Source organism: Mesorhizobium erdmanii USDA 3471, from assembly GCF_000472705.1.
Classification (GTDB): Bacteria; Pseudomonadota; Alphaproteobacteria; order Rhizobiales; family Rhizobiaceae; genus Mesorhizobium; species Mesorhizobium erdmanii.
On record NZ_AXAE01000008.1, the window covers coordinates 1 to 223,717 of the forward strand.

General features: G+C 63.0%; 213 protein-coding genes, 4 tRNA genes and 2 pseudogenes (1 of these 219 cut by a window edge). 120 read left to right on the top strand and 99 right to left on the bottom strand.

Going from position 1 to position 223,717, the window contains the following annotated elements; all coding sequences use genetic code 11:
- Positions 1-251: ISAs1 family transposase (locus tag A3AU_RS1000000139475; protein WP_027052515.1), on the top strand; the 251-nt coding region annotated here is incomplete at its 5' end.
- A gap of 24 nt (positions 252-275) precedes the next feature.
- Here the strand turns inward: A3AU_RS1000000139475 and hutC are convergent.
- Both hutC and A3AU_RS0102590 read right to left on the bottom strand, forming a co-directional pair.
- Positions 276-1,016 (bottom strand): histidine utilization repressor, encoded by a 741-nt coding sequence (gene hutC, locus A3AU_RS0102585; protein ID WP_027051406.1) that lies wholly within the window; start codon positions 1,014-1,016, stop codon positions 276-278.
- Entirely contained in the window at positions 1,013-2,365 is a 1,353-nt protein-coding gene (locus tag A3AU_RS0102590) for a formimidoylglutamate deiminase (protein WP_027051407.1), read from the bottom strand. The genes hutC and A3AU_RS0102590 overlap by 4 nt, the downstream gene beginning before the upstream one ends.
- A 97-nt stretch (positions 2,366-2,462) precedes the next feature.
- Here A3AU_RS0102590 and hutI point away from each other — a divergent pair, with 97 nt between their 5' ends.
- From hutI to A3AU_RS0102635, 9 genes are all read left to right on the top strand, one after another.
- A complete protein-coding gene (gene hutI / locus A3AU_RS0102595) occupies positions 2,463-3,692 on the top strand; it encodes an imidazolonepropionase (protein ID WP_161633489.1) in 1,230 nt (409 codons plus the stop codon).
- Positions 3,689-5,230 carry a histidine ammonia-lyase gene (gene hutH / locus A3AU_RS0102600; RefSeq protein WP_027051409.1) on the top strand — a complete coding sequence of 514 codons (1,542 nt, stop codon included), beginning with the start codon at positions 3,689-3,691 and terminating at the stop codon, positions 5,228-5,230. Before hutI ends, hutH begins: the two co-directional genes overlap by 4 nt.
- The gene (hutG, locus tag A3AU_RS0102605) at positions 5,227-6,048 is read left to right on the top strand and encodes an N-formylglutamate deformylase (protein WP_027051410.1); all 822 of its coding nucleotides are present in this window, start codon (positions 5,227-5,229) and stop codon (positions 6,046-6,048) included. The genes hutH and hutG overlap by 4 nt, the downstream gene beginning before the upstream one ends.
- Before the next feature lie 21 nt (positions 6,049-6,069).
- Complete coding sequence (locus A3AU_RS0102610) at positions 6,070-6,441, top strand: hypothetical protein (RefSeq protein WP_051355261.1); 372 nt, start codon at positions 6,070-6,072, stop codon at positions 6,439-6,441.
- Entirely contained in the window at positions 6,438-8,111 is a 1,674-nt protein-coding gene (hutU, locus tag A3AU_RS0102615) for a urocanate hydratase (RefSeq protein WP_209444632.1), read from the top strand. The genes A3AU_RS0102610 and hutU overlap by 4 nt, the downstream gene beginning before the upstream one ends.
- A 12-nt stretch (positions 8,112-8,123) precedes the next feature.
- Positions 8,124-8,702, top strand: a complete 579-nt coding sequence (locus A3AU_RS0102620; protein ID WP_027051413.1) for a HutD/Ves family protein — start codon at positions 8,124-8,126, stop codon at positions 8,700-8,702.
- A 288-nt stretch (positions 8,703-8,990) separates the two neighbouring features.
- Complete coding sequence (locus A3AU_RS0102625; protein WP_027051414.1) at positions 8,991-17,582, top strand: glycoside hydrolase family 94 protein; 8,592 nt, start codon at positions 8,991-8,993, stop codon at positions 17,580-17,582.
- A 372-nt stretch (positions 17,583-17,954) separates the two neighbouring features.
- Complete coding sequence (locus A3AU_RS0102630) at positions 17,955-19,727, top strand: glucan ABC transporter ATP-binding protein/ permease (protein WP_027051415.1); 1,773 nt, start codon at positions 17,955-17,957, stop codon at positions 19,725-19,727.
- A 94-nt stretch (positions 19,728-19,821) separates the two neighbouring features.
- Positions 19,822-20,583: a heme ABC transporter permease gene (locus tag A3AU_RS0102635; RefSeq protein WP_027051416.1), complete on the top strand. Its 762-nt coding sequence runs from the start codon at positions 19,822-19,824 to the stop codon at positions 20,581-20,583.
- A 4-nt stretch (positions 20,584-20,587) separates the two neighbouring features.
- Here A3AU_RS0102635 and A3AU_RS0102640 read toward each other — a convergent pair whose 3' ends face one another.
- Positions 20,588-21,646 carry a D-TA family PLP-dependent enzyme gene (locus A3AU_RS0102640; RefSeq protein ID WP_027051417.1) on the bottom strand — a complete coding sequence of 353 codons (1,059 nt, stop codon included), beginning with the start codon at positions 21,644-21,646 and terminating at the stop codon, positions 20,588-20,590.
- A 188-nt stretch (positions 21,647-21,834) separates the two neighbouring features.
- On the opposite strand from A3AU_RS0102640, the gene A3AU_RS0102645 reads away from it, so the two are divergent.
- The gene (locus A3AU_RS0102645; protein WP_027051418.1) at positions 21,835-22,521 is read left to right on the top strand and encodes a D-lyxose/D-mannose family sugar isomerase; all 687 of its coding nucleotides are present in this window, start codon (positions 21,835-21,837) and stop codon (positions 22,519-22,521) included.
- Between the two features lie 9 nt (positions 22,522-22,530).
- Here the strand turns inward: A3AU_RS0102645 and A3AU_RS0102650 are convergent, their stop codons facing one another.
- Genes A3AU_RS0102650 through A3AU_RS0102680 form a run of 7 tightly spaced genes read right to left on the bottom strand, consistent with a single transcriptional unit; the run spans position 22,531 to position 28,777 of the window.
- Positions 22,531-22,806: a hypothetical protein gene (locus A3AU_RS0102650; RefSeq protein WP_027051419.1), complete on the bottom strand. Its 276-nt coding sequence runs from the start codon at positions 22,804-22,806 to the stop codon at positions 22,531-22,533.
- 23 nt (positions 22,807-22,829) lie between these two features.
- On the bottom strand, positions 22,830-23,693 hold the full coding sequence (locus tag A3AU_RS0102655) for an RDD family protein (protein WP_027051420.1): 864 nt from the start codon (positions 23,691-23,693) through the stop codon (positions 22,830-22,832).
- A complete protein-coding gene (locus tag A3AU_RS0102660; protein WP_027051421.1) occupies positions 23,680-24,699 on the bottom strand; it encodes a stage II sporulation protein M in 1,020 nt (339 codons plus the stop codon). Before A3AU_RS0102660 ends, A3AU_RS0102655 begins: the two co-directional genes overlap by 14 nt.
- Positions 24,696-26,000, bottom strand: a complete 1,305-nt coding sequence (locus A3AU_RS0102665; RefSeq protein WP_027051422.1) for a DUF58 domain-containing protein — start codon at positions 25,998-26,000, stop codon at positions 24,696-24,698. Before A3AU_RS0102665 ends, A3AU_RS0102660 begins: the two co-directional genes overlap by 4 nt.
- A complete protein-coding gene (locus tag A3AU_RS0102670; RefSeq protein WP_027051423.1) occupies positions 25,997-26,953 on the bottom strand; it encodes an AAA family ATPase in 957 nt (318 codons plus the stop codon). The genes A3AU_RS0102665 and A3AU_RS0102670 overlap by 4 nt, the downstream gene beginning before the upstream one ends.
- Complete coding sequence (locus tag A3AU_RS0102675) at positions 26,940-28,154, bottom strand: hypothetical protein (protein WP_027051424.1); 1,215 nt, start codon at positions 28,152-28,154, stop codon at positions 26,940-26,942. The genes A3AU_RS0102670 and A3AU_RS0102675 overlap by 14 nt, the downstream gene beginning before the upstream one ends.
- Positions 28,151-28,777, bottom strand: a complete 627-nt coding sequence (locus tag A3AU_RS0102680) for a DUF4129 domain-containing protein (RefSeq protein ID WP_032916810.1) — start codon at positions 28,775-28,777, stop codon at positions 28,151-28,153. Before A3AU_RS0102680 ends, A3AU_RS0102675 begins: the two co-directional genes overlap by 4 nt.
- Positions 28,778-28,924: 147 nt before the next feature.
- Between A3AU_RS0102680 and A3AU_RS0102685 the strand changes: the two genes are divergently transcribed.
- Positions 28,925-29,704, top strand: coding sequence for a hypothetical protein (locus A3AU_RS0102685; protein ID WP_027051426.1), 780 nt, complete (start codon positions 28,925-28,927; stop codon positions 29,702-29,704).
- A gap of 48 nt (positions 29,705-29,752) precedes the next feature.
- On the opposite strand, the gene A3AU_RS0102690 is transcribed toward A3AU_RS0102685, so the two are convergent.
- Together A3AU_RS0102690 and A3AU_RS0102695 are read right to left on the bottom strand one after the other, a co-directional pair.
- Positions 29,753-31,438, bottom strand: coding sequence for a tetratricopeptide repeat protein (locus A3AU_RS0102690; RefSeq protein ID WP_027051427.1), 1,686 nt, complete (start codon positions 31,436-31,438; stop codon positions 29,753-29,755).
- 140 nt (positions 31,439-31,578) lie between these two features.
- A complete protein-coding gene (locus A3AU_RS0102695) occupies positions 31,579-32,199 on the bottom strand; it encodes a hypothetical protein (RefSeq protein WP_027051428.1) in 621 nt (206 codons plus the stop codon).
- Positions 32,200-32,317: 118 nt separating this feature from the next.
- On the opposite strand from A3AU_RS0102695, the gene A3AU_RS0102700 reads away from it, so the two are divergent.
- From A3AU_RS0102700 to A3AU_RS0102710, 3 genes are all read left to right on the top strand, one after another.
- Positions 32,318-32,821 (top strand): Gfo/Idh/MocA family oxidoreductase, encoded by a 504-nt coding sequence (locus A3AU_RS0102700; RefSeq protein ID WP_154674510.1) that lies wholly within the window; start codon positions 32,318-32,320, stop codon positions 32,819-32,821.
- A 175-nt stretch (positions 32,822-32,996) separates the two neighbouring features.
- Positions 32,997-33,869 (top strand): intradiol ring-cleavage dioxygenase, encoded by an 873-nt coding sequence (locus A3AU_RS0102705; RefSeq protein ID WP_027051430.1) that lies wholly within the window; start codon positions 32,997-32,999, stop codon positions 33,867-33,869.
- Positions 33,870-33,887: 18 nt separating this feature from the next.
- A complete protein-coding gene (locus A3AU_RS0102710; RefSeq protein WP_027051431.1) occupies positions 33,888-34,967 on the top strand; it encodes a maleylacetate reductase in 1,080 nt (359 codons plus the stop codon).
- 87 nt (positions 34,968-35,054) lie between these two features.
- Here A3AU_RS0102710 and A3AU_RS0102715 read toward each other — a convergent pair whose 3' ends face one another.
- A complete protein-coding gene (locus tag A3AU_RS0102715; RefSeq protein ID WP_027051432.1) occupies positions 35,055-35,816 on the bottom strand; it encodes an SDR family NAD(P)-dependent oxidoreductase in 762 nt (253 codons plus the stop codon).
- A 103-nt stretch (positions 35,817-35,919) separates the two neighbouring features.
- On the opposite strand from A3AU_RS0102715, the gene A3AU_RS0102720 reads away from it, so the two are divergent.
- The gene (locus A3AU_RS0102720) at positions 35,920-37,203 is read left to right on the top strand and encodes a class-III pyridoxal-phosphate-dependent aminotransferase (RefSeq protein WP_027051433.1); all 1,284 of its coding nucleotides are present in this window, start codon (positions 35,920-35,922) and stop codon (positions 37,201-37,203) included.
- Between the two features lie 117 nt (positions 37,204-37,320).
- Positions 37,321-38,331: a phosphotransferase enzyme family protein gene (locus tag A3AU_RS0102725; protein ID WP_027051434.1), complete on the top strand. Its 1,011-nt coding sequence runs from the start codon at positions 37,321-37,323 to the stop codon at positions 38,329-38,331.
- Between the two features lie 14 nt (positions 38,332-38,345).
- On the opposite strand, the gene fabG is transcribed toward A3AU_RS0102725, so the two are convergent.
- From fabG to A3AU_RS0102755, 6 genes are all read right to left on the bottom strand, one after another.
- Positions 38,346-39,110: a 3-oxoacyl-ACP reductase FabG gene (gene fabG / locus A3AU_RS0102730; RefSeq protein ID WP_027051435.1), complete on the bottom strand. Its 765-nt coding sequence runs from the start codon at positions 39,108-39,110 to the stop codon at positions 38,346-38,348.
- An 81-nt stretch (positions 39,111-39,191) separates the two neighbouring features.
- A complete protein-coding gene (locus tag A3AU_RS0102735; RefSeq protein WP_051355262.1) occupies positions 39,192-40,718 on the bottom strand; it encodes an APC family permease in 1,527 nt (508 codons plus the stop codon).
- A gap of 97 nt (positions 40,719-40,815) precedes the next feature.
- Positions 40,816-41,514: a cysteine hydrolase family protein gene (locus A3AU_RS0102740; RefSeq protein WP_027051437.1), complete on the bottom strand. Its 699-nt coding sequence runs from the start codon at positions 41,512-41,514 to the stop codon at positions 40,816-40,818.
- 9 nt (positions 41,515-41,523) lie between these two features.
- Complete coding sequence (locus A3AU_RS0102745; RefSeq protein ID WP_027051438.1) at positions 41,524-41,943, bottom strand: diol dehydratase small subunit; 420 nt, start codon at positions 41,941-41,943, stop codon at positions 41,524-41,526.
- Positions 41,940-44,210, bottom strand: coding sequence for a propanediol/glycerol family dehydratase large subunit (locus A3AU_RS0102750; RefSeq protein ID WP_027051439.1), 2,271 nt, complete (start codon positions 44,208-44,210; stop codon positions 41,940-41,942). Before A3AU_RS0102750 ends, A3AU_RS0102745 begins: the two co-directional genes overlap by 4 nt.
- A gap of 259 nt (positions 44,211-44,469) precedes the next feature.
- Positions 44,470-45,696: a helix-turn-helix transcriptional regulator gene (locus A3AU_RS0102755; RefSeq protein ID WP_154674511.1), complete on the bottom strand. Its 1,227-nt coding sequence runs from the start codon at positions 45,694-45,696 to the stop codon at positions 44,470-44,472.
- Positions 45,697-46,134: 438 nt separating this feature from the next.
- On the opposite strand from A3AU_RS0102755, the gene A3AU_RS0102760 reads away from it, so the two are divergent.
- Positions 46,135-47,415, top strand: coding sequence for a YadA-like family protein (locus A3AU_RS0102760; protein ID WP_245235401.1), 1,281 nt, complete (start codon positions 46,135-46,137; stop codon positions 47,413-47,415).
- Positions 47,416-47,662: 247 nt separating this feature from the next.
- Positions 47,663-48,247 (top strand): hypothetical protein, encoded by a 585-nt coding sequence (locus A3AU_RS0102765; RefSeq protein ID WP_245235402.1) that lies wholly within the window; start codon positions 47,663-47,665, stop codon positions 48,245-48,247.
- A gap of 24 nt (positions 48,248-48,271) precedes the next feature.
- Here A3AU_RS0102765 and A3AU_RS0102770 read toward each other — a convergent pair whose 3' ends face one another.
- Positions 48,272-48,916 carry a LysE family translocator gene (locus A3AU_RS0102770; protein ID WP_032916742.1) on the bottom strand — a complete coding sequence of 215 codons (645 nt, stop codon included), beginning with the start codon at positions 48,914-48,916 and terminating at the stop codon, positions 48,272-48,274.
- Positions 48,917-49,337: 421 nt separating this feature from the next.
- On the opposite strand from A3AU_RS0102770, the gene A3AU_RS0102775 reads away from it, so the two are divergent.
- From A3AU_RS0102775 to A3AU_RS0102820, 10 genes are all read left to right on the top strand, one after another.
- Positions 49,338-50,180 (top strand): class II aldolase/adducin family protein, encoded by an 843-nt coding sequence (locus A3AU_RS0102775; RefSeq protein WP_272481081.1) that lies wholly within the window; start codon positions 49,338-49,340, stop codon positions 50,178-50,180.
- Between the two features lie 3 nt (positions 50,181-50,183).
- Complete coding sequence (locus A3AU_RS0102780) at positions 50,184-51,125, top strand: 2-hydroxyacid dehydrogenase (protein ID WP_027051445.1); 942 nt, start codon at positions 50,184-50,186, stop codon at positions 51,123-51,125.
- A 66-nt stretch (positions 51,126-51,191) separates the two neighbouring features.
- Positions 51,192-51,905, top strand: a complete 714-nt coding sequence (locus tag A3AU_RS1000000137200; protein ID WP_051355264.1) for a GntR family transcriptional regulator — start codon at positions 51,192-51,194, stop codon at positions 51,903-51,905.
- Between the two features lie 118 nt (positions 51,906-52,023).
- The gene (locus A3AU_RS01000000134840; RefSeq protein ID WP_081709428.1) at positions 52,024-53,130 is read left to right on the top strand and encodes a LacI family DNA-binding transcriptional regulator; all 1,107 of its coding nucleotides are present in this window, start codon (positions 52,024-52,026) and stop codon (positions 53,128-53,130) included.
- A gap of 115 nt (positions 53,131-53,245) precedes the next feature.
- Positions 53,246-54,265, top strand: a complete 1,020-nt coding sequence (locus tag A3AU_RS0102795) for an ABC transporter substrate-binding protein (protein WP_245235403.1) — start codon at positions 53,246-53,248, stop codon at positions 54,263-54,265.
- Positions 54,266-54,313: 48 nt separating this feature from the next.
- A complete protein-coding gene (locus tag A3AU_RS0102800; protein WP_027051447.1) occupies positions 54,314-55,153 on the top strand; it encodes an ABC transporter permease in 840 nt (279 codons plus the stop codon).
- Positions 55,150-55,959, top strand: coding sequence for an ABC transporter permease (locus A3AU_RS0102805; RefSeq protein WP_051355265.1), 810 nt, complete (start codon positions 55,150-55,152; stop codon positions 55,957-55,959). Before A3AU_RS0102800 ends, A3AU_RS0102805 begins: the two co-directional genes overlap by 4 nt.
- A gap of 46 nt (positions 55,960-56,005) precedes the next feature.
- Positions 56,006-57,025, top strand: a complete 1,020-nt coding sequence (locus A3AU_RS0102810) for a dimethylarginine dimethylaminohydrolase family protein (protein ID WP_032916743.1) — start codon at positions 56,006-56,008, stop codon at positions 57,023-57,025.
- Positions 57,026-58,084, top strand: coding sequence for an ABC transporter ATP-binding protein (locus tag A3AU_RS0102815; protein ID WP_027051450.1), 1,059 nt, complete (start codon positions 57,026-57,028; stop codon positions 58,082-58,084). It abuts the gene before it with no gap.
- Between the two features lie 80 nt (positions 58,085-58,164).
- Positions 58,165-59,526, top strand: a complete 1,362-nt coding sequence (locus tag A3AU_RS0102820) for a M24 family metallopeptidase (protein ID WP_027051451.1) — start codon at positions 58,165-58,167, stop codon at positions 59,524-59,526.
- Between the two features lie 61 nt (positions 59,527-59,587).
- Here the strand turns inward: A3AU_RS0102820 and A3AU_RS1000000138745 are convergent.
- A pseudogene (locus tag A3AU_RS1000000138745) lies at positions 59,588-59,722 on the bottom strand (ABC transporter permease); the annotation flags it as partial.
- A gap of 73 nt (positions 59,723-59,795) precedes the next feature.
- Between A3AU_RS1000000138745 and A3AU_RS0102830 the strand changes: the two are divergent.
- Positions 59,796-60,026, top strand: coding sequence for a hypothetical protein (locus A3AU_RS0102830; protein ID WP_154674512.1), 231 nt, complete (start codon positions 59,796-59,798; stop codon positions 60,024-60,026).
- An 824-nt stretch (positions 60,027-60,850) separates the two neighbouring features.
- On the opposite strand, the gene A3AU_RS0102835 is transcribed toward A3AU_RS0102830, so the two are convergent.
- Genes A3AU_RS0102835 through A3AU_RS0102855 form a run of 5 tightly spaced genes read right to left on the bottom strand, consistent with a single transcriptional unit; the run spans position 60,851 to position 65,703 of the window.
- A complete protein-coding gene (locus A3AU_RS0102835; protein ID WP_027051453.1) occupies positions 60,851-62,236 on the bottom strand; it encodes a dipeptidase in 1,386 nt (461 codons plus the stop codon).
- On the bottom strand, positions 62,233-62,991 hold the full coding sequence (locus tag A3AU_RS1000000140070) for an SDR family NAD(P)-dependent oxidoreductase (RefSeq protein ID WP_027051454.1): 759 nt from the start codon (positions 62,989-62,991) through the stop codon (positions 62,233-62,235). Before A3AU_RS1000000140070 ends, A3AU_RS0102835 begins: the two co-directional genes overlap by 4 nt.
- A complete protein-coding gene (locus tag A3AU_RS0102845; protein ID WP_027051455.1) occupies positions 62,988-64,034 on the bottom strand; it encodes a ketopantoate reductase family protein in 1,047 nt (348 codons plus the stop codon). Before A3AU_RS0102845 ends, A3AU_RS1000000140070 begins: the two co-directional genes overlap by 4 nt.
- Positions 64,031-64,732, bottom strand: coding sequence for a creatininase family protein (locus tag A3AU_RS0102850; RefSeq protein ID WP_027051456.1), 702 nt, complete (start codon positions 64,730-64,732; stop codon positions 64,031-64,033). Before A3AU_RS0102850 ends, A3AU_RS0102845 begins: the two co-directional genes overlap by 4 nt.
- The gene (locus A3AU_RS0102855; protein WP_027051457.1) at positions 64,729-65,703 is read right to left on the bottom strand and encodes a GntR family transcriptional regulator; all 975 of its coding nucleotides are present in this window, start codon (positions 65,701-65,703) and stop codon (positions 64,729-64,731) included. The genes A3AU_RS0102850 and A3AU_RS0102855 overlap by 4 nt, the downstream gene beginning before the upstream one ends.
- A gap of 188 nt (positions 65,704-65,891) precedes the next feature.
- Between A3AU_RS0102855 and A3AU_RS0102860 the strand changes: the two genes are divergently transcribed.
- The 6 genes from A3AU_RS0102860 (at position 65,892) to A3AU_RS0102885 (ending at position 72,921) form a co-directional block, all read left to right on the top strand.
- Positions 65,892-67,469 (top strand): ABC transporter substrate-binding protein, encoded by a 1,578-nt coding sequence (locus A3AU_RS0102860; protein WP_027051458.1) that lies wholly within the window; start codon positions 65,892-65,894, stop codon positions 67,467-67,469.
- 76 nt (positions 67,470-67,545) lie between these two features.
- Positions 67,546-68,484, top strand: coding sequence for an ABC transporter permease (locus A3AU_RS0102865; protein WP_027051459.1), 939 nt, complete (start codon positions 67,546-67,548; stop codon positions 68,482-68,484).
- On the top strand, positions 68,481-69,329 hold the full coding sequence (locus A3AU_RS0102870; protein WP_027051460.1) for an ABC transporter permease: 849 nt from the start codon (positions 68,481-68,483) through the stop codon (positions 69,327-69,329). The genes A3AU_RS0102865 and A3AU_RS0102870 overlap by 4 nt, the downstream gene beginning before the upstream one ends.
- On the top strand, positions 69,326-70,342 hold the full coding sequence (locus A3AU_RS0102875; RefSeq protein ID WP_051355266.1) for an ABC transporter ATP-binding protein: 1,017 nt from the start codon (positions 69,326-69,328) through the stop codon (positions 70,340-70,342). The genes A3AU_RS0102870 and A3AU_RS0102875 overlap by 4 nt, the downstream gene beginning before the upstream one ends.
- Positions 70,342-71,361, top strand: a complete 1,020-nt coding sequence (locus tag A3AU_RS01000000134845) for an ABC transporter ATP-binding protein (protein WP_032916744.1) — start codon at positions 70,342-70,344, stop codon at positions 71,359-71,361. Before A3AU_RS0102875 ends, A3AU_RS01000000134845 begins: the two co-directional genes overlap by 1 nt.
- A gap of 42 nt (positions 71,362-71,403) precedes the next feature.
- Complete coding sequence (locus A3AU_RS0102885; RefSeq protein ID WP_027051462.1) at positions 71,404-72,921, top strand: carboxypeptidase M32; 1,518 nt, start codon at positions 71,404-71,406, stop codon at positions 72,919-72,921.
- A gap of 341 nt (positions 72,922-73,262) precedes the next feature.
- Here the strand turns inward: A3AU_RS0102885 and A3AU_RS01000000134850 are convergent, their stop codons facing one another.
- From A3AU_RS01000000134850 to dgoD, 3 genes are all read right to left on the bottom strand, one after another.
- Complete coding sequence (locus A3AU_RS01000000134850) at positions 73,263-74,015, bottom strand: FadR/GntR family transcriptional regulator (protein WP_051355267.1); 753 nt, start codon at positions 74,013-74,015, stop codon at positions 73,263-73,265.
- Positions 74,016-74,080: 65 nt separating this feature from the next.
- Positions 74,081-74,857 (bottom strand): SDR family oxidoreductase, encoded by a 777-nt coding sequence (locus A3AU_RS0102895; protein ID WP_081709444.1) that lies wholly within the window; start codon positions 74,855-74,857, stop codon positions 74,081-74,083.
- Between the two features lie 41 nt (positions 74,858-74,898).
- A complete protein-coding gene (gene dgoD, locus A3AU_RS0102900; RefSeq protein WP_027051464.1) occupies positions 74,899-76,071 on the bottom strand; it encodes a galactonate dehydratase in 1,173 nt (390 codons plus the stop codon).
- 304 nt (positions 76,072-76,375) lie between these two features.
- On the opposite strand from dgoD, the gene A3AU_RS0102905 reads away from it, so the two are divergent.
- From A3AU_RS0102905 to A3AU_RS0102925, 5 genes are all read left to right on the top strand, one after another.
- Positions 76,376-77,353: a substrate-binding domain-containing protein gene (locus A3AU_RS0102905; RefSeq protein ID WP_027051465.1), complete on the top strand. Its 978-nt coding sequence runs from the start codon at positions 76,376-76,378 to the stop codon at positions 77,351-77,353.
- Between the two features lie 132 nt (positions 77,354-77,485).
- Positions 77,486-78,535 carry a zinc-dependent alcohol dehydrogenase family protein gene (locus A3AU_RS0102910; RefSeq protein ID WP_027051466.1) on the top strand — a complete coding sequence of 350 codons (1,050 nt, stop codon included), beginning with the start codon at positions 77,486-77,488 and terminating at the stop codon, positions 78,533-78,535.
- 3 nt (positions 78,536-78,538) lie between these two features.
- Positions 78,539-79,429 (top strand): aldose 1-epimerase, encoded by an 891-nt coding sequence (locus A3AU_RS0102915; protein ID WP_027051467.1) that lies wholly within the window; start codon positions 78,539-78,541, stop codon positions 79,427-79,429.
- A 14-nt stretch (positions 79,430-79,443) separates the two neighbouring features.
- On the top strand, positions 79,444-80,433 hold the full coding sequence (locus A3AU_RS0102920; protein ID WP_027051468.1) for an ABC transporter permease: 990 nt from the start codon (positions 79,444-79,446) through the stop codon (positions 80,431-80,433).
- Between the two features lie 21 nt (positions 80,434-80,454).
- Positions 80,455-81,966 carry a sugar ABC transporter ATP-binding protein gene (locus tag A3AU_RS0102925; RefSeq protein ID WP_027051469.1) on the top strand — a complete coding sequence of 504 codons (1,512 nt, stop codon included), beginning with the start codon at positions 80,455-80,457 and terminating at the stop codon, positions 81,964-81,966.
- Between the two features lie 265 nt (positions 81,967-82,231).
- Here A3AU_RS0102925 and A3AU_RS0102930 read toward each other — a convergent pair whose 3' ends face one another.
- The 5 genes from A3AU_RS0102930 to A3AU_RS0102950 all read right to left on the bottom strand — a co-directional run bounded on the left by A3AU_RS0102930 (position 82,232) and on the right by A3AU_RS0102950 (position 83,776).
- The gene (locus tag A3AU_RS0102930; protein WP_027051470.1) at positions 82,232-82,507 is read right to left on the bottom strand and encodes a DUF1488 family protein; all 276 of its coding nucleotides are present in this window, start codon (positions 82,505-82,507) and stop codon (positions 82,232-82,234) included.
- Positions 82,504-82,824, bottom strand: a complete 321-nt coding sequence (locus A3AU_RS0102935; RefSeq protein WP_027051471.1) for a hypothetical protein — start codon at positions 82,822-82,824, stop codon at positions 82,504-82,506. Before A3AU_RS0102935 ends, A3AU_RS0102930 begins: the two co-directional genes overlap by 4 nt.
- Positions 82,821-83,063, bottom strand: a complete 243-nt coding sequence (locus A3AU_RS0102940; protein WP_027051472.1) for a hypothetical protein — start codon at positions 83,061-83,063, stop codon at positions 82,821-82,823. The genes A3AU_RS0102935 and A3AU_RS0102940 overlap by 4 nt, the downstream gene beginning before the upstream one ends.
- Positions 83,064-83,150: 87 nt before the next feature.
- A complete protein-coding gene (locus tag A3AU_RS0102945) occupies positions 83,151-83,516 on the bottom strand; it encodes a hypothetical protein (protein WP_032916828.1) in 366 nt (121 codons plus the stop codon).
- Positions 83,516-83,776, bottom strand: coding sequence for a hypothetical protein (locus tag A3AU_RS0102950; protein WP_027051474.1), 261 nt, complete (start codon positions 83,774-83,776; stop codon positions 83,516-83,518). Before A3AU_RS0102950 ends, A3AU_RS0102945 begins: the two co-directional genes overlap by 1 nt.
- A gap of 488 nt (positions 83,777-84,264) precedes the next feature.
- On the opposite strand from A3AU_RS0102950, the gene A3AU_RS01000000134855 reads away from it, so the two are divergent.
- The 4 genes from A3AU_RS01000000134855 (at position 84,265) to A3AU_RS0102970 (ending at position 87,362) form a co-directional block, all read left to right on the top strand.
- Positions 84,265-84,603 carry a co-chaperone GroES gene (locus A3AU_RS01000000134855; protein WP_051355268.1) on the top strand — a complete coding sequence of 113 codons (339 nt, stop codon included), beginning with the start codon at positions 84,265-84,267 and terminating at the stop codon, positions 84,601-84,603.
- A gap of 56 nt (positions 84,604-84,659) precedes the next feature.
- A complete protein-coding gene (groL, locus tag A3AU_RS0102960) occupies positions 84,660-86,294 on the top strand; it encodes a chaperonin GroEL (RefSeq protein WP_027051475.1) in 1,635 nt (544 codons plus the stop codon).
- A gap of 610 nt (positions 86,295-86,904) precedes the next feature.
- Positions 86,905-87,099 carry a hypothetical protein gene (locus A3AU_RS01000000134860; RefSeq protein ID WP_032916748.1) on the top strand — a complete coding sequence of 65 codons (195 nt, stop codon included), beginning with the start codon at positions 86,905-86,907 and terminating at the stop codon, positions 87,097-87,099.
- Between the two features lie 89 nt (positions 87,100-87,188).
- On the top strand, positions 87,189-87,362 hold the full coding sequence (locus tag A3AU_RS0102970; protein WP_245235404.1) for a hypothetical protein: 174 nt from the start codon (positions 87,189-87,191) through the stop codon (positions 87,360-87,362).
- Between the two features lie 322 nt (positions 87,363-87,684).
- Here A3AU_RS0102970 and A3AU_RS0102975 read toward each other — a convergent pair.
- Positions 87,685-87,758: transfer RNA gene (locus A3AU_RS0102975), tRNA-Gln, on the bottom strand.
- A gap of 188 nt (positions 87,759-87,946) precedes the next feature.
- Positions 87,947-88,879: a lysylphosphatidylglycerol synthase domain-containing protein gene (locus tag A3AU_RS0102980; RefSeq protein WP_027051477.1), complete on the bottom strand. Its 933-nt coding sequence runs from the start codon at positions 88,877-88,879 to the stop codon at positions 87,947-87,949.
- Between the two features lie 417 nt (positions 88,880-89,296).
- Here A3AU_RS0102980 and A3AU_RS0102985 point away from each other — a divergent pair, with 417 nt between their 5' ends.
- Positions 89,297-90,652, top strand: coding sequence for a Ppx/GppA phosphatase family protein (locus A3AU_RS0102985; RefSeq protein ID WP_027051478.1), 1,356 nt, complete (start codon positions 89,297-89,299; stop codon positions 90,650-90,652).
- The gene (locus A3AU_RS0102990) at positions 90,649-91,362 is read left to right on the top strand and encodes an RlmE family RNA methyltransferase (RefSeq protein ID WP_027051479.1); all 714 of its coding nucleotides are present in this window, start codon (positions 90,649-90,651) and stop codon (positions 91,360-91,362) included. The genes A3AU_RS0102985 and A3AU_RS0102990 overlap by 4 nt, the downstream gene beginning before the upstream one ends.
- Before the next feature lie 35 nt (positions 91,363-91,397).
- Here the strand turns inward: A3AU_RS0102990 and A3AU_RS0102995 are convergent, their stop codons facing one another.
- On the bottom strand, positions 91,398-92,819 hold the full coding sequence (locus A3AU_RS0102995) for an MFS transporter (protein ID WP_027051480.1): 1,422 nt from the start codon (positions 92,817-92,819) through the stop codon (positions 91,398-91,400).
- A gap of 139 nt (positions 92,820-92,958) precedes the next feature.
- Complete coding sequence (locus A3AU_RS1000000138755) at positions 92,959-93,126, bottom strand: hypothetical protein (protein ID WP_154674513.1); 168 nt, start codon at positions 93,124-93,126, stop codon at positions 92,959-92,961.
- Here A3AU_RS1000000138755 and guaB point away from each other — a divergent pair.
- From guaB to A3AU_RS0103015, 3 genes are read left to right on the top strand one after another with little or no spacing between them, the layout of a single operon-like run.
- Entirely contained in the window at positions 93,113-94,615 is a 1,503-nt protein-coding gene (gene guaB / locus A3AU_RS0103005; protein ID WP_027051481.1) for an IMP dehydrogenase, read from the top strand. The genes A3AU_RS1000000138755 and guaB overlap by 14 nt on opposite strands.
- 31 nt (positions 94,616-94,646) lie before the next feature.
- The gene (locus A3AU_RS0103010) at positions 94,647-95,189 is read left to right on the top strand and encodes a hypothetical protein (RefSeq protein WP_027051482.1); all 543 of its coding nucleotides are present in this window, start codon (positions 94,647-94,649) and stop codon (positions 95,187-95,189) included.
- A gap of 25 nt (positions 95,190-95,214) precedes the next feature.
- Entirely contained in the window at positions 95,215-95,634 is a 420-nt protein-coding gene (locus tag A3AU_RS0103015) for an MAPEG family protein (protein WP_027051483.1), read from the top strand.
- Positions 95,635-95,674: 40 nt separating this feature from the next.
- Here the strand turns inward: A3AU_RS0103015 and rnd are convergent, their stop codons facing one another.
- Together rnd and A3AU_RS0103025 are read right to left on the bottom strand one after the other, a co-directional pair.
- On the bottom strand, positions 95,675-96,826 hold the full coding sequence (gene rnd / locus A3AU_RS0103020; RefSeq protein WP_027051484.1) for a ribonuclease D: 1,152 nt from the start codon (positions 96,824-96,826) through the stop codon (positions 95,675-95,677).
- Between the two features lie 75 nt (positions 96,827-96,901).
- The gene (locus A3AU_RS0103025; protein ID WP_027051485.1) at positions 96,902-98,146 is read right to left on the bottom strand and encodes an MFS transporter; all 1,245 of its coding nucleotides are present in this window, start codon (positions 98,144-98,146) and stop codon (positions 96,902-96,904) included.
- Positions 98,147-98,483: 337 nt separating this feature from the next.
- Here A3AU_RS0103025 and aspS point away from each other — a divergent pair, with 337 nt between their 5' ends.
- Positions 98,484-100,274, top strand: a complete 1,791-nt coding sequence (gene aspS, locus A3AU_RS0103030) for an aspartate--tRNA ligase (RefSeq protein WP_027051486.1) — start codon at positions 98,484-98,486, stop codon at positions 100,272-100,274.
- Between the two features lie 118 nt (positions 100,275-100,392).
- Here the strand turns inward: aspS and A3AU_RS0103035 are convergent, their stop codons facing one another.
- On the bottom strand, positions 100,393-101,583 hold the full coding sequence (locus A3AU_RS0103035; protein WP_027051487.1) for a hypothetical protein: 1,191 nt from the start codon (positions 101,581-101,583) through the stop codon (positions 100,393-100,395).
- Positions 101,584-101,921: 338 nt separating this feature from the next.
- Here A3AU_RS0103035 and parC point away from each other — a divergent pair, with 338 nt between their 5' ends.
- Both parC and A3AU_RS0103045 read left to right on the top strand, forming a co-directional pair.
- Positions 101,922-104,174: a DNA topoisomerase IV subunit A gene (gene parC, locus A3AU_RS0103040; RefSeq protein ID WP_027051488.1), complete on the top strand. Its 2,253-nt coding sequence runs from the start codon at positions 101,922-101,924 to the stop codon at positions 104,172-104,174.
- A gap of 208 nt (positions 104,175-104,382) precedes the next feature.
- Positions 104,383-105,597 (top strand): AI-2E family transporter, encoded by a 1,215-nt coding sequence (locus A3AU_RS0103045; RefSeq protein ID WP_027051489.1) that lies wholly within the window; start codon positions 104,383-104,385, stop codon positions 105,595-105,597.
- Between the two features lie 17 nt (positions 105,598-105,614).
- Here the strand turns inward: A3AU_RS0103045 and A3AU_RS0103050 are convergent, their stop codons facing one another.
- From A3AU_RS0103050 to A3AU_RS0103060, 3 genes are all read right to left on the bottom strand, one after another.
- A complete protein-coding gene (locus A3AU_RS0103050) occupies positions 105,615-106,511 on the bottom strand; it encodes a DMT family transporter (protein ID WP_027051490.1) in 897 nt (298 codons plus the stop codon).
- 128 nt (positions 106,512-106,639) lie between these two features.
- Positions 106,640-107,404 (bottom strand): arginyltransferase, encoded by a 765-nt coding sequence (locus A3AU_RS0103055; RefSeq protein WP_027051491.1) that lies wholly within the window; start codon positions 107,402-107,404, stop codon positions 106,640-106,642.
- Between the two features lie 138 nt (positions 107,405-107,542).
- On the bottom strand, positions 107,543-108,013 hold the full coding sequence (locus A3AU_RS0103060) for an RDD family protein (protein ID WP_027051492.1): 471 nt from the start codon (positions 108,011-108,013) through the stop codon (positions 107,543-107,545).
- A 223-nt stretch (positions 108,014-108,236) separates the two neighbouring features.
- On the opposite strand from A3AU_RS0103060, the gene sthA reads away from it, so the two are divergent.
- The gene (gene sthA / locus A3AU_RS0103070) at positions 108,237-109,622 is read left to right on the top strand and encodes a Si-specific NAD(P)(+) transhydrogenase (protein WP_027051493.1); all 1,386 of its coding nucleotides are present in this window, start codon (positions 108,237-108,239) and stop codon (positions 109,620-109,622) included.
- A gap of 90 nt (positions 109,623-109,712) precedes the next feature.
- On the opposite strand, the gene A3AU_RS0103075 is transcribed toward sthA, so the two are convergent.
- Positions 109,713-110,372: an alpha/beta hydrolase gene (locus A3AU_RS0103075; protein ID WP_027051494.1), complete on the bottom strand. Its 660-nt coding sequence runs from the start codon at positions 110,370-110,372 to the stop codon at positions 109,713-109,715.
- A gap of 202 nt (positions 110,373-110,574) precedes the next feature.
- On the opposite strand from A3AU_RS0103075, the gene A3AU_RS0103080 reads away from it, so the two are divergent.
- Positions 110,575-111,789 (top strand): OpgC family protein, encoded by a 1,215-nt coding sequence (locus A3AU_RS0103080; RefSeq protein ID WP_027051495.1) that lies wholly within the window; start codon positions 110,575-110,577, stop codon positions 111,787-111,789.
- A gap of 8 nt (positions 111,790-111,797) precedes the next feature.
- On the opposite strand, the gene A3AU_RS0103085 is transcribed toward A3AU_RS0103080, so the two are convergent.
- Positions 111,798-112,874, bottom strand: coding sequence for a LacI family DNA-binding transcriptional regulator (locus A3AU_RS0103085; RefSeq protein WP_027051496.1), 1,077 nt, complete (start codon positions 112,872-112,874; stop codon positions 111,798-111,800).
- A 361-nt stretch (positions 112,875-113,235) separates the two neighbouring features.
- On the opposite strand from A3AU_RS0103085, the gene A3AU_RS1000000139685 reads away from it, so the two are divergent.
- Positions 113,236-113,385: a hypothetical protein gene (locus A3AU_RS1000000139685; protein WP_081709434.1), complete on the top strand. Its 150-nt coding sequence runs from the start codon at positions 113,236-113,238 to the stop codon at positions 113,383-113,385.
- Positions 113,386-113,402: 17 nt separating this feature from the next.
- Here the strand turns inward: A3AU_RS1000000139685 and A3AU_RS0103100 are convergent, their stop codons facing one another.
- Entirely contained in the window at positions 113,403-113,765 is a 363-nt protein-coding gene (locus A3AU_RS0103100) for a DUF423 domain-containing protein (protein ID WP_027051497.1), read from the bottom strand.
- Between the two features lie 31 nt (positions 113,766-113,796).
- A complete protein-coding gene (locus tag A3AU_RS0103105) occupies positions 113,797-115,047 on the bottom strand; it encodes a multidrug efflux MFS transporter (protein ID WP_027051498.1) in 1,251 nt (416 codons plus the stop codon).
- Positions 115,048-115,164: 117 nt separating this feature from the next.
- On the opposite strand from A3AU_RS0103105, the gene A3AU_RS0103110 reads away from it, so the two are divergent.
- Both A3AU_RS0103110 and A3AU_RS0103115 read left to right on the top strand, forming a co-directional pair.
- On the top strand, positions 115,165-115,830 hold the full coding sequence (locus A3AU_RS0103110) for a GntR family transcriptional regulator (protein WP_027051499.1): 666 nt from the start codon (positions 115,165-115,167) through the stop codon (positions 115,828-115,830).
- A 103-nt stretch (positions 115,831-115,933) separates the two neighbouring features.
- Positions 115,934-116,194 (top strand): DUF982 domain-containing protein, encoded by a 261-nt coding sequence (locus A3AU_RS0103115; protein ID WP_027051500.1) that lies wholly within the window; start codon positions 115,934-115,936, stop codon positions 116,192-116,194.
- 52 nt (positions 116,195-116,246) lie between these two features.
- Here A3AU_RS0103115 and A3AU_RS1000000139690 read toward each other — a convergent pair whose 3' ends face one another.
- Positions 116,247-116,393, bottom strand: a complete 147-nt coding sequence (locus A3AU_RS1000000139690) for a hypothetical protein (protein ID WP_081294369.1) — start codon at positions 116,391-116,393, stop codon at positions 116,247-116,249.
- 198 nt (positions 116,394-116,591) lie between these two features.
- Here A3AU_RS1000000139690 and A3AU_RS0103125 point away from each other — a divergent pair, with 198 nt between their 5' ends.
- Positions 116,592-117,563, top strand: coding sequence for a glycosyl transferase family 90 (locus A3AU_RS0103125; protein WP_027051501.1), 972 nt, complete (start codon positions 116,592-116,594; stop codon positions 117,561-117,563).
- A gap of 69 nt (positions 117,564-117,632) precedes the next feature.
- On the opposite strand, the gene A3AU_RS0103130 is transcribed toward A3AU_RS0103125, so the two are convergent.
- On the bottom strand, positions 117,633-118,676 hold the full coding sequence (locus A3AU_RS0103130; RefSeq protein WP_027051502.1) for an aldo/keto reductase: 1,044 nt from the start codon (positions 118,674-118,676) through the stop codon (positions 117,633-117,635).
- A 280-nt stretch (positions 118,677-118,956) separates the two neighbouring features.
- On the opposite strand from A3AU_RS0103130, the gene ppk2 reads away from it, so the two are divergent.
- On the top strand, positions 118,957-119,877 hold the full coding sequence (ppk2, locus tag A3AU_RS0103135; RefSeq protein WP_027051503.1) for a polyphosphate kinase 2: 921 nt from the start codon (positions 118,957-118,959) through the stop codon (positions 119,875-119,877).
- A 208-nt stretch (positions 119,878-120,085) separates the two neighbouring features.
- On the opposite strand, the gene A3AU_RS0103140 is transcribed toward ppk2, so the two are convergent.
- The 4 genes and pseudogenes from A3AU_RS0103140 to A3AU_RS1000000137545 all read right to left on the bottom strand — a co-directional run.
- A complete protein-coding gene (locus A3AU_RS0103140; protein WP_027051504.1) occupies positions 120,086-120,733 on the bottom strand; it encodes a dihydrofolate reductase family protein in 648 nt (215 codons plus the stop codon).
- Between the two features lie 128 nt (positions 120,734-120,861).
- Positions 120,862-121,404 carry a glyoxalase superfamily protein gene (locus A3AU_RS0103145; RefSeq protein WP_027051505.1) on the bottom strand — a complete coding sequence of 181 codons (543 nt, stop codon included), beginning with the start codon at positions 121,402-121,404 and terminating at the stop codon, positions 120,862-120,864.
- Between the two features lie 262 nt (positions 121,405-121,666).
- On the bottom strand, positions 121,667-122,698 hold the full coding sequence (gene hemB / locus A3AU_RS0103150; RefSeq protein WP_027051506.1) for a porphobilinogen synthase: 1,032 nt from the start codon (positions 122,696-122,698) through the stop codon (positions 121,667-121,669).
- Positions 122,699-122,879: 181 nt separating this feature from the next.
- A pseudogene (locus A3AU_RS1000000137545) lies at positions 122,880-123,623 on the bottom strand (DUF2066 domain-containing protein); the annotation flags it as partial.
- A 163-nt stretch (positions 123,624-123,786) separates the two neighbouring features.
- Between A3AU_RS1000000137545 and A3AU_RS0103165 the strand changes: the two are divergent.
- From A3AU_RS0103165 to A3AU_RS0103230, 14 genes are all read left to right on the top strand, one after another.
- Positions 123,787-124,830 carry an enoyl-CoA hydratase/isomerase family protein gene (locus tag A3AU_RS0103165; RefSeq protein WP_027051508.1) on the top strand — a complete coding sequence of 348 codons (1,044 nt, stop codon included), beginning with the start codon at positions 123,787-123,789 and terminating at the stop codon, positions 124,828-124,830.
- Positions 124,827-125,249 carry a DUF6163 family protein gene (locus A3AU_RS0103170; RefSeq protein ID WP_027051509.1) on the top strand — a complete coding sequence of 141 codons (423 nt, stop codon included), beginning with the start codon at positions 124,827-124,829 and terminating at the stop codon, positions 125,247-125,249. The genes A3AU_RS0103165 and A3AU_RS0103170 overlap by 4 nt, the downstream gene beginning before the upstream one ends.
- A 238-nt stretch (positions 125,250-125,487) precedes the next feature.
- Positions 125,488-126,003, top strand: a complete 516-nt coding sequence (gene ldtR, locus A3AU_RS0103175; protein ID WP_013896002.1) for a transcriptional regulator LdtR — start codon at positions 125,488-125,490, stop codon at positions 126,001-126,003.
- A gap of 350 nt (positions 126,004-126,353) precedes the next feature.
- Positions 126,354-127,607, top strand: coding sequence for a L,D-transpeptidase family protein (locus A3AU_RS0103180; protein ID WP_027051510.1), 1,254 nt, complete (start codon positions 126,354-126,356; stop codon positions 127,605-127,607).
- A gap of 198 nt (positions 127,608-127,805) precedes the next feature.
- Entirely contained in the window at positions 127,806-129,449 is a 1,644-nt protein-coding gene (locus A3AU_RS0103185) for a Na+/H+ antiporter (RefSeq protein WP_027051511.1), read from the top strand.
- Positions 129,450-129,644: 195 nt separating this feature from the next.
- Positions 129,645-130,958, top strand: a complete 1,314-nt coding sequence (gene glyA / locus A3AU_RS0103190) for a serine hydroxymethyltransferase (RefSeq protein WP_019857608.1) — start codon at positions 129,645-129,647, stop codon at positions 130,956-130,958.
- Between the two features lie 99 nt (positions 130,959-131,057).
- Positions 131,058-131,636, top strand: coding sequence for an invasion associated locus B family protein (locus tag A3AU_RS0103195; RefSeq protein WP_027051512.1), 579 nt, complete (start codon positions 131,058-131,060; stop codon positions 131,634-131,636).
- A 33-nt stretch (positions 131,637-131,669) separates the two neighbouring features.
- Positions 131,670-131,999 carry a GlpM family protein gene (locus A3AU_RS0103200; RefSeq protein ID WP_027051513.1) on the top strand — a complete coding sequence of 110 codons (330 nt, stop codon included), beginning with the start codon at positions 131,670-131,672 and terminating at the stop codon, positions 131,997-131,999.
- Positions 132,000-132,086: 87 nt separating this feature from the next.
- Entirely contained in the window at positions 132,087-132,566 is a 480-nt protein-coding gene (gene nrdR / locus A3AU_RS0103205) for a transcriptional regulator NrdR (RefSeq protein ID WP_013895995.1), read from the top strand.
- A gap of 2 nt (positions 132,567-132,568) precedes the next feature.
- Complete coding sequence (gene ribD / locus A3AU_RS0103210; RefSeq protein WP_027051514.1) at positions 132,569-133,699, top strand: bifunctional diaminohydroxyphosphoribosylaminopyrimidine deaminase/5-amino-6-(5-phosphoribosylamino)uracil reductase RibD; 1,131 nt, start codon at positions 132,569-132,571, stop codon at positions 133,697-133,699.
- A 72-nt stretch (positions 133,700-133,771) separates the two neighbouring features.
- The gene (locus tag A3AU_RS0103215) at positions 133,772-134,389 is read left to right on the top strand and encodes a riboflavin synthase (protein WP_027051515.1); all 618 of its coding nucleotides are present in this window, start codon (positions 133,772-133,774) and stop codon (positions 134,387-134,389) included.
- A gap of 110 nt (positions 134,390-134,499) precedes the next feature.
- A complete protein-coding gene (gene ribH / locus A3AU_RS0103220) occupies positions 134,500-134,994 on the top strand; it encodes a 6,7-dimethyl-8-ribityllumazine synthase (RefSeq protein ID WP_027051516.1) in 495 nt (164 codons plus the stop codon).
- Positions 134,991-135,491: a transcription antitermination factor NusB gene (nusB, locus tag A3AU_RS0103225; RefSeq protein WP_027051517.1), complete on the top strand. Its 501-nt coding sequence runs from the start codon at positions 134,991-134,993 to the stop codon at positions 135,489-135,491. Before ribH ends, nusB begins: the two co-directional genes overlap by 4 nt.
- The gene (locus A3AU_RS0103230; RefSeq protein ID WP_027051518.1) at positions 135,488-136,699 is read left to right on the top strand and encodes an MFS transporter; all 1,212 of its coding nucleotides are present in this window, start codon (positions 135,488-135,490) and stop codon (positions 136,697-136,699) included. Before nusB ends, A3AU_RS0103230 begins: the two co-directional genes overlap by 4 nt.
- Positions 136,700-136,726: 27 nt before the next feature.
- On the opposite strand, the gene A3AU_RS0103235 is transcribed toward A3AU_RS0103230, so the two are convergent.
- Complete coding sequence (locus A3AU_RS0103235; protein WP_027051519.1) at positions 136,727-137,299, bottom strand: NADPH-dependent FMN reductase; 573 nt, start codon at positions 137,297-137,299, stop codon at positions 136,727-136,729.
- 205 nt (positions 137,300-137,504) lie between these two features.
- Between A3AU_RS0103235 and osmF the strand changes: the two genes are divergently transcribed.
- The 5 genes from osmF (at position 137,505) to A3AU_RS0103260 (ending at position 143,721) form a co-directional block, all read left to right on the top strand.
- The gene (gene osmF / locus A3AU_RS0103240) at positions 137,505-138,416 is read left to right on the top strand and encodes a glycine betaine ABC transporter substrate-binding protein OsmF (protein WP_027051520.1); all 912 of its coding nucleotides are present in this window, start codon (positions 137,505-137,507) and stop codon (positions 138,414-138,416) included.
- Between the two features lie 55 nt (positions 138,417-138,471).
- A complete protein-coding gene (locus tag A3AU_RS0103245) occupies positions 138,472-139,635 on the top strand; it encodes an ABC transporter permease (RefSeq protein WP_027051521.1) in 1,164 nt (387 codons plus the stop codon).
- Positions 139,632-140,570, top strand: a complete 939-nt coding sequence (locus A3AU_RS0103250) for an ABC transporter ATP-binding protein (RefSeq protein WP_027051522.1) — start codon at positions 139,632-139,634, stop codon at positions 140,568-140,570. Before A3AU_RS0103245 ends, A3AU_RS0103250 begins: the two co-directional genes overlap by 4 nt.
- On the top strand, positions 140,567-141,316 hold the full coding sequence (locus A3AU_RS0103255) for an ABC transporter permease (protein WP_027051523.1): 750 nt from the start codon (positions 140,567-140,569) through the stop codon (positions 141,314-141,316). Before A3AU_RS0103250 ends, A3AU_RS0103255 begins: the two co-directional genes overlap by 4 nt.
- Before the next feature lie 263 nt (positions 141,317-141,579).
- A complete protein-coding gene (locus A3AU_RS0103260; protein WP_027051524.1) occupies positions 141,580-143,721 on the top strand; it encodes a sodium-translocating pyrophosphatase in 2,142 nt (713 codons plus the stop codon).
- Positions 143,722-143,790: 69 nt separating this feature from the next.
- Here the strand turns inward: A3AU_RS0103260 and A3AU_RS0103265 are convergent, their stop codons facing one another.
- The 3 genes from A3AU_RS0103265 to A3AU_RS0103275 all read right to left on the bottom strand — a co-directional run bounded on the left by A3AU_RS0103265 (position 143,791) and on the right by A3AU_RS0103275 (position 146,011).
- A complete protein-coding gene (locus A3AU_RS0103265; protein WP_245235405.1) occupies positions 143,791-144,753 on the bottom strand; it encodes a glycosyltransferase family 2 protein in 963 nt (320 codons plus the stop codon).
- Between the two features lie 40 nt (positions 144,754-144,793).
- Positions 144,794-145,339 carry a dTDP-4-dehydrorhamnose 3,5-epimerase family protein gene (locus tag A3AU_RS0103270; protein WP_051355269.1) on the bottom strand — a complete coding sequence of 182 codons (546 nt, stop codon included), beginning with the start codon at positions 145,337-145,339 and terminating at the stop codon, positions 144,794-144,796.
- A gap of 156 nt (positions 145,340-145,495) precedes the next feature.
- Positions 145,496-146,011 (bottom strand): outer membrane protein assembly factor BamE, encoded by a 516-nt coding sequence (locus tag A3AU_RS0103275; RefSeq protein WP_027051527.1) that lies wholly within the window; start codon positions 146,009-146,011, stop codon positions 145,496-145,498.
- Between the two features lie 114 nt (positions 146,012-146,125).
- Here A3AU_RS0103275 and A3AU_RS0103280 point away from each other — a divergent pair, with 114 nt between their 5' ends.
- From A3AU_RS0103280 to A3AU_RS0103310, 7 genes are all read left to right on the top strand, one after another.
- Positions 146,126-146,671 carry a ubiquinol-cytochrome C chaperone family protein gene (locus A3AU_RS0103280; protein WP_027051528.1) on the top strand — a complete coding sequence of 182 codons (546 nt, stop codon included), beginning with the start codon at positions 146,126-146,128 and terminating at the stop codon, positions 146,669-146,671.
- 15 nt (positions 146,672-146,686) lie between these two features.
- The gene (locus A3AU_RS0103285; protein ID WP_027051529.1) at positions 146,687-147,235 is read left to right on the top strand and encodes a YceD family protein; all 549 of its coding nucleotides are present in this window, start codon (positions 146,687-146,689) and stop codon (positions 147,233-147,235) included.
- 113 nt (positions 147,236-147,348) lie between these two features.
- Positions 147,349-148,419, top strand: coding sequence for a phosphate acyltransferase PlsX (gene plsX / locus A3AU_RS0103290; protein ID WP_027051530.1), 1,071 nt, complete (start codon positions 147,349-147,351; stop codon positions 148,417-148,419).
- 9 nt (positions 148,420-148,428) lie between these two features.
- The gene (locus tag A3AU_RS0103295) at positions 148,429-149,400 is read left to right on the top strand and encodes a beta-ketoacyl-ACP synthase III (protein WP_027051531.1); all 972 of its coding nucleotides are present in this window, start codon (positions 148,429-148,431) and stop codon (positions 149,398-149,400) included.
- Positions 149,401-149,501: 101 nt separating this feature from the next.
- Positions 149,502-149,825, top strand: coding sequence for an integration host factor subunit alpha (locus A3AU_RS0103300; protein ID WP_010915609.1), 324 nt, complete (start codon positions 149,502-149,504; stop codon positions 149,823-149,825).
- Between the two features lie 211 nt (positions 149,826-150,036).
- The gene (locus A3AU_RS0103305; RefSeq protein ID WP_027051532.1) at positions 150,037-150,576 is read left to right on the top strand and encodes a MerR family transcriptional regulator; all 540 of its coding nucleotides are present in this window, start codon (positions 150,037-150,039) and stop codon (positions 150,574-150,576) included.
- A gap of 104 nt (positions 150,577-150,680) precedes the next feature.
- Positions 150,681-150,983, top strand: a complete 303-nt coding sequence (locus A3AU_RS0103310; RefSeq protein WP_027051533.1) for a hypothetical protein — start codon at positions 150,681-150,683, stop codon at positions 150,981-150,983.
- Here A3AU_RS0103310 and A3AU_RS1000000139695 read toward each other — a convergent pair.
- The gene (locus A3AU_RS1000000139695) at positions 150,970-151,158 is read right to left on the bottom strand and encodes a hypothetical protein (RefSeq protein ID WP_032916759.1); all 189 of its coding nucleotides are present in this window, start codon (positions 151,156-151,158) and stop codon (positions 150,970-150,972) included. The two genes, A3AU_RS0103310 and A3AU_RS1000000139695, sit on opposite strands and share 14 nt — an antisense overlap.
- A 180-nt stretch (positions 151,159-151,338) precedes the next feature.
- A complete protein-coding gene (locus A3AU_RS1000000137205) occupies positions 151,339-152,307 on the bottom strand; it encodes an ATP-grasp fold amidoligase family protein (protein ID WP_051355270.1) in 969 nt (322 codons plus the stop codon).
- A gap of 207 nt (positions 152,308-152,514) precedes the next feature.
- Between A3AU_RS1000000137205 and A3AU_RS1000000140075 the strand changes: the two genes are divergently transcribed.
- On the top strand, positions 152,515-152,754 hold the full coding sequence (locus A3AU_RS1000000140075; RefSeq protein WP_027051534.1) for a hypothetical protein: 240 nt from the start codon (positions 152,515-152,517) through the stop codon (positions 152,752-152,754).
- 208 nt (positions 152,755-152,962) lie between these two features.
- On the opposite strand, the gene A3AU_RS0103330 is transcribed toward A3AU_RS1000000140075, so the two are convergent.
- Positions 152,963-153,577 carry a hypothetical protein gene (locus A3AU_RS0103330; RefSeq protein ID WP_027051535.1) on the bottom strand — a complete coding sequence of 205 codons (615 nt, stop codon included), beginning with the start codon at positions 153,575-153,577 and terminating at the stop codon, positions 152,963-152,965.
- A gap of 281 nt (positions 153,578-153,858) precedes the next feature.
- Between A3AU_RS0103330 and A3AU_RS0103335 the strand changes: the two genes are divergently transcribed.
- The 3 genes from A3AU_RS0103335 to A3AU_RS0103345 all read left to right on the top strand — a co-directional run bounded on the left by A3AU_RS0103335 (position 153,859) and on the right by A3AU_RS0103345 (position 155,115).
- Complete coding sequence (locus A3AU_RS0103335; RefSeq protein WP_027051536.1) at positions 153,859-154,143, top strand: helix-turn-helix domain-containing protein; 285 nt, start codon at positions 153,859-153,861, stop codon at positions 154,141-154,143.
- A gap of 182 nt (positions 154,144-154,325) precedes the next feature.
- The gene (locus A3AU_RS0103340; protein WP_027051537.1) at positions 154,326-154,793 is read left to right on the top strand and encodes a YbaK/EbsC family protein; all 468 of its coding nucleotides are present in this window, start codon (positions 154,326-154,328) and stop codon (positions 154,791-154,793) included.
- A gap of 142 nt (positions 154,794-154,935) precedes the next feature.
- A complete protein-coding gene (locus tag A3AU_RS0103345) occupies positions 154,936-155,115 on the top strand; it encodes a hypothetical protein (RefSeq protein ID WP_027051538.1) in 180 nt (59 codons plus the stop codon).
- A 118-nt stretch (positions 155,116-155,233) separates the two neighbouring features.
- On the opposite strand, the gene A3AU_RS1000000137555 is transcribed toward A3AU_RS0103345, so the two are convergent.
- The 6 genes from A3AU_RS1000000137555 to A3AU_RS0103375 form a co-directional block, all read right to left on the bottom strand.
- Entirely contained in the window at positions 155,234-155,779 is a 546-nt protein-coding gene (locus tag A3AU_RS1000000137555) for a DUF1036 domain-containing protein (protein ID WP_081709439.1), read from the bottom strand.
- A 582-nt stretch (positions 155,780-156,361) separates the two neighbouring features.
- Positions 156,362-156,438 (bottom strand) — tRNA-Pro (locus A3AU_RS0103355).
- A 56-nt stretch (positions 156,439-156,494) separates the two neighbouring features.
- The gene (locus A3AU_RS0103360) at positions 156,495-157,763 is read right to left on the bottom strand and encodes an O-antigen ligase family protein (RefSeq protein ID WP_027051540.1); all 1,269 of its coding nucleotides are present in this window, start codon (positions 157,761-157,763) and stop codon (positions 156,495-156,497) included.
- Complete coding sequence (locus A3AU_RS0103365) at positions 157,760-159,295, bottom strand: undecaprenyl-phosphate glucose phosphotransferase (RefSeq protein ID WP_027051541.1); 1,536 nt, start codon at positions 159,293-159,295, stop codon at positions 157,760-157,762. Before A3AU_RS0103365 ends, A3AU_RS0103360 begins: the two co-directional genes overlap by 4 nt.
- Before the next feature lie 90 nt (positions 159,296-159,385).
- Positions 159,386-160,516, bottom strand: a complete 1,131-nt coding sequence (locus tag A3AU_RS0103370) for a glycosyltransferase family 4 protein (protein WP_027051542.1) — start codon at positions 160,514-160,516, stop codon at positions 159,386-159,388.
- A gap of 10 nt (positions 160,517-160,526) precedes the next feature.
- Positions 160,527-161,090, bottom strand: coding sequence for a polysaccharide biosynthesis/export family protein (locus A3AU_RS0103375; protein WP_027051543.1), 564 nt, complete (start codon positions 161,088-161,090; stop codon positions 160,527-160,529).
- A gap of 255 nt (positions 161,091-161,345) precedes the next feature.
- Here A3AU_RS0103375 and A3AU_RS0103380 point away from each other — a divergent pair, with 255 nt between their 5' ends.
- Positions 161,346-163,655, top strand: coding sequence for a GumC family protein (locus A3AU_RS0103380; RefSeq protein WP_027051544.1), 2,310 nt, complete (start codon positions 161,346-161,348; stop codon positions 163,653-163,655).
- 29 nt (positions 163,656-163,684) lie between these two features.
- Here A3AU_RS0103380 and A3AU_RS0103385 read toward each other — a convergent pair whose 3' ends face one another.
- The 6 genes from A3AU_RS0103385 to A3AU_RS0103410 form a co-directional block, all read right to left on the bottom strand.
- Positions 163,685-164,521, bottom strand: a complete 837-nt coding sequence (locus A3AU_RS0103385) for a GNAT family N-acetyltransferase (protein WP_027051545.1) — start codon at positions 164,519-164,521, stop codon at positions 163,685-163,687.
- A 5-nt stretch (positions 164,522-164,526) separates the two neighbouring features.
- Positions 164,527-165,273 (bottom strand): aspartate/glutamate racemase family protein, encoded by a 747-nt coding sequence (locus A3AU_RS0103390; protein ID WP_027051546.1) that lies wholly within the window; start codon positions 165,271-165,273, stop codon positions 164,527-164,529.
- Positions 165,274-165,275: 2 nt separating this feature from the next.
- Complete coding sequence (locus A3AU_RS0103395; RefSeq protein WP_027051547.1) at positions 165,276-166,094, bottom strand: ABC transporter permease; 819 nt, start codon at positions 166,092-166,094, stop codon at positions 165,276-165,278.
- Between the two features lies 1 nt (position 166,095).
- Entirely contained in the window at positions 166,096-167,007 is a 912-nt protein-coding gene (locus A3AU_RS0103400) for an ABC transporter permease (protein WP_027051548.1), read from the bottom strand.
- 90 nt (positions 167,008-167,097) lie between these two features.
- Complete coding sequence (locus A3AU_RS0103405; protein ID WP_027051549.1) at positions 167,098-168,387, bottom strand: ABC transporter substrate-binding protein; 1,290 nt, start codon at positions 168,385-168,387, stop codon at positions 167,098-167,100.
- Between the two features lie 34 nt (positions 168,388-168,421).
- Positions 168,422-169,510 (bottom strand): ABC transporter ATP-binding protein, encoded by a 1,089-nt coding sequence (locus A3AU_RS0103410; RefSeq protein WP_027051550.1) that lies wholly within the window; start codon positions 169,508-169,510, stop codon positions 168,422-168,424.
- Between the two features lie 261 nt (positions 169,511-169,771).
- Between A3AU_RS0103410 and A3AU_RS0103415 the strand changes: the two genes are divergently transcribed.
- Positions 169,772-170,485, top strand: coding sequence for a GntR family transcriptional regulator (locus A3AU_RS0103415; RefSeq protein WP_027051551.1), 714 nt, complete (start codon positions 169,772-169,774; stop codon positions 170,483-170,485).
- An 8-nt stretch (positions 170,486-170,493) separates the two neighbouring features.
- Here A3AU_RS0103415 and A3AU_RS0103420 read toward each other — a convergent pair whose 3' ends face one another.
- Positions 170,494-171,723, bottom strand: a complete 1,230-nt coding sequence (locus tag A3AU_RS0103420) for a GNAT family N-acetyltransferase (RefSeq protein ID WP_027051552.1) — start codon at positions 171,721-171,723, stop codon at positions 170,494-170,496.
- A gap of 90 nt (positions 171,724-171,813) precedes the next feature.
- Between A3AU_RS0103420 and A3AU_RS0103425 the strand changes: the two genes are divergently transcribed.
- Entirely contained in the window at positions 171,814-172,872 is a 1,059-nt protein-coding gene (locus A3AU_RS0103425; protein WP_027051553.1) for a polysaccharide deacetylase family protein, read from the top strand.
- Positions 172,873-172,889: 17 nt separating this feature from the next.
- On the opposite strand, the gene A3AU_RS0103430 is transcribed toward A3AU_RS0103425, so the two are convergent.
- Positions 172,890-173,105, bottom strand: a complete 216-nt coding sequence (locus tag A3AU_RS0103430; protein WP_027051554.1) for a DUF2842 domain-containing protein — start codon at positions 173,103-173,105, stop codon at positions 172,890-172,892.
- A 153-nt stretch (positions 173,106-173,258) separates the two neighbouring features.
- Here A3AU_RS0103430 and A3AU_RS0103440 point away from each other — a divergent pair, with 153 nt between their 5' ends.
- Entirely contained in the window at positions 173,259-174,350 is a 1,092-nt protein-coding gene (locus A3AU_RS0103440; protein WP_027051555.1) for a COX15/CtaA family protein, read from the top strand.
- Positions 174,351-174,369: 19 nt separating this feature from the next.
- Here A3AU_RS0103440 and A3AU_RS0103445 read toward each other — a convergent pair whose 3' ends face one another.
- From A3AU_RS0103445 to speB, 4 genes are all read right to left on the bottom strand, one after another.
- A complete protein-coding gene (locus A3AU_RS0103445) occupies positions 174,370-174,693 on the bottom strand; it encodes a hypothetical protein (protein WP_027051556.1) in 324 nt (107 codons plus the stop codon).
- A 78-nt stretch (positions 174,694-174,771) separates the two neighbouring features.
- Positions 174,772-175,614 carry an aminoglycoside phosphotransferase family protein gene (locus tag A3AU_RS0103450; RefSeq protein WP_027051557.1) on the bottom strand — a complete coding sequence of 281 codons (843 nt, stop codon included), beginning with the start codon at positions 175,612-175,614 and terminating at the stop codon, positions 174,772-174,774.
- On the bottom strand, positions 175,611-176,537 hold the full coding sequence (gene argC / locus A3AU_RS0103455; protein WP_027051558.1) for an N-acetyl-gamma-glutamyl-phosphate reductase: 927 nt from the start codon (positions 176,535-176,537) through the stop codon (positions 175,611-175,613). The genes A3AU_RS0103450 and argC overlap by 4 nt, the downstream gene beginning before the upstream one ends.
- A 30-nt stretch (positions 176,538-176,567) precedes the next feature.
- Positions 176,568-177,575: an agmatinase gene (speB, locus tag A3AU_RS0103460; RefSeq protein WP_027051559.1), complete on the bottom strand. Its 1,008-nt coding sequence runs from the start codon at positions 177,573-177,575 to the stop codon at positions 176,568-176,570.
- Positions 177,576-177,698: 123 nt separating this feature from the next.
- Here speB and A3AU_RS0103465 point away from each other — a divergent pair, with 123 nt between their 5' ends.
- From A3AU_RS0103465 to A3AU_RS01000000134875, 3 genes are all read left to right on the top strand, one after another.
- Positions 177,699-178,907 carry an acyltransferase family protein gene (locus A3AU_RS0103465; protein ID WP_027051560.1) on the top strand — a complete coding sequence of 403 codons (1,209 nt, stop codon included), beginning with the start codon at positions 177,699-177,701 and terminating at the stop codon, positions 178,905-178,907.
- Between the two features lie 96 nt (positions 178,908-179,003).
- Positions 179,004-180,062, top strand: coding sequence for a glycerophosphodiester phosphodiesterase family protein (locus A3AU_RS0103470; protein WP_027051561.1), 1,059 nt, complete (start codon positions 179,004-179,006; stop codon positions 180,060-180,062).
- A 72-nt stretch (positions 180,063-180,134) separates the two neighbouring features.
- Positions 180,135-181,523, top strand: a complete 1,389-nt coding sequence (locus tag A3AU_RS01000000134875) for an MFS transporter (protein ID WP_245235406.1) — start codon at positions 180,135-180,137, stop codon at positions 181,521-181,523.
- A gap of 138 nt (positions 181,524-181,661) precedes the next feature.
- Here A3AU_RS01000000134875 and A3AU_RS0103480 read toward each other — a convergent pair whose 3' ends face one another.
- The 4 genes from A3AU_RS0103480 to A3AU_RS0103495 form a co-directional block, all read right to left on the bottom strand.
- The gene (locus A3AU_RS0103480) at positions 181,662-182,450 is read right to left on the bottom strand and encodes a class I SAM-dependent methyltransferase (RefSeq protein WP_027051562.1); all 789 of its coding nucleotides are present in this window, start codon (positions 182,448-182,450) and stop codon (positions 181,662-181,664) included.
- A gap of 206 nt (positions 182,451-182,656) precedes the next feature.
- Positions 182,657-183,139 (bottom strand): 30S ribosomal protein S9, encoded by a 483-nt coding sequence (gene rpsI / locus A3AU_RS0103485; RefSeq protein ID WP_013895952.1) that lies wholly within the window; start codon positions 183,137-183,139, stop codon positions 182,657-182,659.
- Between the two features lies 1 nt (position 183,140).
- Complete coding sequence (gene rplM, locus A3AU_RS0103490) at positions 183,141-183,605, bottom strand: 50S ribosomal protein L13 (RefSeq protein WP_010915638.1); 465 nt, start codon at positions 183,603-183,605, stop codon at positions 183,141-183,143.
- Positions 183,606-183,820: 215 nt separating this feature from the next.
- Positions 183,821-184,285, bottom strand: a complete 465-nt coding sequence (locus tag A3AU_RS0103495) for a PaaI family thioesterase (RefSeq protein ID WP_027051563.1) — start codon at positions 184,283-184,285, stop codon at positions 183,821-183,823.
- 173 nt (positions 184,286-184,458) lie between these two features.
- Between A3AU_RS0103495 and A3AU_RS0103500 the strand changes: the two genes are divergently transcribed.
- The 6 genes from A3AU_RS0103500 to A3AU_RS0103525 all read left to right on the top strand — a co-directional run bounded on the left by A3AU_RS0103500 (position 184,459) and on the right by A3AU_RS0103525 (position 188,853).
- Positions 184,459-185,280, top strand: a complete 822-nt coding sequence (locus A3AU_RS0103500; RefSeq protein ID WP_027051564.1) for an enoyl-CoA hydratase — start codon at positions 184,459-184,461, stop codon at positions 185,278-185,280.
- An 11-nt stretch (positions 185,281-185,291) separates the two neighbouring features.
- On the top strand, positions 185,292-185,714 hold the full coding sequence (locus tag A3AU_RS0103505; RefSeq protein WP_027051565.1) for a VOC family protein: 423 nt from the start codon (positions 185,292-185,294) through the stop codon (positions 185,712-185,714).
- Positions 185,714-186,496 (top strand): AAA family ATPase, encoded by a 783-nt coding sequence (locus A3AU_RS0103510; protein WP_027051566.1) that lies wholly within the window; start codon positions 185,714-185,716, stop codon positions 186,494-186,496. Before A3AU_RS0103505 ends, A3AU_RS0103510 begins: the two co-directional genes overlap by 1 nt.
- Positions 186,493-187,014 (top strand): CoA-binding protein, encoded by a 522-nt coding sequence (locus A3AU_RS0103515; RefSeq protein WP_027051567.1) that lies wholly within the window; start codon positions 186,493-186,495, stop codon positions 187,012-187,014. Before A3AU_RS0103510 ends, A3AU_RS0103515 begins: the two co-directional genes overlap by 4 nt.
- 202 nt (positions 187,015-187,216) lie before the next feature.
- A complete protein-coding gene (locus tag A3AU_RS0103520) occupies positions 187,217-188,497 on the top strand; it encodes an O-acetylhomoserine aminocarboxypropyltransferase (protein ID WP_027051568.1) in 1,281 nt (426 codons plus the stop codon).
- A 5-nt stretch (positions 188,498-188,502) separates the two neighbouring features.
- Positions 188,503-188,853, top strand: a complete 351-nt coding sequence (locus tag A3AU_RS0103525) for a cupin domain-containing protein (RefSeq protein ID WP_027051569.1) — start codon at positions 188,503-188,505, stop codon at positions 188,851-188,853.
- On the opposite strand, the gene A3AU_RS0103530 is transcribed toward A3AU_RS0103525, so the two are convergent.
- Together A3AU_RS0103530 and A3AU_RS0103535 are read right to left on the bottom strand one after the other, a co-directional pair.
- Positions 188,854-189,906, bottom strand: coding sequence for a hypothetical protein (locus A3AU_RS0103530; protein WP_244277801.1), 1,053 nt, complete (start codon positions 189,904-189,906; stop codon positions 188,854-188,856).
- Positions 189,907-189,931: 25 nt separating this feature from the next.
- The gene (locus tag A3AU_RS0103535; protein ID WP_027051571.1) at positions 189,932-191,182 is read right to left on the bottom strand and encodes a cytochrome P450; all 1,251 of its coding nucleotides are present in this window, start codon (positions 191,180-191,182) and stop codon (positions 189,932-189,934) included.
- 119 nt (positions 191,183-191,301) lie between these two features.
- Between A3AU_RS0103535 and A3AU_RS0103540 the strand changes: the two genes are divergently transcribed.
- The gene (locus tag A3AU_RS0103540) at positions 191,302-192,405 is read left to right on the top strand and encodes an NAD(P)/FAD-dependent oxidoreductase (protein ID WP_027051572.1); all 1,104 of its coding nucleotides are present in this window, start codon (positions 191,302-191,304) and stop codon (positions 192,403-192,405) included.
- Positions 192,406-192,434: 29 nt separating this feature from the next.
- Here A3AU_RS0103540 and A3AU_RS0103545 read toward each other — a convergent pair whose 3' ends face one another.
- Positions 192,435-193,025: a hypothetical protein gene (locus A3AU_RS0103545; RefSeq protein WP_027051573.1), complete on the bottom strand. Its 591-nt coding sequence runs from the start codon at positions 193,023-193,025 to the stop codon at positions 192,435-192,437.
- 338 nt (positions 193,026-193,363) lie between these two features.
- On the opposite strand from A3AU_RS0103545, the gene A3AU_RS0103550 reads away from it, so the two are divergent.
- The 4 genes from A3AU_RS0103550 (at position 193,364) to A3AU_RS0103565 (ending at position 198,716) form a co-directional block, all read left to right on the top strand.
- On the top strand, positions 193,364-193,993 hold the full coding sequence (locus A3AU_RS0103550; RefSeq protein WP_027051574.1) for an ATP-dependent Clp protease proteolytic subunit: 630 nt from the start codon (positions 193,364-193,366) through the stop codon (positions 193,991-193,993).
- A gap of 295 nt (positions 193,994-194,288) precedes the next feature.
- Positions 194,289-195,563, top strand: coding sequence for an ATP-dependent Clp protease ATP-binding subunit ClpX (gene clpX / locus A3AU_RS0103555; protein WP_023759839.1), 1,275 nt, complete (start codon positions 194,289-194,291; stop codon positions 195,561-195,563).
- A 272-nt stretch (positions 195,564-195,835) separates the two neighbouring features.
- A complete protein-coding gene (lon, locus tag A3AU_RS0103560) occupies positions 195,836-198,247 on the top strand; it encodes an endopeptidase La (protein ID WP_027051575.1) in 2,412 nt (803 codons plus the stop codon).
- 196 nt (positions 198,248-198,443) lie between these two features.
- A complete protein-coding gene (locus A3AU_RS0103565) occupies positions 198,444-198,716 on the top strand; it encodes an HU family DNA-binding protein (RefSeq protein WP_006201846.1) in 273 nt (90 codons plus the stop codon).
- Positions 198,717-198,808: 92 nt separating this feature from the next.
- On the opposite strand, the gene A3AU_RS0103570 is transcribed toward A3AU_RS0103565, so the two are convergent.
- Complete coding sequence (locus A3AU_RS0103570; protein WP_027051576.1) at positions 198,809-199,831, bottom strand: aldo/keto reductase; 1,023 nt, start codon at positions 199,829-199,831, stop codon at positions 198,809-198,811.
- 176 nt (positions 199,832-200,007) lie between these two features.
- On the opposite strand from A3AU_RS0103570, the gene A3AU_RS0103575 reads away from it, so the two are divergent.
- Entirely contained in the window at positions 200,008-200,574 is a 567-nt protein-coding gene (locus tag A3AU_RS0103575; RefSeq protein WP_027051577.1) for an SIS domain-containing protein, read from the top strand.
- A gap of 3 nt (positions 200,575-200,577) precedes the next feature.
- Positions 200,578-201,321, top strand: a complete 744-nt coding sequence (locus A3AU_RS0103580) for a creatininase family protein (protein ID WP_027051578.1) — start codon at positions 200,578-200,580, stop codon at positions 201,319-201,321.
- A gap of 12 nt (positions 201,322-201,333) precedes the next feature.
- Here A3AU_RS0103580 and A3AU_RS0103585 read toward each other — a convergent pair whose 3' ends face one another.
- The 4 genes from A3AU_RS0103585 to A3AU_RS0103600 form a co-directional block, all read right to left on the bottom strand.
- On the bottom strand, positions 201,334-201,654 hold the full coding sequence (locus A3AU_RS0103585; protein ID WP_027051579.1) for a hypothetical protein: 321 nt from the start codon (positions 201,652-201,654) through the stop codon (positions 201,334-201,336).
- A 1-nt stretch (position 201,655) separates the two neighbouring features.
- Entirely contained in the window at positions 201,656-202,573 is a 918-nt protein-coding gene (locus A3AU_RS0103590; RefSeq protein WP_027051580.1) for a carbohydrate ABC transporter permease, read from the bottom strand.
- An 11-nt stretch (positions 202,574-202,584) separates the two neighbouring features.
- Positions 202,585-203,706: a carbohydrate ABC transporter permease gene (locus A3AU_RS0103595; RefSeq protein ID WP_027051581.1), complete on the bottom strand. Its 1,122-nt coding sequence runs from the start codon at positions 203,704-203,706 to the stop codon at positions 202,585-202,587.
- A gap of 88 nt (positions 203,707-203,794) precedes the next feature.
- On the bottom strand, positions 203,795-205,459 hold the full coding sequence (locus A3AU_RS0103600; protein WP_027051582.1) for a type 2 periplasmic-binding domain-containing protein: 1,665 nt from the start codon (positions 205,457-205,459) through the stop codon (positions 203,795-203,797).
- A gap of 288 nt (positions 205,460-205,747) precedes the next feature.
- Here A3AU_RS0103600 and A3AU_RS0103605 point away from each other — a divergent pair, with 288 nt between their 5' ends.
- The 3 genes from A3AU_RS0103605 to rbsK are packed head-to-tail and all read left to right on the top strand — an operon-like array spanning position 205,748 to position 208,223.
- On the top strand, positions 205,748-206,797 hold the full coding sequence (locus A3AU_RS0103605; RefSeq protein WP_027051583.1) for an ABC transporter ATP-binding protein: 1,050 nt from the start codon (positions 205,748-205,750) through the stop codon (positions 206,795-206,797).
- A gap of 39 nt (positions 206,798-206,836) precedes the next feature.
- On the top strand, positions 206,837-207,289 hold the full coding sequence (locus tag A3AU_RS0103610) for an RbsD/FucU family protein (protein WP_027051584.1): 453 nt from the start codon (positions 206,837-206,839) through the stop codon (positions 207,287-207,289).
- Between the two features lie 4 nt (positions 207,290-207,293).
- Entirely contained in the window at positions 207,294-208,223 is a 930-nt protein-coding gene (gene rbsK, locus A3AU_RS0103615) for a ribokinase (RefSeq protein WP_027051585.1), read from the top strand.
- Between the two features lie 218 nt (positions 208,224-208,441).
- Here the strand turns inward: rbsK and A3AU_RS0103620 are convergent.
- Positions 208,442-208,518 (bottom strand) — tRNA-Asp (locus tag A3AU_RS0103620).
- A 217-nt stretch (positions 208,519-208,735) separates the two neighbouring features.
- On the opposite strand from A3AU_RS0103620, the gene A3AU_RS0103625 reads away from it, so the two are divergent.
- A tRNA-Val gene (locus A3AU_RS0103625) sits at positions 208,736-208,811 on the top strand.
- A gap of 87 nt (positions 208,812-208,898) precedes the next feature.
- Positions 208,899-209,576, top strand: coding sequence for a hypothetical protein (locus A3AU_RS0103630; RefSeq protein WP_027051586.1), 678 nt, complete (start codon positions 208,899-208,901; stop codon positions 209,574-209,576).
- 70 nt (positions 209,577-209,646) lie between these two features.
- Here the strand turns inward: A3AU_RS0103630 and A3AU_RS0103635 are convergent, their stop codons facing one another.
- The 5 genes from A3AU_RS0103635 to A3AU_RS0103655 form a co-directional block, all read right to left on the bottom strand.
- On the bottom strand, positions 209,647-210,417 hold the full coding sequence (locus A3AU_RS0103635) for an SDR family NAD(P)-dependent oxidoreductase (protein ID WP_027051587.1): 771 nt from the start codon (positions 210,415-210,417) through the stop codon (positions 209,647-209,649).
- A 31-nt stretch (positions 210,418-210,448) separates the two neighbouring features.
- Positions 210,449-211,444, bottom strand: a complete 996-nt coding sequence (locus A3AU_RS0103640; protein WP_027051588.1) for an ABC transporter permease — start codon at positions 211,442-211,444, stop codon at positions 210,449-210,451.
- Between the two features lie 117 nt (positions 211,445-211,561).
- Positions 211,562-212,602: a sugar ABC transporter substrate-binding protein gene (locus A3AU_RS0103645; protein ID WP_027051589.1), complete on the bottom strand. Its 1,041-nt coding sequence runs from the start codon at positions 212,600-212,602 to the stop codon at positions 211,562-211,564.
- Between the two features lie 39 nt (positions 212,603-212,641).
- The gene (locus tag A3AU_RS0103650; RefSeq protein ID WP_027051590.1) at positions 212,642-213,406 is read right to left on the bottom strand and encodes an ATP-binding cassette domain-containing protein; all 765 of its coding nucleotides are present in this window, start codon (positions 213,404-213,406) and stop codon (positions 212,642-212,644) included.
- Positions 213,403-214,569 (bottom strand): ROK family transcriptional regulator, encoded by a 1,167-nt coding sequence (locus A3AU_RS0103655; protein ID WP_027051591.1) that lies wholly within the window; start codon positions 214,567-214,569, stop codon positions 213,403-213,405. The genes A3AU_RS0103650 and A3AU_RS0103655 overlap by 4 nt, the downstream gene beginning before the upstream one ends.
- A gap of 215 nt (positions 214,570-214,784) precedes the next feature.
- On the opposite strand from A3AU_RS0103655, the gene A3AU_RS0103660 reads away from it, so the two are divergent.
- Positions 214,785-215,963, top strand: a complete 1,179-nt coding sequence (locus A3AU_RS0103660) for a M24 family metallopeptidase (RefSeq protein ID WP_027051592.1) — start codon at positions 214,785-214,787, stop codon at positions 215,961-215,963.
- A 10-nt stretch (positions 215,964-215,973) separates the two neighbouring features.
- Entirely contained in the window at positions 215,974-217,188 is a 1,215-nt protein-coding gene (locus tag A3AU_RS0103665; RefSeq protein ID WP_245235407.1) for a M20 metallopeptidase family protein, read from the top strand.
- A gap of 133 nt (positions 217,189-217,321) precedes the next feature.
- Here the strand turns inward: A3AU_RS0103665 and A3AU_RS0103670 are convergent, their stop codons facing one another.
- Positions 217,322-218,623, bottom strand: coding sequence for a M23 family metallopeptidase (locus tag A3AU_RS0103670; RefSeq protein ID WP_027051594.1), 1,302 nt, complete (start codon positions 218,621-218,623; stop codon positions 217,322-217,324).
- Positions 218,624-218,938: 315 nt separating this feature from the next.
- Between A3AU_RS0103670 and A3AU_RS0103675 the strand changes: the two genes are divergently transcribed.
- A complete protein-coding gene (locus tag A3AU_RS0103675; protein WP_027051595.1) occupies positions 218,939-219,934 on the top strand; it encodes a sterol desaturase family protein in 996 nt (331 codons plus the stop codon).
- Positions 219,931-221,112: a GNAT family N-acetyltransferase gene (locus A3AU_RS01000000134880; RefSeq protein ID WP_051355272.1), complete on the top strand. Its 1,182-nt coding sequence runs from the start codon at positions 219,931-219,933 to the stop codon at positions 221,110-221,112. The genes A3AU_RS0103675 and A3AU_RS01000000134880 overlap by 4 nt, the downstream gene beginning before the upstream one ends.
- Before the next feature lie 21 nt (positions 221,113-221,133).
- Here the strand turns inward: A3AU_RS01000000134880 and A3AU_RS0103685 are convergent, their stop codons facing one another.
- A complete protein-coding gene (locus A3AU_RS0103685; RefSeq protein ID WP_027051596.1) occupies positions 221,134-221,601 on the bottom strand; it encodes a peroxiredoxin in 468 nt (155 codons plus the stop codon).
- Between the two features lie 95 nt (positions 221,602-221,696).
- Between A3AU_RS0103685 and A3AU_RS0103690 the strand changes: the two genes are divergently transcribed.
- Positions 221,697-223,717 carry the 5' portion of a YhdP family protein gene (locus A3AU_RS0103690; protein ID WP_027051597.1) on the top strand. 1,360 nt of this gene lie beyond the right edge of the window, so 2,021 of the gene's 3,381 nt are visible here — the first part of the coding sequence; the start codon lies at positions 221,697-221,699; the stop codon falls past the right edge of the window.

A 223,717-nucleotide genomic window follows, 5' to 3' on the forward strand; every position in this document is an offset into this window, starting at 1 on the left:
AGGCGATCGACCTCACCAGAGCGCATTGGCAGATCGAAAACGCACTGCACTGGATGCTTGACGTTCACCTGCGCGAGGACCTCAGCCGTGCCCGCAAGGACAACGCCCCTGCCAACATCGCGCTCCTAAACCGCATCGCCAGAAATATCCTTCAGGCCGCCGACATCGACAAAGTCCCCATCAGCCACCGCATCAAAAAATGCGCCTGGAATGATGACTATCTCATCCAGGCCATCGTTCATATGCGATAGCCCTGCCCCTCGTGGGGAGATTACTCAGCCCTGAGACGGCGTGAACCTCGCCACCAGCGTGTGGCTTTCCGCTGGATAGACAAACCGCACATGCGTCACCGGGTGTTCCGCGCTCCAGGTGCGCCGCTCGACCACAAGGCAAGGCGCGCCAGGATCGATGTCGAGGGCATCGGCAACACTCTCATCGGCGGCCATGGCGCGGATGCGGTGTTCGGCCTCGCTCCACGGGACGCGGCCAATCAGCCAAGGTCCGGCGGCGATTTCACTGAATTCTTCGTCTCGGGCTTCCGGAACCGCCGAAAGATTGATCAGGCGCTGCTCAAGCGCGAATGGCCGTTCGCCGGCAAAATGCAGGCCTTCGATCCATAGCAATGACCCCGCGGCGGATAGGCCGAGCAGCGCTCTGTCTTCCGCGTTGCTGCGCCGCTTCAAGCGCTTCAGCCGCTCGTAATGATAGGCCAGGCCGAGCGCTTCGACCTCGATCCTGATGTCGTGAAGTTCCAGCACCGCTGCTTGCGACCGCGGCTGGCGCACGAAGCTGCCCGAGCGGCGGCGGCGTTCGATCAGCCCGGCCTTCGCCAGCTGCGACAGGGCCTTGTTCACTGTCATGCGCGAGCAATTGTATTCGGTCGTCAGTTCGTGCTCGAACGGAATGCGATGGCCGGGCGCCCAGGCGCCGGACAGGATCTTCTCGCTGATGTCGGACAGGATACGCTGGTGCAGCGAGCCGCCGCCGTCAGCATCGACTGTCTCGACCGTGCTCATGCCGACAGTGCCGTCATCACATTGCGAAACCGCTCGGCGATGGCTTCCCGCCTGGCATGCCGGCCGCCGCTGACCTGCTTTTGCCCATGCACCCAGACGCAGTCGACCTTGCTGCCATTGGCGAAAATCCAGGCGTCGAGGATCGCGTTGCCGGTCTTGCCGGCAAGCGAAGGGATCTTGGCGTCGAGCGAGACGAGATCGGCGGCAGCGCCAACGGCGATCCGCGAGGCGCCGGCACCGAGCGCGACGCTACCGCCGTCGACTGCTGCGTCGAACAGTGCCCGTCCGGTCGAGCCGCCGGCCACCGCCAGCACATTGCGGGCGCGGAGCGCGAGGCGTTGCGAATATTCGAGCTGGCGCAATTCGTCCGGCAGGCCGATCAGCACGTTGGAATCGGAGCCGACGCCGAAGCGGCCGCCATGCTCGGTGAATAGCGGTGCGGCAAACGTGCCGTCGCCAAGATTGGCTTCGGTGATCGGGCAAAGGCCGGCAACGGCGCCGCTCCTGGCCATGCCGATGGTCTCGGCGTCCGTCATATGGGTGGCATGGATCAGGCACCAGCGCTGGTCGACCTCGGTGTTGGCCAGCAAGAACTCAACCGGACGCGCACCGGACCAGGCAAGGCAATCCTCGACTTCCTTTACCTGTTCGGCGACGTGGATGTGGATTGGCTCCTTCGACGCTAAGGCTGCAACTTGGGTCAATTCCTCCGGCGTTGCAGCGCGCAAACTGTGCGGCGCGACACCGACGACGGCTTGATTCAAAGCGCGAACCGCTTGCCTGGACTTCTCAACAAGCCGGGAGAACCGATTCACATCGTTGACGAATCGCCTTTGACCTTCGTTCGGAGCCGCGCCGCCGAATGATGAGTGCGCGTAAAACACCGGCAGCAGCGTCAGGCCGATACCGGTTTCGCCGGCGGCGGCCGCGATGCGCTCGGCCATCTCTGCGAGATTAGCGTAGGGTTTTCCGTCATGGTCGTGATGCAGATAGTGGAATTCGCCGACACGGGAAAAGCCCGCCTCCAGCATCTCGACATAAAGCTGCGCCGCGACCGCCTCGACCTGATCTGGCGTCATCGACAGCGCAAAGCGGTACATCACCTCGCGCCAGCTCCAGAAACTGTCGGCGGACGGGCCGCGAAGTTCGGCCAATCCGGCCATGCCGCGCTGGAAGGCGTGGCTGTGCAGATTGGGCATGCCTGGCAGCAGGATGGCGTGGCGCTCGTCGCCGGCCAGCGGAGTTGCGCCCGGTTCGACAGAGGCGATGCGGCCTCCATCGAACGCGATCCTGACATTGCCATGCCAGCCCTCGGGCAGCAGCGCCTGTTCCGCGAAGATCGCCGTCACGTCCGTCTCCAAATCCGCATGCCCGAGCGACGATACCGCTTGCGTCGCGTTTCAATATGTATATACATAATCGCCGTCCTTTCAAATGGAAAAGATGATGGTTGGAGCAAACGGGAAGAGCGGCCTTCGTCTGTGGCGCAATGCGCGTCTGGCGACATTGGCTGATGGAGCGGCCGGACTCGGCATTGTCGAGAAAGGCGCGATTGTCGTACGCGATGGGCTCATCACATATGCCGGCCCCGAGGCAGACATGCCGGCCTTTGCCGGGCAGGGCGCCGAAACGGTTGATTGCGACGGCCGCTGGATCACGCCGGGCTTGATCGATTGCCATACCCATCTCGTCTATGCCGGCAACCGCGCCAACGAATTCGAAATGCGGCTGGCCGGGGCAACCTATGAGGAAGTCGCCCGCGCTGGAGGCGGTATCGTCTCCTCGGTCAAGTCGTTGCGAGCTGCCAGCGAAGACGAGCTCGTCGCACAGACGCTGCCGCGGCTCGATGCGCTGATCGCCGAAGGCGTCACCACTGTCGAGGTCAAGTCGGGCTACGGCCTCGACCTCGACAATGAGAAGAAGTCGCTGCGCGCCGCCCGCCGGCTGGGCGCCGAACGGGCGGTGACGATCCGTACGACCTGTCTCGCTGCCCATGCCCTGCCGCCCGAAGCCAAGGGGGACAAGGACGCTTTTGTCGATCTGGTCGCCAAGCAGATCGTTCCGGCGGTTGCCGACGAGGGACTGGCCGATGCGGTCGACGGTTTTTGCGAAGGCATAGCCTTCTCGCCGGAACAGATGGCACGCGTTTTCGATGCCGCCAAGGCCTTGGGCCTGCCGGTCAAGCTTCACGCCGACCAACTGTCCAACCTGCACGGCGCCGCGCTTGCCGCCAGTTATGGCGCACTGTCCGCCGACCATCTCGAATATACGGATGAGGCAGGGGCTGCAGCGATGGCGAAGGCCGGCACCGTGGCGGGCATCTTGCCCGGCGCCTATTACTTCATTCGCGAGACGAAGAAGCCGCCGATCGATCTCTTCCGCCGCCACGGCGTGAAGATGGCGGTGGCGACGGACAGCAATCCTGGCACCTCGCCGCTCACTTCGCTGTTGCTCACCATGAACATGGCCGCGACGCTGTTTGGCCTGACCGTCGACGAATGCCTAGCCGGCGTCACCCGCGAGGCCGCGCGTGCGCTTGGCCTTCTCGACAAGGCCGGCACGCTCGAAGCCGGCAAATCCGCCGACCTGGCGATCTGGGACATCGAGCGTCCCGCCGAACTCGTTTACCGCATGGGCTTCAATCCGCTCCATGCCCGCATCTGGAGAGGACAATGACCGAACTGACCTTGAAGCCCGGCAATGCGACGCTGGCCGACTGGCGCGCCATCTACCGCGGCGCCGTGCCGAAGCTGGATGATGCCTGCCGCCCAAAGATCAAGGCGAGCGCCGAGGCCGTCGCCAGGATCGTTGCCAAGGGCGAGCCGGTCTACGGCATCAACACCGGCTTTGGCAAACTGGCCAGCGTGCGCATCCCGGCGAGCGATCTCGAGACCTTGCAGCGTAATATCGTGCTGTCGCATGCCGCTGGCGTCGGCGAGCCGATGCCGGTCGCTATTGCCCGGCTGATGATGGCGCTGAAACTTGCCAGCCTGGCGCAAGGCGCGTCGGGCGTGCGCTCCGAAACCATCGAGTTGCTGGAAGCGATGCTCGCCAACGACGTCATCCCGGTGGTGCCGGCGCAAGGCTCGGTCGGCGCTTCCGGCGATCTCGCCCCGCTGTCGCACATGACGGCGGTGATGATCGGCGTCGGGGAATGCTTTACCCCGCATGGCCGGTTCCCGGCCAAGGTTGCCTTCGTCTCGCATGGGCTGGAACCGGTGACGCTGGGCGCCAAGGAAGGTCTCGCGCTGCTCAACGGCACGCAGTTCTCGACCGCCTATGCGCTCGCCGCTTTGTTCGAGGCCGAAGTGCTCTACCAGTCGGCGCTGGTCGCCGGCGCGCTGTCGACCGACGCCGCCAAGGGTTCCGACGCGCCGTTCGATCCGCGCATTCATCTCTTGAGAAAGCACCGTGGCCAGATCGAGACCGCGGACGCGCTGCGCAATCTGATGGCCGGCAGTGCCATCCGCGAGTCGCACCGTGTCGGCGACGAACGCGTGCAGGATCCTTATTGCCTGCGTTGCCAGCCGCAGGTGATGGGCGCCGCGCTCGACGTGCTGCGCAAGGCGGCCGATACGCTCGGCACCGAAGCCAATGGCGTCACTGACAATCCGCTGATCTTTGCCGAGGACGACACGGCTCTTTCCGGCGGCAACTTCCACGCCGAGCCGGTGGCCTTCGCCGCCGACATGATCGCGCTTGCCGTCTGCGAGATCGGCTCGCTGTCGGAGCGCCGCGTCGCCATGCTAGTCGACCCCGCGCTGTCGGGCATGCCGGCCTTCCTGACGCCCAAGCCCGGCCTCAACTCCGGCTTCATGATCCCGCAGGTGACGGCGGCTGCCCTCGTCTCCGAGAACAAGCAGAAGGCCTATCCGGCGAGCGTCGATTCCATCCCGACCTCGGCCAACCAGGAAGATCACGTCTCCATGGCCGCGCACGGCGCGCGCCGCTTGATCGGCATGATCGAGAATGCCACGGCGGTGATCGGCATCGAATTGCTGGCCGCCGCGCAAGGCTGCGATTTCCATGCTCCTCTAGCGTCGAGCGCCGCCCTGGAAGCTGTGCGAAAGCTGGTCCGGGCCGAGGTCCCGCATCTCGACAACGACCGCCATTTCCACCCCGACATGGAAAAGGCGATCGCCATGGTACGCAGCGGTGCGACCGTCAAGGCGGCGAGCGCGGTGGCGCTGCCGTCGATTTCGGGACCAGCATGATGGCCAATCCTTCCTGGCTCACCGTCAGCCAAGGCACGGCACCCCTGCTAGTGTCGATTCCGCACACTGGCATCGACCTCGCCGGTCTTGAGCCCCGGCTGGTGTCGCCCTGGCTCGGCCGCCGCGACTGCGACTGGTGGATCGACAAGCTCTATGATTTCGCGAACGATCTCGGCGCGACCGTTGTGCACACCGCCATTTCGCGCACCGTGATCGACGTCAACCGCGATCCCTCAGGTGCTTCGCTTTATCCCGGACAGGCCACGACCACACTTTGCCCGACCGACACGTTTGACGGCGATCCGCTTTATCGCATGGGCGAGGAGCCGACCCCATCCGAGATCGATCAGCGCCGCGAAACCTATTTCAAGCCCTATCATGCCGCCTTGCGGGCCGAGATCGGCCGGCTGCGCGGCATGCATGAAGAGATCGTACTTTACGACTGCCACTCGATCCGCTCGGTGCTGCCGCGCCTGTTCGAAGGCACGCTCCCGGTCTTCAATCTCGGCACCAATGACGGCAAGAGCGCCGATCCCGTTCTTCGGGACAAGGTGGCCGCCATCCTCGCCGCCACCGGCGAGAGCTGGGTGGTCAACGGCCGCTTCAAGGGCGGCTCGATTACCCGCGGCTTCGGTCAGCCGCAGGAGGGTGTTCATGCCCTGCAGATGGAGTTGTCCAACCGCGGCTACATGCGCGAGCCGTCGGAGAAGGGATCGCCTGAAAATTGGCCGGTTCCTTACGACGCGACCTATGCCGCGCCGATCCGCGCGACGCTGAAGACCATCCTCGAAACCGCGATCGACTGGGCGAAAAGCTGACAGTCCGACTGGGAGGGTACAATGACCGGATTTGCCAGGACTGCTCTTCTTGCGCTGCTCGTCGCTGCCTCTGTCTCATCGGCCGTTGCCGCCGAGGTCGCCATGAAAGGTCCCGAGATCCTCGCTTCCCTCAAGGGCGCGCATGTCCAGGGCGATAACTGGTCGCAGGAATTCGATGATGGTGGCGCCACGACCTACACCAGAGACGGTCGCCACCAGGAAGGCCGCTGGGACGTGCGCGGCGACCAATACTGCTCTCTATGGCCGCCCTCCGACGCCTGGGCCTGCTACGACATGACCATGGATTCCTTGGACCCCGCGCATGAACAGGTGACCTGGATCAGCGCCGACGGCTCCCGCAACACCGCGCATCTCATTCGAAAGGGACAATGATGAACGATCCTCGCCACAACATCCGCGAAGTGCGCGCGCCCCGCGGTGACAAGCTCAACGCCAGATACTGGACGACCGAAGCGCCGCTGCGCATGCTGATGAACAATCTCGACCCCGAGGTTGCCGAAAACCCCAACGAGTTGGTCGTCTATGGCGGCATTGGCCGCGCGGCGCGCACCTGGAATGATTTTGACAGCATCGTCGCCTCGCTGAAGACGCTTGGTGAAGACGAGACGCTGCTGGTGCAGTCCGGCAAGCCGGTTGGCGTGTTCCGGACGCACACCGATGCGCCGCGCGTGCTGATCGCCAACTCCAACCTCGTGCCGCACTGGGCGACCTGGGATAAATTCAATGAGCTCGATAAGAAGGGCCTGATGATGTACGGCCAGATGACGGCCGGTTCGTGGATCTACATCGGTACGCAAGGTATCGTGCAGGGCACGTATGAAACCTTCGTGGAAGCCGGCCGCCAGCATTATGGCGGCAACCTCAAGGGCAAATGGATCCTGACCGGCGGCCTCGGCGGCATGGGTGGCGCCCAGCCACTGGCCGCCGTCATGGCCGGCGCCTGCTGCCTGGCAATCGAATGCAACCCGGATTCCATCGATTTCCGCCTGCGCACCCGCTATGTCGACGAAAAGGCCGAGACGCTAGACGAAGCGATGGAAATGATCGAACGCTGGACCAAGGCCGGCGAGGCGAAGTCGGTGGGCCTGCTCGGCAACGCCGCCGAGATCGTGCCGGAAATGTTCAGGCGCGGCATCCGCCCCGACATGGTCACCGACCAGACCTCGGCGCACGACCCGATCAACGGTTATCTGCCCAAGGGCTGGAGCATGGCCGAGTGGCGCGAGAAGCGCGTCAGCGACCCCAAGGCGGTCGAAAAGGCGGCCCGTGCTTCCATGCGCGAGCATGTCGAGGCGATGGTGGCGTTCTGGAACGCCGGCGTGCCGACGCTGGACTATGGCAACAACATCCGCCAGGTCGCCAAGGACGAAGGGTTCGAGAACGCCTTCGCCTTCCCCGGTTTCGTGCCGGCCTATATCCGTCCGCTGTTCTGCCGCGGAATCGGCCCGTTCCGCTGGGCGGCGCTGTCCGGCGATCCCGAGGACATTTACAAGACCGACGCCAAGGTGCGCGAACTCACCCCCGGCAACACCCATCTGCACAATTGGCTGGACATGGCGCGCGAGCGCATCTCGTTCCAGGGTCTGCCGGCGCGCATCTGCTGGGTCGGTCTCGGTGATCGCCACCGGCTTGGCCTGGCCTTCAACGAGATGGTGGCCAAGGGCGAACTCAAGGCGCCGGTCGTCATCGGCCGCGACCACCTCGATTCCGGCTCGGTCGCTTCGCCGAATCGCGAGACCGAAGCGATGAAGGATGGTTCCGACGCCGTTTCGGACTGGCCGCTGCTCAACGCGCTGCTCAACACCGCGTCGGGCGCCACCTGGGTGTCGCTGCACCATGGCGGCGGCGTCGGCATGGGTTTTTCGCAGCATGCCGGCATGGTCATCGTCGCCGATGGCACGGCGGATGCCGCAAGGCGTTTGGAGCGCGTGCTGTGGAATGACCCGGCGACCGGCGTCATGCGCCACGCCGATGCCGGCTACGACATCGCCATCGCATGCGCCAAGGAGCACCAGCTCAACCTGCCCGGCATTCTCGGGTGACAGGCTGAAATCATGCGCATCCTTCGTGCCGCCGACTACCGCGTCATGCCGTGGAAGAACGGCGGTGGCACGACGACCGAGATCGCCGTATCGCCCGACGGCGCCGGCCTCGACGCGTTCGACTGGCGCGTCTCGATGGCCCGCGTCGAGGGCAGCGGGCCGTTTTCCAGCTTTGCCGGCATAGACCGCACGCTGTCGGTACTGGAAGGCGAGGGGATCGTGCTCGATGTCGCCGGCCGTCCGGCGGCGCGGCTGACACCGGCTTCCCAGCCCTTTGCCTTTCCGGCGGACCTGCCGACCAGTGCCACGCTGATCGCCGGTCCAATCACCGATCTCAACGTCATGACCCGCCGCGGCCGCACGGCGCACTCGCTCGAGCGCATGACGATTTCGCGGCCGATGGACATCGCGACCGAGTCGGGCTCGACCCTCATCCTCTGTCACAAGGGCGAAGCCGCTCTCACCGGGGCTGGTTTAGTTCGCCTCGGGCCGCTCGACACGCTGCTGCTCGGGCCGGATGCACCTGTCCTGAACGTTAAACCGGCTCGGGATACGACACTGTTAGTGGTCCGGATAACCACCGCCGCCTGACACTTTCGCGTCAACGGTTACCGCCTGTTTCCAAACATGATCGCAATGCCGGCGAAATATAGCGTAAGCTCTTGCCGGCATCACGAAAAAGCCCGAATCCTCTCCGTCGATCGATCCTGACGGGAGCGAGGGGCGCTCGTCTTTGAGTTTGGTCGAAAGATGACGCCCTGTCGTGGTGCGGAAACAAACTTTCGGCATAGGGGTTGATGCAACCAATTGCATTTGAACCGGTTTTAGGGCCATTGCCGTGGCGGTGACGCCGCGACCCGCCCGCATACGGAATTTTCAATGAATATTCAGACGAATCCAGCCCAGATCGAGAAGACAAGCGCGAGCTTCCCGGCTATCACGGAACAGCCGATACGATCCGTTTTCTTGCCCGAGGACCGGCTTCGGCTGCTTGGTGAAAGCCTGGCCAAAGGCGATCTCACCGATCTGTTCGGCCTGATCCCGTTCGATTTTCAGGCCCGCATCCGCGACAGCGCCAAGAAGATCCTCGAAGTCTACCGATCGACCAATGCCGCGCAGGCGAGGGGCGAGACCATTACGCCAGCCGCCCAGTGGCTGCTCGACAACAACTATCTGATCGAGGAAACCATTTTCCAGGTCAAGCGCGACCTGCCGCGCCGCTTCTACAAGCAGCTGCCGACGTTCAAACTGCCAGATGGCGGCACCGTGCCGCGCGCCCTGGCGTTGGCCTGGACCTATGTCGCCCATTCCGACAGTTCGGTCTCGGCGACCATGTTCAAGTCGATCGTCCAGGGATTCCAGTCGGTCGAGCCGTTGAAGATCGGCGAGCTCTGGGCGCTGCCCTCGCTGCTGCGCTTCGTGCTGATCGAGAACCTTCGCCGCTTGGCCGTCAGGGTCAACCGCACCCGCCAGATGCGCCAGATCGCCAACGATGTGGCCGACAAGGTGCTGGCAACGGACGGCAATCCGGACCGGCAAGCTATCCTCGCCGGTTTCGGCGCGCATGCGCAGGACACCACCTTTGCCACGCAACTGCTCTATCGTCTGCGCGACGGATCGCAGAACGCCGGCAAGGCGTTGGAGTGGCTTGAGGGCGAGCTCGAGAAGACCGGTTCGGATGCCGAGGAAATCATCATTTCCGAGCATCAGACGCTCTCCAGCGGCAATGTGACGACCGGCAATATCGTGCGCGGACTGCGCCTCATCAACGATGTCGATTGGACCGTATGGTTCGAAGGCGTCAGCCGCATCGATACCGTGCTGCGCGAGCGCACGGATTTCGCTGCGCTCGACTTCTTCTCGCGCGACCAGTACCGGACAGCGATCGAGGAACTGGCGCGTCGTTCGAACCTGTCGGAATACCGTGTCGCCGAAAAGGCGATCGAACTGGCCGGTCATGCCGCTGCGGAGACAGGCAGCAGCGAAGGGGACGATGCGCCAACGGCATCCGCTCACACCGACGTCGGTTTCTATCTCGTCGGCCCACGCCGTCTGGAACTGGAAAAGGCGATCGGCTATCGGCCGACGGTCAGCCAGACGGTCAAGCGGACCTTCGCCAAGACCGGATGGCTTGGTATCGTTCTGCCGGTCTTCGCGCTGACCGCCCTGCTTCTTGTGCTGACCGGCAATGCGCTGGCCAATCTCGGCCTGTCGGTGACCTCGATCGTCGTGATGCTGGCGCTGTTCGCCGTGCCGGCGAGCGAGGGCGCGCTCGCTTTCTTCAACACCGTGGTCTCGCTGTTTCTCAAGCCGACACGCCTGATCGGCTATGACTACAGGCATGGGGTGCCGCCCGAGGCGCGCACCCTGGTGGTGGTACCGTCGCTCATCGGCTCGCGTGACGATGTCGAGGAAAACATCCGCAACATCGAAGTCCATTACCTCGCCAATCTCGTCGACGAGATCCATTTCGCGCTGCTGTCGGATTGGCCCGACAGCAAAATCGAGATCGATGCCGCCGATACCGAGATCCTCGAATACGCCCGCGCCGAGATCGCCCGTCTCAACGCCCGCTATCCCTCGGAAGGCGCCCCGCGCTTTTACATCCTGCACCGCCGCCGGCTCTTCAACGCGGCTCAAGGGTCGTGGATGGGCTGGGAGCGCAAGCGCGGCAAGCTGCATGAGCTTGACCTTTTGCTGCGCGGCGACAGCGACACCACCTTCCTCCCGCTCGATGTGCCGCTGCCGGAAAAAGTCGTCCATGTGATGACGCTCGACGCCGATACGCGCACCACCCGCGATGCGGTGGCGAGCCTCGTCGGCAAGCTCTGCCATCCGCTCAACCGCCCGCATTTCGACCCGGTCAAGCATATCGTCACAGCAGGCTACACGATCCTGCAGCCGCGTATCACCGCTTCGCTGACCAGCGGCGACGAGGCCTCCTTCTTCCAGCGTGTATTCTCGGCCAATCGCGGCCTCGACCCCTATGTCTTCGCCGTCTCGGACCTCTATCAGGACGTGTTCAGCGACGGGTCTTTCACCGGCAAGGGCCTCTATCATGTCGACGCCTTCGAGGCCGCCTTGCAAGGCCGCATCGAGGAAAACACCATCCTCAGCCACGACCTGCTCGAAGGCGCGCTGGCGCGCGCAGCACTCGTCACCGACGTCGAACTGGTCGAGGATTATCCGACCCGCTACTCGGTCGACGCCTCGCGGCACCATCGCTGGGCACGCGGCGACTGGCAGCTGCTGGGCTACATCTTCAGTCCGCGCTCCGGCGTTCCGGCCCTGTCGCGCTGGAAGATGGTCGACAATCTGCGTCGCTCGCTGACGCCGATCTTCTGGGTGATGGCGGCGATCGCCGGCTGGACCTTGCTGCCCTTCACCCAAGCCGCGCAATGGCAGGCCCTGCTGATCCTCAGCCTGTTCATGGCGCCGACCTTCGACGTCGTCAACGCCATCCTGCCTAAGAGCGGCGACCAGACGCCGCGTGGTCATTTCTCTGCCTTGGCCCGCGATGTCGCCTTCGGCACCGCCATGGTGGCGCTGAAGATCGTGCTGATGGCGCACAACGCCTGGATGATGGGCGATGCCATCGTGCGCACGCTCTACCGGCTCTTCGTCAGCCGCCAGAACCTGCTGGAATGGCGAACCGCTTCCCAAGCGCACAAGGCTGGCGACAACGATGTCGGCTCCTATTACGGCATGATGTACGGCGCCGTGATCATCGGCTTCGTCGGCCTCGCCATCCCGGTGCTGGCCGATTCCACCGGCGCCTTCGTCGCCTTCTTCTTCGCGCTGTTCTGGATCGGCTCGCCCGCGATCGCCAGCTGGATCAGCCGCTCGGCCGAGACCGAGGATCGCCTGCGCATATCGCAGGCCGACATTCATGCGCTGCGCACCGTGGCGCGGCGCACGTGGCACTATTTCGAGAGCTTCGTCACGGCGGAGCATCACAATCTGCCGCCGGACAATTTCCAGGAAAGCCCGGCACCGGTCGTGGCGCCACGCACGTCGCCCACCAACGTTGGTGTCTACCTGCTGTCGGTCGTCTCGGCGCGTGATTTCGGCTGGATCAGCCTGTCCGATGCCATCACCCGCATCGATGCCACCATGACGACCATCGAGAGCATGCCGCGCCATCGCGGCCATCTCTTCAACTGGTACGACACCACGACGCTGAAGCCGCTCTATCCGCTCTATATCTCGGCTGTCGACAGCGGCAATCTCGCCGGTCACCTAGTGGCGGTGGCGGCTGCCTGTGCCGAGTGGGCGGAGGCGCCTTCCGTTCACCTCCAGGGCGATTTCGAAGGCATTCTCGACACGGTCACCATCCTGAGCGAAAGCCTGGATGAGTTGCCGGACGACCGCCGTCAGCTCAGGCCTCTTCGCCAGCGTCTCGTCGATCGCCTCGACGGCATGCGGCGCGCCGTCGAGACGATCAAGGCGCAGCCTGAAATGGCCTCGATCCGCACCATCAATCTCGCGGTGCTGGCGGGCGAGATCCGCAAGCTGGCGACCGCCATCCGCACCGAGGCGGCTTCGGCCCAGAGCGACATTATCGTCGATTGGGCGGCGAGGCTGGAAGCCACTTGCGAGGCGCATGTCCACGACGCCCACAGTGACGACAATGCCGTCGAGGCGCTGCGCGCCAAGCTCCTGACCTTGCGCGAGCGCACGCGGCGTTTCGCTTTCGAGATGGAATTTGCCTTCCTGCTGCGGCCGGAACGCAAACTTCTGTCAATCGGCTACCGCGTCGAGGAACACCAACTCGACGAAAGCTGCTACGACCTTCTCGCCTCAGAGGCGCGGCTGACCAGCCTGTTCGCCATCGCCAAGGGCGATTTGCCGACCGAGCACTGGTTCCGGCTCGGCCGCCCGATCGTCGAGATCGGTTTCCAGGGAGCGCTGATGTCCTGGTCGGGCTCGATGTTCGAGTACCTGATGCCGCCGCTGGTGATGAAGGAGCCGCAAGGCTCGATCCTCAACCAGACCAGCAAGCTGATCATCAAGCGCCAGATGCAGTACGGCCGTCAGAAAAACGTGCCGTGGGGCATTTCGGAAGCAGCCTACAACGCCCGCGACCGGGAACTGACCTATCAGTACACCAATTTCGGCGTGCCCGGGCTCGGGCTGAAGCGCGGTCTTGGCCAGAACACGGTGATCGCGCCCTACGCCACCATCCTGGCGGCGCAGTTCAACCCGCGGGAAGCCGTGCATAATCTTGCGCGTCTGCGCGAGATTGGTGCGCTTGGCCCTCACGGCTACTACGATGCGGTCGATTTCACGCCGCAGCGCGTGCCAGAAGGCACTAACCATGCGGTCGTACTGAACTACTATGCGCACCATTCGGGCATGTCGATCGCGGCGGTCGCCGACGCGATCTTCGAGGGTCGCCTGCGTGACCGTTTCCACAGCGATCCGGTCATTGAATCGGCTGAACTCCTGCTGCAGGAAAGGGCGCCGCGCGACATCCCCACCGCGACCGTCAGGACCGAAGCCGACGAGCGGGCCAAGGACGAGACCGAGACCGAGAGCCCCGACACCCGCATCGTGCTCGATCCCCTGCGGGCATTGCGTTCGACCAATGTGATGTCGAACGGCCGTTATTCGGTGATGGTGACCGCGACAGGCTCGGGCTACAGCCGCTGGGGCGATCTGTCGGTGACACGCTGGCAGCCGGATCCGGTCGAGGACCGGCTGGGCTCCTACATCTTCCTGCGTGACGTCAGCACCGGGGACTGGTGGTCGGCAACGGCGGAGCCAAAGCGAGCGGTCGAGGAGAAGGTTCAAACCCTATTCTCCGACGACAAGGCGAGCTTCGTCAAATCGGTCGGCACGCTGCGCTCCGAAGTCGAATGCATCGTCGTTTCCGAAGGCAATGGCGAAGGCCGTCGCATCACGCTCTACAATGAAAGCACATCCGATCGTCATATCGAGGTGACGTCCTTCGCCGAACTGGTGCTGGGTTCGGAAGCTTCTGACAACGCCCATCCGGCCTTCTCGAAGATGTTCGTGGAAACTGAAATCGCCGCTAACAACGGCGCGATCTTCGCCACGCGCCGCAAGCGGGAGACCAGCGAGCCCGATATCACCCTGGCGCATTTCGTCACCGATCCGTCCGGGCCGGCACGCGATGCCGAGGCCGAGACCGACAGGCGCGCCTTCATCGGTCGTGGCCGCTCCATCGCCGATGCCGCTGCGTTTGATCCGGGAGCCAGGCTCCGTGGCCATTCCGGCTTCACACTCGATCCGATCGCCTCGCTGCGCCGCCAGATCCGCGTGCCCGCCAACAAGAAGATATCGCTGACCTTCTGGACCGTGGTTGGGGCCAACCGCACCGAGCTGGAAGATGCCATCAACCGCCTCGACCATCAGGAGAGCTTTGCCCGCCAGGCGATGCTTGCCTGGACGCGCAGCCAAGTGCAGACCCGCCATATGGGTCTCAGCCTGACCGATGCCGCCAATGTGCAGAAACTGGCGCGCTATCTCATCTACCCCGATGCGTTCCTGCGTCTGCCGGCCGAATCCCTGGCCTCGGGCCTGGGCAAGCAGTCGAGCCTGTGGCCGACCAGCATTTCGGGCGATTTCCCAATCTTCCTGGTCAGGATCGGCGACGTCGCCGATCTGGAAATCGTTGCCCAGGCGCTACGCTTCCAGGAGTATATGCGCACCCGCGGCATGATGATCGACTTCGTCGTCGTCAACGAGCAGGCTTCGTCCTACGTCCAGGACCTGCAGCGTTCGGTCGAGACGCTGTGCGAAAACAGCCGTTTGCGCGGCAAGGAACTGGGTCCCCGTCAGCACATTTTCGCGGTGCGCCGCGACCTGATGGAAGAGACCACCTACAAGACGCTCCTCGCCGTGGCCCGCGTGGTGCTGCATACCCGCAACGGCACCATCTTCGATCAGATCGAGCGGGCCGAGGCGGCTGCGTTGCAGGCACGCGATGCGCTTGTGCCCACTGGACTGCCGGCTCCACGCGAAATTTTGGCGCCGGCGGCGTATGCACTCGCTCCGCAGGCCGTGGTGGATGCCAGCGCCGATGGCTCTGGCCTCAGCCAATGGAATGGCTTTGGCGGTTTCGACGGCGACGGACGGCACTATGTGGTGCGCCTGGCGGGCCGGCGCTCCACACCTCAGCCCTGGATCAACGTCGTCTCCAACGCTTCGTTCGGCTTCCACACCTCGGCCGAGGGTGCTGCCTTCACCTGGAGCCGCAACAGCCGCGACTACCAGTTGACGCCATGGTCGAACGACCCGGTCTCCAACCGGCCGGGCGAGGGCGTCTATATCTACGATCAGGCCAGCGGCAAGGCGTTCTCGCCGATCGCCGCGGTGGTGCGCGATCCCTCGATGACCTACGAGGCCTGGCACGGCCAAGGCTTCTCCACCTTCCGTTCGAAGCGTGGGCCGTTGTCGATGGACCTGACTCATGTGGTCGACCCCGTCGATCCGGTGAAGATCACGCGGCTGCGCATCCAGAATTCTGGCTCGGTGCCGGCTCGGCTTCGCGTCTATGCCTATGCCGAATGGGTGCTTGGCGGGCATCGATCGCGCACGGCCGCAACCATCGTCCCGTCCCGCGATGGGGCGACCGGTGCGTTGCTGGCACAGAACCCCTATGGGCTCGATTTCAGCGAGCGCGTGGCCTTCCTCGCCGCCGATGCCGCTGTCCATTCGGTCACGACGGATCGCTCGGAGTTCCTCGGCCGGCATGGGTCGAGCGAACTGCCTCAGGCGGTGCTGAGCGGCGCGGCGCTGTCGGGCCGTGTCGAGGCCGGGGACGATCCCTGCGCGGCGATCGCCCGCGACATCGAGATCCCGGCCGGCGGCGACGTCACGCTGCTCTGGCTGCTTGGCGATGCCGAGTCCTCCGCGCAGGCGAGCGCGCTGGTGCAGAAGCACCGGGGCCAGGATTTCGATCGGCGGTTGGCCGACAACGAGCGCGAGTGGCGCGGCTTCCTCGACACCATCCAGGTCGAGACGCCGGACAAGGCGCTCGACGCCATGGTCAATCACTGGCTGCCCTATCAGAGCCTTGCCTGCCGCATCCGCGCCCGCTCGGCCTTCTATCAGGCCAGCGGCGCCTTCGGCTTCCGCGACCAGTTGCAGGACACGCTGGCGCTCTTGGCGCATGACCCGACGCTTGCGCGCGACCAGATCCTCAACGCCGCGCGGCGGCAGTTTCCAGAGGGCGACGTCCAGCATTGGTGGCTGCCGCGCACCGGAGCCGGCGTGCGCACCATGATCTCCGACGACGTGGTCTGGCTGGCCCACGCCACTGCGCGCTATCTGACGGTGACCGGCGACGCCGCGATCCTGAAGGAGCAACTGCCCTTCATCGACGGGCAGGCGCTGGGCGAGGGTGAGCATGATGCCTTCTTCACTCCTGAAATCTCGAAGAAGACGGTGTCGCTCTACGACCATTGTGCGCGTGCGCTCGACCTTGCCATCAAGCGCAGCAGTCCGGCCGGCCTCCCGCTGATCCTTGGCGGTGACTGGAACGACGGCATGAACCGCGTCGGCGAGCACGGCAAGGGCGAGAGCGTATGGCTGGGCTGGTTCCTGCTGAAGACGCTTGGCGACTTCGCCGCTGTCGCCAAGAGTGAAGGCGACAGCAAGCGCGCGCAGGCCTGGGCAAAGCATGCCGAAGCGCTGAAGCGGGCGCTCGAGAGCACGGCATGGGATGGCGAATGGTACCGGCGCGGCAGTTTCGACGACGGCACGCCTTTGGGATCGCGTACATCGCAAGAGTGCAGGATCGACTCCATCGCCCAGTCCTGGAGCGTGCTTTCGGGCGAGGGCGACCCGGCGCGGTCGACGACGGCCATGCAGCAGGCAACCAGCCTGCTCGTCGATGACAAGCTCAAGATCGTCAAATTGTTCACGCCACCCTTCTCGAAGACGCAGAAGGATCCCGGCTACATCAAGAGCTATCCGCCGGGCGTGCGCGAGAATGGCGGCCAGTACACCCATGCCGCCACGTGGTTCGTCATCGCGCTGGCCGAGATGGGGCAGACCGACGAAGCCTATCGCTGCTTCTCGATGCTGAACCCGATCAACCACGCATCCGACGAGGCCTCGGCCGAGCATTACCGCGTCGAACCCTATGTGGTCGCGGCCGACATCTATGCCGGCGACGGCAGTGCGGTCGGTAACAAGGGCGGCCGCGGCGGCTGGACCTGGTATACAGGCTCGGCGGGCTGGCTCTATCGTGCGGCCGTGGAAGGCATCCTCGGCATCGAACGGCGCGGCAAGCAGATCACGTTCCGCCCGAAGCTGCCGAGCCACTGGGAAGGGTACCACGCCACGCTCAAGATGCTGGGCGCCGAGATCAAGGTTCATGTCATTCGCGACAAAAAGACCAAGACCATCTCGCTTGAAGTCGATGGTTCGAAAACAAAGTCCGCGTCTTTCGAACCCAAAGCTGGTGCCCGGACCGAGGTCGTGGTCAAGATACCTGGATGAAATCAAAGGGTTAGGTTGGCAGGTCGCACGTCCTTCGGGACGTGCGACGCCGCGTCTTGTTTACTTGTGAGCCCGCCGCGGCAGCAGCCGCCTGATGCCCTGGATCAATCTGTCTCAGCCTGTTGTGATTAAAAATGTGGCACTGGTTGGCTGCTGCCATGATTTTGCCGCAAGGCTGACATTTCACCTTTTATCTCAAACCGTTAGGTGATCACGTCAGATTTCGTATCGTCGTCATCTTTTGTTCGCTAAATGGGAACGGAAGCGATAGACGGGCATTGTTTTGCGACGCATCAACCGTTACGTCTGATGCAATGGTGCAGTGCACAATTGTGGTATTGGGCACAATAGAGAGTTGGCGGAGTAGCTGAAGTGTCACTTCTGCAGATCTATTGGAGAGCGCTGGGTTACCTGGCCGCCGACAAGAAGCGCGTCGCGCTGATCTGTTCGGCCAACGTCGCCCTTGCCGCCATCGCCATCCTGGAGCCGATCATGTTCGGCCGGGTGATCGACGCAATTTCCGCGCATGGCTCGGTGTTCTCGACGCTTGCCGTCTGGGCTGGGCTGGGCGCCTTCAACGTTATCGCTTTTGTGTTGGTGGCGCGCGGCGCCGACCGCTTTGCCCATGCCCGGCGCAGCGAAGTGCTGTGCCAGTCGTTCGAGCGCGTTATCACCATGCCGCTCGCCTGGCACCATCAGCGCGGCACTTCCAACGCCCTGCACACGTTGCTGCGTGCCGTCGAGACGTTGTTCAGCCTGTGGCTCGAATTCATGCGCCAGCATTTGTCCACGGCCGTTGCACTCGTCCTGCTGGTTCCGACGGCGCTCAGCATGGATGTGCGCATGTCGATGGTGCTGCTCGCGCTTGGCGTGCTCTATGTCGGCATCGGCCGGCTGGTGATGAAGCGCACCAAGGCGGGCCAGGCCGCCGTCGAGCGCCACTACCACAAGGTGTTCGCCCATGTGACGGACTCGGTCAGCAACGTCGCCGTTCTGCAGAGCTACAACCGCCTTGGCCACGAGGCCGAGACGCTGCGCCGCTATGTCAAGAACCTGCTCGACGCACAGAACCCGGTGCTCGACTGGTGGGCCATCGCCAACGCGCTCAATCGCCTGTCGTCGACGATCTCGATGATGGTGGTGCTGTTGATCGGTGCCTATCTGGTCACCCATGGCCAGCTGCGCATCGGCGATGTCATCGCCTTTACCGGCTTCGCGACGCTGCTGATCTCGCGGCTTGACCAGATGTCGGCTTTCGCCAACCAGATCTCGGAGGCCCGCGCCAAGCTCGAGGACTTCTACAAGCTCGAGGACTCGGCCGCCGATACCGCCGAGCCGGATGGCCTGCGCGAGCTCACCAACGTCACCGGCCATGTCCGTTTCGAGGACGTCAGCTTCGAATTCGCCAATTCGGGGCAGGGCGTCAGCGACGTTTCCTTCGAGGTTCAGGCTGGCCAGACCGTTGCCATCGTCGGACCGACGGGCGCCGGCAAGACCACGCTGATCAACCTGCTGCAGCGCGTCTTCTCGCCGTCGAGCGGCCGCATCCTGATCGATGGCATCGACACTCGCACCGTGACCCGCAAGTCGCTGCGCCATTCGATCGCCACCGTGTTCCAGGATGCAGGGCTTTTGAATCGCTCGATCGAGGACAACATCCGTGTCGGCCGTGACGATGCAACCAACGACGAGATCCATGCCGCCGCCATTGCGGCTGCGGCGCAGGATTTCATCCTGGCCAAGAGCAATGGTTATGACACGGTGGTCGGCGAGCGTGGCGGCCAGCTCTCGGGCGGCGAGCGCCAGCGCATCGCCATTGCTCGCGCCGTGCTGAAAGATGCCCCGATCCTCGTGCTCGACGAGGCGACCAGCGCGCTCGACGTCGAGACCGAGGACCGCGTCAAGGAAGCGATCGACGAATTGCGGCGCGACCGCACCACCTTCATCATCGCCCACCGCCTGACCACTGTTCGCGATGCCGATCTGGTCGTGTTCATGGACAAGGGCAGGGTGGTCGAAATGGGTGGTTTCGCGGAACTGTCGCTGCGCAACGGCCGCTTCGCCAGCCTGCTTCGCGCGGGCGGCCTGCTCAACGACGAGGAAGTCCGCCGCCTCGCCCGTTCTGTGCAAGGTGAGGCCGCCTGACCATCTTTTCCCTTCTCCCACAAGGGGAGGGAAGACGGCCTGCGACACCACCGCTCGATTGCTCCAAACGCGCTGGCGGTCTATGTAAAGCCGTATGAGCGATACGACTTCACGCCTGAGCGGCTGGATGGAGCTTGCCAACCCGACGCGCTTCGTCGCGCTGGTGGACAAGGTCGTGCCGTGGCTGGCAGCAATCGCCGTGCTCGTCCTTGGCGTCGGCCTCTATATGAGCTTCGCCGCGCCTGAGGATTTCCAGCAAGGCATCACCGTCCGCATCATGTATATCCACGTGCCTTTCGCCTGGCTTGCCATGATGTGCTATACGCTGATGGCGGTTTCCGCCCTTGGCACGCTGGTCTGGCGCCATCCGCTGGCCGATGTCGCGCTGAAATCAGCAGCCCCCATAGGCGCTGCCTTCACGGCACTGGCGCTGATCACCGGTTCGATCTGGGGCAAGCCGATGTGGGGCACCTGGTGGGTATGGGATGCGCGCCTGACCTCGGTCTTCGTGCTGTTCCTGATGTATCTCGGCATTATCGCGCTGACCCGTGCGCTCGACGATGCCAGCCGCGCCGCCTGGGCCGCCGCCATCATCACGCTGGTCGGCTTCATCAACATCCCGATCATCAAATTCTCGGTCGACTGGTGGAACACGCTGCACCAGCCGGCCTCGGTGTTCCGGCTCGGCGGCCCGACCATCGATCCCAGCCTGCTATGGCCGCTGCTGGTCATGGCTGTCGGCTTCACCGTGCTGTTCTTCGCTCTGCACCTGATGGCAATGCGCACCGAAATCCGCCGTCGCCGGGTGATTGCGATGCGCAGGGTAGCGGCGCGGCAGGCCGAGAGGCCGGTCTAAAGCCTCATCCCATCAGTCCGCGCGCTGCAACCGGCAGCGTTTCCAGTACCGTCTCGCCGTCGATCAGGTTGACCTCGTTGAACAGATTGGTGACGACGCAGCAATGGTCGGGCAACACGCGCACGCGCTCCCCAATGCGCAGCTTCGCGTTACCGGAAAGCGTGACGGTGCCATGTTCTTCGCTGAGCCCGGTGACCCTTGCGTCGGGAGCGCTGAGCAACTCGCCAAAATCCTTCAGACCGAGCGTGTCGCTGGACAGCGCTTTGCTGCCGCTGTCCAGGATGGCGCGGGTCGGCGTCGGGTGGCTGACCACCGTCGCCAGTACGGTCAGCGCGCAATCGTCCAGGGTGCCGACGCCTTTGGCGACCTGATAGCGGTCGAGATAGATGTAGGTGCCGGGGCGGTATTCGGTGACGATGGATGCATCGGCGGAGCGCCACATATCCGGCGTGCCGCCGCTGGAGATGCGTTCGCAGGCGAGAGCCGAAGCGGCCAGCGCCTGCTTGGCGCTGGCAAGCCAGGCCTCGGCCTCCGCCGCGCGGCCGGCCGCCGGATAGGTCATCAGTCCACCGAAGGCGAGGCCGCCGGCCTTGTCGATCAGCCTTGCCAGCGCAACCGCCTCATCACTCGTCTGCACGCCGCAGCGGCCCATGCCGGTGTCGCACTCGACCAGCACCTGGAGAGGATGGCCGGCATCTGTGAAGGTCGCGGCAAGTCCTTCCAGCGTGTCCCTGCTGTCCGCGGTCACCGACAGCGTCACGCGATCGTGCAGCGCCTTCAGCCTGGCCAGCTTGGCGCGGCCCAGAATGTTGTAGGGGAGAAAAATGTCGGCGAGGCCGGCGTCGGCCATTACTTCAGCCTCGCCGATCTTCTGGCAGGTGATGCCGACGGCCCCTGCCGCCATTTGCTTCTTCGCCCAATAGGGCAGCTTGTGCGTCTTGATGTGCGGCCTGAGCTTCAGTCCATTCCTGTCGGCATGGGCCTGCGCACGGGCAATGTTGGCTTCGGCGCGCGCCGCGTCGATCAGGATCGACGGTGTATCGAGATCATGGATGGTCGGCATCGTTTGTCACCACTGGGAAATGTGCAGGGTTTATGACCTCGAAAGCGCGTGATGTCACGCGGCCAGCGGCGCGGACCTGTGGTCCATGCGAGAACGCGCGCAAGGCTTGGACAAGCAAGACGGATCGACACCGCATTGGCGTTCGGCTATGCGAATGGTCGGAAAAATCGACACGAAGGGTCACGACCATGAAACGCTCCGCCATCAACGAGATCATCCGCGACGCCGACGCTTTCATCCGTTCGTTCGGCTACATCATGCCGCCTTTCGCTTACTGGTCGCCGGAAGAGATGAAGGCGCGCCAGGTCGATTCCTCGGCCATCTACACCTCGCGTCTCGGCTGGGACATCACCGATTACGGCCAGGAAAAATTCAGGGAACTCGGCCTGTTCCTGTTCACCGTGCGCAACGGCATCTATGCCGACATGAAGAAGGGCATGGGCATGCTGTATGCCGAGAAGATCATGATCTCGCGTAAGGACCAGCTGTCGCCGATGCATCGCCACAACATCAAGGCCGAGGACATCATCAACCGCGGCGGCGGGAAGCTGGTGCTGGAACTGTTCATGCACGATCGCGACGGCGGTATCGATCCCAAGGCGGAGGTCTCGGTGCCGGTCGATGGAACCATCCACCGGCTGCCCGCGGGTGGGCTGTTGAAACTCGATCCGGGCCAGAGCGTCACACTGCTGCCCGGCGTCTGGCATGCCTTCTGGGCCGAGGGCAAGGATGTGCTGATCGGCGAGGTGTCGACCGTCAACGACGATCTTACCGATAATGTGTTTCGCGAGCCGATCGGCCGCTTCTCCAACATCGACGAGGACGTCGCCCCGCTGCACCTGCTGGTAGCCGACTATGAGAAGTGGCTGGGGTAGGTCATCTTTCTATCCCGGCCGATTGAGAAGCCTGCGCAGTCTGCGCACTTCGACGATCAGGCGAGGAATATCCTGACGCGCCGCAGCCATGAAATCTTGGTCCGCGACTGTGGCGCCGGTGATTTCGATGTCGTCACCTCGATCCGAGCCCTCGCCAGTTTGGATAAAACTCGATCCACTCAGGAAATCGCGGCCCTCGCCCCATGATTTCCAAGGGCCCGGATGGGCTGCGGCGGCCCGGGCTTCCATTTCCTGTAGTTCGAGTTCCGACAGCGATGTATTCATGATTGCCTCGTTGGCGGGATTTGCTACCGGGCGAACTTGTCGGCCTTCCGATTTCCGAGCAGCAGCTTGCGCTCCAGATGCGACCTGAGCTCACCGTAATAGGCCGTAAGGAAGGCCTTTGAATCGATCGGCTCGACCTTGGCGCCGATCTTGCCGCCGATGGTCTCGGCCACTGCTTTCATCGCGAAATAGTCGTCACGGCGCAGCACTTCTTCCAGCTTGTGCAACTCGGCGATACCATAGGCGTCGAGCTGCGCCGGGCTGAAATGGAAGCGCTTGGCGACCGGGTCTTGTCGCTGCGCAAGGTCCTCGACCAACTTGACTTTCGGTGCCTCGACCACCCAAGTTCCGGCAAGCAAATCACCAATGCGCAGCCGGTCGCGGTTGAACAGCAGAAACAGCGAAAACAGCAACGCCCACACCAGGCCGAAAATCGTCGACAGCGTGTCGGCCACGCCGGCGCCGCCGCGCGCTGCGATGATCGACAGCGGCAGGAAAACCTCGATCTCGCGCATCAGGTTGCGGGCGATGACCTGATCGATGGTGAGGCCCGCACCGCTGCGCGAGGCGACCCGCACGCCGACGATCCGCTTGCCGGGCGTCGCGGCCCGCCGCCCCGCCTCGAAGGCGATGAAATAGACGTTGCGCAGCAGAAAGATGAAGATGATCCAGACGATGAAGAGCGGCTCCGCCTCCTTCACGCCAAGGCCGCCGAGGCCGAAGATGACGACGAGGGTAACGGCAATGGCGGCAGCGACGATGATCACCACATCGAGCAGGAAGGCCGCGGCCCGTGTGCCGGCGTCGGCCAGCTTGACCCTGAGATCGACACCTTCCGGCGTGATCAGGGGCCGTATCAGCGTGAGGGGGGCTCTAGCCGTTGCCATGCCGCACCATGCGGAACAGGTAGAAATAGGCGATCCATAGCGTAAGCATGCCACCGCCTATGGCGTAGCGCACCGCATCGCTGGTGACCGTCTGACGGCCGATGCCTTCGAGCAGGCCGGCAAACAGAAGCATCACCATGACGCCGACCATGGCGGTCGCCGCCACCCGTCCGGCCTGCGCCGCGGCCGCCATCCTGGTCAGGTCTCCGGGGAAGGCTATGCGCGTGCCGATCCGCATTCCCGCCGCGCCAGCCAGTGCGATGGCGAACAATTCCGTCGTGCCGTGGATCGACAGCCAGCCGCCGAGCTCGAAGCCCAGCCCCTTGGCCGCATAGACCTGGAACAGCGCGCCCAGCATGCATCCGTTCATCAGGATGATCAGTACGCTCGGCACCGCGAAAGCGAAGCCCAGCGCAAAAGCCAGAATCGCCACCTGCGTATTGTGGGTGAAGAGATAAGCGGCAAAGCCGGACAGGAAATGGCCGCCGCCGCTGTCATAGAGCACGCTGCGCAGCGTCTCGGCCGACGAGTTCGGGTTGCGCCCACCGGCGAGGCTGGGCGCAATGATGGCGTCGTACCAGCGGCTGTCGGAGGCGACGAGCCAGTAGGCGGCGATAGCGCCGATCACCGTCAGCCCGACCGACACCCAGGTCTCTCGCCACAGATCGCGGATCGCCGCCGGCCAGTCGCGCAGGAAGAAATCGCCGACACGCTGCCTCAGGCCGCGCCGTGCGCCATAGAGATAGAAATAACCGCGCAGGCTGAGCGCCTCCAGATAGGCGATCAGCGCGCTGTCGAGCGATGTCGCCCTGGCCACCGAAAGCGACGACAACGCCGAACGGTAGAGCAGCGGCAGCGACAACAGCTCGTCTTCCGAAAGCGTGCGCGGCGCCCGTTTCTCGACGCGCGCGAGCAGCGCCTCGAACGCCTTCCAGTCGGCTTCACGCTCCTGGCGGAAGCTCGCCAGCGACTGACGTACCGCATCGGTGCCGGCGGGCAGCGTCATAAGAGGTTCTCCTCCTTGAGCTGGATATAACGCTCGACCAGTGCGGGACCGAGGCGCTGATGATCGGCCTCTATCACATGCGCGCCAAGCAGCCGCAGTCGGCCGATCACCACTTGCCGCTCCCGAAGCAGGCCGCCCGCGGTGACCGCGCGGGCCACATCCTCGGGTTTCGTGGGTTGCATGTCGGCCAACGACTCCAATTCGACATCCTTCATCAGCATGAACAGCACAAGATGCCGCTCGGTCAGCCGGCCGACGGTTCGCAGCATCAGCTCGGCGCTGATCGGGTCGACGAAATCGGTGAAGACGATGACCAGCGAGCGCCTGTCGAGCTTTGCCGCCAATGTCGTCAGGGCCAGGGTGAAATTGGTCTCCTCGCTGGAGTAGTCGATCTCGGCCGCCCGCTTCTGGATCATCATGAAACTCGGCGAACCGCGCACCGCCCCGCTCGAGACGCGCGGCCTGGCGTCGAAGGAGAACAGGCTGACGAGATCACCGCCCTTGAGCGCGATGAAGGCCGACAGAAGCGCTGCCGTCACCGCGCGGTCGACTTTCGGCACGCCGTCGACCGGCTCGCACATCAGACGCCCGCTGTCGATCGCCAGCACGATGTTGTTGTTCTCCTCGACCCTGAACTCGCGCGCCACAAGCTTGCCGTGGCGGGCGCTGCGTTTCCAGTCGATCATTCGCCGGCCCATGCCTGGTTGATAGTCCTTCAGCGCCTCGAACTCCCGGCCCTGGCCGGCCCGCCTTTGCGCGTGGCCGTCGGCGAGCGCGGAGCGCTGCAGCAACGTGATCGCCTCGTCGCGCGCGCTGCTGACGTCAGGCAGTACCGCCACATTCCGTTCCATCGGCAGGACGACCTGGTTCCAGATCAGCCCGAATGGGCCGGGCCAGCGTAGCCACAGCCGGTCGAAACTGGCGGTGCCGCGCCTCAGCGCGGTGAATTCGAGGTCGAGCGTGCCACCATTTGCCGGCAATGTGCCGCCTGTGCGGGTAACCGGTTCCACACGCTGATCGTGACCGACACGCGCTTGCACCATGTGCGCCCGCTGGCCGAGGCTGGCCGCGACATGCACGGTAAAACGCCCGCCGACACCGACCTGCGGCGGTGCCGAGAGACTGGCGCTGAGCGAGGCACGCCCACGCCCAGCCGCCGCGTCGACCGCGAGAAATGCAAGCAGCACGCAGATCCACAACAGGCCAACATACCAGACATGCGGCAGCGCGAGCGCGATCAGGAAGGCCGGGATCGCCCCGGCCGCCGCAGCCCACACTGCCTTGCCGGTCGGGTAGATCAACGCGGCGCCTCCGTCTGGTCGACAAGGTCGGAAACGATCTGCTCGACCAGTCGCCCGTCGATCTGCGCCGCCGGCGACAGGATGACGCGGTGGCGCAGCGCCGGCACCGCCAGCGCCTTGACGTCGTCGGGAATGACATAGGCGCGGCCGTCGAGCGCTGCCCTGGCGCGGGCGGCCCGGGCCAGCATGGCGCCGGCGCGTGGGCTGGCGCCAACCTCGAGGTCCGGGCTTTCGCGTGTGCGACGCACCAGAGCCGCGATATAGCCGACGACATCGTCGACCAGCGTCACGCCCCCGACAGTGGCGAGGGCCGCCTCCAGCGTCTTGCGGTCGGTCCGTGCCTTGATGCCGTATTGCTTGATATCGTGCGAGGCGGAGCCACCGCCGTGATGCACGATGATGGCACGTTCCTCCTGAGCATCGGGATAGCTCACCCGGTGTTTGAACAGGAAGCGGTCGAGCTGGGCTTCGGGCAGGGGATAGACACCTTGATGCTCGATAGGATTCTGCGTCGCCACCACCATGAAGGTCCGGCTGAGCGCATGCGTGGTGCCGTCGAAGGTGACGGCGTGTTCCTGCATGGCTTCCAGAAGGGCGGCCTGCGTCTTGGGCGGCGTGCGGTTGATCTCGTCGGCAAGCAAAAGGTCGCAGAAGATTGGCCCGCGCGTCAGCGTGAACTGCCCGCTCTGGAAATTGTAGATGTTGGAGCCGACGATGTCGCCAGGCATCAGGTCGGGCGTGAACTGGATACGGCCGTAGGCGACGCCAAGTGCTTGCGCGAAGCATCGCGCGGTCATGGTCTTGGCTGTTCCCGGCGGGCCTTCCAGCAATATGTGGCCACCGGCAAACAAGGCCGTCAGCATCAGATCGACCGTGTCGCGCTGCCCGGTGATCGCTTTCGCCACCTCTTCCCTGATCGCCATCGCCAGGGCCTTCACATCATCGACGTTCACCGAGCCTCCTTGTCGTCCAGTCATGCAGCTCGTGCGCTGCTTCATGCATTTGAGCCAGGGTCCTGGCTTCGTTCGCGGCCTTGAAGCGACGGCTGAAGCCCTGCGTTTCGCCTCGGTCGCGGGAATCGAGCCAACGGTCGAGCGCTTCACCCGGCAAGCCTTGCGGTGCGCCGAGCAATGCGCCGGCGCGCGCGCGCATCAGCGTGGCATAGCGGTCGCCGAGCTCCTCGATCCGCCCGGCGCGCTTCAAAAGCATCGCCGTGGTGTCGACCAGCGCCCGTTTGCCGAAGGCAATCGCCCGGGCCTCGGTGCGCGGCGGTCCGAACCGGCCGAGCCCGTGCAGGAAGGCAAGTACGGCGGCCGCCAGCACCGACAGCGTCAGCGCCAGGAAGGGCGGCTCGACCAAAAGCTTCGCAAGATCGTATTTCTGCCCGACGCCGTGCAGCGTCAGGTCGAACATCACCGCGCCCCTGGTTGGCTCCACCATGGCGATGATGTCGAGCGCGGCCGCCGCCTTCCGTGGATCCTTCAGCGCCGCATTGTTGATCAGATCGGGGTCGGTCAGGATGTAGAACGGCTCTTTGTCGAGCTCGGTGAGAACCGCCCGGCCCGTACCCGCCGCGATCAAAGGGTGGTCATCCGCCACCCATTGCAAGTCCTCCGGCGCGGTAATCGTGTGGCCTGCGACGTCGATCTCTCCGACCGAGCCCTTGCCTTCGCCGAGCTTGGCCTTGGCAATGCGGCCCAACCAGTCGTTGACGATCGTATCGGGCAGCCGTTCGACCTTCATCTCCCAGCCTTCGTGGTCTGGTTGCGGAATGGTGAGCCATTTGGGCAGCACGAACAGCGTGGCCTTGCCCGAACGAAGCTTGACGATTCTAGCCAGCGCGGCCGGGTCGCTGTTTGGCGCGATCGTGACGATCAGCAGGAATTCGGACGCCAGGCCGGAACGCAGAGCCTCCACGCTGCTGACCATGGGGGGTGGCTGCCCATTGGCAAGTTTCAGCCATTCGACCAGCCCGGCATAGCCGGTGCCGCCCTTGGAGAGCGGCGTTGCGCCGCCTTCCGGCTGACGAAAGTCCGGTGCGTAGGTAGACAGCAGGAAAAATCCCGCCGCGGCCAGCAAGCTGGCAAAAATGCCCCAGAACAAGGTCTTTCGGCTGAACGGCTCCTGCATCGCCTCGGCGGCCGGGGCGCTCATGTCCAGGCATCCCTGAAGGCGAAGCGCTCGTAGGCGCCGCGCGCCTGCTGCCAGCCCTCAGCCCCGACGGGTCGACGAGCAAACAGCGCTGCCTCGACGATGCGCGTGATCTCGCTGAAGGCGCTACGTGCCCGCGCGGGCAGCGACGGGGCCGTGGCTATGTCGCGCGACGTCAGCGACGGGCGCAGGAAGTCGGGCAGCCGTCCGGCAATGTCAGCGACGCTGCGGCGAAGCAGGAGGTGCACCGCCTCGTCATAGTCGCCGCGCGCAGCCAGTGCATCGGCCTCGGAAAGCAGGATCTGCGCGGCACTCGCATCGGGTCGCCAGACCTCCTCCGCATCCGTCTCCTTGCGCGCGCGCCGCCATGGCAGGCGCCATGCCACCCCCTTCGCTTCGAGGGCGACCAGAAGCGCGATGACCGTGACGCCGATGATCACCGCGCCCCAGAACAGGTAGATCATATAGGGGCCAATTTTCGCCAAAGCGTCGAGAAAAGGCTTCAGCCATTCCGGCGGCACGGGTTGCACCAGCGTCGGCAGGCCAAACTGTATCGAATCGTCCGCAAGCAGTTGCTTGTGCAGCTTTGCCAGCCATTCGGCATTTACAGGCTGTGCGACTGTCACCCGCTCGCCCCTCTGCATCCGCGGTTCGTTGCCGACACTGGCAATACGCCTGCACAATTGCAAGTCCACTGGACGAAGCCTTTTAATGTTGGCAGATTTACTGTCGAGGTCGGCCGTTTGGATGTGGCGGTGACTTAGGGGGATATCATGACCACTGCGACACTGGGACAACCCGGTCGATTCGAGATCGGCAGGGTGTTCAACAACACATTTGCCGTCATCGGCCGCAACATCGGGCTTTGCCTTGGCCTTGCGGCGCTGTTTGCCGGTCTGCCAAAACTGGTCACTCAGCTTTTGACCACAGCGACCCATACCGCTGGGGATCCGGCCAACCTTGCCTTGGCGACCACAAACTACAAACTTGGCTTCTTTGTTGGCTTCGCGCTCGTGGGGATAGTCTATATCGTCTTTGCGGTTCTGCTGCAGTCCAGCCTTGTTCGAGCTGCAATCGAGGACCTGAACGGCAAAAGGCCGACTTTCGGGGACTGCATCCGCATAGCGATCCGCTATCTGCTGCCCACTCTCGGAATTGGCCTGCTTGTCGGCCTTGGCGTGGGTTTTGCCTCGATTGCCTTGCTGGTGCCCGGCATCATCCTCTGGCTCGGCTGGTCGGTGGCGATACCAGTGCTCATCCAGGAGCGGCTTGGTGTCTTCGGCTCTATGTCGCGCAGCCGCGCTTTGACCAAGGGCAGCCGCTGGTCTCTGTTCGGACTTTTCGTGATCCTGATCATCCTTGCGATGATCATCCAGTCGATGAGCGCGGTGGTCGTCTACCTCTTCCACGGAATTATCGCCGCCTTTTTGGCAGCCCTGGTGCAGACCGTGGTGTCGATGGTGATCTCGGTCGCAACGGCAGTGAGCTATGTCGAGTTGCGCCAGGCCAAGGATGGCACCAGCGTCAGCGACCTGGCGGAGATCTTCTCGTAGCTCGGTGGTCAACGCCGTGCGGCGTGAGACGGCGCACGATCCAGGATATCAATGGCAACAGCTCGGTGCTGACTGCACGATCGTCCGGCACAGGCATGACGAGCTGATCGCTACGTCCGCCTTGGCCAGCGCCGTTGCGAGCTTTGCCTGCAGTGACGGCAGCTCTTCGCTCTCACCACGCCGCCTCAGGCATTCGGCCAGCCCGTGCAGCGCCCAGACATTGTCCGGATGCTGGGCGCAGCGCTGCACCTTGCCGCTGAGGCCGAGATCGTCGCGATAGACCTCCTCGGCCTCCTGCGCATGGCCCTGGTCGAGAAGCAGTGCCGCAAGCGCATGGCGGGGAGGGTGCATCCACGCCCATGGCTCGGTGTAGGAGAGATTGTCGTCCAGTTCGACCGCCTGCCGTAAATGACGATAGGCCTCGTCATGCCGGCCCTGATGATAGGCAAGCTCGCCATCGAGCAAAGCGGCACCGACGGCCAGCGAGGCGCTGGTCGGGTTGCTGAGAAAACGTCGTTCGGGCGCTATGCCCGCCACATGCCGGTGGAACCGGTCGCGCTCGCGCTCGGCCTCCGTGAATTGCTTCAGCGTCGCATGGGCGACGCCCTTGGCGTAGTGCTGCATGGCCGCCGTCAGCACGTAGAGGCCGGGCTCGTCAACCGCTGGCTCGTCGATAATCTCCTGCCAGCGGCCGAAGCGCACCAGCACATGCGATTTCATTGCATGATAGCCTTCCACTGTTTGCGTCAGCTTTGGCCGGTCCGGGATGGCGACCACGTCGCGCGTGACTAGGTCGCGCACCTTGTCGGCGGCCCATAGCGCCGGCCGGTACTGGCCAAGGAACATGCAGGTGAACATCATCAGATGCAGGTCGTGGCAGCAGCCGAGCAGATAGTAGGTCGGTTCATCCGCATAGGCGAGATAGAGATCATTGGCGCGGACCGCCCTCTCGCTGGCAAGCTTCGCCTTCTCATACGCGCCGCACAGCACATAGATATGCCCCGGCATGTGGTTCATGTGCCCGGCATCGGGACACATGTCGCCCAAAAGATCGGCCGAGCGCATGCCGCGCTCAGGCTGGGTCGACATTTCCAGGAGATGGATATGCAGGTGGACGATCGCCGGATGCTGGGCGATGCCGGCCTCGTCGGCCAGCCGGGTCGACCGCTCGCAAACTTCCAACGCCTCGAGCACGTCCGAATTCGGCGCCGGCGCGCCGGTCTTGAGGTTCCACAGCCGCCGCACCGTCCGCATCATCAGCGCCTCGACGAAAAGCGCCATCACATCATGGTCGTCGGGAGAGTATTCGTAGATCCGCCGCATCGCGGCGGCGTAGGCGTCGTCCCACCGTTCGAATTCCTGCGGGCTTACGCGGTGCGGCTTCTGGAAGCGAGAGGCCAATGCCTCGATCAGCTCCTTCTCCACGTCGCTGGCGCCAGCCGCATTGGCGCGCGCCATCTGGACATGCTCGAAACAGAGCTTCGTCGCGCTGTTGGCCTCGGCCTCGCCATGTTCCTTCCAGGTCAGGTTATAAAAAGGCCCGGCGGCATAGGCGATGCCCCAATGCACCATGGGACAATCGAGATCGGTCTCAAGCGCCTTCTGAAAGCACTTGATGCCTTCCTCATGGTTGAAGCCATAGCACCAGTTGAGCCCGATATCGAACCAGCGCTGGGTCTCGGTCGAGCGAGTGGAGATGGGGCGGCGGTAGGTGCCGAGGTCGAAGCGGTCCATGTCTTCCATTCAAGTCTTGCCAGCCGCGAGCCAGGCTATGGCAAGATTCCCTGACCATCAATGTGTGCCGAAATCTCCAGGCATGGCAAACGCCATGAGTGCCGTCGCCGTCATGAGGCGCTTATTCGCCGGAGCCACCCTTAGTCGGTCACTTCGTTTTGCCAGCCGGCCAGCTCTGGCAGGTCGTCGAGCCAACTCTTCTCGTTCATCGAGGCCTCGGCAGCCAGCGGTACAGCTTTAGTGGCGTTCTCAATCAGCCAGTCCATCCACTTCCGATAGGCAACCGCGTCCAGTTGCGGCGGCAGCACCTTGGCTTTGAGCAGCATCCGCTTGCGGAAACTGGTTTGCCTGCGGAGTTTAGTCGTCGTGAACTTGATCACCTTGCCTTGGTAGTCGACCGTCCAGCGGTCGTCGCCGAGACTGACAAGCCTGTCGATGGCGAAGCCGGCATCGACCGGCCTGTCCCGCCAGGGGAGCTCGATGGCAGTCTTCCTGAGATCGATCGCCCATCGCCTGTAGTCGGCCCCAGCGCGCTGGAGCGGCAGCACACCGGCCTGTTCGAGCATCTTTCTGCGGAACGCAGGCTGCTTCTTCAACTGGCCGGTCGTGAACTCGACGCGATGCCCGCGAAACTCGACATGCCAGCGGATCCTGCCGTTGCCGACATACTTCACCAGCCTGTCGATGAGGAATTCGCCATCGGAGAGCATGACGCAGCCTTGGCTGATGCATGCGACAATGTATTCGGTGTCAGTGACCATCAGGCGGCCTCGTGCAGGAATTCTTAAGGAGCTTAGCCATTGGAACGCCTAAGCGGCCACCAATCTTTTTTTGGCTCTGGACTCATCTGAAGGCCCCACGGACCGACGGCCGAGCCGCATGAATGAAGTCCGAAGATCTACTGATGACCTGGTTCAGCGGCAGGGGATTTTAAACGCTCCCGAACTTAACGAATTGGCAAGCTTGCTCGGTGCGGACAACGTCTCAAATCGAGCCCGGTCGAAACGAACTCCGCAAAGCCATTTCAAGATGAGCGCCCATATCCGCCTCGTTGGTGGGGGCTCGGCCCATGTTTCAGCGACGCTCGCCACGCCATTCATCTCGCGATTTGCGGTCTTTGGCACGAAGGGCTGGGTCGAAGTTCGAGACAAGGCGCATGTTGAAACCCCGGCTGGCTGGGTGGTGACCGAGGCCTGCCAGGATGGGCCGATCACCATCAGGGAAATCCCCCCGGCAGAGCCGGTACGAGACAATCTGCGTGCTTTCGCGCGCGCCGTCCGCGGCGAAGCCTACCCGATTACCGGCGAGGAAATGATCGACAACATTGCCTTGCTGGAAGCCATCGTTCGATCGGCTAGCTCCAGCCAAGTCGAAAAATTATGAGGCGAGCAACAATGAAGTCACTTGTTCGCGACGTGCGGCAGCCGCGCATGACGATCAGTTGTCGGTCTGCCCGCTTGCAGACATGATAATATCGCATTCGGGCGGGCGAAACCGCTACTCTCGTATTCGATTGGCCTCGGGAGTATCGCATCTTCCCTGATACGAGGAGATTTTGATGACGAGTGATACTTCCGGTAAAGCGCCGGCCACAGGCTATTTCACCGAAGACAATTCGGTCGAGGTGGTGAATGCTCGGATCGGCGGCAATGTCGACGCGCGCCTGGCAACGGTTCTGGCGTGCCTTGTCAAACATCTGCACACGTTTGCACAGGAAATCGAACTGACCCAGGAAGAATGGGAGTTGGGGATCGGGTTTCTGACACGGACCGGCCAGATCTGTACGCGGGAGCGGCAAGAATTCATCCTCCTGTCCGATACGCTGGGCCTATCCATGCTTGTTGACGCCATCAACAACCGCAGGCCGAACGGTGCGACCGAAAATACGGTTCTAGGTCCATTTCATGTCGAAGGTGCACCCGTGCGTGCAATGGGCGAGCGGATCACGCTGGATGGCAAGGGCGACAGCTGCCTTTTCCTCGGGCGTGTGCTGGATCTCGACGGCAATCCGGTCGAGGGCGCCCGCATTGACGTCTGGTCAGACAACGCCGACGGCTATTACGATGTTCAGCAGCCCAATATCCAACCGAAATGGAACAATCGCGGCGTGTTCGTCACCGGGCCGGACGGTCACTACAGTTTCATCGGGATCAAGCCTGTATCATATCCGATCCCCGATGACGGTCCCGTGGGCAAGATGCTCGATCAGCTTGGCCGCCACCCCTACCGGCCGGCGCATATGCACTACATCGTACAGGCTCAAGGCTATCAGAAACTTGTGACGCACACGTTCGTGGGGGACGATCCCTATTTGGACTCAGACACCGTGTTTGGGGTCAAGAAAACGCTTGTCGCGCCCTTCGAGCCGGCAGCGGACGGCGACATCCTCTGGCGATCTGATTTTGATTTCGTCCTCGCCCGGTTCGAGTAGAAGCCATAGGAGGGGCAATTGGACAGCTTCGTCTACAACGGCAATCCCGGACGGGTCATCTTCGGACGGGGCACGATTTCCCGACTTGGGGAAGAGGCAGACAGGCTCGGTGTCCAGCGCATCCTGGTCCTCTCCACACCCGGGCAGGCGAATCAGGCGGCCGGGATCGCCCGGAATCTGGGTAATCGCTACATTGGCCTGTACGCGAAGGCCAGAATGCACACACCGACCGATACCACTGCCGAAGCAATGGAATTGATACAGTCGCTGCGAGCCGACGCCGTCCTGGCGATTGGCGGCGGGTCGACAATCGGCCTGGGCAAGGCCATTGCCTTTCGAACGGATATCCCGCAGGTCGTCGTGCCCACCACATATGCCGGGTCGGAGGCTACCCCGATACTGGGCGAGACCGAGAACGGCCGAAAGGTTACGAAATCCTCAGCGAAAATCCTGCCCGAAGTCATCGTCTACGATGTCGACCTTACGTTGACACTTCCCCTCGCAATGTCGGTGACGAGCGGCATGAACGCCATCGCGCATGCCGTCGAGGCTCTTTACGCCCGCGAGGCCAACCCTGTCATTTCCCTGATGGCGACTGAAGGGATTGGCGCCATTGTCGGCGCTCTTCCTCTTCTGAAGGATGATCCGCACAATATAATGGGCAGGCGTGATGCGCTCTATGGGGCGTGGCTATGCGGTATTTGTCTCGGCTCCGTCGGCATGGCTCTCCATCACAAGATCTGCCACACGCTTGGTGGCATGTTCGATCTGCCGCATGCGCAACTCCACACCGCCGTTCTCCCGCACGCCGTGGCCTACAATCAGAACTCGGCGCTAGAGGCCATGGCCAGGATCAAGGCTTCGCTCGGTTGGACGGATCCGGCCGCGGCGCTTTACAAGCTGGCGCTCGAGCTCGGCGCGAAAATGTCGCTGCGGGAATTGGGAATGAAAGCTGACGGGATTGAGCCGGCCCTTGCCCAGATGTTGTCCAACCCTTACTGGAACCCGCGCAAGCTGGAAGAAGGGCCTCTGCGAAAATTGCTGATACAGGCTTTTGAAGGCACGGAACCGGATACGCGGGTGATGCAGCTTCCGTGATTGCATTCGGACCCCGCGACGAGTGCTGATGCCTGGTCAGTCCAGCCCTCGGTCCGGTCCGAATGGACAGACTCCCGAAGCCTACGCCTAGATCACCGTCTCTCCGCCATCGACAACCAGAATCTGGCCCGTCATGTACGAAGACCGGTCGGACACAAGAAACAGCACTGCCTCCGCGATTTCGTCGACACTTGCCCAGCGACCAAGCGGCACTTTTTCGCGGATGTAGGCTTCGATGGCTTCCCGGCCTCCCATCTGGGCGATGAAAGGGCCATTGAAGGGCGTGTCGACCCAACCGGGGCAAAGCGCGTTGACGCGAATGCCGAAGCGGCCGTAGTCGCCCGCCATCTGCCTGGTCATCGCGATCACCGCGTGCTTGGTCGTCGTATAGGCGATCATCTCGCGGTCATAGAGCACGCCGGAGCTCGACGACGTGTTGAGGATGACCCCGCGCCCGGCCTTTTTCATGAACGGCATGACGATGCGGGCACCGAGGAAGTGAGCCCGCACGTTGAGCGTCCAGGACGTGTCGAAGCCTTTGACGCTCACACCGAGCACGTCACCCTCTACCTGTACGCCGGCATGATTGTGCAGGATGTCGATCCTGCCTTGTGTGTCGATGAAATCGCGGAAACCGGCTTCAAGCGCCTGATCGTCGGTCAGGTCGAACACGAGCGCTTTCGCCCGACCACCAGCAGCAACAATCTGGTCGACGGTCGCGTTCGCGCCGTCGGCGCTGCGGTCCGCCACGCCGACCACCGCACCCTCGCGCGCGATGATCAGCGCTGCCGCCCTGCCGATGCCCGATCCTGCCCCGGTCACGATCGCGGTCCTGTCCTTCAGGATCATCTGTCAGCCCCCCTTTCTCACCGGCCCGTAATCCTGCATCATCCGGCGGACGAGCCTCGCCAGCTTGGGTGCGCGACGATCAACTTCTGGGGAAAAAACAGGCATGTACGACTTCGGCCCCTTCAAGTTCGAGTCGAAGCAGGATTTTTTCGACAAGGCAATCCGTTTCTGGAATCCCGACAAGACCAGGTTCTGGCAGAAAGCTGGGATCGATCTGGTGATCGGCAGGCGGGAAGGCTATTTCCTCTATGACATGTCGGGCCGCCGCCTGATCGACCTGCACCTCAATGGCGGCACCTACAATCTCGGTCACCGCAATCCGGAGCTGGTCGAGACGCTGAAGAGCGCGCTCGACTATTTCGACATCGGCAACCACTGGTTTCCCTCCGTGGCGCGTACGGCGCTGGCCGAATCCCTCGTCAATGTCTCGCCGGGAATGAAGTATGCGATCTTCGCGCCGGGTGGCGCCGAGGCGGTGGACATCGCCATCAAGAGCGCTCGCTATGCCACCAAGCGGCGCAAGATCGTGTCGATCGTCAAGGGTTACCACGGGCATTCGGGGCTCGCGGTGGCGACCGGCGACGATCGCTTCACCAAGATCTTTCTTTCCGACCAGCCGGAGACCTTCATCCAGGTTCCCTTCAACGATATCGACGCCATGGAGCAGGCGCTGAAGGGCGAAGACGTCGCGGCGCTGATCATGGAGACGATCCCCGCGACGTATGGCTTCCCGATGCCGAAGGACGGCTATCTCGGCGCCTGCAAGGCGCTGTGCGAAAAGCATGGCGTGATGTACATCGCCGACGAGGTCCAGACCGGCCTGATGCGGACCGGCAGCATGTGGGGCTGGCAGGCCTACGGCGTCCAGCCGGATATCATGGTGACGGCAAAGGGCCTGTCCGGCGGCCTCTATCCGATCAGCGCGACGCTGGTGAACGACAGGGCCGGCGGCTGGCTCAACGAGGACGGGGCCGCCCACATCTCGACCACCGGCGGGGCCGAACTCGGCTGCGTCGTCGCCCACAAGGTCATCGAGATGCTGCAGCGTCCCGAACTGGTGGCCAATGTCGGCATCGTGACCGAGTTCATGGCGCAGGCCATGCGTGAGATGCAGGCTCGTCACGGCGATATCTTCACCGGAGTGCGCCAGAAAGGCGTGATCCTCGGGCTGGAGTTCAGCAATCATCCGGAAGGTGCCGTCTTCGTCTCGCGTGCACTCTACGAGCACGGCGTCTGGGCGATTTTCTCGTCGCTCGACAAGCGGGTGCTACAATGGAAGCCCGGCGTTCTTCTGGATGACGAAACCTGCAGGGACATCATGGATCGTTTCGATGCCGCAATGCCGCGCGCCCGCGAGTTGCTGCATGAGGCCGGCAAGGCGAGTTGACATGGTTCAAACCCGGTTGAAACTGCCAGGCGTCCAGGTGCGGGCTGGCGGTTGGACTTGCCGGGATCGCAGGGTTCGGGCAGGGGAAAAGAGTGCAAGGACAGGGCAGGACGGACAGTGACGGATTTCGACGCGCTCACCCATGACCAGCAACTCGGCATACTGCAGGAGACTGCGGAGGCGGCCACCGCCAACTACGATCTGCCGGCGGACGTCTCCGTCGCGATGATCAACCTGTCGGAGAATGCGACCTATAAGGTTGCGGCTCGCGACGGCCGGCGCTGGGCGCTCCGCATCCATCGCGACGGCTACCATTCAAGGACGGCCATCCAGTCCGAGCTGGCGTGGCTGACCGATTTGCGCCAGACCGGGATCGTACCCACCCCCGTGCCGGTGGCGGGCAGGAATGGCGAGCAGATCCAGCGTGTCGGACATGCCAGGCTGGCGCAACCCCGCAATGTCGTGCTGTCGCAATGGGAGACCGGTTCGGAGCCGGGCATCGGCGAAGCGCTCGCCGAACCTTTCGAGCTGCTTGGCGAGGTGACGGCCCGCATGCACATCCACGCCCGGCAATGGAAGCGCCCGTCCTGGTTCAGCCGCCATGTGTGGGATTTCGAGACAAGTCTTGGCGAGGATAACCCCCATTGGGGGCGCTGGCGTGACGGCATGGGCGTCGACGCCGCGAAAGCCAAACTCTTTGGTCGCACCGTGGAGCTGATCAGCCGCCGGCTCGCCGCCTTCGGCAAGGGCCATGACCGCTTTGGCCTCATCCATTGCGACCTGCGGCTCGCCAACCTTTTGATCGACGGCAAGACGGTGAAGGTCATCGACTTCGACGATTGCGGCTTCGGTTGGTATATGTACGACGCGGCGACGCCAATCTCTTTCTATGAGCACGAGCCGCAGGCAGCCGATCTTATCCAATCGTGGACGACCGGCTATCGCCGCGTGCTTGACCTGCCCAAGGCGGACGAGGATGAGATCCCGAGCTTCGTGATGCTGCGCCGCCTGCTGCTCGTTGCATGGATCGGCTCGCACGCGGAGACGGACCTCGCCAAGTCGATGGGCCTGCCCTACACCGAGGGAACGGTCGGGCTATGCGAGGCGTATCTCAGCAAGTTTTCCTAGGACGGCCGCCATCATCAAGCCAATGCTTCCAGGCTCTCCGGCAGGATCTGGCCGCCATCGACGATGATCGTCTGTCCGGTCACGTAGCCTGCTTCCTTCGACGCAAAGTAGAGCGCGGCGTGGCCAATGTCCTCCACTGTCCCGAGCCGCTTGAGCGGGATCGAGGCGGCCATGGTCTTCTGGTAGTCCTCGCCCAGGCCGGCAAGGCCCTCGGAGATGATGTTGCCCGGCATGACGGCGTTGACGGTGATGCCGTATTTCGCCAGCTCGATGCAGGCCGTGCGCATGAAGCCGAGCTGCCCCGCCTTGGTGGCGCCGTAGTGCGACCAGCCGGGAAAGCCGGTGACCGGGCCGGTGATCGATGACGTCAGCACGATGCGGCCCTGGTCGGATGTCTTCAAATACGGCACCGCCGCCTTGACTGCGTGGAAGGTGCCCTTGAGGTTGGTGTCGACAACCTCATCCCATTGTTCCGAAGTCATGTCCTCGAGCCGCGCCTGCGGAAAGATTCCGGCATTGGCGCACAACACGTCGATGCCACCGTTTCTCGCGGCCACTGTCGCAAACGCGCTCTCGATGCTGGCGAGTGAGGTGACGTCGCCCACCACGCCAAAGGCGCCGTGGCCGATCTCGGCGGCAGCGGCTTCGGCCTGGTCGAGATGGCGCGCCAAGATGGCGACCTTGGCGCCCGAGAGCGCGAACACCCGCGCTATGCCCTTGCCTATGCCTTTCGATCCGCCGGTAACAACGACGGACCGACCCTTCAAGGACTGGGTCATGATTTGAAGCTCCAAAATGAGACGGGGACAGAGTGATATTCTGTCCCCGTTGCCGAAAAGGATTCCAGGGCGATGGACGCCCTAGCCTTCGTTCACCATGTGACCGATGTTCTGGTACGCTTGGGGGTTGGCGGACTTCAGCACGAAGCCCCAGATCAAACCGACAATAAGGATCGCGAGCCCGACATAGGGGATGCTCCTGGCGAAACCATTGGTGCCGCCCAGGGTCGCGAGATTGGCCACCAGCGTGTAGACGAGGACCAGCTGGACAACGAGCGAGATCAACGGCGCGATGACCGTCGTCAGCATGCTGCCGCCGCCGTTCTTCTTGAACCACATATAGATCGCCAGCGAGACAACGGCCTGCAGCACCAGCAGCAGTCCCGTGCCAAGCACCGCAAACAGCGTATAGACGCCAAGCCAGGCCTGTCCCGACGGATCGTCGAAGCCGTAGGCCAGACCGTAGAGCAGCACCCATACCGCCGCCAGCACCGACTGCAGCGCCGAGGCCTTGTGGGGGCTCTTGTGGTGGTCATGCGTCTCCGCGATCACCTGGGGCAGGACGCCTTCGCGTGCCAGCGAGTACAAATAGCGGGAAGCGGTGTTGTGGAAGGCCATGCCGCAGGCGAAGGAACTGGTCAGGATGAGAAGCGACATCAGCTGGTAGCCCCAGCCGCCGACAAAAGTCTGCACGGGTGTCAGGAAGAAGTTCACCCCGTCGGAGAAGGCCTTGGCCACCATGTCGGCCTCGGTAGGATAGGCCGCCACCGCGCACCAGCTGACGAAGGTGTAGAACAGGCCAAGGCCAATCACCGAAATCAGCAGTGACTGCGGAATGATGCGCTTGGGATCACGGGATTCCTCGGCATAGTTCGGCGCCATCTCGAAACCGACCCACGACCAGAACGCCATGAAGATGCCGACGGCCGCCGCGCCGGCGGGTATGGCCACGGTTCCGACTGTCTGCTCGGCGACAGGCGTGAACACCTTGAACACATTGAGCGAATCGCCGGAAAAATTCGTCCCACCATGGGCGAATAGCACACCCAGCGAGAAGATCACCAGCATGATCACTTCCAGAATGAGGGCGATCCCGAGCAGCCGTGCCGACACCTTCACGTCGCGATAGGCAAGTGCGGCAATGACCACGATCATGGCGAGCGCGAGCACGATCCAAGGCACGTTGATGCCGAAGTGCTGGGAAATCCACAGATTACCGAAAAATGCGAACAACCCGGTGAGGGATGCTTCGAACAGTGAGTAGCAGGCGAGGGAGCCTATGCCGGCCGACATGCCGACCTCACGGCCGAGCCCCTGGCTGATGAAGGAGTAGAAGCCGCCGACGGACGACACGCGCGATGCCATCGCCGCATAGCCGACCGAGAAGATGGTCAGCACGATCGTCGCCATCAGGAAGGCGGCGGGCGTGTATTTGCCGATGCCGTAGCCGGCCGCGAACGGAACATTGCCCAGCATTGCCGACATTGGCGCCGCGCCGGTGACGGCCAGGAAGAGCACTCCCGCGAGCCCCACGGCCTTCGAGTGCAAAAGATTGATGCTGTTACTCTTCGAGACGTCGATCGTCCCGCGTGCAGTTTCTATGGCCATGAAGCCCTCTCCATTCGTGACAGCTGTATTGTTCCCCGCACGTGGCGGCCGATGTGTCCCGGCCTGCGAGTGCAGCCATGACACTACGGACGCCGCGTCACTTTGCCAAGGCCATGATTTTGCATAGCTCGGCGCTCGACATCACGTGGCAGTAGATCATGTTGATGATTTCGAGCTCCTTGCGGTGGAGTTCCTCGGTCGCCGCCGCGCAGCAATCCTCAAGCACGATGACGGCGTAGCTCTCGTCCGCCAGGCTGCGCACCGTCGAGGACACGCACTGGTCCGTGAAGATGCCGCAGCAGATGACGTTCCTGATGCCGAGATTGTGAAGGATAAGGCGCAGATTCGTCCCAGTCAGCGCGGAATCGGTGGTCTTGGTCACGACGATTTCGTCGCCGGCTGGCTGAAGCTCGGCAACGAGCTGCGACGACGCGTCGTTCTTGGGCAGCAGCAGATTGTTCCAGCCCGGCATTTTCTGGGATAGCGAGCGGTCGCGCCCGTCCCTTGTGTGGCAGGCGATGCGGGCAAAAAGGCATTCGATGCCATTTTGCCGAGCCAACTCCAGCAATCTTGCCGTGTTCGGTATGACCGTGCCATGCATGCGCTCGTGGAACGGCGTCCACAGATCGTAGCGGTGCTGTTCCTGCGGTGAAAGCGAGGCGCGATCCGGCCGTTCCAGGTAGGTGTTCTGAACGTCGATGACCAGGATGGCCGTTTGCGCCGGCACCAGCACCGGATCACCCGGCTCGGGCGCGCCGAGATAATAGAGCGAACGGAATCCGGTTTTCCAGCTCATGCGGTCCTTTCAGAAGCGGAACGTGAAAAGGCCGCGCGCCGCATAGGTCTCGGCGGCTTCCTCGATGAAACGGGCGATGCGTTCGGCCTGGTAGGTCTCGCGCATCGTGGCGGCTGCCTCGATCAATTCTTCCTTGGACTTGGCGCGGCCTGGGCGCAGCAATTCGTAGACCTGCATGATGAAATCCTGCGGCACCTCGACAAGCTCCGCCCCCCGCTCGAAGTTGAGCGCCAGTGTCGGCCGTCCAACATCGCGCGCCACATCGGCCTGGGCCTGCAGCGCTTGCGGTGTGATGCGAAGGTCTTCCATCGTCACCTCGCCGGCTAGCACCGCATCCAGCGTTATCTCCGGAAGCGCCTTGCCGTGCTTGCCGGTCACGGCGCCAGGCTGAGTTTCGGCGAGCGGATAGTCGGCACGCGTATGGCTCACGATTTCGCTCCCGTCAGGATGATTTCGACCTCTTCGGGAGCCGCGCCGGCCTCGGTCAGCCCGGTTTCTATGGCGTAGATGAGGGCGACGCGCGCATGGTAGCGCGACCCCATGGCCTCGCCGCGCTGCGGCACCACGATGGGCTCCGGCATTTCGCCCAACGCATAGGCCGCCGCGTTGGCACCGAGCGCACGATAATGCTCGAGCCTGGTGATCGGTGCATTGGAAAACAGTTCCAGGTTGTTGTGCGGCTGGCGGTCACGCTGATGGATGACGGCGGTGCCCTTGGCCTGGATGCCGATGCCAATGCCGCTGCCGGCAAGCCGGGCGGCGGACAGGCCGAGGAAGGAGGTATCGGCCGTATGGCGGAAGCGAACGACGCGCGCCTTGAGCCCGCGCGCGCGGATCGCATCCAGCATGGCGCCAAGCACTTCGGAAAGCCGATGTCCGGCCGTCGTCCGGTAGAGCTTCAGGCCGAAGGCCGGGCTGATGCCGATGACCACATCGTCGGTCGCCGACCCGTCGGCTGCCGGCCCAAGGTTGCGATAGCGGATGTGCCTTGCCTCGTCCTTCTCGTGCAGGGCTTCCGAGCGCAGCACTTCTTTCTGATCCAGCACGTCGCGGATGTCGTTGAGCTGCAAGCGCCGTTCCTCGGACACGCGATATCCGGAGCCGGGACCGAGATAGTCGTTCGGGTCGTTGACCGCGCTGACGATCCGCCCGTTGCGGATCATGGCCGAGGTCTGGAGATAGTCGCCGGACAGGCGCAGCTTCACCACGTTCAGCAGGTTCTCGGCCTCTTCGCGGAACCCGCGCTTGGCCAACGCCTTGACCACATCGATCACGCTGATGCCGCGCTCCTTGATGGCCTCGCTTATGAAGCTCACGTCGCGCGGCATCAGGCTGCGCGTATCATCCGAGCCGGAGGCGTAGACCACACTGGTCTTCATATCCTCGGTCGGCGTCGACAGGCCGAGTTCCTCGAACACGGCGGCGATTGCCTCCACCGCCCGCTCGCGCAACTCGATCGCGCGTGACTCGGGCAGTGGCGTCAACCCGCCATCGGCCTCGAAGTCGCGCTGCAGCACCAGATAGTCTTCCAACTCCTCGCCGTTGATCAGCGACGGGTTGAATGAGTTATCGTATTTCAGGATCGATCCCATTCCCGAGCAGATCAGGTCCGAGCCGGCAATCAGGTAGGGAAGGATCTTGGCACCGACGCGAATCTCCGATTCGGTGGAGCGCGCGTCATTGCCTGATGCGCATTCGAGATCGAGCCAGACAGCGATGAGGTTCTCAGCCATCAGCTCCCGGACGCCGCCAGGTATGGTGGCGGTCAAAGGCGCCCCGTCGATGCCGCCATTTTGCGTACCCTGCACCCCCATGCCGCGCTGCAGGCAGAGACAGCGTGCCTCCAGGTAAAGCAGCGATTTTGCCTCATGGAAGCCCATCAGCAATTCGGAGCCGGCACCCGACGTACAGCGCATCTTGACGCCGCGCGATGCGTAGGCGGCGGCGAGAAATGCCTTGGACCATGGTGTGTCGTCGCCATCGGTGAACGATTTTTCGGTGCCGTAGACGGAAACGGTTTCGGCATAGGACGTGAAGCCGGCCATGGCGATGCGCAGTTCCTCCGCCTCCTCGCTGGAGCATTGGAACAGCGTTCCCCAGCGACCGACGGCGCCGCCCACTGCACACGCCACCGCGTTGGACCAGGCGTTGCGCGACACGCGCATCGTCGTCTCGATCTCGTCGAAGCCGAAGGCGACGGCGGTCGCGGCATCCGCGGCGAGCTGCAGCGGGTCGTCCTTGGCGTTGGTGACATGCGCCTGGTTACCCGGCGTCTTGCGTGCCCGCATCTTCGAGTAGGCGAAGGCGATCTCCAACGCATTAAGCTGCGACACGACCTCGGCGAGTTTGGCGGGTGTCATGCCATGCGCGAGCCGCACCAGTGTTTCGCGCGGCACGTTCATGTCGACCAGCCAGCGTGCGACGGTGGCCGAGTCCAGCGCCATCGCTTCGGACGCCACCTCCTGGTCGATGTGATGGCGGGCTATGAAGCGGTCGATCATGTCGTAGTCGTGCTCGAGCACTCCATCAAGGGACACGACGCGCCCGCCCTTGATGCCGATGCCAGGTTTGGGATCGGCTGGGCTGGAGAAAGCGGAGAAGCCGTTGGCAGGGTCTTCCGCCGCGAACTTGTCCAGCCGCAACGGCCGCTCGTCCCAGTCGGCGAAGCGCTTCCAGCGGTTCATTCTCGGCGTCATGCGTGCGTTCCTCGACCGAGCGGAAAGACTATTGAATGCCCGCTCGTCACACAATGGCCCGGATCGAATCTCGCCGAAGGCCTGGCGCCATTGCTTGCCGCAGGCAGAACTTATTGTCCAAGAAGGCATCGCTCTCCAGCGTGATCGACAAAGTCGGCTTGTGGGTCGGCCTGCCGGGCTGAAACAGGCCCGCGCAACTGGCCACCGGTCTTGTCAGCGATGGGAATCGCCCGGGAGGCGCGTTGGCGTGCCCATGGAGCTAACCCGCGCCAGCCACGGGCGACGCCAGGGACGCCGCGAGCTGGACCAGTTCGGCCTGTCGCCGCACGCCGGTTTTCTCGAACAGCCGCAGCAGATGCGTCCTGACCGTGCTGCGGCCGATGTCGAGAGCATCGGACGTCTCCTCGACCGTGCGGCCGGCTGCGATCTGCTCGAAGACACGCGCCTCGGCCGGCGTCAGGCCGAACAATGCCGCGACCAGCGCGGTCGGCGCGACGAACGGAGTGTCCGCCCGTGCGACAAACACCGCCGCGACCACGCTGGCATCGAACGCCCCGCGCCCCGGTCGCAGCGGCAGGACGTGCAAGGCTCCAGCTGAGCCGTCGCGCCAGCGTATCGGAACCCCCAACCCTTTGCGACCGATGGCGCTCTCGTCCTGCGCTGCCTGAGACACCGCGACGGCCAACGCGCTGGACACGGCGGCGACGCTGGTGCTGAGAACCCCGTTGCGGATGTTCAGCAGCTCGCCCGTGGCGACGATGTTCTGGGCAGCTGGATTGGCATGCACGACATGCAGATCGGCGGTGGTGAGAAAGATCGGCGCCGTCAGCGTGTCGAGCACCGTCTGGAAGGTCGACCGGGCTATCGCCGCCATGTCCAGCAGCCGATTGATCGTCGCGGCGCGCTGGAGATGCGGGATCAGCAATCGGGCGGCCTCTATCTGCTGATCGTTGATGGGAGGGGCATCGGCATGGCGGCTGAAGGACAGCGAGCCGAGACCACGCCCATCCCGCGCGAGCGGCAGTGCCAGGGAGTCGATCATGCCTTGCGGTTTGCCGACCTCCACAAAATAACGGTTCGTCGTGGTGTCGAGGTTGGGATTGAGCTGGCTCAACACCGCCGGCCGATCCATCGGCAGCGAGCCTACCACCGCCATGCCACCCCATAGCTCGACGATTTCAGCGCCGTAGCTGACCATCTGGTCGACATAGGGGTGCGGGATGTTGCTGGTTACGTTGAGCAGCACCTCGCCCGACGGCAACGCTTGCAGCCGGATGGCGGCTGTCCCGAAGCCAAGGGCGATGCGCATCTCCTCGATCGCGACGGGCCAGCGCGCGGGATCGATCGCGGCGTCGTAGATCAGCCCGATCAGTTCGGACAACTGGGCCATCGAGAAAGCAGAGCGCATCGCACCATTCCCTTGCCGCACGGCAACAAAATCTTTGTTGCATCGCAACAAAATGAACACATGACCCGGATTGGGCAAGCCCCATCATCTCCCGAAGATGGAGATCAGCATTGGGCGGTACCATCGAACTCTGGCAGTCGCTATCCACCGAATGGTGGAAGACGCGGCATTTTCTTTGTGTTCGTTTGCGCCCGTCGGGTGCTGCGGTCCTGCGCGGAATTCGGGGGCATCGGTGTTTGCAAGGCGAGTGCTGTTCGGGGACGGCGGCACAACCGCCGAGTGCGCAACTGCTTGATTGTCAGCCCAGCCATGGCCGGAGCACCTCCCGCCCGGCTCGGCCAATTCGCGTGGGACCGGCAGCCGCCGGCAGGGGTCGATCAATTGGCAATGAAGCGAGGGCTTTGAAACGTGATTGCGGAAACGATTGGATGCGTGAACGTATCGGAAGACGCCGCTGCCCAGGCAAAAAGCGAAACAGTCGCGACAAGGCGCCAAGGGCGAAAAGGCAATGGACTCGTGTCGGCCGCGACGGCGGTTTTCGGTGGGCTGGCATCCTCCCAAGTGCCGGCTGTCGGGACAGCGGTATTCGTGGCGGTCGCGGCCGCCGGCTGTGTCGCCGTCGCGCCGGCGCGGGCGGCAGGCGTCATCTGCCAGGATTTCAATGGTGCGGATGGTGGAGCAGCTTTCGCGCAGACGTCAGGCGGCGGCACGGCATGCGGAAGATCCGCCAATAGCGATGGTGCTCTCTCGACTGCGATCGGCAATGGCGCGGGTGCTTTCGGGGACAACAGCGTAGCGCTCGGCCTCAACGCGAGCGCCGGTGGACTCGTTTTCGACGTGAACGCGGGCGGCCTGACCACCGACTACAACAATGCGAATACAACGGCCATCGGCACCGGAGCCCAGGCCGGCGCCAGCGCGATTGGCCAGGCCAACGCCACGGCGCTTGGTACTTCGGCCCAGGCGAATGCCGGGGACGCGACGGCCCTTGGCAGCTCGGCGCAGGCGAACGGCGGCAACGCCACGGCTCTTGGCAACGCGGCCAAGGCAAATGCCGTGAACGCCGTTGCCCTCGGCGCCGATGCAACGGCCAACTACGAGGCCTCCATCGCCATCGGCGTTGGCGCGACGACAACGCGCGACAACCAGGTCATGATTGGCACGGGCAACAGCACCTATACGCTGACCGGCGTCGCTTCGCAGGCGGGCAAGGCCGCGCAAGCCGGTCCCACCTATCTGTTGACGACGGACAGTAGCGGCAATCTGGCCGCGTCGACATTCGATGTCGCGACGCTTGCCAACCTGCCGGCACAGGTCGCCCAGAACAGCAGCGATATCGGCACTTTGAACAGCACGGTGAGCAGCCACGCCACCGAACTTGCAGACCATGAGACGCGCATCACCAACAACACCAACGCCATTGCGGTGCACACCACCGAGATCGCGGACCTTGACACCAGGGTGACCACCAACTCCAGCAACATCACCCAACTCGACGGACGTGTCGGCGCGCTCGAGGCTGGTATCCAGAATCTCGGCGACCAGATCAGCGAAACCCGCACCGAAGCCCGTGCCGGCACCGCGCTGGCGCTGGCGACGGCGGGGCTGCGTTACGACGACAGGCCTGAAAAACTGTCGCTGGCCGGCGGCTTTGGCTATTTCAAGGGACAATCGGGGCTGGCGCTCGGTCTTGGTTACAACACCAGCGAGGATTTCCGCCTCAACGCCGCCTTGTCGGCCACCACCAGGCAAGGCGATGTCGGCGTCAGCGTCGGCGCATCGTGGACGCTGAACTGAGGCGGTCGGCGTGATGCGGGGTCTTCGGTTTCGGCGCGGCATGCCTTGCTGGCGCAACAGAGGCGTCTCCGATCTTCAGGGCTTATCGAGTGCGAGGGGGCAGGCTTGAAAGAGCCGGCGGCGGTCGCGTCCAGGACCTGCGGACGCGACCGCCTGTCTTCCCCGCCCAAGGCTCGGGTTCCGCGTCAGTTCCAGAGGTGACATGAAGCGCCGGCGATTTTTCTCAACAGCGCGGATGACGCAGGCCATGGTGACAGGCTTGCTGTCGGCCGGCTTGATGACGGCACCCTTGGACGTTGCGGACGCCCAAACCAAAAAGACCGAGAAGGGCGACAAGGTCCATGCCGCTCGCCCGGCCAACATCGACCGCAACGGCGTGCTGATCCTGATCCGCGGCACGCTGCTGGCGCTCGACCAGGCCAACAAGACCGGCAACTACACCGTGCTGCGCGATCTCGGCTCGCCCAATTTCCAGGCCAACAGCGCAGCCGGGCTCGGCGACATCTTCGCCAACCAGCGCAAGCAAGCGCTCGACTTCGGCGCTGTAGCGGTGCTCGATCCGCAACTGACCTTGCTGCCCCAGATCGAGCCGAACGGCATGCTGCACATGGCCGGGTTTTTCCCGTCGGTGCCAATGCAGGTCAATTTCGAGCTTCTGTTCGAGCCGACGAACCGGCAGTGGAAAATCTACGGCGTGTCGGTCAACCTCACCTCGGGAGCGCCGCAGGCGCCCGACACGCCCGTCGCCGAGCAGCAGAAACCGGACGATGCCGGCCTGCCACCGGATGCACCCTCGATGGCCGTCCAACCGAAGAAGACAGCAAAACCTTGAAGCGGCATGCGCATTCAGCCGCCACTACGACAGCAACCCGATGCGCAGGGCGCTGGCCAGCAGTGACAGCGCGAAGACGAACAGGCCCGAACTGAAGACAAGATTGACGGTGCGCAGCCCGCGCGCGCTCAGCCGCTTGCGCAGATGGTTGGTGGCCAGCGTCAGTGTTGTCCACCAGGCCGCCGAGCCGAGCAGCACGCCGGCCGAGACAAGCGCCAGGGTTTGCCAGGACGGCATGCCGGCCCCCAGTATCCCCGGTGTGAGGGTGAAGAAGCCGAGCAGCGTCATCGGATTGCCCAGCGTCCAGATCAGCCCCGTCACATAGGCCCGGCCCGATGGCATGCGCCGCTGCAGGGCGCTGTCCAGCGACGGCGTCAGCCGCGCCGCCGTCACCGCCATGTAGAGCAGGAACAGGCCGGCGCAGAGCTGCAGCAGCATGTGCCAGCCGATCAGCAAATGCGCCACCGCCCCAAGCCCGGCGGCGGCGATGGAGGCGTAGACCGAGTGGGTGGTCGCCGCCCCGTAGCCGGTGGCCAGACCCGGCGCGATGCCGCCCGCGATCGTGCGCTGCACGCATAGGAGGCCGGTGGGACCGATGGGAGCCGCGACCGCGAACCCCAGCAAGGCCCCACGCATCGCACTGAGGAAAAGGTCTGCTGTACCCGACATGCGAACAGATATTCCGTTGGCCGCACGTCGTCGGGGTTCAGAGCCAGGCACCAGCCTGGGCCAGATGCTGGCCAAGGCCGGCAACGGTCGCCCCGCTTTCGTGAGCTGCTTCGACATTCTTCCGGCAAGACGGCTGTTGGCGGGGCTGACAAGCACGTCGTCTTGAAGCTTCTCTCCAAGTATTAGCTAGATGTAATGTTTCCGCGCGTATAGGCGCCGCTCAGTTCGGTGAGTTTAAGACCTGACTAATGTGCCGACGCACTACTGGCGGCGGAGAAATCTGCAATTCCCCTGATGCGCGTCACGTGCCCTTGACTCAGTCCAACCTCAAGCCGATGCACCCAACCACAAATGAGCCATCGCGGCGTCCACCATTTGGATTAGGCTCGACTCCCAGCTTCTGTTTTTTACTGATTTTCCGTTGGCGTTCGGTGCGGCAAGTTCGGGTGGCCGCTTTCAACCGGGTTTCGTGCGGTCATTTGACTGCATACAGGAATTCAAGTATCCGGAGGCTGTCAAACAGGAAGGCCAGACCGGAACGATGTCAACTGCTGAAATGGCCATGCGTGAGGATCTGGCGGCGGCTTATCGGCTGATCGCCCGGTTCGGAATGGACGATATCATCCACACGCACATTTCCGCGCGTCTGCCCGAAGCGCCGGAACTCCTGCTGATCAATCGTTACGGTGATCTTTTTCGAGAAGTCACGCCGGAATCGCTGGCGGTGATCGACCACCATGGTCAGCAGATGCGTGGCCAGCAGGTGCCGATCAACACCGCGGGTATCGTCATCCACACGGCGGTCCACGCCGCGCGCCCTGATGCGATCTGCGTCATGCATACGCATACCGCGGCCGGCGTTGCGGTCAGTTGCCTCGAGGAGGGGCTTCTGCCGCTCAACCAGACGTCGCTGCTCTTCTACGGGCAGGTCGGTTATCATGAATTCGAGGGCATCGCGCTCGATCCCGGCGAGCAGGAGCGCCTGGTCGCCGATCTCGGTGCCAATCGCGCCATGATCCTGAGAAACCATGGGCTGTTGACCGTCGGACGATCTGTTGGAGAGGCTTTTGCCCTGATGTACAACCTCGAGCAGGCGTGCCGGATCCAACTTTCCGTATTGGGCAGCGGGCGCCCCATCCATCTGCCCAGCAAGGAAGTGTGCGAGCGCACCGCCAGGCAGTATGAAGCGGATCCGGACGGCGCCGCGGAGCTGGAATGGCTGGCGCTGCGCCGGCTTGCCGGAATGCCCGTCGACGGGCATTGATCCATGCGGATCGTCGTCGCCGATCCGCTTGCCTACAGTGATTCATTCGAGCGCGCATTGCGTGCAGCGCTTCCATCGGCGGACTTCGTCCGATGGCCTGATCTGGCGGATGGCGCGGAATACGATCTTTTGGTTGCCTGGCATCTGCCCAAGGAGATGATCGCGCTGCCGCGCTCGCTGCGCGCCGTCTTCTGCTTCGGCGCGGGAACGGATCAGCTTCTCGGTGATCCCCGTATCCCGGCCGATCTCCCGATCGCGCGCCTGCAGGATCAAGGCCAGGCCGAGCAACTGCTGGACTATGCGATGCATGCGGTCTTCACGCGCCTGCATGACGACATCGTCATCAGAGCGGACCAGCATGCCCGCCTGTGGCGCCAGCCCGATCGTCAGAACCGGACACGTGGGTCGCTGCGGACGGCTGTCCTTGGGCTGGGTCCGCTCGGCATGCATGTCGCGCAAGGGCTTTCGGCTGCCGGCTTCCCGGTATCCGCCTGGTCGCGAAGCGCCCGCAGCATCGAAGGCGTCGCCTGTCTGCATGGCGCCGACGGGCTCGGCGCCTGTGTCGACGGCGCCGACGTGGTGGTCAATCTGCTGCCCTCCAGGCCGGAGACGAAGGGCATATTGTCGGACCGCTTGTTTTCCCGCCTGGCGCCCGGCGCCTATGTCGTCAATCTCGGCCGGGGCGATCACCTCGACGAGGAGGCGTTGCGCGCCGGCCTCGATCGAGATTGGGTCGGCGCGGCGTGGCTGGACGTCTTTCCCGTCGAGCCACTCCCGGCCGAACACTGGTTCTGGGGGCACGAACGCGTCCGGCTGACGCCTCATCGCGCCGGCCTGCCGACGCCACGGGGTGCCGCGGCGTCCATCACCGCCGTCGTTGCGGCGCTGGAAAGTGGGCGCCCGCTTCCGGGATTGGTTAGACCTGGGAGAATGATCGGAAATTGAGCCGATCTCGCAGCTGCACAGAAAATGTGCTTGACTCGAAATGAGCCTGAATGCCAGCATACAGCCATGCTGAAATTGAGCGCCACACTCCTGCCGGATCAGAACGAGCGTCGAAACACGATCTCGGCGAAGGCCTATGTCGAGCTGCGCGAGGCGATCATCACCGCCCGCGTTCCGCCCGGTGCCAATATCTCGGAAACGGATGTCGCCCAGTCGCTCGGCATCAGCCGCACCCCAGTGCGCGAGGCATTCACGCGGCTCTTCGACGAGGGCCTGATCGAGATTTCACCCCAGACCGGCACCCGCGTCTCGCTGATCGACATGGCGCGCGTCCGCGAGGCGGTGTTCATCCGCTCCACGCTTGAAAGCGCTGTCATCGCCAACGCCGGCATCAGGCCCGATCCGGCCATGCTGGACGAGATCGAACTGTCGCTTCGGGCGCAGGAGCGTCTTGTCCACGGCGATGACATGGGCGCCTTGCACCGCGCCGACATGGCCTTCCATGCAGGCCTGCTCGGCGCTTTCGCGCATCCGCGGGCGTGGACGGCATGCCAGCACGTTTCGGCCGACATGATGCGCGTCCAGTTCCTGATCGGTATGAAGCCGGATCATATCCGCTCGATCATCGCCGAGCACCGCGCGATTTTCGACGCGGTCCGGGCCGGCGATATGGGCGAGGGCGCACGGCTCATCGCGGCGCACATCCGCAATACGGACCTGGATCAGGTTGCCCTGAAGCGAGAGCATCAGGAATTCTTCCGGACCGGAGACCTTTCGTGAACGCCGCCGTCGCCCGCTCGCGTTTCGACGCGGAGGCGTTCCGAGACTTTTTTTGGCCGGTTATGAAACCGGTTTACTGAAATGGATATCCGCGCATGTCTCGCGGGAGTGGGGCCGCTTGTCGGGAAGGTTGAAAGTCACCATTCGCGACGTCGCGCGGGCAGCCGGGGTGTCCGTCACGTCCGTTTCGCGTCATCTCAATGGGCAGATCAGCCTGCCGGAGCCGACGGCCAGCCGCATCGGGCAGGCGGCGGAACGCCTCGGCTATCGGCCCAACGCCATTGCCCGCAGGCTCAACAGCGGCAAGAGCGAGACGCTCGGTCTCATCACCGCCGACATTGCCTATCCGCTGTTCGCCGAGATCGCCAGCGCGTCGGAGGCCGAGGCCGCGAGGCACGGCTACAATCTCCTGATGTTCAACAGCCGCAACTTGGTGGAGAAGGAAGTCTCCTTCCTGTCGCGCATCGAGGACCGGCAGGTCGACGGCATCCTGCTTCTCACCAACCACCACGATGACGGGCGGCTCCTGCGGCGGATCAACGAGACCGGAAACGTCGTGCTCCTCGACGAGGACGTGCCGGGTGCGAAGGCGCCACGACTGTTCGCCGACAACGTCAATGGCGGCCTCCTGGCGACACGTCATCTGATAGCGCGCGGCCATACCCGCATCGCCGCCATCGGCGGGCCGAGGGGGCTTCTCAGCACCACCGAACGCCTCGACGGCTTTACGCGGGCGCTTGGCGAGGTCGGTCTTCATGCAGATCCCGCACTGCTGAGGTTCTGTGAATACGAGGAGGCGCCCGCCTCGATCGCGTTTCTCGACCTTCTGCAGCAGGACGAGCCGCCGACCGCGATCTTCACCTTCGGCGACATGCTGGCCACCGGCGCCATGCGGGCCGCACGGCAGGCCGGCATCCGCATTCCAGACGACATTTCGCTCGTCTCCTTCGACGATATCCACAATGCGGACCTGCTCGCGCCGGCGCTGACTACGGTACGTCAGTCGGCGGCTGAGTTCGGCACGCGTGGCGTCAACATGCTGATCGATTTCATCAGCGGCGGGAAAATCGAAACGGTGATCGAACGGGTCGGCGTCGAACTCGTCATACGCGGCTCGGTCGCACCGCCACACAGCCGTCCATCAGGACGTTCGACAAGGCACACCGGTTCCGGAAGCCCTGATGGGCTCCCGGTGTCGGCCAGGGAGGAAGAACCAAAAAAATAGCAACTTCCGCGGACGTGAAAGGGGAACAGACATGTCCAACAATCGCTTTGGTCAAGACGCAGCGTTGATTGCGCTTGATAAGTTCAGAACAGGGAAGATCGATCGCCGAGGCTTCATGACCGCCATGGCCGGGCTTGGTCTCGCGGTCGCCTTCAGGCCGGGGCGGGCTTCCGCCGCGGTGTCGGAAATCGTCGTCTGCAACTGGGGCGGTGCTGCGCTCGAAGCCTTTCAGAAGGCCTATGGCGCGCCGTTCAAGGCCAAGTCCGGCATCGAGGTCGTCGTCGACGGCACCGGCCCGGCGACCGGTGCGATCCGCGCCATGGTCGATTCCAAGAACGTCACCTGGGATGCCACGGATGGCGGCATGACGGACGCCGTGGTGCTCGGCAAGGGCGGCTATGTCGAACCGATCGACTATTCGATCGTCGACAAGTCGCTTGTCGGCGAAGGCCTCGCGGCCGAATTCGGCATCTGCAACTACACCTACTCCAACGTGCTGGCCTATGACGCCAAGAAGGTCGGCGCCACGGCGCCTTCAAGCTGGAACGACTTCTTCGATCTCGAGAAGTTTCCCGGCAAGCGCACCATGTGCAAGTGGATCCAGGGGCAGCTCGAAGCCGTGCTGCTGGCCGATGGCGTCAAGCCGGAAGAGATCTACCCGCTCGACGTCGATCGTGCCTTCAAGAAGCTCGAGCCGCTGCTGCCTCACCTGATTTTCTGGGAGTCGGGCGCGCAGAGCCAGCAACTCTTCCGTGACGGAGAGGTGGTCATGGGCAATATCTGGCATACGCGCGCCAACCTGTTGCGCAAGGAAAACCCGGACTACACCTGGACCTGGAACCAGAACCTGATGTTCGCCAGCGCTTGGTCGGTGCCGAAGGGCAATCCGGCCGGCAAGAAGGTCTTCGACTTCATCAATTCGTCGATGGACCCTGAAGGCCAGGTGACGCTGCTGCGCATCATGGGCAACGGCCCGTCCAACCCGAAGGCGCTGGCGCTGATGACCGCCGAGGACAAGGCTGTCTATTCGCTGGCCCCCGAGAACGCCAAGACGGGTCTGCCCATCTCGGCGCAATACTATGCCGACAACGAGGCCGAACTGCAGAACAAGTTCCTCGACTTCATCTCACGCTAACATCGGAGACCTACCACCGGCCAACAGCCGGTGGTGGTTCGAAACACCATGACGTCATTCCAGCGTTGGGCCTTCTGCCTGACGGTGCCGGCGGCGCTTTTGACTCTGTGTCTCTACGTGCTGCCCATCCTTCAGGTGCTGGCGCTCAGTTTCACCGAGCCGACCCTCGGCTTCGGCAATTATGTGGCTCTGTTTCACAACGCCGCGATCGGACGCGTCGTGCGTACGACCGTCATCGTCTCGGCGGTGACGACCGTTCTTACGATCGTCATGAGCTATGCCGTCGCCTTCGCGCTGGTTCATATGCCGCCAGCGCCGCGCCGCGTCGCGCTGTTCATGGTCATGGTGCCGTTCTGGATATCGGTGCTGGTGCGCGCCTTTGCCTGGATCACCATCCTGCGCCGCAATGGCGTGCTCAACTCGGCCCTCGTGGGCAGCGGAGCCGTCAGCGAGCCTCTTGAACTGGTCTACAACCAGTTTGGGGTCATCGTCGGCATGGTGCATTACATGATGCCCTTCGCCATCATGCTGCTCTATGCGAACCTGTCGGAGATCGACCTCAGGATCATCCAGGCGGCGCGGTCGCTTGGCGCGCGCCCGGTCACCATCTTCTTTCGCGTCTGGTTGCCGCTCAGCGTGCCCGGCCTGGCAATCGCCGGCCTGTTCATCGTCATTTTCTCGCTCGGCTTCCTCGTCACGCCGGCGATCCTCGGCGCCGGCAGGGTGCTGATGGTCGCCGAATACATTTCCGTTCAGATATCCTCGACCCTGCGCTGGGGCGTGGCGACGGCGCTGTCGACGATGCTCCTGCTCGTCGTCGGCATCCTTGTCGCGCTGGCCATGCGCAGCCCGGCGTTGCGTGCGGCCTTCGAAGGTGGCCGAAAATGACGCCGAGCACCCGCCGTCTGCTCGAACGCGCGCTGCCGAAGGTCTTCGCCTGGCTGCTGCTCGCCTTCCTGTTCGTTCCGGTGCTCGTGGTCATTCCGGTGGCGTTGACCGACCGGGACTACCTGTCACTGCCCAACAACGGCATTTCATTCGACCATTTCGCCGCCCTGGCCAATTGGCGCGCGGGCTGGATGCCGAGCATCCTCACCAGCCTCGGCATCGCGGTGGCTTCAAGTGTCGTGGCGACGGCGGTTTCAGTGGCCTTCGCCATCGGCGCCTGGGTCTATGTCGGTCGCTGGCCGTCGATCCTGCGTGTCGTGCTGCTGTCGCCGTTGATCGTGCCGCCGATAATATATGCGGTCGGCATGGTGCGGCTGTGGTCGAAGCTGGGGCTTCTCGACACATGGCTTGGCGTCACCATTGTCCATGTGATCCTGGCGATGCCGCTCGCGGTGCTGGCGGTCGGCGCTTCGCTGTCGAACCTCGATCCAAGGCTGGTGCAGGCGGCCCGCTCGCTCGGCGCGCGCCCAGAGACGATCTTTGGCCGCGTCATCCTGCCCAACATCGTGCCGGGCACGGTTGCCGGAGCGATCCTCGCCTTCATCGTCTCCTGGGACGAGATCACCGTAACGTTGTTCATCACCAGCCGGGGCATCGTCACCTTGCCGCGCAAGATCTGGACGAGCATCGCCGATGCCGTCGACCCCGCGCTGGCCGCGTGCACAACCGTCATGCTGGCGGTCACCATCGTCGGCCTCATCCTGCGCATGACCGTCTGGGACCGTATCGCCCAGCGCCGGCCATGACACGACCTTCAACAGCTTCGCTTGTTTCAGAAAGGAAATCGAAGACATGACTGCCCACAGCGCCGCAATGAGCGAGCACGAATACCGCGAGGCCAAGTTCTTCCAGACCTTCGGCTCCGTTCCAACGCCGGCTTTCCACGACCCGGAAGAACAGACCCGCGTCTGGGGTCGGCCCTGGGGTTGCAGCAATGATGTCGGCAAGCTGCGCGCCGTGCTGATGCACCGGCCGGGCGAGGAGATCAACGTCGTCGACAAGAACAAGCCGATGCCCGAGATCGGCGGCTTCGGCGATCCGGAGAAGGGCTGGTACTTCATGGGCAAGACGCCGCCGGATCTCGCCGCCATGCAGGCCGCCCATGATGGCTTCACCAAGCTGTTGCGGTCGGAGGGCGTCGACGTCATCCTCACGGAGAAGGCCGCGCCCGGCGCGCTCAAGTCGACCTTCTGCCGCGACAGCGTCATCGGCGTGAAGGGCGGTGCGATCGTCACCCGCCTTGCCCGCCGCGCACGCCGCGGCGAGGAACTGATGGTTACCCAGGCGCTCGCCAGGGCCGGTTGCCCGATTCTCGGCACGCTGCACGGCGAGGCCGTGTTCGAAGGCGGCGGGTTCGCGTTGCTCGACGACAAGACGGCTGTCTGCTCCGTCTCCGTCGCCTGCAACGCCGAGGGCGTGCGGCAGGTCGAGATGATCCTCAACAGCCTCGGCGTCGAGCTGATCAAGGTGCCGATGCCGGGTTATCGCATCCACATCGACGGCAGCTTCATGATGATCGACAAGGAGACGGCGATCATCAACATCAACGAATTGCCCTATGTCTTCATGGAGTATCTGAACAAGCGCGGCATGAAGCTGATCGAGCTGCCGCCGGAGGATAACGCGTTCTCGCTGAACTGCCTGGCGATCGCGCCCGGTCGCGTCGTCATGCACGCCACCCGCACACCGCGCCTGGCCGACCGGCTCGACGCCGCCGGCATCGAGATCTTGACGCTGGACTATGAATGCATCGAACTGAACGGAGGCGGCATCCATTGCTCGACGGGTCCGCTCGCCCGGGATCCGATCTGAATGTCCTTCCTCGACGTCAGAAACCTCCGCAAGACCTACGGGTCCGCCGTCGCCCTCGACGGGGTCGACCTGTCGATCGAGGCGGGGGAGTTCGTGACCTTGCTCGGCCCTTCGGGATCGGGCAAGACGACGCTTTTGATGTCGGTCGCTGGGTTCGCCAAACCGGACGAAGGCGCCATCCGGCTGGATGGCGTCGACATCACGCGCGTCGACCCGGAGGACAGAAATTTCGGACTGGTCTTTCAGGGTTATGCGCTGTTTCCCCATTTGAACGTCGCGGACAACATCGCCTTCCCCTTGAGGGTCCGCAAATGGGACAAGGCCAGGATTGCGGCAAGGGTCGAAGAAGTCCTGAACCTCGTTGGTCTCGACAAGCTGGCCTCGCGCAAGCCGCGCGAATTGTCGGGCGGTCAGCAGCAGCGCGTGGCGATCGGTCGCGCGCTGGCCTTCGGGCCGAAGATACTGCTGCTCGACGAACCGCTGTCGGCGCTCGACCGTACGCTGCGCGACATCATGCAACGTGAACTCAAGCGGCTGCATCGGCAAACCGGCGTCACCTTCGTCTATGTTACCCACGACCAGGAGGAAGCCTATGCCATGTCGGACCGCATTGCCGTCTTCCACAATGGCGGCATCGTCCAGGTCGGCACTCCCCGCGACATCTACCGCGCGCCCGCCTCGCGCTTTGTCGCGGGCTTCCTTGGCGGCAACAACATCGTTTCGGCGCGCGCCATCGATGGCGGGATCGAGCTGTTTGGGACCAGGGCGCCGATGCCCGAGGGCTACGATGCGTCACGGCATGGCCGGTCGGCGCTCACGGTCTGGATGCGGCCGGAAGACATCGCCATCGGCGAGCCGCGGCCTGGGGCCATCGCCTTTCCCGCTGTCGTCGCCGACGTTTCCTTCGTTGGCTCGTCCGAGCGTGTAACCGTATCAACCCCGGACGGCCAGGAACTCCTGGTCCTGGCATCCTTGGCAACGGCTCGCGATGTCGCTGCCGGTGGCAAGGTCACCTGCAGCGTGCTGCCCTCGAGCATCGGCTTCATGGCCGATGAATAGGACGGCATCCGTCCGCGGCGCCTTCAATTGACGATCAAATCCGGCCGAAATCCGCATCCCTTGACAGATTGAGAGACATGATGACCATCAGCCTTCGCACCATCGACATCCCCGATTTCGGCATTCCCGTCGAGCGTCCCGCCATTCCGGCCGCGACCTACGAGGCACGTTGCGCCAACGCGCTCAAGCGCGCCGGCACGGACTGGCTCGCCGTCTACGCCGATCGCGAGCATGCCGCCAACATCGCCTTCCTGACCGGCTTCGAGCCACGTTTCGAGGAGGCGATCCTGCTGCTCGGCAAATCGGGTCAGCGCATCGTCGTCACCGGCAACGAGAATCTCGGTTATACGCCCGTCGCCGGACTGCCAGCCCTCATCACCATGCTGGCGCAGTCCCTGAGCCTGATGGCGCAGGACCGCACGCAGAAGCCGGACCTCGTGGCCGTATTGCGAGAGGCCGGCGTCGATCCAGGCGACAGTGTCGGCCTGGTCGGCTGGAAATATCTCGAGAAGGAAGAATGGTCCGCGCAGCGTCCGACCTTCTTCGTGCCGGCCTTTATCGTCGATGCAATCGCTTCGATCGTGTCCGCATCGTCGATCACCGATGCGACGCCGGTGCTCATGCACCAGACGAACGGGCTGCGCGCCGTCGTCGATGCCGATCAAATTGCCGAGGCCGAATGGGGCGCGGCCCGGTCTTCCACGGCCGTGTGGCGTATCCTGAGCGGCTTCACGCTCGGCGATACCGAGCTCATGGCAGCCTCGCGCATGGGTTATGCGGGCGAGCCGATGAACTGCCATCCGATGTTGGCAACCAATGACGCGTCCGGCCAGGTGATAGGCCTGCGCAGTCCTACGGCCCGTGTCGCGAAGCGTAATGATGGCGCCACCACGGCGGTCGGCTACTGGGGCGGGCTGACCGCCCGCGGCGGCCTGATTGCCGAGCATGACGATGCATTTCTGGACGTGGCGAAGGCCTATTTCCGCGGCCTGATCGCCTGGTACGAGGCGGCCGGCATCGGCGCCGAGGGCGGCGCGATCCATGAGGCCGTGATTTCGACGTTGGTGCGTGGCAAGCTGCGCCCAGCCCTCAATCCCGGCCATCTCGTCGGGCTCGACGAGTGGATGAACTCGCCGATCCGTCCCGGCTCCTCCGAGCGCATCGTTTCGGGCATGCCGTTCCAGGTCGACATCATACCCGTGCCAATGCCCGATGGATGGACGCTCAACAGCGAGGATCCGGTAACCTTCGCCGATGCCGGCCTGCGTGCCGAAATCGCCCAGCGTCACCCGGCGCTGTCGCAGCGGTTCGAGGCGCGCCGCCGGTTTGTCGCCGAGAGCATCGGCATCACGGTGAAGGAGGATATCCTGCTGTTGTCAGCCATCCCGCTCTGCTTGCCGCCCTTCTGGCTTGCCAGCGGCAAGCTTTTGGGCGGCGACTGAGGAAGCTTCAGGCTGTGCGACCGCGACGCAGACGGGCTGAGGCAACAGGGAATAGTCCGTTTCAGGTGTCCGGGCGGAAGGGTTTGGCCAACGACGCCGGGAAATGCAGCGCCAGCATCTGGCGGTTTCGCGAGATCAGGACCAGCACGATGATTGTCGCCAGATAGGGCAGGGCCGACAGCAACTCGGAAGGCACATCCTGGTTCTCGAAGACACCGCTTTGCATGCCGCGTTGCTCGGGAGACGAAGGTGGAGGCGATGCTGTTGACATGCGGCTCGGGAATGCCGTTGCGCAGAAGAAGCGCGCGGCCGGGGCAATCCCGGTCGAAAGCAAGAGGCTTGCGATTGCCGTAGAGCTGGAGCAGTCGGTAGGCCCAACCCACTTCGAGGTCGGCTTCGAGTTGGCCGACATCATCTGCGTTGCCGATGCGGCGCGTCATAAGGCAGGAAAAGCTTCAGATGAATGTTGGCTGGGGAACCTGGATTCGAACCAGGACTAACGAAGTCAGAGTCCGCACTGCGATCGAATCCTTTAAGAAAATTATGATAGGAGTTACAGCTAGTTAGCGCCTAGCCGAAGATACAATTGGGGAGGCGGAGCCAATGCTCAAGGTTCCAGCATTTTCCATGGATTCCCGCGTGTTCCCACCGAGCTCCCGCCGCTCCACGCGACAAGAATGCGACATGCGGGCGCGACTGAGGCTACACGAGGACTTCGCGACAATGTTGGCTGAGCCACCAAAATGACACCGCGCATGTGGTCTGTCAAATACTGCGACGGCTGCGGAGATTGAGTTGGGTTTGGTATGATCGTTTGGCCTCAGCGCCTTTCTAAAAACTCAGTACCGAAGCGTGCCTCGGTAGGGCGTGTCCGGCCGCTTACCGGTCCGAAATAGTCAAAGGCAGGGACGGCTCTGCTGCAGGTCGTAGTCGCGCCAGGAGCGGTCATCTAAGCCTAAGGAATGACCGGGTTGGGGCCGCAAGCGGACCATCCGCTTTGGGCATCGGACCTCGAAGAGCAGGCGCTGGAGTGACATTCGCCCTGATACGGTTCCCGCAGCCGGCCGCATCCTGGGCTCGACAAGATCGATCCTTCTGGCCGCGCTAAGGAGGCCATCAAGCGCCAGCATGACTCGCTGCGCGCGATGATCTTCACGACGAGATCGTGCCTCCATGAGTTCCGCCGTCGATACTCCCGGCCGATTGCACAGCTTGCTCATCAGTGACTTCGAGCCGCGGGGGCGCAGGCGCGTTCGGCCGCTCTGATGAAATCATGACTGCCCGGCGTGCCTCCACGAAAGGCGGTGCCATGCACGGAGCCCGGCTACTTTCCGCCCATCGACAAGCCCAGGCGCTGGAACAGCCGGGCCCAGGCGATCTGGCCGATGCTGAAATTATCCAGCCGGAAGAATTCGTTCGGCGCATGGTAGTCCTCGTCGGATGTCGAGAACGAGAAGAAGATCGTGCCGACGCCCAGATGCTCCTTAAAGACGCTGCCGATCGGGATCGTCGCGCCCATGGCGACACGCAGCGATGTCGCGCCCATCATTTCGCCGAGCAGCGTTTCGGCGATGGCAAGCGCGGGCAGACCGGGATCGATCGAGAAGGCCTTCGTGCCGGGGCCGTGGCGTGTGATGTCAAGCGAATAGCCCGTCGGCAAGTGTGTTTCGAGGTGGCGCCGGATGGCCTCGGCAACCTTGCCGGGCTCTTGCCCGGCGACGAGGCGGCATGTGATCTTGGCGCCCGCCGACGAAGGAATGACCGTCTTGGTCCCAGGTCCCGAATAGCCGCCGAATATGCCGTTGAATTCAAGCGTTGGCACCAGCCACTGACGAACCAGGAGGTCGTGGCCGCTAGGCAGCGGATCGGGCGCCGGTGCGCCGATCCCGGCGAAATAGGCGGCGCTATCGAAGCCTGCGGCATCGATCGCGTCGAGAATGGCCGGATCAGGCGGTATGACGCCGTCCGTGAAGCCCGGCACTGTTACAGCGCCGTCCCTGTCGTGCAGGCTGGCCAGCATGGCGGCGAGTGCGCGAATGGGACTTGGCGCACTGCCGCCGTGTCGGCCGGAATGAAGATCCTTCGCCGCGCCCGTCACCACCACGTCGAGCGCGACCATGCCGCGGCTGGCCACCGTCATCGACGGCCTGTCGGCGCGCCACATGGCGCCATCGGCGGAAACGACGAGATCGCAGGCCAGTCGATGGCGCATTGTGTCGACGAGCGGCGAGAAATGCGGGCTGCCCGATTCCTCCTCGCCCTCGACCAGAATCTTGATGCTGAGCGGCAGGCGCCCGGTGGCCTTCAGGAATGCCTCGACAACAAGGATCGGGATCAGCACCGGTCCCTTGTCGTCCGAAACGCCGCGCGCATAGAGCCGATTGTCACGGACCGTCGGCTCGAAGGGCGGCGTCGCCCATTTTTCGACCGGATCCGGCGGCTGCACATCGTAGTGGCCGTAGACGAGAATGGTTTGCGCATCGGCGGCGCCGATGATTTCACCGAACACGGCCGGATGGCCATCCGTCTCGATGATCTCGACGGTCGGGAACCCGGCACGCGTCAGCCGTTGAGCGACGAAGTTTGCGGCCGAACGGATACCGTCGCGATAGGCCGGATCGGTGCTGACGCTCGGGATCCGGCAGAACGCCTTCAGGTCTTCCAAGGCTTCGTCGGCGTGGGCGACGAGATAGGCCTCGACGGCGCTCACTTGCCGCCGTCCACGCTGATCACCTGGCCGCTGACCCAGCCGGCGAAATCGGAGGCGAAGAACATCACCATCGCCGCGATGTCGTCGGGCGAGCCGAGCCGCTTCATCGCGATATTCTGGAGCAGTTTCTGCTGGCCGTCCTCGCCCATCGCCTCCCATTGCCGCTCGGTGCTGGGATTGGAGCGCACGAAACCGGGCGCGACGTTGTTGACTGTGATGTTCCACGGTCCGAGTTCATGCGCGAGCTGGCGTGTCAGCCCGATCTGGCCGGCCTTGGCGCTGGCGTAGGCCTGGATGCCGGTGAGGCTGATGCCGAGCCCGGCGCCGCTGGAGATGTTGATGACGCGCCCATAGCGGCGCATTTTCATGCCGGGCGCCACGGCCTGCGTCATGAAGAAGGCGCCGGAGAGATTGACGTCGAAAATCGTCTGCCAGTCGGTCTGCGAGATGTCCTCCAGCGGTCGGCCAACCTGCCCGCGCACGCCGCCGGCATTGTTGATGAGGATATCCACCGCGCCCGCATCAGCCTCGATCGCGCCGACGACCAGTTGTACACCGCCGCGATTGCCGACATCCACGACATGCGGGCGGCAATTTTCGCCGCAGAGTTGATGGGTTTCCGCAAGGCCGGCTTCGTTGACGTCCAGGATATGAACCGCCGCGCCGCGTTCGGCGAATGCTTTGGCGATCGCACGGCCAAATCCATGCGCCGCGCCGGTGACGATGACGGTTCGCTTGTCGAAACTTATGTTCATTGGGCGCTTGCCGGAGTGCTCGGCATGACTTTGGCCAGTTCATCGAGATTGCTCATAACGAGCCGCCGCTTACCGTCCTCGATCTCGTGGATCATCTCGACGGTGCGCGACGTCAACGGCGTCGCGATACCGAGTTCTCGCCCGATCTCGACGATCGGGAGAATCTGCGCATCGACCTCCGTCTTGCGCTTGCGGATGGCGAGGTCGCGCCAGATGCCGGTATGCGATTTCGCCGACCGACGGTTGTGAATCACCATATCGTTGAAGGAACGATCGGTGGCGGCCTTGGGTGATCCTGGCGCGAACGCGCTCGGGTCAAAGCCGTCGAACGCTTCGACCTTGACCCCATTCGCCTTGGCGACGGCTCCAACTTCCAGTCCCACCGCCGAGAGGACCGCGCGATAGCGCGTGTCGGCAAACACATCGGCTATCGAATCGTCCGTCAGCGCCGTGGCGAAGAGCAGCGCGCCATAGATCATCTTGCCCCAGAGATAGCCCCAGATGTTGTCGGTGAGCACCGCTTTCGGCTCGAAATCCTGCATCAGGCGGTGCAGCTCTTCGATGCGCGGGGTTCGCTTGCCGTCGAGTTCGCCGATCACCACCGCGCCATGGCCGCTGTAATGGACCACGCCCGGCTCCAGGTAATCCGCGCCGAAATTGACGAAACAGCCGATCGTGCGCTGGTTGCCGACGATTTCGGCGATGGTGAGTTCGTTCAACCCGTTCTGCGCCGAGATCACGCAGCCGCCATCGGCCAGATGAGGCAACAGCGCAGTCGCGGCAATGCGCGTATGGTGCGCCTTGACGCACAGGAAAATCCGCTCGAAACGGCCATTTACGGCGGCAGGAAGGAAGGCCGGTGCCTTCACTACATCCTGAAGGATCGGCCCGGCGATGCGCAAGCCATCGGCGTTTATCGCCTTGACGTGGCCGACATCACTGTCGACGAAAGTGACGGCATGGCCGGCGCGGATGAAGGCAGCGCCGAGCGTGCCGCCGATCGCTCCGGCGCCCCAAATCAGGATCGGTCCGGTCTCATTCATGACCATGGACCTTCGAGCAGATCACGCGTCTCGTTGACCGCGATGTCCCAGATCGCCTGCATGTCCTCGTCCGGGCGCTCGTAATAACCACCGAAATTGCCGTCGCCGAGATAGTCGCGAACCGCCTCGGGCGACATCAACCGCATGCGGGCAAGGTCGATCATCGGCTTCTGCTGCGTCGGCGGTTTCGCGCCGGCAAGCCGGGTCCAGGGGAAATTCTCCATCCAGGAGGCGTGGGAGGCGACCGGATCGATCTCGAGCACCTTGCCCATCGTCGCGGGGGCGGCCCACCAATTGTGGAATTTTATCGCGGTATCCGGATTGTCGGCCATCCATTCGATTGCCAGGGCGCCGGCCGGCTGGTTGCCGCCATGGCCGTTGACGATCAGGATTCGCCGGAACCCATGCGCGCGCATGCCGTCGAGGATATCCCTGACGAGGCGTATGTAGGTCTCGATGCGCAGGCTGATCGAACCAGGATAGGCCATGAAATAGGGCGTCAATCCATAGGCGACGACCGGGAACACCGGAATGCCAAGCGGCTCGGCCGCTTCCGCCGCCACGCGCTCAGAGAGGATCGAATCGACCGACAACGAGAGATGCGCGTGTTGCTCCGTGCTGCCGAGCGGAAGGATCGCGCGGTCATCCTGGCCGAGAAATTGCTCGACCTGCCGCCAGTTGCATTCGGAAATTCTCACGACGCCTTCCTTTCCTCGTGCGTTGCATTGATCAGCGGCACCAGCACACGCTCGATTTCGGCGGTGTCGGGGGCATGCCGGTATTCGAATGCGGTGACACGCCCCTGCAATTTCGCCAGGACATCCTCGGCGCCGCTGGCGAACACGACGACATCGGACGCGCCGAGCAGACCCTCCAGATCCGGCGTTTCGAGCGTAGCGCCTGTCAGATGCTCGACATGGGGGGCGAAGCGCTGGACGCCGGCCTTCATGATCGGCAAGAAATCCGGGAACCTGGAGATAACAGCGACGCGCGCCAGCGAATCCAGCGCGGCCAGCGCCTTTCGGGTTTCTTCCGAAGGGATGAAGCTGATCGACACCACCTTGGTGTTGGGGACTAGCGACATCACCTCGCGCTGGCGATTGACGAAGGTGACGGCGAGATCGGCCGAATTGGCGCGTGCACGGGCGGCGGGGTCACGTTCAATCGCCGAGATCGTCAGCGGCTCGACGGCCACGCTATTTCCGAGGCGCGCGGCGATGAAGCGCGAATAGCTGGCGGTGGCGTCGGTGAACAATCCGATCATGACGATCTTGGTCCGGGCACCTATGCTGTCGCGATAGAAGGCGCGCGCGCTGACCAGTGAGACGAGTTCGGCCGGCCGGATCCCCGCGGCGGTTCCGGCGTCAATCAGCGCGTCGATCCGCCTGTGCAGTTCCATCGCCTCCGGACGGGCGGCGAGCCGTGCATGCCCGCTGCTGGTGACGAAGGAGCCGGAACCGGGACGCGTTTCGATCATGCCGGAAGCCTTGAGGTCGCCATAGACCTGGCTGACCGTCATTGGGGCCACGCCGATGCGCTCGGCCAGTTCCCTGACCGACGGGAGCAGTTCTCCCGGCAGCAATTGGCCGCAGGCGATGCCGTATTCGATCAATCCCTGCAACTGCGTGCGCAGAGGCACTGGCAGATCGCGGTCAACCGAGAACTCCATTCAGGTCAGTCCAATCAAGTGTATCATCCACCTATAACGCTTAGTCCGGTCGATCTTGGGTGACAAGCACGTTCTTGCGCCAGAGCAACGGATTTGATGGGACAATCCCGTTGACAGGATAGGCCACGCATGAAAACGTTATGGCCAACAAGAACACTTAAAATTCCTCTGGAGGTACGGGAGCCGTCATGAACATGCTCGTCAAGGCTGCGCTGAGCGCGGCACTTCTCGTTGGAACCAGCTACAGTGCGCTTGCTGTCGAACGCGGCGGCACGCTGAAATACGGCCGCTATGCGGACAGCCTCTTTCTCGATCCGGTGCTCAATGATGCCAATGTCGACATCTGGGTCCTGTCCAATCTCTACGATACGCTGATCCAGCCCACCGACGACGGCAAGGGCCTGAAGCCGGGCCTGGCGACGGAATGGAAGGTCGCCGACGATGGGCTTTCCGTCACGCTGACATTGCGCGACGGCATCAAATTCTCCGATGGATCGCCGATCACCCCAGCCGATGTACAATGGTCGCTGAAGCGCGCCGCCGATCCGAAGAAAGGCATCTGGAATTTCCTGGTTGGCTCGATCCAGGACGTGACCACCGCAGGCGATCACACCGTCATCATCAAGCTCAAGAACACCGATCCGGCGATCCTCGCCGCGCTCACCGTGTTCAACACCGCGATCCTGCCGATGAAGGCGTTCGAAGCCTCGCAAGGGACGACCGACGAGGAAAAGGCGAAGAGCTTCTCGGCGCATCCGATCAGCTCAGGTCCGTTCGTCCTGCAATCATGGGACCACGGCCAGTCGATGAAGCTCACCCGCAACGAAAATTACTGGGCCAAGGGCGAGGACGGCAAGCCGCTGCCCTATCTCGACGGCATCGATTTCGAGGTGATCCCCGATGATGCCACACGCATCCTGAAATTGCAGTCGGGCGAGATCGATGGCGCGGAATTCATCCCCTATGCGCGCGTCGACGAATTGAAGCAGGCCGACGGCATCGACATGAAACTCTACCCGTCGACCCGCGTCGAATACATCACCATGAACGTGCGCCCGAAGATCGGCGACAAGGACAATCCGCTGTCGAACGAAAAAGTACGCCAAGCGATGAACTACGCGACAAACAAGGAAGCGATCATCCAGGTGGTGACCCATGGCGTGGGGTCGCAGATGACCTCGTTCATGTCCTCGGCGACGCCGCTGCACAAGGGTGACAAGCCGCTCTATGCCTATGATCTCGACAAGGCCAAGCAGTTGATGAAGGACGCCGGTTTCGAGAGCGGCTTCCAAACCAGTCTGCTCGTGCTTGCCGGCAACCAGGACGAGATCGGCATCGCCACGGCGCTGCAGCAGATGTGGGGCCAGATCGGCATCAAGCTAGACTTGCAACAGGTCGACAATCCGAGCCGCACCCAGCAATACCGCGACGGCACGTTCACGATGCGCGAGGCGGCGTGGACCGACGACATCGCCGACCCGAACGAGATCGCTTCGTACTTCGTCTATTCGCCGACCATCGGGGCGCTGCATAGCGGCTGGAAGAGCGACGAGGCCGACAAGCTTTTCGAAGCCTCGCAAAAAGAAACCGACGTCGCCAAGCGTACAGACCAATATGCCAAGATGCAGGACATCTACAACAGCAGCGGACCGATCGTCCCGCTCTACGAGACCCCCTATCCGGTCGCGTTGAGCAAGAAGGTGCAAGGCTTCGTGCAGATCCCGCTCGGCAACAATATCTTTGGCGCCGCGTGGCTGGAGAAGTAGGCTAACCGCCTGAGACGGCGAACGGTATGTCGTTCGCCGCCATTTCGCTCCAATTCAACAAGGTCTGGATCACCCTTTGCCGCTGTTGGGCTTCATTTTCCGACGAGTTCTGCAAACGATCCCGACCATCGCCTTCATCCTGGTGGTCACCTTCATCCTCGTCCGGCTTTTGCCGGGCGACCCGGCCAGCGCCATGCTCGGCGACCGCGCCATCGATGCCGACGTCCAGCGCATCAATGCCAAGCTCGGGCTCGACCAGCCGATTCCTGTGCAGTTCCTCTACTTCACCAAGGCGGTCTTTACCGGCGATCTCGGCAACTCGATCGGCCTGAAGCTGCCGGTGATCGAACTGATCGCGCACCGTCTCCCCGTCACATTGATGCTTACCGGAATGGCCGCCCTGATCGCGCTGCTGGTGGCGGTGCCGCTGTCCTTCGTCGCAGCGCTCAACCGTGGCGGCGCGCCGGACGCCATCATCCGCGGCACCTTCCAGATCGGCCTGTCGATGCCCGTCTTCTATGTCGGGTTGGTGCTGCTGACCGTATTTGCCGCTAAATTGCGCTGGTTTCCGGTCGGCGGCTATGGCCAGAACTTCCTCGACGATCTCTATCATCTCTTCCTTCCCGCCACGACGCTGGCGCTCAGCCTTTCCGCCGTGCTCATGCGCAATCTGCGCGCCGCCATCATTGGGGTGGTCGGCGCCGACTATGTCGACTTTGCCCGCGCCAAGGGTCTTCGCGCCAGGGTGATCATGACGCGCCATGTCCTGCGCAATGCGCTGATTTCGACGGTGACGCTGTTCGGCCTGTCGATCGGCACGCTGCTCGGTGGCGCGGTCATCACCGAAACGGTGTTCGCGATCCCCGGCGCCGGACGGCTGATGATCGAGGCCATCTACGGCCGCGACTATCCCGTCATCCAGGGACTGACGATCGCGTTGGCGCTGCTCGTGTCATTCACCTTTCTCCTGACCGACATCGTCCAGGCCTGGCTCGACCCACGGGTCGCCCGATGAGCGCGGGCGCCGTCCCAATCGCCCCGTCGGCGAAACGGCGCCGGGCATTGCCAGGCACGCTGGTTGGCGCGGTCATAGTGCTTGGCGCCAGCCTTGCCCTGGCGTTCTTTCCCAGTCTCTTCGCGCCCTACGATCCGACAGCCTTCGACTACAACGCCATCATGCAGGGCCCGAGTTGGGTGCACCCTTTCGGCACCGACAATTTCGGCCGCAACATGCTCTCGCGTGTCATCCACGCCTATCGCATCGACATGCAGATCGCGGTGTTCGCCACGACGGGTCCGTTTGTCTTCGGCAGCATCGTCGGCGCCCTGGTCGGCTATGTGGGCGGCTGGGTGGAGGCGGTGTTCGGCCGCGTCGTCGACGCGGTCATCACCTTCCCGTTCCTCGTGCTGGTCATCGCCATCGTCTCGGTGCTCGGCCCCGGTCTGCGCAACATGTACATCGCCGTCGGTGTCGTCGACTGGGTGTTCTACGCAAGGCTGGTCTCCGCCGAGGTCAGGATCCAGCGCCGGCTCGACTATGCCGACGCGGCACGTGGCATGGGTTACGGCCATACGCGCATCATCTTCCGGCATCTGCTGCCCAACGCGATAACGCCGGCGGTGGTCTATTTGATGACCGACATGGCGCTCGCCATCCTGCTTGGCTCCAGTCTCGGCTATCTCGGCCTCGGCGCGCAGCCGCCGGCCGCGGAATGGGGCGTGCTGATCGCCGACGGCAAGAATTTCATGACCACCGCATGGTGGGTGTCCGTCTTCCCCGGCATCGCCATCGTCATTACTGGCCTGGGCTTCAGCCTCGCCGGCGACGCGCTGGCCGATTTGCTGAGGGTCAACCGATGACAGCGCCGTCTCCAGATCGAAAGACAGCCGGCGGTGGGCTCAAGGTGCGCGGCCTCACCACCACCTTCGCGACGCCACGAGGTCCGGCCGCCGTCGTCGACGGCATCAATCTCGATGTCGCGCCGGGCGAGATCGTCGGCCTGGTCGGCGAGTCGGGATCGGGCAAGAGCATCACACTGCGCTCGATCGTGCGGCTGGTGCGCGAACCAGGCAAGGTGAGCGGTCAGGTCGAATGGCAGGGCCGCGACCTGATGGCGATGAGCGAGGCGGATCTTCGAAAGGTGCGCGGGGCCGAGATCGCGATGATTTTTCAAGAGCCGATGACGGCGCTCAACCCCGTGCTGCCGGTCCGCCTGCAGATCGAGGAAAATCTCAGCGCCCACAGCACGCTCGATCGCCGAGCCCGCCGTCAACGCGCGCTGGAACTGATGAACATCGTCGGCATTCCAGCCGCCGAACGGCGGCTCGACGAATACCCGCACCAGTTCTCCGGCGGCATGCGCCAGCGGGTGATGATTGCGATCGCGCTGGCCAGTTCGCCGAAGCTGCTGCTCGCCGACGAGCCGACAACGGCGCTCGACGTGACCATCCAGGATCAGATCCTGAAGCTTATCCTCGACCTGCGCGACCGTTTCGGCATGAGCGTGGTGTTCGTCACCCATGATCTCGGCGTCGTCGCGGCGACCTGCGATCGCATGGCGGTGATGTATGCCGGGCGCATCGTCGAGACCGGCACGGTGACGCGGGTGTTCGCCGAGCCGCACCATCCCTATACGCGTGGGCTGCTCGGTTCCGTGCCGCGCATCGGCGCCGAGCGCAGCATGCTTTTATCGATCGAGGGCACGCCACCGGGCCTGACCGACTTGCCGGACGGCTGCGCTTTTCATCCACGCTGTTCCTTCGCCACTGACCGCTGCCGCGCCGAGCGTCCGCCGCTCGAAAGCTTCGCCGCCGGCAGGGAGGTCGCCTGCTTCCATCATCGGACAGTGGCCGCGATGGCGGAGGCGGCCTGATGCGGGAAATGCCGCTGATCTCCGTTGAAGGCGTCTCCAAGCGGTTTCGCTTTCCCCGCACCGCGCCCGACATACTCACCGGCAGATCACCCGCCGCTGTCCATGCGTTGAACAATGTCGATCTGGAAGTGCATCGCGGCGAGACGCTGGGGGTCGTTGGCGAATCCGGCTGCGGAAAATCCACACTGGCGCGTTGTCTCGTGCGGCTCCTGGAGCCCGACGAAGGACTGGTGCGCTTCGACGGCCAGGACATCAGTCTGCTGCGCCCGGCGGAACGGCGCGCCTTCAACCGCCGCGTCCAGATGATCTTTCAGGATCCCTACTCCTCGCTCAACCCGCGCATGTCGGTGCGACAGGTTCTGTCCGAAGCGCTGAGCGTGCATGCGATGCGGCAAAAGGCCGATATCCCGGCGCGCATCACCGAGCTGCTGGGCCTTGTCCGCCTTCCGGCGGACGCCGCCGGCCGCTATCCGCACGAGTTCTCCGGCGGCCAGCGCCAGCGCATCGGCATCGCGCGCGCTCTTGCCGTCGAGCCGGAGGTGCTGATCGCCGACGAACTGGTCTCCGCGCTCGACGTCTCGGTGCAGGCGCAGGTCATCAACCTTCTACTGGACCTGCAGGAACGGCTGAAGCTTACGGTCGTCTTCGTCGCGCATGACCTCAGGCTGGTGCGCCACATCTCGCACCGCGTCGCGGTGATGTATCTGGGCAAAGTGGTCGAGATCAGCCCAACGGAAGCGCTGTTTGCAGCACCTCGCCACCCCTATTCGAAGGCGCTGCTCGATGCCGCGCCCGAACTCGATCCGGCGCGGCGAACGTGCGTGGCGGCGGCACGAGGCGAGCTCCCCAATCCCCTTGACCTGCCCGCCGGCTGCCTGTTCAACACGCGATGCCCGTTCGCGTTCGAGCGTTGCCTTGCCGAGCGGCCGCACCTGTCCAACCGGGGGCCGGCCCACTTGGCTGCCTGTCACCTGACTGACTTCGGCAAACCGCCGCCCGCAACAATCGCTGCACAATGACCTGCTGAAGAACCGAATTTCCCAGATGGCTAAGAGACGCCGATGAGCTACGCCGCATTCGAAGCCGAGGTCGCCAAGGTCAACGACATATTGTGCGCGGTGAACGTGCTTGTCTGGGATTCGCGTACCATGATGCCCTCGGCTGCGGCCGAGGCGCGCGGCAAGCAATTGGGCACGCTGGCGACGGTCGCACGCGAAATCGCTACTGGCGATACTATGCGCAAGGCGCTCGATGCTGCGCGCATGGAACTCATGGGAATGCCCGGAGAGCATCTTCGAAGGCACGCGCTCGATGACGCGGCAAGTGCCATCGCCACGCTCAGCCGCATCCCGGCACGACTGGTGCAGGAGGCCGCGCAGCGGCGAACCGAGGGTCAGGCAGTCTGGATCAAGGCGCGTGCCGGGAACGATTTCGCTGCCTTCGCGCCGGTGCTCGAGCGAACCGTGGAACTGCAGCGCGAGATCAGCGAGCATGTTGGTTATGTCGACCATCCCTACGATGCGGCGTGCGGCACGTTCGAGCCCGATGTAACCTGGGCGCGGCTCAAGGATATTTACGCAGAACTGAAATCCACGATCGGGCCATTGCTCCAGGCCGCGCTGCAAGCACGGCCGGCACGCGTCGATATTCTGGAACGCACGTATCCGATCGAAAAGCAGAAAGCGTTCTCGAAGACAGTGGCCACCACCATGGGGTACGACTTCGAGCGCGGCCGGCTCGACGACACAGTTCATCCGTTCGAGATTTCCTTCACGCGTGCCGACGCGCGCATCACCGGCCGCTTCCGTGAGAATTGGCTGCCTGGCGGCCTTTTCGCCGTCTGGCACGAGGCCGGCCACGGCATCTATGAGCAGGGCATTTCTCCCGAGTTCACGCGCTCGGTCTTCACCACTGATCTCGTCAATCTCTACGCGGTCGGCGGCACCAGCTTTGGCATGCATGAATCGCAATCACGCCTGTGGGAGAACCGCGTCGGCCGCTCTCGGCGCTTCTGGGAGCAGAATTTCGGGACATTGCGCGCCGAGTTCCCCGACCAACTCGCCGACGTCTCGGTCGCCGACTTCTGGCGCGCGGTGAATGCGCCACGTCCTAGCCTGATCCGGGTAGAGGCCGACGAACTCACCTACGACCTGCACATCATCTTACGTTCGGAGATCGAGGCCGGATTGATGGACGGCAGCCTGCGTGTCCCCGACCTTCCGGCGATCTGGGCGGATAAGGTCCGCAGCTATCTTGGCCTCGATGTACCGACGGACACGCTGGGCGTGTTGCAGGATGTGCATTGGTCAGCAGGCATGATCGGATCCTTCCCGACCTACACGATGGGCAACATCATGTCCTCACAACTGTTCAAGGCGGCGACCAAGATGCCTGAGGTTGAGCGCGGCCTGGAGACCGGCGACTGTGCGCCGCTGAGGACGTGGCTGACGGATAAGGTGCATCGTCACGGCCGCTCGCTGACGCCAGCCGAAATCCTGAAGGCCGCAACCGGCAAGGTGCTAGGGACCGACGATTACATTGACGATCTCCGTCGCAAGGTGACCGAGTTGCACGCATAGCGCCTGCATGGATAGGCTTCGTGTCATCGATAATCACCATCCCGAGCGATTCAGAGATTTCATCAGGCACGAGACTCTTGGGACCTTGCTCAGCATGCAAGAGATGAGTTGGACGCGCTTGTTGGACGTTACGCGGAGTTTGACCGTTCGAACCGGCGGATCGCAATGTCTGCTCAGTGGCGCTAAACGGGCGGTGTCAGATGGCTCCTTTGAGGCGCAAAGCTGGCGTCCTCCAAGCACCATCAGGATCCAAGCCGGTGTCCAGACTGAATGTCAGCCAACGCAAACCCCACGCTGCTTGCGCCTCTTCCCGGATCATTCCGCCACAGCCAAACATCCCGCTACAAGCTCGCGCGCAGGTCCTCAGCGGCGATGTCCAACAGCCGGTTCATCGCGGCCCTTGCCCCAGCCGTGTCGCGCATACGGATCGCCTCGAGCACCGCCTGATGCGCGGCAAGCGCCCGCGACTGCGCTTCCATCAGCCTGTTGGTGACGAGGAAGGACGCGCTCAGCGCCGCTTCCAGCATCCCGATCAACCCTTTCAGCACGACGTTGTGGCTGGCGGCGATGACGCTGCGGTGGAAGGCCAGGTCGGCCCGGCAGACACTGTCGAGGTCGTGCGGGATTGAATCGCGCATGGCGTTGAAAGCGGTCTCAATCGCCGCGAGATCGGAGCCGGTGCCGCGCCTGGCGGCAAGCTCGGCGGCGGCCGGTTCAAAGATGCGGCGTGCCTCGATCAAGCCGGAAATCAGCTCGCTGTCGTTCTGGATATCGGGATGCCAACTCAACACCACGGGATCAAGCAAGCGCCAGTCATCGCGCGAGAGCACGCGCACGCCGACCCGGCGCCGCGCCTCCACCAGCCCCTTTGCCGACAGCACTTTGACCGCTTCGCGCACCGAGGTGCGGCTGACGCCGAGCATGGCGCAGAGCTCTTCCTCGCGCGGCAGCACGTCGCCTGGCCGGTAGGCGCCGCCAAGGATGCGGCTGCCCAGCACATTGACCACGGAATCGTGGATGCGGCTGCCGCCGCCGCCCTCTGTTTCGACGCGGCGCAACGAACCGTCCTCAGCCACGCCAAGGTCAGATGCCATCGTTTCTCAACCCTTCTCCAGACTGCGACTCATAGGCGCGACCGGCGCGCCGCGCAACGCGGCCGTCAGTCATGATAGAGCACCGAGCGGCCGCCATCGATGACGATGCAGGCGGCGTTGAGGAAGGGCGCCTCGTCGGAGGCGAGGAACAGCGCCGTCATCGCCACCTCCTCGGGTTTGCCGATGCGTTTTTGCGGATGCAACTCATAGGTACGCCGCCGCTCCGCCTCGGGGTCCGGAAACGTGTTCCAGTAATCGACGGCGATCTGCGTCTCGATATAGCCGGGCGCGATGGCGTTCACCCGCACACCCCTGGCGGCGTAGTCGATGCCGAGCGCCCGGGTCAGGCCCAGGAGTCCGTGCTTGGCGACAGGGTAGGGGAAGCAACCGGGGATGATCGAGAAACTGTGCGTGGAGGCAATGTTGACGATCGAGCCGGCGCCCTGGTCGAGCATGGCCGGCAGCACCGCCTTGCTCATGCGCCAGACGCCGTCGAGATCGATGTCGAAGCAGCGTCGCCATTCGGCTTCGCTTGTCTCTAGCGGATCGTGGAAGACGTTGACGCCGGCATTGTTGACGAGGATATCAACCCTGCCGAAGGTTTCCTTCGTTAGCCGGGTGACGGCTTCGACGGAAGTAGTCAGGCGCACGTCGCATGGTACAAACAGGGCGCTTGCCCTGTTTGGCGAAAGATCCTTTGCGACCGCTTCGCCGGTCACCTCGTCGATCTCGGCGATGACGACCTTGGCGCCTTCGCGATAGAAGGCCCGGGCGATCGCCTCGCCGATGCCGCGCCCGGCGCCGGTTATGATCGCGACCTTGTCCTGCAGGCGTCCGGTCATTTGATCCTCATCATGGTCCATGCTCAAACAATGGGCCATCCTCACCAGTCGACGATGGTGCCGTCCGGCATCACGGCGTTCTGCGTGTGCAGCTCCTCGGGCGCGAAGGGATAACGCGCGCAAACCGCCTCGTCGACCTCGATGCCGAGGCCGGGCGCGTCCGGCACCTGCCAGAACCCGTCGACCATGCGGATCGGACCCTTGACCACGTCGAAATACCACGGCACCGCGCCGACCATTTCCTCCTGGATGATATGGTTCGGCGTCGAGACGGCGAAGTGCAGGGCGGCGACGCCGGCGATCGGCCCGAGCGGATTATGGGGAGCGATGCCGACGCCGACGGCCTCGGCATGGGCCGCGATCTTCTTGGCCTCGGAGAGACCGCCGCAATGGCAGATGTCGGGCTGGATGATGCTGACCGCACTGGCTGACAGCAGTTCGATGAACTCCGCGCGTTCGACGAGCCGTTCGCCGGTTGCCAGCGGCACCGGGGTGCGGGCGGCGAGCGCCTTCAGTCCGGCCGTATCACCGGGTGGCAATGGCTCCTCGACGAACATCGGCCGGGCGGGCGCGAGGGCCTCGATATAGGCAAGTGCGGCGGAAACCGAGGCCGGGCGGCCATGAAAATCGATCATGATCTCGATGCCCGGCCCGACTGCCTTGCGAAGCGCTTCCATCAGCCGCGCCACCTTGTCCACATCGGGAAGCGGCGCGTGGTAGTGGGTATAGGGGATGAACACCGCCTTGAAGGCACGATAGCCTTTCTCGACCACGGCAAGCGCCCGATCGACCAGCGGATCGGTCTCCATCGTCTCGTAGACGGCGCGCATGTCGCCAAGTCCGAGATGGGTGTAGACGCCGACCTTGTCGCGCACCTTGCCGCCAAGCAAGCGCCACACTGGCGCGCCGAAATGCTTGCCCATGATGTCCCACAGTGCCATCTCGATGCCGGAGATCGCGCTCATGCCGATGGCGCCCAGCCGCCAGAACGACTGCTTGCGCATGGCGCGCACGGCCTGTTCGATGTCGCGAGGGTCACGCCCGACGATCAGCGGCGCCAGATCCTCGACCGCGCCGACCACGGCCCTTGTCTTCCATTCCAGTGTCGCTTCGCCCCAGCCGTGCAGCCCAGGCTCATCGGTCAGCACCTTGACGAACACCCAGTTTCGCATTTCCGCATTGACGACGCGGGTCTCGATGCTTGTGATCCTCACCTGGAAACTCCCGCGCAATCGCTTAATAGATCATATCTATATGGCACGTTAGTCGACTTTGGCGGCTTGTTCAACGCCAATTCTGATGCTGCGATGCACCAATACGGGCCGTTTTGATGTTATAAGCGTTTGAGAAAGGCGTTGACAGTCGTATTAAACATAGTATCTATAAGTCAGTTTGATCCGATCTAGATGACGACATCGATCTCGGATCGGGCAAGTCCCGTAGGGAGAGGTTTGCTTGCAGTCCGACATGGCTGCGGCGCCGCGACGGGCGCAATTCACCATTCGTTGGGAGGACGACATGAAATCCATGAAGCAGTTTGCAATCGCCGCGCTTGCGGCGGCCACTTTTGCCTCGGCGGCCGCTCCGGCTCTGGCAGATTCGACCGGCATCGGCGCCATCTATCTCGACGACGTGGGTTTCTATGCCGCCGTGCGCAAGGGCATCCAGGACGGCGCCACCTCGATGGGCAAGAAGGTCGACCTGCTCGAGACGAATGCGCGCGCCGATCCGGGCGCCGAAGCCTCATTCATCGACCGCTTGATCTCGGCCAACGTCAAGGCGATCGTTCTCTCCGCCGTCTCCGCCGACGGTTCGGTCCGCGCCATCAAGCGGGCGCATGAGGCCGGTATTCCGGTCGTCTGCTACAACACCTGCATCAACGATGCCGACATGAAGAAGTATGTCTATGCCTACGCGGTCGCTGATCCCACGGAGTTCGGCCGTCAGCTCGGCGACGTCGCGGCCGACTATTTCGTTGCCCAAGGCATCAAGGAACCGAAGATCGGCGTGCTGAACTGCGAATTCGTCGAAGTCTGCGTCAAGCGTCGCGAAGGCTTCGAGGCTGCGCTCAAGGCCAAGGTTCCGGGCTACGTCATTTCGGCGAACCAGCGCGGCACGGTGCTCGATGACGCCGTTTCGGTGAGCGACCAGATGCTGTCGGCCAATCCGGACATCAACGCGTTCTTCGGCGAGGGCGGCGATGCCGGCACCGGCGCGGTGCGCACCATCAAGCAGCGCGGCCTGACCGGAAAGGTCGTCGTCTTCGCTGCCGACATGACATCCTCGGCCGCAACCGAACTCGCTGACTTCTCGGTGATGAAGGCAATCGCCGACGTGTCCGGCCAGGGCATCGGCAAGCTGGCGCTCGAACAGGCGCTGAACGGCGCCGAGGGCAAGAAGGCCGCCGATATCATCGTGCCCATGGGCATATCGATCTTCAAATCGGCCGACGATGCCAAGAAGTGGCTCGAAACCCACAAGGACGGCCTTTCCTGATCGCATCCTCCCAGCCATGCGATGCTGGCCGCCGCACCCCGGCGGCCAGTCCTTTCGGGAAACAACTTTTCGGCAAACCGCCAATCTCGGATACTGCCCACGGCCGAAAGGGCCGGGGTTCGGAGCCTGACCATGCCAAAGATGCTTGCCGCCTACCTCCCAGGCAATTCCACCGTCGACCTGCGCGAAATCGACCGTCCAAAGCCTGGCATCGGCCAGGTGCTCCTGAAGATGAAGGCGTCCGGCATCTGCGGCAGCGACATCCACTACATCTACCACAAGCATCTCGGCGACGATCCGCGCACGTCCTACCAGGGCGTCGTGGCGGGGCATGAGCCGGCTGGGCAGGTTGTCGAGCTTGGCGCCGGTTGCCGGCATTTCAAGCCGGGCGACCGTGTCGCCGTCTATCACATTTCCGGCTGCGGCTTCTGCCGCAACTGCCGGAAGGGGTTCCAGATCTCCTGCACCGACCCGCAGCGTGCCGCCTATGGCTGGCAACGCGACGGCGGCCATGCCGAATATCTCGTCGCCGACGAGCGCGATCTCGTGCATCTGCCCGACACACTGTCCTATCGCGACGGCTGCTTCATCTCGTGCGGCGTCGGCACCGCTTACGAGGCCGTGCTGCGCGGCAATGTTTCTGGCAGTGACGCGGTGCTCGTCGTCGGCCTCGGGCCGGTCGGCATGGCGGCGCTGATGCTGGCCAAGGGTCGTGGCGCACGCCTGGCGATCGGCGTCGATACTCAGCCCGATCGAGTCGAGACGGCGAAGAAGCTCGGCCTGCTCGATCACGGTCTGGTCGCCGGACCGGACGCGCTCGGCGCCATCAACGAATTGACCAAGGGCGGCGCCGGGGTCGCCATCGACTGCTCAGGCAATCCGCACGGCCGGGTGCTGGCGCTGCAAACGACGCGCACCTGGGGGCGCTGCGTCTATATCGGCGAAACCGGCAAGGTCGAGTTCGACGTCAGCGACGACCTTCTGCACCGACAGCGGACCATTTATGGCTCGTGGGTGACCAGCGTCCACAATATGGACCAGTGCTGCGAAGACCTCGACGCCTGGGGCCTGCATCCGCACGACATCATCACCGATGCCTTCCCGCTGGAAAAGGCGCCCGAGGCCTATGCACTGATGGCCGGCGGGCGCTCCGGAAAAGTCATCGTCGAATTTCGCGACTGAGCGATGGCGGATATCGAAATCGCAAATGAAGCGCTCGGTCTCACCGTCACCACGACCGGCGGAGCGATCTGGCGGTTCTTTTCGCGTTCGAGCGGGGTGGAGACGCCGCTGTTTCGTGAGCCTCCGCCAGGGCCGGGACGTGAAGCGTTGAAATCCGGTTGCTTTCCACTGGTGCCTTTCGGCAACCGGGTGCGCAGCAACCGCTTTTCCTTCGAGGGCCTGGAGTATTCGCTCGAACCCAACATGGACTGGGACAGGCACTATCTGCATGGCGACGGCTGGACCGGCGAATGGCAGATCGTCAGCCACACAAGCACCGAGATCGCACTAGCGTTCAGTCACTGCGACAGAACGCCTTACGCATACGATGCTGAGCAACGCTTTTCGATCAGCGGCCCCACATTGACGACGACATTGTCCGTCACCAATCGCGGAGAGTTCGCGTTACCGTTCGGCCTCGGCTGGCATCCGTATTTCCCGCTGACACATGGCACCACGCTCAAGGCGGCCGCTCGCTCCTGTTGGGATGAGGATTCTTCCTGGCTGCCGACCGTCGAGCATCCGGTTGCCGCCGATATCGACTTCGCCCGACCGCGCGGCCTGCCGCGCCGCTGGCTCAACACGGTTTTCGAGGGTTGGAACGGCGGGGCTGAAATTGACTGGCCGGAGAGCGGGATTTCCCTGGCGATCGATGCCGATCCCATCTTTTCCCGCTATCTGGTCTTCGTCTCCGATCCGGCCTTCGATCCCGGCTACGACTATGATTTCTTCTGTTTCGAACCAATGAGCCACAGCGCCGATGGGCATAACATGGCCTCCGGCGGCGGGCTGGTAAGGCTGGCCCCAGGTGAAAGCCTCATTGGTTGCATCCGCTACACATGCCACCGGCCCTGACGAGGAAGATTGCGATGAGTGCAACCACAACCAGCCGTCGGCGCGGCTTTCGCCTGTTCGCGCTCGACATGAACGAGATCGGCCTTATCGTCATCCTGCTCGTCCTCTATTTCGGCTTCGGCGCGACCACCAATGGATTTCTCTCGGCCAACAACCACCTTTCGCTGCTGCGCGACGCGGCTTCCATCGCCATTGCCGCCTGGGCGGTGACGCTGATCATCATCGCCGGCGAAATCGACGTCAGCGTCGGGCCGATGGTCGCCTTCACCTCCGTCTGCCTAGCCTTCATGCTGAAGGCCGATGTCAACGTCGTACTCGCCATCCTGGCGGCGCTTGCCATAGGCGGCGCGCTCGGCACCTTCGCCGGATCGTTGCGCGCCTATTTCGGGGTGCCGTCCTTCGTCGCCACGCTCGGGCTATGGAGCGCGCTGCGCGGCATGTCGTTCTTCACCACCAACGCGCTGCCCGTAACCTTTCCGGACAACGCATTCCTCGACATCCTTGCCGACAACATGTTCGGCATCCCCACTTCGGCCGTCGTCATGCTGGTGCTGTTTGCCATCTTTTCCTTCGTCAGCCAGAAGACCGCCTACGGCCGGTCGATCTTCGCCGTCGGCGGCAACGCCAATGCCGCGGAACTGTGCGGCATCAATGTCGCGCGCATCCGCGTGCTGATCTTCACCACGTCGGGCGTGATGGCGGCACTTGCCGGCGTGCTGTTGACCGCGCGGCTCGGCTCCGGCAATGCGGGTACCGCCTCCGGCCTCGAATTCGACGTCATCGCCGCCGTCGTCATCGGTGGCACGGCGCTGTCGGGTGGGCGCGGCTCGATGCTCGGCACGCTGCTCGGCGTCTTTGTCATCACGCTGATCGGCAACGGGCTGGTGCTGCGCGGCATCAACCCATTCTTCCAGGAAGTGGTGCGCGGCGTCATCATCGTCGCCGCCGTGCTCGCCAACATCCTGGTCACGCGCTATCGCGAACGCCGCATTTTCGGCGCGTAACGAAAAACGGGAGGATCAGCTATGCAGACCGCCCGCCAGCAGGATCCCCAGTCCCTGGTCGCCGCCGTGCGTGGCGCCATCAAGCACTATCCCGGCGTGCTTGCGCTGGACGATGTCGATTTTGAAATTCGCCGCGGTGAAGTCCGTGCCCTGCTCGGCAAGAACGGCGCGGGCAAATCGACGCTGATCCGGCTACTGACAGGGGCCACCGTGCCCGACGGTGGCGAGGTCACGATCGACGGCGCGGCGCTGACCGGCTCCGGCACCCAGCGCACGATCGAAGCTGCCCGGCTCGGCGTGCGCGCCGTCTATCAGGAACTCAGCCTGATCGTCGGCATGAGCATCGCCGAGAACCTGTTCCTCGGCCGCTGGCCGTCCACCATGGCCGTGCTTTCCCATGGCGAAATGGAGCATCAGGCGCGCGAGACGCTGGCCAGGCTTGGCCTGAAGCTCGATCCGCGCCGAGGTGTCGTGACGCTGAGCCCCGCCGAACGACAGCTCGTCGAGATCGCCCGCGTCATGATCGGCGAACCGAAGCTCGTCATCCTCGACGAGCCGACCAGCTCGCTTAAAGCCGCGGAGGTCGAACTTCTGTTCAGGGCCGTGCGCAGCCTCGCCGCCGCCGGCATTGCTGTGATTTATGTCAGCCATCGGATGAGCGAGATCCGGCAGATCGCGCAGGCCGCCACGGTGATGCGCGACGGCAAGATCGCGGGAACCGTCGAGGTTGCTGGCGCCGACACCGCCGAGATCGTCCGGCTGATGCTCGGTCACAATGAGCAGCGGGACCGTCTCGTCGAGGTCGCGACTGGAGGTCCTGCAGTGCTGTCGGTCCGCGACCTGACTGTTGCTTCGAAGCTTTCGGGCCTCTCGTTCGACCTGAAACGAGGCGAAGTGCTCGGACTCGCTGGTTTGCTCGGCTCGGGGCGCACCGAATTGCTCAAGGCGATCTCAGGTTTGGATCCAGTCCGTTCCGGGACGGTCCTTCTCGACGGAAAGGACATCACGCGTGTCTCCTATGGTGAGCGGGTCAAAAACGGAATCGGCATGACCCCGGAAAGCCGCAAGGAGGACGGTATCTTGCCGTTGCTCGGCGTCGACGAAAACACTGTCGCCACGGACTTCTCGAAAGTAGCCGTGAAAGGTGTGATCTCGGCGTCAAGGATGGCAGAAGCGGCAAGGGATATCATTCGCCGTATCGGCATCAAGACGGCGCGTTCCGACACACCGGTGGGCACGCTGTCTGGCGGCAACCAGCAGAAGGTGGTGATCGGCCGCTGGGTATACGCCGGCAGCCGAATACTGCTGCTCGATGAGCCAACCCGCGGTGTCGATGTCGAGGCGAAGTCGCAGATATACGCCATTATCCGCCAGCTCGCCGCGGAGGGCAAAAGCATCATCTTCGTATCCAGCGAGATCGAGGAACTGCCAAAAGTCTGCGACCGCGTGCTGGTGTTGAAGGATGGGCGCCTTATCCAAGAATTCATGGCGCCCGACATCGATACCGACACACTTATGGCTGCGTGTCTCTAGGGCTTTGTTCAGCAGCGCTTCAAACGGCGTGAGCGCAATCCAAGCGCTTGCGCGACGCATCTCGTTTGGGGCCGGAAGCAGAAGGTCCGGTTGTGAAACGAACTGGCCAGAAAAGTGCCATTCCGTTGGCAACCCCAATAGGACACAACGACGTTGCTGGCCGTAATCCGAAAGCTGACACTCGCGGCGCCGCCTAGGCCGCTTTTTTGCGCCAGGAGGTGACTTTCGGGTCGCAACAGAACGTTCCTGATAGGGCGCCCCATGCCTACCGGAAATCGGCTGCCGTCAAAGTGTAAGAGCTGCGGCGGTCGCGAGAATAGGCTTTGCTGGCAATCTTGTGGATGGATGATCGCAAGGTGTCGAATGCTGAAAGGTATTTTGTTTCCGACGCCGTTGTCCCCACCAAGGCGATGTCCGATTTTGCCAGCGCCGCGATCTCGACGAAGAAGCGCACCTCGAACATGCCGTCATGGCCGGTGAAGCGGACGGCGTTGCGGGCTTCATCGAAACTGCGGCTGGGATTGGGAAAGGAGAGCGTCATGACTGGCCCGCCGCTCTCTCGTGCAGGACAATTGGCGGCGCAGCAATCCACGCCGTGCGGCGCTCGGCATTGCGCTGGTTGAGGGACAACATGCGGCGTGTCGCATCGGGGCGGCTGAGGCCGGTCATGGCAACGCCGTCCCTGTGTGCCGGAATTCCGAAGAAGACGTGATAGACGGTCCAGGAACGATCCGCTTCGACGCGGCGTCCGTATTGGCGATTTGTGAAGTCGAGTCCTGGCGCGCCACCCTCGTTTTCCCAGATCCGAAGCGCGGCGACATTGCACTGCCGATCGGTTTCGGCGTTAGGGGCATTCATGATGCTGGCCTTCCCTCATTGACCGCTTGCGTGGCGAGAGCGCCCGAATAAAGCGTTGCGCCATTCGCGTCGGCGATCGTCATGGCGTCCGGCCGCTGCGGCATGTTCAGGGTCCCAGCCAGAACCCTGGCGATTTCGATCGCATCGTCGAGGTCGGCGGCTTCCGCCGTCTCGCGGCCGAGCACGGCATGCGCATCGTCCGTTTCCCGGGTGCAATAGAATTCGATCAGGATCTTCATCTTCATCGGTCGCCGCGTCAGTTCTTGCCCTTGCCGCGCAGGGAACTGATGTTGGCGGCAAATCTGGTCTGGGCGCCGAACATGCTTTCAGGCTTGGGCAGGACCTTTTCCTGCTTCGACTTCCTGATTTCCCGGCTCGAGCGTTTCTGTCCCTTTGACATGTGCGAACGTCCTTTCGATGAGCGTCATGGTGTCACCGGGCGACGTGTCGACCGGTTCGAGACTGTCCTGCGTCGCCACCCGTTCATGACGTTCGCCGTCGCTTCGGATGCGGTATTGCAGCGAATCTCCCCTCGGCGGAAGCCTGGCAGTGATGCGGTAGATTTCCGCGGTCTTTGAAAACGTGCCAAAGCCGCCCTTCAGCCGGACAGCCTGTTCTACGGCAAACAGATGCGTTGCGGCTTCACGGCGGATCGGGCGTGCGTTGCGTTGCATCAGGGTGGTGGTTCTCATCATTGTCTCTGGTCCTGCTCGAGTGCGGCTTCAAGCGATGCCGGATCGACCGGCACCATCTGCTGCGTGGCCCCACCGGCGGAGATCGCCGGCAGGTAAATGAAGGTGGCCACGCGGCGCCATGCGATCAGCGAAGCCCCTTCGAGGGCTTCCTCGTCTTGATCGACGCGATACTCTCCAGGTGGTTGCGGCGTATCGAAGCCGGGCAGCGAAAACGCCGCCCTGAAGCGAACGATTGAAGGAGTGGTGCGGCTGGTCATCGATTGCGGCTTTCCGCGGAAACGCACAGCGCCTTTCCGTATCATTCCCACTCGAACCGCCGGAACGATGCCCGACGCTGCCAGTACATCCGTGGTCAGCGTCGGTTTAATTCCAGGGTTCGAACGGAACGAAATGTGCGCCGGACCGGCGCATGCACTCGTTTTCGAGAATTCGGTGGTGAATGGCGGGGCTCTGACACAAAGCCAACTCGACCAAATCAACGAGCTTTACCTATGCGCCTCAATTGAGTTCCAAACAAGGTCGCGGCGCTTTTTAATTTGATCATTAAAATAATAACGCGAATCCGCTAAATTCAAGCCAGCAGAAAATTTTCCTCCCATGCGAACGAATTTGTTCGCGTCTCGAATTATTCCATTCGAATTCTTGGACTTTGGCGAGAAATAATTCTGGCACTCCTATCTATCGAGTGCCAAGGCGCCTATACTGGAGCAGCGGCCGCCCATGCCGGCCCCAGAAAGAAGTTCCCATGAAATTCCGGCCACTTCACGACCGCGCCGTCATTCGCCGCGCCGAAGGCGACACCAAATCCAAGGGCGGCATCATCATTCCCGACAATGCCAGGGAGAAACCTCAGGAAGGCGAAGTGATCGCCGTCGGCTCGGGCGCACGCGACGAAAGCGGCGCCTTGATCGTGCCCGATGTGAAAGCCGGCGACTTCATCCTGTTCGGCAAATGGTCGGGCACCGAGGTCAAGATTGACGGCGAAGACCTTCTGATCATGAAGGAAGCCGACATCATGGGGATCATCGACAAGAGCGAGGTCGGCATCATCGACAAGACAGTGGCCGTCAAGAACGCCGCCTGACAGGACTGGCCTCACGGCAAATCGCCCACTCCAATTTTCGAACGGGATGAACAATAATGTCTGCCAAGGAAATCAAATTCTCCACCGATGCCCGCGACCGCATGCTGCGCGGCGTCGAGCTCCTCAACAACGCCGTCAAGGTGACACTCGGCCCCAAGGGCCGCAACGTCATCATCGACAAGGCTTATGGCGCGCCGCGCATCACCAAGGACGGTGTGACCGTGGCCAAGGAAATCGAGCTTACCGACAAGTTCGAGAACATGGGCGCGCAGATGGTGCGCGAAGTGGCCTCGAAGACCAACGACCTTGCTGGTGACGGCACGACCACCGCTACGGTGCTGGCCGCTTCGATCCTGCGTGAAGGCGCCAAGCTCGTTGCCGCCGGCATGAACCCGATGGACCTCAAGCGCGGCATCGACCAGGCCGTTGCCGCCGTGGTGAAGGAAGTCCAGGCGCGGGCCAAGAAGGTCAAGTCCTCGGCCGAGATCGCGCAGGTCGGCACCATCGCCGCCAATGGTGATGCCAGCGTCGGCGCCATGATTGCCAAGGCGATGGACAAGGTCGGCAATGACGGCGTCATCACCGTCGAGGAAGCCAAGACCGCCGACACCGAACTCGACGTCGTCGAGGGCATGCAGTTCGACCGCGGCTATCTCAGCCCGTATTTCGTCACCAATGCCGACAAGATGCGCGTCGAACTGGAAGAGCCCTATGTGCTTATCCACGAGAAGAAGCTCGGCAATCTGCAGGCGATGTTGCCGATCCTCGAAGCGGTGGTGCAGGGCGGCAGGCCGCTGCTGATCATCTCCGAGGACGTCGAAGGCGAGGCGCTCGCCACGCTGGTCGTCAACAAGCTGCGCGGTGGCCTCAAGGTCGCGGCCGTCAAGGCGCCGGGCTTCGGCGATCGCCGCAAGGCGATGCTGGAAGACATCGCCGTGCTCACCGCCGGCCAGATGATCTCGGAGGATCTCGGCATCAAGCTCGAAAATGTCACGCTAGAAATGCTCGGCCGCGCCAAGCGCGTGCTGATCGAGAAGGACACCACCACGATCGTTGATGGCGCCGGCACCAAGGCGACGATCCAGGCGCGCATCGCCCAGATCAGAGGACAGATCGAGGAAACCACCTCCGACTATGACAAGGAAAAGCTGCAGGAACGGCTCGCGAAGCTCGCCGGCGGCGTTGCAGTGATCCGCGTCGGCGGCGCCACCGAGTCGGAAGTCAAGGAAAAGAAGGACCGCATCGACGACGCGCTGAACGCCACGCGTGCAGCTGTCGAAGAAGGCATCGTTCCGGGCGGCGGCGTGGCGCTGCTGCGCGCCAGGTCGGCGCTCAAGGGCCTGACCGGCGCCAATGCCGATGTGACGGCCGGCATTTCGATCGTGCTCAGGGCGCTTGAGGCGCCGATCCGCCAGATCGCCGAGAATTCCGGCGTCGAGGGGTCGATCGTCGTCGGCAAGCTCTCCGACAGCAAGGATAACAATCAGGGGTTTGACGCCCAGAACGAGGTCTATGTCGACATGATCAAGGCCGGCATCGTCGACCCGGCAAAGGTGGTGCGCACGGCACTGCAGGATGCAGGCTCGATCGCCGCGCTTTTGATCACGGCCGAAGCCATGATCACCGACATTCCGGCCAAGGATGCCGCGCCTTCACCTGGCGGCGGCGGCATGGGCGGAATGGGATACTGAAACCTTGTCGCTCGGAGAAGGCCGTGCGTGAACCGACGCTGGTTCCGGTATTCGGCTGGCTTGGCGTCGAGCCCCTAGTCGCCGTTGCGGCGACGCCGGCCATATCCGGGAGCATGACGAATCTGGTGACCCGCATGCGGGAGGGTTTCCCCTCGCACCGGGGCCTGGCTTTGAAGCTGGGCGTGGTGCTGTGGACAGTCACTGTCCGGGGACAGTGTTTTTCATTCCGCCGGGCTGAACCGGTCGACATCGCGGTGGTGGCCGAAAACGAAAAGGACGCGGGATATGGCAAACCGCTATGCGCTTCGCATGGACCATCCGGACAGCTGGACCGTTTTCGACGTCTTCACCGGCCAGCCCGCCGAGTCCGACCATAAGGTCATGGTCGGAATCAATGCTGGCGAAGCGGACGAGACGGTCAGACGGCTGAACGATCAGGACGCCAAGCGGCGGGACGAGGTCGACCGCTGTGCTGACAAACCGGCAATCTGCCGGAATGATTCGCTAACCATCTATCGGGGGCGTACAGTCGTATTGTCGCCGGCCAGAACATGGGCACCGGCGCTTGAGAGCGTCCATCGTCCTCCAGCCTCTGGATGGGAGCCGCACTATGGACAACGATCATTTGGCCGATGCGATTTCGACTTTTGACTGCAATATTCTGCGCGACGCTTTCAGAACATCGGTCATTGAAAAGCAGATCCCCGAGGATCAGTGGCAGGCCTACGCGTCGCTTTTGATCCGCGACTACACCGGCAGCTCCGATCTTGGTTCGGCACTGCTGGCCTGGATCGTACGAAAGTAATTTTGTCGCCGTGCATAACCTGCCGGAGCGGACACCTGCTCCGCGCTCGCTTTCATTTTTTGCCTGAAAGGATAATGAGCATGAGATACATGAAGACCCCGGACGCTCCGGTCGTAACGATCGAGCCAATCGTCGAGGCCGCAAAAATCCTGTCGAAGCGGCTGACGATCAGAAGCGACGAAGCCGCTAGTCGAAAGATCGCCGACACCGACGGCACGGTACGGCGTGCGCGTCAACTTGCGGAAAGCAACCGCCTGATTTGATGAATTGACCACGCAACCTGCTGCCGCCGTCGACCGCTTATTATGTCATGCGCGTCGGCACGTTACCTCTAATACCGTATTTCGCTCCAGGAGATATTGACCTCGCCAAGGCCGTCGGCGAAGCGGTGAATCCAGATAAGCATGTGTTCTGGAACGTTTTTTGCCTTAGTGACACCGGACCCTGAATCCGTTGGTGCTTGATCGCCAAGGACTCCTGGTGGAATCTCGCGACCTAAGTAGGGACTGCAGGCGCGAACTCGACAGAAATGCAACACGGCCGCTTCGCTGTCTGGCCTGTACTCGCTAAGCTATTGAAAAGACTTGGCTGGGGAACCTGGATTCGAACCAGGACTAACGGAGTCAGAGTCCGTGGGTCTACCGTTAACCTATTCCCCAGCAGGCGCGGTCATGAACCGCGCGGGCCGAACGGCTGAGCCGCTTGAGCGCTGCCTTGTAGCCGCCAGCGGAAAATAGTCAAGCCTGCTCTGCTGTTCAAATTGGCCAATCGCACAAGTTTGCGTAGCCTTTCGTCCCGCCTGCCGGCACCTTCCCCGTGAACGGCGAGGAGGGCCGCTGGGCGTGCCTCAACTCTCTGTCCGGCTGAACTGCGAACGCTCGAAGAACAGCACCACGCCCAGGCCCAGAATCAGCGGGATGATGAGATAAAACAGCCGGAACACCAGCAGCGCTGCCAGCACGCCGACCGGGTCCATGTCGGACAGCCCGGCCAGGAACACCACCTCGAACACGCCGAGTCCCCCCGGCGCGTGCGAGATCTGGGCGACCGAGAAGGAAACGAGGAAGACGCCGAGCACGACGAAATAGCCGGGATTGTGGATCTCGGGCAGGGCGAAGAAGATGATCGCCGCCGCCGCCAGCAATTCGATCGGGCCGATCAGCAATTGCCTGGCGACGATGGGCAGCGCCGGATAATGCACTTGAAAGCTGGCGATCTTCAGCGGGCGCAGGTGCAACCAGCTGCCGAATATGTAGGCGCCGACGAGGATCAGCATCGCAATGCCCGCTGCTTCCGACAAGCCGTGATGGGCGATGCCCGAAAAGCGGTCGATGATCTCAGGCTCAAACACCAGCACCAGGCCGGAGGCGAGGATCGTCGACAGCACGAAGGTGATCCAGCAGATCGCCACCAGCACGCCGACATCCTGGCCGGTCAGCCCCCTGGTGCCGTAGGCGCGGTAGCGGATGACGGCGCCGGAAAACACCGAGCCGCCGATATTGTGCGACAGCGCGTAGGTGGTGAAGGAGCACAGCGTCACGAACAGCCACGACACGCGTTTGCCGATGTGGAGCAGCGCGATGTGGTCGTAGCCGGCGAGTGCCGCATAGGCGATGACAGAGCTGAGACCCGCCAGCACCCAGCCGCGGGTTGGAATGGCGGTGAGCCCTGCCCAGACATCGTCGAGTGAAATGCCGCGCAGTTCGTGCCAGAGCAGCAGCAGCGAGAAAATCACCGCGGCGATACCGACCACCGGCCAGAAATAGCGTCTCCAGTTCATTGCCTGATTGCCATGCGCTGCCTGTCCGCGTCCTTTTCTCTTGATGGGGGAGGCTCCGGTTTTCCGGATTCCTCCGTTCATTTCAGAAATGCCTCATCGAAGCCGGCTATTCAACCGCGAACACTTGTCGCGCCCGGCCGCCGGCAAGGTCCGCCCACACCGAATGCAGCGCAAGGGCAGTTGCAACGGCAAAGGCATCGGCTTCGACGCGGGACTGTCCACGCACATACGGCGTTACCAATCCAGCCTTGCGGGGACATTACGCCGCCCCAAGAAGCGGTTCGCGCCCAGCCGGCAAAATTCGGCATGCGGCTCTTGGTGATCGGGCGCGGCACTGTTAATCTGGCGGCAACTTGAAACATGCCAAAGCGCCTGCTGCGTCCGTCACCGGTTCGCGCGGCGCCGGAAGGAACGACAGTGGAAGACCGCGACACCGGCGCAGGCGCGTCGGAGGTGGGCGCGTCCAGCGCTTCCCCAGGCCCATCGGGCCCGGGGACAGCCGGTTGGCAGCAACGCCGCCCGACGGAGCCGCGCTCCGCCGATGGCCAGGCGGGCGACGCGACCCATCACCAGAAGGGCAAGCCCAAGAAGCGGCGCAAGCGACGGCGCGGGCGCAAGGTTTTCGCGCGCGACGAGGCCCCCCAGGGCAATCGATCGCCAGGCAAGGCGACTGTCCCGGCTTTGGAGGCGAGGCAGCCGGCTGCGCCGGCGATCTCTCCCGTCGTTCCAGCGCCGCGCCCGGAGCAGGGCACGCGCCGACCGCCAGTGCACGAGCTTCCGGTGTTCGCCGCCCTCGACCTCGGTACCAACAATTGTCGGCTGCTGGTGGCGGTGCCGACGCGGCATGGCCAGTTCCGCGTCATCGACGCCTTCTCGCGCATCGTCAGGCTGGGCGAGGGGCTCACCGCTAATGGCCGACTCGGCCAGCCGGCCATGGACCGCGCCGTCGAGGCGCTGAAGATCTGCGGCGACAAATTGCGCAGCCGCAAGATCAGGAAGGCCAGGCTGATCGCCACCGAAGCCTGCCGCTCGGCCGAAAACGGCGTCGAATTCCTCGAACGCGTCGAGCGCGAGGCCGGCCTGAAGCTCGAGATCATCGACCGCCAGACCGAAGCGCGGCTGGCGGTGTCCGGCTGCGGCTCGCTGGTCGAGCGCGACACGCAAGGCGTCGTCCTGTTCGATATCGGCGGCGGCTCCTCGGAGATCGCTCTGATCGATCTCACCGGCCGCCGTTCGCCTCGGCTCGCCAACCACATCGTCTCGTGGACGTCGCTGCCGGTCGGCGTCGTCTCGTTGGCCGAGCGCTTTGGCGGACGCACGGTGACGCGCGACACCTTCGCCGCCATGGTCGACGACGTCGCTGGCCGGCTGGCAAGCTTCGACGGCCGCGACCGGCTGAGCCACCTCAAGGCCAGCCCGAATTTTCACCTGCTCGGCACCTCCGGCACGGTGACGACGCTCGCCGGCGTTCACCTCGATCTAGAGCGCTACGATCGCCGTCGGGTCGACGGGCTGTGGATGGATCGCGACAGCGTCGACCGCATGGTCGAGCGGCTGGTCGGCTGGGATTTCCAGCAGCGCTGCGCAAATCCCTGCATTGGTGCCGACCGCGCCGATCTGGTACTGGCCGGCTGTGCTATCCTCGAAGCGATCCGCGCGGTCTGGCCGTCGGAGCGGCTGCGCGTCGCCGACCGGGGCCTGCGCGAAGGCATATTGAGCGAGCTGATGGCCGATGACGGCGTCTGGCGCAACGATGGACGTGGCCGTCAATGACCAAGAAACCGGAAAACCCAGGCTCCGCCGGCATTCGCGTGCTGAAGACGCGGATCAAGAAGAAGAGCGGCCTGAAGGAATCGTCGCGCCGTTGGCTGCAGCGCCACATCAACGATCCCTATGTCCAGCGCTCCAAGGCCGACGGCTACCGCTCGCGCGCCGCCTACAAGCTGATCGAGATCGACGACAAGCACCATCTGCTGAAACCCGGCATGAAGGTGATCGATCTCGGTGCCGCTCCCGGCGGCTGGTGCCAGGTCGCGGCGGCGCGCACGAAATCGACGGCGGAAAATCCGCATGTCGTCGGCATCGACTATCTGGAAATGGATGCCGTGCCTGGCGCGCCGGTGCTGTTGATGGATTTCCTGGACGCGGATGCGCCTCGCAAGCTGGCCGAGGCGCTGGGCGGGAACCCGGATGTCGTGCTGTCCGACATGGCCGCGCCGACCACCGGCCACAAGCGGACAGACCATATCCGCACCATGCACCTTTGCGAGGTGGCGGCCGATTTCGCGCTGTCCGTCCTTAAGCCGGGCGGGCATTTCCTCGCCAAGACCTTCCAGGGCGGCGCCGAAAACGAGCTGCTCTCGATGCTCAAGAAGAATTTCCGCTCGGTGCACCACGTCAAGCCGCCGGCCTCGCGGGATGAATCGGTGGAGCTTTATCTATTGGCGAAAGACTTCAAAGGGCGAGAATCGGTCGGAGAGTAGCGTTTTCCCTTCTCCCCCCGTGGGAGAAGCTGCCCTCATTCTCCCGGAGATCTTACCGGTTCCAGCGCCTTGGGCGTCGTCAGCCTTCCATGGCCGGAGACGGCGTTGCCGGCGTCGGGCGCCAGCCGCATGAACGAAAGCGATGCCGCAGCCGAGACCGCGGCCACGATGAAGAAGGCGATATGGAAGTCGGCGAGCCGCAGCGGCCCGCCATGGATCGAGGTCGAGACTTCCAGAATGCCGCCGGCAAGCGCTACGCCGAGCGCGATCGATAATTGCTGGAACACCGCCGTGATCGGCGTTGCCTTGCTGGTGTCCTCGGCCGACACCTCGGCATAGGAGAGCGCGTTGACGCCGGTGAAGAACATCGAGCGGATGAAGCCGCCGACCAGTAATATGGCCAGCATCAGTGCGTAAGGCGTCTCTGGCGTGAACAGGCCGTAGATGGCGATAGATGCAGCCGCGATTAGCGAGCCCCAGACCAGCACCCGGCGGAAACCAACGAGCCGGAAGATCAGCGCGGTGATAAATTTCACGCCGATGGCGCCGATCGCCGAGACGAAGGTGATCATGCCGGACTGGAACGGCGTTAGCCCGAAACCGATCTGGAACATCAGCGGCAAAAGGAACGGTACCGCGCCGATACCGATGCGGAACAGGCTGCCGCCAAGCACCGACGAGCGAAACACCTGGTTGCGGAACAGCTCGAGCGCCAGCAATGGGTTTTTGGCGCGGCGCGCATGCATCAGGTAGAGCGCGCCCGAAATTAGCCCGCCGGCGATTGTGATCAAACCAGTCGCCGGCGGCAGATAGGGCAGGCTGACGACCGACAGGCCAAACACCACGCCCGACGCCGCCACGCCGCTCAGCACGAAGCCGATGAAATCGAGCGGCGGCGTCTCCATCGATTCGGTTTCCGGCAGGAAGCGGGTGGCCAGCCAGATGCCGATCAGGCCGATCGGCACATTGATCAGGAAGATCCAGTGCCAGGTGAAGTAGGTGGTGATGAAGCCGCCGATCGGCGGGCCGACCAGCGGGCCGACCAGCGCGGGAACGGTCAGCCACGACATGGCGGCGACCAGGTCGCTCTTTGGGGTTGCGCGCACCAGCACCAGCCGTCCGACCGGCGTCATCATGGCGCCGCCGATACCTTGCAGGAAGCGCGATACCACGAAAGCCGGCAGCGAACCGGAGAGCGCGCAGGCGACCGAACCGGCGATGAACACCGCGATCGCGGCGCGAAAGACGTTCTTGGCGCCAAAACGGTCAGCCATCCAGCCGCTGATCGGAATGAAGATGGCCAGCGACACCAGATAGGCGGTCAGCGCGAGTTTCAGCGCGATCGGGCTGGTCTGGATATCGACGGCGATCGCCGGCAGCGATGTCGCGATGACGGTCGAATCCATGTTTTCCATGAAAAGCGCGACCGCCAGGATCAGCGGAATAATGCGGTTCAACGAACGCGTCCGAATTGGTCAAAAAATTGCATGACGACCGGGGGCGAGCCGACACAAAGGGGCGGTTATCACGCCTTAGGCCGGATGTCGCATTAATTTGCTGTCACGTTTGTGCGACCGCAACCCTTGGTGGCGGCGCTTAGGGCAACCCCAACACTTTGCGGTGACACGCAATCATCGTCTTTTCAATCTCATCGCGACGTGTTACCAGCCAGCGCCAATCCTGAAAGGGAAGAAGAGAGTCGGCGCTGCCCATCCTGGTCCAGCGCTTTTCCGCATTCAAAGGACTGGCCATGGCAAAAATCATCGAAACGTCCACCGGCGCGCTGGCGCTGACCTTTGACGACGTGCTTTTGCAGCCGGGTCATTCCGAGGTCATGCCTGGCGAAACCGATGTCCGCACCCGCATCGCCGGCGACATCGACCTCAACGTGCCGATCCTCTCCGCCGCCATGGACACCGTCACCGAGGCGCGTCTTGCCATCGCCATGGCCCAGGCCGGCGGCATCGGCGTCATTCATCGCAATTTCTCACCCGCCGAACAGGCCGAGCAGGTGCGGCAGGTGAAGAAATTCGAATCCGGCATGGTGGTCAACCCCGTCACCATCGGTCCCGACGCGACGCTCGCCGATGCGCTTGCGCTGATGCGCGGCAATGGTATTTCCGGCATTCCCGTGGTCGAGAATGGCGGCACCGGCGGCCACACGGTCGGTCGTTTGGTCGGCATCCTGACCAATCGCGACGTACGCTTTGCCTCCGACCCGGCGCAAAAGGTCTACGAATTGATGACCCGTGAGAACCTGATCACGGTCAAGGAGAATGTCGACCAGGACGAGGCCAAGCGGCTTCTGCACCAGCACCGGATCGAGAAGCTTGTCGTCGTCGACAAGAAGGGCAATTGCGTCGGCCTGATCACCGTCAAGGATATCGAGAAGTCGCAACTCAACCCGCACGCCACCAAGGATGCGCAGGGACGTCTGCGCGCGGCAGCCGCCACCAGCGTCGGCGACGACGGTTTCGAGCGCGCCGAGCGCCTGATCGATGCCGGTGTCGACCTTCTGGTCATCGACACCGCGCACGGCCACTCGCAGCGCGTTCTCGACGCGGTCACGCGCGCGAAAAAGCTTTCCAACTCGGTTCGCATCCTGGCCGGCAATGTCGCGACCGCCGAAGGCACGCAGGCGCTGATCGACGCCGGCGCCGACGCCGTCAAGGTCGGCATCGGCCCGGGCTCGATCTGCACCACCCGCATCGTTGCCGGCGTCGGCGTGCCGCAGCTTTCGGCCATCATGTCGGCGGTCGAGACGGCGCACAAATCGGGTGTGTCGGTGATTGCCGATGGCGGCATCAAATATTCCGGCGATCTCGCCAAGGCGCTCGCCGCCGGCGCCAGCGCCGCCATGATCGGCTCGCTGCTGGCCGGTACCGACGAGAGCCCGGGCGAGGTCTATCTGCACCAGGGCCGCTCCTTCAAGGCCTATCGCGGCATGGGCTCCGTCGGCGCCATGGCGCGCGGCTCGGCCGATCGCTACTTCCAGGCCGAGGTGCGCGACACCCTGAAACTGGTGCCGGAAGGCATTGAAGGCCAGGTTCCCTACAAAGGACCTGTGTCTGGCGTGCTGCACCAGCTTGCGGGCGGGCTAAAAGCCGCTATGGGTTATGTCGGTGGCCGCGACCTTGCCGATTTCCGTGAACGCGCCACCTTTGTGCGCATATCCAACGCCGGACTTCGTGAAAGCCACGCCCATGACGTCACGATTACCCGCGAAAGCCCGAACTATCCCGGCGGAGCCTGAACAATACGGGCTCGGGCGGAGCCTGACGGCGATGATCCTGCGGCTGTCGCGACACGCGGGTGCATTGTGTTTCCTGTCGGCGGCGGTCTTCATCGCCATGACGCTGCTGGAATTCTTTTATTTCCGTCAGTTGAGCGGCGGTCTGCCGTCGCTCGACATGCGCTATTTCGGCTTCACGCCCGACGAAGGCATGGCGTGGCTGACGGCACTTGGCAGACGTGGCGGCGAGATCATTCTGGTCTGGCATTATCTGACCTTCGATCTCCTGTTCCCGGCGCTGCTGTCGCTGACCTTGGTGAGCCTGATCCTGGCAACCGGCCGGCGTCTGGAGAATTTCCGCGTGCTTCCCGGGCAGGTGCAGTCGATCTTCGCGCTGGTGCTGGTGCTGCCCTACATGCTTGCCGACTATGCCCAGAACATCGCCGTGGCGCGCCTTCTGTCCGATTTCCTGTCGGCCAACCCGGATTCGCTGTCTTTCGCCTCGGCTCTGACCGTCACCAAATTCGCGCTTCTCGCCATTCCTGTGGTCGTCATCGCCACTTTCTGGCTGATGGGCCTGAGACGCCAGGCTTGATGTCAGGCAGGGAAGAGGGAACTTCATGAACCAGACGACGATCTTCTGGCCTGTTCTGGCCCATGTCCTGCTGATTTACATCGTTTATGGCGTGCTGGGCCGGCGCAGATATGTCGCCGTCAAGTCGGGCGAAGCCAAGGTCGGTCAATACAAGGTACGTTCGACCGAACCGGCGTCCTGCGTCACCGTCGCCAGCAATCTCAGCAACCAGTTCGAACTGCCGGTGCTTTTCTATGTGCTGTGCTTGACACTGCACGTCACCAACGGCGTCAACTATCTGACCCTGGCGCTGATGTGGATCTTTGTCGCCACTCGCTATTTCCACGCCTGGGCTCACCTGACCGGCAACAATCTGCGGCTGCGCAGCCGCTTTTTCTTCGCGGGCGCGGTGGTGCTGGCGCTGGCCTGGATCTGGTTCGCGCTGCATCTGCTCGGGGTGGTTTGAGCGGTCATTGCCCGCTCCGCAAGGCGGGGCGGGCATGTCGCTACAGATCGAACACCGCGATCTTGCGCTTGTCGAATTTTATCCCGATCTCGCCGCGCACCAGTTTCAGCGCCTGTTCGCCGAACACCGCGCGCCGCCAGCCTTGCAGCGCCGGCACATCGGCTTCCTCCCCCTCGGCCGCGATGCGGTCGATATCGTCGCTGGAGGCGAGCACTTTCGACGCCACCCCCTGCTTTTCGGCGACGATCCTGAGCAGCACTTTCAACAGTTCCGCCGCGGCGCTCGAGCCCTCGGGCGGCTGGAAATTCTTCGGCAGCTTCGGCATCTGCTCCTTGGGCAGCGCCAGCGCCGTGTTGACCGCCGCAAGCAGGGCCGTCGCCGTCGAGGAGCGCTCCCAGCCCTTGGGCGTGGTGCGCAGCTTGGCAAGGGCCGCCGCGTCGCGCGGAGCCTGCTGCGCCACCTCGTAGATCGCGTCGTCCTTGAGTACGCGTCCGCGCGGCACGTCGCGCTCGCGCGCTTCGCGCTCGCGCCATGCAGCCACGGCCTGAACGATGGCCAATTCCTGAGGCTTGCGCAGCCGCATCTTCAGCCGCTTCCAGGCATCTTCGGGGTGCGGATCGTAGGTCTCGCGCGAGGTCAGGACGTCCATCTCCTCGTTCAGCCAGTGGGCGCGATCCTCCCGTTTCAATTCGGCATTGAGGTGCCGATAGACCTCGATCAGATGGGTAACGTCGGCCAGGGCGTAGTCGAGCTGCTTGTCGGACAACGGCCGGTGGCGCCAGTCGGTGAAGCGCGACGACTTGTCGAGCCGCGCACCGGTGATGCGCTGCACCAGCTGGTCGTAGGAAACGCTGTCGCCGAAGCCGCAGACCATCGCCGCGACCTGCGTGTCGAACACCGGATGCGGAACGAGATCGCCGAGATGGACGATGATTTCGATGTCCTGCCGGGCGGCATGGAAGACTTTCACCACCGCCTCGTTGGCCATCAGCCTGAAGAAGGGCTTCAGGTCGATGTCCGGCGACAACGGATCGATCAGCGCCGTCACGCCGGGGGCCGCCATCTGGATCAGGCACAGGATCGGCCAGAAGGTCGTTTCGCGGATGAACTCGGTATCGACGGTAACGAAATCCGACTTTTCGAAAGCGGCGAGAACGGTCTCGAGTTCTTTCTGGGTGGTGATGACGTGCATCAAATCGCTTTTGGCAGGAGTAAGGTCTTCCTAGATTTCAGCCGGGGAGGCTTTCGTCAAGCTTTGGCCCCGCCATCATGAGCTTCCTGGGCCGTCCGAATCACCATTCCGCCTCGCCAGCCGCGCGAAAACCGTGGAAGTGCGCAGCAGCGCGGTGAAACGGCTGCGCCTGCCCGCGGGCACGCCCGAACGCGCCTGCATGCGGTAGAGGATGACGGCGATGAAAATCGCATAGACCATGGCGCTGAACACGAAGAGGGCGCTCGGCCCGAAATGCTGCATTACCGTTGACGCGGCGAAAGGGCCGCCGATGGCGCCGAAGGAATAGAATAGCATCAGCGCCGCATTGATCAGCACAAACTCGCCGGTGTCGGCGCGGTCGTTGGAATGTGCCGCCGACAGCGAATAGAGCGGCATGGCGAAACAGCCGAAGATGAAGATGATGACGAAATTGAGCAGCGGGTTGCTGCCGGCGATGAACACCAGCGCTAAGGCCGAGAGCATCGCGCAGCACGTCGTCATCAACAGCACCCGGCGCCGATCCCAGCGGTCGGAGAGGTAGCCTAGCGGATACTGGATGATGGCGCCGCCGAAGATTCCGACGCTGACAAAGGTGACGACATCGGCAACCGACATGCCGATCTGCTCGGCATAGACCGGCGACAGCGTGCGAAAGGCGCTGTTCGTGACGCCCACGGCAATGCAGCCGAAGCAGCCGAGCGGCGAGATACGCCAGACGCGCGCGAGGTCGAGTTTGACCTCCTCCGGTGGAGTCGGGTTGGAACGGTCGCCGAGCGAGACCGGCACCAGCGATAGCGTAATCATGATCGACATGATGGCGAAGATGGTGAAGCCGCCGGCGCCGAAGACCGGGATCAGGAACTGCGCGCCGGTGACCGAGCCGGTATCGACCATCCGGTAGATCGCCAGCACGCGGGCGCGGTCCTTGTTGGTGACGCCGGAATTCAGCCAGCTCTCGACGATGGTGAACAGCCCGGCGAAACAGAAGCCGCCGGCAAAACGCACCGCGCACCACATCCACGGATCGAGGACCAGAACCAGCAGCAAGGTGCCGACCGAGGCGATCGCGGCAAGCGCCGAAAACGCCCTGATATGGCCGACCGCTTTCATCATGCGGGTGATGGCAAGGCAGCCGAGCAGGAAGCCGGCGAAATAGAAGGTCCCCATCAGGCCGATGTCGGAAGCGGCAAACCCCTCCTGCGCGCCTCGTAGCGCAATGAGCGTGCTCTGTAGCCCATTGCCGCCGAGCAGGATGCCTGCGGCGAGAAGAAGCGGGATCAGCGGGCGGATGGAGGACATGAAAAGAGGCGATCACGTATCGGTGATCCCTTCTTGAACCATTGCCACGATCAACGCCAGCGGCAATGTTGCCGGCAAAATCCTTTGCCGAAGCTAACGCATCGATCAGTCCGACCAATTGGTCAGAGGATGGTGGCGCATGAGGTTGGGTGACTGGACGTTGCGTGACTGGCGAACCCGCATTGGCTCGATGAGGCCAGGGGCGCGGGTGGGGTGAGAGACAGGCATGGGCGCTCGCCTTGACAAATCCGGCCTCTCATGCGCTTTTCGCGCAAATTTTGGGCCGGGCTTTGATGCTTCGGCCGCAACCCAGCACCCCGGACTTGTACCTATGACCATGCACCGTTACCGCAGCCATACCTGTGCCCAATTGCGCAAGAGCGACGTCGGCAATTCCGTTCGCCTGTCGGGCTGGGTACATCGCGTGCGCGACCATGGCGGCCTGCTCTTTATCGACCTGCGCGACCATTACGGCCTGACCCAGATCGTCGCCGACCCCGATTCGCCGGCCTTCAAGGTCGCCGAGACCGTGCGTGGCGAATGGGTCATCCGCGTCGACGGCGAAGTCAAGGCGCGCTTGCCCGAGACCACGAACGCCAACCTGCCGACCGGCGAGATCGAAATCTTCGCCCGTGAGATCGAGGTGCTGTCGGCGGCCAAGGAACTGCCGTTGCCGGTGTTCGGCGAGCCCGACTATCCAGAAGACATCAGGCTGAAGTATCGGTTCCTCGACCTGCGCCGGGACACGCTGCACAAAAACATCGTGGCGCGCACCAAGATCATCGCCGAGATGCGCAAGCGCATGACCGATGTCGGCTTCACCGAATTCTCGACGCCGATCCTCACCGCCTCGTCACCCGAAGGCGCACGCGACTTCCTGGTGCCGTCGCGCATTCATCCCGGCACCTTCTACGCGCTGCCGCAGGCGCCGCAGCAGTACAAGCAGTTGATCATGGTGTCGGGCTTCGATCGCTATTTCCAGATCGCGCCCTGCTTCCGCGACGAGGACCCGCGCGCCGACCGTCTGCCCGGCGAGTTCTACCAGCTCGACCTCGAAATGAGCTTCGTCGAGCAGGATGACGTCCTGTCGACCATGGAACCGGTGATGACCTCCGTTTTCGAGGCTTTCGCCAACGGCAAGCCCGTCGCCAAGGACTGGCCGCGGATCCCCTATGATGTCGCCATGCGCAAGTATGGTTCCGACAAGCCCGACCTGCGCAACCCGATCGAGATGCAGGCCGTCTCCGACCATTTCCGCGATTCCGGCTTCAAGGTCTTCGCCAACATCCTGGCCAACGACCCGAAGGCCGAGGTGTGGGGCATTCCGGCCAAGACCGGCGGCAGCCGCGCCTTCTGCGACCGCATGAATTCCTGGGCGCAGGGCGAGGGCCAACCGGGGCTTGGCTACATCTTCTGGCGCAAGGAAGGTGAAAAGCTCGAGGGCGCCGGCCCGCTTGCCAAGAACATTGGCGAGGAGCGCACCGAGGCCATCCGCCAGCAACTCGGCCTTGCCGATGGCGACGCCGCCTTCTTTGTCGCCGGCGATCCGAAGAAGTTCGTTTCCTTTGCCGGTGCCGCGCGCACGCGTGCCGGCGAGGAGCTGAACCTCGTCGACCGCGAACGCTTCGAGATGTGCTGGATTGTCGACTTCCCGTTCTTCGAATGGAACGAAGAGGAGAAGAAGATCGACTTTGCCCACAACCCGTTCTCGATGCCGCAAGGTGGCATCGACGCGCTGAACGGCGAGAATCCACTCGGCATCAAGGCGTTTCAATACGACGCCGTCTGCAATGGCTTCGAGATCGCCTCAGGCGGTATCCGCAACCACCTGCCAGAGACCATGGTCAAGGCTTTCGAAATGGTTGGCCTGGACAGTCAGACAGTCGAAGAACGATTCGGAGGGCTCTATCGCGCTTTCCAGTATGGCGCACCGCCGCATGGCGGGGCGGCATTCGGCATCGACCGCGTTGTGATGCTGCTGGTCGGCGCCAAGAACCTGCGCGAGATCACCATGTTCCCGATGAACCAGCAGGCTTATGATTTGTTGATGAACGCGCCCTCGGAAGCCTCGCCGCAGCAGCTTCGCGAACTGGCGCTGCGTGTCGCGCCGACCAAGAAGGACGCCTGATCGCGAGATGAAGGTGGCACTTTAAAGAGCCGTCCGAACCGATTCTTTCGATTCGATAATCCAAAAAAATAGCCCGGCAGCGATGCCGGGCTATTTTCGTGTCTTGAGATCGCTTCGATCAGTCCTCGTTGGCCTTGACGCTGACGCCGAGCGTCTTTGGCAGGTCGAGCGGGTTCGACATTGCGCCCGCCATGATCAGCGCGAACGGCACCGATGCCGGCGGTTCGGCCGAGATTTCGAGGCTCTTCGGATCGTCGAGATACTTGCTGACCGCCGCGGTCACCTGCGCTGTCAATTCCGGATTGTTGAGCTGCGCCATGCCGAACGGCACGATCGCCTTGGCCTGGTTGGCAATGTCCTTGGCCGACATGCCTTGCTGCTTGCCGACATAGTCCAGCACCTTGCCGGTCAGCGAATCGTCGTCGAAGCGGATCGAGGCGCTGTTGAACGACAGCTGCTGCAACAGACCGAGCATGGCCATGCCTTGTGCTGAATTGTCGGCGCCTGCAGGCTGAGCGGCCATCTTCTTCTGCATCTCCTGCAGCGACTTGATGAAGTCGACCGTGTAGCCGCCGAGGTCGAAGGTCATGCCGAGCGTGCCGGCATTCTCGACGGAGATGTCGTATTTCGACAGCTCCATCTTGCCGTCCGCCGGCTGCCAGTTGCCGGCCACTGCGAAATTGCCTGAGATGTTCTGGTAGCCGAGCGCGTCGATGACTTCCTTGGACTTCGGGTCGTCGACCAGCGACAGATCGGCCGAGAATTTCTCCGTATTGCCGGTGAATTCCATCGCCTTGCCGTCCGCCGGCGGCGTGATCTGGATGGCAAGCCCGTCCATCGAGAAGGCGGTCTTGTCGGCGACCTTGACCGTCATGTTGGAAAGTTCAGCCGACTTGTACATCATCAGTGAGCCCAGCGGGCCGGTGGAGCCGTCGGCCGGAACCGTCATGTCATGAATGACGAAGGGGCTGAGATTGAGCGTGACGCCGTCCTTGCTGTGTTCGAAGGCCGAGGTCGACACCGTGCCGATGTCGTAGCCGCCATTGGCTTCGGTGACGTTCTCGAGTTTCACGTCGCCGATGGTGAGGGCTTCCTTCTCCGCCGCCGGCTTGATGGCAACGCCCTGCAGCACCATGCTGGTGTTGTCGCCGGTGACGCCGGTCCACGAGATGTCGACGCCCTGGGCGGCAAGCGTCGCCTTTAGCCGGTCGGCGACAGCTGCGTCCTGGGCAAGGGCCGCGTTCAGCGGCAGGGTGAACAAGAAGGTCGAAAGAGCGAATTTCCGGAGAGTTGAGCGTTTGATTGTCATCGCGAGGTCCCTGAGAGTGTCCTGAAATTATTTTTCAATTCTTTGCGCCATCACCATTCCGTGACGAACTGGACGGGAAAAAGGCGTGTCCCGGCACAATGGTCGAAAATCGCGATGAAAGGCAAACCCGATCCAAACGCTATTGGAGAATGCAGTGAATTTGGCATGAAGGTCGGGCCGTAGAGCGGTGTCGTGCTTCGCAATAGATGTGGCGTGTAACAGATTGATGTTGGTCGGCAAGCTCGGCCTTGCTGTTTTCTGTTGCAGAATAGGCGTAAATCGACTGCTCCCGTGTGCGCCTCTTGCCGCGAATCACCCGCTCGGCTAGTCCCAGCCCCATGGGAAAAAGGCTTTTGCCGCCTGACGATGGCGGTGGCGATCACATCGAACCGGTCGATCTGAAGAAGGCGCTGGAAGAGCGCTATCTCGCCTATGCGCTGTCGACCATCATGCACCGCGCGCTGCCCGACGTTCGCGACGGATTGAAGCCGGTCCACCGCCGCATCATGCATGCCATGCGCCTGCTGCGCCTCAATCCCGACCAGGGCTTCGCCAAATGCGCCCGCATCGTCGGCGAGGTGATGGGCAAGTTCCATCCGCATGGCGACCAGTCGATCTATGACGCGCTGGTGCGGCTGGCGCAGGATTTTTCGATGCGCTATCCCTTGGTCGACGGGCAGGGAAATTTCGGCAACATCGACGGCGATAACGCCGCCGCCATGCGCTACACCGAAGCGCGCATGACCGACGTGGCGACCGAACTGCTCGCCGGCATCACCGAGGACGCCGTCGACTACCGGCCGACCTACAATGAAGAAGACGAGGAGCCGGTTGTGCTCCCCGGCGCTTTCCCGAATTTGCTTGCCAACGGCTCGTCCGGCATTGCGGTCGGCATGGCGACATCGATCCCGCCGCACAATGCGGCCGAACTCTGCGATGCCGCGCTGCACCTGATCGAGCATCGGGATGCGCCGGTGGCCAAGCTGATGGATTTCGTCCAGGGCCCGGATTTCCCCACTGGCGGCATCATTGTCGACAGCCGCGCCTCCATCCTCGAAGCCTATGAGACAGGGCGTGGCGGTTTCCGTGTCCGCTCGAAGTGGATCCAGGAGGATCAGGGCAGGGGCACCTGGAGCATCGTCGTCACCGAAATCCCTTATGGCGTGCAGAAGGCGCGGCTGATCGAGAAGATCGCCGAGCTCCTGATGGCGCGCAAGCTCCCGCTGCTCGAGGACATCAGGGACGAAAGCGCGGAGGACATCCGCGTCGTGCTGGTGCCGAAGAGCCGTTCGGTCGACCCGGGCATCCTGATGGAATCGCTGTTCAAGCTCACCGAGCTCGAAAGCCGCTTTCCGCTCAACATGAACGTGCTGTCGCGCGGCAAGGTGCCCAATGTGCTGTCGCTGAAGGGCGTGCTGCAGGAATGGCTGGACCATCGCCGCGACGTTCTGATCCGCCGCTCGAAACATCGCCTCGGCGAGATCGAAAGACGGCTGGAGATCCTTGCCGGCTACCTGATCGCCTATCTCAACATCGACGAGGTGATCAAGATCATCCGCGAGGAGGATGAGCCCAAGCAGGTGATGATGGCCCGCTGGTCGCTCACCGACACCCAGGCCGAAGCCATCCTCAACATGCGCCTGCGCGCTTTGCGCAAACTGGAAGAATTCGAGATCCGCAAGGAATTCGACGGCCTCACCACCGAGAAAAAGCAGATCGAGGCGCTGCTGGCATCCGATGCCAAGCAGTGGGCGACGATCAAGTGGGAAGTCACCAGCATCCGCGACAAATTCGGTCGGGAGACGGAACTCGGCAAGCGCCGCACCCAGTTCGCCGATGCGCCCGAGCACGACCTGACCGATATCGCCCACGCCATGATCGAGCGCGAGCCGGTCACCGTTGTCGTTTCGGAAAAAGGCTGGCTACGGGCGATGAAGGGGCATCTGGCCGATCTCTCGACGCTGACCTTCAAGGAAGGCGACAGCCTCAAGCTCGCCTTCCATGCCCAGACCACCGACAAGGTGCTGGTCTTCACCACCGGCGGCAAGTTCTACACAATCGGCGCCGACCGGTTACCGGGCGGGCGCGGCCACGGCGAGCCGATCCGTATCATCGTCGACATGGACAACGATCAGGACATCGTCACAGCCTTCGTCCACGATCCCAAGCGCAAGCTGCTGCTGGCCTCATATGACGCCAACGGCTTCATCGTGCAGGAAGAGGAAGTCGTCGCCAACACCCGCAAGGGCAAGCAGGTGATGAACGTCAAGGCGCCGGACGAAGCCAAGCGCTGCATCCCGGTCAGTGGCGATCACCTCGCCATCGTCGGTGAGAACCGGAAAATGCTGGTGTTCGCGCTCTCCGAAATTCCGGAGATGAGCCGCGGCAAGGGCGTGCGGCTGCAGAAATACAAGGATGGCGGCCTGCTCGATCTCAAGCCGTTCACGCTGGAAACGGGCCTGTCCTGGCAGGATTCGGCAGACCGCACCTTCACCAGGTCGCGCGAGGAACTCGCTGAATGGATAGGCGCCCGAGCGTCTGCCGGGCGCATGGTGCCGAAGGGTTTCCCGAGGACGGGCAAATTTGGGTAGCGCCTGATCTCCCCTTTGGGGAGATGTCGCCAAAGCGACAGGGGGACCGGGTCGACCGGACGCGACGTCCTGCTTTGAGCAGAACAGGCTGGCGCCTTATGTCCGGCGCCCCCCTCTGGCCTGCCGGCCCCAATCATTTGGAGTATCGTCACGATTGCTGCACTATATCGGTGCATAAAGGGGAAGGGTGTTTGGGAGAGACGGGCGTTTGAAGGAATCCAGGATCCAGAAACCGGAACGGCAGCAGCGCCTGTTCGGCCTGTCGACGCCGCTGCAGTCGGCTGTAATTCCGCCCTTGTCGGCGGCGCGCTGGCTCCTGGTGCTGATCGTCGCCGCCGGCGTCTATTTCTTCCACGGCTTTCTGTTCCCGGTGCTCGCCGCGCTGGTCATCGCTTTCGCCAGCTGGCCGCTTTACACGCGGCTGCTGGCTGGCGTCGGCGGCAACCGAACCGTCGCCGCCACTTTCGCCATCCTGTTCATCCTCGCCTTTCTGGTGATACCGATCGCGCTTGCCGGCACCTACGCCATCAACGAGGTGCGCGAGTGGGTGGCGTGGGCGATCGAGACCAACCGGCATGGTGCGGTGACGCCGCACTGGATAGCGACCATGCCTGTCATCGGCGATTGGCTGAATGAGCAATGGACGACCAATTTCGGGCATCCCGGCGGCATTGGTGAACTGATCCAGCTGGTCAGCGGCGCCAATATCGGCAGCATCTATCGCGGCGCGCTCGCCGCCGGCGGCAGTGCCTTCAGCCTGTTCCTGACGCTGCTGTTCATGATGATCGCCCTGTTCTTCGCCTATCGCGATGGCGAGCATTTCGCCGGCCAGATCGACCGGCTCGGCGAACGCATCCTGCCGACGCGGTGGGAGCGGATTTCGCGCGTCGTGCCGGCGACGATTTCCTCGACGGTGACCGGCATGACGGTCATCGCCATTGGCGAAGGGCTGGTGCTGGGCATCGCCTACTGGCTGGCCGGCGTGCCGTCGCCGGTGACGCTCGGCGCGCTGACCGGTGTCATGGCGCTCATCCCCGGCGGCGCACCATTGTCGTTCACCCTTGTCTCGATTTACCTCGCTGCAAGCGGCTCACCCATGGCCGGTCTGGCGCTGTTCATATGGGGCACGGTCGAGCTGTTCATCGTCGACAAGACGCTGCGCCCGAAGCTTGTCGGTGGACCGATAAAATTGCCTTTCCTACCGACCTTTTTCGGTCTGATCGGCGGCGTCAAGACCATGGGTTTCCTTGGTCTGTTCATCGGCCCGGTGCTGATGGCGCTGCTGGTTGCCATCTGGCGCGAGTGGCTGCGCGAGGTGGAGCTGTCCGACGAGACCGCCGCCGGCTCGGCGACCGAGATCGAGGCCGGTCCGCAGATCGACGTCCTCCCGGAACCTGGCGTGGCGAAGAAGGCCAGCGCCTGATCCCGAAGCCGTCACGCCTAAACCGGATGGTGCACCGCAAGATCCGGCCGCCGCTTGCGCCCGTCATGCAACTGCCAGAGCGAATGGGCGACCAGCGTGACGATCAGGATCGCGCCGCCGATCAGGCTGTTGCGGGTCGGTGTCTCGGCGAAGATCATCCATACCCAGACCGGTGCCAGCACGGTTTCGAGCAGGTAGAACATCGCCACTTCCGGCCCTGAAATGTATTTCGGCCCGGCGGCAAGGCAGAAGAACGAGATCGGCATGATGACGGCGCCGTTGAAGATGATCCACCAGGGCGCATTCACGTGAAAGCCTTCGCCCGACACCATGAAGGCGGCCAGGGCCATCGGCAGGAGGACGCCGACCAGCGAGGTGAATCCCATGTCCTTGCCGCTGGCGCGCGAGATGGTGATGGCCACGGCGATGAAGAAGGCCGAGCACAGCGCCATGAAGTCGCCGAACAGCTTGCCGGTGCCGACTGACCCGCCGACAATGACCAGCACGCCGAGAATCATGATCAGCATCGCCACGATGGTCACCATCCGGGGCTTCTCGCGCAGGAATATCCAGGACAACAGCCCTGCGAACACCGTGTTGAAGGCCAGGATGAACACGAGATCGGCGGTCGAGGTGTGATAGACGGCGGTGACGAAGGTGATCCCGGTCAGCCCATAGCAGATCGCCACGATCAGGCCGGACCAGCCCGGAATAAGCTGTGGAGCGTTTCGGTCCAGAGCCCGCCAGATCGACCAGATGACCATGGCCGCGACGAATGTGGTGCCGGTGCGCAGCAGCATGATCGTCCATGCGCCGCCGTCGGCAAGTCGGATCAAAGGTATGTCGACAGTCAGCGTCAGTCCGCCGATAGCGGTTATCAAAAGGCCCTTCTGGTGATCATGGTGAGAGGACATGCAGGAGCTTTCGCAATGAAATGCAGGCCGACGGCTGGTCGGTGCGATGGCGCACTCTCTCCAGCCAACCGGCTGAAAGACCAGCATCTCCTGCCTTGAAACAGTTTAAGCGTGGATGATGGAAAAACTCAGCGTGAAACCGCTTCGTTGGTGTAGCGTTCCCAACCCTTGGGGCCGAGATGCTCCTGCGGCATGAAGCGCATCTTATAATTCATCTTGCGCGAGCCGTTGACCCAGTAGCCGAGGTAGACATGGGGCAGGCCCATCGCCCGGGCGCGGGCGATGTGATCGAGGATCATGAACGTGCCGAGCGAACGCTCCTCGAAATCGGGATTGAAGTAGGAATACACCATCGACAGGCCGTCGGCCATCTTGTCGGTGAGTGCAACCGCGATGAGCTCACCCTGACCCTTGCCGGTTATGAAGGTATCAGGCCCGCGCCGCCGGTATTCGATCACCTTGGTGTCGACATGGGTGTCCTCGACCATCATGGCGTAGTCGAGCACCGTCATGTCGGACATGCCGCCGCGGCGGTGGCGGGCATCGAGATAGCCGCGGAACAGCGAATATTGTTCGGTCGAGGGCTCGGCATTGTGCATGGCGCCGACGAGGTCGGAATTATGCTGCAGCACGCGCTTCATGTTGCGGCTGGGGGCGAACTCCTGGGCGAGGATGCGTACCGAGACGCAGGCGCGGCAGGTCTCGCAGGCCGGCCTGTAGGCGATGTTCTGCGACCGCCGGAAGCCGCCTTGCGTCAACAGGTCGTTCATCTCCGACGCCTTGTCGCCGACCAGATGCGTGAACACCTTGCGCTCGAACTGGCCGTCGAGATAGGGACACGGCGACGGGGCGGTCAGGAAGAATTGCGGCGACTGGGTTGGATGCTGCGTCATCGAGTCTGGGAAACGCTCCTGCGAATCGTCTTACCTTTGGCCCGACCGGCGAAAAATTCAACAGGATTGTGAAGGCGCACGCGATCGAGCCCCTTCACATTTGCACCAATGCGGCTATGGCGCCTCGTGGAAACGCCGTCAACGGCCGGTGCGGCTGACCACCGTGCCAAGCAGAAGGTCGTGCAGCGTCCGCTTGCGGTCCGAGAACAAGGTCACCAGCAGGACCAGCGGTGACAGGATGACATTGCCGGCCCAAAACAGCACGGAATGGACGACCGCGGTCAGGCCGTCGATCGGCCTGCCGTCGAGGCGGTCGAGGCGGATGCCCATCATCTTCATGCCCGTGGTGGCCTGGTCGGCGCTGCCCAACGTATTCCAGATGTAGAGGATGGCAACGGCCGGCACCAGGACGCCAAACAGCATCCAGCCCACGCCGAGCGTCAAGAGCCCGAGGAAGAAGACCAGTATGGCGAAGGGAATGGTGAGCAGCGCGACGATGATGTAGTCGAGCACGAAGGCCAGGATGCGCCTCGTGCGCACGCCTTCATAGGCCCTGACATCGTCGAGCCGGGTATTCATGATTTCACCGTCGAGAACGCGCGCGTTCATGTCATTTCCTCGTAACAAGGCCCGACATAGGGTGCGGACCGCTCGACAATGAAATGGTGAAGACCCATGTCGGAATCAAGGTCGTCCGGATCAAGGTCGGGCTTTCCGAAGCGCAACGACCGAGCGACACGGGACACGATCCGAATCGGTTGAATTTGCCGTGCGGATGGCATTAGCTTGCTGCGGCGCAACAAAGCGCTCAGGGGCAGAGGGACGGGGCAATATGGACTACGACATGCTGGTCATCGGCAGCGGCCCTTCCGGTCGCCGCGCCGCGGTGCAGTCGGCCAAGCTCGGCAAATCGGTGCTGGTGGTCGATCGTGGTCGGCGCCTCGGTGGCGTTTCCGTGCACACCGGCACCATCCCTTCGAAGACGCTGCGTGAAACCGTACTCAATCTTTCGGGCTGGCGCGAGCGCGGCTTTTATGGACGCGGCTACAGGGTCAAGCAGGACATCTCCGTCGGCGACCTGATCGAGCGTCTGCACAAGACGCTCGATCACGAGGTCGAGGTGCTGCAGCACCAGTTCATGCGCAATTCCGTCAAGAATGCCCGTGCCTCGGTAAAATTCATCGGCCCCAACAAGGTCAGCCTGACATCGGATAATGGCGATTACAGCGAAGTCGGCTTCGCCAACGCGCTTATAGCGGTCGGTACCAGGCCACACCGGCCGCGCGACGTGCCTTTCGACAAGATCCGCGTCTTCGACAGCGACGAGATGCTCGAGCTCGACCGCCTGCCGCGCACGCTCACCGTCATCGGTGCCGGCGTCATCGGCGTCGAATACGCCACGATCTTTTCCGCGCTCGACGTGCCGGTGACGCTGGTCGAGCCGCGCAATTCCATCCTCGATTTCGTCGACCGCGAGATCGTCGACGACTTCATCCACCAGATGCGTGATCGCGGCATGACGATAAGGCTGGGCAGCGCGGTGAAGGAAATCCGCTCCAAGCCCGAGGCCGCCGAGGTGGAGCTGGCCGATGGCCGCACCATCCGCTCGGAGGTCGTGCTCTACGCCGCCGGCCGCACCGGCAATGTCGGTAGCCTCGGCCTCGACGTGGTCGGCATTGAGGCGGACTCCCGAGGCCGCATCAAGGTCGACCCGCAGACCTTCCAGACCAGCGCGCCCAATATCTACGCCGCCGGCGACGTCATCGGCTTTCCCAGCCTTGCCTCGACCTCGATGGAGCAGGGCAGGGTGGCAGCCTGCCACGCCTTTGGCGTGGCGCTGCCGCCGCCGCCGGAAACCTTCCCTTATGGCATCTATGCGGTGCCCGAAATCTCCACCGTGGGCCTGTCCGAGGAGCAGGTGCGCGAGAGCGGCGCAGCCTATGAGGTCGGCGTCGCGCGCTTCCGCGAGACGTCGCGCGGCCACATCATGGGCGTCAACACGGGATTCCTGAAGCTGTTGTTCTCGATCGAGACTCGGCGCCTGCTCGGCGCGCACATCGTCGGCGAGGGCGCTACCGAATTGATCCACATCGGCCAGGCGGTCATCAACCTTGGCGGCACCGTCGACTTCTTCGTCAACAACACCTTCAACTACCCGACGTTGGCGGAAGCCTACAAGATCGCTGGCCTCGACGCCTGGAACAGGATGGGACGATAGGGCCTCAGCATCCGCGCTCCTTGCCTGTGCAGAGGCACGGACCGCAGCCGTTTCAGACCGAGACAGCGGTCGGTTCGAAGGCCGGTCCGCCTAGGCCACGTCAGCCGACCCCGCCAGCCATTGCCTGACGATAGCGGCGTCGGGATCGCCAATTTCATGGCCCGATGCAATGATCCGGGCGTCGATCTCGGCGCCGTGCCGGCTGAGCAGCGTCACCAGCGCCGGCGCGAAGGGGCCGTAGGTCTCGTCCGTAGCGCCGGCGATGATCAGCGTCCGTGTTCGCGCGAGGTCGGTCGCGGGCACCTGGTCGAGCACGGGCATTGGCCTCAGCAGCACCGCCCGGCGGACGATGCCGGGATGAAGCAGCATCAGGCTGGAGACCAGGTTAGCGCCGTTCGAATAGCCGAGGAATGTTGTCTGATCGAGATCGAGCCCATGGCGCTTGGCGGCTTCGCTAGCGAATGCCGCGAAAGCGGCGGTTTCGACGAGGATGCTCTGCTGTTCGAAGCGCGTCGGGCTTATCCGCTCGAACCAGCGAAAACCGTCCTCCTGGGGAATACGGCCACGCGCCGCGACCAACTTGGCACCAGGCGCGATCCGTCTTGCCAGCGGCACCAAAGTGCTCTCGTCGACCCCCGATCCATGCAGCAGGAACAGGCATTCATGGCTGTCCTTGCCGGCGCTCATAAAGCGATAGGGAAAGGCCAGATCGGTAAGCAGCGGGCTGTTTTCGAAGCGATCGCCAGTCATCTCGCATCCTCTTGATTATATGAGGTTCTGCTCACTTTGCCGGCTTCAAAACGCAATATTTTCGTGCTCCGCGAAAGTTGATTGAACCAGGCGCATTCCAGCCCGTTTCTGCGCCGATATACTCCCGTATGGGAGGAATCGAAGCGGTGCGCCGGGGGTGGCATTGCCGGACATGAACAATCAGCTTTGAGGCCTTTTGTCGATGACTACCCCTGTTTTGTCAGACCGCGATGTGCGTGTCCCGGATCGCAATGTGCGTATCCCGGACCGCGACACGCGTATCGATGTATTGCGCGCATTGGCGCTGCTGACCATTTTCATCGATCATGTGCCGGGCACCGCCTTCGAGACCCTGACCTACAAGAATTTCGGTTTCTCCGACGCCGCCGAGGCATTCGTGCTGATTTCGGGTATCTCGGTGGCGCTCGCCTACGGCACCAAGTTCCGGCCGGGCGGCAGGCTGCTGGCCACATTGAAGATGTGGCGACGGGCAGGGATGCTCTACGTTGCCCATATCGTCACGACGATGGTGGTGATCGCCTTGTTCTGCACCGTGGCGGTGTTTACCAAGCGGCCGGACCTGCTGAAACTGATCAACATCGAGCCGTTGATGAGGAACACGCCGGAAGTGCTGGTCGGCATCGTCACGCTCGGCCATCAGCTCGGCTACAACAACATCCTGCCGGTCTATGCCGCGCTGCTGCTGATGGCGCCGGCCTTCGTCCTGTTGATCAGCTACCGTCCCGTCGCGGCGCTTGTCGCGTCCGCTGTGCTGTGGCTTGTCGCCGGCATCTGGCAGATCGCCCCGCCGAATTATCCCGAGCCAGGATTCTGGTTCCTGAATCCTCTGTCCTGGCAGTTCCTGTTCAATATCGGCGTCGCCGCCATGCTGCATGTCAGGCGCGGCGGCGTCATTCCGGTCAACCGGTGGTTGGTCGGCTCAGCGGTCGCCTATGTGGTGACGGCATCGGTCTGGGTGCACAGTCCGCTCTGGGGACAGATCACGTGGTTCAAGCTGCCGGTGGTGATCGGCGGTTTCGACAAGACGTTCCTGTCGCTGCCGCGGCTGCTGCATATCCTGGCGGTCAGCTACCTCTTCGTCGCCTTGCCGGCGCTGTCGAACCTGTTTCGCACCAGCCCCGACCATCCGCTGGCGATACTGGGCAAACGCTCGCTGCCGGTGTTCATCGCGGGCACGGTGATCGCCATGGTCGCGCAGGTGATGAAGCTGATCAATCCGGGCGGGCTTGCCTATGACGGCCTGCTGCTGTCGGCCGGCATCGCCATGCAGTTCGCGCTGGCCTTCTATCTCGAGTGGCTGTCGACCATCGGCGGCTCGGGCAAGGTCCGCACGACGCCAAAGGATATCATGCCGGTCTCTCTCGGCATCTCCGCCGTGGCAAGGGCCAATCGCTGACAGGCGGTTCAGCCGCGCGGTGCGGCCGACGAGGCGCGCACGATCAATTCGACCGGCAGCAACTGCCGGCTGACCTTGCCGTCGCTCTCCAGGATCGCCTTGACGGCAAGGCGGCCCATCTCGGCTATCGGCTGGGCGATCGTGGTCAAGGGCGGCTCGGACACGATTGCTTCCGGCACGCCGTCGAACCCGACAACGGAAACATCGTTGGGGACGTTGAGCTTGCGCGCGCTCAGCCATTCGAGCGTCACCAGGGCTATTTTGTCCGACATCGCCAGTATGGCCGTGGGCGGCTCCTTGGCCGCGAAGATTGTTTCGAGCCCCGCTTTCGTGCTCGCCGCATCGTTGGCGGTCTCGTAGACGGGCACTCTGGACGTGTCGACACCGACGCGCGAAAGCTCCTGGAAGTAGCCGGTGAGCCGGTCGCGTGTACCCGCATAGGTCGCGGTGCGAACCTGCTCGGGTGAAACGAGGCCCGTGCTGCCGTCGGCAAAAGACAGCGCCAGAACGGCAAAGCGGCGATGTCCGAGACCCGTGAGATGGCGGGCTGCCAGGCTGGCGCCGGCGACGTTATCGACGCCGATCGCGGCGACCGCTCCATCTTGGGAGTCCAGGTCTAGGGCCACGAAGGGCAGCTTGCGCTCACGCGCCAGTTCCACCAGGCGCGAACCGCCTTCGATGCAGAAGACGATGAAGCCGTCGACCAGGGCGCTCTGGATGTTCCAGGCAAGCTGTTCGTTGTTGGCGGCCGAGACCAGGGAGATACCGGCTCCCGTGGCGTCGCAGGCCTGCGAGATGCTCGCCATCATGACCCGCGCGAAGGGATCGTCGAAAAAGTAGGAGAGGGGCTCGGCGGTGGCGACGCCGATGGCGTTGACCTTGCCGGCTCGCAACAAGCGACCCTTGGGGTCCGGCCCGCCATAGCCCATCGCCTCGGCCGCGGCCTTGACCCGTTCGCGGACCTCGTCGCGCACGATCTCGGGACGGCTGAAGACATTGGATGCGGTGCCATGCGAAACCCCGGCGGCCTTGGCGATATCAGCCAGACGGACGGGTCTTCGATTGCCTGCGGTGAGTGACGCCATTGTGCGTGCCTCCTGACATGCATTTAGCACGTTCCGGATTTGCATCTAGCACTTTCGTTGGATCGATTCAAATTTTGCTTGACCGGAGATGCCTGAGAGTCTACTTTTGAATCGATCCAATATGGCGGATTTGTTCCGCGAAATGACTTTAGAGAGGTGCGCCATGCATCCCGTCAACTATCTGTTCGAAGACATCTATCGCAACGATATCGGGTCGGGCGCCAGCAGATCTAGGCGCCAGGAGGGAGCCGGCCCACGGGTTCGCAATCTCCGCTTCCTCGTGGAGCGCAAGCGCAACTGATCGGCACGACATTTTCGGTTGGTCGATTGGATCGATTCAATATTTAAAGGGAGAAAAACCATGCATCCCATCAAGCACCTGTTTGAGGACATCTACCGCAACTACTGGGGCATCGCGCCGGCGGCCGAGCGGCCGGAAGCGCGGCGCCGCAGGAAATCGGCCGCGCGCAATCGCGATCTCTGGTTCCGCATCGAACGTTCCCGGGATTGATCTCGGCGCGTCTGGCCTCAGGGACGCGGACGTACCAGGGCGGAAAGGGCTATCCCCAGCCAGCCGGCGATGAGCAGGGTGCCGCCGATCGGCGCCGACATCGGAAACAGTCTCGATCCCAGGAAATCGCGGGCGAGGAGATCGCCCGCGAAAAGCAGCAACCCGGCGAGCAGGACAAAGCTCGCGATCCGTAGAAAGCGATTCGCGCCGATGAGGCCGACGGCCAGGAAGCCAGGCGCGTGCATCAACAGGAACGACGCGGCCGTGCCGGTGAAGGCGCCGCCGCGGTGCGCGGCGGCCGCCGACAGCGCCACGCCCGCCGCGCCGACAAGACCGCCGGCAAGCACGAGGAGACGGCTGGTTGGTTCGGTGGCATTCATGTCGGCTGGCTTCCTCTCGGGGTAGGCTGCCTCAGGACTCACTCGCTTCCAGCGCCATATGCCGGGTCCGCCGCGACTGGACAATCCAATTGTAGACGGCGCCGCCCGCCATCAGCACCGACGTGCCGAGAAACACCGCCGGCATGCCGAAATGGCCGCCGACGAAGCCACCGGCCAGTGGCCCCGCGACCTGTCCGACATACTGCGCCGAAATCGCCAAGCCAAGCACGTTGCCGCCGACGCCGTCGGGAATGTTGTGACGGATGACGCTGGTGATGCAAGGCAGCAAGCCGCCAAGCGCCAGGCCCATCAGGAAGCGCAGACCGATCAACTGCCAGCCATTGGTGACGAATGCCTGTGGGATGAGCAACAGGGCCGAGACGGCCAAGGCGCCGACAACGACGTTCCAATGGCCGATACGGTCGGCAAGCTTGCCCAGCCATGAGGCCGACAGGATCGTTCCGAGCGCGGCCGCCGACATAACCACGCCGGCAACCATTGTCACCCGGCTCTGGTTCTCGATGAGCTGCTGCACATAGACGGTGATGATCGGCTCGATCGACATGGTGGCGAAGGCGAGCAGCATGCCGGTTGTCAGCATCGCCACCACCGGGCGCTTGTCGGGGATTTGTGACCAGCCACTCTTCGGCTTTGCCGTCGAGGCGGCATTGGCTGGCTTCGGGCGCGGGGTCTCCTTGATCAGGAAGGTCGTCGCCAGGAAGGCGAGGAAGATGACGCCGCCCGACAACAGGAAAGTGGTGCGGATGCCGATCAGCGGCGGCAGCGCGCCGCCAAGCAGGGGGCCGACCAGTGAGCCGGCCGTGATCCCGGCGGAGAGGACGCCCAGCGCCCAGCCGGAGCGCTCCTTGGGCGTCTGCATGGCCACCAATATTGTCGAACCCGAGGAATAGCCGCCGGCAAAGCCTATCAGCAGGCGCAGCAACACCAATTGCCAGACCGTCTCGACCATGCCCGTCAAGGACATGCAGATCGCCATGCCGAAGCTGGCGCGCACCAGCATCACTTTCCGGCCGTAACGGTCGCCCAGCCGTCCCCACAGTGGCGCGACCAAGGCGGCTGCGAAGAACGTCGCGCCATAGGCTATGCCGGACCACTGCACGATGGCCGCATGGCCCTGCGCGCCAAGCTGTTCGACATAGAGCGGCAGGAAAGGCAACAGCAGGGTCATGGCGATGAGCGTGCTGAACGAGCCCGCGAAACAGACGGCGAGATTGCGCCGCCAGTGGATGTTGTAGCCGCTTTGAGTGTGTTCTTGTGCCATTTCCTGCCTGCCCGATATCAGCGCTTGTTGCGGATACCATCTTGGGATACCAAATTGGTATCCGTCATGAACTTCATGCCTGCTGCTGTCAATGCGGCTTCAAGAAAGGGCAGCCCAATGTCGCAGATGCAGAATGTCGAACGGCAGTTACGCGAGATGATCCTCGGCCTCGAGGTCGGCCCCGGCGAGAAATTGACCGAGCGTTGGATCGAAGGCCGCTTCGGCGCTTCGCGCACCCCGGTCAGGGCAGCCCTGTTGCGCCTGGAAACCGAGGGCCTTGTGGGCAGGGATGGCCGCGGCTGGACCGTGTCGCCCATTAACCTCGCCGAACTCGAGCAGATCGCGGTCTATCGCGAGGCAGTCGAGGTCGCGGCCCTGCGGCTGACATGCGCGCACGTCGACGGGAGCGCCATCGACGTCATCGAGGCGATGCTCGATTCCTGCGACGAAAACACCGCGCGAGAGGAATGGCATCGCGTCGGCATGGATTTTCACATCGAACTGGCGCGCCTGTCGGGCAACGAATTCCTGTTCCGGGCGGTGCGCGATGCCATGACGCGCCTGTCGCGCGCCCGCTGGCTGGAGGTGCGTGACGAAGCGGCGCTTGGCCGCGCCTGGGCCGAACATCGGGCCATTCTGGCGGCGGCACGTCTTGGCGATGCCGATGAAGCGGCGCGCCGGCTTTCGGACCATATCAGCGGCAGCCGCCACCGGCTGGTGACGTCGCTTGCCAACGACCGACGCGGCCTGCGCGCCAGGGGCTTTGCCGTCGTTGCTGCCTAGCGCTGCCGGTCCGGGCTGGGCACTCGCCGGGCAAAAAAGCGCGTCCAGCTCCGCCGCGCACTTTCGGCCTCGCTTCGCGGATGCCGATGGCGTAAGAGCGGCAATGGAAAACAACCGATTTGATACACCCGTGACCGTCAAGTCCGTCACGGCGGGAAGCACTCAGCTCTTGCGCACGGCCCGCGAGGCTTCCGATTACCTGCTCAACAGCTGGCCCGGCAAGCGCAGTCCCAAGCATCGCGCGGCGCTCCAGGCCTGCCACGACGCGCTGGCCGGCGACAAGCCGGCGATGAACGCCCGGCGCGCCTTCATCGCCGCGGCACGCGAAGTGGACGTTTTTGTCAGCGACAAGGCGCCCGCCTGACGCAGGGCGATGTGGGTTGAGGCAAGGGCCCGCATTCGCGGGCCTTTAGCCGTCATTCCGCTGTGTCGGTCTCGGTCTCGGCCTCGGGCTTTGAACGTTCGCGCGCGGCAACCTTGGCCGCCAGCTTTTCAGCCTTCTTCGCCGCCTTCTGCCGGTCGCGTTCCTTGCGTTCCTGGTCGTAGTTTGGTGCTCGCGCCATATCGGCTCCTTTTGCCCTGCCTTGCGGCTCTGACCCTGCCTAGGAGCATTAGCCGTCAAACACAACAGCTGAAGCGACAGTGCGCGGACTGAGGTCTCGCAGATCCGCAGGGGCTTGCCAGATGGCCGCCACAATGATGTAGGAAACGCGGGGCGCCAGCGTATTGAGAGCTGCCCGTTTGTTTTGATCAAGTGAACCATGGCTTCCATTGCGCGAACGTCGGCAAAGGTTTTCTATTATGCGCGAAACGTCGCGCGCGATATCATTCCCCAAGCCTTGTTCCGCCGCAGGCTGGCCGTTCGCCTTGAAAAGGCCCGGCTTTGCGATGAGGCGGCGTGCCGCCGCTTGAACTATTACAACAAGCTGCAGGATGGTTTCGCGCCAAGCTCGAATGCCGTGCGCATCAGCAAGCTGCCCTTCACGCCGACCATGTACTACTACGACCTGAAGGAATTCGCCCGCTACTTCGATCCCGGATTGCTCATCGACATCGAATTCGGCGACGTCAGGAACGTGCCGAAAGTGCCTACGATCGTGAAGGACCGGCCGATCCGTGATGACGACAAGAACGCGATCATCATGAAGCTCGACAAGTTTCGTCACTTCCAGATGCCGGCCGATGCCATCTCGTTCGCCGACAAGCTGCCGGGCGTGGTCTGGCGCGGCGATCTCAACAATCCGATCAGGAAACGGTTTCTGCAAGCGGTGCGCGACCTGCCGTTCTGCGATGTCGGTTCGCACAAGCCGAACGCTCCGGCCGAATACGCCAAGCCCTTTCTCACCATCGGCCAGCACCAGCGCTACCGCTACATCGTCTCGCTCGAAGGCAATGACGTGGCGACCAACCTCAAATGGATCTTGAACTCGAAGTCGCTCTGCCTGATGCCGCCGCCGACTTACGAGACATGGTTCGCGGAACGGCAGCTCGAGGCCAATGTCCATTATGTGCCGCTTTCAGCTGATTTCTCCGATGTTGCCGAACATGTAGCCTATTTCGAACGGCACCCGGCAGAGGCAGACCGCATCATTGCGGCCGCGAACGCCTATTGCCGGACATTCGCCAACGAACAGACCGAACAGGCGATCTCGCTGCTGGTGCTCTACAAATATTTCGTGCTGAGCGGCCAGATCAAACCGGATGCCGAGGTCTGGCGCTATATTATGGGATGAGCAATTCCTGCGTCAAAACGCGGGACCCGGAGGGCTCGGGCCCGCCGGGCTTCTCGTCAGAACCCGTATTTATACGCCGCTGCGGTCGATCACGAGATCGGCGGCACCAAAGCGCGCCTTCGCCGTCAATTGCTGGTGCCAATAGGGGTAGAGCAGGGGCGGCCGGCTAACCGCGTCGAGGCGCTGGCGCTCCTCAGGGCTGAGTTCCAGGCTTGCTGCCGCGAGATTGTCCTTGAGTTGGGCGTCGTTGCGGGCGCCGATGACCAGCGAGGAAACGGCAGGGCGACCGAGCAGCCACGCAAGCGCAACCTGCGCCGCCGAAACGCCGCGTGCCCCACCGATCTCGACCAGCACGTCGACGATCCGCCAGAGCCGGTCCGCGTCGCGGATCGGCGGCTCGGACCAGCCGGCGAGCTGCCGTGCCGTCGGGCTGTCGCGATGGTATTTGCCGGACAGCAATCCGCCGGCGAGCGGGCTCCAGACCAGCACGCCCAGGCCCTGGTCGACCGAGATCGGCAGCAGTTCATACTCGGCCTCGCGGGCCTCCAGCGTGTAATGGATCTGCTGCGTGACGAAACGCTGCTGGTGCCGGCTGTCGCTGATCGAGAGCCCCTTCATCACCTGCCAGCCGGACCAGTTGGAGCAGCCGATGTAGCGCACCTTGCCCTGGCTGACCAAGGTGTCGAGCGCGGCAATCGTTTCCTCGACCGGCGTAAGGCCGTCCCACTGGTGCACGAAATAGATGTCGATGACATCGGTCTTCAGTCGCTTCAGGCTCTTCTCGCATTCGCGGATCAGGTGATGGCGCGACAGGCCTTCGTCGTTGGGTCCGCTGCCGATCCGCATGCGTGCCTTGGAAGCGATCAGCACGTCGTTCTTGCGCTTGCCGCCGAGTGCCTCGCCGATGATCTCCTCCGACAGGCCATTCGAATAGACATTGGCGGTGTCGATGAGGTTGATGCCGGCGTCGATGCACATGTCGATCATGCGCCTGGCTTCGGCAAGGCCGCTGTTGCCGACCGCGGCGAACGGGCCTGTCCCGCCGAAGGTCATGGTGCCCAAAGTCAGTGTCGAAACCTTAAGGCCGGAACGGCCAAGGGTGCGGTATTCCATGTCAGTCCTCGCGATTGTGTTGAATTGGGGCGCCACCAAGGACAGCCCGGAATGCGACCCGGCATTTGTAGGACAATTCGGCCGGGCTGTCGCCATGCAATGACGAAGGATCGATTGGACCTCGCCAAATCCGCGATGGCGGCAATCGTGCTCGGGCTGCAATAAAACCGTCACCGCCGGCCTATATTGAATTCGGCTAAGGTGTTTCCATTCCGGGCCGCGGGTCAGCAGTTTGGGGTGCCGACATGAACCGACAGGGCTTGCTAGCGGAGCGACTGATATGACCGAGCCAAGACAGAATTCCCCTGCCAAGGACTGGCTCGAAGCCGAGCTCGCCGACACGCTCGACGAAGATTACGAGCTCGAAATATCGGAGCCTGCGCTGTCGATGGAAATCGCCAAGATCTACAAGAACGCGCATCCGCCTTCGATCGATCGCATGCAGTATTTTCGCGACCTGATCACCTTGCAGTCCGAATTGATCAAGCTGCAATCCTGGGTCGCCTATCACAAGAAGAAGCTGGTGGTGATTTTCGAGGGCCGCGATTCCGCCGGCAAGGGCGGCGTCATCAAGCGCATCACCCAGCGGCTGAATCCGCGCATCTGCCGCGTCGTGGCGCTGCCGGCGCCGACCGAGCGCGAGAAGTCGCAATGGTATTTCCAGCGCTACGTCCCGCATCTGCCGGCTGGTGGCGAGATCGTGCTGTTCGACCGCTCCTGGTATAACCGCTCCGGCGTCGAACGGGTCATGGGCTTTGCGTCGCACGACCAGGTCGAGGAGTTCTTCCATGACGTGCCGGAGTTCGAGCGCATGCTGGTGCGTTCTGGCATCACTGTCGTGAAATACTGGTTCTCGATCACCGACGAGGAACAGCAGATGCGCTTCCTGATGCGCATCCACGATCCGATGAAGCAGTGGAAGCTGTCGCCGATGGACCTGCAGTCGCGCGTGCGCTGGGAACAGTACACCAAGGCCAAGGAAGAGACCTTCGCCCGCACCAACATTCCCGAGGCGCCCTGGTTCATCGTCGAGGGCAACGACAAGAAGCGCGCACGGCTGAACTGCATCGACCATCTGCTCAAGCAGCTGCCATATGAAGAGGTGCCGCACGAGGAGATCACTCTGCCGGAGCGCGTCTTCAATCCCGAATACGAGCGCCAGGTCCTGCCACACGAGCTCTACGTGCCGGAGAAGTATTGAGGGGTTCTTCCTTCTCCCCGTCCCTATAGGGGAGAAGGTGCCCGAAGGGCGGATGAGGGGCGGCGCTGACTTCGAAAGTTGAGTCTCGCCATTCTTCAACCGTACACGATTGCTTGCGTCGCCGGAGCCGCTAGTCTCCAAATGTCAGCGCCGCCCCTCATTGCCCTGCCGGGCATTTCTCCCCGTGACGGGGGAGGAAGAGCTGTAGTCACGCCCGCTTGATCACCACATGCGTGGCAAGCGCCGTCGCCACCTGCTCGGTGCATCGATAGCCGAGCTTCACCATATCCAGGCCGGCAAAAAGGTTCTCGCCCTTGCCAAGCAACACCGGCGAGATTGCCAGATGCATCTCGTCGATCAGTTTCTCCTGAAGATATTGCCGGATGGTGGCGACACCTCCGCCGACCCTCACATCCTTGCCATCAGCCGCCGCCTTCGCCTGCTCCAGTGCCGAATGGATGCCGTCGGTCACAAAATGGAAGGTCGTGCCACCTTCCATCGCGATGGGCGCTCGCTCGTGGTGCGTCAGCACGAAGACCGGCACGTGATAGGGCGGGTTGTCGCCCCACCAGCCTTTCCAGCTGTCGTCGGGCCATTCCCCGCGGATCGGCCCGAACATGTTTCGGCCGAGGATCCAGGCGCCGACATTTTCGAAACTGCGCGCCGCGAACGCCTCGTTGATGTCGTTGGTGCCGCCATCTTTTTTGAGCACCATCTCGCGGAAGGTCCGGGTGTCGACAAACCACTTGTGCAAGGATTCCCCACCGACACCGAGCGGATTTTGCAGGTCCTGATCGGTACCGGCGCCATAGCCGTCGAGCGATAGGGTGAAAGCGTTGACACGCAGCTTGGACATGAAGGCCTCCTCGATAACCGATTGTATTTTGCAAGTGGTTATCTTTTAGCAATGTGATTGCAAGTTGCAAGCGGTATTTTCGGCGACGAATAATATGATGGCGGCCGGCGGGACGGCCGCCTGTCAGCTCATTCGCCGGCAAGCTCCATGAAGCGGATGTGGTTGCTGAACGGATCGATGACTTCGACCGTCAGCCGTCGGTCCTCCTGTTCCAGTCCGGGTTTCATGTAGCGGTAGTCCTTGGCCGCAAGCTCCCTGTGGAAGTCGCGGATACCTTTCATATAGATGACCATGTTGCTACCCGGCGTCGCGTCGCCGGCATGTTCGGACAGGTGCAGGACAAGGTTGCCGCGCGAGATTTGCGTATAAAGCGGGAAGTTGTCGCCGTAGCGGTGCTCCCAGTCCACACCGAAGCCGAGGTAGCCGAGATAGAATTCGTGCGCCTTGGCAATGTCGAAGATGCGCACGATCGGCGCCGTCCGTTCGAAGACGATCGTCTCCTGCCGGGCTGGCGGCCCTTCGATCTTCGCCGACAGGATATTCCAGGTCGCCAGTCCGAACTGGCGCGCGACGATCTCCAGGGCCTCGCCATGGCTGATCGTCAGGTCGCGGGCGGCAAGCGCCTCCCGCATGGCTTTTGCCATGGTCTTGGCATCACGATAGGCAAGCATGTCCGTTTCCTCGGGTCACGGCGAGGTCTTCGTCAGTGCCCGCATTGCCGACGCCTTCGCCTGACGGGTGAAACGGGTCAGGAAGCATCCTTTGGAGGCGTTCGCCATACCCCTTGGTGGGGCGCGGGCTGCCAGCCGCCTCCGGCCGTGCCGGCATCATAGCCGGAGGCAGCGGATTTTGTCAGCGCGTATTCGAAAGAACCGCCGGCCGGTCGAAAGAGTGCTGACATCTCCTGAAAGGCATTGCCCGGGACGTCGCTGGCTACCCCTTCAGCATCTGCGCCACTTCAGGCGCGAAATAGGTCAGGATACCATCGCAGCCGGCGCGCTTGAAGGCGAGCAGCGATTCCAGCATCGCTTTCTCGCCGTCGATCCAGCCATTGGCGCCCGCCGCCTTGATCATCGAATATTCGCCCGACACCTGGTAGGCGAAGGTCGGCATCTGGAATTCGTCCTTCAGCCGGCGGATGATGTCGAGATAGGGCAGGCCGGGCTTGACCATCAGCATGTCGGCGCCTTCGGCGATGTCCTGTTCGGCCTCGCGCACCGCCTCGTCCGAATTGGCGTGGTCGATGTAGTAGGTCTTCTTGTCGCCCTTGAGCAGGCCGGCGGTGCCGACCGCCTCGCGATAGGGGCCGTAGAAGGCCGAAGCGAATTTCGTCGCGTAGGACATGATCGCGACGTCCTGAAAGCCGTTGGCGTCGAGTGCGTCGCGGATCGCGCCGACGCGGCCGTCCATCATGTCGGACGGCGCGATGATGTCGGCGCCCGCCGCCGCCTGGATGACGGCCGCCGCCGCGACCTGCTCCACCGTTTCATCGTTGACGATGATGCCGTCACGCAGGATGCCGTCATGGCCGTGGCTGGTGAACGGGTCGAGCGCGGCGTCGGTGATGATGCCGATCCCGGGCACCGCGTGCTTGATGGCGCGGGTGGCGCGGTTGACAACGTTTTCCGGATCGAGGATGTGCGAGCCGGTCTGGTCGCGCAAGGCCAGGTCGACATTGGGGAAGGTGGCGAGGGCTGGAATGCCGAGCCTGGCCGCGCGTTCGGCCTCCTTCACGGCAAGGTCGACCGACAGGCGGAAGACGCCGGGCATGGCGGCGATCGGCTCGCGCACATCCTTGCCCTCGACGACGAAGATCGGCCAGATCAGGTCGTCGACGGTGAGCCGGTTCTCCTGCACCAGGCGGCGCGACCAGTCGGCCTTGCGCATTCGGCGCAGGCGACGGCTGCTGGTGATATCGTCCACGCTGCGCGTGCCGGCCGGCTTTGTCGCGGTGAATTTGTTCATTGCCAAAACTCTGGGCCAAAACTCTCTTTCGGCGGCTTTTACCACGAGCTTTTGCCACAGACCAATGCGACACGATTGTGCCAGGGGTTGAGCGCAGCTCCTCCCAAGGCTGTCCGTTTCCCGACAAAATCTGCGCCGCACCCCTTATCGCCACCCGAAACGCCTCGTCGAAGCTGACGCCACGTACCTGCCAGCGATAGGTCTTGCCGTTATCGGCCAGCCGCCAATCGGCGATCCAGCCCAGCTCCTTGTCGCTCCACACCATTTTGCCGGCGAGCGCTTGCGCGCCACCGGCCTGTTTGGCCAACGGATCCAGCCTGGCCATGTCGCCGGTGCGCAATACCTTTTCGCCCAGGTCGTCTAGCTGCGCGGCCTTCGGAAATACGACATGCATCAGCAACGGATCGGCTGCATTGGCGAAAGACTCGCGCATCGTCTCGCCACGCTCCTCCTCGGCGCTCAGCACGAAATGCCGCGCGCCCTGTTCGGTCACGAGAAAGACGGCGAGCGTCGGCCGGTCGCCAAGCCAGGGTCGGCTGCCGAGCGAAGCCAGCACCTTGTCGAGTACATCGGGCCTGTAGAGGCAGGTGAGATCATGCGGCCGGTCGTGCGTGCCTTGCTCATCATGGATCGGAATGCCTTCGAGCCGGTCGCGGTAACGAAAGCTGTCGACAAAACTTCCGGCCTTGTCGCGCAGCGCACCCATCTCGCGTTTCGCGAGCAGCCGTTGATCGCCGGAAACCCTGACCAGCACCTTGTCCAGGCATGTCCTGAAACCGAGCTCGCGGTTTTGTTCGCCCTGGCCGGTGACGATGGTCTTTGACTGGTAGAGGTCGCCGAGGTCCGTTGCCTCAGCCTGGGTATTGCTTGCGTAAAACGCCAACAGGCAACTCAGAACAAAGGCAAAGCGCAAAAGCTGCGGCATGGCTCACCGTCCGGCTGTCAGCCTCTCATATCGGCGGCCAAGGTCTAGCACCGGCCGCCGCCGGCCGCCAAGCCCATGGCGAAAACGCTGCTGCCATTGACGCACCCATGCGCCGCCTTTAGCACTTCTCCTCCCGCAGGCGCGGGGGAGGGATTCTCTGGCGATGGATTTTGGTGGAGGCGACGAAATTCGCTTCGAACGCTTGGGCAAGGCCGGTGTCGTCACGCTGACTCGGCCGCAGGCGCTCAATGCCGTTACCCATCGCATGGTCATGGCGCTGGGCAAGGCCTTGCGTGCCTGGGAGCGCGACGACGGCGTCGAGGTCGTCCTCGTCAAGGCCGAGGGCAGGGCGTTTTCGGCCGGAGGCGACATCCTGCACATCTATGAGGCCGGCCGCGCCGGGAAGCCGCCGGTCGAGTTCTTCGCCGACGAGTACCGGCTGAACGCCCGCATCAACAGCTTCAAGAAACCCTATGTGGCGCTCATCGACGGCATCGTCATGGGTGGCGGCGTCGGCATTTCCTTTCACGGTTCGCATCGGGTGATGACCGAGAACGCCCAGTTCGCCATGCCGGAGGTCGGCATCGGCTTTTTCCCGGATGTCGGCGCCAGCCATTTGCTGCCGGACCTGGGCGGTTGTTTCGGCATGTATCTGGCCCTGACCGGCAACCGCATCCGCTATGGCGACGCGCTGTGGTCGGGACTGGCCACCCACACCATCAAGGCCGAAGATCAAGCGAGCTTCCTGGACCGGCTGATGCTGACCGGCGATCCGGAATCAGTGCTGCGCGGTTTCTTTGTCCAGGCGAGGCGGGAGACCGACAGGCCGACATTAGAGGCGATCTCCCGCCATTTTAACCAGCCGTCGCTGCAGGATGTCGTCGACAGCCTGGACCGTGCGGCGGGCACCGACGAATTCGCGGCAAAGACGCTGGCGACGATGCGCACGCGCTCGCCGACCAGCCTTCGCGTCGCCTGGCGGCAGATCAGTGCCGGGCTGACGCTGTCGATGGACGATTGCATGAAGATGGAGTTCCGCATCCTCAACCGTATGCTTGCCGGCCACGATTTCTACGAAGGCATCCGCGCCGCCATCATCGACAAGGGGTCGAAGCCGCAATGGCGGCCGGCAAGCCTCGATGCGGTCGCGGAGGCGGATGTCGAGGCCTATTTCGCCCCGCTCGGTGAACGGGAACTCGAGGCATGAGCGAGGTGACGTCGAGACGCGTCGTGCTGCAGCCCTCGACGGTCGAGGTGATCTTCGCCTGGTTCCAGCGCGTCATCGCGGGCTACTGCCTGTTGTTCGGCATCCTTTACTGGATCAAGCTGATCGGCTTCTACCCGGGCTCGCTGTGGCGCTTCGACCTGATGCCGGTCCACTGGCAGGTGGCGGCGGTGATGCTCGCCGTGTTCTTTCCCTTTGCCGCGGCGGGGCTCTGGATGCTGGCCTCCTGGGGGCCGGTGATCTGGTTCATTTGCGCGGTCACCGAGACCGTCATGTATGCCGGCTTTCCCGAGCTTTTCGGCCACCGGCCGCTCATCGTCGTCTCGCACGCGGCGGTGGCGCTGCTCTACATCGTCTTTCGCGTCGTCATCTGGCTGCAGAAACGGCCCGTGCGGCACTAAGCCTTTGAGGGCATTGGCGACTTGGCCAACCCCGGATCCGAGCCCCGCTATATCTGCCTAAGCCTTTAGGTTAATTATCCTTACTCGGGTGACCGTTCGTTAAGCCTCTTTCGAAACCACTTACCGGTAAGCTCTTGTTAGCCCTAGCGTTTAAGTCGAATTTTATGAGTATTCGATAGTGTCGCGATCAAGGTGAAAAACAAAAAATCACCAGGGCGACAAACGAGAGGCAAAGACAATGATCAATTCGCGTCCGGCGGCGAAGACCGCCAACGTTTCCGACGATCGCCGCGAGGCTATCCGTTCGCTGTACATGGAATCGCTGCAGCTCGTCGAGCGACTGCACCGCCGCCTGCTTGATGTGATCAAGGACGAATTCGACCGCAACGGTCGTTCCGACATCAATGCCATCCAGGCGCTGCTGCTCTTCAACATCGGCAATTCCGAGCTGACCGCCGGCGAGCTGCGCTCGCGTGGCTACTATCTCGGCTCGAACGTGTCCTACAATCTGAAGAAGCTGGTCGATCTCGGCTTCATCAACCACCAGCGCTCGCGCATCGACCGTCGTTCGGTCCGCGTCTCGCTGACGCCGAAGGGCAACGAGGTGGCGGACGTCGTCGCCGGTCTCTATGAGCGCCATGTCGGCTCGATCGAACAGGTCGGCGGCATCAACACCGACGAGTTCAAGCAGATGAACCGCGCCTTGCAGCGGCTCGACCGCTTCTGGAACGACACGATCGCCTACCGGATGTAAGTCCATCCGCATCGGATATGGCCCGCGCCACAGAAGCGCGGCCGCATAGCGACCTCCAGTCAGGGCCGGTGCCGAAAAGCACCGGTCTTTTTCTTTTCGGAGTGCCGGGCGCTCCGAATCGGGCGCAAGGCCACGTTGCCGCCATATTCCAATGGAACCGAGGGTGGCAGTGATGCTGTCGTGAAGACCATGCGTCTATCCGCAACCGTATCGCGCCTCGTGCGTTTCTTGCCAGCGTGATACGGGCCATGGTTGGCTAATTGTTAAGATTGCCAATTTTAGAGTGCGGGCGAGATCGCCCGAGATCAATGCAGCAAGTGATCGAACCGCTACCTATGTCTGGAACGTCCATGAGAACCAGCCGCCGTTTTTTCCTTTCCGGAGCCTCCGCCCTCGCTGCCGCCGTCGTGGCCGGCCGTGCGAATGCGCAGGATGTGATCGGGGATATCCTGAAATCCTCGGCGCGTGGCAATTGGGACGACCAGTTCGACGCCCGCGCCAGCGAAGGCGGCAAGGTGGCCTCGACGCTGCCGATCTTCAGCCCGCAGACCGTTGCGTTCACGGAACAGGCGGTGGCGCAGTATCAGAACATCGTCGGCCAGGGCGGCTGGGTAGAGGTTCCCGCGATCAAGAAGCTGCAGCTCGGCGTCGATGATCCCGATGTCGTGCCGCTGCGCAAGCGCCTGATGGTTGCCGGTGACCTGTCGCAGAGCGCCGGCATTTCGACGGCCTTCGATTCCTATGTAGACTCGGCGGTCAAGCGCTTCCAGCTGCGTCACGGCCTGCCTGCCGACGGCTCGATGGGCAAATACACTTATGCGGCGATGAACGTTTCGGCGCAGGTTCGGCTCGGCCAGCTGCAGACCAATCTGCAGCGGCTGAAGGAAAAGGCCGGCACGCTGGGCAGCCGCTATGTGCTGGTCGACATTCCGGCGGCGCAGGTCGAAGCGGTCGAGAACGATCGCGTCGTGCTTCGCCACACGGCAATCGTCGGCAAGATCGATCGCCAGACACCGATCGTCAATTCCAAGATCAACGAGATCATCGTCAACCCATACTGGAATGCGCCGGTCTCGATAGTGCGCAAGGACATCATTCCGCTGATGCGGAAAGACCCCGACTATCTGAAGAACAGCCACATCCGCCTGTTCGCGCCGGATGGCAGCGAAGTCGATCCGATGAATGTCGACTGGTCGACCGATGATGCCGCCAAGTACCGGTTCCGCCAGGATCCCGGTTCGGAAAACGCCATGGCGTCGGTCAAGATCAACTTCCCGAGCCCGGACGGCGTCTATATGCACGACACGCCGCAGCAGAGCCTGTTCGGCAAGATGATGCGCTTCGATTCCTCGGGATGCGTGCGCGTCCAGAACGTGCGCGATCTCGTCACCTGGATCCTGCGCGACACGCCCGGCTGGGACCGCCAGCATTTCGAGGCGGCGATCAAGACCGGCCAGAACACGCCGATCCAGGTCACCAACCCGGTGCCGGTACATTTTCTCTATCTGTCGGCATGGTCGACCGGACCTGGCGTCGTCCAGTTCCGCGACGACGTCTACGCGCTCGACGGCGCCAGCGAATTGCAGATCACGTCTTCGCTTTAAGCTGCTGATAATTATAACAAAAAGGCCGCCGAAAGGCGGCCTTTTTGCTTTTGAAGACGTTGGAGCAGCTCATCAGCCGCTGATTCACCAGCAGTGCAGCCGCCTGCGCGTGGCATGTTCGACATGGAAGCGCGCCAGCGCTGTCTGGACGCGGGAGCGATGAATGCGCATGGTTCGCCAAACAGCCGGAATCGTGCCATGCAAGCCGCCATCTTCGTCCTCGTCGTGCTCGTATTCGTCGCTGTTTCCGGCGCGCTGGTGCGGCTGGTGCGGGTGCCGCTGCCAGTCCTGCAGATCGCCATAGGCGCCGCCCTTGCCTGGCCGGTGGGCGGCATCCATGTCGAGATCGATCCGGAATTGTTCCTCCTGGTGTTCATTCCACCGCTGCTGTTCAGCGATGCTTTTGGCGCGCCGAAGCGCGAACTGATGGCATTGCGAGGGCCGATCCTCGACCTTGCCATAGGCCTCGTCTTCTTCACCATCGTCGGCTTCGGCTATGCCTTGCACTGGCTGGTGCCGAGCATTCCGCTGGTCGTTGCCTTCGCCCTTGCCGCAGTGCTGTCGCCAACGGATGCAGTGGCCGTCTCCTCGATCGTCGACAGGACCGTCGTTCCGGCGCGGCTGATGCATATTCTGGAGGGCGAGTCGCTGCTCAACGACGCGTCTGGCCTGGTCATGTTCCGGTTTGCCGTCGCTGCGGCGTTGACCGGCAGTTTTTCCTTTGCCGCGGCGTCGCTGAGTTTTCTTTATGCCGTGGCGGTCGGCATCCTGGCCGGCGTGGTGGCCTTGTTCGTCGCCGCCAAGGCGCTGCAACTCTTGAACCGCATCGGTGGCGTGCCGGCCGAGACGCAGGTGCTGATCACCATTCTGCTTCCGTTCGTCGCCTATCTCGGCGCCGAGCACTTCGGCGCCTCGGGCATCCTGGCGGCGGTGACCGCCGGTCTGTTGACCGGGAGCACAGGCATATTCCGCTTCCTCGGCGTCTCGGCGCGCATGCAGACCATGTCCTTGTGGACGACGTTTTCGTTCGTCTTCAACGGCGCGCTGTTCATCGTGCTCGGCCTGCAGCTTCCCGAGATCATCCGCAAGGTGCCGCCCGAGCTGTCCGGCCGTCATTGGCTTTTCGAGCCGATCCTGACGGTTCTGCTGCTGACCCTTTGCCTGATCGGGCTCCGCTTCGCCTGGATCTGGGTCGGCGACATCGCGGCGGGGATCGCGGCGCGGCTCGGCAAGCGGGAGGCCGAACCGTTCGGCCTGCGCGTTCGGCTCGCCGGATCGGTGGCGGGCGTGCGCGGCGCCATAACGCTGGCCGGCATATTGTCGTTGCCGCTGGCCTTGCAGGACGGCTCGCCATTCCCCGCGCGCGACCTCGTCATCTTCCTCGCGGCCGGCGTCATCATCTGCTCCCTGGTGATCGCCAGCCTGGCGTTGCCGGTGATCGCGCGCGGCCTGGTCGAGCCCGGCGAGGACGCCGGCGGTGCCGAGGAGCGCATGGCGCGTGTCGGCGCGGCAAAGGCGGCGATCGCCCACCTCGAGAGCATCGCGCAGACGGATGAGGAGGAGGGCGGTGTGCCGGGCGTCAGGCTCGCCGCCGCCAACGGCATTGTCGCGGCCTATCAGCGGCGCATAGCGGCGTCCGACGAGGCCGACGAGGCGCGCGCCGAGGTTCGCGAGGCGGGCAGGCTGGAGATTGACCTGAGGCTGGCCGGCATCGCCGCCGAGCGCGACGCCTTGCGCACCATGCTTCGGCGCGGCGAAATCAACGACCACACGGCGCGGACGCTGTTTACCGAGATCACCCTCACGGAGGCCCTTTTGAACGGCAGGCAGACGCAGAAATAGGATTGGCGATGCCCCAGGGGCTGCGGATTTGCCGGCTCTGCCGCAAACCGGCCAGCAAATTTCGCGCTGCAAACGTGGCGGGTCGAAAACAACTGTGTTAATGGCGCGGCAATGCGTGTCGCCCAAAAGCGTGCAGCGGTTTTGGGGCGACGATATGCATCAACAGATTGCCCCCGAACCGGAGGATTTCAGGCCATGGCAACAGCAGCGGCAGCGTCGAACAAATTCGAATCCTTTTTCGAAACAACGCTGGAAGACGCCGATCCGGAGATTTTCGGCGCCATCCGCAACGAACTCGGTCGCCAGCGCCACGAGATCGAACTGATTGCATCCGAAAACATCGTTTCCCGCGCCGTTCTGGAGGCGCAGGGCTCGATCATGACCAACAAATACGCGGAGGGCTATCCGGGCAAGCGCTACTACGGCGGCTGCCAGTTCGTCGACGTAGCCGAGGAACTCGCCATCGAGCGGGCGAAAAAACTGTTCGGCTGCAACTTCGCCAATGTCCAGCCGAACTCGGGCAGCCAGATGAACCAGGCGGTGTTCCTGGCGCTGCTGCAGCCCGGCGACACCTTCATGGGCCTCGACCTCAATTCCGGTGGCCATCTCACTCATGGCTCGCCGGTCAACATGAGCGGCAAGTGGTTCAAGGTCGTCTCCTATGGCGTGCGCAAGGAAGATCACCTGCTCGACATGGATGCCATCGAGAAGACCGCGCACGAGACCAAGCCGAAGCTGATCCTGGCTGGCGGCACCGCCTATTCACGCATCTGGGACTGGAAGCGTTTTCGCGAGATCGCGGACGCCGTCGGCGCCTATCTGATGGTCGACATGGCCCACATTGCCGGCCTCGTCGCCGGCGGCGTGCATCCTTCGCCGCTGCCGCACGCCCATGTGGTGACGACGACCACGCACAAATCGCTGCGCGGCCCGCGCGGCGGCATGATCCTGTGCAACGACGAGGACATTGCCAAGAAGATGAACTCGGCGGTGTTCCCCGGCCTGCAGGGTGGTCCGCTGATGCATGTCATCGCAGCCAAGGCGGTCGCCTTCGGCGAGGCGCTGAAGCCGAGCTTCAAGGTCTATGCCGAGAGCGTGGCCGCCAACGCCAAGGCGCTGGCTTCGAGCCTGAAAGAGACGGGCCTCGACATCGTCTCCGGCGGCACCGACAACCACCTGATGCTGGTCGATCTCAGACCCAAGAACGCCACCGGCAAGCGCGCCGAGGCAGCCCTTGGCCGCGCCAACATCACCTGCAACAAGAACGGCATTCCCTTCGACCCGGAAAAGCCTTTCGTGACCTCGGGCGTGCGCCTCGGCACCCCGGCTGGCACCACGCGTGGCTTCGGCCAGGCCGAATTCCGCGAGATCGGCAAACTGATCGCCGAAGTGCTGGATGGTCTCAAGGTCGCCAATTCGGACGAGGGCAATGCGGCGGTCGAAGCCGCCGTCAAGGCCAAGGTCGTGGCGCTGACCGATCGTTTTCCGCTCTATCCTTATCTCGGTTGATCGTCCTTATCTCGATTGACCAGGCGCCAGGCGTCATCTCTTATTCGCCGGCGGTGCGTCACCCCTGATCGGGTGACGCATGGAACCGGAGACTTGAAGATGCGCGAATCTCGTCTCGCCACACTCGGCGCTGTCGGCTGGCTGGCCTTTGGCGGGTCCGCCCTGGCGCAGACGCAGCCCAGCCCGGAGACGCCTGCCACCAGCACTTTCGGCAAATGGACAACCATCGTCGATGTGCTCGACACCGGCCAGGACGCGAGCAAGACCTGTGCGGCTTCGACTGCGTTCTTTGACGCGAGCGGCAATTCGGGCACGCTGACCTTGTCGATCTCGACCGGCGACGCACTGCCGCCCCATGCCTACCCGGCCATCATGTTTACGGTCGACAACAAGGAACTGCCGACCGGCAAGAAGATCGCGGCTACGTTCGGTGATCCCGGCGTCAAGGTTTCGGCGACGGTCGATTCCAACGATGCCGTCATCGGTCGTCCGAGCTGGACGGTCGACAACCAGCCCAAAACCAGTCTCGCGCTCCTGCGTGCCATGCGCCAGGTCATCTCGCTCGATGTGACTTTCGGCAAGCAGGCCGTCGCCAGCATTCCGATGGACGGCTTCACCAAGGCCTACCGCAACCTCGGAACGTTTTGCGGCTTCCCGACAAAGGACGTCGCGCCGTGACGATGGCGGCCGGGTCGGAGTAGGGGGCTGCGAATGGACATTGTCTGGAAGGGTATGCTCGGCGGGCTGGTCACGGCGCTGATCGTCTGGCTGTCCAAGCGCGGCAATGTGCTGCCCGGAATTCTGCCGCTGGCGCCGACTTTCGCGGTCATTGCACTGCTCGCAGTTGGCGCCAAGGGCAATCATGCCGGCTTCCGCGAAGCCTGCCTTGCCGGGTTCAAGACAATTCCGGCCTATCTTGCTTTCCTCGGCGCCTGCTGGTTGTTTATCGACACGGCCGACTATCGACTGGCCGTCGCTGGCGGCATCGCAGTCTGGCTGGTCGCCGCTCTCGCAATTTTCCTCGCGCCTCGCTATCTCTGAGGGCGTCGGAGGACGGAACCGCTTCAATCCACATCGGAAAGGCTCTAAGCCTTTCGCCTCATCAGATTCGCGAACCCAAGGCTCTCCATGCGCTGTCCCTATTGCCAGTCCGAAGATACGCAGGTGAAGGATTCGCGCCCCGCCGAGGATGGCGCGGCGATCCGCAGGCGGCGTGTCTGCCCCGATTGCGGCGGCCGTTTCACCACATTCGAGCGCGTCCAATTGCGTGATCTGGTCGTGGTCAAGAAGTCGGGCCGGAAAGTGCCGTTCGACCGCGACAAGCTGTTGCGCTCGGTGGAGATCGCGGTGCGCAAGCGCAATGTCGATCCCGAGCGTATCGACCGCGCGGTGACCGGGATCGTGCGCCAGCTCGAGAGCTCCGGCGAGACGGAAGTGGCCTCCGGCGAGGTCGGCCGGCTGGTCATGGAAGCACTGAAATCGCTCGACGATGTCGCCTATGTCCGTTTCGCCTCTGTCTACCGCAATTTCCGCGAGGCCAAGGATTTCCATGAGCTGCTGGGCGAACTGAAGGGCGACGAAGACAAGAGTGAAGAGGAAGCCGGCTGAGCATGGCAGCATCGCAATTGAGCGAGGCCGAACAAGCGGCCCTTGATCGCCGTTTCATGGCCGCCGCACTGCGGCTTTCGCGCAGGAATGCCGGCCGCACCTCGACCAATCCATCCGTCGGCACGATCATCGTGCGCGACGACGGCGCCGGGCCGATGATCGTCGGCACCGGCGTCACCGCGATTGGCGGCCGGCCGCATGCCGAAACCGAAGCGCTGGGCGAGGCCGGTGAACTCGCGCGTGGCGCTACCGCCTACGTCACTTTGGAGCCCTGCGCGCATCACGGCCGCACCCCGCCTTGCGCCAACGCGCTGGTCAATGCCGGCATAGCGCGCGTCGTCGGGGCCGCCAGCGATCCCGATACGCGCGTCTCCGGCAAGGGCTACGCCATCCTGCGCGCCGCCGGCATCGAGGTGGTGGAGAAGGTGCTGGCCAAGGAAGCCGCCGAACAGATGGCGGGCTATTTGATTCGATCGCTGCGAAAACGTCCGGAAGTGACGCTGAAGCTTGCGCTTTCGAGCGACGGCAAGATCGGCAGGAAAGGCGCCGGTCAGGTTGCGATCACCGGCGAGATCGCACGCCGCGACGTCTACCTGATGCGTGCGGAGTCGGACGCCATCCTGGTCGGCATCGGCACGGCACTGGAAGACGACCCGGCGCTCACCGTGCGTTTGCCGGGGCTGGAAAACCGTTCGCCGGCGCGCATCATCCTCGATCGCCAGATCCGGCTCCCGGAAGCCTCGAAGCTGGTTTCCGGTGTCGACCGCGTGCCGCTCTATGTCGCGGCCTGTCTCGAAGCTGATCCGCATCGTCGCGCCGCACTCGAACGCGCCGGCGTACGCTTCATCGGCACTGAAACCCATGACGGCGTCGTCGCTTTGCCGGAACTGCTCGAAGACCTGGCGGCGCTTGGCATGGCAAGTGTTCTGGTCGAGGGCGGCGCCCAGGTCGCCAAGGCATTCCTGGACGAGGACCTGGTCGACCGTATCGTCCTGTTCCAAGGGCCGGAGGCGATTGGCGAGGACGGCATTGCATCGCCGGTCGATGCCGACCATATCCCGGCAGGCTTCCGCAAACTGCGCGAGATGCGCTTCGGAGAAGACAGTTACGCCGAATGGGTAAGGGACCTCTAGAGCCGGATGATTTCAGGTCGAGTCGACTTGAAATCTGAATCCGGCTCTCAATCAAAGAGAGCATCAGCATCGATGTTTACCGGAATTGTCACCGATATCGGCACCGTCGCCGCCGTTAAACCGCTCAGCGAAGGCGTCGGCTTGCGCATCGATACCGCCTATGATCCCGAAACCATCGCCATCGGCGCCTCGATCTCCTGCGGCGGCGTCTGCCTGACGGTCACGGCTTTGCCCGACCATGGCTCGAACGCACGCTGGTTCGAGGTCGAGGCTTGGGAGGAAGCCTTGCGGCTGACCACGGCCTCGAGCTGGAAATCCGGCAGCAAGGTCAATCTCGAACGGGCGCTGAAGATCGGCGACGAACTTGGCGGTCACATCGTGTCGGGCCATGTCGACGGCACCGCCGAAATCGTCGAGCGCAAGGACGAGGGCGACGCCGTGCGCTTCACGCTGGAGGCGCCACGCCATTTGGCGAAATTCATCGCACCAAAGGGTTCCGTCGCGCTCGACGGCACCTCGCTCACCGTCAACCAGGTCGAGGGCACACGCTTCGACGTGCTGCTGATCCATCATTCGCTGACCGTGACCACCTGGGGCGAGCGCAAGGCGGGCGACCGTGTCAATATCGAGATCGACACCATGGCCCGCTACGCAGCGCGGCTGGCGGAGGCGGCCAAAGAGGGACTCTAATAAGTCTGCTGGGCGGGCTCGTCCGAGCCGTCTCGTGCGGCATGGCCAATCTTCCGCTTGCGATCAATCCGGCTTCGGCATAAGTCACCGGCAACCCCCCGGAGACTTTTATGGCTGGTACATCCCAACACGGCAAAGCCTTCATTCGTCCGAAGGCGAAGGCGCATCTGCTGATTGTCGAGGCGCGCTTTCACGACGACCTTGCCAACGCGCTGCTCGACGGCGCGACCAACGCGCTCGATGAAGCGGGCGCGACCTACGACGTCGTTACGGTTCCAGGTTCGCTCGAGATTCCCGCGGTCATCACCTTCGCGCTGGACGGCGCGGCGGAAGGCGGCACGCATTATGACGGCTTCGTCGCGCTCGGCACCGTCGTTCGCGGCGACACCTATCATTTCGACATCGTCGCCAACGAATCCAGCCGCGCGCTCATGGACCTGTCCGTGCAGGACTCGGTCTGCATCGGCAATGGCATCCTGACCACCGAGAACGACGCGCAGGCATGGACGCGGGCCAAGCGCTCGGAAGGCGACAAGGGTGGCTTTGCGGCGCGCGCGGCGCTGACCATGATCGCGCTCAAGGAACAGCTGGGAGCGCGATCGTGAGCGAACCCGCTTCGCCCGGCCAGCCGGCGGTGCGCCACGCCAACAAGCGGGGTGCCGCGCGTCTGGCCGCCGTGCAGGCGCTCTATCAGATGGATGTGGCCGGCAGCGGCGTCTTCGAGATCACCGCGGAGTACGAGGCGTTCCGTCTTGGCAAGGAAGTCGACGGCGCGCTCTATCGCGAGGCTGATGCCCAATGGTTTCGCGCCATCCTGACCGGTGTCGTCGAAAACCAGAAGATCATCGATCCGGTCATCCGTCAGGCGCTGACCGATGATTGGCCGCTGTCTCGGCTCGATTCGACACTGCGCGCCATTATGCGCGCCGGCGTCTATGAATTGATGAAGCGCGAGGATGTGCCGGTGGCGGTGATCGTTTCGGAATATGTCGACATCGCCAAGGCTTTTTACGAGGAAGACGAGCCAAAGCTGGTCAATGCCGTGCTCGACCGCGTGTCACGCCGGGTGCGCGGCGAGGGGCGCGGCAAGGACGCATCGTGACGGCCATCGCCATCGAGACGGGCAGGGAAGCGCGGCGCACCGCGCTGATCCTCGCCGCCTCGCAGGCGATTATCGGCTCGGCGGCACCCATCGCCATCTCCATGGGCGCGCTGGCCGGCCAATACCTGCTCGGTGCCGACAAATCGCTGGCGACGGCGCCGATCACCGGCTTCAATCTCGGCGTGGCGCTCGGCGCGCTCCCGGCTGCGGCGATCGTCCGCAGGCTGGGCCAGCGCGACGGCTTCATGACCGGCACTGTCGTTACCGCACTTGGCGGGCTGGTCGCCACGCTGGCGCTTTTCCACGGCAGTTTCTGGCTGTTCGCTTTCGCGCTGCTGGTGATCGGCATCGGTGGCGCCTTCGTCCAGCAATTCCGCTTCGCCGCTGCCGATAACGCGCCGCCACAGTTCAAGGCGCGCGCCATCTCCTTCGTGTTGGCTGGGGGCATTGTCACCGCCATACTGGGGCCGCAGATCGTTATCTTCACCCGCGAACTGTTCGCGCCGGTGATGTTTGCCGGGTCGTTCGCCTCCATCTTGCCGTTGGCCGTGGTCGGCGCCGTCATCCTGTCATTCCTACGCCTGCCGGCTAAGTCGGTGGGCAAGGCCGAAATTGCCGACGGCGATGCCAGACCGCTGTCCGAAATCGTCACCAGGCCGCGCTTCGTCGCCGCGCTGTTTTGTGCTGTCGGCAGCTACGCGCTGATGAGCTTCGTCATGACCGGCGCGCCGCTGGCAATGGTCGGCTGCGGCCTGTCTGAGGACGATGCGACGCTGGGCATCTCCTGGCACGTCATGGCGATGTTCGCGCCGAGCTTCTTCACCGGTTCGCTGATCCATCGTTTCGGCGCCGAGCGCATTGTCGCCATCGGCTTGCTGCTGCTGATCGGCTGTGCCGCCGTTGCCTTGTCGGGCGTCGCGCTTTGGCACTTCTGGACGTCGCTGATCTTGCTCGGCCTTGGCTGGAATTTCGGCTTTATCGGCGCCACCTCCATGGTGGCGGCCAGCTACCGGCCGTCGGAAAAGGGCAAGGTGCAGGGTTTTCACGACTTCGTCCTGTTCGGCTCCGTCGCCTGCGCCTCGCTTCTGTCGGGCATGGTCTACAACGCTTGGGGCTGGGAAATGCTGAACTGGATGATCTTTCCGGTCACCGTCCTGTGCTTCGTGGCACTCGGCGCGCTGAGGATGGCGAGGCCGCGTCAGGCCTGACGCCATCCGAACCGAAGACTGCCAAAGCTATGCGTCCGGCGGCAGAACCTGAAGCACCCGTGCTATGAACATGTGAAACTGAGCCATGTAGTTGCGCAGGAAGTCCTCGGTGGATTCGACCGTCACCTCGCCGTCGTCCGTGATCAGGCCCGGCGTGAACTGGATATAGGCCTCAGGCGCATTCATCTGGGGGGCATTGCAGAAACTCAGAACGCTTCGCAGGCTTTGCTGCGCAATAGCTGTTCCGATAGTGCCCGGTGATGTTCCGATGACAGCGGACGGTTTGCGTGCGAATGAATTTTTGCCATAGGGGCGACTCGCCCAGTCGATCGCGTTCTTCAGTCCGCCAGGGATTGAGCGGTTATACTCCGGGGTGACGAACAGCACGGCCTCAACGGAGGCGATCGCCTTTTTGAAAGCGCGGGCCACCGGTGGGAAATCGGAGTCATAGTCGTAGCTGTAGAGCGGCAAATCCTTGAAGGAAATTTCCATCATTTCAAGTTCCGGCGGAGCAAGTTGAACGAGCGCTTTCGCGAGCTTGCGGTTGATGGAACCCCGGGCAAGACTGCCGATGAGATAACCGACCTTGTGTATGGCCATGATACGGTCTCCGTGTTAGCCGCCCGCACCCTCGCGGCATTATCCGCCGAATGGCTCCTGATCGCCAGCCCGCTATTTGGCACCGCGTCGGAACAAAAATATTGCGCCGATGCCCGTTCTTATGAAACCGTGTGCCCCGACTGGCCGTTGAAGCCATGCTCATATGCGGCCACCGCATTCCGGTTCACAGCAAGGGATTTTCACAATGTTTTCAGTCAGGGTTTTGGCCAGCGCTGCATTGGCGTTGGCCGTCACGGCGGCTTCCGCCAGTGCTCAGGTGGTGGTCTCCTCCAAGATCGACACCGAGGGTGGTGTGCTCGGCAATATCATCCAGCTCGTTCTAAACGCCAACAACATCAAGACCACGGACCGGATCCAGCTCGGCGGCACGCCGGTGGTGCGCAAGGCGATCACCGCTGGCGAGATCGACATCTATCCCGAATACACCGGCAACGCCGCGTTCTTCTTCGAGAAGGCCGATGACCCTGTGTGGAAGGACGCCGCCAAGGCCTATGAGACGGCCAAGAAGCTCGACTACGACGCCAACAAGATCGTCTGGCTATCGCCGGCGCCGGCCGACAACACCTGGGCGATCGCGTTGCGCAAGGAAGTGACGGACGAGAACAAGCTCGTCACGCTGTCGGACTTCGGCAAATACGTCGCCGGCGGCGGCAAGGTGGTGCTCGCGGCTTCCGCCGAGTTCGTCAATTCGGCGGCAGCCCTTCCGGCCTTCCAGACCACTTATGGCTTCACGCTGAAGCCGGACCAGCTGATCACGCTCTCGGGCGGCGATACGGCGGCGACCATCGCCGCGGCGGCCAACCAGACCAGCGGCGCCAACGCCGCCATGGTCTACGGCACCGACGGCGGCATCGCGCCGTCCGGCCTGGTCGTCCTCGAGGACGACAAGGGCGTGCAGCCGGTCTACCAGCCGGCGCCGATAATCCGCGAATCCGTGCTCAAGGAACACCCCGAGATCGAGACGCTGCTGAAGCCGGTCTTCGCCAAGCTCGATCTCGTCACCCTGCAGGAACTGAACGGCCGCGTTCAGGTCGGCGGCGAGCCGGTCAAGGGCGTCGCCGAAGACTTCTTGAAGAAGAACGGCTTTCTGAAGTAGGGCGATTCCGGCGCGCCGCATACGTGGCGCGCCGGGAAGACCGACGGGGGAGGGCGTGAATATCCGCTTCGACAAGCTTGGCGTGGTCATTGCCGCGATCGCGGCCTATGCGGCGTTCCTCGCGCCTTTCGCCACCTTCCGCGCCAACCGCATCGTTCCGGGCCAGGCGCGCTCGATTCTCGAGGCGTTGCCGGCAACGACAGGAACACTGCTGGTTGCCATCATCGTCGTCGCCGCGCTGGTAGCGCTGTTCAGGACACCGCTCGTGCTGCGCCTTGCCGCCAGCGTCGTGGCGCTGGTCGCGCTCGCGCTGCTCGTCGGCGCCGCCGGCACATTCCTGACGCCGACCGGCAACACCTTTGCCAGGGTATCGCCGGCTTCCGGTTTCTGGATACTCATCTTTGCCTTCACGCTTTTGCTGGCGGACGTGCTGACGCGTCTGAGTTTGTCGCCATTTGCTCGTGTCGGCGTGCTGGTCGCCGCGGCCGTGGCCATAGGCCTGCTTTTGGTGTCGGGGGCCTGGAACGACCTCTCCATCCTCAAGGAATACGCCAACCGCGCCGACAGTTTCTGGGCCGAGGGCTCCAAGCACGTGACGCTGGCTCTAGGCTCGCTGGCCGCGGCGGTGATCGTCGGCCTGCCGCTCGGCATCCTCTGTCACCGGGTCGAAAGGCTGCGGGCCGGCGTGCTCAACGTGCTCAACATCATCCAGACTATACCCTCGATCGCATTGTTTGGCTTGCTGATAGCGCCGCTCGGCTGGGTCGCCTCCCATGTGCCGGGTGCTGCGGCGCTCGGCATTCGCGGCATTGGCACGGCGCCGGCGTTTGTCGCTTTGTTCCTCTATTCGCTGCTGCCGGTGGTGGCCAACACGGTTGTCGGTCTCGCCGGCGTGCCGCGTGCCGCCAACGACGCGGCGCGCGGCATGGGCATGACCGACCGCCAGCGCCTGTTCGGCGTCGAGTTTCCGCTGGCCTTTCCGGTGATCCTGACCGGCATCCGCATCGTCCTGGTGCAGAACATCGGGCTCGCCACCATTGCCGCGCTGATCGGCGGCGGCGGCTTCGGCGTTTTCGTCTTCCAGGGTGTTGGCCAGACGGCGATGGACCTCGTTCTGCTCGGTGCGGTTCCGACCGTGGCGTTGGCCTTCGCCGCGGCCATCATCCTCGACGCAGTGATCGAAATGACCGCCACCAAGCGCAGGGTTGAAACGGCATGATCGAGATCGAAGGTATTACCAAGCGCTACGACGCGGCCGCTGTCGTCGACAACGTCTCGATGGTCATCGAGCCGCGCACGGTTTGCGTCATTGTCGGCACCTCCGGTTCCGGCAAGACGACGCTGCTGCGCATGATCAATCGGCTGGTCGAGCCGACATCAGGCATCATCAAGCTCGACGGCGCCGACAATCGCTCGGTGCCGGGTTACGAACTGCGCCGCAGCATCGGCTATGCCATCCAGGGCCATGGCCTGTTCCCGCATCGCACCGTGGCGCAGAACATCGCCACCGTGCCGGTGCTGCTCGGTTGGGACAAGGACCGTATCAACGCCCGCGTCGATGAACTGATGACGCTCTACCAGCTCGATCCGCAGGCCTACGGTCCGCGCTATCCGCACGAACTGTCCGGTGGCCAGCAGCAGCGCGTCGGCGTGGCCCGCGCGCTCGCTGCCGAACCCAATGTGCTGTTGATGGACGAGCCGTTCGGCGCGCTCGACCCGATCATTCGCACCAAGGCGCAGGAGGATCTGCTGGCGATCCAGAAGCGCTTCGGCACCACCATCATCCTTGTCACCCATGACATGGAGGAAGCCGTGCATATGGGCGACAAGATCGCCGTCATGGATGCCGGCAAGCTCGTGCAATATGCCGAACCCGCCGAGATCCTGGCAAACCCCGCCAGCAGCTTTGTCGAGACTTTGGTCGGCGCCAGCGAAAGGCCGTTCAGGCTGCTGTCGCTCGGACGGGTGCGTGACGCGGTGGAGAACGGCACCGCCGAGGGCGACGCTCTCCCCGGCGACGCCAGCCAGCGTGACGCACTGGCCGAACTCCTGTGGTCGGGCCGGCCGGCGCTGCCGGTGAAAGGCGCCGACGGCAGACCGCTAGGCCGAGTCACGGTGGACGGGCTGGTCAAGCGCGCGGCGAGGCCGGCATGAAAGCCTGGCTGCCGACGCTGCTGCGGCTTGCCCTCGTGGTGCTGCTCGTCGCTTTCCTCACCAATCCCGGTTGGTTCGAACCGCTGCTTAAGCCGCTGACCGAGAACAACGCGCCGGTGATCTACAATCAGGGCAGCCTGCTGACCCTGACGTTGCTGCATCTGCGCACCGTCCTGCTCGCCACCTTGGCCGCTACCATCGTAGCTGTCGCGCTCGCCATCCTCGTCACCAGGCCGGCCGGTGCCGAATTCCTGCCCCTGTCGCGCAGCCTGGTCAACATAGGCCAGACCTTTCCGCCGGTGGCGGTGCTGGCGCTCGCCGTCCCGGCTGTCGGATTCGGCGAAAAGCCGACGCTGATCGCCCTGTTTCTCTATGGCCTGCTGCCGATTTTCGAGAATGCCCTGACCGGGCTGACGACGCTGCCGGCCAACGTCGTCGAGGCGGCGCGCGGTGCCGGCATGACCGGCTGGCAAAGGCTGACGAAGGTCGAACTGCCGCTCAGCGCTCCGATCATCCTGGGCGGTATCAGGTTGTCGGTTGTCATCGGACTTGCCACCGCCACCATCGGCTCTACCGTTGCCGCCAAGACGCTGGGCGAGGTGATCATCGCCGGGCTCTTGTCCAACAATCTCGCCTTCATTCTGCAGGGTGGCCTGATCGTGGCGGCCCTTGCCGTTCTGATCTATGACGGATTGTCGGCGGTGGAGCGCTATGCGGCGCGGCGGATGGGACGCGAGGCCGAGTAGCTTTCGGAGAGCCCGGCGGTTTCTACACGGCGATTCCCCACGTCATTTCAATCGATCTAAATCCAAGGCTTTCGCCGGCAGTACCATCACGGCCTCTGTCTTTTGGGCGAAAGCCGGGCAAAAACCGAACAATATCTTGACGTTCGTGGCCCTGTTTCGCATACACCGATGCGAAGAGGTGGATTCCGCGCGCGGATTCCGGTCTTTGTCTCAACGGCCCAGGGAGGGGTTCTTTTGGGCCAGCAATCGAGGAAAATTCGGCAATGACCATACTTTACGCCGTCATCGCCTGCGGCCTGCTTTCTGTCCTTTACGCAATCTGGGCGACACGTTCGGTCCTTGCGTCCGATCAGGGCAATGCACGCATGCAGGAAATCTCCGCTGCCATCCGCGAAGGCGCACAAGCCTATCTGGCGCGCCAGTACACCACCATCGCCATCGTCGGCGTGGTCGTGCTCGTGCTCGCCTGGTGGCTGCTTTCCATCACCGCCGCGATCGGCTTCCTGATCGGCGCCGTCCTTTCGGGCGCCGCCGGTTTCATCGGAATGCATGTTTCGGTGCGGGCCAATGTGCGCACGGCACAGGCAGCCTCCAACAGCCTCGCCGCCGGTCTCGACATCGCCTTCAAGTCGGGCGCCATCACCGGCATGCTGGTTGCCGGCCTGGCGCTGCTCGGCGTCTCGATCTACTACCTCATCCTGACCGGCCCGATGGGCCTGCAGCCCAATGACCGTATCGTCATCGACTCGCTGGTCTCGCTCGGCTTCGGCGCCTCGCTGATCTCGATCTTTGCCCGTCTCGGCGGTGGCATCTTCACCAAGGGCGCCGACGTCGGCGGCGATCTCGTCGGCAAGGTCGAAGCCGGCATCCCCGAGGATGATCCGCGCAACCCGGCCACCATCGCCGACAATGTCGGCGACAATGTCGGCGACTGCGCCGGCATGGCCGCCGATCTGTTCGAGACCTACGCCGTTACCGTCGTCGCCACCATGGTCCTTGCCGCCATCTTCTTCGGCGGCACCGCCGTTCTCGGCGCCGCCATGCTCTATCCGCTGGCTATTTGTGGCGCCTGCATCCTGACATCGATCGTCGGTACCTTCTTCGTCAAGCTCGGCTCCAACGGTTCGATCATGGGCGCGCTCTACAAGGGCCTGATCGTCACCGGCCTCCTGTCGATCGTCGGTCTCGGCGTCGCCACCTCGGCAACGCTTGGCTGGGGTGAGGTTGGCACTGTCGCCGGCATGGTCATCACCGGCAAGAACCTGTTCATCTGCGGCCTGATCGGCCTCGTGGTGACCGGGTTGATCGTGGTGATCACCGAATACTACACCGGCACCAACAAGCGCCCGGTCAACTCGATCGCTCAGGCATCGGTGACCGGCCACGGCACCAATGTCATCCAGGGCCTCGCTGTGTCGCTGGAATCGACGGCGTTGCCGGCCATCGTCATCGTCGGCGGCATCATCGCCACCTACCAGCTCGGCGGCCTGTTCGGCACGGCGATCGCCGTCACCACCATGCTCGGCCTTGCCGGCATGATCGTGGCGCTCGACGCCTTCGGCCCGGTCACCGACAATGCCGGCGGCATTGCCGAAATGGCGGGCCTGCCCAAGGAAGTGCGCCACTCCACCGACGCGCTCGACGCGGTCGGCAATACCACGAAAGCCGTGACCAAGGGCTATGCCATCGGTTCGGCCGGTCTCGGCGCCCTGGTTCTGTTTGCCGCCTATTCGAACGACCTGAAGTTCTTTGCCGCCAATGGCGACAAATATCCCTACTTCCAGGGCATGGGCGAGATCTCCTTCGATCTCTCCAACCCCTACGTCGTCGCCGGCCTGATCTTCGGCGGCCTGATCCCGTATCTGTTCGGCGGCATCGCCATGACGGCCGTCGGCCGCGCGGCGGGCGCCATCGTCGAGGAGGTGCGCAAGCAGTTCCGCGAAGATCCAGGCATCATGGCCGGGACGTCCAAGCCGAACTATGCGCGCGCGGTCGACCTTCTGACCAAGGCGGCGATCCGGGAGATGATCATCCCGTCGCTGCTGCCGGTGCTGGCGCCGTTCGTCGTCTATTTCGGCGTGCTGTTGATCTCGGGTTCGAAGGCCTCGGCCTTTGCCGCCCTCGGCGCCTCGTTGCTCGGCGTCATCGTCAACGGCCTGTTCGTCGCCATCTCGATGACCTCAGGCGGTGGCGCCTGGGACAATGCGAAAAAATCGTTCGAGGACGGCTTCACCGACAAGGATGGCGTCAAGCACCTCAAGGGGTCCGAGGCGCACAAGGCCTCGGTGACCGGCGATACGGTCGGCGATCCCTACAAGGACACCGCCGGTCCGGCGGTCAATCCGGCGATCAAGATCACCAACATCGTCGCGCTCCTGCTGCTGGCCGTACTGGCGCACGGCTGAGCGAGGGCGGTTGCTCGAAACAAAACCCGCGGGAGCGATCCCGCGGGTTTTTTGTTGGGCGGTGCCCCTTCAATTCCTTTCGGCGTCAGGCTGGTCGCCGCGCCTGCGATAGAGCGTGAGCATTTCGTCCAGGCCTGGTTCTCGCGCGGGCAGGGGCGGCAAGCCGCGTATCTCTCGCAGCTTGGCGACAAAGGTGCCCCGCCCGTATTTACGGCGAAACTCCCTGGCTCGCGGATTGACGCCGCAGGCGGCGAGAAGCCTTCGTTTCAGATAGCTGGATTTTTTCAGACGCCGCGGCGCCTCCGCCGAGGCGAGAATTTTCACGCGCAGATCATCCGGCATCTTCATGCCTTTGACGAGTTCCTCTTGTTCCCGCGCCGTGTCTTCGGTGTAGCTGCCCTCGCGCGTGCCGGAAAAAAGGCTGAGCACGGTCAGGTGAGGCATCGTCGCGATCACGGCTCCCTTTCGCCACGCCCGAAAGAGCCAATCCTGCGAGCTTTCGCAGAAGCACTCGCGGGCGGGCCGCCAAGGGCCGAGCCAGCCCAGCGATGTGCGCCGGACCATCTGTGCTGATCCATATCCAGCCGTGATGACAGGATCATAGAGACCGTCCTTGCCGACCCCGTAGATCAGACTCTTGACGGGGGCGCCTTTGGCTGACGGAGGTTCGACGATAGCGCCTCGAGCGATCACGACATCGGCACGTGTCGCATCGATCCAGCCGGTCATTGCCGCGAGATGGTCTGGAAACCAGAGGTCGTCGTGGTTGAGCAAGGCGACGATCCGGCCGCGTGCCCTGGCAAAGCCGATATTGTTGGGGCCGGATTGCTCGCCGAAATTGACCGGCAGGTCGATGTAGACGATGCGCGGCTCGGCAAATTCGGCGATGACTGCTGCCGTGTCGGGGCGACAGGCATCGCCAATCACCAGAATTTCAAAGTCCTGCAGGGTCTGGTCCAGCACGCTGCGTAGTGCTTGCCGCAAGGTGGCAGGCCGGTTGTGGGTTGCAATGACCACCGAGACGAGCGGCACGTTCTGCCCAGTTGCATCGGACTGGCCGGGTCGCTCCACGCTACACCAGTTTATAGGGAATGTGATCCGTGTCCGGCGGCAGGCGCCAATGGTCGGGCGCGTCGTACGCATAGGCCTTGTCGACAAGATTGAGCAGCAGGGCGATCTCAGGCCCGAGCGCCGTCACGCCATGCCACACGCCGGGCGGGATGACGATGATCGCCGGCCGTAAGGCACCGACGATCTTGTGCCATACGGTGCCGAAGCTGGGCGAAGCCTTTCGGCCGTCATAGAGTGATATGCGCACACTGCCGACACAACAGAAAAGCCGATCATGCGTCACCTTGTGTGCATGCCAGCCGGTCACCGCACCCGGATACATCGTTCGCTGGAAGACCTGGCCGACAGGCAGTCGATCGAGATCCCACTCATCCCGGAAAACCTCGGTGAGGTAGCCGTTGGACGTCGCGACCGGCCTGATTTCCTTGACCCTGACACCGTCGATTGCCGGAGGATCGATAGCAAGCCAATCCGATGTCACGGTCTGCCGGTCAGGCATCCCCATTGCCATCCAGCCATCTGGTGCCACGCGTTCGCCAGTGCTCATTCTCAACCCCAAAGCCCGGGGATTTGATACGGACTTGCCCAATTGCTGGCAAGCCGCGCTTGCCTTGGCCAAACAAAAACCCGTGAGATTGCTCCCACGGGTTTTCGGTCGCCTGAGATGTTGCTGCTTTCCAGAAGGGGAAGCAGGGTCTGATGATCAGGGAGTGCCGCCGCCGGGAATGCCGGGCGCCAGCTTGCTGGCGCCGTTGATGATCTGGCTGAGGAAGTTCTGGTCCTTGCCGCCGGTCGGCGTGGTGCGCGAGATGAAGTCGAAAATCTTGCCGTCCTTCAAGCCGTAATTGGCGATCTGGGTGACGCGGCCATCGGCGCCGAAATAGACCGCGAGAACCTTCTGGTCGACCAGCCTGGGCTTGTCAAAGGCGACATAGCGCTTGCGCGTTTGCGAAATGTAATAAAACGCCTCGTTGTCGAAAGTCGCCGTGGTCGACGGCGTGCCAAGCGCCAGCAGCACCTGCTCGCGGCTGGAGCCGACGGGCACCGAATCGACGGCTTGCTGGTCGTAGACATAGCCTTGAGTGAGTGTCTCAGTCGGACTGAGGTCGCCGAACATCTTGTTGGAATGACATGCCGAGAGCGCCGACACGACGAGCAACAGCGAGACCGCGCCAGCGGGCCTGGACGAGAAGGCAGACTTGAAATTCAGCGCGCGCAACAACAATTCTCCATTATATCGCCGCAACTTGCGCTGGGCCGCAAAACCGGTAAACCAGCTTGCTTGCCGATGCAACAAGGCCAATTCAACAAACGGTCCCCGGAGACCATCCCCATGTTCCAGCGCCTTTTTGGTCGCGAACGCCACGCCAACCGCGCCATCACCGACGCGCTGTACGCACAAATCGTGGCGGCGGCGCGGCAGACTGTGTTTTATTCCCACTGGAATGTTCCGGACACGCCGCTCGGCCGTTTCGAGATGCTTTCGCTGCATATGTTCCTGTTTCAGCATCGCTTGCGCGGCGAAGACGGCGTGGCGCAGGAAATCGCCCAGGTGCTGATCGACGAGTTCTTCCTCGACGTCGACCATTCCCTGCGGGAGCTGGGCATTGGTGATGTCGGCGTGCCCAAGCGCATGAAGAAGCTGGCGAAGATGTTCTACGGCCGCACCGCCGCCTATGATGACGCGCTGGAAAGAGACGATCGCGATGGGCTGACGGGGGCACTTGCCCGCAATGTCCGGCCGGATGCCGGCACCTGGCCGGAGGCGCCGCAATTGGCCGATTACGTCGCCGACGCCTGCCGGCAACTGGCCGCGCAGCCGTCCGAATCAATTGTTGCCGGCACTGTGGCGTTTCCGCTCGCCAAAGAGGTCGATTGATGAGGAGGCTGATCGATGAAGCATGCTGATCCGCACAGCCCGGTTTCCTTTCTTGCGAATGTCGCCCGGCTGCCGCAGAAGGGCCTGCCCGTGGTGATCGAGGCCGACGCCGCCCAGCGTGCCGCGCTCGCGCAGGAACATGGCCTGCTGTCGGTCGAAGCCTATCGCGCCGAACTCCTCGTGGCCTCCTGGAAGCGCAATGGCGTGAAGGTCAGCGGCCGCGTCGAGGCCGATATCACGCAGGCCTGCATCGTCACGCTCGAGCCCGTGCCGGCGCATATCGACGAGCCGGTCGAGGCGCTGCTGTTGCCTGAGGACTCCAAGCTTGGGCGGCAGGGATTCGAAGGTGGCGGCGAGATCCTGCTCGATGCGGACGGTCCCGACAGCCCCGAAACATTCTCCGGCGACACCATCGATGTCGGGGCCCTCGCCGAACAGTTCTTCGGATTGGCGATCGACCCTTATCCACGCAAGTCGGGCGCGTCGCTGGACGCCGGCCGCGAAACAGAAGCGGCTGAGAATGAATTTCAGAAAAAACTGCGATCCTTGCTGGGAAAATCCTGAAAACCTCGCCCGAGACGGAAAAGTCGGTTGTGTGAAAAGCCAAAACCGCTATTTTCGCCCAACCTTCGCGATCACTAAAGCGACCTGCCGCCTAACTGTGAGATGAATACCGCGTGATCAGGATTTCCATCGATGCCATGGGCGGCGATCACGGACCAGCCGTGGTCATTCCGGCGCTCATGACGGTCGCCACCCGCCGTCCCGACATTCGATTCGTCATCTACGGGCGTGAGGAACTGGTGCGCCCCCAACTGGCCAAGTTTCCCAAACTGGCCGAGGTGAGCGAGTTCTTCCACTGCGAGGTCGCGGTCAGGATGGACGACAAGCCGAGCCAGGCGTTGCGCCATGGCCGCTGGAAGTCGTCGATGTGGAAGGCGATTGAAGCCGTGAAGTCGGGAGCGGCCGACGCCTGCATCTCAGCCGGCAACACCGGTGCCTTGATGGCGATGTCGAAATTCTGCCTGCGCACCATGGCCACCATCGATCGCCCGGCGATCGCCGCCCTCTGGCCGACGACGCGCGGCGAGAGCGTGGTGCTCGACGTCGGCGCCACCATAGGCGCAGACGCCCAACAGCTCATCGATTTCGCCATTCTGGGCACTGGCATGGCGCGTTCTGTCTTTGGAATTTCACGGCCCAGTGTCGGGCTGCTCAACGTCGGCGTCGAAGAGATCAAGGGCCAGGAAGAGGTCAAGGAAGCGGGGCGCATCCTGCGCGAAGCCAACATGGCCTCGATGAACTATCACGGCTTCGTCGAGGGTGACGATATCGGCAAAGGCACGGTCGATGTGGTGGTGACGGAAGGCTTCGCCGGCAACATCGCGCTGAAGACGGCGGAAGGCACCGCCCGCCAGATCGCGGGTTATCTGCGCGCCGCGATGAGCCGCACCCTGATGGCCAGGATCGGCTATGTCTTCGCCAAGGGGGCCTTTAATCGGTTGCGCGAAAAGATGGATGTCGGCCGCTCCAACGGCGGCGTCTTCCTGGGGCTGAGCGGTATCGTGGTCAAAAGCCATGGCGGCGCTGATTCGGATGGTTTCGCCGCAGCGATTGAATTGGGCTACGACATGGTGCGCAACAATCTGCTCGACCGTATCGAGGCCGATCTGGACCTGTTTCATGCGCGCAATCCGCATGCCCAGACATCGAGGAAATCCGACGTCGTCAGCGACGCAAAGGAATAGGAAAGAGCTTTGATCAGATCAGTCGTGCGCGGCACGGGCGCCGCGCTGCCCCGCCGCATCATGAAGAATGCCGATTTCGAGGGCATGGTCGAAACCTCGGACGAGTGGATCGCCCAGCGCACCGGCATTCGCCAGCGTCATATCGCGGCCGACGACGAGACGACGGCATCGCTGGGGGAGGCCGCAGCTCGCGCCGCCCTCGCCGATGCGGGGCTGACGCCGGACGATATCGACCTGATCGTGCTGGCGACGTCGACGCCCAACAACACGTTCCCGGCCACCGCGGTCGAGATCCAGCACAGGCTCGGCATGCATCATGGCTTTGCCTTCGATATGCAGGCGGTGTGCTCGGGCTTTGTCTATGCGGTGACGACGGCCGACCTCTATATTAGGGGCGGCCTGGCCAAACGCGTGCTGGTGATCGGCTCGGAAACATTCTCGCGCATCCTCGACTGGAACGACCGCTCGACCTGCGTCCTGTTCGGCGACGGCGCCGGGGCACTCGTCCTGGAAGCGGGCGAGGGGGCCGGCACCATTGCCGACCGTGGCGTCCTGGCAGCCAGCCTGCGGTCGGACGGCGCGCACAAGGACAAGCTTTTCGTCGATGGCGGACCGTCGACGACGGGAACGGTCGGCCATCTCAGGATGGAAGGCCGCGAAGTCTTCAAGCATGCGGTCGGCATGATCACCGATGTCATCGAGGCGACCTTCTCGGCCGCCGGCATATCGGCGGATGATCTCGACTGGTTCGTGCCGCACCAGGCCAATAAACGTATTATTGACGCTTCCGCCAAGAAGCTCGGGATTGCCGAACAAAAGGTGGTGGTTACGGTCGATTTGCACGGTAACACCTCTGCTGCTTCCGTGCCGCTGGCGCTTTCGGTGGCCGTCGCAGACGGCCGCGTCAAGAAGGGCGACCTCGTCCTTCTGGAAGCGATGGGCGGCGGCTTCACTTGGGGCGCGGTTCTGGTTCGCTGGTAAGTGCCGAACGGTCCGGTTTCGGTCCTTGACCTTGCCGGATCAATTACTTAGGCTCAGCCGTTGTTGTGCCGATTATATGTTTGAACTGATGGGACGGTCGCATGGGGGGAAAGACACTTACGCGCGCCGACCTTGCGGAGGCCGTCTATCGGAAGGTCGGCCTGTCGCGCACTGAATCCGCCGAGCTCGTCGAAGCCGTCCTGGACGAAATCTGCGAAGCGATCGTCCGCGGCGAAACGGTCAAGCTGTCGTCCTTCGCGACATTCCATGTCCGATCCAAGAATGAGCGCATCGGGCGCAATCCCAAGACCGGCGAAGAGGTCCCGATCCTGCCGCGCCGGGTGATGACCTTCAAGTCATCGAACGTGCTGAAGAACCGCATCCTGCGTTCTCATCAGAACAGCAAGGCCAAGGGCGGCAAATAGCCTCCATTGTACGGTTGAAAACCGGCCCAGCCATAACGCCGGGCTTGAATATTGCTTCACAAACCGCTGAAATAGGGCCCGATTCGGCAGCATGGCCGGATTGGTGTTTCGCGCATGATCCATTCCGCGCAAAGGAATGAGCTTCTCTTAATAGAAGCCTGATCTCGCCGAACACCGTTCCGGATCACGCTCCAGCGTGAGGATTTCGCCCATGGACAAGAGCCCTGACGCCTTCCGCACCATAAGCGAGGTCGCTGAAGATCTCGACCTGCCGCAGCATGTGCTGCGCTTCTGGGAGACACGCTTCAACCAGATCAAGCCGATGAAGCGCGGCGGCGGCCGACGCTATTACCGGCCGCAGGATGTCGAACTGATCAAGGGCATCCGCCACATGCTCTACGACCAGGGCTACACCATCAAGGGCGTGCAGAAGCTGCTGCGCGAAAACGGCAATCATTTCCTGGTCGCAATCGGCAATGGCGACATGGCCGCCGTCGAGGCGATCTCGCAGCGAAAGCAGGCCGACCAGGTGCCGCTGACGCCGGCGGCGCAGCCGCGCGGCGGCGACGATGAACTGGTTGGCCAGCCAAGGGTCAAGCCCAGCCGCCGCTTTTTCGGCCTCGGCAAGAGCGACGAGGAAGGTCCGGTTCCGCCGGACGCCTCGAGACTCTCGCGCGACAATCGCGCCTTGCTGCAGGAGGCGCTGTTCGATCTCCTGGAATGCAAGCGCCTGCTTGACCAGGTGCGCTGACCGCCGCGCGAGGCGCTTTGAAGCCGAGACCGGAACCGCCCTTGGGGTGAGGCGTTACGTTTCCTTCTGCAAGACTTTCATTCTGCAAGACAAGGAAACGCATGATGGCATCATTTTCGACCCTTTCGGACATCGACCTCGAAAAGCAGGTCGCGGCCCTCTCGAGGGAACTTGCGGCGTTGCGCAAGGCGGTGTCGAAGCGCGGTGGCGCTTACTATGAAGATGGCCGCGATGCCGCGCTCGACACATATTCGGATCTTGCCGGACGTCTGCGGGATGCGATGCCGGCCATTCGCAAGCAGGGCAGGGTGATCGAGAAATCCGCCCGTGATCACCCGGCGGCGGCCGCCACCGTTGGCCTCGTGGTACTCGGTCTGGTCGCCAGCCTGCTGTTCAGCCGGCGCTGAGAGCAAAACGTCGGTTCAGCGGACTGCGAACTCGGACAAGAAAATGGCGGCCGCCGTCGCCGGTGGGGTGCGTGCCGTTAGCGAAAGCCGAATTCGTCATCGAAACCGAGCCGAGCGCCGAAATGGCGAGGGCGGCGGCGAACGAGAGGCGCTTGAAGGTCGAGATGTTGGTCATTGAGCGTTTCCTACTTTTCGAGTGAGGATCGCCTTGCCGGCGTCCGTCTGGTTGGGGATCGCCTTGCTGGCGTCCATGCAGGCTTAGTGCCGCCCTCGAAGGAAAGGTTCATGCGATGTTTGCACAAAAAATGCGTGGCGCAACTCGCCACTGGCGCGGTGTTTGCTCGATGTAGCTATATCAGTTGCGGCTCCGGCATCTGGCTCGAAGCGCGTCGGCATAGAGGCGCACAGCCCCCTTGTGCTCCCGGCGCAGGAAGGCGGATTGATCGATCCGCCAAAGCCGTTCGATTTCCTCCGCGATCACCGGATTCGTCCATGTGCCGTAGCCGGCGGCCGAGTAGGCGGTGATTTCGCCGGCATAAAGACTGCCGTCGGTGACCAGGAAGTCGATGCGGATATAGTCGAGGTCGCCGGCGATGCCCGGCGCCATCGAGATCGCCTGGCGAACATGGTCGATGAGCCGCGCATTGACCGGCAGGGCCTGATCCTCGCGTGGATAGTCCGGATCCCGGCCTGGCAATGGAGTGGCTTGCCTGTCGAACAGCAGCGAACGCTCGGCGTGCTTATCCTCCACCCAGACATGGGATATCACCCCGCTGCAGACATGAACCTTGATGTCGGTAGCGATCGTGCCGCCGCTGAGTGTCAGCCGCTCTTCCACGAAAACAGTCGGCACGACAGGCCAATAGGCCCATTCGCCATCGCGCCGCCCATAGCGTTTCCTTAGCCAGCGGCTCGCCTTGCGCATGATGGCGGCGTGATCCGGTTCGCCGTCGCGGACGAATATGTTCATCGCGCTGCCATGGTTTGCCTTGACCACGACGGCGCCGGCCAGCAAGTCCGCGGGAATGTCGGCGGCATCCTGTCCACGCCAAAGCGTCTCGGGCACGGCGATCTCGGGGCAGGCGTCGTGGATATAAGCCTTGGCCGCCAGCTTGTCGGTCAGCGTCACGAACAGCGGGTTGCGGTCGACAAGCTTCCGCCAGAGCAACATCTCATGGTAGCGCGCGGGCGCTGCCGGATTGGGCAGATAGCCAAGCTTCATGAAAAATCGCACGACAAGGGCAGGGTGGCGAAGTGTAAGCCACAATCGGGCGACCGACAGAATGGCGCGGTCCGTCCAGGAAATATCGGCCTTGGCCGTCATCGGGGTATATGGCCCTGTTCGCGAAGCCTGATCCGGATGCAGCCTACCGGTCGGCAACATTCCATGCCGTATCGCGATTTCGCTCGGCGAGAAAGGCTTGCCTAGTCACGGTAGCGACGCTGAAAATCCTGGGCCAAAAGGATGGCCAGCTGAAATGCGACGGGCCCGGTTCCTGTCGGGCATTGCGTCACCAGGAGAAGGCCAGCCTTGAACAAGGAAGCCAAGGCCGGTCTTCTCTTTGGCAGTCTGGTCTCAGGCCTTCTTCATCATCTTCATGTGGTGGTGATGATGGTGGTGGTGATGCCAGTGGTGATGCCAGTGATGATGGTGGTGGCGATGATGGTGGCGGTGATGCTTTGCCATCATGGCCGCATCCGCGCTCGTCGCACCGATCACCGGCGCCGTGAAAGCGAGTGCAACTGCAAGCCCAAGAGCCGAGAGGACTGACTTCTTCATGGATCGTTTCCTTTTGTTTCGCCGGCGGATATATGAATCGGGTCGATAGCCCGACCGCCGCGAATGGAATTACGCTCCCGATTTTTTTCGTCAGTATTTCCCGATTGTAGAATTTTGTTTCTGAACTGTTTCTGAGGAGCCGACCTCCCGGCATCGTTATCACGAGGACCAGAAAGCCGGCTCTTGTCGCCTGTTTTGGCTACATTGGCGGGATCACACCCTTGTTTCCCACCACGACACGGCCCGAACTCAGCGTCCCGTCAGCCTCACGTTGGGCGTTTACAAAGACTGTCGCGCCCGGCTTGAGATCGGTCGGCGTGGCCGGGGCGAAGGTTACGACGGGCGTGTTGTCGGGGATCGAAATCTTCTTGGTCTGGCCGTTGTCGTAGGTCAGCGTCACGGCTCGCCCGTCAATGTTGGTGACGTCGGCCACGGTGCCGTTGGTCATGCGGCTGTTCGGCTGCAGGTCCCAGGGACGGTCGCCCTCGCCGGTGCCTTTCAAGGCGGCTGGGAAAATCACCACTTCCAGGGCGCCGCTGCCGCCATCGGCTTTCGAGACCGAGGCGATGCCGAGGAAATCGCCCTGTTTGATGTCTTTCTCGGAGGCGCTGGCAACGCCGGAAATCTTCCAGCCGGTATTGAGCTTGATCGCGGAGGTATCACCCTGGCGGGTTTTGACGGTGAGCAGCGACGGCTCGAAACTGACCACCGTGCCGCGCACCCGCAGCGCGTCCGCCGCCTGGGCGCTGCCGGTAACGGCGATGGAAAGGCTGGAGACCGTGCCAAGCACGACCATGAATGTCTTGAAGTTCATTGCAGGGATCCTTCTGGGAACGGGCTGGCTGAAACCGGATGGTTTCACGCCGGCACATCGGAACAACGAACAGGTGGGTTGAAACCTTCGAGCAAAAAGGTGCCGGGGTGTTCAAAAGAACTTGATGGCGCCGACATGCGTGCAACAGCGTCGCAGGCCGGAGGTTCACGATAGCGTGACAGCCTTTGACTCTTGGCAAATCGGCGGCGAGCGGGCATGTTCGTGCTCGTCTCAGGCAACACTCCATTTTGATCAATCTCTTTCAGCCACCGGAGTTGCCAATGCCCAACAATGCAAAAAATCATGCCCTCTCCGAACCGTTAGCCAATGAGATCGGGCCGGATTACACCACCCTCAGAGCAATGCGGGAAACCCGCGGATACAGCGTGGAAGAGCTTTCCCTGACCTGTGGCCTCTCGGTCGGCGAGATCGAGGATATCGAGAGCGGCCGGGCGGCCGATCCGTCGAAGCTGCGCCGTATTGCGTCCGCGCTTCGCATGCCCCAGGAGGCTCTCGTCGCTTCCGCCGCGCCGAAGCCGACCGCACAAGGCCGACCCCTGTCATAGACCAGCAACAGCCATGCAAGAGAACCCGCCAAGGCCCGCCTGGCGGGTTTCTTGTTGAAGCCAGAGCGTTCTGACGCAAGATGCGCTTGCCGATCTGCAAATCGCACGTGTTTATACCTGCGGCATCCGAATTCGCGCTGATCGCACCTGCCGCGCATCGGCTTTTAACGGTGGTTTTCAATATGAGCCTGGAATCCGTTCGCGCCTTCTTCGCCGCAAACGCACCCGATATCGATGTCATCGTCACCGAAGCGAGTTCGGCGACGGTGACGCTGGCGGCGGAGGCGCACGGCGTCCTGCCGGCGCAGATTGCCAAGACCATCTGCCTGCGCGTCGGCGAGCGCACCATGCTGGTGGTGACCAGCGGCATCGCCAGGCTGGACAACCGCAAGTTCAAGGACCAGTTCGCTGGCAAGCCGCGCATGCTGGATGCGGAGGAAGTTGTCGCCGCCACGAGCCACCCTGTCGGCGGCGTCTGCCCGTTCGGGCTGCCGGCACCGCTGCCGGTCTATTGCGACGTGTCGCTGCGCGAGTTCGACGAGGCGGTACCAGCCGCCGGCGCCACCAATGCGGCGGTGCGGATTGCGCCGCAGCGTATGGTCGAGCTTACCGGCGCTGAATGGGTGGATGTGTGCCAGCTGAAGGCCTGATCGGTGCAGCAAACATGCCTATCTGGAAACGTGGCTCGATTGCTGCCGAACCCTACATGGATCGCCCCCACCACGTCGATGCCGCAACCCGCAAGGTATGTCCGGATCGCCAGTGATAGCGAGACATAGCGGTATCTTCGGAATGGATGGGAGCAAGCTGACTGATACGAGTATTATCGGTACCGTGGAAAAATTCGTCGCAATCTATTCCGGCCGCGTGGGGGATGATGCGTTCGGCTTTCAGTTAGGAACCGCATGGCAGGCAAGTGTTCTGGAAGACATTCTGGGTCTGGCAACCAAGGGCAAACATCCTCTGTTGTGAACACACCCGAAATTTAGGTGTGTCACACAACTATGATTACGCAACGATTGAGCTGAGTTTAGCCTTTGAGCGGTTTTTTTTGTGCGGTTGACATCCGCAGGTAAGCCACGGACCGAGCCTATTTAGTGTTGGTGTTGGCTTCGGGGTTGGTGCTGTTGCTGAAACTCTGCGTGACGTCGGTTCCGTTAGCCTCGATAGTCAGAGTCTCATCAAGTTCGGAATCCTTCGATTCAACGGAACGTGTAAAGCCGACCTGTTTTGCGCCGGGGTCTCCTGGATTCGACGGATTATCATTGAGATTGTTGATGAAATTAAAGGAGTTCGTGGCAATCCAAAACTGCTTGTCTGGTCGAACAGATCCCCACGTATTCTTATTCTTAAGATGCTTACTTACTTTGTATTCGTTAGTTTCTGCGTAGTACCAGAACACAGTCAAATGGAGTGCGCTATCGAATTGGTCGCAGCCCCCATTTGGAGACAACCGAAGCCAACCTCGCGAAATGTATGACTCATCATAGCCGGGCTGGGCGTATGCCATCGCAAAGTAAACAGTCTGGGAAAAGTTGTTGCAGATTTTGATCGCCGCTTCGGCTCGCTCTGCACACGTGCCGCGAGAAAAGCTAGCACGACCGATTTCGCCGAGGCGGACATCACGGCACCCCATCAGGAGCGAAGTATTATATACGCTCCCGCTATATTAGCCGAGAGTCAAGATGCCGTGTGGCCGACCCGACGCTTGACCTTGCCAGGCGGCCCAAACTCACGCTCGGCCCAAATCGGCCGCTCTGGCGGGTGATAGCCTCTATAAAACTCCTCCATGTAGGCCAAAACGTCGTTGCCGATCCGCCTCCATGCTGCTTCGGCCTGATCGAGCGGAACGTGACGCCGATCCTCAACAACACCAGCGCCGACAAGCTCGTCAAAAAGTCGTGCCCGCTTTGCATAAACATCATACAGGCTTTCGCCTCGTCTGGCCTGGCCTTCAATGCGCGTCGTCTAACCGGCATGGGTCGCCTCCATGAGCCGCTTGTAAACGGACATTTCGGCGGGCATGGCCAAGCCTCCCGCCCGCGGACCGGGGTTTCTGCAGAATCACCCGCACGAACGGAGAACATCCGCTGCATACTTCGGGACTTTTTCGGGACTCTGCGTTGCGGAGCGGGCGATTTGGACGCCTTTCGTTCCGAAATTGCAAAAGGCGCCAGAAGGCACCTCGGCAAATAGGCTGGGGATTTCAAGGAATTATTGGTCGGAGTGGCCGGATTCGAACCGACGACCCCTTGACCCCCAGTCAAGTGCGCTACCGGGCTGCGCTACACTCCGGACCGGTCGCGATGTATCTTGATAACCCGGTGCGGGTCAACTGATTTCCGCGACTATTATCGTGCCGCGATGGCTGGTGTGAATGAGCCCGGCAAAGTCGGCCGCAACAGCCGTTGATGGCGGTATTCGAGCGCGATGGCGCCCCAGACCAGGCCGAGCAGCAGATACATGTGGCGCCAGTGATCGATGTCGATGAAGGTGCCGAGCCCGATATTGCCGATGAAGGCGACGTAGGCGCACAAGAGATAGGGCTGCCACGGCCGGTCGCGCAAAAGGATGCGGAAGCCGGCTGTGATGGTCCAGACGACCAGCGTCAGGAACGACACGAAGCCGAGCCAGCCATAGTCCATCAGCATCTTCAGCCAGATATCGTGCGTGTCTTCGCCGAACATCTTGCCGAAGACCAGCGGGCCGATGCCGAACGGGTGCTCCATCGCCATCTGGAAGCCGATCGTGTAGCGGGCGAAGCGGCCGAGGCGGGCGGTGTCATAGCTCTGTTCGAGATGGGCGCGGTTGGAGAACATCTCCGACACACCGGGCAGTTGCAGTATGACGATGATGGCGATTGCCAGCAGCGACAGCGCGGCGATGGTCATGATCACCACGCGCAGCCGGAACATGCCGCTGGCGCTCTGCAGGAACAGGCAGCCGGTGAGCAGAACCGCCGAGACGGCGAACATGCCCCAGGCGCCGCGCGAGAAGGAGAAGAAGATGCCCGATGTGATGATCAGCAGTGGCACCGCCAGCAGCGGCATGCGCGAGACCGGACCAGTCAGGATGAGATAGAGCAGATAGATGCCGGGCAGCACGAGGAATGGCCCGAACACGTTGGGGTCCTGGAAGGCGCCGGCGGCGCGGTCGTATTTGGTGAACATTTCGGCGCCGGGGAAAGCGTGGAAATAGCCTGCTATGCCGAGCAGCGAGGTAGCCACCGCCGAGACGACATAGGCATTGAAGATCAGCCGGTAGAGGCTTGGCTGCGTGGCTGTCACCGAGGCGAAGAACACCGCGCTGAAGGCGAGAAACAGCGATACGCAGAGATAGAGCGGGGTGAAGGCGAGGTCCGCCATCTGCGTCATCGAGATCATGCCGCCGATGTTCATCGTCACCAGCAGCACCAGCAGCGGCGCGGCCGCGCGAGAAATCCGCAAGCCGAAGAGGGCCCAGATGGCGATCAGCCCGGCCATGTAGATTTCGTAGGGCGCCGGCTCGCTGATGACGAAGCCCGACAGAAGGATGCCGACCACCAAGGCGCCGGAGGAAATCAGCGCGACCAACTTGGCGTTGACCGCGCCCGGTGGCAACTCGTGGGAAATCGCGCTCAATAGGCGTTTTCCGTGTTGAGCAGCCGGATCGGTGTCAGAAACAGGATTCTGAGATCGAACAGCAGCGACCAGTTCTCGATGTAGTAGAGGTCGTATTCGGTCCGCATACGGATCTTCTCGTTGGTGTCCATCTCGCCGCGCCAGCCGTTGATCTGCGCCCAGCCGGTAACGCCGGGCTTGACCTTGTGGCGTGCGAAATAGCCGTCGACCACCTCATTGTAGAGAAGGTTGTGCGACTGCGCGGCAATCGCATGCGGTCGCGGGCCGATCAGCGAGAGGGAGCCCAGCAGCGAATTCACGAACTGCGGCAGTTCGTCGATCGAGGTCTTGCGGATGAAGCGACCGACGCGGGTGACGCGCGGATCGTTCTTGGTCACCGTCTGCTTGGCGGTCGGATCCGACCGGTCGGTGTACATCGAGCGGAACTTGTAGACCTCGATGATCTCGTTGTTGAAGCCGTGCCGCTTCTGCTTGAACAGCACCGGTCCCTTGCTGTCGAGCTTGATGGCGATCGCGGTCGCCAGCATCACCGGCGAGAAGACGATGATGCCGATCAGCGAGAAGATGATATCGAAGGCGCGCTTGGCGACCGAATCCCAGTCGTTGATCGGCTTGTCGAAGATGTCCAGCATCGGCACCGAGCCGATGAAGGAATAGGCACGCGGGCGGAATTGCAGGGCGTTCGAATGCGCCGAAAGCCGGATATCGACCGGCAATACCCACAGCTTCTTCAACAGTTGCAGCACGCGTGCTTCGGCGGTCAGCGGCAGCGACACGATCAGCATGTCGATGCGCGCGATGCGGGCAAATTCGATCAGTTCAGAAATGGTGCCGAGCTTGGGATAGCCGGCGACGATCGGCGGCGAGCGCTTGTCGCCGCGATCATCGAAGATGCCGCAGATGCGGATGTCGTTGTAGGGCTGCTTTTCGACCGAACGGATCAGGATTTCAGCCGCCTTGCCGCCGCCGACGATGACGGCGCGCCGCTCCATGCGTCCGTCGCGCGCCCAGCGCCGGATCAGTCTCGACATCACCAGCCTGAGGCCGAAGAGTAGAACGAAGCCGACGACGAACCAGGTGCCGAACAGGAGTCGCGAATAGTCTTCCGACATCTTCATGGCAAAGGCCGTCAACGCCATCAACGCGAAGGCTCCGGCCCAGGCCAGCAGGATGCGGCCGAAATTGGCGATCGGCCGCATCAATGAGACGACCTGGTAGCAGTCGGTGACATCGAGCAGCACCACTGCGAGGAACGACGCTGCGGCGATCGTCACCGGATATTGCCAGGCGAGATAGTTGAAGAAACCGACGTAGTAGAAATAGACGCAGAGCCCCGACAGAAGCAGCAGCCCGAATTCGACCATGCGCAGCACGCCGCTGACCATGATCGGCGACATCGTATCGCGCCGGTACTGGGTGGCGACCTGCCGGGCGACATCGTTCATGCCGCCGGGCGCATCGCCATCCGTCGGGCCGTCGAATTTACGCACTGCTTCCGGAGAAAAGCGGCGCGCGGGGTCGATCTCGTTCATGGAGCAATCCGCAAGCTTCCCCAGGGTGATTAGCAAAAGAGAGCTAAGAAACCCTTGAAACAACGCTTGGCTTTGGAAAGGCTTAGGGCGTTACCGGTCGAGCGCGGCGAAATAGGCCTTCTCGATTTCGGCGGCCATGACGTCGGCGCCGAAGCGCGCCCTGAGGTCAGCGCCGTCGGGCATCAGCTTGCCATAGGCGGCAAGGTCGGTCAGCGCCTCGCCCATCTTGTCGGCGAGTTCGGCCGGATCGGGGCGGATCAGGGCGGGGGAGCCGGCAGCGAAAATCTCCGGTATGCCGCCGACGGCGGTGGCGATCATCGGCCTTGCCGCGGCAAGTGTCTCCAGCACGATATAGGGCATGGCCTCCGCGCGGGACGGGACAACCACCAGATCACCCAGCGCGAAGGCCTCCCTGGCCGGCATCGGCGGCAGGAAGCGGACATGGGCTTGAAGCCCCAGGCGCTTCACCTGCGCGTGGTAGCGCGGCAGGTCATCGCCGTCGCCAACCATGACCGCCGTAAGCGCGCGGCCGAGTTTAGGGCCGGCCACGGCCAGGGCGTCGATGAAGATGTCGGGGCCTTTGAGGTCCCGCATCATACCGATGTAGAGCATGTCCGCCGCATCGGGTCCGATGATGGCCGGCTTGAATTCGGTGGCGCGCAGTCCATTGTAGACCAGCGTGTTGGGGATCGGCGGCTCGCCCACCTTCCTGCGATAGGTGCGCCGTTCGTAGTCCGAGACGAACAGCAGGCAGTCGGTGAAGTGCGCCATGGAGCGCTCGAGCGCGAAGAACAGCTTCCCCGTGGCGGTTGTTTCGTCATAGTGGAGAGAGCCGCCATGCGGCGAATAAAGGCGGGCGACGCGAGACCTTGATACCCGCAACAATGAGCCGAACAGACGGGCATAGGCGCCACCCTTGGCACCGTGCCCGTGCAGCACGTCCGGCCGCAATTCCTTGATGATCCGGTAGGTGCGCCGGGCTGAGGCGAGATCGCCTGGGCCGACATGGCGCTGCATTGGCGTGCGATGGATACCCAGCGCTAGCATGTCCTTCATCTGCTCGAACAGGCGTTCCTCGAATTCGCCGCCGGTGGTCGAATCGCAAACGATGCCGACCGCATGACCGGCAGCGACCTGCGCTTCCGTCAGGTCGCGCACATGCCGGAAAACTCCTCCGACGGGTGAGCGAAAGCAGTGGACGATCCTCAGAGTGTCCGCCACGTGGTGTCTGTCAGAACAGGCGTTCGCGGACGTAGACGGTATCTCCGGGCAGCAGCGGGTCCGAGGTGACCACGCGGCCGGTCATTACCTTGCCGTTGATGTCGCGGGTGATGTCGACGCTTTCCTGGTTGGCGCGTGGCGAGAAGCCGCCGGCGATGGCGATGGCCTTCTGCACGGTCAGGCCGGGCACGTAGGAATACTGGCCGGCGGCACCCACTTCGCCCATGACGAAGATCGGGCGGTAGCGATCGATCTCGACGGAGACGTCGGGGTCGCGCAGATAGCCTTGCCGCAATTTGTCGGCGATTTCCTTTTCCATCTGCTGCGCGGTGTGGCCACGCGCCGGTATGGCGCCGACAAGCGGGAAGGAGAGATAGCCGGACTGGTCGACGCTATAGGTGTTGGTCAGGCCATCCTGCTCGAACACGGTGACGCGGACACGGTCGCCGGCGCCAAGACGATAAGGCTGGTCGAGGACCTCGTGGAAGGCCGCCGGCGTCGGCCGGTAGCTGGAGCAGCCGGCAAGCATCGATACGGCAAGCAGAGCGCGAAAGAGGGAAGCAGTGCTTTTCATGACCGGACACGTACCTTCGACTGGCCGCTGCGGCGTCGCAGCAAACATCTGGGATCGGGTTCGTTATCATCCTGTTAGGGTTAATGGCCGGTAAAGGAGTCGGCCGATACGGCTCGCGCAATGGAGGTTTTGCCGTTTTTATCGTTTTTCTTGGGTGCCCGCAGTAATCCCTAACGGAGTATTACTGCGATCTTAACGGCTGAGTTACCATAGTTGTTTACGGTGCGTCCTGACCCAGTTTCGGAGTAGGGATGCATGTCCGTTCAGTCCGCGGCCGCAGATGTCGACGTCGACCTCAGGCAGCTCTTCGCCAGCCTGGCGAGGAATTGGCTGCGCATAGTGCTCTTCGTTCTGGTGGTGACGGGTCTGGCGTTTACGTTCGCTTCGTTCGCGACCAAGCATTACAAGGCCCAGACGCAGGTGGAAATCGCCCCGCGCGAATCCGTCTACACCCGTCCGGCCGGCAGCAACAATGACGGTGACAAGCCGATCCTCGACGAGCAAGGCGTCGCCACCCAGGTCCAGATCATTTCGTCCAACGAAATTCTCAAGCAGGTTGCGCAGAAACTCGGCCTGGCGCGGCTGCGCGAGTTCGACGAAACGATCAACATGTCGTCGCTGAGCCGCGTGCTGATCCTGCTTGGGCTGAAGAACGACCCGATGGATGTTCCGGCCGACGAACGGGTGTTGAAGAAGATGCGCGAGAAGCTCAACGTCTTTGGCGTTGAAAAGACCCGCATCATCGCCATCGAGTTCTCTTCCGAGGATCCCAAGCTCGCCGCCGCCATACCCGATGCCATCGCCGCCGCTTATATTGCCGGGCAGGGCGCGGCCAAGAGCGAATCGAACACCGCCGCCGCGGACTTCCTGGCGCCCGAGATCGCCGACCTGTCAAAGCAGGTCAGGGATGCCGAGGCCAAGGTCGCGGCCTACCGCGCCCAATCCGACCTGCTGATCGGCGGCAACAATTCCACCCTGGCGACCCAGCAACTGGCCGAGCTGTCGACCGAATTGTCGCGGGTGCGGGCCAACCGCGCCGCGGCCGAAGGCACCGCCGACAGCGTGCGCAAGGCGCTGCAGAATGGCGGCTCTCTGGATTCGCTGCCGGAAGTGCTGTCGTCCGATCTGATCCAGCGTTTGCGGGAGCGGCAGGTCGAGTTGCGGGCCACTATCGCCGACCTGTCGACGACGATGCTCGACAACCATCCGCGCGTTCGCGCCGCGAAATCGCAGTTGGCCGATCTCGACGCGCAGATACGCAGCGAAGCCCAGAAAGTCATCAAGGGCCTGGTGATGCAGGCCGATGCCGCCAAGGCGCGCGAAAGCCAGCTCGTCGCCGACGTCAATCAACTGAAGGCGGCTTCGGCGCAGGCCGGCGAACAGCAGGTCGGTCTTGATGCGCTGCAGCGCGATGCCGCCGCCAAGCGCCAGCAGCTCGAACTCTATCTGACCAACTACCGCGAGGCAGCTTCGCGTCAGGACCGTAACTATGTGCCGGTCGACGCCCGTGTCTCATCACCGGCTTCGGTGCCCTCCGAGCCATACTTCCCCAAGGTTGGGCCGATCGTTGGCGCCGCAGCCGCGGCTTCGCTTCTGCTGGCGGCTATCTTCACGCTGCTCAAGGAGCTGTTCTCGGGCCGCGCCATGCGCCCGGCACCGGGCGCCCGTTTTGCGCCGATCGACGAAGTGGCAATGCCGCCAGCTGCCCGCCAGGAGCCGGTTGCCGCCCTCGTGCCATCCGCTCGCTTGGATCCGGCTGTCGCCAGCACATCCGCCAATCGTCCTGCCGAAGAGCTCTGGCCTGAAACTGTGCCGGAGCCGGACATGGCAGTGCAGCCGCGGCCGGTAGCCGCGTCCGAGTCGGTTGCCGAGCCCGAGCCCGAGCCTGCGGCCAAGACTGAGCCTGTCGCGGAGGCCGTCCCGATTCCCGAGCCGGAGCCCACCGCAGAGGTTCAGCGCCCGCGCTCGGTGCTTGGCGAGATCGACATTGAGAAGGCCGCGGAAAAGCTGATCGCCAGCGGGGCCGCCCGCGCCATATTCGTTTCGCCCGAAGGCGACGATGCCGCCGCCTCGGCGATCCTGGTGGCGCGCGAGGTGTCCGACGCCGGCCTGCGTGTGCTGCTGCTCGACCTCACGGCCTCGGGTGCTGCTTCGCGGCCGATGCTGGACAGCGGGCTTTTCCCCGGAATCACCGATCTGCTCGCTTCCCAGGCGCAGTTCAGCGACGTGATCCATGCCGATCTCTATTCCGACTGCCACGTCATCCCCGTCGGCACCGCCGATCCGGTTCGCGCCATGCGCGCCGCCGACCGGCTGCCGATCATCATGCAGTCGCTGACCACCGCCTATGACCTTGTCGTGGTTGAATGCGGGCCGGCCGACGCGCAAGGCATCAGCCGCCTGGGTGGCGATGCCACCGAGGTGTTCCTGTCCATGCTGGAGCCGGACGATGAGGTGACGCGGGCCGCGGTCAAGCTGATCGAGAGCGGCTATCCCGACCTGACACTGGTGACGCCGCTTGGCCACGAGCCGCCGGGCACCCCGGGGCGGCGCTCGGCGGCCTGACAGGGTCGCTGTCCGGCAGCGCGCTCGGCCTATCCCAGCTCCAGCGTCGTCACGCCGAATGTCCTCTTGCCATCGAGCTTTGGCGACGGCCCTTTGTACATGCGGGTGGTGCTGAAGGTCGGTGCGAAAGCCGCCGCCTCGAGCGCCGCGATGAAAACCACCTGGGTGGCGGGGACATCGATGTGAAGGTCGCCACCATCGCAGGCGCTCGCCAACTCCCCGAGTAATTCGAGAGCTGTCTGGACGTCGTCGGCGAAGAGCGGCCCGACCTTGAAGCCGCTGCGGCAAGGGCGCGCCACCGCATATCCGGCCATTCCCCGAGACGTGAGCGCTGCCAGGGCACGGTGAGGCGGCTGCAGCCATTGCTGCAGGAAAGAGCGCCGGGGTGCGGGAAAGCAATGCGCGTCATAGCTGATGATATCGGACATCACCTGCGCGGTTACCAAGCGAGACTGCTCGGCGCCAACGTGCAGAGCCACGGGGCGCCCGCTGTAGCGGATGGTCTCGTAGACCGGCTCGAACCCCTTGCTCCGGTAGTTGGCTTGCTGCTCTTCGACGCCATCGAGTCCGATGGTCCGCCCGGCCAGCCTGTTCATGCCCGCGGCCCAGACCGCCTTGCCATGACCCTTGCCGCGCATATCCGGACGGCAGATGTAGAGACCGATGAAACCAAAGTCCTGGCCATAGGCCACCGCCGAGATCGCGGCGACCATGTCGTTGCCGACAAAGGCTCCGATGAACCCTTCGGGATCCGCTGCCTGGAACATCGCCGCATCGTCAAGCCCGGGGTTCCAGCCCTCGCCCGCCGCCCAGTCGATGAGGCCGGCCAATTCCCCCAGCGACAGCGTGCGGATGGTTCGATTCATGGTGCTCACTCCGCGGCGACAGCTCTGGGCGAGAACGATTTCAGCATACCGCGATAGGGCTTGGCCAGCGGGCTCGCATAAGCACCGCGCTTGGATGTCGAAAGGCCGAGCGCAATGAGCGCTTCGGCCTGCTTGATCGCGGCGCCGACACCATCGATGACAGGCAGTCCGAAATCCGCCTGCAACTGGTGCGCAAGGTCCGCCATGCCGGCGCAGCCAAGCACGATGGCCTCGGCACGATCCTCCTCCACGGCCCGGGCGATCTCGTCGCGCAGCTTGCCAACCGCTCCCGACGCCGGATCCTCGAGCGCCAGCACCGGAATGTCGGCGGCCCGCACACGCGCCCGTCCCGACATGCCGTAGCGTTGCACCAATCCCTCCACCGGCACGCGCGAGCGTTCGGTGGTGGTGACGACGGTGAAGCGCTGGGCGATGAAGGAGGCCATGCTCAGTGCCGCCTCGCAGATACCGATGACGGGAATGGTGGCCATGGCCCGTGCGGCGTCGAGGCCCGTGTCGTCGAAACAGGCGATGATCGCCGCCTGCGCGCCGCGGCGCTCGCCGGCGGCGATCTCCATCAGCAGTCCAGGCACGGCCAGCGCCTCGTCATAATAGCCTTCGATCGAGGCGGGCCCTGTGGACGAGGTGACGGGGATGATCTCGGTCCAGGCGCCGGCGGCGCCGCGCGCCGCCGCCGCGATCGTCTCGGTCATGCTCGCCGTCGTGTTGGGGTTCACCACCAGGATCTGCACGGTCACGCTCTCGCCCGGCGGCGGCCGACATAGAGGATGATGCCCAGCGTCGCCAGGATCACCAGGAAGGAGAACACGGTCGTCACCGTGCCTAGCGCATAGAGCACCGGAGTCGTGACATTGGTGGTCATGCCATAGATCTCGAGCGGCAGCGTGTTGAAGGTGCCCGACGTCATCAGCGTGCGGGCGAACTCGTCATAGGAGAGCGTGAAGCCGAAAAGGCCGACGCCGATCAGGCTTGGCGCGATCATCGGCAACACGACATGGGCAAAGGTCTGCCAGGAGGTGGCGCCGAGATCGCGCGCGGCCTCCTCGTAAGCCGGCGAGAAGCGGTTGAAGACAGCGAACATGATGAGCACGCCGAACGGCAAGGTCCAGGTCAGATGCGCGCCGAAGGCCGACGTGTACCAGGCCGGGCGGAAACCGGTCTGCTGGAAGACCACGCCGATGCCGAGCGAGATGATGATGGAGGGCACGACGAGACTGGCAACCGCCAGGTAGAACAGAGCGGTGGCACCGCGAAATTTCTGCCGGAAGGCAAGGCCCGCCAGCAGTGACACGGTGACGGTGACGACCATCACCATCATGCCGAGTACCAGCGAGCGCTTGAAGCTGCCGCCAAAATCGCCGACCGCCTGGCGTTCGAACAGATTGGCGAACCAGTGCAGCGATACGCCATTGAGCGGGAAGGTGAGGCCGCCGGTCTCGCCCTGGAAGGAGAGGATCAGGATCGCCGACAGCGGGCCGTAGAGGAACAGCACGAACAGCGCGAAGAAGGCCGCCAGCACGTAGAATTCAAGCGTGCGTTTTTCATGGCTCATGTCAGAGCTCCCGGCGGATATCGACGATGCGCAGGATGCCGGCGACTATCAGCAGCACCAGCACCAGCAGCACCACCGCATTGGCGGCGGCGGCCGGATACTGCAGCAGCGACATCTGGTTCTTCATCATCAACGCCACGGATGCGCTCTGGCCGCCCGACATCACCTGCACGGTGGAGAAGTCGGCCATCACCAGCGTGACGACGAAGATGGTGCCGATCGCCATCCCGGGCTTGGCCAGCGGGATGATGACGTTCCACAGCACCTGCCAGCCGGAGGCGCCGGCATCGCGCGCCGCCTCGACCAGCGAGCGGTCGATGCGCATCAGCGTGTTGAAGATCGGCGTCACCATGAACAGCGTGTAGAGGTGCACCATGGCCAGCACGACGGCGAATTCCGAATAGAGCAGCCATTCAATGGGTTTTGGCACCAGCCCCAGGTGCACCAGCGTCGAATTGATCAGCCCGTTGCGACCGAGCACCGGGATCCACGAGATCATGCGGATGATGTTGGAGGTCAGGAACGGCACGGTACAGACCAGGAACAGCACCATCTGCATGGCAGTGGTGCGGATGTGGAAGGCGAGGAAATAGGCGACCCAGAAGCCGATGAACAAGGTCAGCGCCCAGACGATGGCGGCGAACTTCATGGTGTTGAGATAGGTCTTCCAGGTGACCCACGACCCCAGCACATCGGAATAATTGGTGGTCAGGAAATCCGGATACATGGCGGCGAAGTCGTAATCCCAGAAGGAGACGACGACGATCATGATGATGGGCAAAAGCAGGAACGCGCCGAGGATCAGCGCCAGTGGAGCCGACTGCAGATAGGGCGTGACGGCGCCGATCGAGAAGCGGCGGCGCCTGACGGGCTTGGTGGCGACGATTGCGGGGCGTTCGAGCGCGACTGTCATCAAAGCTCTCGGTTTTGGCGATGCGGCCTCAGCCGCGTTACCCCTTCTCCCGGCAACGAGAGAAGGGGTGAAGGAGAAGCGCTTGTTCCCTTACGCCGCGATGAACTCGTTCCAGCGCTTCACCATGTAGCGGTCCTCGTCCATGACCGAGTTCCAGCAGGCGACCTTGCCCATGCGCTCCTCGAAGGAGCCGCCATCGCGCACGGCGCCGGCTTTTTCCATGACGGTGCCGTCCGGCGCCTTGATCTCGCCCTTGGCCGGCTTGCCCTCGATCCAGTAGCCCCACTCGTCCTCGGTCATGAACTTCTTGGCCGAGACCATGTTGGCCGAGTAGTACCCCTGGCGGTTGAGGTAGCCGCCAACCCAGCCCGACGTGTACCAGTTGATGTATTCGTAGGCGGCGTCGAGTTCGGCGCCCTTGAGATGGGCGGCGAGGCCAAGGCCGCCGCCCCATGAGCGATAACCTTCCTTGAGCGGCTGGAAGCGGCAGGGAATACCCTTGGAGCGCACGGCGGCGACGGCCGGCGACCACATGGACTGGATGACAACTTCGCCCGACGCCATCAAATTGACGCTCTCGTCGAACGATTTCCAGAAGGCGCGGAACTGGCCGCCCTGCTTGGCCTTGATCAAAAAGTCGATCGTCTTGTCGATCTCGTCCTTGGTCATGTTGCCCTTGTCGGCATATTTGATGTTGCCGCTGGCTTCCATGATCATGGCGGCATCCATGATGCCGATGGATGGGATGTTGAGGATGGCAGTCTTGCCCTTGAAGGCCGGGTCCATGATGTCGGCCCAGCTGGTGATGTCGCGTCCGACGAGGTCGGGGCGGATGCCCAGCGTATCGGCATTGTAGATGGTCGGCACCATGGTGAACCAGTTGGTCGGCGCCTTGGCGAAGGTCTTGGAGTCCTGCGCCGCGACGAAGCCGACAGTATGCGGCGCGGTTCCCTGGGCAATGACGCTGTCGGGGGTGAGCTTGCCGGTTTTGAACAGCGGCACCAGCTCGTCGTAATATTTCAGCTTGCTGACATCCATCGGCTGCAGCACGCCGGTCGGGAACACCTTCTTGCAGATCCAGTATTCGATATCGGCGATATCGTAACTGTCGGGCTGGGTCACGGCCCGCTGGGCCGCCGCGTCGGAATCGGTCGCCGTCATCTCCAGCGTGATGCCGAGGTCGGCCTTGCACTTGTCGGCGATGGCGTTGAGGTTCGACACGCCGGTGCCGAATTGGCGCAGCGTGATGTTGGACTGTGCCCAGATGGTCGGGAAGCCCGTGATGACGCCCGAGCCGGCGGCGAGGCCGACGGCGGCGGCACCCGTCTTCAGCAGCGAGCGGCGCGAAATGCCAGTCTGGGTTTTTATGGTGTCTGTCATGTCTATTCCCCTGTCTTGTTTTGCTTGGTTGAATTCATGAATGAAGGCGGCCGAGGACGATGGCATCCTCGGAATCCCAGGCGAGCGGTACGGCGTCGCCTATGGCGACGGGTCTGGCGAAGAAGTCTGAATCGTCGACGATGACGGTGAAATCGTCGATGCCGGCGCCGGTGACGGAAAGCTTCACGGTGGCGCCGCGATACTCGATGTTGGCGACGATGCCGGTGAAGCCGAGGCCGGGCGAGGGCGCGTCGCCGATGCGCACATGGTCGGTGCGTATGGCGATATCGATCGGTGCTCCCACGTCCTGCGCCGCACCGCTGGCGGCGAGCGAGCCGCCACCGTTGACGCCGAAGACGACCATGCCGTCCTGGCTGCCGGTGACCCGGCCGGAGATGACATTGTGGTCGCCCATGAAGCGCGCGACAAAGGCCGTGGCCGGCCGCTCGAACACGTCGCGCGGTGGTGCCGCCTGTTCGATGCGGCCATCATTCATCACCACGATCAGGTCGGCGAGCGCCATGGCCTCCTCCTGGCTGTGCGTGACATGGACGAAGGTGATGCCGAGCGAGGTCTGCAGCTTCTTCAACTCGGCCCGCATGCGGATCTTCAGGAACGGGTCGAGCGCCGAAAGCGGCTCGTCGAGCAGCAGCGCCTCGGGATCGGTTATCAGCGCGCGAGCGAGCGCGACGCGCTGCTGCTGGCCGCCAGAAAGCTGTGCCGGGCGGCGCGTCGCATAGGCTTCCATCTGCATCAGCTTGAGCATGTCGAGCGCCTTGGCGCGGCGTTGCTCCTTGTCGACGCCCTTCATCTTCAGGCTGAAGGCGACATTGTCGATGAGGTCGAGATGCGGAAACAGCGCGTAGGACTGGAACATCATCGCCGTGCCGCGCTTGGCCGGCGGCAGGTCGGTGACGACGGTGTTGCCGAGCCGGACATCGCCGGACGAGATGCTTTCGTGGCCGGCGATCATGCGCAGCGTCGAAGTCTTGCCGCAGCCGGAAGGGCCGAGCAGGCAGCAATAAGTCCCCGCCGGTATCTTCAGGCTGATGTCCTCGACGGCTGTCGTCGTTCCATAGACTTTCGAAACGGACACGATGTCGATCTCGGCGGCTTTGGACATTCAGGCTTCCCCGTTTGGTCGCATTAACCAATGCATCATGCGTGCCAATATCGGGGTGATTAGCCAAGTTACTGAATTGTCTTGAGAATCAGGTTTCCGGCCGTTGCCTGTCTGGAGGGCCGTCTTGTGCATTGCACAAATTATGGGCGATTGTGCCCGATCTGCACTCGAATCGTATGCAATCTTTTTTGACTTCGTGTCCACTTTGCCTCTCGTGCGGGGAGGACGAGTCGCGCTAGAAGGGGACAGGATACCAATGCCATGAACATTGCCGACCAGATCTATTCCCCTGCCGACAGCGTCAATCAGGATCGTGCTCAAGCGATCCGCGACAATCTGCGTGACGCCATTGTCGACCGCCGGCTGGCGCCGGGCACCAAGCTGTCAGAAGGCGAGGTGGGCACGCTGTTCGACGTATCGCGCACCGTGGCGCGCGCGGCTCTGCAGATGCTGTCCTTCGAAGGCCTCGTGCGCACCGAGCGCAACCGTGGCGCGTTCGTAGCCAACCCGTCGCCCGAGGAAGCCCGCCAGGTCTTTGCCTCGCGCCGGCTGATCGAGCCTGGCATCGCCATCGCCGCCTGTGGGCGCGTCACCGCCGCCGACATCGTCGCTTTCAAGGCCCAACTCGACGAGGAGGGCCGCTTCATCGCCGAGCGCGGTCCGACCGCGCGGCGTTCCGAGATCAAGGCATCAGGCGATTTCCATCTGCTGCTCGCCGCCGTCGCCGGCAACGCCATCCTGCTGCGCTTCATGGAAGAACTGGTGGCACGTTCGTCGCTGGTCATCGCGCTCTATGGGCGGTCCGGCGTGTCGGCCTGCGGACACAGCGAGCACACGGAAATCGTCGGCGCGCTGGAGGGCAGCGATTGCGAGCGGGCGAGCCGCTTGATGCTGCACCACATCGACCATATCGAGGCCGATCTCGATCTGCGCGTGAGGGCCGGCCCGGCGCTCAAGGAAGCTCTCAATTTCTGAAGGCTAAATTAGTTTTCGTCGTCCGTGGGACCAGGCGCGGCCCGTCCGGCTGCCTTGCGGCGCAGCATCTTGGTCAGCTTCCAGATTGTCGGGCTGTTCTTGACGAAGGCCTTAAGCCGCGCACCCTGGCGAAGCGTTTGCGCCAGCGCGCGGCCCTTCAGAGTCAACGGGACCAGCACCTCGAACTGCCGGGTTTCGATATCGCACCACTGCCGCTTGTAGGGCTCGTCACCGACAGAGAAATCATAGACCGCGAAACCCGTCTCGCAGGCTTCCTGGATGTTGTCAAAGAACAGGAAATCGCCGGGACTGCTGTGCGCGAGATCGTCCTCGGCGATTGCTCCGAACTCGCAGATCAGGCGTTTGCCGGAACGGCTCGACCCGGTGATGGCGCGCAGCTTGCCGGCAACCTCCAGTCCATGCAGCACGAAAGAAGGTTTGTCCTCGGCCAGGGCTTGCGTGAACAGTCCCCGGAAGAAGGCGCGTGTCTGGTCGTCGCCGAAGACGTTGGCAATGCCCATCTTGCGGAAGCGCTGTTCCTTCATCTCGAAGAACGCGTCGAGCAATCTGTCCACCTCGTCCGCGCTACGCGCCTCGATGCGCCGGTGGCTGCCGACGGCCTCGAACTTGCGCATCTGCGAACGATGTTTCTTGCGTTTGCGTTTGCCGCTGGCGCGCAGCAGCAATGCATCGAAGCCACCCGCAAGGTCGACGGCCAGCGAAAGATTGGGGCTGGCGAAATGATCGATCGATGCGAGAGGATTGGCGATGCCGTCGAGATCGGGCAGCAACCGTTCCAGCGCGATGAGATCGACGTCGGGGCGGGCCTTGGCGATCGCCGCAAGCATCGAGCGGATGGCCGTGATGTCGGCCTTGGCCAGCCATTGCGGATTGGCCGCGGCGAAATTGCCATTGGCGTGGCGGCCGCCGATGAAGCGGGCGACCCGGAACGGACCGCGGCTGACAACCTCCAGCGCCAGGGCGAAGACCGGTTTGCCTTCGAGTGCCAGCGTCGCCACGAGGAGATCGGGCTTGACCTCGGCAGCCCAGTTCAGGATCCATGTCGCGCCCTGCGCCGGCGCGCTAAGCGCCGAGCCGCAGAACCTTGCATAGGCCGCGAGACCCTCCGCGGCGGTAACGGAAATCGACGGCCCCGCGGCGTCCTTCGGCAGCGCGCGCGGCGAAGCCTCGGTCGCCGTCAGCCGATTGCCGTCAAATGACGCCATTGCGTCAACCATACCTCAATCCTTGGGGCGTATTGATCCCGATTTGGGGGGCGCTCAGGCGTATTCCGTGCTTGGATCAGCCTAGGCGCAAAAGGTGAATGAATGATCGACGGTGGGGAGGCAATCCGGAAACTGGCGCTCAACGTCGCCCGCTATACCGGCCTCGCACCGCTCGCCAGGCCGTTTGTCGGCGGCATCGGCGCCATCCTGATGCTGCACCGGGTGACGGCGACACCGGAAAAGCCCGACAGCGTCAACCGTCACCTCAACATCGCGCCCAGTTTCCTCGACGCCGTGATCGCCGGCATGAAGGTGGACGGCTATGCCTTCGTCTCGATGGACGAGGCAGTGGAGCGCATCAAGGCAGGCGGCAAGGGCGGCCGGTTCGCCACCATCACCGCCGATGATGCCTATCGCGACAACATGACCGAGGCCTTGCCGGTGCTGGAAAAGCACGGCGCGCCGATCACCATCTATGTCGCGCCGGGGCTGATCGACGGCACCGCCGATCTGTGGTGGGATGTGGCCGAGGACATCGTCAATGCCTCCAATCGCCTGACCCTGGCGACTTCGAACGGTCCGGCGGTGATCGATTGCTCCACCCCCGCCAGGAAACAACAAGCCATAGCCAGGCTGCATGCCTACCTCGCCACCGAGGTCCGCGAGGAGGATTTGCGGACCGTGCTGCGCGATCTGGCCAGTGCAAATGGCGTCGACGCGGATGCATCGCGTTTACGGGCCCTGATGAACTGGGATGAGATCCGCACCGTCGCGGCGCATCCGCTGGTGACGATCGGCGCCCATACGATCAACCACAGCAATCTGAAGCGGCTCTCCGAAGACGATGCGCGGCACGAGATTGGCGCCGTAAAGGATAAGTTGCGGGCCGAGCTTGGCCTGGAGCCGCGCCATTTCGCCTACCCCTATGGCTATGCGAGCGCCGTCGGCTGCCGCGAGGTCGGCTTTGCCCGTGACGCCGGCTATGTCTCCGCCGTGACCACGCGCCACGGTGTGCTGCGCGCCGAACATGCCGGCTTCCTGCACGCCTTGCCGCGCATTTCAGTCAATGGCCGCTACCAGAACCTCGCCCACATCCGCACCATGCTGTCGGGCGTGACGACGCCGCTCGCCAATGCCGGCAAGATGGTCGTCACCGTCTGACAAACTATTGGCAGGGCTCAGCGCTTCGCCCGCGGCTCCAGCATCAGCCATTTGATGATCCCCATCGCTGGCAGCACCCAGAGCAGACCGCTGAACAGGAAGAACAGGAATTGCACCAGCGCACCCGATTCCGACAGCCGGGCGACGGCGAAGATCGATGCGATCAGCGCATAGATGATGACCAGTGCCACCAGCAGGAACATTCCGATCAGCTTCTTCAGGCGAATGGGCATGGCTTGGCCTCGTTGATCGCTATCGCTTAGGCCGAACGCAAGAGTGGCGCAACCCGCGACATCAGGCGCGACGGCGTGCCGCGTCGGGCGGCCTTGCCAGCACGGATGCGATGGTCCACCAATCCGCGAAATTCAATCTGCCGGGATAGATCCATGGCCGCCATATCCGCTGCTGCGCCCCACCAGGCGCGCGACCGCGACCTGAACAACCGCGCAGTGGTGCGCGGCTGGCTTTACGTCGTGCTCCTGGTGTTGTTCGCGCTGGTGCTGGTCGGCGGCGCCACGCGGCTTACGGAGTCGGGCCTGTCGATCACCGAATGGCAGCCGATCCATGGCGTCATCCCGCCGCTCAACGATGCCGAGTGGCAGGAGGAGTTCCAGCGCTACCAGCAGATTCCGCAATACAGCGAGCTCAACAAGGGCATGAGTGTCGAGGCGTTCAAGTCGATCTTCTGGTGGGAGTGGGCGCACCGTCTGCTGGCGCGCAGCGTCGGCCTGGTCTTTGCCTTGCCCCTGCTTTTCTTCTGGGTGACACGCCGCATCGAGCGCGGCCTTGGGCCGAAGCTGGTCGGCATTCTGCTTCTCGGTGGCCTGCAGGGCGCCATCGGCTGGTGGATGGTGGCCTCCGGCCTTGTCGACCGTGTATCGGTGAGCCAGTACCGGCTGGCGACGCACCTGACGCTCGCGGCGCTGATCTTCACCGCCACCATGGTGGTCGCGCGTGGACTGGCGCCACATTCCGAGCCCGCGGCCGATCGTTCGACGCAGCGCCTGGCCGGCTTCGTCGTGCTTCTGGCGCTGATCCAGATCTATCTCGGCGGCCTGGTCGCCGGGCTCGATGCCGGCTTGAGCTACAACACCTGGCCGCTGATGGACGGCAAGATCATCCCCGGTGATCTGCTGATCCTCGAGCCGGCATGGCGTAACTTCTTCGAAAGTCCGAAGACCGTGCAGTTCGTTCATCGGCTCGGCGCCTATACGGTCTTCGCGGTCGCGCTCTGGCATATGATCGCCACGCATCGGCGGCTGCCCGGCTCAACCCATGCCCGCCGCGCGACGCTGCTGTTTGCGCTGGTCCTGGTCCAGGCCTCGATCGGCATCGGCACGCTGCTCATGCATGTGCCGCTGCACATGGCGCTGACGCATCAGGGTTTTGCGCTGATCGTGCTGGGTTTTGCCGCCGCTCATTGGCGCGGCACCAAAGGGGCTTATCCCTTGCCGAACCAGATCGCGCTCAGGAGCTGATCCTGGGCCTGCTGGCCGGTCACATCCAGAATTCGTTGGCATGCGTGGTTTTCTCGCCGTCGAATTCCGCCTGGCGCACGGCGGCCGCGGATGGCGTCGGCTGGCTCTGAACGGCCTTGGCAGCCTTGTCGGCGTCCGCGGCTCTCAGCGCATCGAGCTTGGCCCGGGCCGCAGCTATATCTTGCCGCACCTGGGCAGCCTGAACCTGATCCTTGATCGCCTTGGCCTGGTCTTCCAGGTCCTGGATCTGCTTTTCGAGCGCGGCCTCCTGGGCTGCATAGCTCGAGGAACTGGACGACGAATACTGGATTGCGGAGGACGAACCCGAGATCGCGCTGACCATGACAAATCCTTGGGTGGAGCCAGGACTTCTCAGTAGTCCAAACATGGTTAATAAATGTTTACCAATACCCTCGCTTGATCAGTTGTTCGCCCGCACTGCCCGGATCGCCTCGGCGATCGACAATTCGCGGTTCTCCTCGACCGCGTTGTCGTCCTCGCGGTGCCAGGCCGCCGACAGGCAGCCATAGGCGATGGCATGGTCCAGTATCGCCACAGGCGATTGCCCCAATGTGTTGGCAAAGACTTCGGCCATCTGCGCGATGCGTCGCGGATCGAGGCAGAGATCGTCGCGCTCGAGCGGATTGTAGAACATGTTGGCGGCATCGAAGCCGGGATCGCCGAGCACGCCCTTCGGGTCGATCACCAGCCAACCGCGCGGCCCGTGCAGGATGTTTTCGTGGTGGAGATCGCCATGCAGCGGCCTGATGTCATGCGGGTTGGACAGCAGCCGTTCGGCGATCGCCGCGGCCTCGACATAGAGACTGTCATGGCCGGTGGCGCGATCGGTCGCGGCTTTCCTGAACAGGCTGGCGAACCGCTCCCTGAGCGGCTGAAGTTCGGGCGGGAAGGGGTCTTTCCCAGGCGAAAACAGTTTCTCCATCACCTCAGCCGCGATCGCGGTTGCGGCGTTGTCGCCCTGCCGGTCGAGAACGTCCGAGAGCAAGGTGTCGCCGGCATATTCGAGCAGCATTGAGTGGCCATCGCGGCCAAGCAGGCGCACCGCGCCTTCGCCGCGCCGCCAGGCAAGGAAATGCTCGCCACGCAACTCGTCGGCGACATCGTCGAACGGCTTGAGCGCCTTGACGACGGCCGGCGAGCCGTCTTCGCGGCGCACTTTCCAGATGCGGCTCGAAAAGGTTTCGGCAATGAGTTCGGGCGCGCTGACCTTCCAGCGCGCCGGGAAGGCTGGTGCGTCCGTCAAAGCCCGAGCATGAGGTCCATGTTCTGGACCGCTGCGCCCGAGGCACCCTTGCCGAGATTGTCGTAGACCGCGAGCAGCAGCGCCTGCGCGCGCTTGTCGTTGGCAAAGACATAGACCTTCATGCGGTTGGTGCCGTTGTAGATCTCGGGATCGATCTCAGGCATGCGCTCCAGATGGGCATAGGGCGCCACCTCGACCACGCCGCCCTTGATCGCGGCGAAATGATCGGCGATTGCCGCATGAAGCTCCGCGCCTGTCGGCACATGGTCGAGGCCGCCAAGCTGCAGCGGCACCACGGTGATCATGCCTTGCGCGAAATTGCCGACCGCCGGCTGCATGATCGGATCATGCGACAGCTTGGCATAGGCCCGCAGTTCCGGCACGTGCTTGTGCTGCAGGGTCAGGCCATAGGGCAGGAACTCCGAGGCGTCCTCGCCCTTGGCGACATAATCCTCGATCATCGGCCGGCCGCCGCCCGAATAGCCCGTAATGCCGTTGACGGCGATCGGAAAGTCGGCCGGCAGCAGTCCAGCGGTGACCAGGGGCCTCAGCGTCGCGATCGGTCCCTGCGGCCAGCAGCCGGGATTGGCGATACGCTTGGCCGTGGCAATGGTCTTGGCCTGATCCTTGTCCATCTCGGCGAAGCCATAGGCCCAGCCTTCGGCGACGCGATGCGCCGTCGACGCATCGATGACCTTGGTTGTGTCGTTGGCGATCAGCGAGACGCTCTCCTTCGCCGCATCGTCCGGCAGGCACAGGATCGCGATATCGGCCGCATTGAGGAACTCGGCGCGCGCCGCCGTTTCCTTGCGGCGCTCGGTGGGAATCGAAATGATGTCCAGGTCGCCACGCTCGGCAAGCAGCGCCCGGATCTGCAGGCCGGTGGTGCCGTGCTCGCCGTCGATGAAGATTTTCGGTTTCATTGCCTTATCGAATTCCCTGATAGTCCGAGATTATATGCCGTTACCATGATTCACCGCGGCGCCGTTGTGGTTGCCGTTGTTCATCTCGTCCTGCCGTGCCTTCCGCTCCGCCAGCAGGCCGAGATACTGCATGGCGACCATCGATCCGGCGATCGCCGTTATATCGGCGTGATCGTAGGCCGGCGCAACCTCCACGACGTCGGCGCCGACAATATCGACCTGGTTGAGCTGGCGCAGCGTCGACAGGATCTTCGCCGACGACGGGCCGCCGGCTACAGGCGTGCCGGTTCCCGGTGCATAGGCCGGGTCGAGGCAGTCGATATCGAAGGTCAGATACGTCTTCTTGCCGCCGGTGCGGTCGACGATGGCGTAGGCGATGTCGGACGCACGCATCTCCTCGATTTCGTGGCCGTAAAGAATCTTGATGCCGAACGTGTCCGGCGCGTGCGTCCGGATACCGATCTGGATCGACCGATCCGGATCGATGATGCCCTCGTTGACGGCACGGCCGACGAAGGATCCGTGGTCGATGCGCTTGCCGTCATCAGGCCAGGTGTCCTGGTGCGCGTCGAACTGGACCAGAGCGAGTGGTCCGTGGATCGCGGCATGCGCCTTGAGCAGCGGCCAGGTGACGAAATGGTCGCCGCCCAGCGTCAAAAGGAAAGCGCCCGACTTCAGGATCTTGGTCGCTTCGCGCTCGATCGTGCCGGGCGTCTTCTGGTGGTTGCCCGAATCGAGCAGGCAGTCGCCATAGTCGACGACGGCGAGGTGCTCGAACAGATCGCGCGAGAACGGGTATTGCGGATCGTTGTCGAGGATCGCCGAGGCGCGGCGTATAGCCTGCGGCCCGAAACGGGCGCCGGGCCGGTTAGTGACAGCGGCGTCGAAGGGAATGCCCCACACCACAGCGTCCGCGCCCTTCACGTCCTTGGTGTATTTGCGCCGCATGAACGACAGCGCGCCGGAATAGGTCGGCTCAAGGGCGGCGCCGGTTTTGGCGCGGGCGGTGAAGGCATGGTCGATGTTCTTGGTCGCCATTACTGGTCCTCGTTTTCATCGGGGTGCAACAACTACAGAACCGGCATGGAAGATGCCAGTCACAGCTTGGGGAGACGAAACGGCGCCGCCCGGGTGCCACGGCAAGACAGGATTTGTATCATCATGACGCAGGCCGCGTTTCTTAATCCGTCCCGTGCCATGGTGTCGACCCATGCCGGTACGATAGCAGGCGAGCGCTTCCAGGTTCTCGATTCGTGGCGCGGCATCTGCGCGCTTCTTGTGGCGCTGTTTCATTTCCCCACCGCTTCGGTGATCTCGCAGAGCAGATTCATCGGTTCTTCCTATCTTTTCGTCGACTTCTTCTTCGTCCTGTCCGGTTTTGTTATCGCCAGCAGCTATGCCAACCGGTTGAGCCAGCCTGACCAGGTCGCTCGATTTGCCCTGGTGCGCTTCGGCCGCATCTACCCGCTGCATCTCGTCATGCTTGCCGCCTTCGCGGGCTTCGAAGTGCTGCGGCTGATGCTGCCGCAACCGCATGGCGCAGGTGCTGCTCCCTTCACCGGCGGGTTCGATTTGAAGAGCCTGCCGGCCAATCTGCTGCTGCTGCAAGGGATGGGCTTCGAGGATCAATTGACTTGGAACGCGCCGAGCTGGAGCATTTCGGCGGAGTTCTTCGCCTATCTGTTGTTCGCCGGCGTTGTCTTCGTCGCCGGCGCGCGTGCCTGGATATGGTTCGTCGCAGCCGCCGTTACCGCGCCGCTGTTCCTGCTCGGCTTCTCCACGCATCATATGGACGTGTCCTACGATTTCGGCTTCATCCGCTGCCTCTACGGCTTCTCGCTCGGCGCCTTGCTTGCCTGGTTTCAGCATGGTTCCATTGCAGAAGCACGACAGGTTCTCGCCAGGGGCGGCCCGCGGCTCAACTGGACCGTTGCCGAAATCGTCATGGTGGCCGTCATCGTCGCTTTCGTCTCGCTGGCGGGCGGCAACGATTTCGGCATCGCCGCTCCGCTGGTGTTTGCGCTGGCCCTGTTTCTGTTCGCTCACGAAGGCGGCTGGATTTCCGCCGTGCTGCGAACGCCGTTCATGCTGACGCTGGGCGCGCTGTCCTACTCGATCTACATGGTCCACATCTTCGTCCAGGCGCGGCTGATCAACATAGCCGGGCTCGTCGAGCGCAAGCTCGGCCTTGGCCTTGTCGGCGACATCGTGCTGCGCGGCTCGCCGGCCACCGGCTTCGGCGCCGGCTGGCCCGGAACCGTGGCTATCGTCGTCATGATCGTCGCCACCATCGCCCTGTCGTGGATCACCTGGCGCCTGGTCGAGATGCCGGCCATGGCCTGGTTCCGCCGGCTGTCGAAACGCATCTGACGCGGGCTTTTTGCGAAAGCCGCTAGCCGGCTTCGTTCACCTCCCTGTCACTGATATCGCCTATCCCGGTCGCGATCCGGCAAGGAGCGATTCTCGATGCGGACAATCTGGCTGAGCCTTTTGCTTTCCACGGCCCTTGCGGCCGTCTCCGGCCAGGCATTGGCTGGCGAAACCCGCGCCAGGCAGATCCTCGACCGCTTCGAACATGCCAACCAGTGGCGCGACCACGTCATGGTGGCCGCGCACCGGGCCGGCAGCATGCAGGCCGGTAAGACGCTTTATGCGGAAAACTCGCTCGCGGCCGCCGAAGGCTCGATCGCCATCGGCGCCGAGATCGTCGAGGTCGACATCAGGCGCTCGAAGGACGGCGAGTTCGTCGTCATGCACGATAGCTGGCTCGATCGCACCACGACCTGCAAGGGCGAAGTGGTCAAGTACACGCTGACCGAACTCAAGGCCTGCCGGCTGGTGATCGAGGGCACTCGCGCCGTTACCGACGAGAGGGTCTCGACGCTGCGCGAGATGCTGCTGGCGACCAGGGGCAGGATCCTCATCAACCTCGACAACAAGCTCGAAGTCGAAGACCTCGCAGGCATGATCGCGGTGGCGCTTGATCTCGGCATGGCCGATCAGGTCATCGTCAAGGAGAACCTCTGGAACCAGACCAGGATTGCTGCGGTCAAATCAGCCATGGCGGCGATGCCCGGTGGCTTCCAGTTCATGCCGATCATTGCCGATGACGCGGTACATGATGCCGGTTTCGCGGAGACCGTCGACCACGCTTTTGCGCCGCGCGCGATCGAACTGATCAACTGGCGGGCGGGCGCCGCAACGCTGACCGAGACCGGCGGACCGCTGTTCAGCACGCGCATGCGCGCCGCCGCCGTGCGGGGCAACTGGCACATCTGGGCCGACACCTACGCGATCGTCAACAAGCCGGGCGGCTTCCTGGCCGGCGGCCGCGGCGACGAGCTGGCGGTCCAGGCCAGCCTGCCGCGCGAAGCCTGGGGTTTTTGGGCCGATCGCGGCGCCACCATCATCCAGACCGACGAACCGAAGGCGGCCATCAACTGGCTGGCCGCGAACGGCTACCGCGTGCCCTATGCCGGGACCAGCGACCGCATCGAGCCCGCCGCGACCGCCAGCATCAATTGATTTGTCGTCCCGGCCTAGTTGTCGCGGGCCGTCGTCTCCTGACGCAACGGTGTCAGGGTAAAACCGTTATCCATGGGCATGCCCGACACCATGGTTTCCAGCCGCCCCGCAGCCTATGCCGCCACCATCGCCGCGACCAGTCTCGGCTTTGTTGTGGTGCAACTCGATGTCTCCATCGTCAACGTTGCTCTCAACAGGATCGGCGCGGCGCTGTCGATGGGCATAGGCGGCCTGCAATGGGTCGTCGACGCCTATACGCTTGCCTTCGCCTCGCTGCTGCTAGCCGGCGGCGCGCTCGGCGACAGGATCGGCGCTCGCCGCGTGTTCGTCGGCGGCATGGCGCTGTTCAGCTTGGCTTCCCTGGCCTGCGGGCTGGCTCAGAGCCCCTGGGTGCTGATCGCGGCGCGCGCCGTGCAGGGTGCGGGCGCCGCCTTGCTGATGCCGTGTTCGCTGGCGCTGCTCAATAGCGCTTATGCTTCCGACAGACCGCGCCGCGCCCGCGCCGTCGGTCTGTGGACGGCGGCGGGCGGCATCGCGCTGTCGGCCGGGCCTGTCCTTGGCGGCTTCATGATTGCGTCGCTGGGCTGGGCCAGCATCTTCCTGGTCAATTTGCCGATCGGCGTTCTCGCCATCTGGATGGCCTACCGGTTTCTTCAGGAGACACCGCTCAAGGCCGAGCGGCCGCCGGTCGACTGGGCCGGGCAGGGGCTTGTCGTGCTGACGCTGTTTTCGCTGACCGGCGCCTTCATCGAAACCGGCTCGTCGGGCTGGATCTCGATGCCGGTCATCGGCGGGCTGCTATTGGCGGTGGTCGCCGGAAGCCTGTTCCTGCTGGTCGAGAGCCGGACCAAGGCGCCCATGTTTCCACTGAAACTGTTTGCCACCCGTGTGCCGGCGGTGACGAGCCTCGTCGGGCTGGCGGTCAATTTGACGCTTTATGGCACGATCTTCATGCTCAGCCTGTATTTCCAGCAGGAAAGGCATTTCACGCCTGAAATAACCGGGCTTGCCTTCCTGCCGTTCATGGCGGCGGTCACCGTGTCGAACGTTGCCGCCGGGCGCATCGCCGCGACCCATGGCCCGCGCTTGCCGATGGCGATCGGCCTGCTTCTCGGTGCGGCTGGTTTCGGCCTGATGGCGCTGATCCAGACCGATACGTCCTACCTGTCGTTGCTGTGGCGGCTGCTGTTCCTGCCGGTCGGCATTGGCCTTGCCGTACCCGCCATGACCACGGCGCTGTTGTCGTCGGTGCCGACGGGGATGTCGGGAACGGCCTCCGGCGTGCTCAACACTGTGCGCCAGTCGGGCGGAGCAATTGGCGTCGCGCTTTTCGGCTCGGCTTTGGCGCTGGGCACCATCCAGGGCATGCAGCTTGCCTTCCTTGCCTCGGCTTTCGCCGTGGCTGGCGCGGCCCTCTGCGCATTCCTGTTCATCCGCGACGCCGATCATTCCGCCGCATAGGAATTCGCCATGCAAAAAGGCTGCCCGGAGGCGGCCTTTTCGATTGTTCGAAACTGCGAAGCGTTTAGCGCTTGGAAAACTGGAAGGAACGGCGGGCTTTCGCCTTGCCGTAATCAGCGACGTAAGGCGCCGCACGCATTAAGCGGCCTTTCGCCCCTTGATCGCCGTCGACCAGGCGTGAACCGTGATCGCTCCCGTGGCGCTTGCCGGCAGTCTGTCCTTTAGTCGGCGTTTCAGCTCCGCGTTCTCCGCATCCGACAGCTTCGCCACGATTCCGCTCGGGCTGCTCACGACCATGGATAGCCAATAGTCGTCGAAGTCAGCGAAGGTGCGTTCGACGACAAGCTCGCGCGTCTCGATATCGCGGATGCCGAGCTCCGCCCAAAGCGCCTTCAGCGCCGCGAAACGCGAGACTTCCGCGCTCGGCGGACGTGCGGCCGGTTTGCCCATCGCGTCCATCTCCTCCCACAGATGCTGTGTAGGGGTGCCGCCGCGCATGACGTCCCAAGTGTAGGACGCGACAATGCCGCCGGGCTTGGTGACGCGGAGCATTTCCGAGGCGCCCTTGCGCGGGTCGGGGACGAAGAACAGCACCAGCGCCATCACCGCGACGTCGAAGCGGTTGGCGTCGTAGGGAAGGGCCATCGCATCGCCAATCGACAGCTCGACCTGCTTTGCCGAGATTTTTTGCCGAGCAGTCGCAATCTGCGCATCGGAGGGATCGATCGCGCAAACGGACGAAGGGGCGGCCTTCGCTAGAATGAGCTCAGTGAAGGCGCCGTTGCCGGCACCGACATCAACCCAGGCCCGTCCGGAGTCCGGCGCCAGCCAGTCGAGGAACAAAGCTCCGGCGGATCGGCTCCAGGGAGCCATGAAGCGCTCGTAAGCCGCGCCGTCGGTGAATTTGATCGGTTCGGGTGACGACATCTGAGATCTCACCTAAGAATCACCTATCCAAATATCCTTTGGACCGACAAGGCAGATCCCTGTTTCGTAGCATGGTGCCGCGCAGCGCGCGACGGGCCGAAGCAAATTTGCGGAGCCATTTTCCGATGCGACGCGCTTTAAGGATGCGCAATGCAAAAAGGCCGCCCGGAGGCGGCCCTTTCGATTGTCCAAAAACTGCGGAGCGCTTAGCGCTTCGAGAACTGGAAGCTGCGGCGGGCCTTCGCCTTGCCGTATTTCTTGCGCTCGACGACGCGGCTGTCGCGGGTCAGGAAGCCGCCCTTCTTGAGTACGGCGCGCAGCGCCGGCTCGTAGTAGGTCAGCGCCTTGGAGATGCCGTGACGAACGGCACCCGCCTGGCCGGAGAGGCCGCCGCCGACGACCGTGGCGACGATATCGTACTGGCCGGCACGGTTGGAGGCGATGATCGGCTGGTTGAGGATCATCTGCAGGACCGGACGCGCGAAATAGGTCGCGAATTCCTTGTCGTTGACGACGATCTTGCCGGAACCCGGCTTCACCCAGACGCGTGCGATGGCGTTCTTGCGCTTGCCGGTGGCATAGGCGCGGCCCGACTTGTCGAGCTTCTGGACGTGGACGGGGGCTGCGGCCTGGGTGTTGGTGTTGCCGGTGGCGGCGCCCAGTTCTGCGAGCGAGGAAAGCTCAGCCATCTTATGCGACCTTCTTGTTCTTGGAATTCAGCTTGGCCACGTCGAGGACTTCTGGCTGCTGGGCGACATGCGGATGCTCGGCACCTGCATAAACGCGCAGGTTCTTCATCTGGCGACGGCCGAGCGGGCCACGCGGGACCATGCGCTCAACGGCCTTCTCGACGACACGCTCGGGGAAACGGCCCTCGAGCAGCTGGCGCGCGGTGCGCTCCTTGATGCCACCGGGGTGGCCGGTGTGCCAGTAATAGACCTTGTCGGTGAACTTCTTGCCGGTGAACACCACCTTGTCGGCATTGATGACGATGACATTGTCGCCGTCGTCGACATGCGGGGTGAAGGTCGGCTTGTGCTTGCCGCGAAGATGATTGGCGATGACAGTGGCCAGACGACCGACGACGAGACCTTCCGCGTCGATCAGGATCCACTTCTTCACCACATCCGCAGGCTTCTGCGAAAAGGTTGTCATGTTTTCTGCTCTCGATTTAGACCTTCAAAGCGAAGGCGTTTCTTGTTGCTTGGATTGGCGATGAGCATTTGCCCGCTGCCAATAACAAAACGGCGGCCTTGGCGGGGCCGCTGTTTCGTGAGGGCTTATAGGCGAGGGGAGCGATCGCGTCAAGGCGATGGAAAAGTCCAGTAACTGATAAAACAGAGCAAAAACAATGCTTTAGATAAAAGGTATTATTTTACCACATCGCTGTTGCGCTTGGGTGGGATCGAATAGGTGCCCGTGGCATGCGCGATCGTGTGTCCCTCCGGGCCGGCGACGATATCGATGTCGAACACCATCAGGCTCTTTCCCAGCTTCAGGATGCGGCAATGGCCGTCGATTGGTCCGGCCTCGGCCTTGCGCATGAAGTTGATGTTGAGGTTGGTGGTGACGGAAAGCGCGTCCGGCCCGGCATGGCTGAGCACGCAGACATAGCCGCCAATATCGGCCAGCGTGAAGAGCGACGGACCGGATACGGTCCCGCCGGGACGCAGATGCCGGTCGGCGGCATTGAGCCGCACCGTGCAGCCTCCCGGAAACACGTCGATCGCTTCGAAGTATTTGAACTGCTCGTTGAGCTGGGGATAGACGGTTTCCATCAGCACATTGACTTGCGCTGCGGTCAGCACCGGCATGAGGTTGGTCTGGGCGGGCATGTCGATCTCTCATTCTGCGCCAGCCTGTATGGGCGCAGCCGGGCGTTTCTGGCAACACCCTTCATCTCGGGCGACACGGCCGCTTTTGCTGGCGCAAGCGATGGATGTTGGATGCAACCCGATCCGATATTAGATACTCTGCCAGCCCGACCGGAATCGTGGAGACCCTAGCCATGGCTGAAATCCTTGCCATCAAGCCTGCTGCCGTTGAAGGTGCGGTTGTCGCGCAACTGGACAGGGGCGTGCTGCGCCTGACGCTCGCCAATCCCCCCGCCAACGCGCTGTCGCTGGCGGTGATGGCGGCGCTGACGGCGGAGCTCGACCGCGCCAGGGATAACAAAGCCGTACGTGTCATCGTCCTGTCGGCGGCCGGGAAAGTGTTCTGCGCCGGCCATGATCTCAAGGAAATGACGGCGCGCCGCGCCGACGCCGATCGCGGCAAAGCCTTCTTCGAACAGACGTTTGCCGCTTGCGCGACGCTGATGCAGGCGATTGTGCGCCATCCCTTGCCTGTCATCGCCGAAGTCGACGGCCTGGCAACCGCCGCCGGGCTCCAACTGGTCGCCAGCTGCGATCTGGCGATCGCCTCGCACGAGGCAACATTCTGCACGCCTGGGGTCAATATCGGCCTGTTCTGCTCGACGCCGATGGTGGCGCTGTCGCGCAACGTCTCGCGCAAGCACGCGATGGAGATGCTGTTGACCGGTGAGACGATCGACGCGGCAACCGCCAAGGACTTCGGCCTCGTCAACCGCGTCGTACCGCGCGAATACCTGAATCAGATCGTCACCAAATACGCGCAAACCATTGCTTCCAAATCATCTTTGGTGGTCAAGACCGGCAAGGAAGCTTTCTACGCGCAGGCCGAGATGGGACTGGCCGACGCCTACGCCCATACCGGTCGTGTCATGGTCGAGAACATGATGGCGCGCGACGCGGAGGAAGGCATGGGCGCCTTCATCGGCAAGCGCAAACCGGAATGGACGGACGAGTAGGCTGTTCGACCATGGAACCGCGCATCTCCATCATCACGGTCGCAACCGAAGACCTCGATCGCGCCGTGCGTTTCTACCAAGCGATGGGGCTGAAACGGCATGCCGGCATCACCGACGGTGTCGCTTTCTTCCAGATGGGCGGTGCCATTCTCGGCCTGTTTCCGCGTGCCAGCGCCGAAGAGGATTCTGGCATCACCTTCGCCAACGCGCCTTCCGCCGTCTATCTCGCCTACAACACCCGCTCCGACGCCGAAGTCGATGAGGTGCTCGCCATGGCCGAGAATGCCGGCGGCCGCATCGTCAAGCCGGCAGGCCGCGCCTTCTGGGGCGGCTGGTACGGCTATTTCGCCGATGCCGACGGCCATGTCTGGGAAGTGGCGCACAATCCAGCCTTCCCGATCGCGGAAGACGGCACGATTTCGCTGCCTGATTGATGGCTTACCGCAAGCAACTGACGCGGCTCAAGGCACCATACCTCAAGCGCATTCTTCTCGACCCCGAGCGGGTGACGGACGGGGAAAAATACCCCTGGAACCTGCCGCTGTTTCGCGGCCACGCGTTTGAACTCGAATTCACAACGCCGATCACCATCATCGTCGGCGAGAACGGCACCGGCAAATCGACGCTGCTGGAGGCGATCGGCGCGCTCGCCGGTTATGACGAAGCTGGAGGCGGCAAGGGCTACCGGCCGGTCGACCATTCCAGTGCCATCGACAAGAGCGGTGCCGCGCTGGCGAATACGTTTCGCGGCCACTGGCTGCCAAAAGTCACCGCTGGCTGGTTCTTTCGCGCCGAATCTTTTTATTCGGTGGCCCGCTACCTCGATCAGGCGGCGCTGGAAGACCCGTTCAAGCCGCCGCCGCCGGATTTTCTGTCCTGGTCGCATGGCGAGGGGTTTATCCGCTTCTTCGAGGAGCGCTGCCGCCGGCAAGGCATCTATATCCTCGACGAGCCTGAAAGCGCGCTGTCGCCATCGCGGCAGATCGAATTGCTCAAGATGCTGCGGCGCATGGACCAGTCGGGCACCGCGCAAGTCATCATGGCGACGCACTCGCCGCTGCTGATGGCCTGTCCCGGTGCCCAACTGTTCCGGATCAGCCGGTTCGGGCTCGAGCCCTCCGACTTTCGTGACACGGACCACTTCCGCATGATGCGCGATTTCAGCAATGACCCGGATGGCTTTCTCGCCGAGGCGCTGTATGAGGACAAGGCATGAACCACGATAGCTACGACAATGCCTACATCGGCGGCATCCTCAATTCGGTGAAGACCATCGCCATGGTCGGTGCGTCAGCCAATGACGTCAGGCCAAGCTATTTCGTACTGAAATACCTGTTGGCAAAGGGGTTTTCGGTGTTCCCCGTCAATCCCGGCCAGGCCGGCAAGGAGATCCTCGGCCGGATGACCTATGCCCGGCTGGCCGACATTCCGGAGCCGATCGACATGGTCGACGTCTTTCGCGCTGCAACCGCGGTGCCCGGCGTCGTCGAAGAGGTGTTGCGGCTCGATCCGCTTCCGAAAGTCATCTGGATGCAACTTGGTGTTCGCCACGACGAGGCGGCGGCCCGCGCCGAGGCCGCCGGCATCAAGGTGGTGATGAACCGCTGCCCCAAGATCGAGTATGGCAAGCTTTCCGGCGAGATCGGCTGGACCGGCGTCAATTCCGGTGTGCTGTCTTCGAAGAAGCCGTTGATGCGCCAGGGCTTCCAGAGTTTTGGCGTGCGTCAGAAGTGACGCGATCCCGAGATTTCGGCACCCCTTTTCGGACCGGAAGTCCAATCACCCGCTAGCGCGCAAAATTATTCCTGGAAGCAATTGAGTTTCCCGCGCGTTCATCTCAGATCGCTCACCAAAAGGTATTTTCTTCTTTGCATTCGCACACGGGCTTCGCCAAGAATGCCCCGCGATTTCATGAGTTTCAAAAAGGGAGGTTTCAGTGACCCGTTCGCCCGGTTTCAACACGCTCGCCGTCCATGCCGGCGCCAAACCCGATCCGGCCACCGGCGCACGCGCCACGCCGATCTACCAGACCACCTCCTTCGTCTTCGACGATGCCGACCACGCCGCCTCGCTGTTTGGCCTAAAGGCGTTCGGCAATATCTACACCCGCATCATGAACCCGACGCAGGCGGTGCTCGAAGAGCGCGTGGCCGCACTCGAGGGTGGCACGGCGGCCCTTGCGGTCGCATCCGGCCACGCTGCACAGGTCATCGTGTTCCACAATCTGATGCAGCCTGGCGATAATTTCGTCGCCGCGACGAGGCTCTATGGCGGCTCGATCAATCAGTTCGGCCACGCTTTCAAGAACTATGGCTGGGAGGTGCGTTGGGCCGACACCAACGACATCTCCACCTTCGAGAGCCAGATCGACGACAGGACCAAGGCGATCTTCATCGAGAGCCTGGCCAATCCGGGCGGCACTTTCGTCGATATCGAGAAGATCGGCGAGATCGCCCGCAAGCACGGCCTGCCGCTGATCGTCGACAACACGCTGGCCTCGCCCTATCTGATCCGGCCGATCGAGCACGGCGCCGACATCGTCGTCCATTCTCTGACCAAGTTCATCGGCGGCCATGGCAATTCGATCGGCGGCGTCATTGTCGATGGCGGCACGTTCGACTGGTCGAAGTCCGGCAAATACCCGATGCTGTCGGAACCGCGCCCCGAATATGGCGGTCTCGTCCTGCACGAGACCTTCGGCAATTTCGCCTTCGCCATCGCCGCGCGCGTGCTCGGCCTGCGCGACCTCGGCCCGGCGATCTCGCCCTTCAACGCTTTCCTCATCCTGACCGGCCTCGAAACCTTGCCGCTGCGCATGCAGCGCCACTGCGACAACGCCGTTACGGTCGCTGGCTGGCTGTCCAACCACCCCAAGGTGGCCTGGGTGAACTATCCCGGCTTGCCCAGCGACAAGAACAACGCGCTGCAGAAGAAATACTCGCCGCTGGGCGCCGGCGCCGTCTTCACCTTCGGCCTCAAGGGCGGCTACGAGGCCGGCGTCAAATTCGTCGAGGCGCTCGAACTGTTCTCGCACCTGGCCAATGTCGGCGACACCAAGTCGCTGGTCATCCATCCGGCCTCGACCACCCACCGCCAGCTTTCCGACGAGCAGAAGGTCAAGGCCGGAGCCGGCCCGGACACGGTGCGGCTTTCCGTCGGCATCGAGGATGTCACCGACATCGTCGCCGACCTCGAACAGGCGCTCGCGAAGGTCTGATTTCGATGGCCGAACCGAAGTTTCTCAGCATCGGCGTCGACGCTGTCGACGCCGAATCCGGCGCGCCGGCGCCGGATCGACTGATCTCGGGCGATCCGAAATTCCGCACCTGGAATGTCGAGGAGCGCGACGGCGGCCTCTATGCCGGTATCTGGGAATCGACCCCCGGCAAGTGGCGCATCGTCTATGACGAATGGGAATTCTGCCACATACTGACGGGCGTTTCGGTGATCGCCGAGGACGGCGGCGAAGCCCGCACCGTCAGCGCCGGCGACAGTTTCGTGCTGCGGCCGGGCTTCAAGGGCAGCTGGGAAGTGCTTGAAACGACTCGCAAGGAGTATGTGATCAAGCTGTGATCACTTCGCCGGGAACTGGCTCAGACAAGCTTCCGACGCCTTGTCGTGCGCAGCCAGCAAATCGGCGTCCTGTGCTTCGATCTCGGCGTCCGACACCTCGTCGCGGTAATATTGCGCCAGAAGGTCGAGGCCCTCCTGGCCGACGCCATAGGTCGGGATCTCCCGGGCGAGGCAGCCGCAAAGTGCGAGGGCGCGGTCCGGCGATCCGGTCTTGTGGTTGGTCAGGATGAAATCCTGTGCCGGGCAGGCATCGAGAAAGGCCCCGAAATCCAGCTTCTGCTGTGGCTGGTCGCCATGGTTGAAGTAGGCCGGCGGCCATTGGCTCTTGCCGATCGCGACGTCGCAGCCGGTCACGACATCCTCTGCGATCTTCGACAGTACGACCCAGGCCTCGCCCTTTTCGCCGGTGGGGTATTCGAAATTTTCGCCCAGCGAGGCCGCATAGCTGTCGAGATCGGCCTGTTTGAGGTCGATCTGCTGGAACCGATTGAGCTGGCATTGGCAGGCCGCCGGCGCGCTGTCCGCCTGCTGGCCGGACCTGTTCTTCTGGCAGGCCTCGACAAAGGCGGCGCCGTCGAGCGACGAGGCTGGAAAGGTGGACGCATCGACATAGCGTGTTCCATCCCAGGCGATCGTCATCCTGTCCGACTGGATCTCCAGAAAGCCGTTCCGCTTGAAAGCGCTGAGCGCGATCTTGTCCTGCGGCACCAGCCGCGCGCCGGGGATGTCGCCAAGAACCTCATGATAGCTGTCGCCTTCCAGGACAAACAGGAAATTGCCGCATGTTTTGCCATCGCAGCCGGGCGCGTAGCGGTAGGCGAAGATCTCAGGCAAGCCGTCGAGATTGAGGTCGACCTCGATGGCGAAGGATGCCAGCGGCAGGCCTTTTGATCCGGTCTGCCGCTCCAGCAGGCCTATCGCCATTTTCTGGGCGATGGCCATGCTGTTCTCCCAGGGGATGTTTTCGGGCTGTTGCTGGGCGCCCGCCGGTCCCAGCCAGGCGCTTAGCAACGCCAGGGCGAACATCGTCGCCGGTCTCCACAACAGTCTCATCGCGCAACCCCAGGCCCGCGATCGTTCAGAAGCCGACGGCGAGCGTTTCCAGCCCATGGAAATGGTAAGTGTCGCGGAAGCGGGGCTGTTCGGCAAGATGCAGTCGCGGGTGCCGTTCGAACAAGGTTTTTAGCGACACCTGCAATTCGAGCCGGGCCAGCGGCGCGCCGATGCAGAAATGGATGCCGGCGCCGAAGGACACGTTCTTCTGGTCTGTCCTATCAGGCCGGAAGGCCTCCGGTTCGGCAAAGGCGCGCGGATCATGATTGGCCATGCCGAGCAGAAGCCCGATCGTCTGTCCCGGCTGCACGACGATGCCGGGCGCCACTTCGATCTCCTGATAGGCGTAGCGCGTGAACATGTGCAAAGGCGCGTCGAAGCGCAGGCATTCCTCGACGGTTGCAGCCGTTGCTTCCTCCGACGTGAAGAAGCGGCTGGGGTCGTCGCCTTGCGCCAGGATCGAGCGCACCGCATTGCCGGTTTGATGCACCGTCGCTTCGTGGCCGGCATTGAGCAGCAGGATGGCGGAGGACACCATCTCGTCCTCCGACAGTTTCTGCCCGTCCTCCTGCGCCGAAATCAGCAGCGACAGCAGGTCGTCACCGGGGTTCTTGCGCCGCTCGGTAACGTAGCCGCGAAGGAAATCGGCAAATTCACCTGCGGCGCGGTTGGCTGTCTCCTCGGTCTCGCGCGTACGCCCATGGATATACATGGCGACCATTTGATGGGACCAGTCGAGCAGTTGCGGCCCCATTTCGACCGGTACGCCGAGCATTTCGGCAATGATGGTGATCGGCAGGGGCGAAGCGAAGGCGGGCAAAAGGTCGACGGGACCTCTCGGATCAAACCGGTCGATCAACTCGTGGGCCAGCGCTTCGACACGTGGCCGCAGCCGCTCGACCTGACGCGAGACGAAGGCGCGGTTGACCAGCGTCCTCAGCCGCGTATGCACCGGCGGTTCCAGCTCAAGCATCGAATTGGCTTCGATGCCATCAAATGCCCTGAGATGGCTTCGATCCTGGCCGATGCCACGGCTGTCAGGAATGCCGGCCGGGTTTTGGCGGCCAAAGCGGCGGTCGCGCAGCAGCCGGTTGACATCGTCGAAGCCGCCAAAGCACCAGAAGCCGAATTCCTCCCAGTAAAACGCATTTGAGACGCCGTGCAGAAAGCCATAGGCGTCGTACGGGTTCAGGAAGAAGGCCGGCTCGTGCGGGTCGAGCTGCAGCTGGCGGGTGGCTGGATCAAAGGCCAGATAGGGGGGCGTCAATTCGGTCATGCCAGACCCATAGCGCGGCTTGCCAGCCTCATTCCAGACCATATGTTGGCGGCCAATGAACTAAGTTTTGGCAGCGCATGAGTTGGGCCAGCCAGCGCAGTTGCGGAAGGTCTCCACGGATGAATGTGATCGTCGTCGGCGCGGGTATTGCCGGTCTCTCCACCGCATGGTCGCTGGTCAAGGCCGGCCACAGCGTTTCCATCGTCGAGCAGGGGCCTATTCCCAATCCGTTGGCGGCGTCAGGCGACCACCATCGCATCATCCGCCGCGCCTACCGGCCCGGAACCGGCTATGGAAGGTTGATCACCGAAGCTTATGAGGCCTGGGACGAGATGTGGGCCGATCTCGGTGAAAGCCATCTTGATCCCAGGGGATTTGTCTGCATTTCGCGCGAGCCCGGCGACGAAGCCGAGGAATATCGCGAAGGCCTGGAACAAGGAAACTTTCCGTTCGAATTGCTCGAGCCGGACGCGGCCGTCGAGCGCTGGCCGTTTCTGGAAGCTGGGTCGTTCCGCTACGCATACTTTTCGCCGGAAGGCGGCGCATTGCATTGCCGCAAGATCGCCTCCGGCCTGGCGAATTGGCTGCGCGCCAACGGCGCCAATGTCTACGAGCACAGCAAGGTGGCGGAAGTCGATGCCGAGGCCGGCCAAATCGTGCTGGAAAGCGGCGAGACGATGCAGGCCGACCGCGTTGTCGTTACAGCCGGCGCCTGGGTGTTGAAGCTCTTTCCAGAACTCGGTCTTGAACTGAAGACCTATCGCACGGCGCTAGCCTATGTCGAACCGCCCGCCGACCTCAAGGCGGCATGGGAGATCGCGCCCGTCATTCTCGACGTTGGCGGCAAGACCGACGGCTACATGATCCCACTCACCCGTGGCGCCGGCATGAAGTTCGGCTCCGGCCTGCATAAGGTGCCGACCAGCGACGCCGACTGGAACCGTGATCCGGTGGCGGGCGAGGGGGAGGCGATCCGCAACCTGTTTTCGCCGCCGATCGCTCGCATCGAGGAGTATGAGGTGACGGAGGTCGTCACATGCGCCTACACGTTCACGGCGGATGAAAAATTCCTGGCGCACGAGAAGGGCAAGTGCCTGATTGTCTCGGCCTGCTCCGGCCACGGCTATAAGTTCGGCGCGGCTGTCGGCAGGCGCGTTGCCGCGGCCATCGGCGGCGGTGATGTCGCTGGCCTGAAGCAATGGTTGCGGGCCGAAACAGCCTGAGCGCCCGCCCGAATTGGTCGTGGCCCCGATTAGTCCTGGCAATGCCTTGGAATATGCACGCGCCGCCAGCCTGACGATCCTTCGCGGATCAGCACGCGCCGCGCGACGGTCTGGTAGGAAGCGGGGACATCGATGACGCGCCTTCGTTCGGGGCGCACCAACACCTCCTCGGCGATCCGGTCGTATTGCGCCGGGATAACGACGCGTCGCGTCCGTTCGGGCTGGATCACCACCGTCTCGGCGACACGTTCATAGCGTGCATTGTGCCAGATCTTGCACAGCACACGGCGGCCATGGATGACGCGCCATTCCCAGGAGTAGCCGCCGCCATTGACCCTGACGGTGTGGTAGACGGTCCGGGTGATGGCCGGAACCACCTCATATTGAACCTGCGCCGGAACGGTCATGACCACACGTTCGCGCGTGCCGTAGATAGGCGGGTCATAGTCGATCTGCTGGCCGGGCGGGCTGACCATGACGTCTTCGTAGACCGTGTCGTAGACATCGGGCGTGCGGACCGGCTCGTAGCATTCGACGGCGCGGCCGCCGGCCGCAGTCTGCGAAGTCGCGCCGAGCATGGCCAGCCCGGCAATGGCGAAGGATGCGCTTCTCCTGGACATGACACTCCCCCTGTTTGAACTTAGACACAAGTTCAACGTTGAATTGTAAGGGAAGCGGTCCCGCAGAAAAGCGGTTTCGCCGCATTTCGTTAAGTGACGCGGTTAAGAAATTGCTACGCTGCCGCCCAATACCGTGTGCTGCAGGCCGGAGCGGGCGTCGGGAGGTGCGAATCCTTGGCTGTAAAGCTTGATTCGACTTACCCAGATGGCTAGGACGGGTCGGCCTTGCACAAGGATGAGCCGGCATCCTATCTACGGAACAACGATCCAGAACCGATTCTGCCCGATCCGCCAGCATTCCCGGCGCCGGAATCCCACCGCGAGATAAGAGATATCAGATGAAGAACCCCGTCGAAACCTACATGAACCTCGTTCCGATGGTGGTCGAACAGACCAATCGCGGCGAGCGGGCCTACGACATCTTCTCCCGCCTCCTGAAGGAGCGCATCATTTTCATCACCGGTCCGGTCGAGGACGGCATGGCGACGCTGGTCTGCGCGCAACTCCTGTTCCTCGAAGCCGAGAACCCGAAGAAGGAAATCAACCTTTACATCAATTCGCCGGGCGGCGTCGTCACCTCGGGCATGGCGATCTACGACACCATGCAGTTCATCAAGCCTGCGGTATCGACGCTCTGCATCGGCCAGGCCGCCTCGATGGGCTCGCTGCTGCTGACCGCCGGCCACAAGGACATGCGTTTCGCCACGCCGAACGCCCGCATCATGGTTCACCAGCCGTCCGGCGGCTTCCAGGGCCAGGCCTCCGACATCGAGCGCCACGCCATGGATATCGTCAAGCTGAAGCGCCGCCTCAACGAGGTCTACGTCAAGCACACCGGCAAGACCTACGAGGAGATCGAGCGCACGCTCGACCGCGACCATTTCATGACCGCCGACGAAGCCAAGGATTTCGGCCTCATCGACAAGGTCATTTCATCGCGCGAGCCGGTTGAAGGCGCCGTGGCATAAGGGCTGGGTGGCAGTTGGATGACACCATCACGCGCTTTTGGCGCGTCTTGCGGCATTTCGGCCACAATTGGCTGTTCCCTCGACGATCGGGATTGCCTACGTTAAGGCTATGTTGATTTTCGACGGCTTAGCTTTGTGTGGGGTTGCTGCGAATCATTGCCACGTTTTCTGATTTGTGTTTCGTACGGAATACGTTGCGGGAGCCGGGACACTGGCGGCGGCGGATTCCCGCGATAAATAGAGTATGCGCCCTTTCAGCCAGACCATCGGCGGGCGGCGATGAAAGGACAGGAAGATGAGCAAGGTCGGCAACAACAGCGGTGACTCGAAGAACACGCTTTATTGCTCGTTTTGCGGCAAAAGCCAGCATGAGGTGCGCAAGCTGATCGCCGGTCCGACGGTCTTCATCTGCGACGAATGCGTCGAGCTTTGCATGGACATCATCCGCGAGGAGAACAAGACCTCGATGGTGAAGTCGCGCGAGGGCGTGCCGACACCACAGGAGATCCTCAAGGTTCTCGATGACTATGTCATCGGCCAGCCCTACGCCAAGCGCGTGCTGTCGGTGGCCGTGCACAACCACTACAAGCGCCTCGCGCATGCCGGCAAGAACAACGACGTCGAACTGGCCAAGTCCAACATCCTGCTGATCGGCCCGACCGGCTGCGGCAAGACGCTGCTGGCGCAGACGCTGGCCCGCATCATCGACGTGCCCTTCACCATGGCTGATGCCACGACGCTGACCGAAGCCGGTTATGTCGGCGAGGACGTCGAGAACATCATCCTGAAGCTGCTGCAGTCGGCCGACTACAATGTCGAGCGCGCCCAGCGCGGCATCGTCTACATCGACGAGATCGACAAGATTTCGCGCAAGTCGGACAATCCCTCGATCACCCGCGACGTGTCGGGCGAGGGCGTGCAGCAGGCGCTGTTGAAGATCATGGAAGGCACGGTCGCCTCCGTGCCGCCGCAGGGCGGCAGGAAGCACCCGCAGCAGGAATTCCTGCAGGTCGACACCGCCAACATCCTGTTCATCTGTGGCGGTGCCTTCGCCGGGCTGGACAAGATCATCTCGGATCGCGGCAGAAAAACCTCGATCGGTTTCGGCGCCATCGTCGCTTCGCCGGAGGATCGCCGCACCGGTGATGTCTTCCGCCTGGTCGAGCCGGAGGATCTCCTAAAGTTCGGCCTCATTCCGGAGTTCGTCGGCCGCCTGCCGGTCCTGGCGACGCTGGAGGACCTCGACGAGCCGGCGCTGATCCAGATCCTGACCGAGCCGAAGAACGCCCTGGTCAAGCAGTATCAGCGTCTGTTCGAGATGGAAAATGTCGACCTGACCTTCCACGAGAACGCGCTCTCGGCAATCGCCAAGCGCGCGATCGAGCGCAAGACCGGCGCGCGCGGCCTGCGCTCGATCATGGAAGCGATCCTGCTCGACACCATGTTCGAACTGCCCGCGCTCGAAGGCGTGCGCGAAGTGGTGATTTCGGAGGAAGTGGTGACTGGCAGCGCCCGGCCGCTCTACATCTATTCCGAACAAAAGGAAAAGAAGGGCAATGTCAGCGCCTGACATGGCACTTGACCCGATATTTTTGTGGAACGGCGCCGTTGCGGCGCCGTTTTGCTGTGAAGGGCACACGACCTCGGCGATGGAGTGGATTGCGGACGATGTTAACTCTTGATCTTTGCCCCGCCTGCATCCACCTAACACGAGAAGGCCGAGGTGCCCGATTTCGTGCTGTAAAACTCCCGTCACAAACGGTGGTAGGCGGAACGATCCCCGGTCGTTAATATAAGATTCGCGGTTGGCCTGATGGTGGCCGCGACATGAAAGGTTGGACAATGGCCAAAATATCCAAGGCTCCCAGCGACGGCGTCTTCGCAGTCCTCCCGCTGCGCGACATCGTGGTGTTTCCGCACATGATCGTTCCGCTCTTTGTCGGGCGCGAAAAGTCGATCAAGGCGCTGGAAGAGGTGATGGGTCAGGAAAAGCAGATCCTGCTCGCCACCCAAATGAATGCCGCCGATGACGATCCCGAGCCCGATGCGATCTTCGATATCGGCACGCTCGCCAATGTGCTGCAATTGCTGAAGCTGCCCGACGGCACCGTCAAGGTTCTGGTCGAGGGCGCTTCGCGTGCGAAAATCGTCTCGTTCACCGACCGTCCCGACTTCCACGAAGCCCGCGCCGCGGCGCTGGTCGAGCCGGAAGAGGAAGAGGTCGAGGTCGAGGCGTTGGCCCGCTCGGTCGTCACCGACTTCGAAAACTACGTCAAGCTGAACAAGAAGATCTCGCCTGAAGTGGTGGGTGCCGCCAGCCAGATCGACGACTATTCCAAGCTCGCCGATACGGTTGCCTCGCACCTGGCCATCAAGATCCCTGAAAAGCAGGAGATGCTGGCCACGCTCTCGGTCAAGGAGCGGCTGGAAAAGGCGATGGGCTTCATGGAAGCCGAAATCTCCGTCCTGCAGGTGGAGAAGCGCATCCGCTCGCGCGTCAAGCGCCAGATGGAGAAGACGCAGCGCGAATACTACCTCAACGAGCAAATGAAGGCGATCCAGAAGGAGCTCGGCGAAGGCGAGGACGGCCGCGACGAGGCCGCCGAGATCGAGGCACGCATCAAGAAGACCAAGCTCTCCAAGGAGGCCCGCGAGAAGGCGGAAGCCGAATTGAAAAAGCTCAGGACGATGTCGCCGATGTCGGCGGAATCGACCGTCGTGCGCAACTACCTCGATTGGCTGCTGTCGATCCCGTGGGGCAAGAACTCCAAGGTCAAGCAGGATCTGGCCTATGCCCAGAACGTGCTCGACACCGATCACTTCGGCCTCGACAAGGTCAAGGACCGCATCGTCGAGTACTTGGCCGTGCAGAGCCGCCAGAAGAAGCTGAAGGGGCCGATCCTGTGCCTCGTCGGCCCTCCCGGCGTCGGCAAGACCTCGCTCGGCAAGTCGATCGCCAAGGCGACCGGCCGCGAGTTCATCCGCATGGCGCTGGGCGGCGTGCGTGACGAAGCCGAGATCCGTGGCCATCGGCGCACCTATATCGGTTCGATGCCCGGCAAGGTCATCCAGTCGATGAAGAAGGCAAAGAAGTCCAATCCGCTCTTCCTGCTCGACGAGATCGACAAGATGGGCCAGGACTTCCGTGGCGATCCGTCATCGGCGCTGCTCGAGGTGCTCGATCCCGAGCAGAACTCGACGTTCATGGATCATTACCTCGAGGTCGAGTACGACCTGTCGAGCGTGATGTTCGTGACGACGGCCAATACGCTGAACATCCCTGCGCCGTTGATGGACCGCATGGAGATCATCCGTATCGCCGGCTACACCGAGGACGAGAAGATCGAAATCGCCAAGCGGCACCTGATGCCGAAGGTGATCCGCGATCACGCGCTGCAGCCGAAGGAGTTCTCCGTCGGTGAGGATGCGATCCGCGCCATCATCCAGACCTACACCCGTGAAGCGGGCGTCCGCAGTCTGGAGCGCGAGCTGATGAAGCTCGGGCGCAAGGCCGTGACCGAAATCCTCAAGACGAAGAAGAAGACGGTGAGCATCACGGCGGCGAACCTCGCCGACTACCTCGGTGTTCAGCGCTACCGCTTCGGCCAGGTCGAGGCCGACGACCAGGTCGGTGTCGTCACCGGTCTTGCCTGGACGGAAGTTGGCGGCGAGTTGCTGACGATCGAAGGCGTCATGATGCCGGGCAAGGGCCGCATGACGGTGACCGGTAACCTGCGCGACGTGATGAAGGAATCGATCTCGGCGGCGGCCTCCTATGTCCGCTCGAGAGCTCTTGATTTCGGTATCGAGCCGCCGCTTTTCGACAAGCGCGACATCCACGTGCACTTGCCGGAAGGCGCCACGCCGAAGGACGGCCCGTCCGCGGGTGCTGCCATGGCGACAGCCATCGTGTCGGTACTGACCGGTATTCCGGTCCGCGCCGATGTGGCGATGACTGGCGAGATAACGCTTCGCGGCCGCATCTTGCCGATCGGCGGCCTCAAGGAGAAGCTGCTCGCCGCGCTGCGCGGCGGCATCAAGAAGGTGCTGATCCCGGAAGACAACGCCAAGGATCTGGCGGAGATTCCGGACAATGTGAAGAACGGCATGGAGATCATCCCGGTCTCACGCGTCGGTGAGGTGTTGCGCCACGCGCTGGTGCGTATGCCGGAGCCGATCGAATGGGTCGAACCGGTCAATCCGCCGGCCTCCACCGACTCCGCGGACGACGCTGGAAAATCGCTCGCGCATTAGTAATTCCTAAAGTTGCGACGCACAAACGGAAAGCCGGGCCCCGCGCCCGGCTTTTTCATGTGAAAAACCCCGGAATTCCGGGCTTTTTCCGCTTTTTTCCTGCCTTTTCGACTTGGTTGTGGGAACGCTTCTTTCTAAAGTCCGTTTCCTGCCGGATGAGTCGTTAGTTCCGGTGTTCTCATGGAAGGGAATTTTTATGAACAAGAACGAACTGGTGTCCGCTGTCGCCGACGCCGCGAGCATTTCGAAGGGTGACGCGCAGTCGGCGGTCGACGCGGTATTTTCCGTGATCACCGGCGAACTGAAGAAGGGCGGCGATGTCCGGCTTGTCGGCTTTGGCAATTTCACCGTGTCAAAGCGTGCGGCCTCGACCGGCCGCAACCCGCAGACCGGCGCCGAAGTGAAGATCCCGGCGCGCACTGTGCCGAAGTTCTCGGCCGGCAAGGGCCTCAAGGACGCCGTCAACTAAGACCATTTATTTTTGTGAGACCAGAAAAGCCGGGCTTGCCCGGCTTTTCATTTTTATGGCGCATGCGGTGGGTCGCATCCGAAGCCCGCAAATCATGCGGTCGGCGCCTCGGCGCGCATCAGGCCTTCCTTTTTGAGATCGGCCCAGAGCGCCGCGGGCAGTTTCGCATCGAGCAGTGACCGGTTGCTTTCGACTTCGCTTGGCCGCTGGCCGCCAGGGATTACCGAGACGACGCAAGGGTGCAGCAGCGGGAATTGCAGCGCCGCCTCGATCAGCCTGATGCCATGGCGTTTGCAGATAGCCTCGATGCCGGCGACCCGCTCGAGAATGTCCTTGGGCGCTTCGGAATAGTTGTAGTAGGCGCCCGGCTTCGGTCCTGTCGCCAGGATGCCGGAATTGTAGGGGCCGCCGAGCACGATGCCGATGCCACGCCTCTGGCAGAGCGGCAGGAAGGATGTGAGCGCCTCCTGTTCCAGCAGCGTGTAGCGCCCAGCGAGCAGGAACAGGTCGAAATCGCCACGCTCGGCCAGGGTCTGGGCAACCTGCCATTCATTGATGCCGCCGCCGAACGCCTTGATCACACCCTGGTCGCGCAGCGACAGCAGCCCATAGTAACCCGAGCGCATGAACTCCTCGATGCGCTGGTCGGATGCGTCCTTGCTGCCATGCGTGAAGATGTCGACATCGTGCACGAACAGGATGTCGATGCGGTCGACACCAAGGCGCTCGAGCGAGGCCTCGAACGAGCGCATCACTCCATCATAGCTGTAGTCGTACACCTCGCGCCGCGATGGCGTGTCGAAGAACTTGCCGATGCCCGTGCGCTCTTCCGGCGGGCAGGCGCGCATCAGGCGGCCGACCTTGCTCGACAGCACATAGTCGTCACGTTTCTTGCCGCGCAGGAACGGGTTGAGCCGTGTTTCCGACAGGCCGAGCCCGTAGAGCGGCGCGGTGTCGAAGTAGCGGCAGCCGGTCGCCCAGGCGGTCTCCAGCGTGGCACTGGCATCCTCGTCCGAAACGGCGCGGTAGAGATTGCCGAGCGGCGCCGTGCCGAAGCCAAGCTCAGTGAAGGTGATGCCGCCATTGCCGATGCGGTCGAAATGCCGGGTCTTCATATGCTGTTGTTCGCCTCGTTTGATTTGTCTGACATGACACTATCATGCCTGTGGCCAGGCAAAAGCGTCGCGGACCGTTGGACACGCATTTTCGCGGTTGCTAGCATGAATGAAATCAAGCTGTTCAAAGGCTGCGAAAGCGACGCTTGCGGGAGGATTTCGATGGCAGGTTCGCGGTGAGCGAAAACGACGGAAGCCTGTTCGAGACAGCACTCGGCGAACTCAGCGACGTGCTGGCGCGCGTCGACCAGAGCCGCATCGACGCTGCCTGCGAGCTGCTGGCAGGAGCCAGGCAGATCGTCGTCTATGGCTGCGGCCGCGAGGCCTTGCAGGTCAAGGGTTTTGCCATGCGGCTCTATCATCTCGGCCTGCCGGTCTCGGTGGTCGGTGACATGACCACGCCGCCGCTGGGGCCTGGTGACGTCTTCCTGGCCAGTTCCGGGCCGGGCGAGACCTCGACGGTTCTGACCTTGATGCGCGTCGCGCGCGATGCCGGCGCGACCGTCCTGCTGCTGACCGCCCAGGCCGGCGCCAGTGCGGCGAAACTGGCCGACGCCACGCTGCTCATCCCGGCCCAGACCATGGCCAATGACCAGGGGCCCCGGAAAACGTCGGTGCTGCCGATGGGCTCGGTGTTCGAAGGCGCGCTGTTCCTGCTGTTCGAGGTGATGGTGCTGAAGCTCAGATCCCTGACCGGTGCGTCGCCCGAAGCCATGCGCGCGCGCCACACCAACATGGAATAGATCATGCGCTATGAGCTGATGCTGCCGCACCAGATCCGCAAGGCGATCGCTGAGAATTGGCCGGTCGCGCTACCGCTCGGCGTGCTCGAATACCATGGCGAGCATATGGCCGTCGGCATGGACACGCTGGCTGTCATCAAGACGCTGGAACTGTTCGAGAATGAGAGGGACGTCGTTATCCTGCCGCCCTTCTACTATGGCGCGGCGAGCTACGCGGTGGCGCCGCCGGAAGGCAGCGGTTCGGTGCAGGTCGGCGGCAATCAGCTGGCGCCGTTCGGCGAGGAACTGTTCTACAGCCTGCTGCGCATCGGCTTCCGCAATATCCACGCCATCATCCACCACCAGACCGAGAATTTCGCCGCCGGCATGCCGACCGATCTCGCCTTCAAGACCGCTGGCCGCCAGGCGATCTTTCGGTTTCTCGAGAAGCAGCGCGGCGAGGGCTGGTGGGGCTCCGAGACGATGGCCGACTATTATGCCGGACATGCCGCGGGCGAAAACTTCTTCAACTGGGTGCAGGTGCATCCGCTGATGCCGGCCGCCATGAACGGCAAGTACCCATTCGATCATGCCGGCATTGGCGAGACCTCGCTGATGCTGGCGCTATGCCCGGAGGCTGTCGATGCCGCCCGCTTTGCCGACAATACCGGCTGGTATACGGCAAGCGCCAAGGAGGCGTCCGCGGAACTCGGGCGCAAGGGCGTTGCCATGATCATGAATCATCTGAGGGCGATCCTGCAGCCTTGACGCTATAAGCAGTCACATCCCGGAAGAGCGGGCGCGCTGTTTCTCGGCCAGATACTCGGCCCTCGATTTGTTTGGATCGCTTCTGGTGACTACCGCCCAGAGGAAGGTACCGGCGCCGCCAATGGCCAGGATGACGAAGATCGCCATGCCGAGCGGAAAGAACCGCGTGTACAAGCCCGTGAGCAGCATGATCAGCCCGCCGGACAGCATCGCCAGCACAAAGCCGGCAATGACAGCGCGGCCTTGCCAGGCGATCGGCATGACCTTGCCGTAGCGGTCCCGGCCGACATAACCGGCACGCAAGGTGCGCGCGAACCAGTACTGGTTGGCCATGTCACTTCACGGCTCCCGCCGTCATGCCCATGATGAGATAGCGTTCGAGTGCGATGCCGATGACCGCCAGTGGCGCGATCGCCGCGGTGGCAAGCGCGGCCATCGACCACCAGTTGATGCCTTGCGAGCCTGTCTGGCTGGCGACCATGACGGGAATGGTCTTGGCATCTGTCGAGGTCAGAAGCGCGGCGAAGAAATACTCGTTCCAGCATAGCACCATCGCCAGGATGAAGGCGGCGACCATGCCCGGCAGCGCGATCGGCATGACGATGCGGAAGAACGCGCCCCAGATCGACAGGCCATCGACAAGGGCGGCTTCTTCCAATTCGACCGGGATCGAGTTGAACTGGTCACGCATGATCCAGATGACGATCGGCAGCACCATCAGCGTGTAGAGCAGGATCAAACCGAGGCGCGTGTCGAGCAGGCCGACTTCGCGGTAGAGCACCAGGAAGGGCAGAGCGAGTACCACGGGCGGCAGGATCAGCTGCGACAGGAAAAAGAAGGAGATGTCCTCGTTCTTGAACCAGGCGAATTTGTAGCGATAGCGGGTGAGGCCGTATGCGGCCAGGCTGCCGATGACGATGGCAAGGCTCGATGCGCCTACCGAGGTGATGACCGAGTTCATGAATCGCTTGAAGAACTCATCGCGTACCGTGGAGGTCTGGAAGATCGAATCCGGCGACAGGCCGAGCGAACGCCAGCCCTTCCAGTCCGGCTGGAAATCGATGAAGGGGATCAGGTGGCCTTGCGTGACGTCCACCGCCGATTTGAACGAGGTCGTTATCGTCCAGTAGATCGGGAACAGGCAGATGAAGGCCCAGAAGACGAGCGCGCCGTAGATGAAGACGCGGCTGGTGATGAAGCTCGCCGGAGAGCGGATTTCGGAAACGGTATAGTCGGTGGTCTGAACGCTCATGATCCGGCCACTCAGTTGACGTTGCGCACGAAGCGGTTGGCGAGCTTCAACAGCCAGGTCACGAACACGACGATGATGACGAGATAGGCCATCGCCAGCATGGTGCCGTAGCCGACATTCGAGCGGTCGCGGTATTCGCGGTAGATGAAGCTCGACACGGAATCGGTCGCTCCGCCCGGGCCGCCCGACGTCACCGTGATGATGATGTCGGCGAGCTTCAGCTTGAAGATGATGCGCAGGATCACCGCCGTTACCGAAACCGGCAGCATCAGCGGGAAGGTGACCTGCCAAAAGGTCTGCCATGCGTTGGCGCCGTCGACGCGCGCCGCTTCCAGCACCTCGCGCGACATTGCCTGCAGGCCGGCAAGCAGCATAATCATCATGAACGGAATGAAGGTCCACGCATCGAGCAGCATGACCGAGATGCGCGCGGTGATCGGATCGGAGAAGAAGGCCGGGTTTTCCCAGCCGAGATGGCGCGCCAGCGTCGCCGCCGGCCCGAACCGGTACTCCATCAGCGATTTACCGATCATCCACGATACCGCCACCGGCGACAGCATCAGCGGCATCAGGAAGACGACACGGAAGAACTTTCGCGCCCGAATCTGCGCGTTGAGTAGCAGCGCCAGACCGAAGGCGATGACATATTCGACTAGCACCGCCAGCACATAGAGCACCATGTTGAACAGCGCATTGCGGTAGTAGGGATCGCTCAGCATCTGCCAGAAATTATCTAGCCCGTTGAACCTGCGGCCATTGAAGGAACTGAGGTTCCAGTCGGTGAGCGCGATGTAGAACCCGAACAGCGTCGGGAAGATGACCATGGCGATGGTGAAGAGCAGCGCAGGCAGCAGGAACAGCGCGCGCTGGCCGTCCTCGCCGCGGGTCAGCACTTGGCCAATGCCGATTGCCACGCCCCACAGCACGTAGGCATAGACAACGGGCCGCCAAGTCTCGAAGCCGATCGTGTCGACCTCGCTCTTGTAGAGGATCTGAAGCAGGATCGTCGCCAACAAGCCGATCGTCGCCGCAGCCATAAGCGCCCAGCCAAGCCGTTTGCGGGCAGGAGAGATCAGATCGTAGGGGGCGGCATCTGCCGGCCACTGGTTCGCGGTCGAAGTCTGGTCAGCCACAAATCTCGCCCGTTTGGAAGGCCCCTCTTGGAGCCGGAGCCGAAGGCTGTGGTCCGGCGTTGCCGCCGGACCACGGTTCATAGGCAGCCTACATGCCGAGCGAGGCCTTGTAGAGCTTCACTTGCTTCTCGCGACCGATCTGGTCTGTCAGCTTTTCCCAGGCGGCGGCGATGGCATCGGCGCCTTCCTGCGCCTTCATCTTGCCGGCGAAGGTGTTGGCCAAAATATCCTCGGCAGCGCTGTAGTACTGGAAGATGCCGGGGATGCGCGGCTCGATCGCGCCGTTCGGATGGTTATAGGAGTTGAACTGGGAATCGAGGTAACTCGTGATGAATGCCTTGTCGTAGCCGGCGGCCACCCATTCGTCGATGTCGTGCTGGCTGTTGCGGTAGCACTGGAAGCCGGACGGATACATCGCTGTCCAGATCGCCAGATCCTTGCCACCGAGATGCGCCGCTGCGCTCCATGCGGCCTTTTGCTTCTTCGGATCGCTGTCGACGCGGGCCATGACATAGACGCCCCATCCGAGATAAGCGAGGTTGGGCGCATAGTTCGGTCCGCTCGGCAGCTTGTCCCATTTACCGGTCTTGGAATTGTAGACGTCATCCGAGCCCGGCAGGATGTCGAAACCGCAAAGGTCGCCAATCACGGACGAATCGTTGGTTTTGACGTTGGAGCCGATGTCGCCCCACCAGGGGATCATCGAGCCCGTGCCAGCCAGGAACTGCTGGAAGCCGGTGGTGTTGGGGTCGGCGTTGATCTGGTCCGCGGGTTCGGACGGCAGCGCGTCAATGACGTCCTGGATGGCGCGCACCCAGGCCGGATTGTTGATGCGCGGCTTCATCGTGTCGGCGTCGAACAGCCACGCCTTGTCATCGGGATGCTTGGCGTAAGCGGTGGCGCGGCTGCCGAGAAAGTAGAAGCCGAACCCGCCCCATGGCTTGGGCGCGTCGAGATAGCCATAGACGTCCTGGCCCTTGAATTTCTTGCCTTTGAGGAACTTGGTGACGGCCTGCACCTGCTGCCAGGTCTTCGGCACGCCCCATTCGCCGGCACCGCCGCTGTCCTTCCACTGCTTGGCGAGGTCGGCATCGGCGAACACGTCGGTCCGGTAGTTGAAATTGTGCGTGTCGCCGTCGATGGTTACGCGATACTGCTTGCCATCCCAGGTGCCGACTGGCGGCTTCAGATAATTGACCAGGTCGTCGATATCGATCTGCTTCTTGACCCAGTCCGGCATTACCGAAGTGAGCCCCTTGCCGCAGACATCGCCTTCGAAAGGCGCGCCCATCTCGGCAATATCGAAATCGACGGTTCCGGTGGCGATCGACTGCTGCAGGCGGGCATTGTAGTCGGCCTGCGCCAGGTCGATCCAGCTGATCTTGGCGCCGGTATAGGCTTCCCATGGCTTCAGGAAGCCACGGAACAGCACGTTGTGCAGGTTTTGGTTGTTGAGGCCCATGAACTTGAGCTCGACACCGGCGAACTCGCCTTCCTTGACGTTGGCTTTGGTCGCTTCGAGGCAGAGTTCGCCGACCTTCTGGAAATCGGCGTCGGTCGGTTGGCCCTTGCCAACGCCGGGAATCTGCAGGATTTTCGCACGAAGTTCGCTTGCCGCCGATGCAGGACGCGTCGAGGCGCCGAGCCCAACGCCGGATGCCGCCGCGATCGCGGCCATGCTGGCCGCACCCTTCAAGACGTCACGCCTCGTGGCACCGGCGCGAACCAGTTTCTCGTAAATATCTGTTTTCATGGACTGTTCCTCCCAGAACATCAGTGTGAATTGATGTGGCCACCTGTCGGACGCTGAAGCACCATTGTGCTCCCGGCTCGGAAACGGATTAGGCAGGACCCCACCCTGCGTCGATTGATGTTCCGATTGCGGATCGGTGCCGACATTTGGACCAGCGCCCGCCACTATTCTCACAACCAAACGCCGTGTCAACGAGCACGGGTTTTTATCTATAAGAGACCGACTTGCCCTGACAGGTCGCGTTGGTTAGCTTCTGCGCCTACGGCCGATGGAGCCGATGGGGGAGATATGGCTCAAGTCGCAATCAGCAAGGTGGCCAAGGCGTTCGGAACCGTCAAGGTTCTGCACGAAGTCAGCGTCGACATCGCTGACGGACAGTTCGTTGTGCTGGTCGGCCCCTCGGGTTGCGGCAAGTCCACGCTGCTCAGGATGGTGGCCGGGCTGGAGACCGTTTCTGGCGGCACGATCGCCATCGGCGACCGCGTCGTCAATCATCTGCCTCCGGCAAAACGCGACATCGCAATGGTGTTCCAGAACTACGCGCTTTATCCGCACAAGACGGTCGAGCAGAACATGGCTTTTGCCCTCAAACTGCGCAAGACCGACCCGGCCGTGGTCGCCGAGCGGGTCAAGCGTGCAGCCGATATCCTCGATCTCAATCCCTATCTGAAGCGCTATCCAAGGCAGCTCTCCGGCGGCCAGCGTCAACGCGTGGCGATGGGGCGCGCCATCGTGCGCAATCCGCAGGTTTTCCTGTTCGATGAGCCGCTCTCGAACCTCGACGCCAAGCTGCGAGTGCAGATGCGCACCGAGATCAAGGAACTGCACCAGCGGCTGAAGACCACGACGATCTACGTCACCCACGATCAGATCGAAGCCATGACCATGGCCGACAAGATCGTCGTCATGCGCGATGGCCGCATCGAACAGGTCGGCGCGCCGCTGGAACTGTTCGACCGGCCGGCCAATTTGTTCGTGGCCGGCTTCATCGGCTCGCCGTCGATGAACCTGCTCAAGGGCATCGTGCGCAAGGGCGGCGTCGACGTGGCGGGAACGCTGTTCCCCATTCCAGCGAACAGTGCCGTGGAAGAGGGGCGTTCGGTGGTCTACGGCGTGCGCCCGGAGCATCTGGAGATCCATCCCGACGGCGTAGCGGCGAAGATTTCCGTGGTCGAGCCGACAGGGTCCGAAACGCTGGTGTTCCTGCGCTTCGGCGACGGCGAGATGGTGGCGTTGTTCCGTGAACGCCACGACTTCAAGCCCGGCGACACGCTGACGCTGAAGCCGAGGCTCGACCAGATTCATCTTTTCGACGCCGAGACCGGCCAGCGTCTCTGACCGCAACGTCTCTCTCAAACGCACTTCACGAGGACTATCATGCTCAAAGGCATCAATCCGCTGCTCAACGCCGACGTGCTGCAGGCATTGCGGGCGATGGGCCACGGCGATGATCTGATCATTGCCGACACCAACTTCCCGTCCGATTCGGTGGCGCGCCAGACGGCGCTCGGCCGGCTGCTGCGCATCGATGCATCGGCGGCCGAGGTGGTGAAGGCGGTGCTGTCGCTCTATCCGCTTGATACGTTCGTCGATGATTCCGCCGCGCGCATGGAGATCGTCGGCAAACCGGACGAGATTCCGCCCGTGCAGAAGGAAGTGCAAAAGGAAATCGACGCGGCGGAGGGCAAGTCGTGGCCGATGCTGCCGGTCGAGCGCTACGCCTTCTACGAGCGTGCCAAGCAGGCCTATTGTGTCATCCAGACCGGCGAACGCCGTTTTTACGGCTGCTTCGCCTTCCGCAAGGGCGTCGTCCCGCCGGATGCGGAGTAGCAGCATGACCTCCGGCAAGCCTGTCGTCATATTGGGCGTCTTCGTCGCCGACACCGCTTATCGCGCCGATCGCCAGCCGCGCATGGGCGAGACGATCCTCGGCAACTCGTTCAAGCTGGGGCCGGGCGGCAAGGGGTCGAACCAGGCCGTGGCCGCCGGCAAGCTCGGCGCCGACACCACCTTCCTGACCCGGCTCGGCGTCGATGCCTTCGCCGACATGGCGAAGCGGACCTGGAAGGATGCCGGGGTGAAAGGCGCCGTCATCGACACGCCGGACAGCTATACCGGAGCCGCCTACATCTTCGTCGAGGAGGGAAGCGGCAACAACGCCATCATCGTCAGTCCCGGCGCCGCCATGTTGATCTCGCCGCAGGATATCGAGGCCAATGCCGCCTTGATTCGTGGCGCCGGCGTCTTCGTCACCCAGCTCGAGCAGCCGATCGACGCGGCGATGCGGGCGCTGGAGATCGCGCGTGGGGCAGGGGTGACGACCATCCTCAATCCCGCCCCCGCTGCAAAGCTTCCCGATCGCATTTACACGCTCTGCGACTATCTCACGCCGAACGAGACCGAGACGGAGGAATTGACCGGATTGAAAGTCTCCACGGTCGATGAAGCGCGGGCCGCCGCCGGCAAGCTGCTGGAAAAGGGCGTCGGCACGGTCATCGTAACGCTTGGCGACAAGGGCGCGCTTCTGCACACGAAGGATCGCTCCCAGCATGTCCCCGCCATCAGTGCCGGGCCGGTGGTCGAAACCACTGGTGCGGGCGACGCCTTCAACGGCGGCTTCGCCGCGGCGCTGTCGCGTGGCGTGGAGCCGCTGGAGGCGGTGCGCTTCGCCTGCGCCGTCGCCGGCATTTCGGTGACACGTCCGGGTACGGCGCCTTCGATGCCGACGCTGCAGGAGGTCGAGGCGCTGCTGGCGAAGGCTTGATTCCGGGCCGGGCTATTGGGGCCGAAAGGCCAAGCGGTAGCTTGGCTCGACGCCTTTGGCCCTCGGGATCCGGCTATCGACGCCTTGCCGTATGCACAAGCAATCGAGCCCCGGTTCGAAGGGACCCGGGTCAATTCATGCCTTTGACAAGGGGGACATCCTGACATCCAACGTCGACATTTCTCTTTGAGCCAAGGGTTTGAAACCCTTGAGAGAAATGGCGCGAGTGACGGGGCTCGAACCCGCGACCTCCGGCGTGACAGGCCGGCACTCTAACCAACTGAGCTACACCCGCGCATTGACGAGCACGTGTCAGCCGTGTTCGTCGTTGGGCCGCTGGATAAGGGGTTCGCCACCGGGTGTCAAGCGCACCAAACCATCATAACAGCAAACTGGAGAAGGTTTTTTGACAGCCGCCGTTTTGTTCGCAAATCCGGCTTGCGAAGAGGGTGTTGCCTGTTCATTTGGCCTTGCGAAGCCGGTCCCGACCGCTTAAAGGTCCGCGCCGGAGCGGGCGATTAGCTCAGTTGGTAGAGCGCTTCGTTTACACCGAAGATGTCGGCGGTTCGAGTCCGTCATCGCCCACCATGTAGCCTTTGGTTTTTTTAGACTATTTCGCATCGTCGGCTGGCCGTTGTCGCAAAGAGCCGAGCCGATATCTCGAAGACAGGTGTGATGCGCTTTTCGATGTTTCCCATTCGTCGAGACATTGTGGCGTCGTTGATCGGATGTCTTTTGGTTGCCGGCTGCTTCGACCTGAAGCAGGATCTGGCATTCCGACGCGATGGCACCGCTACGGCCAACGTCCGGATAGCCGTGGATGCCACGGCGCTTGCAATGGCCAAGGATGTGAACAGCAACTGGTGCAGTTCTGAAAAGCTGCTGTCTTCGAAGGCGATTACCGGAACGGCCGAGCGGACCACCGAGGGAGGGGACGAAGTCTGCACCGTGTCTTTCTCCGGCAAGACAGACGATCTTCTCGCGGCCATTTCAAACGCCAACATCGGAGGCGACAAGAGGCAAGGCGTCCAGCTCAACCGCGTTGGGGAGAATTACGAATTCATCGTCAGCTTCCCCAGTCTCAAGCCAACCGGCAAATATGCCGACGATCCGATGGCGCAAGGGTTGCAGACCCTCATCTTGGCGAAGATGTCAGGCAGGCATATTGCGTGGACGGTGACGGCTCCGCGCATCGTCGAGACAAGTGGCACGATATCGGACGACGGCCGCACGGCATCCTATTCTCGACCACTCGCATCGGTACTTTCCAGCGATCAGCCGACGACATTTAGAGCGGTGTTCTCGCTCGAACCGCCCGGAATGCTCGAAGAACTGTTCAACTGGTTCCGGTAAAGCCTTGCAGGACGCCGAAGAACCGGGACGGAAGAACGGCGCCTTTCCCTCGCAGAACACGCTTGCGACGTCACGGCGGCGCCATTCGGAAATCCTTGCCCTCAGGCAACAACTGCCCACCATCGACGACGATGGTCGTGCCGGTAATGTAGCTGGCATCGTCCGAGGCCAGGAACAGGAAGGCGTTGGCGACGTCGCGCGGGCTGCCGAGCCGGCCGAGCGGGATGGAATCCTCCATGTTCTTGATATAAGCGGCGCCGCGGTGCTGCTGGATGGCCTCGGTCAGGATGTTGCCGGGCTCGACGCCGTTGACGGTGATGCCGTAGCCTGAGAATTCCAGTGCCGCCGCCCGGATGAAGCCATTGATGCCGGCCTTGCTGGCTGAATAGTGGCCATGGCCAGGGCTGGTCACGTGCGGGCCGGTGATGGAGGAGGTGTAGAGCATGCGGCCGAAGCGCTGCGCCTTCATCGGCACCAGCGCCGCGCGGCTGGCGTTGAAGGTGCCGCGCAAATTGACGGCCATGACGCGGTCCCAGTCGTCGGCGCTGGTGTTCTCGATCAACTGCCAGGGATAGACGCCTGCATTCTGCACGATGATGTCGAGCCGGCCGTTCTGCTTCAGCGCCAGCGCCACCGCGGCCTCGGCATCGCGCATCCGCGAAATGTCGGTGTGGATGAAAGGGACGCCAAGTTCGTCGGCGGTCGCTTGTCCGGCCTTGGCCTCGCTGTCGGCCAGCACCAGCCTCGCGCCTTCCTCTGCGAAGAGCAGCGCGATGCCCTTGCCGATGCCACGCGCGCTGCCGATGATCAGCGCCACCTTGTCCTTCAGCCGTCCTGTCATGCGCGTCCCCCTCTCATGCCAATCCCCCTTCTCATGCCAATCTAAGTCGAATGGTTTGCTTGAAGGCGTCGAGCAGCACGGCGGCCAGCACCAGCAGGCCGTGGATGACCTGGGTGAAGTTGGCGGGCAGCCCCATCAGATTGATCGCCGTGTTGATAGCCGAGAGCAGAAGCACGCCGGCATAGACGCCGGGCAGGGTGCCGACGCCGCCCTTCAGGCTGACGCCGCCGATCACGACCGCGGCGAAGGCGTTGAACAAAAGGCCGACACCGAGATTGGCGGTGGCGCCCGAGGTGCGGATCGCCAGCAGCCAGCCGGCAAGGCCGGCGATGGCGCCGGCAAGCACGAAGGCGATCACGAGGTTGCGGTTCACCCGGATGCCGGCACGGAAGGTCGCGGTCTCGTTGCCGCCGATCATCACCAGATGCCGGCCGAACGGCGTCTTGGCCATGATCAGGGAGAAAACGACGAAACAGGCAATGGCGATCCAGGCGGTGAGCGGCAGGCCGATCAGCCGCTGGATGCCGAACCAGCGGATCGCCGGAGCCAGATCCTGCGCCGAGCGGCCGCCGGAAATGACCAGCACCAGGCCGCGCACCCAGATATAGGAAGCGAGCGTGATGATGAAGGCGCTCATCTTGACCTTGACGACCAGAAACCCATTGAAGGCGCCGATCAGGCCGCCGACGGCCAGCGCCAGCAGCAGCGACACAGGAACCATCAGCCATTCCGGGTGCAATTGTACGCCCATGCCGATGCCCGATGAGCAGAACAGGATGCCGACCGCCATGGCGCTGAGCGCGGCGACCGATTCGACCGACAGATCCATGTGGCCAGCGATGATGACCAGCGCCAGGCCGATCGACATGACGCCGAGCACGCTCGATGCCTCGATGATGTTGGCGAAGATGCCGAGCTGGAAATAGTTCGGGATGAAGATGGAGAAGACCACCAGCACGAACAGCAGCATGAACCAGACGAGGTTGTCGAGAACGAACTCCAGGGCATGGCGGGTGCGGGGGTTCATGGGCTGATCCGGCTGGCGCATAAACCGAAACTCGATCTTCGGTGACGATCTTGCGCGGATTGAAGTTGCGGAGAAGCGGCTCCGGGCCAGGATGGCCCGGAGTGGCTCGTAACCGGCCTATTCGACCGATTTGACAGTATCCGTCGGTGCTTTCTGGTTGCCCCAGAAGGCCGGATTGTCGACGTTTTCCTTGGTGATGGCCGCGCCCGGGATCTTGATGTTCGGACCCCAGGCTTCCTTGGTCACGGTCGATTTCAGGCCGAGCACGTCATAGTCGCCGGGCTTGATCTCCTGCTTCTTGACGATCTTGTCCATGAACATGGCGACGGCGGCGGCCTGCGCGTAGAGCGGCTGCTCGACTTCGACGTTGAGCCACCCCTTGCGGATCAGGTCGAGGCCGACCGGCGCGCCGTTCGAACTCATCAGCATGACGTCGCCCGGCTTCTTGCCGGCGGCCTCGAGCGAGGCGACGGCGGCGACCGACAGGTGAGCGGCATGGCTGAAGATCAGGTCGATGTCGGGGTTGGCCAACATCTGGTCGGCGACGATGGTGCCGGCGTTGCTGGCTTCCCACTGCATCGCCGGCAGCGAGATGATCTTGACGTCCGGGAACGCCTTCATCTTCTCCTCGAAACCCTTCTGGATGTCGAGCGTGTAGGGATCGCCGGGATCGCCGAGCACCTGCAGCACCTTGCCCTTTACAGAACCGTTCTTGGCTTTCAACAGCTTCTCCGCCTGGTCGGCGGCGATGTGGCCGATCTCGACAGTGCCCGCAACCGAGGTGAAATCGGACGGCGTCGAAGTAATCTGCCGGTCGAATTCGACAACCGGAATGCCGGCGGCGCGCGCGGCTTCGATGGACGGCTTCAGCGCGTTGAAGTCGACCGCCGCCAGGATGATCGCCGCCGGCTTCAGTGCGATGACGTCGTTCATCTGCGACTGCTGCGCGTCGGTCTTGTTGTCGGCGTTCAGCGTCTTTATGTCGTAGCCGACCTGCTTCAGGAACAGCTCCAGCGCGGTCACCGAGCCGGTCTGGAACTCGTCGAGCAGCGTCGGCACCATGTAATAGACGGTTCCCTTGGACTGGGCGAATGCCGGCGTAAGCGTGGCAAAGGCCAGTGCCAGGATACCGAAGACAGCAAGAAGTATTCGCTTCATGTCGTTGGCTCCCTGTTAAGCCGGACCCCTCTTTGTCCCTCAGCCCGCCGGTCCGGCACCGGCAAGCGTCTCCCCGGTGATCATGTTGATCACCGCATCGGGACTTGTTTTGTGTCTGGCGACATCGCCGGCCACGACGCCTTGCCGGATCACCACGATCCGGTCGGCGACCTGAAAGGCCTGCTGCATGATGTGGGTGATGATGACGACGCCGATGCCCTGGCTCGCCACCTGGCGGATCATGTCGAGACCACGCCGCGTCTGCTCGACGCCCAGCGCCGCAAACGGCTCGTCGAGGAGCACCAGCTTGCCGCCCCAATGCACGAAACGGTTGAGTTCAATTGCTTGCCGCTGGCCGCCTGAGAGATGCTCGACATTGGTGCGCAAGGACGGAATACGGGTGCCGGCGCTGGCCAGCGCCTTTTCAACGACCGTTTCCATGGCGCGCTCGTCGAGCACGGGAATGCCGAGCACCTTCCTGGTGATCTCGCGGCCCATGAAGAAATTGGCCACCACATCGACATTGGTGCAAAGCGACAGGTCCTGGTAGACGGTTTCGATGCCCGCCGCCTTGGCCTCGGCCGGCGACCTCGCCAGAAACTCCTTGCCCTCGAACAGCATGCGGCCGGAAGTCGGCTCCAGCCCGCCGGCGATGATCTTGACCAGTGTCGATTTGCCAGCGCCGTTGTCACCGAGCAACGCCACCACTTCGCCCTTGCCGATGGAGAAACTGATCCCTTTCAGCGCTTCGATCGCGCCATAGTTCTTGGTGACATTGTCGAGCACCAGCAGCGGTTCGCTCATGCCGCAATCTCCTTGGTCGTCAGAAGATCACGGCCGCGTTCGCGTTCGGCGGCGAACATCTGGCCGAAGCGCGGCGACAGCACGCCAGAAACAGCAAGTGCGGCGGCGCCGCGCAATACGGAATGTTGCCCGCCACGCGCGACCATGACCCGCGGGGTCGTCCGATCCTTGCGCGCCGAGACGGAGTTGTGCAGGCCGTCGGTCGAACCCGCCAGACGTTCGAGCAGGTCGATGGAGGCCAGTCCGCCAAGAATGACCGTTTCGGGATCGAACAGGTTTTCGATGACGGCGATGGCATTGTGATAGATCGGCGCGACTTCCGCCGCCCAGTCGGCTTCCGTGCCGTTCCAGCGCCGTAGCGCCTCGAGCGAGAGGTATCGTTCGAGACAACCCCGGTTGCCGCACGGACAGGCCTCACCGCCGGGAACGACAGGGATGTGGCCGACCTCGCCGGCATTGCCCCGGGCGCCACGCTGCACGCTGCCGTCATGGACCATGACGCCGCCGAGGCCGACGCCGAAATAGAGATAGTAATATTCGGAGAATTGGGCGCCGAGGCCGTAGAGCCGCTCGCCCATGGCTGCCGCGGCCATGTCGGTCTCGAAGAAGGCCGGCAGTCCGGTCGAGGCCGCCAGCCGCTCGCGCAGCGCCACGTCCTTCCAGCCGGCCATGGTGGTGGGGCCGACAAAACTCATGGATTCGACGCCGAAAGGTCCGGGCAGGGCCAGGCCGACCCCGAGAACCCGCCCTCCGGCTCGCAGTCTGGTCAGTTCGATTACCATCGCGCCGATCAACTCGAAGGCATGGTCTGGCGTTGCGTTTGGTGCGTCGCGGTAGGTGCTCTCGATCACGTCGCCGCTCAAATTGATCAGGGCAGCGTTGATGCCGAGCGGGGTGATGTGGATGCCGACGGCATAGCCGCCCTCGGGATTGATGCGCAGCCTCGCCGGCGGCAGGCCGCGCCCCTTCGGTTCTTCGCGAACGGAGAGAATGTAGCCCTGCTCTTCCAGTTCGCGAACGATGGTCGATACGGTCTGGACGGTGAGCCCGACGCGGCTGGCGATCTCGCCGCGGGCGATCGGCCCATGCAGGCGGATGGACTCAAGCACGATGCGCCGGTTGTACGGCCGCCCGAATTCCTGATTGGTCCCCCGCAATGCCATGCCTTGCGCCCCCGGTTGACGCGAGGTTCGCATCAAAGATTTATTCAGTCAAATGGAATTCAAAAATAAATTGAGGCCGAGCCGTGACCCAATAGGCCGCGGATGGCAGCGGCTTAGGACCTGTCCACCTGTCGCCCTTGGCCGATTGCCGCCATGGCGAAACCGTTTCAATGGTGAGCAAGCCTCGCAACCGTTGAACCAAGCATGGAGCAAAGATGATCGAATTGCCGTTTGCCCGCGACGAGTACCAGCAGCGGCTTGCCAAGATCCGCGCCGAGATGGGTAAGCGCGGTCTTGAACTCCTCATCGTCAACGACGTCGCCAACCAGCACTACATCACCGGCTATGATGGCTGGTCGTTCTACACGCCACAGGTGGTGCTGGTTCCCCTGGAGGAGGTCGAGCCGGTCTGGATCGGGCGCGCCATGGATGCGGCTGGTGGTCTTCTGACAGCCTGGATGAAGCCCGAGAATGTCGTTGGTTTCCCTGAAGACCACGTTCAGCGTACCGATCGCCACCCCATGGACTGGATCGCGAACTGGATCTCCGCCAAAGGCTGGGGCGTCAGACACATCGGCATCGAGCTCGAAGCCTATTATTTCTCGCCGAAGGCGCATGCTCGCCTCGTCGCCGGACTTCCCAACGCGAAATGGCACGATGCCGATCTGCTGGTGAACTGGATTCGCGCGGTCAAATCGGCGCCCGAGATCGCCTATCTGCGCAAGGCGTCGACCCTGGCCGAGGCGGCGGTGGCGCGGGCCTATGAGGTGATCGCGCCCGGTGTGCGCGAATGCGATGCGATTGCCGCCATCCAGGCGGCGCAGATCGCCGGCAGCCCGGATTTCGCCGGCGACATCACCGCTCTTCCGCCGACCATCCTCGGCGGCGAGAATGCTTCGGCCCCGCACATCATGTGGAGCGACAGGCGGTTCGGAGAGAACGAGACGATTGCGCTGGAACTCGCAGGTGTCTGCCGCCGCTATGCCGCCGGGCTCGCAAGAACGATGCAGCTAGGCCAGACGCCGACGCGGGTCGCCGATACGGCAAAGGCGGTGATCGAAGGCATGGACGCAGTGCTCGATGCGGTCAGGCCGGGAACGACAGCCGAAGCGGTAGAAGGCGCATGGCGCAAGGTCATTCAGCGCTACGGGCTGAAGAAGGAGTCGCGCATCGGCTATTCCATCGGCGTCGCCTATCCGCCGGATTGGGGCGAACACACGATCAGCCTGCGTCCGGGCGACAAGACGGTGCTTCAGCCCGGCAACGTCGTTCATTCCATTCTCGGCATGTGGATGGATGGCTGGGGCATCGAGATCAGCGAGACCATTCTGGTCACCGAAACCGGCCATGAGAGGCTGACCAGGTTCCCGCGAGAGATCCATGTCAAATCGTGAGGGGCCGCCCATGGCAGGCGCTGGTTCCAGCCCCGGCGCGGTCGATATCGATGCCGGGATTCTCGACCAGATGATCGAGATCCGCCGCCATCTGCACCGCAATCCGGAGCTTTCGAACCACGAAGCCAACACCCAGCGTTATCTCAGGCAAATGCTGGCCGGCGAGGGAATGACCGACATCCGCGACGTCGCGGGCTTTGGCCTGGCCGTCGACATTGTCGGCACCGGCAAGCCGTCGAACCGAAAGATCGCCATTCGCGCCGACATCGACGCCTTGCCGATCGAGGAGGAGTCCGGTGTCGCCTATGCCTCGACCAATCCAGGTGTGATGCATGCATGCGGTCATGATGCCCACGCCTCGATGGGCTTCGCGGTCGCCGCGCATCTCCATAGATCGAGGGCCGATTTTGGCGGGACCGTCCGACTGATCTTCCAGCCGGCTGAGGAAGACTCGCCGTCCGGCGGCAAGCGGGTGGTGGAAGAGGGGTTGCTCGACGACATCGATGCCGCCATCTGCCTTCACGTCGATCCGTATACGCCATCCGGCAAGATCGCGGTCCGTCCGGGTCCCTACACGCTGGCGTGCGACACTTTCGATGCCATTGTCATCGGCGAGGCGGCGCACGCGGCAAAACCCTATGAGGGCGTCGATGCGATTGCCGTGGCCTGCTCCATGGTCGGCGAATTGCAGAAGATCGTGTCGCGCGAGATCGACCCCTACGATCCGCTGGTCATTTCCGTCACCGGCATCAATGGCGGCAGCGCCTACAATGTGATCGCCGGCAAGGTCGCCCTGAAAGGCACCATTCGCAGCGGCAGCGACGCGACCCGCGAGCGGGCCTGGCAGCGCCTTCGCGAAATCCTGGAGGGCATGGCGGCAAGGCACGGCGCCAGCGTGGAGCTCGCCATCCACAAGGGAGAGCCGGGCGTCGTCAACGATGGCGAGATGGCCGAACTGATTGCCGCCAGCGGCAAGGCCTGTATCAGTGCCGACAATGTCCTCGACACGCCCGGATGGACCATCGCCGACGATTTTGGCTACTACAGCGAGAAGCGCCCATCGGTCTATTTTCGTCTCGGCATCCGCAACGAGGCGCTCGGATCGGTCTTTCCGCTTCACCATCCCAGGTTTCGCGTCGACGAGGCCGCCTTGAAAGTCGGCGCGGCCACGCTGGTCGCTGCGGCGACCGGATTTCTGTCGGCGCAGCCGGCCGGTACCGACTGATCAATGCGGTTTGAAGGATCGGCTCGTGCACGGCCTGCACACCGGCGATGGCGCCGATCACCGGGGTCGCCGGGAACTGGATCGGCAGAGCGAAGATTTGGTTTGGTGCCGATCAGGTCAGGACCGACGCGCCTCAGAGGTACTGCGCGACCTTCTTGCCGACACTGAGGAAGCGCAGGGGGTCGATCGCTTCGCCATTGTGGCGCACTTCATAATGCAGGTGCGGGCCGGTGGAGCGGCCGCTGCTGCCGGTCTTGCCGATGACGGCGCCGGCGTCCAGTTTCTCGCCGACGGTCACGTCGATTTCACTGAGATGACCGTAGCGTGTCGCAAAGCCGTTGCCGTGATCGACCTCGACCATACGGCCGTAGCCACCGTTCCAGCCGGCCTTGGTGACGATGCCGGGCGCCGTGACTTTGGCTTCCATGCCGACGGGCGCCCTGAAGTCCATGCCCGAATGCAGCGCCGCGGTGCCGAGGATGGGATCGGTGCGCACGCCGAACGGGCTGGTGACGGAGTGGCCGGGGGCGGGGTTGGCAAGCGGCAGCTGGCGCGCTTCCTTCTTCAACTGGTCGAGCGTGTCCAGGGCCTCGTCCAGTTCCTTGACCTTGCTGTCGAAGATCATCGAACTGTCGAGTGGGATCAGCGGGCCGCCGACATCGCTTTCGTTCTTGCCGAAATCGCTGTCGACGGGCAGTCCGGCGGCCTGCAGCGCCTGCTGGATGGCATCGGCGCTCTTGTAGGCGTTGTCCGCGAGCGTGTTGATACGGGTGAGTTGTTCGTTTTCGATGGATTTCAGCGACTGGTTGATCGAGACGAACAGCCTGTCCGCGCGATCGGCGGCTGAATCACTGGGCAGCGGATCGGTGCGGGTCGACCACAAGGAGAACGGCCTGGTGTCGGCGGCGCCAAGGTTGGCGCTCAGGCTGGCGACCGCGTAGTTCTGCGGTTGGCTGATGCTGCCTGTCACCTCGGCGTGCTTGTCGGGCTTGGCAGCCGCTGCCGGGCTATCGCTGGGCACTGTTCCAACGTCAGTCTCGGCGCGTTCGAGCAGCGGCCCGAGACGGCCGTGACGCTGGCTGAGCTGTGTCTGGCGTTCAAGCAGTTCGCTGACCTTGGTTTCCATCAATTGCTGGTCGAGCAGCTGGCGGCTGGTGATGCGGTCGACCTGGGCGCGAAGCGCCGAGATGCGGTCTTCGTAGGCCTGTTGCATGCGCGCCTGGCGCGCGGTGGTGGCGCCGATCAGGTCGTCGCGCAGGACGAGATACGACGTCGCCAGGAGGTAACCGATGGCAATGGCGGCGACCGCTGAACCGATGAATGCCGCAAGCCAGGGCCGGATCGTGAAATGCCTGATCTCGTTGCCTCGGGCGATGATGACCGTGTGCGGTTCCTTGCGTCTGCCGAAGACTGCGGACTGACCGGTTGCGTTCACAGGACCAAGCTTTCGTTTACGACACCACGACTGCCTGATTACACATTATTAGGGTTAACAAAGGCTTTCTGGGTCGATTGCGCGGCGCGGAACGCACGCGACGCGGGCAAAAGGTTGCATGAAAACCGCCAAGGAGCGGTCGTCGCGCCGCTAAATCATTGGCCATGAGCAACAATTTGCTGCCAGCGCAACGATCCCTCGTCCAAGGATAGAGATCCAGAGTTCCTTAACTGTCTTCGATTGCATTTACTTGACGGTTTTCGATTAAAAGCGTGATGGGATTTGGGATTCTATTGGAGATGGGCGGTCTAAGGGATGCTGAGCGATCTGATTGGCAAGATACTCGACAAGCTGTCGGGCACCAGTCTGCTGGCGACCGGGCTCTTGCTGTTGACTGCCCTGGTCAGCGCGCTCGTGGCTTATTGGCGCACGGTCGAGGAGAAGAGCTGGAAGGAGTTCTTCGAGTTCGTCATTCCACATGAAGTCATCACTCATCCCTCGGCAAAGGCCGATCTCATGTTCTGGGTGACGAAGAAGGCGCTGATGCCTTTCCTGATGCTGCCCGCCGGAATTGTTTTCGTCACTGCGGTCGGCTACGGCACCAACTGGCTGTTTTCGACACTCTTCCAGTTCCAGCCGCCTCTGATCGAGGGGCCGGCAGGGCCGGTGACGGTGCTGATCTTCACCATCACAATGCTGCTCGCCTATGACATTTCCTATTATCTCTATCATGTTGCCCAGCATCGCTATCCCGTGCTTTGGGAATTGCACAAGGTGCATCACTCGGCCGAGGTGATGGTCGGGATCACCAAGGACCGGGTCCACCCGCTCGACGAGTTGATGAATCGAGCCTGGGACGGCGTCATCGTCGGCGTCTGCTTTGGCATCTGGTCGCTGATTTCGCTGAATCTGGTCGAACTGACCGTCTTTGGCGTCAACGTCTATGTCATGCGCAACATCCTGATGATGGATTTCGTCAGGCACACGCATTTCAAGATCTCGTTCGGCCCGCTCAACAATCTGATCCTGTGTCCTCATTGGCACCAGCTGCATCACAGCACCGATCCACGCCACTATGACAAGAATTTCGGGCTGCTGTTCTCGTTCTGGGACCGGCTCTTCGGAACATTGTGCGTGCCGAAGCCCGACGAGGATTTCAAGTTCGGACTGGTTGACCGCGATGTGCGCGACTACCAGTCGCTGGCCGGCCTCTATCTCATGCCGCTGAGGCGGATGTGGGGGCACATTGCCAGGCGTATCCGGTCCGGAAAGCCACGCACCTCGCGATCGACGGAAGGGACACGGCCATGAACGCGCCTTTTGTGCTCGCGATCCCGCGCACGCGCACCTTCGAAATCGTGACATCGGCGACACGCCTGGCCGAGATCGCACCGGCCTGGAATGCGCTCTGGCAGCGTGCCGGCGGGCTTGTCTTCCAGCACCCGGACTGGATCGCGACTTGGTGGCGCACCACCCCGCATCAGGAGCGGCGCACGCTCAGGATCGGGCTTGCCTGGAACGGCGACCGGCTCGATGGCGTGATTGCGCTCGCTACCTTCAAGCGCTCCGGCATCCGCATGCTCGAATGGGCGGCAAAGGATCACAGCGACTATGGCGATGCCCTGGTTGCGCCCGACAGCGATCCGCAGGTGATCTCCCGCCTCTGGCAACATATTTTTGACCAGGGTGGTTTCGACCTCATCTATCTCAACCGCCTGCTGCCGGATGCCGGTGTTCATGCCCTTCTGGACCCGGCCTCGAGCCGTGACACGGCGCTTCGGCCCAACCACCGCAGTGAAGTCAGCTACCGTGTCGCGGGTTCCTGGCAGCGCGGGGCGGAATGGTTCGAGACGCTCTCCAAGAAGGGCCGGCAGAACTACCGTCGTGGCCGCAAGTTCTTGGAAGAAAGCGGTACAGTGCGTTTCCGCTTGCTCGACGCGGACGAGCCGCGCGAGCCGCTGCTTGCGCGGGTCGCGGCGCTGAAGCGCGTCTGGCTCGTCCGGCATGGCCGCGTTTCGGACTTGTTTGACAAGGACTCGCCGGTTCTCGCCGCGCTTGTTTCGGTCCTGGCCGAACTCGGGCTGTTGCGCATTTTTGTGCTGGAACTTGACGAGAAGATCATCGCGGTCTCGATCAATTTCGAGCAGCACGGAACGATGATGGCTTTCATCACCACCTATGATCCTGAATATGAGCGTGCCTCGCCGGGTATGGTCCTGATGATGGACTATATCCAGTGGTCGCTCGACCGTGGCCTGGCCAAGGTCGATTTTCTCTGCGGCGGCGAGGATTTCAAACGGCGTTTCGCCACGCAATCAGTCACGCTGTCGTCGATGATCGGCGCGCGCGGCTTGCGCGGTCATCTCGCCGCGCTGGCCGATCGTGCGAGCCATGTTTCGAAATCCTGGCGGGCGCAGCCGCAGCCGAAGGCCGAAACACCCGACGAGTCAGAACGCCTTGTTTCCGGCACGACCGGAATTGTCGATTGAGTTCGTGGGCCTTCCCCGCGCTCAAAGGGCGCGAACGGCTTCCAGCACTTCCTCGGCATGGCCCTTGACGCGGACCTTGCGCCAAATCCTGGCGATACGTCCGTCACGGCCGATCAGGAACGTCGCCCGTTCGACGCCCATGTATTTGCGGCCATACATCGATTTCTCGACCCATAGATGATAGGCCTCGATCACCTTGCGCTCCTCGTCGGCGGCGAGATCGATCGTCAGGTTGTATTTCGACTTGAACTTGTCGTGCTTCTTGACCGGATCGGGCGACAGGCCGATCACGACGGCGCCGGCCTTCTCGAATTCCGGCTTCAGCTGTGAAAAGCTGATCGCTTCCTGGGTGCAACTCGTGGTGTCGTCCTGCGGGTAGAAATAGAGCACCACCGGCTTGCCGGCGGCCGCGGCGAGACTGAGCGAGCCGCCGCCGTCCCGTGGCAGGTCGAATTGCGGCGCAAGATCGCCCACGTCCAGGTCAGCCATATCGATGCCCTTGTTTGAGGTTACGCGCGAAGCCACACCGATATAGTGTCGACCGGGGATTCGTCCACGAGCGAATTCGTACAACGGAAGATTGCGTGGATCAGGAGCAACCGCAGCACGAGAAGATCAGGTTCAGGCGTGACGAGATCACCGACCTGGGGGCCTTGCCGTCCGCGTGCCGCGTTCCACCGCTCGGCCAGGCGTCGATCGGTCGTGGCTTCCGCATCCTTTCGCGCGTGTTCGCCGGCATGGTGGCGCTCATACTGCTGGCCGCCACGGCCGTCTATCTCATCGGCCTTTCCGGCATCGGGTCGGACCGGCTGCGTATCGAGGCAGAAACCGCTATCGAGAAACTCGCCGGCGTCGATGTCCATGTCGCGGTCGGGCCTGCCCGCATCACCCTCGACAGTTCGAGCTTCGTGGCCCTCCAGGTGAGCGATGTCAGCCTGGAGACCGGCGACGGCAAGCCGATGGCCGATGCCGGTCGTGTGCGCTTTGGTGTCCGCCTGATACCGCTGCTTTGGGGTGACGTGCGGCTGACCAGCGCCAGGATTTCCGATGCCCACATCGTCACGGCGGCGATGCCGTCCGGCGGCGACTGGACAGCGCAATTGCGCAATGAGGATGGCCTCATCGATCCGGAGAAACTTTCCGAGGCGGTGTTCGGCAACATCCATCGGGCGCTTGATGCCGTGCGGGAAGATTCGATGCGGCGGATAGATCTCCGCAATGTCGAATTCGTGCTGCCTGAAACCGGATCGATCAAACGGGTCAAGATCGCCGACGCTTCCGTGGTCCAGTCGGGGCCGGGCGGCATGACGTTTTCCTCCAAGGCGGATGTCGATGGCCGAAAGGTCACCGTCGCCGCTTCCGCCACCCGAGATATCGGGGCGCACCGCGTGACGGCGCTGAGTGCGAACATCGATCTGGCGGCTGCCGACGACACCGCGGCAAGCGCCCGGAAGCTGGGCGCCGTCGCGTTGAAACTGACGGGATCGGAAGGAGCAGGCACCACTGCATCACAGCTGACGGCGGCCCTGTCGTCGACGGGTTCCGTGCTCGATCTTGGTGCCCGCGGGCTGCTGCCGGCCGACGTCGATTTGAATGCGACGCTGGTCGATGGCAGCAACAAGCTCCAGGTGGACAGGCTGCTGCTGAAAACCGGCCGGTCTTCGTTCGATTTTGGCGGCTCGATAGGGCCAAAACCCGCGACCGGGGCGGCGGGGGAGGAGCCTTCCTATCGTTACGACTTGACCAGCGACGGTTCGACCCTGGCGCCATCGGAATCGCCCGAGCCCGCGCTGACCTTCCTCGCCCGCATCGCCGGCGTCTATCAGACCAAAAGCCACAAACTGGTGGCCGAGCAGATCGCGGTCCGGTCCGCCGCATCCAGCGAAGTGCTCGGCACCGCGGCCGTGGAGTTCGTCGACGGCAAGGCTCCGGGCATCAATCTGGCGCTCAACGTCCATGACATGCCGGTCTCGCACGTCAAGCAACTGTGGCCGTGGTTTTCAGCCCGCAATGCGCGGCTCTGGGTGCTGGCCAATCTGTTCGGCGGCCGCGTCGTCGATGCCAATCTTCAGTTCCATGTCGTGCCGGACCGCCTCGGCAACGGCGTGCCGCTTTCGGCAGACGAGGTGTTCGGCCGTTTCCAGATCGAAGGATCGCGTTTCGACACCGCCGGCCGCATCCCGCCGATACGTGACGCGGTCGGCGTCGTCGCTTTCCACGGCAATGATGTCGACATTTCACTGTCCTCGGGCACCGTCTTCATGCCCAGCGGCCGCACCGTGGCAGCCAGCAACGGCACGCTGAGCGTCAAGGCGGCGAACCATCCGCCGGTCATCGGCGCGCTCGACATCGATGTCGCGGGGGAGGCGCCGGCGGTCGCCGAACTTGCCTCCTACGAACCGATCAATGCCATGCGCCATGTCGGCTTCCTGCCGGAGGACCTGTCCGGCACCGTTACTGGCCATGTCAGGGCCGATATACCGTTGCAGTCAGGCGTCGACACCTCGAAGCTCGACTGGCAGGTGTCGCTCGACTACACCGGCCTGTCGCTGGCCAAGCCGTTGGAGGGCCAGACCGTGACCGATGCCGGCGGCTCGATCACGGT

What these genes read in the sequence shown, in the direction of transcription:
- A3AU_RS0102970 (WP_245235404.1), top strand. Translation starts at nt 87,189, where the DNA reads ATGAAGACCCCGGACGCTCCGGTCGTAACGATCGAGCCAATCGTCGAG.
- A3AU_RS0103100 (WP_027051497.1), bottom strand. Translation starts at nt 113,765, where the DNA reads ATGAATGCCACCGAACCAACCAGCCGTCTCCTCGTGCTTGCCGGCGGT.
- A3AU_RS0103530 (WP_244277801.1), bottom strand. Translation starts at nt 189,906, where the DNA reads ATGAGACTGTTGTGGAGACCGGCGACGATGTTCGCCCTGGCGTTGCTA.
- A3AU_RS0102635 (WP_027051416.1), top strand. Translation starts at nt 19,822, where the DNA reads ATGAGCGATACGACTTCACGCCTGAGCGGCTGGATGGAGCTTGCCAAC.
- A3AU_RS0103200 (WP_027051513.1), top strand. Translation starts at nt 131,670, where the DNA reads ATGGACATTGTCTGGAAGGGTATGCTCGGCGGGCTGGTCACGGCGCTG.
- A3AU_RS0103130 (WP_027051502.1), bottom strand. Translation starts at nt 118,676, where the DNA reads ATGGAATACCGCACCCTTGGCCGTTCCGGCCTTAAGGTTTCGACACTG.
- A3AU_RS0103440 (WP_027051555.1), top strand. Translation starts at nt 173,259, where the DNA reads ATGGCCGCCATATCCGCTGCTGCGCCCCACCAGGCGCGCGACCGCGAC.
- hemB (WP_027051506.1), bottom strand. Translation starts at nt 122,698, where the DNA reads ATGAACAAATTCACCGCGACAAAGCCGGCCGGCACGCGCAGCGTGGAC.
- A3AU_RS0103425 (WP_027051553.1), top strand. Translation starts at nt 171,814, where the DNA reads ATGATCGACGGTGGGGAGGCAATCCGGAAACTGGCGCTCAACGTCGCC.
- A3AU_RS0102945 (WP_032916828.1), bottom strand. Translation starts at nt 83,516, where the DNA reads ATGAGAACCACCACCCTGATGCAACGCAACGCACGCCCGATCCGCCGT.
- A3AU_RS0103505 (WP_027051565.1), top strand. Translation starts at nt 185,292, where the DNA reads ATGGAACCGCGCATCTCCATCATCACGGTCGCAACCGAAGACCTCGAT.
- A3AU_RS0103430 (WP_027051554.1), bottom strand. Translation starts at nt 173,105, where the DNA reads ATGCCCATTCGCCTGAAGAAGCTGATCGGAATGTTCCTGCTGGTGGCA.
- A3AU_RS0103125 (WP_027051501.1), top strand. Translation starts at nt 116,592, where the DNA reads ATGGCTTCCATTGCGCGAACGTCGGCAAAGGTTTTCTATTATGCGCGA.
- ribD (WP_027051514.1), top strand. Translation starts at nt 132,569, where the DNA reads ATGGCAGCATCGCAATTGAGCGAGGCCGAACAAGCGGCCCTTGATCGC.
- rnd (WP_027051484.1), bottom strand. Translation starts at nt 96,826, where the DNA reads ATGCACGTCATCACCACCCAGAAAGAACTCGAGACCGTTCTCGCCGCT.
- A3AU_RS0103545 (WP_027051573.1), bottom strand. Translation starts at nt 193,025, where the DNA reads ATGTCCAGGAGAAGCGCATCCTTCGCCATTGCCGGGCTGGCCATGCTC.
- A3AU_RS0102855 (WP_027051457.1), bottom strand. Translation starts at nt 65,703, where the DNA reads ATGGAGTTCTCGGTTGACCGCGATCTGCCAGTGCCTCTGCGCACGCAG.
- A3AU_RS0103250 (WP_027051522.1), top strand. Translation starts at nt 139,632, where the DNA reads ATGATCGAGATCGAAGGTATTACCAAGCGCTACGACGCGGCCGCTGTC.
- glyA (WP_019857608.1), top strand. Translation starts at nt 129,645, where the DNA reads ATGGCAACAGCAGCGGCAGCGTCGAACAAATTCGAATCCTTTTTCGAA.
- hutH (WP_027051409.1), top strand. Translation starts at nt 3,689, where the DNA reads ATGACCGAACTGACCTTGAAGCCCGGCAATGCGACGCTGGCCGACTGG.
- A3AU_RS0103540 (WP_027051572.1), top strand. Translation starts at nt 191,302, where the DNA reads ATGAATGTGATCGTCGTCGGCGCGGGTATTGCCGGTCTCTCCACCGCA.
- A3AU_RS0103465 (WP_027051560.1), top strand. Translation starts at nt 177,699, where the DNA reads ATGACGCAGGCCGCGTTTCTTAATCCGTCCCGTGCCATGGTGTCGACC.
- A3AU_RS0102705 (WP_027051430.1), top strand. Translation starts at nt 32,997, where the DNA reads ATGACGAGTGATACTTCCGGTAAAGCGCCGGCCACAGGCTATTTCACC.
- A3AU_RS0103105 (WP_027051498.1), bottom strand. Translation starts at nt 115,047, where the DNA reads ATGGCACAAGAACACACTCAAAGCGGCTACAACATCCACTGGCGGCGC.
- A3AU_RS0103420 (WP_027051552.1), bottom strand. Translation starts at nt 171,723, where the DNA reads ATGGTTGACGCAATGGCGTCATTTGACGGCAATCGGCTGACGGCGACC.
- A3AU_RS0102715 (WP_027051432.1), bottom strand. Translation starts at nt 35,816, where the DNA reads ATGATCCTGAAGGACAGGACCGCGATCGTGACCGGGGCAGGATCGGGC.
- A3AU_RS0102935 (WP_027051471.1), bottom strand. Translation starts at nt 82,824, where the DNA reads ATGAATGCCCCTAACGCCGAAACCGATCGGCAGTGCAATGTCGCCGCG.
- A3AU_RS1000000137555 (WP_081709439.1), bottom strand. Translation starts at nt 155,779, where the DNA reads ATGGGGTGCCGTGATGTCCGCCTCGGCGAAATCGGTCGTGCTAGCTTT.
- A3AU_RS0103525 (WP_027051569.1), top strand. Translation starts at nt 188,503, where the DNA reads ATGGCCGAACCGAAGTTTCTCAGCATCGGCGTCGACGCTGTCGACGCC.
- sthA (WP_027051493.1), top strand. Translation starts at nt 108,237, where the DNA reads ATGGACTACGACATGCTGGTCATCGGCAGCGGCCCTTCCGGTCGCCGC.
- A3AU_RS0102650 (WP_027051419.1), bottom strand. Translation starts at nt 22,806, where the DNA reads ATGAATACATCGCTGTCGGAACTCGAACTACAGGAAATGGAAGCCCGG.
- clpX (WP_023759839.1), top strand. Translation starts at nt 194,289, where the DNA reads ATGAGCAAGGTCGGCAACAACAGCGGTGACTCGAAGAACACGCTTTAT.
- A3AU_RS0103060 (WP_027051492.1), bottom strand. Translation starts at nt 108,013, where the DNA reads ATGAACGCGCGCGTTCTCGACGGTGAAATCATGAATACCCGGCTCGAC.
- A3AU_RS0102905 (WP_027051465.1), top strand. Translation starts at nt 76,376, where the DNA reads ATGAAATCCATGAAGCAGTTTGCAATCGCCGCGCTTGCGGCGGCCACT.
- A3AU_RS0103470 (WP_027051561.1), top strand. Translation starts at nt 179,004, where the DNA reads ATGCGGACAATCTGGCTGAGCCTTTTGCTTTCCACGGCCCTTGCGGCC.
- A3AU_RS0103410 (WP_027051550.1), bottom strand. Translation starts at nt 169,510, where the DNA reads ATGTCCAAAGCCGCCGAGATCGACATCGTGTCCGTTTCGAAAGTCTAT.
- A3AU_RS0103665 (WP_245235407.1), top strand. Translation starts at nt 215,974, where the DNA reads ATGGCAGGCGCTGGTTCCAGCCCCGGCGCGGTCGATATCGATGCCGGG.
- A3AU_RS0102625 (WP_027051414.1), top strand. Translation starts at nt 8,991, where the DNA reads ATGAATATTCAGACGAATCCAGCCCAGATCGAGAAGACAAGCGCGAGC.
- A3AU_RS0103170 (WP_027051509.1), top strand. Translation starts at nt 124,827, where the DNA reads ATGAGCGAGGTGACGTCGAGACGCGTCGTGCTGCAGCCCTCGACGGTC.
- A3AU_RS0102780 (WP_027051445.1), top strand. Translation starts at nt 50,184, where the DNA reads ATGCGGATCGTCGTCGCCGATCCGCTTGCCTACAGTGATTCATTCGAG.
- A3AU_RS0103010 (WP_027051482.1), top strand. Translation starts at nt 94,647, where the DNA reads ATGATCCTGCGGCTGTCGCGACACGCGGGTGCATTGTGTTTCCTGTCG.
- A3AU_RS0103280 (WP_027051528.1), top strand. Translation starts at nt 146,126, where the DNA reads ATGTTCCAGCGCCTTTTTGGTCGCGAACGCCACGCCAACCGCGCCATC.
- A3AU_RS0103085 (WP_027051496.1), bottom strand. Translation starts at nt 112,874, where the DNA reads ATGGCGTCACTCACCGCAGGCAATCGAAGACCCGTCCGTCTGGCTGAT.
- A3AU_RS0103050 (WP_027051490.1), bottom strand. Translation starts at nt 106,511, where the DNA reads ATGTCCTCTCACCATGATCACCAGAAGGGCCTTTTGATAACCGCTATC.
- A3AU_RS0103640 (WP_027051588.1), bottom strand. Translation starts at nt 211,444, where the DNA reads ATGAACCCCCGCACCCGCCATGCCCTGGAGTTCGTTCTCGACAACCTC.
- hutI (WP_161633489.1), top strand. Translation starts at nt 2,463, where the DNA reads ATGGTTGGAGCAAACGGGAAGAGCGGCCTTCGTCTGTGGCGCAATGCG.
- A3AU_RS0102620 (WP_027051413.1), top strand. Translation starts at nt 8,124, where the DNA reads ATGCGCATCCTTCGTGCCGCCGACTACCGCGTCATGCCGTGGAAGAAC.
- A3AU_RS0103660 (WP_027051592.1), top strand. Translation starts at nt 214,785, where the DNA reads ATGATCGAATTGCCGTTTGCCCGCGACGAGTACCAGCAGCGGCTTGCC.
- A3AU_RS0103145 (WP_027051505.1), bottom strand. Translation starts at nt 121,404, where the DNA reads ATGCTTGCCTATCGTGATGCCAAGACCATGGCAAAAGCCATGCGGGAG.
- A3AU_RS0102700 (WP_154674510.1), top strand. Translation starts at nt 32,318, where the DNA reads ATGAATGAAGTCCGAAGATCTACTGATGACCTGGTTCAGCGGCAGGGG.
- A3AU_RS0103445 (WP_027051556.1), bottom strand. Translation starts at nt 174,693, where the DNA reads ATGGTCAGCGCGATCTCGGGTTCGTCCTCCGCAATCCAGTATTCGTCG.
- A3AU_RS0103415 (WP_027051551.1), top strand. Translation starts at nt 169,772, where the DNA reads ATGAACATTGCCGACCAGATCTATTCCCCTGCCGACAGCGTCAATCAG.
- A3AU_RS0102830 (WP_154674512.1), top strand. Translation starts at nt 59,796, where the DNA reads ATGCGGCTCGGGAATGCCGTTGCGCAGAAGAAGCGCGCGGCCGGGGCA.
- A3AU_RS0103285 (WP_027051529.1), top strand. Translation starts at nt 146,687, where the DNA reads ATGAAGCATGCTGATCCGCACAGCCCGGTTTCCTTTCTTGCGAATGTC.
- A3AU_RS0103685 (WP_027051596.1), bottom strand. Translation starts at nt 221,601, where the DNA reads ATGGCTGACCTGGACGTGGGCGATCTTGCGCCGCAATTCGACCTGCCA.
- A3AU_RS0103480 (WP_027051562.1), bottom strand. Translation starts at nt 182,450, where the DNA reads ATGTCGTCACCCGAACCGATCAAATTCACCGACGGCGCGGCTTACGAG.
- A3AU_RS0102645 (WP_027051418.1), top strand. Translation starts at nt 21,835, where the DNA reads ATGAAACGCTCCGCCATCAACGAGATCATCCGCGACGCCGACGCTTTC.
- A3AU_RS0102660 (WP_027051421.1), bottom strand. Translation starts at nt 24,699, where the DNA reads ATGACGCTGCCCGCCGGCACCGATGCGGTACGTCAGTCGCTGGCGAGC.
- ribH (WP_027051516.1), top strand. Translation starts at nt 134,500, where the DNA reads ATGGCTGGTACATCCCAACACGGCAAAGCCTTCATTCGTCCGAAGGCG.
- A3AU_RS0103255 (WP_027051523.1), top strand. Translation starts at nt 140,567, where the DNA reads ATGAAAGCCTGGCTGCCGACGCTGCTGCGGCTTGCCCTCGTGGTGCTG.
- A3AU_RS0102695 (WP_027051428.1), bottom strand. Translation starts at nt 32,199, where the DNA reads ATGGTCACTGACACCGAATACATTGTCGCATGCATCAGCCAAGGCTGC.
- A3AU_RS0103055 (WP_027051491.1), bottom strand. Translation starts at nt 107,404, where the DNA reads ATGACGCAGCATCCAACCCAGTCGCCGCAATTCTTCCTGACCGCCCCG.
- A3AU_RS0103025 (WP_027051485.1), bottom strand. Translation starts at nt 98,146, where the DNA reads ATGTCCTCCATCCGCCCGCTGATCCCGCTTCTTCTCGCCGCAGGCATC.
- A3AU_RS0102820 (WP_027051451.1), top strand. Translation starts at nt 58,165, where the DNA reads ATGACCATCAGCCTTCGCACCATCGACATCCCCGATTTCGGCATTCCC.
- A3AU_RS0103610 (WP_027051584.1), top strand. Translation starts at nt 206,837, where the DNA reads ATGCTCAAAGGCATCAATCCGCTGCTCAACGCCGACGTGCTGCAGGCA.
- A3AU_RS01000000134850 (WP_051355267.1), bottom strand. Translation starts at nt 74,015, where the DNA reads ATGGCATCTGACCTTGGCGTGGCTGAGGACGGTTCGTTGCGCCGCGTC.
- A3AU_RS0102950 (WP_027051474.1), bottom strand. Translation starts at nt 83,776, where the DNA reads ATGACCAGCCGCACCACTCCTTCAATCGTTCGCTTCAGGGCGGCGTTT.
- guaB (WP_027051481.1), top strand. Translation starts at nt 93,113, where the DNA reads ATGGCAAAAATCATCGAAACGTCCACCGGCGCGCTGGCGCTGACCTTT.
- A3AU_RS0103340 (WP_027051537.1), top strand. Translation starts at nt 154,326, where the DNA reads ATGAGCCTGGAATCCGTTCGCGCCTTCTTCGCCGCAAACGCACCCGAT.
- A3AU_RS0102750 (WP_027051439.1), bottom strand. Translation starts at nt 44,210, where the DNA reads ATGACGCCGAGAATGAACCGCTGGAAGCGCTTCGCCGACTGGGACGAG.
- hutG (WP_027051410.1), top strand. Translation starts at nt 5,227, where the DNA reads ATGATGGCCAATCCTTCCTGGCTCACCGTCAGCCAAGGCACGGCACCC.
- nrdR (WP_013895995.1), top strand. Translation starts at nt 132,087, where the DNA reads ATGCGCTGTCCCTATTGCCAGTCCGAAGATACGCAGGTGAAGGATTCG.
- A3AU_RS0102910 (WP_027051466.1), top strand. Translation starts at nt 77,486, where the DNA reads ATGCCAAAGATGCTTGCCGCCTACCTCCCAGGCAATTCCACCGTCGAC.
- A3AU_RS0103585 (WP_027051579.1), bottom strand. Translation starts at nt 201,654, where the DNA reads ATGGCCAACCAGTACTGGTTCGCGCGCACCTTGCGTGCCGGTTATGTC.
- A3AU_RS1000000139690 (WP_081294369.1), bottom strand. Translation starts at nt 116,393, where the DNA reads ATGGCGCGAGCACCAAACTACGACCAGGAACGCAAGGAACGCGACCGG.
- A3AU_RS0103260 (WP_027051524.1), top strand. Translation starts at nt 141,580, where the DNA reads ATGACCATACTTTACGCCGTCATCGCCTGCGGCCTGCTTTCTGTCCTT.
- A3AU_RS0103185 (WP_027051511.1), top strand. Translation starts at nt 127,806, where the DNA reads ATGCAAGCCGCCATCTTCGTCCTCGTCGTGCTCGTATTCGTCGCTGTT.
- A3AU_RS1000000139685 (WP_081709434.1), top strand. Translation starts at nt 113,236, where the DNA reads ATGCATCCCATCAAGCACCTGTTTGAGGACATCTACCGCAACTACTGG.
- A3AU_RS0102720 (WP_027051433.1), top strand. Translation starts at nt 35,920, where the DNA reads ATGTACGACTTCGGCCCCTTCAAGTTCGAGTCGAAGCAGGATTTTTTC.
- A3AU_RS0103395 (WP_027051547.1), bottom strand. Translation starts at nt 166,094, where the DNA reads ATGAGCCATGAAAAACGCACGCTTGAATTCTACGTGCTGGCGGCCTTC.
- A3AU_RS0103535 (WP_027051571.1), bottom strand. Translation starts at nt 191,182, where the DNA reads ATGACCGAATTGACGCCCCCCTATCTGGCCTTTGATCCAGCCACCCGC.
- A3AU_RS0103405 (WP_027051549.1), bottom strand. Translation starts at nt 168,387, where the DNA reads ATGACAGACACCATAAAAACCCAGACTGGCATTTCGCGCCGCTCGCTG.
- A3AU_RS0102765 (WP_245235402.1), top strand. Translation starts at nt 47,663, where the DNA reads ATGGTGACAGGCTTGCTGTCGGCCGGCTTGATGACGGCACCCTTGGAC.
- A3AU_RS0102990 (WP_027051479.1), top strand. Translation starts at nt 90,649, where the DNA reads ATGACCAAGAAACCGGAAAACCCAGGCTCCGCCGGCATTCGCGTGCTG.
- A3AU_RS0102805 (WP_051355265.1), top strand. Translation starts at nt 55,150, where the DNA reads ATGACGCCGAGCACCCGCCGTCTGCTCGAACGCGCGCTGCCGAAGGTC.
- A3AU_RS0103590 (WP_027051580.1), bottom strand. Translation starts at nt 202,573, where the DNA reads ATGAGCGTTCAGACCACCGACTATACCGTTTCCGAAATCCGCTCTCCG.
- A3AU_RS0102925 (WP_027051469.1), top strand. Translation starts at nt 80,455, where the DNA reads ATGCAGACCGCCCGCCAGCAGGATCCCCAGTCCCTGGTCGCCGCCGTG.
- hutU (WP_209444632.1), top strand. Translation starts at nt 6,438, where the DNA reads ATGATGAACGATCCTCGCCACAACATCCGCGAAGTGCGCGCGCCCCGC.
- A3AU_RS01000000134845 (WP_032916744.1), top strand. Translation starts at nt 70,342, where the DNA reads ATGCGGGAAATGCCGCTGATCTCCGTTGAAGGCGTCTCCAAGCGGTTT.
- A3AU_RS01000000134880 (WP_051355272.1), top strand. Translation starts at nt 219,931, where the DNA reads ATGAACGCGCCTTTTGTGCTCGCGATCCCGCGCACGCGCACCTTCGAA.
- A3AU_RS0102800 (WP_027051447.1), top strand. Translation starts at nt 54,314, where the DNA reads ATGACGTCATTCCAGCGTTGGGCCTTCTGCCTGACGGTGCCGGCGGCG.
- A3AU_RS0102930 (WP_027051470.1), bottom strand. Translation starts at nt 82,507, where the DNA reads ATGACGCTCTCCTTTCCCAATCCCAGCCGCAGTTTCGATGAAGCCCGC.
- A3AU_RS0102690 (WP_027051427.1), bottom strand. Translation starts at nt 31,438, where the DNA reads ATGGACCGCTTCGACCTCGGCACCTACCGCCGCCCCATCTCCACTCGC.
- A3AU_RS0103075 (WP_027051494.1), bottom strand. Translation starts at nt 110,372, where the DNA reads ATGACTGGCGATCGCTTCGAAAACAGCCCGCTGCTTACCGATCTGGCC.
- fabG (WP_027051435.1), bottom strand. Translation starts at nt 39,110, where the DNA reads ATGACCCAGTCCTTGAAGGGTCGGTCCGTCGTTGTTACCGGCGGATCG.
- A3AU_RS01000000134855 (WP_051355268.1), top strand. Translation starts at nt 84,265, where the DNA reads ATGAAATTCCGGCCACTTCACGACCGCGCCGTCATTCGCCGCGCCGAA.
- A3AU_RS0103110 (WP_027051499.1), top strand. Translation starts at nt 115,165, where the DNA reads ATGTCGCAGATGCAGAATGTCGAACGGCAGTTACGCGAGATGATCCTC.
- A3AU_RS0103580 (WP_027051578.1), top strand. Translation starts at nt 200,578, where the DNA reads ATGCGCTATGAGCTGATGCTGCCGCACCAGATCCGCAAGGCGATCGCT.
- A3AU_RS0103015 (WP_027051483.1), top strand. Translation starts at nt 95,215, where the DNA reads ATGAACCAGACGACGATCTTCTGGCCTGTTCTGGCCCATGTCCTGCTG.
- A3AU_RS0103380 (WP_027051544.1), top strand. Translation starts at nt 161,346, where the DNA reads ATGTCCGTTCAGTCCGCGGCCGCAGATGTCGACGTCGACCTCAGGCAG.
- ldtR (WP_013896002.1), top strand. Translation starts at nt 125,488, where the DNA reads ATGATCAATTCGCGTCCGGCGGCGAAGACCGCCAACGTTTCCGACGAT.
- parC (WP_027051488.1), top strand. Translation starts at nt 101,922, where the DNA reads ATGGGAAAAAGGCTTTTGCCGCCTGACGATGGCGGTGGCGATCACATC.
- speB (WP_027051559.1), bottom strand. Translation starts at nt 177,575, where the DNA reads ATGGCGACCAAGAACATCGACCATGCCTTCACCGCCCGCGCCAAAACC.
- A3AU_RS1000000138755 (WP_154674513.1), bottom strand. Translation starts at nt 93,126, where the DNA reads ATGATTTTTGCCATGGCCAGTCCTTTGAATGCGGAAAAGCGCTGGACC.
- A3AU_RS0102940 (WP_027051472.1), bottom strand. Translation starts at nt 83,063, where the DNA reads ATGAAGATCCTGATCGAATTCTATTGCACCCGGGAAACGGACGATGCG.
- A3AU_RS1000000139695 (WP_032916759.1), bottom strand. Translation starts at nt 151,158, where the DNA reads ATGACCAACATCTCGACCTTCAAGCGCCTCTCGTTCGCCGCCGCCCTC.
- A3AU_RS0102735 (WP_051355262.1), bottom strand. Translation starts at nt 40,718, where the DNA reads ATGGCCATAGAAACTGCACGCGGGACGATCGACGTCTCGAAGAGTAAC.
- A3AU_RS0102685 (WP_027051426.1), top strand. Translation starts at nt 28,925, where the DNA reads ATGACCACTGCGACACTGGGACAACCCGGTCGATTCGAGATCGGCAGG.
- A3AU_RS0102860 (WP_027051458.1), top strand. Translation starts at nt 65,892, where the DNA reads ATGAACATGCTCGTCAAGGCTGCGCTGAGCGCGGCACTTCTCGTTGGA.
- hutC (WP_027051406.1), bottom strand. Translation starts at nt 1,016, where the DNA reads ATGAGCACGGTCGAGACAGTCGATGCTGACGGCGGCGGCTCGCTGCAC.
- A3AU_RS0103630 (WP_027051586.1), top strand. Translation starts at nt 208,899, where the DNA reads ATGCGCTTTTCGATGTTTCCCATTCGTCGAGACATTGTGGCGTCGTTG.
- A3AU_RS0102675 (WP_027051424.1), bottom strand. Translation starts at nt 28,154, where the DNA reads ATGAGCGCCCCGGCCGCCGAGGCGATGCAGGAGCCGTTCAGCCGAAAG.
- A3AU_RS0103080 (WP_027051495.1), top strand. Translation starts at nt 110,575, where the DNA reads ATGACTACCCCTGTTTTGTCAGACCGCGATGTGCGTGTCCCGGATCGC.
- A3AU_RS0103330 (WP_027051535.1), bottom strand. Translation starts at nt 153,577, where the DNA reads ATGAACTTCAAGACATTCATGGTCGTGCTTGGCACGGTCTCCAGCCTT.
- A3AU_RS0103305 (WP_027051532.1), top strand. Translation starts at nt 150,037, where the DNA reads ATGGACAAGAGCCCTGACGCCTTCCGCACCATAAGCGAGGTCGCTGAA.
- A3AU_RS0103675 (WP_027051595.1), top strand. Translation starts at nt 218,939, where the DNA reads ATGCTGAGCGATCTGATTGGCAAGATACTCGACAAGCTGTCGGGCACC.
- A3AU_RS0103270 (WP_051355269.1), bottom strand. Translation starts at nt 145,339, where the DNA reads ATGAGCACTGGCGAACGCGTGGCACCAGATGGCTGGATGGCAATGGGG.
- A3AU_RS0103550 (WP_027051574.1), top strand. Translation starts at nt 193,364, where the DNA reads ATGAAGAACCCCGTCGAAACCTACATGAACCTCGTTCCGATGGTGGTC.
- rbsK (WP_027051585.1), top strand. Translation starts at nt 207,294, where the DNA reads ATGACCTCCGGCAAGCCTGTCGTCATATTGGGCGTCTTCGTCGCCGAC.
- aspS (WP_027051486.1), top strand. Translation starts at nt 98,484, where the DNA reads ATGCACCGTTACCGCAGCCATACCTGTGCCCAATTGCGCAAGAGCGAC.
- A3AU_RS0103300 (WP_010915609.1), top strand. Translation starts at nt 149,502, where the DNA reads ATGGGGGGAAAGACACTTACGCGCGCCGACCTTGCGGAGGCCGTCTAT.
- A3AU_RS0103165 (WP_027051508.1), top strand. Translation starts at nt 123,787, where the DNA reads ATGGATTTTGGTGGAGGCGACGAAATTCGCTTCGAACGCTTGGGCAAG.
- A3AU_RS1000000140070 (WP_027051454.1), bottom strand. Translation starts at nt 62,991, where the DNA reads ATGAACATAAGTTTCGACAAGCGAACCGTCATCGTCACCGGCGCGGCG.
- A3AU_RS0103385 (WP_027051545.1), bottom strand. Translation starts at nt 164,521, where the DNA reads ATGAATCGAACCATCCGCACGCTGTCGCTGGGGGAATTGGCCGGCCTC.
- A3AU_RS0102740 (WP_027051437.1), bottom strand. Translation starts at nt 41,514, where the DNA reads ATGAGCTGGAAAACCGGATTCCGTTCGCTCTATTATCTCGGCGCGCCC.
- A3AU_RS0103650 (WP_027051590.1), bottom strand. Translation starts at nt 213,406, where the DNA reads ATGAGCGAACCGCTGCTGGTGCTCGACAATGTCACCAAGAACTATGGC.
- osmF (WP_027051520.1), top strand. Translation starts at nt 137,505, where the DNA reads ATGTTTTCAGTCAGGGTTTTGGCCAGCGCTGCATTGGCGTTGGCCGTC.
- A3AU_RS01000000134875 (WP_245235406.1), top strand. Translation starts at nt 180,135, where the DNA reads ATGGGCATGCCCGACACCATGGTTTCCAGCCGCCCCGCAGCCTATGCC.
- A3AU_RS0103375 (WP_027051543.1), bottom strand. Translation starts at nt 161,090, where the DNA reads ATGAAAAGCACTGCTTCCCTCTTTCGCGCTCTGCTTGCCGTATCGATG.
- A3AU_RS0103635 (WP_027051587.1), bottom strand. Translation starts at nt 210,417, where the DNA reads ATGACAGGACGGCTGAAGGACAAGGTGGCGCTGATCATCGGCAGCGCG.
- A3AU_RS0103565 (WP_006201846.1), top strand. Translation starts at nt 198,444, where the DNA reads ATGAACAAGAACGAACTGGTGTCCGCTGTCGCCGACGCCGCGAGCATT.
- A3AU_RS1000000137205 (WP_051355270.1), bottom strand. Translation starts at nt 152,307, where the DNA reads ATGACGGCCAAGGCCGATATTTCCTGGACGGACCGCGCCATTCTGTCG.
- A3AU_RS0103215 (WP_027051515.1), top strand. Translation starts at nt 133,772, where the DNA reads ATGTTTACCGGAATTGTCACCGATATCGGCACCGTCGCCGCCGTTAAA.
- A3AU_RS0102795 (WP_245235403.1), top strand. Translation starts at nt 53,246, where the DNA reads ATGACCGCCATGGCCGGGCTTGGTCTCGCGGTCGCCTTCAGGCCGGGG.
- A3AU_RS0102915 (WP_027051467.1), top strand. Translation starts at nt 78,539, where the DNA reads ATGGCGGATATCGAAATCGCAAATGAAGCGCTCGGTCTCACCGTCACC.
- A3AU_RS1000000137200 (WP_051355264.1), top strand. Translation starts at nt 51,192, where the DNA reads ATGCTGAAATTGAGCGCCACACTCCTGCCGGATCAGAACGAGCGTCGA.
- A3AU_RS0103510 (WP_027051566.1), top strand. Translation starts at nt 185,714, where the DNA reads ATGGCTTACCGCAAGCAACTGACGCGGCTCAAGGCACCATACCTCAAG.
- A3AU_RS0102655 (WP_027051420.1), bottom strand. Translation starts at nt 23,693, where the DNA reads ATGGCAACGGCTAGAGCCCCCCTCACGCTGATACGGCCCCTGATCACG.
- lon (WP_027051575.1), top strand. Translation starts at nt 195,836, where the DNA reads ATGGCCAAAATATCCAAGGCTCCCAGCGACGGCGTCTTCGCAGTCCTC.
- rpsI (WP_013895952.1), bottom strand. Translation starts at nt 183,139, where the DNA reads ATGGCTGAGCTTTCCTCGCTCGCAGAACTGGGCGCCGCCACCGGCAAC.
- A3AU_RS0103140 (WP_027051504.1), bottom strand. Translation starts at nt 120,733, where the DNA reads ATGTCCAAGCTGCGTGTCAACGCTTTCACCCTATCGCTCGACGGCTAT.
- A3AU_RS0102980 (WP_027051477.1), bottom strand. Translation starts at nt 88,879, where the DNA reads ATGAACTGGAGACGCTATTTCTGGCCGGTGGTCGGTATCGCCGCGGTG.
- A3AU_RS0103115 (WP_027051500.1), top strand. Translation starts at nt 115,934, where the DNA reads ATGGAAAACAACCGATTTGATACACCCGTGACCGTCAAGTCCGTCACG.
- A3AU_RS0103495 (WP_027051563.1), bottom strand. Translation starts at nt 184,285, where the DNA reads ATGCCCGCCCAGACCAACCTCATGCCGGTGCTGACCGCAGCGCAAGTC.
- A3AU_RS0103515 (WP_027051567.1), top strand. Translation starts at nt 186,493, where the DNA reads ATGAACCACGATAGCTACGACAATGCCTACATCGGCGGCATCCTCAAT.
- A3AU_RS0103500 (WP_027051564.1), top strand. Translation starts at nt 184,459, where the DNA reads ATGGCTGAAATCCTTGCCATCAAGCCTGCTGCCGTTGAAGGTGCGGTT.
- argC (WP_027051558.1), bottom strand. Translation starts at nt 176,537, where the DNA reads ATGAAACCGAAAATCTTCATCGACGGCGAGCACGGCACCACCGGCCTG.
- A3AU_RS0103035 (WP_027051487.1), bottom strand. Translation starts at nt 101,583, where the DNA reads ATGACAATCAAACGCTCAACTCTCCGGAAATTCGCTCTTTCGACCTTC.
- A3AU_RS0103365 (WP_027051541.1), bottom strand. Translation starts at nt 159,295, where the DNA reads ATGAACGAGATCGACCCCGCGCGCCGCTTTTCTCCGGAAGCAGTGCGT.
- A3AU_RS0103600 (WP_027051582.1), bottom strand. Translation starts at nt 205,459, where the DNA reads ATGAAAACAGATATTTACGAGAAACTGGTTCGCGCCGGTGCCACGAGG.
- A3AU_RS0102640 (WP_027051417.1), bottom strand. Translation starts at nt 21,646, where the DNA reads ATGCCGACCATCCATGATCTCGATACACCGTCGATCCTGATCGACGCG.
- A3AU_RS0102845 (WP_027051455.1), bottom strand. Translation starts at nt 64,034, where the DNA reads ATGAATGAGACCGGACCGATCCTGATTTGGGGCGCCGGAGCGATCGGC.
- A3AU_RS0102815 (WP_027051450.1), top strand. Translation starts at nt 57,026, where the DNA reads ATGTCCTTCCTCGACGTCAGAAACCTCCGCAAGACCTACGGGTCCGCC.
- A3AU_RS01000000134860 (WP_032916748.1), top strand. Translation starts at nt 86,905, where the DNA reads ATGGACAACGATCATTTGGCCGATGCGATTTCGACTTTTGACTGCAAT.
- A3AU_RS0102875 (WP_051355266.1), top strand. Translation starts at nt 69,326, where the DNA reads ATGACAGCGCCGTCTCCAGATCGAAAGACAGCCGGCGGTGGGCTCAAG.
- A3AU_RS0103180 (WP_027051510.1), top strand. Translation starts at nt 126,354, where the DNA reads ATGAGAACCAGCCGCCGTTTTTTCCTTTCCGGAGCCTCCGCCCTCGCT.
- A3AU_RS0103605 (WP_027051583.1), top strand. Translation starts at nt 205,748, where the DNA reads ATGGCTCAAGTCGCAATCAGCAAGGTGGCCAAGGCGTTCGGAACCGTC.
- A3AU_RS0103345 (WP_027051538.1), top strand. Translation starts at nt 154,936, where the DNA reads ATGGATGGGAGCAAGCTGACTGATACGAGTATTATCGGTACCGTGGAA.
- A3AU_RS0102895 (WP_081709444.1), bottom strand. Translation starts at nt 74,857, where the DNA reads ATGACCGGACGCCTGCAGGACAAGGTCGCGATCATAACCGGCGCCGGG.
- A3AU_RS0102920 (WP_027051468.1), top strand. Translation starts at nt 79,444, where the DNA reads ATGAGTGCAACCACAACCAGCCGTCGGCGCGGCTTTCGCCTGTTCGCG.
- A3AU_RS0102610 (WP_051355261.1), top strand. Translation starts at nt 6,070, where the DNA reads ATGACCGGATTTGCCAGGACTGCTCTTCTTGCGCTGCTCGTCGCTGCC.
- groL (WP_027051475.1), top strand. Translation starts at nt 84,660, where the DNA reads ATGTCTGCCAAGGAAATCAAATTCTCCACCGATGCCCGCGACCGCATG.
- A3AU_RS0103400 (WP_027051548.1), bottom strand. Translation starts at nt 167,007, where the DNA reads ATGACAGTCGCGCTCGAACGCCCCGCAATCGTCGCCACCAAGCCCGTC.
- A3AU_RS0103195 (WP_027051512.1), top strand. Translation starts at nt 131,058, where the DNA reads ATGCGCGAATCTCGTCTCGCCACACTCGGCGCTGTCGGCTGGCTGGCC.
- ppk2 (WP_027051503.1), top strand. Translation starts at nt 118,957, where the DNA reads ATGACCGAGCCAAGACAGAATTCCCCTGCCAAGGACTGGCTCGAAGCC.
- A3AU_RS0102770 (WP_032916742.1), bottom strand. Translation starts at nt 48,916, where the DNA reads ATGTCGGGTACAGCAGACCTTTTCCTCAGTGCGATGCGTGGGGCCTTG.
- A3AU_RS0103645 (WP_027051589.1), bottom strand. Translation starts at nt 212,602, where the DNA reads ATGAAGCGAATACTTCTTGCTGTCTTCGGTATCCTGGCACTGGCCTTT.
- A3AU_RS0103655 (WP_027051591.1), bottom strand. Translation starts at nt 214,569, where the DNA reads ATGGCATTGCGGGGGACCAATCAGGAATTCGGGCGGCCGTACAACCGG.
- rplM (WP_010915638.1), bottom strand. Translation starts at nt 183,605, where the DNA reads ATGACAACCTTTTCGCAGAAGCCTGCGGATGTGGTGAAGAAGTGGATC.
- A3AU_RS0102870 (WP_027051460.1), top strand. Translation starts at nt 68,481, where the DNA reads ATGAGCGCGGGCGCCGTCCCAATCGCCCCGTCGGCGAAACGGCGCCGG.
- A3AU_RS0103335 (WP_027051536.1), top strand. Translation starts at nt 153,859, where the DNA reads ATGCCCAACAATGCAAAAAATCATGCCCTCTCCGAACCGTTAGCCAAT.
- A3AU_RS0102885 (WP_027051462.1), top strand. Translation starts at nt 71,404, where the DNA reads ATGAGCTACGCCGCATTCGAAGCCGAGGTCGCCAAGGTCAACGACATA.
- A3AU_RS0103570 (WP_027051576.1), bottom strand. Translation starts at nt 199,831, where the DNA reads ATGAAGACCCGGCATTTCGACCGCATCGGCAATGGCGGCATCACCTTC.
- A3AU_RS0102810 (WP_032916743.1), top strand. Translation starts at nt 56,006, where the DNA reads ATGACTGCCCACAGCGCCGCAATGAGCGAGCACGAATACCGCGAGGCC.
- A3AU_RS0103310 (WP_027051533.1), top strand. Translation starts at nt 150,681, where the DNA reads ATGGCATCATTTTCGACCCTTTCGGACATCGACCTCGAAAAGCAGGTC.
- A3AU_RS0103235 (WP_027051519.1), bottom strand. Translation starts at nt 137,299, where the DNA reads ATGGCCATACACAAGGTCGGTTATCTCATCGGCAGTCTTGCCCGGGGT.